This window comes from Streptomyces anthophorae (assembly GCF_049310305.1).
In the GTDB taxonomy this organism is placed as follows: domain Bacteria; phylum Actinomycetota; class Actinomycetes; order Streptomycetales; family Streptomycetaceae; genus Streptomyces.
Genome location: NZ_JBLWQQ010000001.1, coordinates 1,811,523 through 2,040,950, shown reverse-complemented (window position 1 = coordinate 2,040,950; position 229,428 = coordinate 1,811,523). Strand labels below are relative to the sequence as shown.

Annotated in this window: 185 protein-coding genes, 2 tRNA genes and 6 pseudogenes (2 of these 193 running past the window's edge); 102 read left to right on the top strand and 91 right to left on the bottom strand. The window is 71.0% G+C overall.

Features of this window, described 5'->3' with window-relative positions; translation table 11 throughout:
* The 6 genes from sucC to ACNYS0_RS09150 form a co-directional block, all read left to right on the top strand.
* Positions 1–644, top strand: partial view of an ADP-forming succinate--CoA ligase subunit beta gene (gene sucC, locus ACNYS0_RS09175; RefSeq protein WP_422472177.1) — the 3' portion only. Its footprint begins 499 nt before the window's first position; only the last 644 of its 1,143 coding nucleotides appear in the window; the start codon falls outside the window, past its left edge; it ends in the stop codon at positions 642–644.
* Between the two features lie 11 nt (positions 645–655).
* Positions 656–1,540 (top strand): succinate--CoA ligase subunit alpha, encoded by an 885-nt coding sequence (gene sucD / locus ACNYS0_RS09170; RefSeq protein ID WP_422472175.1) that lies wholly within the window; start codon positions 656–658, stop codon positions 1,538–1,540.
* Between the two features lie 158 nt (positions 1,541–1,698).
* Entirely contained in the window at positions 1,699–3,234 is a 1,536-nt protein-coding gene (locus ACNYS0_RS09165) for an aldehyde dehydrogenase family protein (RefSeq protein ID WP_422472173.1), read from the top strand.
* 221 nt (positions 3,235–3,455) lie between these two features.
* The gene (locus tag ACNYS0_RS09160) at positions 3,456–4,130 is read left to right on the top strand and encodes a GntR family transcriptional regulator (protein ID WP_422482536.1); all 675 of its coding nucleotides are present in this window, start codon (positions 3,456–3,458) and stop codon (positions 4,128–4,130) included.
* Between the two features lie 139 nt (positions 4,131–4,269).
* Positions 4,270–5,499 (top strand): formyl-CoA transferase, encoded by a 1,230-nt coding sequence (frc, locus tag ACNYS0_RS09155; protein WP_422472171.1) that lies wholly within the window; start codon positions 4,270–4,272, stop codon positions 5,497–5,499.
* 1 nt (position 5,500) lies between these two features.
* Complete coding sequence (locus ACNYS0_RS09150; RefSeq protein WP_422472169.1) at positions 5,501–5,998, top strand: beta-class carbonic anhydrase; 498 nt, start codon at positions 5,501–5,503, stop codon at positions 5,996–5,998.
* 46 nt (positions 5,999–6,044) lie between these two features.
* On the opposite strand, the gene ACNYS0_RS09145 is transcribed toward ACNYS0_RS09150, so the two are convergent.
* Entirely contained in the window at positions 6,045–6,737 is a 693-nt protein-coding gene (locus ACNYS0_RS09145) for a GntR family transcriptional regulator (protein WP_422472167.1), read from the bottom strand.
* A 229-nt stretch (positions 6,738–6,966) separates the two neighbouring features.
* Here ACNYS0_RS09145 and ACNYS0_RS09140 point away from each other — a divergent pair, with 229 nt between their 5' ends.
* The 7 genes from ACNYS0_RS09140 (at position 6,967) to ACNYS0_RS09110 (ending at position 15,072) form a co-directional block, all read left to right on the top strand.
* Positions 6,967–7,680 carry an acyl-CoA dehydrogenase family protein gene (locus tag ACNYS0_RS09140; protein ID WP_422472165.1) on the top strand — a complete coding sequence of 238 codons (714 nt, stop codon included), beginning with the start codon at positions 6,967–6,969 and terminating at the stop codon, positions 7,678–7,680.
* 135 nt (positions 7,681–7,815) lie between these two features.
* Positions 7,816–8,310: an NAD(P)H-dependent oxidoreductase subunit E gene (locus ACNYS0_RS09135; RefSeq protein ID WP_422472163.1), complete on the top strand. Its 495-nt coding sequence runs from the start codon at positions 7,816–7,818 to the stop codon at positions 8,308–8,310.
* An 18-nt stretch (positions 8,311–8,328) separates the two neighbouring features.
* Positions 8,329–9,945 carry a formate dehydrogenase beta subunit gene (locus ACNYS0_RS09130; RefSeq protein WP_422482534.1) on the top strand — a complete coding sequence of 539 codons (1,617 nt, stop codon included), beginning with the start codon at positions 8,329–8,331 and terminating at the stop codon, positions 9,943–9,945.
* The gene (fdhF, locus tag ACNYS0_RS09125) at positions 9,942–12,752 is read left to right on the top strand and encodes a formate dehydrogenase subunit alpha (RefSeq protein WP_422472161.1); all 2,811 of its coding nucleotides are present in this window, start codon (positions 9,942–9,944) and stop codon (positions 12,750–12,752) included. The genes ACNYS0_RS09130 and fdhF overlap by 4 nt, the downstream gene beginning before the upstream one ends.
* A 1-nt stretch (position 12,753) precedes the next feature.
* Positions 12,754–12,966, top strand: a complete 213-nt coding sequence (locus ACNYS0_RS09120) for a formate dehydrogenase subunit delta (protein ID WP_422472159.1) — start codon at positions 12,754–12,756, stop codon at positions 12,964–12,966.
* A 162-nt stretch (positions 12,967–13,128) separates the two neighbouring features.
* Positions 13,129–14,100 (top strand): 2-dehydropantoate 2-reductase, encoded by a 972-nt coding sequence (locus tag ACNYS0_RS09115; protein WP_422472157.1) that lies wholly within the window; start codon positions 13,129–13,131, stop codon positions 14,098–14,100.
* 39 nt (positions 14,101–14,139) lie between these two features.
* Positions 14,140–15,072 carry a LysR family transcriptional regulator gene (locus ACNYS0_RS09110; protein WP_422482532.1) on the top strand — a complete coding sequence of 311 codons (933 nt, stop codon included), beginning with the start codon at positions 14,140–14,142 and terminating at the stop codon, positions 15,070–15,072.
* A 164-nt stretch (positions 15,073–15,236) separates the two neighbouring features.
* On the opposite strand, the gene ACNYS0_RS09105 is transcribed toward ACNYS0_RS09110, so the two are convergent.
* A complete protein-coding gene (locus tag ACNYS0_RS09105) occupies positions 15,237–16,628 on the bottom strand; it encodes an AMP-binding protein (protein WP_422472155.1) in 1,392 nt (463 codons plus the stop codon).
* Positions 16,629–16,906: 278 nt separating this feature from the next.
* On the opposite strand from ACNYS0_RS09105, the gene oxc reads away from it, so the two are divergent.
* The 7 genes from oxc (at position 16,907) to ACNYS0_RS09070 (ending at position 25,681) form a co-directional block, all read left to right on the top strand.
* Positions 16,907–18,646, top strand: coding sequence for an oxalyl-CoA decarboxylase (gene oxc, locus ACNYS0_RS09100; protein ID WP_422472153.1), 1,740 nt, complete (start codon positions 16,907–16,909; stop codon positions 18,644–18,646).
* A gap of 107 nt (positions 18,647–18,753) precedes the next feature.
* Positions 18,754–18,838 (top strand) — tRNA-Leu (locus ACNYS0_RS09095).
* Positions 18,839–19,006: 168 nt separating this feature from the next.
* Complete coding sequence (locus tag ACNYS0_RS09090) at positions 19,007–20,092, top strand: quaternary amine ABC transporter ATP-binding protein (RefSeq protein ID WP_422482530.1); 1,086 nt, start codon at positions 19,007–19,009, stop codon at positions 20,090–20,092.
* The gene (locus tag ACNYS0_RS09085) at positions 20,085–22,697 is read left to right on the top strand and encodes an ABC transporter permease/substrate binding protein (RefSeq protein WP_422472151.1); all 2,613 of its coding nucleotides are present in this window, start codon (positions 20,085–20,087) and stop codon (positions 22,695–22,697) included. Before ACNYS0_RS09090 ends, ACNYS0_RS09085 begins: the two co-directional genes overlap by 8 nt.
* Before the next feature lie 99 nt (positions 22,698–22,796).
* Positions 22,797–22,881 (top strand) — tRNA-Leu (locus ACNYS0_RS09080).
* A gap of 348 nt (positions 22,882–23,229) precedes the next feature.
* Positions 23,230–23,973 carry an SDR family NAD(P)-dependent oxidoreductase gene (locus ACNYS0_RS09075; protein WP_422472149.1) on the top strand — a complete coding sequence of 248 codons (744 nt, stop codon included), beginning with the start codon at positions 23,230–23,232 and terminating at the stop codon, positions 23,971–23,973.
* A 247-nt stretch (positions 23,974–24,220) separates the two neighbouring features.
* On the top strand, positions 24,221–25,681 hold the full coding sequence (locus tag ACNYS0_RS09070; RefSeq protein ID WP_422472147.1) for a PucR family transcriptional regulator: 1,461 nt from the start codon (positions 24,221–24,223) through the stop codon (positions 25,679–25,681).
* Positions 25,682–25,703: 22 nt separating this feature from the next.
* Here the strand turns inward: ACNYS0_RS09070 and ACNYS0_RS09065 are convergent.
* Positions 25,704–27,108 (bottom strand): annotated as a pseudogene (locus ACNYS0_RS09065) (purine-cytosine permease family protein).
* A gap of 71 nt (positions 27,109–27,179) precedes the next feature.
* A complete protein-coding gene (locus tag ACNYS0_RS09060; RefSeq protein WP_422472145.1) occupies positions 27,180–28,364 on the bottom strand; it encodes a CaiB/BaiF CoA transferase family protein in 1,185 nt (394 codons plus the stop codon).
* Positions 28,365–28,583: 219 nt separating this feature from the next.
* On the opposite strand from ACNYS0_RS09060, the gene ACNYS0_RS09055 reads away from it, so the two are divergent.
* The 3 genes from ACNYS0_RS09055 to ACNYS0_RS09045 all read left to right on the top strand — a co-directional run bounded on the left by ACNYS0_RS09055 (position 28,584) and on the right by ACNYS0_RS09045 (position 31,210).
* The gene (locus ACNYS0_RS09055) at positions 28,584–29,747 is read left to right on the top strand and encodes an acyl-CoA dehydrogenase family protein (protein ID WP_422472143.1); all 1,164 of its coding nucleotides are present in this window, start codon (positions 28,584–28,586) and stop codon (positions 29,745–29,747) included.
* 213 nt (positions 29,748–29,960) lie between these two features.
* Positions 29,961–30,182, top strand: coding sequence for a DUF6508 domain-containing protein (locus tag ACNYS0_RS09050; RefSeq protein ID WP_422472142.1), 222 nt, complete (start codon positions 29,961–29,963; stop codon positions 30,180–30,182).
* A complete protein-coding gene (locus tag ACNYS0_RS09045; RefSeq protein WP_422472141.1) occupies positions 30,179–31,210 on the top strand; it encodes an ADP-ribosylglycohydrolase family protein in 1,032 nt (343 codons plus the stop codon). The genes ACNYS0_RS09050 and ACNYS0_RS09045 overlap by 4 nt, the downstream gene beginning before the upstream one ends.
* A gap of 26 nt (positions 31,211–31,236) precedes the next feature.
* Here the strand turns inward: ACNYS0_RS09045 and ACNYS0_RS09040 are convergent, their stop codons facing one another.
* From ACNYS0_RS09040 to ltnD, 7 genes and pseudogenes are all read right to left on the bottom strand, one after another.
* Positions 31,237–32,001, bottom strand: coding sequence for a FadR/GntR family transcriptional regulator (locus ACNYS0_RS09040; protein ID WP_422472140.1), 765 nt, complete (start codon positions 31,999–32,001; stop codon positions 31,237–31,239).
* A 4-nt stretch (positions 32,002–32,005) separates the two neighbouring features.
* Complete coding sequence (denD, locus tag ACNYS0_RS09035) at positions 32,006–33,040, bottom strand: D-erythronate dehydrogenase (protein WP_422472139.1); 1,035 nt, start codon at positions 33,038–33,040, stop codon at positions 32,006–32,008.
* Positions 33,037–33,834: a 2-oxo-tetronate isomerase gene (gene otnI, locus ACNYS0_RS09030; protein ID WP_422472138.1), complete on the bottom strand. Its 798-nt coding sequence runs from the start codon at positions 33,832–33,834 to the stop codon at positions 33,037–33,039. Before otnI ends, denD begins: the two co-directional genes overlap by 4 nt.
* 27 nt (positions 33,835–33,861) lie before the next feature.
* Entirely contained in the window at positions 33,862–35,169 is a 1,308-nt protein-coding gene (locus tag ACNYS0_RS09025; protein WP_422472137.1) for an MFS transporter, read from the bottom strand.
* Between the two features lie 57 nt (positions 35,170–35,226).
* Positions 35,227–35,907, bottom strand: a complete 681-nt coding sequence (locus ACNYS0_RS09020) for a class II aldolase/adducin family protein (protein ID WP_422472136.1) — start codon at positions 35,905–35,907, stop codon at positions 35,227–35,229.
* Positions 35,904–37,202, bottom strand: coding sequence for a 3-oxo-tetronate kinase (otnK, locus tag ACNYS0_RS09015; RefSeq protein WP_422472135.1), 1,299 nt, complete (start codon positions 37,200–37,202; stop codon positions 35,904–35,906). The genes ACNYS0_RS09020 and otnK overlap by 4 nt, the downstream gene beginning before the upstream one ends.
* Before the next feature lies 1 nt (position 37,203).
* Positions 37,204–38,154: pseudogene (gene ltnD / locus ACNYS0_RS09010) on the bottom strand (L-threonate dehydrogenase); the annotation flags it as partial.
* Positions 38,155–38,473: 319 nt separating this feature from the next.
* Here ltnD and ACNYS0_RS09005 point away from each other — a divergent pair.
* Positions 38,474–38,893 carry a PPC domain-containing DNA-binding protein gene (locus tag ACNYS0_RS09005; RefSeq protein WP_422472134.1) on the top strand — a complete coding sequence of 140 codons (420 nt, stop codon included), beginning with the start codon at positions 38,474–38,476 and terminating at the stop codon, positions 38,891–38,893.
* Positions 38,894–39,092: 199 nt separating this feature from the next.
* On the opposite strand, the gene ACNYS0_RS09000 is transcribed toward ACNYS0_RS09005, so the two are convergent.
* The 3 genes from ACNYS0_RS09000 to ACNYS0_RS08990 form a co-directional block, all read right to left on the bottom strand.
* Positions 39,093–39,584 (bottom strand): lamin tail domain-containing protein, encoded by a 492-nt coding sequence (locus ACNYS0_RS09000; protein WP_422472133.1) that lies wholly within the window; start codon positions 39,582–39,584, stop codon positions 39,093–39,095.
* A 102-nt stretch (positions 39,585–39,686) separates the two neighbouring features.
* Positions 39,687–41,291 (bottom strand): AbgT family transporter, encoded by a 1,605-nt coding sequence (locus ACNYS0_RS08995; protein ID WP_422472132.1) that lies wholly within the window; start codon positions 41,289–41,291, stop codon positions 39,687–39,689.
* Positions 41,288–42,529, bottom strand: a complete 1,242-nt coding sequence (locus ACNYS0_RS08990; protein WP_422472131.1) for a metal-dependent hydrolase family protein — start codon at positions 42,527–42,529, stop codon at positions 41,288–41,290. The genes ACNYS0_RS08995 and ACNYS0_RS08990 overlap by 4 nt, the downstream gene beginning before the upstream one ends.
* A 117-nt stretch (positions 42,530–42,646) precedes the next feature.
* Here ACNYS0_RS08990 and ACNYS0_RS08985 point away from each other — a divergent pair, with 117 nt between their 5' ends.
* Positions 42,647–43,675: an Lrp/AsnC family transcriptional regulator gene (locus tag ACNYS0_RS08985; protein WP_422472130.1), complete on the top strand. Its 1,029-nt coding sequence runs from the start codon at positions 42,647–42,649 to the stop codon at positions 43,673–43,675.
* A 40-nt stretch (positions 43,676–43,715) separates the two neighbouring features.
* Here ACNYS0_RS08985 and ACNYS0_RS08980 read toward each other — a convergent pair whose 3' ends face one another.
* The 6 genes from ACNYS0_RS08980 to ACNYS0_RS08955 all read right to left on the bottom strand — a co-directional run bounded on the left by ACNYS0_RS08980 (position 43,716) and on the right by ACNYS0_RS08955 (position 51,855).
* Positions 43,716–45,191 carry an MFS transporter gene (locus tag ACNYS0_RS08980; protein ID WP_422472129.1) on the bottom strand — a complete coding sequence of 492 codons (1,476 nt, stop codon included), beginning with the start codon at positions 45,189–45,191 and terminating at the stop codon, positions 43,716–43,718.
* Between the two features lie 120 nt (positions 45,192–45,311).
* Entirely contained in the window at positions 45,312–46,460 is a 1,149-nt protein-coding gene (dgoD, locus tag ACNYS0_RS08975) for a galactonate dehydratase (RefSeq protein WP_422472128.1), read from the bottom strand.
* A gap of 65 nt (positions 46,461–46,525) precedes the next feature.
* Positions 46,526–47,416 carry a carbohydrate ABC transporter permease gene (locus tag ACNYS0_RS08970; RefSeq protein ID WP_422472127.1) on the bottom strand — a complete coding sequence of 297 codons (891 nt, stop codon included), beginning with the start codon at positions 47,414–47,416 and terminating at the stop codon, positions 46,526–46,528.
* The gene (locus ACNYS0_RS08965) at positions 47,413–48,276 is read right to left on the bottom strand and encodes a carbohydrate ABC transporter permease (protein ID WP_422482528.1); all 864 of its coding nucleotides are present in this window, start codon (positions 48,274–48,276) and stop codon (positions 47,413–47,415) included. The genes ACNYS0_RS08970 and ACNYS0_RS08965 overlap by 4 nt, the downstream gene beginning before the upstream one ends.
* A 119-nt stretch (positions 48,277–48,395) precedes the next feature.
* Positions 48,396–49,727, bottom strand: a complete 1,332-nt coding sequence (locus tag ACNYS0_RS08960) for an ABC transporter substrate-binding protein (RefSeq protein ID WP_422472126.1) — start codon at positions 49,725–49,727, stop codon at positions 48,396–48,398.
* 100 nt (positions 49,728–49,827) lie between these two features.
* Positions 49,828–51,855 carry a beta-galactosidase gene (locus ACNYS0_RS08955; protein ID WP_422472125.1) on the bottom strand — a complete coding sequence of 676 codons (2,028 nt, stop codon included), beginning with the start codon at positions 51,853–51,855 and terminating at the stop codon, positions 49,828–49,830.
* 169 nt (positions 51,856–52,024) lie between these two features.
* Between ACNYS0_RS08955 and ACNYS0_RS08950 the strand changes: the two genes are divergently transcribed.
* Complete coding sequence (locus ACNYS0_RS08950; RefSeq protein WP_422472124.1) at positions 52,025–52,792, top strand: SDR family NAD(P)-dependent oxidoreductase; 768 nt, start codon at positions 52,025–52,027, stop codon at positions 52,790–52,792.
* A 71-nt stretch (positions 52,793–52,863) separates the two neighbouring features.
* Positions 52,864–53,592 carry a FadR/GntR family transcriptional regulator gene (locus ACNYS0_RS08945; protein WP_422472123.1) on the top strand — a complete coding sequence of 243 codons (729 nt, stop codon included), beginning with the start codon at positions 52,864–52,866 and terminating at the stop codon, positions 53,590–53,592.
* A 49-nt stretch (positions 53,593–53,641) separates the two neighbouring features.
* Here the strand turns inward: ACNYS0_RS08945 and kdgD are convergent, their stop codons facing one another.
* Together kdgD and ACNYS0_RS08935 are read right to left on the bottom strand one after the other, a co-directional pair.
* Positions 53,642–54,559, bottom strand: a complete 918-nt coding sequence (gene kdgD / locus ACNYS0_RS08940; RefSeq protein ID WP_422472122.1) for a 5-dehydro-4-deoxyglucarate dehydratase — start codon at positions 54,557–54,559, stop codon at positions 53,642–53,644.
* Positions 54,560–54,763: 204 nt separating this feature from the next.
* Positions 54,764–55,933: an L-talarate/galactarate dehydratase gene (locus tag ACNYS0_RS08935; protein ID WP_422472121.1), complete on the bottom strand. Its 1,170-nt coding sequence runs from the start codon at positions 55,931–55,933 to the stop codon at positions 54,764–54,766.
* Positions 55,934–56,051: 118 nt separating this feature from the next.
* On the opposite strand from ACNYS0_RS08935, the gene ACNYS0_RS08930 reads away from it, so the two are divergent.
* Both ACNYS0_RS08930 and ACNYS0_RS08925 read left to right on the top strand, forming a co-directional pair.
* Positions 56,052–56,927 carry a LysR substrate-binding domain-containing protein gene (locus ACNYS0_RS08930; protein WP_422472120.1) on the top strand — a complete coding sequence of 292 codons (876 nt, stop codon included), beginning with the start codon at positions 56,052–56,054 and terminating at the stop codon, positions 56,925–56,927.
* Between the two features lie 195 nt (positions 56,928–57,122).
* Positions 57,123–57,545 carry a PPOX class F420-dependent oxidoreductase gene (locus ACNYS0_RS08925; RefSeq protein WP_422472119.1) on the top strand — a complete coding sequence of 141 codons (423 nt, stop codon included), beginning with the start codon at positions 57,123–57,125 and terminating at the stop codon, positions 57,543–57,545.
* Between the two features lie 18 nt (positions 57,546–57,563).
* Here ACNYS0_RS08925 and ACNYS0_RS08920 read toward each other — a convergent pair whose 3' ends face one another.
* Positions 57,564–58,619 (bottom strand): lipoate-protein ligase LplAB, encoded by a 1,056-nt coding sequence (locus ACNYS0_RS08920; protein WP_422472118.1) that lies wholly within the window; start codon positions 58,617–58,619, stop codon positions 57,564–57,566.
* A 174-nt stretch (positions 58,620–58,793) separates the two neighbouring features.
* Between ACNYS0_RS08920 and ACNYS0_RS08915 the strand changes: the two genes are divergently transcribed.
* From ACNYS0_RS08915 to ACNYS0_RS08875, 9 genes are all read left to right on the top strand, one after another.
* A complete protein-coding gene (locus tag ACNYS0_RS08915) occupies positions 58,794–59,909 on the top strand; it encodes an LLM class flavin-dependent oxidoreductase (protein WP_422472117.1) in 1,116 nt (371 codons plus the stop codon).
* On the top strand, positions 59,906–60,724 hold the full coding sequence (locus ACNYS0_RS08910; RefSeq protein WP_422472116.1) for an SDR family NAD(P)-dependent oxidoreductase: 819 nt from the start codon (positions 59,906–59,908) through the stop codon (positions 60,722–60,724). Before ACNYS0_RS08915 ends, ACNYS0_RS08910 begins: the two co-directional genes overlap by 4 nt.
* Positions 60,725–60,859: 135 nt before the next feature.
* Positions 60,860–63,985, top strand: coding sequence for a glycoside hydrolase family 2 TIM barrel-domain containing protein (locus tag ACNYS0_RS08905; RefSeq protein WP_422472115.1), 3,126 nt, complete (start codon positions 60,860–60,862; stop codon positions 63,983–63,985).
* 215 nt (positions 63,986–64,200) lie between these two features.
* Complete coding sequence (locus ACNYS0_RS08900) at positions 64,201–65,199, top strand: LacI family DNA-binding transcriptional regulator (protein WP_422472114.1); 999 nt, start codon at positions 64,201–64,203, stop codon at positions 65,197–65,199.
* 127 nt (positions 65,200–65,326) lie between these two features.
* A complete protein-coding gene (locus tag ACNYS0_RS08895; protein WP_422472113.1) occupies positions 65,327–66,658 on the top strand; it encodes an extracellular solute-binding protein in 1,332 nt (443 codons plus the stop codon).
* 6 nt (positions 66,659–66,664) lie between these two features.
* Entirely contained in the window at positions 66,665–67,654 is a 990-nt protein-coding gene (locus tag ACNYS0_RS08890) for a carbohydrate ABC transporter permease (protein ID WP_422472112.1), read from the top strand.
* Positions 67,651–68,496, top strand: coding sequence for a carbohydrate ABC transporter permease (locus ACNYS0_RS08885; protein WP_422472111.1), 846 nt, complete (start codon positions 67,651–67,653; stop codon positions 68,494–68,496). Before ACNYS0_RS08890 ends, ACNYS0_RS08885 begins: the two co-directional genes overlap by 4 nt.
* Before the next feature lie 45 nt (positions 68,497–68,541).
* On the top strand, positions 68,542–70,779 hold the full coding sequence (locus tag ACNYS0_RS08880; protein ID WP_422472110.1) for a glycoside hydrolase family 3 N-terminal domain-containing protein: 2,238 nt from the start codon (positions 68,542–68,544) through the stop codon (positions 70,777–70,779).
* A gap of 44 nt (positions 70,780–70,823) precedes the next feature.
* A complete protein-coding gene (locus ACNYS0_RS08875) occupies positions 70,824–71,909 on the top strand; it encodes an endo-1,4-beta-xylanase (protein ID WP_422472109.1) in 1,086 nt (361 codons plus the stop codon).
* 4 nt (positions 71,910–71,913) lie between these two features.
* Here ACNYS0_RS08875 and ACNYS0_RS08870 read toward each other — a convergent pair whose 3' ends face one another.
* Positions 71,914–74,079, bottom strand: coding sequence for a DEAD/DEAH box helicase (locus ACNYS0_RS08870; protein WP_422472108.1), 2,166 nt, complete (start codon positions 74,077–74,079; stop codon positions 71,914–71,916).
* 114 nt (positions 74,080–74,193) lie between these two features.
* Positions 74,194–76,020 (bottom strand): AMP-dependent synthetase/ligase, encoded by a 1,827-nt coding sequence (locus ACNYS0_RS08865; RefSeq protein ID WP_422472107.1) that lies wholly within the window; start codon positions 76,018–76,020, stop codon positions 74,194–74,196.
* Between the two features lie 187 nt (positions 76,021–76,207).
* Here ACNYS0_RS08865 and ACNYS0_RS08860 point away from each other — a divergent pair, with 187 nt between their 5' ends.
* On the top strand, positions 76,208–76,720 hold the full coding sequence (locus tag ACNYS0_RS08860) for a hypothetical protein (RefSeq protein ID WP_422472106.1): 513 nt from the start codon (positions 76,208–76,210) through the stop codon (positions 76,718–76,720).
* A gap of 12 nt (positions 76,721–76,732) precedes the next feature.
* Here ACNYS0_RS08860 and ACNYS0_RS08855 read toward each other — a convergent pair whose 3' ends face one another.
* Both ACNYS0_RS08855 and ACNYS0_RS08850 read right to left on the bottom strand, forming a co-directional pair.
* Positions 76,733–78,199 (bottom strand): MFS transporter, encoded by a 1,467-nt coding sequence (locus tag ACNYS0_RS08855; protein ID WP_422472105.1) that lies wholly within the window; start codon positions 78,197–78,199, stop codon positions 76,733–76,735.
* 94 nt (positions 78,200–78,293) lie between these two features.
* Positions 78,294–79,466 (bottom strand): epoxide hydrolase family protein, encoded by a 1,173-nt coding sequence (locus ACNYS0_RS08850; protein ID WP_422472104.1) that lies wholly within the window; start codon positions 79,464–79,466, stop codon positions 78,294–78,296.
* 81 nt (positions 79,467–79,547) lie between these two features.
* Between ACNYS0_RS08850 and ACNYS0_RS08845 the strand changes: the two genes are divergently transcribed.
* Positions 79,548–80,126 (top strand): CGNR zinc finger domain-containing protein, encoded by a 579-nt coding sequence (locus ACNYS0_RS08845; protein WP_422472103.1) that lies wholly within the window; start codon positions 79,548–79,550, stop codon positions 80,124–80,126.
* Positions 80,127–80,616: 490 nt separating this feature from the next.
* Here ACNYS0_RS08845 and ACNYS0_RS08840 read toward each other — a convergent pair.
* Positions 80,617–81,509, bottom strand: a pseudogene (locus tag ACNYS0_RS08840) (IS982 family transposase).
* Positions 81,510–81,574: 65 nt separating this feature from the next.
* On the opposite strand from ACNYS0_RS08840, the gene ACNYS0_RS08835 reads away from it, so the two are divergent.
* Positions 81,575–82,045 (top strand): nuclear transport factor 2 family protein, encoded by a 471-nt coding sequence (locus ACNYS0_RS08835; RefSeq protein ID WP_422472102.1) that lies wholly within the window; start codon positions 81,575–81,577, stop codon positions 82,043–82,045.
* A gap of 184 nt (positions 82,046–82,229) precedes the next feature.
* Here ACNYS0_RS08835 and ACNYS0_RS08830 read toward each other — a convergent pair whose 3' ends face one another.
* The gene (locus ACNYS0_RS08830) at positions 82,230–83,471 is read right to left on the bottom strand and encodes a CynX/NimT family MFS transporter (protein WP_422472101.1); all 1,242 of its coding nucleotides are present in this window, start codon (positions 83,469–83,471) and stop codon (positions 82,230–82,232) included.
* Positions 83,472–83,642: 171 nt separating this feature from the next.
* Between ACNYS0_RS08830 and ACNYS0_RS08825 the strand changes: the two genes are divergently transcribed.
* Positions 83,643–84,323 carry a FadR/GntR family transcriptional regulator gene (locus tag ACNYS0_RS08825; RefSeq protein WP_422472100.1) on the top strand — a complete coding sequence of 227 codons (681 nt, stop codon included), beginning with the start codon at positions 83,643–83,645 and terminating at the stop codon, positions 84,321–84,323.
* A gap of 101 nt (positions 84,324–84,424) precedes the next feature.
* The gene (gene qcrB, locus ACNYS0_RS08820) at positions 84,425–86,083 is read left to right on the top strand and encodes a cytochrome bc1 complex cytochrome b subunit (protein WP_422472099.1); all 1,659 of its coding nucleotides are present in this window, start codon (positions 84,425–84,427) and stop codon (positions 86,081–86,083) included.
* 54 nt (positions 86,084–86,137) lie between these two features.
* Here the strand turns inward: qcrB and ACNYS0_RS08815 are convergent, their stop codons facing one another.
* The gene (locus ACNYS0_RS08815; RefSeq protein ID WP_422472098.1) at positions 86,138–88,789 is read right to left on the bottom strand and encodes a glycoside hydrolase family 31 protein; all 2,652 of its coding nucleotides are present in this window, start codon (positions 88,787–88,789) and stop codon (positions 86,138–86,140) included.
* Positions 88,790–88,926: 137 nt separating this feature from the next.
* Between ACNYS0_RS08815 and ACNYS0_RS08810 the strand changes: the two genes are divergently transcribed.
* A complete protein-coding gene (locus ACNYS0_RS08810) occupies positions 88,927–91,116 on the top strand; it encodes an MGH1-like glycoside hydrolase domain-containing protein (RefSeq protein WP_422472097.1) in 2,190 nt (729 codons plus the stop codon).
* A gap of 21 nt (positions 91,117–91,137) precedes the next feature.
* On the opposite strand, the gene ACNYS0_RS08805 is transcribed toward ACNYS0_RS08810, so the two are convergent.
* The 3 genes from ACNYS0_RS08805 to ACNYS0_RS08795 form a co-directional block, all read right to left on the bottom strand.
* Positions 91,138–92,274, bottom strand: a complete 1,137-nt coding sequence (locus ACNYS0_RS08805) for a serine hydrolase domain-containing protein (protein ID WP_422472096.1) — start codon at positions 92,272–92,274, stop codon at positions 91,138–91,140.
* Positions 92,275–92,350: 76 nt separating this feature from the next.
* The gene (locus ACNYS0_RS08800; RefSeq protein ID WP_422472095.1) at positions 92,351–93,739 is read right to left on the bottom strand and encodes a hypothetical protein; all 1,389 of its coding nucleotides are present in this window, start codon (positions 93,737–93,739) and stop codon (positions 92,351–92,353) included.
* Positions 93,732–96,617 carry a peroxidase family protein gene (locus tag ACNYS0_RS08795; RefSeq protein ID WP_422472094.1) on the bottom strand — a complete coding sequence of 962 codons (2,886 nt, stop codon included), beginning with the start codon at positions 96,615–96,617 and terminating at the stop codon, positions 93,732–93,734. Before ACNYS0_RS08795 ends, ACNYS0_RS08800 begins: the two co-directional genes overlap by 8 nt.
* 301 nt (positions 96,618–96,918) lie before the next feature.
* Between ACNYS0_RS08795 and ACNYS0_RS08790 the strand changes: the two genes are divergently transcribed.
* Positions 96,919–98,175 (top strand): lipase family protein, encoded by a 1,257-nt coding sequence (locus tag ACNYS0_RS08790; protein WP_422472093.1) that lies wholly within the window; start codon positions 96,919–96,921, stop codon positions 98,173–98,175.
* A gap of 9 nt (positions 98,176–98,184) precedes the next feature.
* On the opposite strand, the gene ACNYS0_RS08785 is transcribed toward ACNYS0_RS08790, so the two are convergent.
* From ACNYS0_RS08785 to ACNYS0_RS08765, 5 genes are all read right to left on the bottom strand, one after another.
* The gene (locus ACNYS0_RS08785; RefSeq protein ID WP_422472092.1) at positions 98,185–99,624 is read right to left on the bottom strand and encodes an amidase; all 1,440 of its coding nucleotides are present in this window, start codon (positions 99,622–99,624) and stop codon (positions 98,185–98,187) included.
* A 52-nt stretch (positions 99,625–99,676) separates the two neighbouring features.
* Positions 99,677–100,972, bottom strand: a complete 1,296-nt coding sequence (locus tag ACNYS0_RS08780; protein ID WP_422472091.1) for a purine-cytosine permease family protein — start codon at positions 100,970–100,972, stop codon at positions 99,677–99,679.
* 130 nt (positions 100,973–101,102) lie between these two features.
* Positions 101,103–102,008, bottom strand: coding sequence for a polysaccharide deacetylase family protein (locus ACNYS0_RS08775; RefSeq protein ID WP_422472090.1), 906 nt, complete (start codon positions 102,006–102,008; stop codon positions 101,103–101,105).
* 17 nt (positions 102,009–102,025) lie between these two features.
* Complete coding sequence (locus tag ACNYS0_RS08770; protein WP_422472089.1) at positions 102,026–103,222, bottom strand: maleate cis-trans isomerase family protein; 1,197 nt, start codon at positions 103,220–103,222, stop codon at positions 102,026–102,028.
* Positions 103,219–104,553, bottom strand: coding sequence for an MFS transporter (locus ACNYS0_RS08765; RefSeq protein WP_422472088.1), 1,335 nt, complete (start codon positions 104,551–104,553; stop codon positions 103,219–103,221). Before ACNYS0_RS08765 ends, ACNYS0_RS08770 begins: the two co-directional genes overlap by 4 nt.
* 206 nt (positions 104,554–104,759) lie before the next feature.
* Here ACNYS0_RS08765 and ACNYS0_RS08760 point away from each other — a divergent pair, with 206 nt between their 5' ends.
* Entirely contained in the window at positions 104,760–105,458 is a 699-nt protein-coding gene (locus ACNYS0_RS08760) for a GntR family transcriptional regulator (RefSeq protein WP_422472087.1), read from the top strand.
* Between the two features lie 79 nt (positions 105,459–105,537).
* Here ACNYS0_RS08760 and ACNYS0_RS08755 read toward each other — a convergent pair whose 3' ends face one another.
* The 6 genes from ACNYS0_RS08755 to ACNYS0_RS08730 all read right to left on the bottom strand — a co-directional run bounded on the left by ACNYS0_RS08755 (position 105,538) and on the right by ACNYS0_RS08730 (position 114,388).
* Entirely contained in the window at positions 105,538–108,351 is a 2,814-nt protein-coding gene (locus ACNYS0_RS08755) for an NHLP bacteriocin export ABC transporter permease/ATPase subunit (protein ID WP_422472086.1), read from the bottom strand.
* An 8-nt stretch (positions 108,352–108,359) separates the two neighbouring features.
* The gene (locus ACNYS0_RS08750; RefSeq protein ID WP_422472085.1) at positions 108,360–110,591 is read right to left on the bottom strand and encodes an NHLP family bacteriocin export ABC transporter peptidase/permease/ATPase subunit; all 2,232 of its coding nucleotides are present in this window, start codon (positions 110,589–110,591) and stop codon (positions 108,360–108,362) included.
* Complete coding sequence (locus ACNYS0_RS08745; protein ID WP_422472084.1) at positions 110,588–111,385, bottom strand: DUF2118 domain-containing protein; 798 nt, start codon at positions 111,383–111,385, stop codon at positions 110,588–110,590. Before ACNYS0_RS08745 ends, ACNYS0_RS08750 begins: the two co-directional genes overlap by 4 nt.
* A gap of 152 nt (positions 111,386–111,537) precedes the next feature.
* Positions 111,538–111,759: a type A2 lantipeptide gene (locus ACNYS0_RS08740; RefSeq protein WP_422472083.1), complete on the bottom strand. Its 222-nt coding sequence runs from the start codon at positions 111,757–111,759 to the stop codon at positions 111,538–111,540.
* 283 nt (positions 111,760–112,042) lie between these two features.
* On the bottom strand, positions 112,043–112,768 hold the full coding sequence (locus tag ACNYS0_RS08735) for a DUF1275 family protein (RefSeq protein ID WP_422472082.1): 726 nt from the start codon (positions 112,766–112,768) through the stop codon (positions 112,043–112,045).
* Between the two features lie 78 nt (positions 112,769–112,846).
* Positions 112,847–114,388 (bottom strand): carboxylesterase/lipase family protein, encoded by a 1,542-nt coding sequence (locus ACNYS0_RS08730; protein WP_422472081.1) that lies wholly within the window; start codon positions 114,386–114,388, stop codon positions 112,847–112,849.
* 185 nt (positions 114,389–114,573) lie between these two features.
* Here ACNYS0_RS08730 and ACNYS0_RS08725 point away from each other — a divergent pair, with 185 nt between their 5' ends.
* From ACNYS0_RS08725 to ACNYS0_RS08715, 3 genes are all read left to right on the top strand, one after another.
* Positions 114,574–115,590, top strand: a complete 1,017-nt coding sequence (locus ACNYS0_RS08725; protein WP_422472080.1) for a LacI family DNA-binding transcriptional regulator — start codon at positions 114,574–114,576, stop codon at positions 115,588–115,590.
* 44 nt (positions 115,591–115,634) lie between these two features.
* On the top strand, positions 115,635–116,486 hold the full coding sequence (locus ACNYS0_RS08720) for an alpha/beta fold hydrolase (protein WP_422482526.1): 852 nt from the start codon (positions 115,635–115,637) through the stop codon (positions 116,484–116,486).
* Between the two features lie 98 nt (positions 116,487–116,584).
* Positions 116,585–117,292: a DUF2470 domain-containing protein gene (locus tag ACNYS0_RS08715; protein ID WP_422472079.1), complete on the top strand. Its 708-nt coding sequence runs from the start codon at positions 116,585–116,587 to the stop codon at positions 117,290–117,292.
* Positions 117,293–117,449: 157 nt separating this feature from the next.
* Here the strand turns inward: ACNYS0_RS08715 and ACNYS0_RS08710 are convergent, their stop codons facing one another.
* A complete protein-coding gene (locus ACNYS0_RS08710; RefSeq protein WP_422472078.1) occupies positions 117,450–119,204 on the bottom strand; it encodes a glycosyltransferase family 2 protein in 1,755 nt (584 codons plus the stop codon).
* Positions 119,205–119,405: 201 nt separating this feature from the next.
* Here ACNYS0_RS08710 and ACNYS0_RS08705 point away from each other — a divergent pair, with 201 nt between their 5' ends.
* Positions 119,406–120,329 (top strand): FkbM family methyltransferase, encoded by a 924-nt coding sequence (locus tag ACNYS0_RS08705; RefSeq protein ID WP_422472077.1) that lies wholly within the window; start codon positions 119,406–119,408, stop codon positions 120,327–120,329.
* A gap of 12 nt (positions 120,330–120,341) precedes the next feature.
* Here the strand turns inward: ACNYS0_RS08705 and ACNYS0_RS08700 are convergent, their stop codons facing one another.
* From ACNYS0_RS08700 to ACNYS0_RS08670, 7 genes are all read right to left on the bottom strand, one after another.
* A complete protein-coding gene (locus ACNYS0_RS08700) occupies positions 120,342–121,616 on the bottom strand; it encodes an MFS transporter (RefSeq protein WP_422472076.1) in 1,275 nt (424 codons plus the stop codon).
* Positions 121,617–121,709: 93 nt separating this feature from the next.
* Positions 121,710–122,390 (bottom strand): GntR family transcriptional regulator, encoded by a 681-nt coding sequence (locus ACNYS0_RS08695; protein ID WP_422472075.1) that lies wholly within the window; start codon positions 122,388–122,390, stop codon positions 121,710–121,712.
* Between the two features lie 125 nt (positions 122,391–122,515).
* Positions 122,516–123,448: an NAD(P)-dependent oxidoreductase gene (locus ACNYS0_RS08690; protein ID WP_422472074.1), complete on the bottom strand. Its 933-nt coding sequence runs from the start codon at positions 123,446–123,448 to the stop codon at positions 122,516–122,518.
* 73 nt (positions 123,449–123,521) lie between these two features.
* Positions 123,522–124,925: a GntT/GntP/DsdX family permease gene (locus ACNYS0_RS08685; protein ID WP_422472073.1), complete on the bottom strand. Its 1,404-nt coding sequence runs from the start codon at positions 124,923–124,925 to the stop codon at positions 123,522–123,524.
* 107 nt (positions 124,926–125,032) lie between these two features.
* Positions 125,033–125,548: a ribose-5-phosphate isomerase gene (locus tag ACNYS0_RS08680; protein ID WP_422472072.1), complete on the bottom strand. Its 516-nt coding sequence runs from the start codon at positions 125,546–125,548 to the stop codon at positions 125,033–125,035.
* Positions 125,549–125,609: 61 nt separating this feature from the next.
* Entirely contained in the window at positions 125,610–127,319 is a 1,710-nt protein-coding gene (locus ACNYS0_RS08675; RefSeq protein WP_422472071.1) for a dihydroxyacetone kinase family protein, read from the bottom strand.
* A 57-nt stretch (positions 127,320–127,376) separates the two neighbouring features.
* Complete coding sequence (locus tag ACNYS0_RS08670) at positions 127,377–128,315, bottom strand: sugar phosphate isomerase/epimerase family protein (protein ID WP_422472070.1); 939 nt, start codon at positions 128,313–128,315, stop codon at positions 127,377–127,379.
* A gap of 261 nt (positions 128,316–128,576) precedes the next feature.
* Between ACNYS0_RS08670 and ACNYS0_RS08665 the strand changes: the two genes are divergently transcribed.
* Together ACNYS0_RS08665 and ACNYS0_RS08660 are read left to right on the top strand one after the other, a co-directional pair.
* A complete protein-coding gene (locus ACNYS0_RS08665; protein WP_422472069.1) occupies positions 128,577–130,892 on the top strand; it encodes a beta-glucosidase family protein in 2,316 nt (771 codons plus the stop codon).
* A 73-nt stretch (positions 130,893–130,965) separates the two neighbouring features.
* On the top strand, positions 130,966–132,261 hold the full coding sequence (locus tag ACNYS0_RS08660) for an MFS transporter (RefSeq protein WP_422472068.1): 1,296 nt from the start codon (positions 130,966–130,968) through the stop codon (positions 132,259–132,261).
* A gap of 30 nt (positions 132,262–132,291) precedes the next feature.
* Here the strand turns inward: ACNYS0_RS08660 and ACNYS0_RS08655 are convergent, their stop codons facing one another.
* Positions 132,292–133,188, bottom strand: coding sequence for a LysR family transcriptional regulator (locus tag ACNYS0_RS08655; protein WP_422472067.1), 897 nt, complete (start codon positions 133,186–133,188; stop codon positions 132,292–132,294).
* Positions 133,189–133,295: 107 nt separating this feature from the next.
* On the opposite strand from ACNYS0_RS08655, the gene ACNYS0_RS08650 reads away from it, so the two are divergent.
* The 3 genes from ACNYS0_RS08650 to ACNYS0_RS08640 all read left to right on the top strand — a co-directional run bounded on the left by ACNYS0_RS08650 (position 133,296) and on the right by ACNYS0_RS08640 (position 137,107).
* A complete protein-coding gene (locus ACNYS0_RS08650) occupies positions 133,296–134,363 on the top strand; it encodes an MBL fold metallo-hydrolase (RefSeq protein WP_422472066.1) in 1,068 nt (355 codons plus the stop codon).
* Positions 134,360–135,748, top strand: a complete 1,389-nt coding sequence (locus tag ACNYS0_RS08645; RefSeq protein ID WP_422472065.1) for an MFS transporter — start codon at positions 134,360–134,362, stop codon at positions 135,746–135,748. The genes ACNYS0_RS08650 and ACNYS0_RS08645 overlap by 4 nt, the downstream gene beginning before the upstream one ends.
* 129 nt (positions 135,749–135,877) lie before the next feature.
* A complete protein-coding gene (locus ACNYS0_RS08640; protein ID WP_422472064.1) occupies positions 135,878–137,107 on the top strand; it encodes an amidohydrolase family protein in 1,230 nt (409 codons plus the stop codon).
* 18 nt (positions 137,108–137,125) lie between these two features.
* Here ACNYS0_RS08640 and ACNYS0_RS08635 read toward each other — a convergent pair whose 3' ends face one another.
* A complete protein-coding gene (locus ACNYS0_RS08635) occupies positions 137,126–137,851 on the bottom strand; it encodes an ankyrin repeat domain-containing protein (RefSeq protein ID WP_422472063.1) in 726 nt (241 codons plus the stop codon).
* Positions 137,852–138,034: 183 nt separating this feature from the next.
* A complete protein-coding gene (locus ACNYS0_RS08630) occupies positions 138,035–138,874 on the bottom strand; it encodes a hypothetical protein (protein WP_422472062.1) in 840 nt (279 codons plus the stop codon).
* 308 nt (positions 138,875–139,182) lie between these two features.
* On the opposite strand from ACNYS0_RS08630, the gene tgmA reads away from it, so the two are divergent.
* Genes tgmA through ACNYS0_RS08610 form a run of 4 tightly spaced genes read left to right on the top strand, consistent with a single transcriptional unit; the run spans position 139,183 to position 142,976 of the window.
* The gene (gene tgmA / locus ACNYS0_RS08625; protein ID WP_422414573.1) at positions 139,183–139,374 is read left to right on the top strand and encodes a putative ATP-grasp-modified RiPP; all 192 of its coding nucleotides are present in this window, start codon (positions 139,183–139,185) and stop codon (positions 139,372–139,374) included.
* Positions 139,375–139,387: 13 nt separating this feature from the next.
* Complete coding sequence (gene tgmB, locus ACNYS0_RS08620) at positions 139,388–140,407, top strand: ATP-grasp ribosomal peptide maturase (RefSeq protein ID WP_422472061.1); 1,020 nt, start codon at positions 139,388–139,390, stop codon at positions 140,405–140,407.
* Between the two features lie 53 nt (positions 140,408–140,460).
* Positions 140,461–141,909, top strand: coding sequence for a carboxylesterase/lipase family protein (locus tag ACNYS0_RS08615; RefSeq protein WP_422472060.1), 1,449 nt, complete (start codon positions 140,461–140,463; stop codon positions 141,907–141,909).
* 41 nt (positions 141,910–141,950) lie between these two features.
* A complete protein-coding gene (locus ACNYS0_RS08610) occupies positions 141,951–142,976 on the top strand; it encodes an LURP-one-related family protein (protein ID WP_422472059.1) in 1,026 nt (341 codons plus the stop codon).
* Between the two features lie 18 nt (positions 142,977–142,994).
* Here ACNYS0_RS08610 and ACNYS0_RS08605 read toward each other — a convergent pair whose 3' ends face one another.
* Both ACNYS0_RS08605 and ACNYS0_RS08600 read right to left on the bottom strand, forming a co-directional pair.
* Complete coding sequence (locus ACNYS0_RS08605; protein ID WP_422472058.1) at positions 142,995–143,882, bottom strand: DMT family protein; 888 nt, start codon at positions 143,880–143,882, stop codon at positions 142,995–142,997.
* A complete protein-coding gene (locus tag ACNYS0_RS08600) occupies positions 143,879–144,853 on the bottom strand; it encodes a phosphatase PAP2 family protein (RefSeq protein WP_422472057.1) in 975 nt (324 codons plus the stop codon). The genes ACNYS0_RS08605 and ACNYS0_RS08600 overlap by 4 nt, the downstream gene beginning before the upstream one ends.
* A gap of 102 nt (positions 144,854–144,955) precedes the next feature.
* Between ACNYS0_RS08600 and ACNYS0_RS08595 the strand changes: the two genes are divergently transcribed.
* Positions 144,956–145,588, top strand: a complete 633-nt coding sequence (locus ACNYS0_RS08595; protein WP_422472056.1) for a TetR/AcrR family transcriptional regulator — start codon at positions 144,956–144,958, stop codon at positions 145,586–145,588.
* Between the two features lie 153 nt (positions 145,589–145,741).
* On the opposite strand, the gene ACNYS0_RS08590 is transcribed toward ACNYS0_RS08595, so the two are convergent.
* Positions 145,742–146,776, bottom strand: a complete 1,035-nt coding sequence (locus tag ACNYS0_RS08590) for a DUF2510 domain-containing protein (protein WP_422472055.1) — start codon at positions 146,774–146,776, stop codon at positions 145,742–145,744.
* A 238-nt stretch (positions 146,777–147,014) separates the two neighbouring features.
* Between ACNYS0_RS08590 and ACNYS0_RS08585 the strand changes: the two genes are divergently transcribed.
* Together ACNYS0_RS08585 and ACNYS0_RS08580 are read left to right on the top strand one after the other, a co-directional pair.
* Entirely contained in the window at positions 147,015–149,705 is a 2,691-nt protein-coding gene (locus tag ACNYS0_RS08585) for an ATP-binding protein (protein WP_422472054.1), read from the top strand.
* 37 nt (positions 149,706–149,742) lie between these two features.
* Positions 149,743–150,399: a hypothetical protein gene (locus ACNYS0_RS08580; protein ID WP_422472053.1), complete on the top strand. Its 657-nt coding sequence runs from the start codon at positions 149,743–149,745 to the stop codon at positions 150,397–150,399.
* A 7-nt stretch (positions 150,400–150,406) separates the two neighbouring features.
* On the opposite strand, the gene ACNYS0_RS08575 is transcribed toward ACNYS0_RS08580, so the two are convergent.
* The 8 genes from ACNYS0_RS08575 to ACNYS0_RS08540 form a co-directional block, all read right to left on the bottom strand.
* Entirely contained in the window at positions 150,407–151,210 is an 804-nt protein-coding gene (locus ACNYS0_RS08575) for an SDR family NAD(P)-dependent oxidoreductase (RefSeq protein WP_422472052.1), read from the bottom strand.
* Between the two features lie 98 nt (positions 151,211–151,308).
* Positions 151,309–152,427: a bifunctional 3-oxoadipate enol-lactonase/4-carboxymuconolactone decarboxylase PcaDC gene (pcaDC, locus tag ACNYS0_RS08570; protein WP_422472051.1), complete on the bottom strand. Its 1,119-nt coding sequence runs from the start codon at positions 152,425–152,427 to the stop codon at positions 151,309–151,311.
* 267 nt (positions 152,428–152,694) lie between these two features.
* A complete protein-coding gene (gene pcaB / locus ACNYS0_RS08565) occupies positions 152,695–154,011 on the bottom strand; it encodes a 3-carboxy-cis,cis-muconate cycloisomerase (protein ID WP_422472050.1) in 1,317 nt (438 codons plus the stop codon).
* Positions 154,008–154,610, bottom strand: a complete 603-nt coding sequence (gene pcaG / locus ACNYS0_RS08560; protein WP_422472049.1) for a protocatechuate 3,4-dioxygenase subunit alpha — start codon at positions 154,608–154,610, stop codon at positions 154,008–154,010. The genes pcaB and pcaG overlap by 4 nt, the downstream gene beginning before the upstream one ends.
* A 6-nt stretch (positions 154,611–154,616) precedes the next feature.
* Positions 154,617–155,390, bottom strand: coding sequence for a protocatechuate 3,4-dioxygenase subunit beta (gene pcaH, locus ACNYS0_RS08555; RefSeq protein WP_422432915.1), 774 nt, complete (start codon positions 155,388–155,390; stop codon positions 154,617–154,619).
* Between the two features lie 16 nt (positions 155,391–155,406).
* Positions 155,407–156,621: a thiolase family protein gene (locus ACNYS0_RS08550; protein ID WP_422472048.1), complete on the bottom strand. Its 1,215-nt coding sequence runs from the start codon at positions 156,619–156,621 to the stop codon at positions 155,407–155,409.
* Positions 156,618–157,262 carry a CoA transferase subunit B gene (locus ACNYS0_RS08545; protein ID WP_422472047.1) on the bottom strand — a complete coding sequence of 215 codons (645 nt, stop codon included), beginning with the start codon at positions 157,260–157,262 and terminating at the stop codon, positions 156,618–156,620. The genes ACNYS0_RS08550 and ACNYS0_RS08545 overlap by 4 nt, the downstream gene beginning before the upstream one ends.
* A 2-nt stretch (positions 157,263–157,264) precedes the next feature.
* Complete coding sequence (locus ACNYS0_RS08540) at positions 157,265–158,020, bottom strand: CoA transferase subunit A (RefSeq protein WP_422472046.1); 756 nt, start codon at positions 158,018–158,020, stop codon at positions 157,265–157,267.
* 202 nt (positions 158,021–158,222) lie between these two features.
* Between ACNYS0_RS08540 and ACNYS0_RS08535 the strand changes: the two genes are divergently transcribed.
* Positions 158,223–158,687 carry a MarR family winged helix-turn-helix transcriptional regulator gene (locus ACNYS0_RS08535; protein ID WP_422472045.1) on the top strand — a complete coding sequence of 155 codons (465 nt, stop codon included), beginning with the start codon at positions 158,223–158,225 and terminating at the stop codon, positions 158,685–158,687.
* Positions 158,688–158,852: 165 nt separating this feature from the next.
* Here ACNYS0_RS08535 and ACNYS0_RS08530 read toward each other — a convergent pair whose 3' ends face one another.
* Both ACNYS0_RS08530 and ACNYS0_RS08525 read right to left on the bottom strand, forming a co-directional pair.
* Positions 158,853–159,749 carry a DUF3048 domain-containing protein gene (locus ACNYS0_RS08530; RefSeq protein ID WP_422472044.1) on the bottom strand — a complete coding sequence of 299 codons (897 nt, stop codon included), beginning with the start codon at positions 159,747–159,749 and terminating at the stop codon, positions 158,853–158,855.
* Between the two features lie 50 nt (positions 159,750–159,799).
* Positions 159,800–160,864, bottom strand: coding sequence for an ATP-dependent DNA ligase (locus ACNYS0_RS08525; RefSeq protein WP_422472043.1), 1,065 nt, complete (start codon positions 160,862–160,864; stop codon positions 159,800–159,802).
* A gap of 73 nt (positions 160,865–160,937) precedes the next feature.
* On the opposite strand from ACNYS0_RS08525, the gene ligD (ACNYS0_RS08520) reads away from it, so the two are divergent.
* A complete protein-coding gene (gene ligD / locus ACNYS0_RS08520; protein ID WP_422472042.1) occupies positions 160,938–161,987 on the top strand; it encodes a non-homologous end-joining DNA ligase in 1,050 nt (349 codons plus the stop codon).
* Positions 161,988–162,000: 13 nt separating this feature from the next.
* Here ligD (ACNYS0_RS08520) and ACNYS0_RS08515 read toward each other — a convergent pair whose 3' ends face one another.
* Together ACNYS0_RS08515 and ACNYS0_RS08510 are read right to left on the bottom strand one after the other, a co-directional pair.
* On the bottom strand, positions 162,001–164,190 hold the full coding sequence (locus ACNYS0_RS08515; protein ID WP_422472041.1) for an OmpL47-type beta-barrel domain-containing protein: 2,190 nt from the start codon (positions 164,188–164,190) through the stop codon (positions 162,001–162,003).
* A gap of 25 nt (positions 164,191–164,215) precedes the next feature.
* Positions 164,216–166,642 (bottom strand): ThuA domain-containing protein, encoded by a 2,427-nt coding sequence (locus ACNYS0_RS08510; protein ID WP_422482524.1) that lies wholly within the window; start codon positions 166,640–166,642, stop codon positions 164,216–164,218.
* A gap of 344 nt (positions 166,643–166,986) precedes the next feature.
* Between ACNYS0_RS08510 and ACNYS0_RS08505 the strand changes: the two genes are divergently transcribed.
* Together ACNYS0_RS08505 and ligD (ACNYS0_RS08500) are read left to right on the top strand one after the other, a co-directional pair.
* Entirely contained in the window at positions 166,987–167,934 is a 948-nt protein-coding gene (locus tag ACNYS0_RS08505) for a multicopper oxidase domain-containing protein (RefSeq protein WP_422482523.1), read from the top strand.
* 180 nt (positions 167,935–168,114) lie between these two features.
* A pseudogene (ligD, locus tag ACNYS0_RS08500) lies at positions 168,115–168,255 on the top strand (non-homologous end-joining DNA ligase LigD); the annotation flags it as partial.
* 25 nt (positions 168,256–168,280) lie between these two features.
* On the opposite strand, the gene ACNYS0_RS08495 reads toward ligD (ACNYS0_RS08500), so the two are convergent.
* Together ACNYS0_RS08495 and ACNYS0_RS08490 are read right to left on the bottom strand one after the other, a co-directional pair.
* The gene (locus ACNYS0_RS08495) at positions 168,281–169,906 is read right to left on the bottom strand and encodes an amidohydrolase (protein WP_422472040.1); all 1,626 of its coding nucleotides are present in this window, start codon (positions 169,904–169,906) and stop codon (positions 168,281–168,283) included.
* 222 nt (positions 169,907–170,128) lie between these two features.
* Entirely contained in the window at positions 170,129–170,755 is a 627-nt protein-coding gene (locus ACNYS0_RS08490; protein WP_422482521.1) for a TetR/AcrR family transcriptional regulator, read from the bottom strand.
* 71 nt (positions 170,756–170,826) lie between these two features.
* Between ACNYS0_RS08490 and ACNYS0_RS08485 the strand changes: the two genes are divergently transcribed.
* Both ACNYS0_RS08485 and ACNYS0_RS08480 read left to right on the top strand, forming a co-directional pair.
* Positions 170,827–172,299 (top strand): purine-cytosine permease family protein, encoded by a 1,473-nt coding sequence (locus ACNYS0_RS08485; protein WP_422472039.1) that lies wholly within the window; start codon positions 170,827–170,829, stop codon positions 172,297–172,299.
* 76 nt (positions 172,300–172,375) lie between these two features.
* Positions 172,376–173,998 carry a GMC family oxidoreductase gene (locus ACNYS0_RS08480; protein ID WP_422472038.1) on the top strand — a complete coding sequence of 541 codons (1,623 nt, stop codon included), beginning with the start codon at positions 172,376–172,378 and terminating at the stop codon, positions 173,996–173,998.
* A gap of 17 nt (positions 173,999–174,015) precedes the next feature.
* Here ACNYS0_RS08480 and ACNYS0_RS08475 read toward each other — a convergent pair whose 3' ends face one another.
* A complete protein-coding gene (locus ACNYS0_RS08475; RefSeq protein ID WP_422482519.1) occupies positions 174,016–175,236 on the bottom strand; it encodes a glycoside hydrolase family 64 protein in 1,221 nt (406 codons plus the stop codon).
* A 246-nt stretch (positions 175,237–175,482) separates the two neighbouring features.
* Between ACNYS0_RS08475 and ACNYS0_RS08470 the strand changes: the two genes are divergently transcribed.
* Positions 175,483–176,274: a VOC family protein gene (locus ACNYS0_RS08470; RefSeq protein WP_422472037.1), complete on the top strand. Its 792-nt coding sequence runs from the start codon at positions 175,483–175,485 to the stop codon at positions 176,272–176,274.
* A 94-nt stretch (positions 176,275–176,368) separates the two neighbouring features.
* Positions 176,369–176,611 carry a WhiB family transcriptional regulator gene (locus ACNYS0_RS08465; protein ID WP_422472036.1) on the top strand — a complete coding sequence of 81 codons (243 nt, stop codon included), beginning with the start codon at positions 176,369–176,371 and terminating at the stop codon, positions 176,609–176,611.
* Between the two features lie 226 nt (positions 176,612–176,837).
* On the opposite strand, the gene ACNYS0_RS08460 is transcribed toward ACNYS0_RS08465, so the two are convergent.
* The 6 genes from ACNYS0_RS08460 to ACNYS0_RS08435 all read right to left on the bottom strand — a co-directional run bounded on the left by ACNYS0_RS08460 (position 176,838) and on the right by ACNYS0_RS08435 (position 184,013).
* Positions 176,838–177,815 carry an acyl-ACP desaturase gene (locus ACNYS0_RS08460; protein ID WP_422472035.1) on the bottom strand — a complete coding sequence of 326 codons (978 nt, stop codon included), beginning with the start codon at positions 177,813–177,815 and terminating at the stop codon, positions 176,838–176,840.
* A gap of 94 nt (positions 177,816–177,909) precedes the next feature.
* Positions 177,910–178,686 (bottom strand): dimethylargininase, encoded by a 777-nt coding sequence (ddaH, locus tag ACNYS0_RS08455; RefSeq protein WP_422472034.1) that lies wholly within the window; start codon positions 178,684–178,686, stop codon positions 177,910–177,912.
* 107 nt (positions 178,687–178,793) lie between these two features.
* Positions 178,794–181,094 carry an ATP-binding cassette domain-containing protein gene (locus ACNYS0_RS08450; protein WP_422472033.1) on the bottom strand — a complete coding sequence of 767 codons (2,301 nt, stop codon included), beginning with the start codon at positions 181,092–181,094 and terminating at the stop codon, positions 178,794–178,796.
* Positions 181,095–181,216: 122 nt separating this feature from the next.
* On the bottom strand, positions 181,217–182,827 hold the full coding sequence (locus ACNYS0_RS08445) for an ABC-F family ATP-binding cassette domain-containing protein (RefSeq protein ID WP_422472032.1): 1,611 nt from the start codon (positions 182,825–182,827) through the stop codon (positions 181,217–181,219).
* 287 nt (positions 182,828–183,114) lie between these two features.
* Positions 183,115–183,474: a spore wall synthesis regulator SsgD gene (ssgD, locus tag ACNYS0_RS08440; RefSeq protein ID WP_422482517.1), complete on the bottom strand. Its 360-nt coding sequence runs from the start codon at positions 183,472–183,474 to the stop codon at positions 183,115–183,117.
* Between the two features lie 242 nt (positions 183,475–183,716).
* Positions 183,717–184,013: a YciI family protein gene (locus ACNYS0_RS08435; protein ID WP_422472031.1), complete on the bottom strand. Its 297-nt coding sequence runs from the start codon at positions 184,011–184,013 to the stop codon at positions 183,717–183,719.
* 59 nt (positions 184,014–184,072) lie between these two features.
* On the opposite strand from ACNYS0_RS08435, the gene ACNYS0_RS08430 reads away from it, so the two are divergent.
* The 5 genes from ACNYS0_RS08430 (at position 184,073) to ACNYS0_RS08410 (ending at position 188,678) form a co-directional block, all read left to right on the top strand.
* Positions 184,073–185,116: an ABC transporter ATP-binding protein gene (locus ACNYS0_RS08430; RefSeq protein ID WP_422472030.1), complete on the top strand. Its 1,044-nt coding sequence runs from the start codon at positions 184,073–184,075 to the stop codon at positions 185,114–185,116.
* A gap of 28 nt (positions 185,117–185,144) precedes the next feature.
* Positions 185,145–186,359: an ABC transporter substrate-binding protein gene (locus tag ACNYS0_RS08425; RefSeq protein WP_422472029.1), complete on the top strand. Its 1,215-nt coding sequence runs from the start codon at positions 185,145–185,147 to the stop codon at positions 186,357–186,359.
* Position 186,360: 1 nt separating this feature from the next.
* Positions 186,361–187,227, top strand: a complete 867-nt coding sequence (locus tag ACNYS0_RS08420; protein WP_422472028.1) for an ABC transporter permease — start codon at positions 186,361–186,363, stop codon at positions 187,225–187,227.
* 10 nt (positions 187,228–187,237) lie between these two features.
* Complete coding sequence (locus ACNYS0_RS08415) at positions 187,238–188,053, top strand: ABC transporter permease (protein ID WP_422472027.1); 816 nt, start codon at positions 187,238–187,240, stop codon at positions 188,051–188,053.
* An 85-nt stretch (positions 188,054–188,138) separates the two neighbouring features.
* Positions 188,139–188,678 (top strand): MSMEG_1061 family FMN-dependent PPOX-type flavoprotein, encoded by a 540-nt coding sequence (locus tag ACNYS0_RS08410; RefSeq protein ID WP_422472026.1) that lies wholly within the window; start codon positions 188,139–188,141, stop codon positions 188,676–188,678.
* Positions 188,679–188,691: 13 nt separating this feature from the next.
* Here ACNYS0_RS08410 and ACNYS0_RS08405 read toward each other — a convergent pair whose 3' ends face one another.
* Entirely contained in the window at positions 188,692–189,123 is a 432-nt protein-coding gene (locus tag ACNYS0_RS08405) for a GNAT family N-acetyltransferase (protein WP_422472025.1), read from the bottom strand.
* Between the two features lie 116 nt (positions 189,124–189,239).
* On the opposite strand from ACNYS0_RS08405, the gene ACNYS0_RS08400 reads away from it, so the two are divergent.
* Complete coding sequence (locus tag ACNYS0_RS08400; RefSeq protein WP_422414536.1) at positions 189,240–189,596, top strand: ArsR/SmtB family transcription factor; 357 nt, start codon at positions 189,240–189,242, stop codon at positions 189,594–189,596.
* 10 nt (positions 189,597–189,606) lie between these two features.
* Positions 189,607–192,171, top strand: coding sequence for a magnesium-translocating P-type ATPase (gene mgtA / locus ACNYS0_RS08395; protein ID WP_422472024.1), 2,565 nt, complete (start codon positions 189,607–189,609; stop codon positions 192,169–192,171).
* A 13-nt stretch (positions 192,172–192,184) separates the two neighbouring features.
* Here the strand turns inward: mgtA and ACNYS0_RS08390 are convergent, their stop codons facing one another.
* Positions 192,185–193,657, bottom strand: coding sequence for an LCP family protein (locus ACNYS0_RS08390; RefSeq protein ID WP_422472023.1), 1,473 nt, complete (start codon positions 193,655–193,657; stop codon positions 192,185–192,187).
* A gap of 119 nt (positions 193,658–193,776) precedes the next feature.
* Between ACNYS0_RS08390 and tatA the strand changes: the two are divergent.
* From tatA to ACNYS0_RS08365, 5 genes and pseudogenes are all read left to right on the top strand, one after another.
* A pseudogene (gene tatA / locus ACNYS0_RS08385) lies at positions 193,777–193,938 on the top strand (Sec-independent protein translocase subunit TatA); the annotation flags it as partial.
* Positions 193,939–193,991: 53 nt separating this feature from the next.
* On the top strand, positions 193,992–194,567 hold the full coding sequence (locus tag ACNYS0_RS08380; RefSeq protein WP_422414533.1) for a TerD family protein: 576 nt from the start codon (positions 193,992–193,994) through the stop codon (positions 194,565–194,567).
* 93 nt (positions 194,568–194,660) lie between these two features.
* Positions 194,661–195,242 carry a TerD family protein gene (locus tag ACNYS0_RS08375; RefSeq protein WP_422472022.1) on the top strand — a complete coding sequence of 194 codons (582 nt, stop codon included), beginning with the start codon at positions 194,661–194,663 and terminating at the stop codon, positions 195,240–195,242.
* Entirely contained in the window at positions 195,239–196,294 is a 1,056-nt protein-coding gene (locus ACNYS0_RS08370) for an acyltransferase family protein (RefSeq protein WP_422472021.1), read from the top strand. Before ACNYS0_RS08375 ends, ACNYS0_RS08370 begins: the two co-directional genes overlap by 4 nt.
* Before the next feature lie 20 nt (positions 196,295–196,314).
* Positions 196,315–197,010: an endonuclease V gene (locus ACNYS0_RS08365; RefSeq protein WP_422472020.1), complete on the top strand. Its 696-nt coding sequence runs from the start codon at positions 196,315–196,317 to the stop codon at positions 197,008–197,010.
* A gap of 30 nt (positions 197,011–197,040) precedes the next feature.
* On the opposite strand, the gene ACNYS0_RS08360 is transcribed toward ACNYS0_RS08365, so the two are convergent.
* The gene (locus ACNYS0_RS08360) at positions 197,041–198,222 is read right to left on the bottom strand and encodes a saccharopine dehydrogenase family protein (protein WP_422472019.1); all 1,182 of its coding nucleotides are present in this window, start codon (positions 198,220–198,222) and stop codon (positions 197,041–197,043) included.
* A 115-nt stretch (positions 198,223–198,337) separates the two neighbouring features.
* On the bottom strand, positions 198,338–199,087 hold the full coding sequence (locus ACNYS0_RS08355; RefSeq protein ID WP_422472018.1) for a hypothetical protein: 750 nt from the start codon (positions 199,085–199,087) through the stop codon (positions 198,338–198,340).
* 245 nt (positions 199,088–199,332) lie between these two features.
* On the opposite strand from ACNYS0_RS08355, the gene ACNYS0_RS08350 reads away from it, so the two are divergent.
* From ACNYS0_RS08350 to ACNYS0_RS08335, 4 genes are all read left to right on the top strand, one after another.
* On the top strand, positions 199,333–200,490 hold the full coding sequence (locus ACNYS0_RS08350) for a CaiB/BaiF CoA transferase family protein (RefSeq protein ID WP_422472017.1): 1,158 nt from the start codon (positions 199,333–199,335) through the stop codon (positions 200,488–200,490).
* Between the two features lie 8 nt (positions 200,491–200,498).
* Positions 200,499–201,641 (top strand): acyl-CoA dehydrogenase family protein, encoded by a 1,143-nt coding sequence (locus ACNYS0_RS08345; protein WP_422472016.1) that lies wholly within the window; start codon positions 200,499–200,501, stop codon positions 201,639–201,641.
* Positions 201,642–201,702: 61 nt separating this feature from the next.
* A complete protein-coding gene (locus ACNYS0_RS08340; RefSeq protein WP_422472015.1) occupies positions 201,703–202,917 on the top strand; it encodes an acetyl-CoA C-acetyltransferase in 1,215 nt (404 codons plus the stop codon).
* A gap of 36 nt (positions 202,918–202,953) precedes the next feature.
* Complete coding sequence (locus ACNYS0_RS08335) at positions 202,954–205,125, top strand: 3-hydroxyacyl-CoA dehydrogenase NAD-binding domain-containing protein (RefSeq protein WP_422472014.1); 2,172 nt, start codon at positions 202,954–202,956, stop codon at positions 205,123–205,125.
* A 19-nt stretch (positions 205,126–205,144) separates the two neighbouring features.
* On the opposite strand, the gene ACNYS0_RS08330 is transcribed toward ACNYS0_RS08335, so the two are convergent.
* On the bottom strand, positions 205,145–205,846 hold the full coding sequence (locus tag ACNYS0_RS08330; protein WP_422414523.1) for a MerR family transcriptional regulator: 702 nt from the start codon (positions 205,844–205,846) through the stop codon (positions 205,145–205,147).
* 284 nt (positions 205,847–206,130) lie between these two features.
* Here ACNYS0_RS08330 and ACNYS0_RS08325 point away from each other — a divergent pair, with 284 nt between their 5' ends.
* The 3 genes from ACNYS0_RS08325 to ACNYS0_RS08315 all read left to right on the top strand — a co-directional run bounded on the left by ACNYS0_RS08325 (position 206,131) and on the right by ACNYS0_RS08315 (position 208,864).
* On the top strand, positions 206,131–207,603 hold the full coding sequence (locus ACNYS0_RS08325) for an amino acid permease (RefSeq protein ID WP_422472013.1): 1,473 nt from the start codon (positions 206,131–206,133) through the stop codon (positions 207,601–207,603).
* A 77-nt stretch (positions 207,604–207,680) separates the two neighbouring features.
* A complete protein-coding gene (locus ACNYS0_RS08320; protein WP_422414521.1) occupies positions 207,681–207,980 on the top strand; it encodes a hypothetical protein in 300 nt (99 codons plus the stop codon).
* Between the two features lie 47 nt (positions 207,981–208,027).
* Positions 208,028–208,864, top strand: a complete 837-nt coding sequence (locus tag ACNYS0_RS08315; protein ID WP_422472012.1) for an oxygenase MpaB family protein — start codon at positions 208,028–208,030, stop codon at positions 208,862–208,864.
* Between the two features lie 73 nt (positions 208,865–208,937).
* Here the strand turns inward: ACNYS0_RS08315 and ACNYS0_RS08310 are convergent, their stop codons facing one another.
* Positions 208,938–209,585, bottom strand: a complete 648-nt coding sequence (locus tag ACNYS0_RS08310) for a TetR/AcrR family transcriptional regulator (RefSeq protein ID WP_422482515.1) — start codon at positions 209,583–209,585, stop codon at positions 208,938–208,940.
* Between the two features lie 207 nt (positions 209,586–209,792).
* Between ACNYS0_RS08310 and ACNYS0_RS08305 the strand changes: the two genes are divergently transcribed.
* Entirely contained in the window at positions 209,793–211,253 is a 1,461-nt protein-coding gene (locus ACNYS0_RS08305; RefSeq protein ID WP_422472011.1) for an MFS transporter, read from the top strand.
* Positions 211,254–211,289: 36 nt separating this feature from the next.
* On the opposite strand, the gene ACNYS0_RS08300 is transcribed toward ACNYS0_RS08305, so the two are convergent.
* Complete coding sequence (locus ACNYS0_RS08300; protein ID WP_422472010.1) at positions 211,290–212,765, bottom strand: M1 family metallopeptidase; 1,476 nt, start codon at positions 212,763–212,765, stop codon at positions 211,290–211,292.
* A gap of 388 nt (positions 212,766–213,153) precedes the next feature.
* Here ACNYS0_RS08300 and ACNYS0_RS08295 point away from each other — a divergent pair, with 388 nt between their 5' ends.
* Together ACNYS0_RS08295 and ACNYS0_RS08290 are read left to right on the top strand one after the other, a co-directional pair.
* Entirely contained in the window at positions 213,154–213,639 is a 486-nt protein-coding gene (locus ACNYS0_RS08295; protein WP_422472009.1) for a DUF5994 family protein, read from the top strand.
* Positions 213,640–213,869: 230 nt separating this feature from the next.
* The gene (locus tag ACNYS0_RS08290; protein ID WP_422472008.1) at positions 213,870–214,289 is read left to right on the top strand and encodes an STAS domain-containing protein; all 420 of its coding nucleotides are present in this window, start codon (positions 213,870–213,872) and stop codon (positions 214,287–214,289) included.
* 365 nt (positions 214,290–214,654) lie between these two features.
* Here the strand turns inward: ACNYS0_RS08290 and ACNYS0_RS08285 are convergent, their stop codons facing one another.
* The gene (locus tag ACNYS0_RS08285; RefSeq protein ID WP_422472007.1) at positions 214,655–216,055 is read right to left on the bottom strand and encodes an NAD(P)-binding domain-containing protein; all 1,401 of its coding nucleotides are present in this window, start codon (positions 216,053–216,055) and stop codon (positions 214,655–214,657) included.
* Positions 216,056–216,253: 198 nt separating this feature from the next.
* On the opposite strand from ACNYS0_RS08285, the gene ACNYS0_RS08280 reads away from it, so the two are divergent.
* From ACNYS0_RS08280 to ACNYS0_RS08270, 3 genes and pseudogenes are all read left to right on the top strand, one after another.
* Entirely contained in the window at positions 216,254–216,625 is a 372-nt protein-coding gene (locus tag ACNYS0_RS08280) for an ArsR/SmtB family transcription factor (protein WP_422472006.1), read from the top strand.
* A 4-nt stretch (positions 216,626–216,629) separates the two neighbouring features.
* Positions 216,630–216,895: pseudogene (locus ACNYS0_RS08275) on the top strand (N-acetyltransferase family protein); the annotation flags it as partial.
* A 7-nt stretch (positions 216,896–216,902) separates the two neighbouring features.
* Positions 216,903–217,238 carry a TIGR02391 family protein gene (locus ACNYS0_RS08270; RefSeq protein ID WP_422472005.1) on the top strand — a complete coding sequence of 112 codons (336 nt, stop codon included), beginning with the start codon at positions 216,903–216,905 and terminating at the stop codon, positions 217,236–217,238.
* A gap of 11 nt (positions 217,239–217,249) precedes the next feature.
* Here ACNYS0_RS08270 and ACNYS0_RS08265 read toward each other — a convergent pair whose 3' ends face one another.
* Genes ACNYS0_RS08265 through ACNYS0_RS08255 form a run of 3 tightly spaced genes read right to left on the bottom strand, consistent with a single transcriptional unit; the run spans position 217,250 to position 219,725 of the window.
* On the bottom strand, positions 217,250–218,311 hold the full coding sequence (locus tag ACNYS0_RS08265; protein WP_422472004.1) for an ArsO family NAD(P)H-dependent flavin-containing monooxygenase: 1,062 nt from the start codon (positions 218,309–218,311) through the stop codon (positions 217,250–217,252).
* Between the two features lie 11 nt (positions 218,312–218,322).
* A complete protein-coding gene (gene arsB / locus ACNYS0_RS08260) occupies positions 218,323–219,420 on the bottom strand; it encodes an ACR3 family arsenite efflux transporter (RefSeq protein ID WP_422472003.1) in 1,098 nt (365 codons plus the stop codon).
* A complete protein-coding gene (locus ACNYS0_RS08255; RefSeq protein ID WP_422472002.1) occupies positions 219,417–219,725 on the bottom strand; it encodes an ArsR/SmtB family transcription factor in 309 nt (102 codons plus the stop codon). Before ACNYS0_RS08255 ends, arsB begins: the two co-directional genes overlap by 4 nt.
* 108 nt (positions 219,726–219,833) lie before the next feature.
* On the opposite strand from ACNYS0_RS08255, the gene ACNYS0_RS08250 reads away from it, so the two are divergent.
* From ACNYS0_RS08250 to ACNYS0_RS08235, 4 genes are all read left to right on the top strand, one after another.
* Complete coding sequence (locus tag ACNYS0_RS08250) at positions 219,834–220,247, top strand: arsenate reductase ArsC (RefSeq protein ID WP_422472001.1); 414 nt, start codon at positions 219,834–219,836, stop codon at positions 220,245–220,247.
* 197 nt (positions 220,248–220,444) lie between these two features.
* A complete protein-coding gene (locus tag ACNYS0_RS08245) occupies positions 220,445–222,430 on the top strand; it encodes a Xaa-Pro dipeptidyl-peptidase (protein ID WP_422472000.1) in 1,986 nt (661 codons plus the stop codon).
* A complete protein-coding gene (locus ACNYS0_RS08240; RefSeq protein WP_422471999.1) occupies positions 222,427–223,716 on the top strand; it encodes a M14 family metallopeptidase in 1,290 nt (429 codons plus the stop codon). Before ACNYS0_RS08245 ends, ACNYS0_RS08240 begins: the two co-directional genes overlap by 4 nt.
* Before the next feature lie 126 nt (positions 223,717–223,842).
* Entirely contained in the window at positions 223,843–225,471 is a 1,629-nt protein-coding gene (locus tag ACNYS0_RS08235; RefSeq protein WP_422414496.1) for a BCCT family transporter, read from the top strand.
* Between the two features lie 71 nt (positions 225,472–225,542).
* Here ACNYS0_RS08235 and ACNYS0_RS08230 read toward each other — a convergent pair whose 3' ends face one another.
* Positions 225,543–226,508 carry an NAD(P)/FAD-dependent oxidoreductase gene (locus tag ACNYS0_RS08230; protein WP_422471998.1) on the bottom strand — a complete coding sequence of 322 codons (966 nt, stop codon included), beginning with the start codon at positions 226,506–226,508 and terminating at the stop codon, positions 225,543–225,545.
* 76 nt (positions 226,509–226,584) lie between these two features.
* On the opposite strand from ACNYS0_RS08230, the gene ACNYS0_RS08225 reads away from it, so the two are divergent.
* The 3 genes from ACNYS0_RS08225 to abc-f all read left to right on the top strand — a co-directional run.
* On the top strand, positions 226,585–227,628 hold the full coding sequence (locus ACNYS0_RS08225; protein WP_422471997.1) for an oxidoreductase: 1,044 nt from the start codon (positions 226,585–226,587) through the stop codon (positions 227,626–227,628).
* Between the two features lie 66 nt (positions 227,629–227,694).
* Positions 227,695–228,360 carry a hypothetical protein gene (locus tag ACNYS0_RS08220; protein ID WP_422471996.1) on the top strand — a complete coding sequence of 222 codons (666 nt, stop codon included), beginning with the start codon at positions 227,695–227,697 and terminating at the stop codon, positions 228,358–228,360.
* Between the two features lie 132 nt (positions 228,361–228,492).
* Positions 228,493–229,428 carry the 5' portion of a ribosomal protection-like ABC-F family protein gene (gene abc-f / locus ACNYS0_RS08215; protein ID WP_422482513.1) on the top strand. It continues 702 nt past the right edge of the window, so 936 of the gene's 1,638 nt are visible here — the first part of the coding sequence; its start codon is at positions 228,493–228,495; its stop codon lies beyond the right edge, outside the window.

The following is a 229,428-nucleotide window of genomic DNA, read 5'->3' as shown; positions in this document are numbered from 1 at the left end:
ACGTCCTCGTGCGCCTGTGGGACGTCCTCAGTCGCGAGGACGCGCTGCTCGTCGAGGTGAACCCGCTCGTGCGCACCGCGCAGGGCCAAATCCTCGCGCTCGACGGAAAGGTGACCCTCGACGACAACGCCCGCTTCCGCAACGCCCGTTGGGGCGAGAGCCCGGAATCCGCGCACGACGAGCCCCTGGAGGCGCAGGCGGCGGCCAAGGGACTCAACTACGTGAAGCTCGACGGCGAGGTCGGCATCATCGGCAACGGCGCCGGGCTCGTCATGTCCACCCTCGACGTGGTCGCGGGCTGCGGCGCGAAACCCGCCAACTTCCTCGACATCGGCGGCGGCGCCTCCGCCCAGATCATGGCGGACGGGCTCGACGTCATCCTCTCCGACCCGGCCGTGAAGTCCGTCTTCGTCAACGTCTTCGGCGGCATCACCGCCTGCGACGCGGTCGCCGACGGCATCGTCCAGGCCCTGGAGCACGTCCAGCTGACCAAACCGCTCGTCGTCCGCCTCGACGGCAACAACGCGGCGCGCGGCCGGGCCATCCTCGAAGAACGCGCGCACCCGATGGTCGCCCAGGCCACCACCATGGACGGCGCCGCACGCCAGGCCGCCGAACTCGCCCTCACCGCCAATCCCCTTTAAGGAGACGGGACATGGCCATCTACCTGACCCAGGAGAGCAAGGTCCTCGTCCAGGGCATGACCGGCGCCGAGGGCATGAAGCACACCCGCCGCATGCTTCAGGCGGGCACGAACATCGTCGGCGGCGTCAACCCCCGCAAGGCCGGAAGCCGCGTCGAGATCGACGGCCGCGAGGTCCCGGTCTTCGGCAGCGTCGCCGAGGGCATGGCGGCCACCGGAGCCGACGTCACCGTCGTCTTCGTGCCGCCCGCCTTCGCCAAGGACGCCGTGATCGAGGCGGCCGACGCGGGCATCCCCCTTGCGGTCGTCATCACGGAGGGCATCCCCGTGCACGACGCCGTCGCCTTCCAGGCGTACGCGAAGCAGCAGGGGACCCGCGTCATCGGCCCCAACTGCCCGGGCCTCATCTCGCCCGGCGCCTCGAACGCGGGCATCATCCCGGCCGACATCACCAAGCCGGGCCGCATCGGCCTCGTCTCCAAGTCCGGCACCCTCACCTACCAACTCATGTACGAGCTGCGGGACATCGGCTTCTCCACCTGTGTGGGCATCGGCGGCGACCCCGTCATCGGCACCACGCACATCGACTGCCTCGAAGCGTTCGAGGCCGACCCCGAGACCGAACTCATCGTCCTCATCGGGGAGATCGGCGGCGACGCCGAGGAACGCGCCGCTGTTCATCTCCAAAAACACGTCACCAAGCCCGTCGTCGGCTACATCGCCGGATTCACCGCGCCCGAGGGCAAGACGATGGGCCACGCCGGCGCCATCGTCTCCGGCTCCTCGGGAACGGCGGAGGCCAAGAAGGCCGCACTCGAAGCGGTCGGCGTCCGCGTCGGCGCCACGCCGACGGAGACCGCGCGGCTCGTCCTGGACCGCCTCGCCGACGGGCAGTGACGCTTCTCATAGGCGCCAACTGGCCATCTCTGCAAGGAACTTGGCATACGGGAGGTGCCCGCCGGGCACCTCCCGTCCACAGCACCACCAGCCGTACAGCACCACCAGCCATCAAGTACCCCGCCCCGACTGTGCACCGTGAGCGGAGACCAAACACCATGGCAATCACCCTCAAGTCCGGTACCTCCTGGGCCGACGCCTGGCAGCGCTGCCTCGCCGTCGCCCCCGAGGCCTTCCGCGACGACCGCGTCCTGAACCTGTGGAACGGCGCCTGGCAGGCCGACGGCCGCGCCCTGCCCGCCACCAGCCCCGTCGACGCCGGCCCCATCGCGGGCCCGCCGCGCCTCGACGCCGACACCGCCCACCAGGCCGTGCGCGCCTGTCTCGACCAGCACCGCGCCTGGCGGCACATCCCGCTGCCCGAGCGGCGCGCCCGCGTCGCCGCCACCCTCGACGCCCTCACCGAGCACCGTGAACTGCTCGCCCTGCTCCTGGTCTGGGAGATCGGCAAGCCGTGGCGGCTCGCGCAGGCCGATGTGGACCGCGCCATCGACGGCGTGCGCTGGTACGTCGACGGCATCGACGACATCCTCGGCGAGCGCACGCCCCTGTCCGGACCCGTGTCGAACATCGCGAGCTGGAACTACCCGATGAGCGTGCTCGTGCACGCCATGCTGGTCCAGGCGCTGGCCGGCAACGCGGTCATCGCCAAGACACCGACCGACGGCGGTGTCTCGTGTCTCACCCTGGCCTGCGCGCTCGCCGCCCGCGAGGGCATCCCGGTCACGCTCGTCAGCGGCAGCGGCAGTCAGCTCTCCGAGGCGCTCGTGCGGGCGCCGGAGATCGGCTGCGTGTCCTTCGTCGGCGGCCGGGACACGGGCGCGGCGGTCGCCACCGACGTCGCCGACCTCGGCAAGCGGCACATCCTGGAGCAGGAGGGGCTCAACACCTGGGGCATCTGGAACTTCACGGACTGGGACAAGCTCACGGCCGTCCTCCCCAAGCTCTTCGACTACGGGAAGCAGCGCTGCACCGCCTACCCGCGGTTCGTCGTGCAGCGCGAGGCCTTCGACGAGTTCCTCGCCGCCTACCTGCCCGCCGTACGCACCCTGCGCGTCGGCCACCCGCTGGCCGTCGAGCACCCCGACGACCCGTACCCGGCGCTCGACTTCGGGCCGCTCATCAACGCGGCGAAGGCCAAGGAGCTGCACGACCAGGTCGCGGAGGCCATCGACCGCGGGGCCGTCCCGTTGCACCGCGCCGCGGCCGACCCGGCGCTGTTCCTGCCCGGCCAGGACACCGGCGCGTACGTGCATCCGGTGACCCTGCTCGGCCCGCCGCCGTCCTCGCCGCTGCACCACGCCGAGCCGTTCGGCCCGGTCGACACCATCGTGCTCGTCGACACCGAGGCGGAACTCCTCGCGGCGATGAACGCGTCCAACGGGGCCCTTGTCGCCACCCTGTCCACCGACGACGAGGCGACGTACGAGCGTCTCGCGCCGCAGATCCGCGCGTTCAAGGTCGGCCACGGCAAGCCGCGTTCGCGCGGCGACCGGGACGAGCTGTTCGGCGGGTTCGGGGCGTCGTGGCGCGGCGCCTTCGTGGGCGGAGAACTCCTGGTCCGCGCGGTGACCGAAGGGCCGTCGGGGGAGCGGTTGCCGGGCAACTTCCCCGAGTACCAGCTGATGCCCTGACACAGCTGCGGCGGGGTCCCGCGCGGCGCAGGGGGCGCTCCCCGCCGCACGTGAACCCCGCCGCCGTGCCGCGGGGCGAGTTCTCGCCCGCCCCGCGCACACGATGTGTCGACGGGATATTGTGTACAGGCTGGGATTGCCCTCGGCAAGAACTACGACAATCCCCATGCGCGAAGCGTGGGTTGAGACGCCGTGGACGCAGGACGGAAGGGGCCCCGATGTTGCCGACCGCAGGACTGCCGCAAGGTGCCGTGCCCAAGCTGGACCGGCCGGGACCGCTGCGTGAGCGGGTCTACGGCGCTCTCCTCGAACTCATCATCAACCGGACCCTGCCGCCGGGCGCCCACCTCGTGGAGACCGAACTCGCCGCGCAGCTCGGGGTGTCGAGGCAGCCCGTACGAGAGGCGTTGCAGCGGCTCAGCACCGAGGGGTGGGTCGATCTGCGGCCGGCGCAGGGCGCGTTCGTGCACGAGCCGACCGAGGACGAGGCGGACCAGCTCCTGAAGGTCCGCCAGCTTCTGGAGACCGAGGCGGTCCGGCTCGCCGCGGGGAAGGCCGACGCGGTCGCCGTGGCCGCGCTGGAGGAGCTGTGCGAGGCGGGGGAGCGGGCGGTCGCGGCGGACGACGTGGAGGCGGCGGTCGCGTTCAATGCCCAACTGCACGGCACCGTGATGGAGTTGGCGGCCAACGAGGTCCTCGCGGAGCTTGCCGCGCAGGTCGACCGCCGGGTCCGCTGGTACTACACGCCGGTGGCGCGGCAGCGCGGCCACCAGTCCTGGGCGGAGCACCGCGAGCTGATCGCGGCGCTCGCGGACCGTGACGAGGTCCGGGCGGCGGAGGTCATGCGCGCGCACACCGAGCACACGCGCACGTCGTACCACCAGCGCGCGCGGTAGCGGACCGCGCCGCCGAGAAGGGGTGAGGCAGGGGAGTACTGCCACTGAGGATTGCATACAGTCGACGGATACTGTATGAACATTGATATGTGCCGCTCTTCCAACTCCTGACGCGTAAGCGAGAGGTGGGGTGTCGATCATGACCAAGGCTCTTGAGGGCGTGCGTGTCCTCGATATGACGCACGTTCAGTCGGGCCCGTCCGCGACCCAGTTGCTGGCGTGGCTGGGTGCGGACGTCGTCAAACTGGAGGCGCCGACCGGTGACATCACACGCAAGCAACTGCGTGACATCCCGGACGTCGACTCCCTCTACTTCACGATGCTCAACTCCAACAAGCGGAGCATCACCCTCAACACCAAGAGCGAGCGCGGCAAGGAGATCCTCACGGAGCTGATCCGCCGCTCGGACGTCATGGTGGAGAACTTCGGCCCGGGTGCGGTGGACCGGATGGGTTTCACCTGGGACCGCATCCAGGAGATCAACCCGCGCATCATCTACGCCTCGATCAAGGGTTTCGGTGAGGGCCCGTACACCAACTTCAAGGCCTACGAGGTGGTCGCCCAGGCCATGGGCGGCTCGATGGCCACCACCGGGTTCGAGGACGGGCCGCCGACGGCCACGGGCGCGCAGATCGGCGACTCGGGGACCGGGATCCACACGGTCGCCGGCATCCTGGCCGCGCTGTTCCAGCGCGAGAACACCGGGCGCGGCCAGCGCGTGAACGTGGCGATGCAGCACGCGGTGCTGAACCTGTGCCGGGTGAAGCTGCGCGACCAACAGCGCCTCGCGCACGGCCCGTTGGCCGAGTACCCGAACGAGGACTTCGGCGACGAGGTCCCGCGCTCCGGCAACGCCTCCGGCGGCGGGCAGCCCGGCTGGGCCGTCAAGTGCGCGCCCGGCGGGCCCAACGACTACGTCTACGTCATCGTCCAGCCCGTCGGCTGGAAGCCGATCGCCGAGTTGATAGGCCGCCCGGAGATGGCGGACGACCCGGAGTGGTCGACGCCGGAGGCGCGCCTTCCGAAGCTGGGCAAGATGTTCCAGCTGATCGAGGAGTGGTCCTCGACGCTCCCCAAGTGGGAGGTCCTGGACCGGCTCAACGCCCACAACATCCCCTGCGGCCCGATCCTCTCCACCAAGGAGATCATCGAGGACGAGTCGCTGGTCGCCAACGACATGGTCGTCGAAGTGCCGCATCCCGGACGCGGCTCGTACACGACGGTCGGCAACCCGCTCAAGCTCTCCGACTCTCCGACCACCATCTCCGGCTCCCCGCTCCTCGGCGAGCACAACACCGCCATCTACGCCGACGAACTCGGCCTGGATCCGGCCGAGTTGGCGCAGCTCGCCGAGCAGGGTGTCATCTGAGATGGACGGCACCGTGGTCGATCGCCTCGTCGAGGCGAACGGACGGTACGCCGCCGCGTTCAGCGATCCCGGCATGGACGCCCGCCCGGTCCTGGAAGTGGCCGTCGTCGCCTGCATGGACGCCAGGATCGACCTGCACGCGGCGCTCGGCCTTGAACTCGGCGACTGCCACACCGTCCGCAACGCGGGCGGTGTGGTCACCGACGACACCATCCGCTCGCTGGCCATCAGCCAGCGGGCGCTGGGCACCCGCAGCGTGGTGCTGATCCACCACACCGGCTGCGGGCTCCAGTCCCTGACCGAGGAGTTCCGGCACGAGCTGGAACGCGAGGTCGGTCAGCGGCCGACCTGGGCGGTGGAGGGCTTCACCGACGTCGACCAGGATGTGCGCCAGTCCCTGCGGAAGGTCCGCACGTCGCCGTTCCTGCCGCACACCGACGACGTGCGCGGCTTCGTCTTCGACGTGCGGACGGGGCTGCTGCGGGAGATCACCGCGTAGCCCCGCCCGTCCTTTCGGCCCGGACCGCCGTGGCCGGCCCGGTGCGTCAGCCGCCCAGGCCGGCCGCGGCCTCGATCTGTGCGCAGTAGAAGTCGGTGGTGTTCTGTGTGTGCCGCCGCATCAGCGCCTCGGCGCGGTCGGGGTCGCCCGCCGCGATCGCCTTGATGATCAGGGCGTGCTCGTTCCAGGCGTCGTTGCCGCGGGGCTTGGCGATGGGGGTGTAGTACCAGCGCACCCGCTGGTCGACCTGGGGGATCAGCTCGCCGAGCACCGCGTTGCGGGACAGCGTGGTGATGTGCGCGTGCAGCGCGGCGTTCGCCTCGACGATGGCCCGTGCGTCCTGGGCGGCGAGCGCGTCGAGGCCCGCCTGCTGCAACTCCCACAGGCGTGCGACGTCCTCCGCCGTCGCGTGCTGGGCCGCGCCGCGCGCCGAGTAGGTCTCCAGCACGGCGCGCACGCCCAGCAGTTGGGCGCATTCCTCGACGGTGGGGGAGTGCACGAACGCGCCCTGGGCGGGGCGCAGGTCGACCCAGCCGGAGGTCTGGAGACGTTGCAGCGCCTCGCGCACCGGCTGCCGGCTGACCCCCAGGTGCGCGGCGAGGTCGGCCTCGACGAGGTGCTGGCCAGGGCGCAGCGTGCCATTGATGATCATTTCGACCAGGGTGTCGTGCACGGCCTGCCGCAGCGGGACGGGTCGGCTGATCGGGCCGCGGATGGCCACGGCTGGTAGCTCGGGCATGGCTGAGCCCTCCCTTGTTCGTCCTCTGACGCGACGTCAGAGGCGCGGGGATACTGACTTTAGTATGCAATAGACAGTTTGTAACTCGGCTCGCCTGTACGGGAGTTGAACCCCCGCCCGCAAATTTGCCGCGCACACCTCTGGTCCTCCGGGAGGGTGTCGGAATACTGTATGCAATTACTGCGCCGCATCGCGGCCGCTCACATATCACTGACGAGGGGGTCGCCCCGTGTCGTACCGCACCGCACTCACCCACGTCCTGACCGGCGCCGTCGCATCCGGTGGCGAACCGGCCCGCACGCAAGGAAGATTCCCCCGGTCCGGTGTCACCGAGCTCGGCCGCGCCGGCCTCCTCGGCCTCACCGTCGCCCCCGAACTCGGCGGCGGTGGGCGGGGGTTGGCCGAGGCCGTCGATGTCGTGGCACGCGTCGCGCGGGTCTGCCCGGCCGCCGCGGCCGTACTGCGCTCGCACTACGCGGCGGTCGCCGTGATCGAGGCGCACGGCGGCGCCTGGGTGCGCGCCGAGATCGCCGCCGGGCGCCAGTTGTGCTCGCTCGCCCTGGAGGGGGACGGGCCGGAAGCCCCGGCGTGCCGCACCGGCGACGTCGTGACCCTGCGCGGCCGCAAGCGCCATGTGGTCGCCGCGGGCGAGGCCGACAGCTACCTCTGGTCGAGCGGGGCGTCCGAGGCCGGGCCGGGAGGCCGGAGCCTGTGGCTGGTTCCGGCGCACGCCCCGGACCTGTACGTGCCGGCACGGGCGACCGGCCCGGGACCGAGCGGCAGCGCGACCTCGACGGTCTGCGCCGACCCCGTGCGCGTACCCGCCTCCGCCCTGCTCGGACAGGACGGGGACGGCGAGCGGCTGGTACGGGACATCGCGCTGCCGTGGCTGGCCGAACTGGGCTCCGCCACCGACCAGGAGCCCGTGCTCGTGGCCTCGTGAACACCGGCCCGGTGTACGGAAGTCGGCCGATCGACTCCGCTCGATTTCGTCCCGCTCCTTTACACCGGGCTTCTGTATACAGAAGTCTGTATGGGGTAGTGCCGGGGTTCTCCTGCACCCGCGCCGGAGGCCCGCATGACGGAAGGCGGAGCGATCATGACGACCAGCGGGACGGACGTGTCGGTCGAGAGCGTGGTCAGGAGGGCGGCGGCCGCGCACCGCGGCGAGCGCGGCGCACTGCTGCCCGTACTCCACGCCGTGCAGGCCGAGTTGGGGTGCGTACCGCAGGAGGCGATCCCCGTCCTCGCCGACGAGTTCAACCTCTCGCGGGCCGATGTGCACGGCGTGGTGACCTTCTACCACGACTTCCGCCGCGAGCCTGCGGGCCGCTCCACCGTCCGCATCTGCCGCGCCGAGGCGTGCCAGGCCCAGGGCGCCGAGGGCCTGCTGAAGCACCTACGGGAGTCGGGCCTGGAGCTCGGCGACACGAGCGCCGACGGCCGTGTCACCGTCGAGCAGGTCTTCTGCCTCGGCAACTGCGCACTCGGCCCCACGGTCGAGGCGAACGGGCGGCTGTACGGGCGCGTGACCCCGGCCCGGCTCGGCGCGATCCTCAACGGGGCGGTGTGAGAGGTGACTTCCGACAACATGACGACCGTCTACGTCCCCCGCGACGCGGCAGCCCGCTCCGTGGGCGCGGACGAGGTCGCGCAGGCGCTGCAACTGGCCGCGGTCGAGGGCGGGCCGGGCGCGGACGTCGTCCGCAACGGCTCGCGCGGGCTGCTCTGGCTCGAACCCCTCGTCGAGGTCGTGACCCCCGAGGGCCGAATCGGCTACGGGCCCGTCACCCCCGACGACGTACCCGCCCTTCTCGCCGCCGGAATGCTGGACGGCGCCGACCATCCGCTCCGCCTCGGCCCGGTCGACCAACTCCCGTGGCTGCAACGGCAGAACCGGGTCACCTTCGCCCGCGTCGGCGTCACCGACCCGCTCTCGCCCGAGGACTACGAGACCCACGGCGGCCTGCGCGGACTGCGCGCGGCCCTGGAGATGACGCCCGCCGACGTCGTCACCGAGGTCACCGACTCCGGCCTGCGCGGGCGCGGCGGCGCGGGATTCCCCGCGGGCGTCAAGTGGAAGACGGTCCTCGACTGCGAGAGCGGACCCGATGGCACCAAGTTCATCTGCTGCAACGCCGACGAGGGCGACAGCGGCACCTTCGCCGACCGCATGGTCATGGAGGGCGACCCGTTCCTCCTCATCGAGGGCATGACGATCGCCGCCCACGCCGTCGGCGCGAGCGAGGGCTACCTCTACATCCGCTCCGAATACCCCGACGCCATCGCCACGATGGGCGCCGCGATCGACATCGCGCGCGGGCGCGGCTGGCTCGGCACCGGCATCCTCGGCTCGTCGCTCGACTTCGACCTGCACATCCGCGTCGGCGCGGGCGCGTACATCTGCGGCGAGGAGACCTCCATGCTGGAGAGCCTGGAGGGCAAGCGCGGCATGGTCCGCGCGAAACCGCCGATCCCCGCGATCGAGGGCCTCTTCGGCCGGCCGACCGTGGTGAACAACGTCCTCACGCTCACCACCGTGCCCGTCGTCCTCGCCGACGGCGCCAAGGCCTACCAGGACCTCGGTGTCGGCCGCTCCCGCGGCACCCAGGTCTTCCAGCTCGGCGGCAACATCAAGCGCGGCGGCATCGTCGAGACCGCCTTCGGCATCACCCTGCGCGAGCTCATCGAGGACTACGGCGGCGGCACCCTCAGCGGCCGCCCCGCACGCGCCGTGCAGGTCGGCGGGCCGCTCGGCGCGTATCTTCCGGAGGCGCGGTTCGACCTGCCGATGGACTACGAGGCGCTGGCGGAGGCCGGGGCGATGCTCGGGCACGGCGGCGTCGTCGTCTTCGACGACACCGTCGACATGGCGGCGCAGGCCCGTTTCGCGATGGAGTTCTGCGCCGAGGAGTCCTGCGGCAAGTGCACGCCCTGCCGCGTCGGTTCGGTGCGCGGCGTCGAGGTCATCGACCGCATCGTGGCCGGTGAGCAGCGGGACGAGAATCTCGCGCTGCTCGAGGACCTGTGCGAGCTGATGACCGATGGTTCACTGTGTGCCATGGGCGGTCTGACCCCGATGCCCGTACGCAGCGCGCTCGCGCACTTCGCCGACGACTTCGTCGACCGCGGCGGCCGTCGGCTCCTGAACATCCACCCCGTACGGCCGGCCGGTACCCAGCAGACACGAGCGGAGGGCCAGGCATGACACTCATGAAGGAACCCGACTTCGGCACTCCACAGCGCCCCGGCGCGGCCACGGTCGCGGTGGAGATCGACGGCCAGCAGGTGACGGTCCCCGAGGGCACGTCCGTCATGCGGGCGGCGGCCGAGGCCGGTATCGACGTGCCGAAGCTGTGCGCGACCGACAGCCTGGAGGCGTTCGGCTCCTGCCGGCTGTGCGTCGTCGAGATCGACGGCCGCCGGGGCACCCCCGCCTCCTGCACGACACCGTGCACGGACGGCATGTCGGTGAAGACCCAGACACCGAAGGTCGAGAAGCTCCGCCAGGGTGTCATGGAGCTGTACATCTCCGACCACCCCCTCGACTGCCTCACCTGCCCCGCCAACGGCGACTGCGAACTCCAGGACATGGCAGGTGTGGTGGGGCTGCGGCAGGTCCGCTACGGCTACGAGGGCGCCAACCACCTCGACGCCGAGAAGGACACCTCCAACCCGTACTTCGACTTCGACCCGTCCAAGTGCATCGCCTGCTCACGGTGTGTGCGCGCCTGCGACGAGGTGCAGGGCACGTTCGCGCTGACCATCGAAGGCCGCGGCTTCGAGTCGAAGGTGTCGGCGGGCGCGGGGGAGTCGTTCCTGGACTCCGAGTGCGTGTCCTGCGGCTCCTGCGTCCAGGCCTGCCCGACGTCGACCCTCCAGGAAAAATCGGTGGTTGACCTCGGAATGCCCACCCGGTCCGTGATCACCACCTGCGCGTACTGCGGCGTCGGATGCAGCTTCAAGGCGGAACTGCGCGGCGACGAACTCGTCCGCATGGTCCCCCACAAGGACGGCGGCGCCAACGAGGGCCACTCCTGCGTCAAGGGCCGCTTCGCCTTCGGCTACGCCACCCACCCCGACCGCCAACTCAAGCCCATGGTCCGGGAGTCCATCACCGACCCGTGGCGCGAGGTCGAGTGGGACGAGGCCATCGGCACCGTCGCCCGCCGCTTCCGCGAGATCCAGGGGCGGTACGGTCCGGGCGCGATCGGCGCCATCTCCTCGTCCCGGTGCACCAACGAAGAGGTGTACGTCGTCCAGAAGATGGTCCGCGCCGCCTTCGGCAACAACAACGTCGACACCTGCGCCCGCGTCTGCCACTCGCCCACCGGCTACGGGCTCAAGCAGACCTTCGGCGAATCCGCCGGCACCCAGGACTTCCGCTCCGTCGCCGAGGCCGACGTCATCATGGTCATCGGCGCCAACCCCACCGACGCCCACCCGGTGTTCGGCTCCCGCATGAAGCAGCGGCTGCGCGAGGGCGCCAAGCTGATCGTCGTCGACCCGCGCCGCATCGACCTGGTGCGCTCCCCGCACATCGAGGCCCAGCACCACCTGAGCCTGCGGCCCAGCACCAACGTCGCCGTCGTCAACGCCATGGCGCACGTCGTCGTCACCGAGGACCTCGTCGACAAGGGCTTCGTCGAGCTGCGCTGCGAGGGCTTCGAGGAGTGGGCCGAGTTCGTGGCCCGCCCCGAGAACAGCCCCGAGGCCACCGAGGAGATCACCGGCGTCCCCGCTTCCGACCTGCGCGCGGCGGCCCGCCTGTACGCGACCGCGGGCAACGGCGCGATCTACTACGGCCTCGGTGTCACCGAGCACAGCCAGGGCTCGACGATGGTCATGGGAATGGCCAACCTCGCGATGGCCTGCGGCAACATCGGCCGCGACGGCGTCGGCGTCAACCCGCTGCGCGGGCAGAACAACGTGCAGGGCTCCTGCGACATGGGCTCCTTCCCGCACGAGCTGCCCGGCTACCGGCACATCTCCGACGACGCCGTGCGGGGCGTCTTCGAGAACCTGTGGGGCTCCGCGCTGCTGCCCGAGCCGGGCCTGCGCATCCCCAACATGTTCGACGCGGCCATCGAGGGGGACTTCCGGGGCCTGTTCGTGCACGGCGAGGACATCGCCCAGTCGGACCCGAACCTCCAGCACGTCACCGCGGCCCTCGAAGCCATGGAACTCGTCGTGGTCCAGGACCTGTTCCTCAACGAGACGGCGAAGTTCGCCCATGTCTTCCTGCCCGGCGCCTCCTTCCTGGAGAAGGACGGCACGTTCACCAACGCCGAGCGGCGCGTCAACCGGGTGCGGTCGGTGATGCCCCCGAAGTCCGGGAAGCACGAGTGGCAGATCGTGTGCGAGATCGCCACCGCCATGGGCTACGCCATGGAGTACGAGCACCCGTCGCAGATCATGGACGAGATCGCCTCGGTCACCCCGACGTTCTCCGGTGTCTCCTTCGACCTCATCGACAAGCTCGGCAGCATCCAGTGGCCGTGCAACGAGCAGGCCCCCGAGGGCACACCCACCATGCACGTCGACGAGTTCGTGCGCGGCAAGGGCAGGTTCGTGGTCACCTCGTACGTACCGACCAACGAACGCAGCACCCGGCGCTTCCCGCTGGTCCTGACCACGGGCCGCATCCTCAGCCAGTACAACGTCGGCGCGCAGACCCGCCGCACCGGAAATGTCGCCTGGCACGCCGAGGACATCCTGGAGGTCCACCCGCACGACGCGGAGGAGCGCGGCATCACCGACGGCGACCTCGTCACGCTCTCCAGCCGCGTCGGCGCGACGACACTGCACGCTCAGATCTCCGACCGGATGCCACCGGGCGTCGTCTACACCACCTTCCACCACCCGGTGACGGGCGCGAACGTGGTGACGACCGAGAACTCCGACTGGGCGACCAACTGCCCGGAGTACAAGGTGACAGCCGTGCAGGTGGGCCTCGCACCGAAGGCCGCGGCGGAACGGGAGCACGCCGAGGAACTCGTCACGGTGGTGGACTGACATGGCGCACACGGTCCCGGCCGAGCGCCGGATGGCGAACGACATCGCCGCGAACCAGGGCCATCTGCCGACCGCGCAGGCGGCCGAGGCGATCGCGGGACACTTCACCCGGTTCTGGGACCCGAGGATGCGCAAGCGGCTCTACGCGCTCGTGGACGACGGGGCGGACGGGCTCGACCCGCTCGTGGTCGCGGCCGTGAAACTCATGCGCTGACCCCGGCCTCCCCTCCCGGCCACCTTCCCAGCGGCCGCCGCGCGACAGGGCACGCGCGGCGGCCGCGCCCCCTTCTCCATGTGTCGTCGGTTCCGTGTGCTGTGCGGCGCGCGGGCGGCGACATGTGCGTACCTCCACACCCTCGAATCCAGGAGGCACCACATGAAGATCGCAGTTGTCGGCGCCGGAGCCATCGGCGCGTACGTGGGCGCGGCCCTGCACCGCGGCGGCGCGGACGTGCACCTCGTCGCCCGAAGGGACCATCTGCGTGCCATCCAGGCCGAAGGCGTCCGCGTGCTCAGCCCGCGCGGCGACTTCACCGCCCACCCGCACGCCACCGACGACCCGAACGAGATCGGCCCCGTGGACTATGTGTTCCTCGGCCTCAAGGCCCACTCGTACCCGTCGTGCGGCTCGCTCGTCGCCCCACTGCTCGGCGAGCACACCGCGCTGGTGGCCGGGCAGAACGGCATCCCCTGGTGGTACTTCCACCGCCTCACGGGCCCGTACGAGGGCCGCCGCATCGAGGCCGTCGACCCGGGCGGCGCGACCAGCAAGGTGCTGCCGCCCGAGCGTGCGATCGGCTGCGTGGTCTACCCGGCGACCGTCATCGAATCCCCGGGCGTGATACGCCACTTGGAGGGCACCCGCTTCTCGATCGGCGAGCCGGACGGCAGTGTCTCGCGTCGCTGCACGGACCTGAGCGAGGCCATGGTCGCGGGCGGCCTCAAGTGTCCCGTCGAGCGGAACCTGCGCGACGACATCTGGATCAAGCTCATGGGCAACGCGGCCTTCAACCCGATCAGCGCGCTGACCCGGGCCACCATGGCCGACATGTGCCGGCACCCGCTGACCCGCAGCATGGTCGCCCGCGTCATGGAGGAGATCCTCGACATCGCGGCCCGCGTCGGCTCGACGCCCGAGATCTCCATCGAGAAGCGGCTGCGCGGCGCCGAGGGCGTGGGAGCCCACAAGACGTCCATGCTCCAGGACCTGGAGGCGGGCAAGCAGCTGGAGCTGGACGCGATCGTGACGGCGGTCGTCGAGATGGCCGACATCACTGGCGCCGAGGCACCCACGCTGCGTGCGATCCACGCGGCGACCGACCTATTGGCACGCACTGTGCTGCCGTAGCACGCTACGGATGAAGATCACGTGGCAGAGGAGACGTACATGCTGTTCCGGCAGTTGGAGTACTTCGTGGCGGTGGCGCGCGAGCGGCACTTCGCACGCGCCGCCGAATCCTGCTACGTCTCCCAGCCCGCGCTCTCGGCGGCGATAGCCAAGCTGGAGCGCGAGCTCAACGTCACGCTGATCAACCGCGGCCACAACTACCAAGGCCTCACCCCGGAGGGCGAGCGCCTGGTGGTGTGGGCGAAACGCATCCTCGCGGAACAGGACGCGTTCAAGGCCGAGGTCGCCGCCGTGCAGTCGGGCATCACCGGCACACTCCGCCTCGGCACCGACCCCACGGCGTCCACCACGCTGGCCCTCCCGGTGGGCGCCTTCTGCTCGGCACACCCCCTGGCGAAGGTCCAGGTCCGCTCCCGCCTCTCAACAAAGGAACTCCACCGCCAGCTCCGCGACTTCGAACTCGACGTCGCCATCGCCCACTTCGACCCGGACGACCAGGAGGGCCTGCAAGTGGTCCCCCTCTACCAGGAGCGCTACATGCTGCTGGTCTCGGACGACCAGTTCAAATCCCGTACAGGCAGCGTCACGTGGTCGGACGCGGCACAACTCCCCCTCGCCCTCCTCACCCCCGACATGCGCATCCGCCAGATCATCGACAAGGTCTTCGCCAACAAGGGCCTGGAAGTCACCCCTCAGGTCGAGACCGACTCCATCGCCTCCCTGTACGCACATGTGGGCGACGGCGAATGGGCCAGCGTCGTGCCCCACACCTGGCTGCGCGCGATGCCGGTGGACGGCCGCACGCGAGCCCTCCCCCTGGTCGACCCGGAGGCCGGCGCGCAGGTCTCGGTGGCCATCCACGCGGGCACACCGGGTTCGGTGGCGGCACGGGCTTTCGTGAGCGCGGCGACGGCCCTGAACCTGGACACGGTCTTCGACCAGAGGGTTCCGACGCAGGCGACTCATTCTTGAGCGTCGGCTTCTGTCTCCATGCGGCGAGGGTGGGCCAATCAAGCCCCTGCGGCGATTGAGCAGCGGGGTCCGGGGCAGAGCCCCGATCTTTTGAAGCCCCGCCGGCGATTGAGGCGCGGGGCCCGGGGCAGAGCCCCGCGACGTCAACCCACCCGCCCGCCACCTCATCCGTACCGCTCCCACACGGCCACCCGATCCAACCCACCCTGCGCCGTCCGCGGCAACGCGGACACGAACACCACCCGATCCGGCACCGCCACCGCGGCCAACCGCTCCCGGCAATACCGCAAAATCTCCGAAGGCTCCCCGCACTCCTCCCCCCGCACCACCACCGCCGCCCCGATCCCCTCCCCACCCACCGCGAACACCGCCGCCTCCGCGACGGACGGACACCCGGCGAGTACGTCCTCCACGTACTCCGGCGAGATCGAAAGACCCCGCCGCACGATGAGGCTCTCGAGCCGCCCGGCAAGGGACAGGTACCCGTCCTCGTCGAGCGACCCCAGGTCACCCGTGCGCAACCACCCCTCGCCCGCCACGGCCGGCCCCGACACCCACACCTCACCCCGCACCCCGGCCGGACACACCTTCCCGTCCCGGCCGACGACCCGCACCCGTACCCCTGTCGCCCGCCCCACCGTGCCGTGCTTGAGCGGCCCGCGCTCCGGCAGCGGCTCGCTCGCGATCTGGTGCGTGGCCTCGGTCGTCCCGTACGCGGACAGCAGCGGCGCGCCGAACATCCGCTCAAGCGCCCGCTGGGTCGCGGCATTGAGCGGAGCGCCACAGCTGCGCACGAACCGCAGCGGAGGCGGCGCCCCCACATCCGCGGCCTCCGACGACCGGTCGAGCAGCGCCTCGTGGATCGTCGGAACCGCCGTGAACCAACTCGCCCCCGCCGCCCGCAGATCCGCCCAGAACGTCTCCGCCGAGAACCGCCCGCCCGCAGGCAGCAGCACCCGCCCCCCACTGGCCAGCGTGGACAGGAGCGAGGCGAAGAGCCCGTGCCCGTGGAAGAACGGCATGACGGCGACGGTCGCGTCCTCGGGCCCCAACGCGTACGTGGTGCAGACGGTGTGCACGGACGCCGCGACGTTCGCATGCGTGAGCGCCACCGTCCGGGCGCGCCCCGTGGCCCCCGCGGTGAACAGGACGAGCGCGTGCTCAGGACGCATGCGCCGCGCGACGCCTCCGCCCCCTTCGCCGAACCCGTCGACGCCGAGCACGGCCCGCGCACCCAACTCGCGTACACGCAGGCGCAGTTCGGCATCCGGCAGCGCGGGATCGAGGGGCGCGGCGACCACCCCCGCGCGCGCCGCACCCAGCAGCGCCCCCACGAACTCGGCCGTGTTCCCCAGTGCGAGCGCGAGCACGTCACCGCCCCGCAGCCCCGCCGCGGCGAACCGCCCCGCCATCCGCTCCGCGAGCGCGTCCAACTCCTCGTAGGACAGGGGAACCCGCTCGTCGCCGACGACGAGCGCGGGGGCGTGGGGCCGCGCACGCGCCTGCCGGTCGAGGAGACCGGCGAGCCCCGTGACGGCCAGGGCCGACGTGGCCATGCCTTCCACCTCCCCTCCTCAGCGAGCGTGCGGTCACCGGCCGCGCACGTCCAATACGCACTCACGAACAGCCGATAGCAACGGCTTATGAAGCCCGAAGTGCCGCCCCCAGCAGGAGATTTGGGGCGCGCTTGACTCTCGATAGACACCGTTTATCGGCTGGAAGCCGATGGGTCTTGGACGGGGCGCCGCACCCTGCAGAAGGTGAGAACAGGAGCCGCACCGGCCGTACGTGCATGAGCCGCACCGGCAGGACCGTCCAAGGAGGAACTCGGATCATGACCGCTGACTCGACCGCTGACCAAACCGCCGAGGCCGCGGCAGGAGCCGACGCGCCGGCCGAGCTCACCGACGGCTACCACCTCGTCGTCGACGCCCTGAAGAAGAACGACGTCGACACCATCTACGGCCTCGTGGGCATCCCGGTGACGGACCTCGCGCGTCTCGCGCAGGCCGAGGGAATCCGGTACATCGGCTTCCGTCACGAGTCCAACGCGGGCCACGCCGCCGCCATCGCCGGCTACCTCACCAAGAAGCCCGGCATCTGTCTGACGGTCTCGGCCCCGGGCTTCCTCAACGGCCTGGTCGCCCTCGCCAACGCCACCACCAACTGTTTCCCGATGGTGCAGATCTCCGGCTCCAGCGAGCGCCACCTCGTCGACCTCAAGCAGGGCGACTACGAGGAGATGGACCAGCTCGCCGCCGCCCAGCCCTTCGTGAAGGCGGCCTACCGCGTCAGCCGCGTCGAGGACATCGGCCGCGGCATCGCCCGCGCCCTGCGCACCGCGATCTCCGGCCGTCCCGGCGGCGTCTACCTCGACATCCCGGCGGCGGTGCTCGGCGCGGTGATGGACAAGGAGGAGGGCGACCGCACGCTCTCCCGTCTCGTCGACCCGGCGCCGCGCCAGCTGCCCGCCCCCGAGGCCGTGGACCGCGCGATCGACCTCCTGGAGAACGCGGAGCGCCCGCTGATCGTCCTCGGCAAGGGCGCCGCGTACGCACAGGCGGACGACAAGATCCGCGACCTCGTCGAGTCGACGGGCATCCCCTACGTACCCATGTCGATGGCGAAGGGCCTGCTCCGCGACGACCATCCGCAGTCGGCGGCGACGGCCCGCTCCCTCGCACTGAAGAAGGCCGACGTCGTCATGCTGGTCGGTGCCCGCCTGAACTGGCTGCTCAACCACGGCGAGCGCGGCTGGAACCCGGACGCCAAGTTCATCCAGGTCGACATCGAGGCCAAGGAGATGGACTCCAACCAGCCGATCGCCGCTCCGCTCGTCGGCGACATCGAGTCGGTCCTCGACCAGCTCGCGGACCGTACGAAGCCCGGCCAGATCGCCGCGCCGACCGCCTGGCGCGAGGAGCTCGCGGCCCGCTCGGAGCAGAACGTCGCCAAGATGGCCAAGCGCCTGGAGGCCGACCCGCACCCCATGCAGTTCATGGGCGCGCTCAAGGCGGTCCGCGACGTCGTCCACCAGCACCCGGAGACGTTCATCGTCAACGAGGGCGCCAACACCCTCGACATCGCTCGCAACGTCATCGACATGCACCACCCGCGCCGCCGCCTCGACTCCGGCACCTGGGGCGTCATGGGCATCGGGATGGGCTACGCGATCGCGGCCGCGGTCGAGAGCGGGGGAGCGCCCGTCGTCGCCATCGAGGGAGACAGTGCCTTCGGCTTCAGCGGCATGGAGCTGGAGACGATCTGCCGCTACGACCTGCCGGTGATCACCGTGATCATGAACAACGGCGGTGTCTACAAGGGCGACGAGACCATCGCGGGCAGCCCCGCCCCCACCACGCTCATGAGCGCCGCGCGCCACGACCAGATGATCGAGGCCTTCGGCGGCAAGGGCTACCGGGCCACCACACCTGCCGAGGTCACGGCCGCTCTCGCCGAGGCGATCGCCTCCGGCGGCCCGGCGCTCATCGACTGTGTCATCGACCCGTCGGCCGGCACCGAGAGCGGCCACATCGCCCACCTGAACCCGAAGGGCATCGGCATCAAGAAGTAACTCTCCGTGTCCGGGATCGCACCGATACGCAGGTGAAAGCCACTCCGAAACCTTGGTATTGTTGAGGTGTCGCCGCGGGGAACACCCCGCCATGCGGCGCGCACCTTGTCCGAGTGGCGGAATGGCAGACGCGCTAGCTTGAGGTGCTAGTGCCCTTTATCGGGCGTGGGGGTTCAAGTCCCCCCTCGGACACTTATGGAGTGCCGGTCGAGATTCTTCTCGACCGGCACTTTTTGTGTTTGCGCTGGTCGGACGGGGGCAGACGCGAGCTGGAGCCATGTGTATGGCTTTTCAACCTTTCACAGGTCAAAGAGAATAGAGGTCGGTGTGTCCTCCAGACTGGTGGCCGAGCACCTGTACATGGTGTTCGGCGGGCGACAACAGGAGGCTGTGGAGAAGCTCCGCGGCGGCGCGGACCGTGAGGAGCTGCGCGCCGAGGGGACCACGGCCGCCGTGATCGACGCGTCGTTCACCGTCGAGCCCGGCCAGATCTTCGTCGTCATGGGTCTGTCGGGATCCGGCAAGTCCACGCTCCTGCGGATGCTGAACGGACTTCTGGAGCCGACGTCGGGACATGTGAAGTTCGAGGGCGAGGACCTGACGGCGCTGGCTCCCAAGGAGCTGCGCCAGGTGCGCGCCCGCAAGATCAGCATGGTGTTCCAGCATTTCGCGCTGTTCCCGCACCGCTCGGTCATGGAGAACGCGGCGTACGGCCTGGAGGTGCAGGGCGTTCCGCGTGCCCAGCGCGAGGAGCGGGCGATCGAGGCGCTGCGCCTCGCGGGCCTCGAGGGGTGGGAGAAGTCCTTCCCCGACGAGCTGTCCGGCGGTATGCAGCAGCGTGTGGGCCTGGCCCGCGCGCTGGCCACCGACGCCGACCTGCTGCTGATGGACGAGTCCTTCAGCGCGCTCGACCCGCTGATCCGGCGCGACATGCAGGACCAGCTTCTTGAGCTTCAGAAGACGCTGAAGAAGACGATCGTCTTCATCACCCACGACCTCAACGAGGCGATGCGTCTGGGCGACAACATCGCGGTCATGCGCGACGGTCGTATCGTCCAGATCGGCTCGGCCGAGGACATTCTCGTCACGCCGGCCAACGATTACGTGGCCTCCTTCACCCAGGACGTCGACCGCTCCCGCGTGCTGAGCGCGAGCGCGATCATGGCGGAGCCGGGGGAGGGCTACGCGATGGCCGACGCCCCGGCGAAGGTCCACCAGGACACACCGATCGTGGAGCTGTTCACGCCGTGCTCGACGAGCGCGACACCCGTCGCGGTCGTGGACGACGAGGGGGAGCTCGTCGGTGTCGTCCCGCGCGAGCGGCTGCTCGCGGTGCTGGGCGAGCCGACGAAGACCGTGGAGGGCGACGCGGCGGCCTCCGACCTCGTCGAGGCCGGGTCGACGAAGAAGGCGCAGACGGCGAAGAAGGTGAATGCCGGTGCCTAGGATTCCCTTCGGTGACTGGGTCAATGACGTCGTCCAGTGGATGCTCGTGCACCTGGACTGGCTGTTCGGCTTCTTCGAGAGCATCTTCAACGGTGTCTACAACGGTCTGACCGAACTCCTCCAGGCCCCCGAGCCGCTGCTGCTCGCGGGCATCTTCGCCGTGATCGCGTTCTGGCTGCGCGGCACCCTGGGCGCCGTCCTCGCCTTCGTCGGGCTCTGGTTCATCCAGAACCTGGAGCTGTGGGACAAGGCGATGGAGACCCTGTCGCTCGTCCTCGTCTCCACACTCATCGCGCTGATCATCGGTGTGCCGCTGGGCATCTGGGCGGCCCGCTCCGACCGGATCAGCAATCTGTTCCGTCCGGTCCTGGACCTGATGCAGACGCTGCCGGCGATGGTCTACCTGATCCCGGCGATCCTGTTCTTCGGCTCGGGCGCCCCGGCCGGAATCGTGGCGACGCTGATCTTCGCGGTGCCGCCGGGCGTGCGCATGACCGAGCTGGGCATCCGCCAGGTCGACAAGGAGCTGGTGGAGGCCGCCGACGCGTTCGGAACGACGCCGCGCAGCACCCTGTTCCGCGTGCAGCTGCCCCTCGCACTGCCGACGATCATGGCGGGTGTCAACCAGGTCATCATGCTGGGCCTGTCGATGGCCGCCATCGCGGGCATGGTCGGCACCGGCGGCCTGGGTGGCGCCGTCAACGAGGCCATCGGCCAGTTGAACGTCGGTCTCGGCGCCGAGTCCGGCATCTCGATCGTCATCCTGGCGATCTACCTGGACCGGATGACGAGCTCGCTCGGCCAGCAGGTCTCCCCGCTGGGCCGCCGTGCGCTGAACAAGCTGCGGGTCACGCAGGGCCTGAAGATCTGGTCGTACCGCCCCCGTCCGGCCGTCGCCGTGGTCGGTGTCGTCGTCCTCGCGCTGGTGGCGGGCGGCATGGGCATGTTCGGCCAGAACAACGCCGCCACCTCGCCGGCCGCCGCGTCGACGAACGTGGGTCAGGGCAAGAAGATCTCCATCGGCTACATCCCCTGGGACGAGGGCGTCGCCTCCACGTTCCTGTGGAAGGAGATCCTCGAGCAGCGCGGCTTCGACGTCGAGGCCAAGCAGTTCGACGCCGGCCCGCTCTACACCTCCCTCGCGGGTGGCACGGTCGATTTCCAGACGGACTCCTGGCTGCCGGTCACGCACGCCGAGTACTGGAAGAAGTACGGCAAGGACCTTGAGGACCTGGGTTCCTGGTACGGCCCCACCTCGCTGGAGCTGGCCGTGCCGTCCTACATGAAGGACCTCAAGTCCATGGAGGACTTGAAGGGCCAGGCCGACAAGTTCGACGGCAAGATCACCGGCATTGAGGCAAGCGCCGGTGAGTCGGCGCTGCTGAAGAGCAAGGTCCTCAAGGAGTACGGCCTCGACAAGGAGTACAAGGTCGTCGACAGCTCGACCCCGGCGATGCTGGCCGAGCTGAAGCGCGCGTACGCCAAGAAGAAGCCGATCGTCGTTCCGCTGTGGTCGCCGCACTGGGCGTACAACGACTACAAGCTCACCAAGCTCAAGGACCCGAAGGGTGCCTGGGGCAAGGGCGACGGCATCCACTCGCTGGCCCGCAAGGGCTTCGGCAAGGACTTCCCCGAGGTCGACAAGTGGGTCAAGGACTTCAAGCTCAGTGAGAAGCAGCTCACCAGCCTCGAAGCCGAGATCAACAAGTCGGGCAAGGGCAAGCAGCAGGACGCCGTCAAGGCGTGGCTGAAGAAGAACCCGGGCATCGTCGACGAGCTGGCCCCGGTCAAGAAGCAGTCGACCCCCGCCGAGGCCGAGCGCCCGGTGAACGTCGCCTGGTTCCCCTGGGACGAGGACATCGCGGTCACCTTCCTCTGGAAGCACGTCCTGCAGAACCGCGGCTACAAGTTCAACCTGAAGCAGATGGACGTCGGCCCGGTCTACACGGGCCTGTCCACCGGTGACCTCGACGTCAACTTCGATGCCTGGCTGCCGTATACGCAGAAGAGCTACTGGGACAAGTACAAGAACAAGGTCGAGACTCTCGGCTCCTGGTACGGGCCCACCTCGCTCGAGATCGCCGTCCCCTCCTATGTGAAGGGCATCAAGTCGGTCGAGGACCTCAAGGGACGCGCCAAGGAGTTCAACGGCAAGATCGTCGGCATCGAGGGCGGCACCGGCACGATGGACATCCTCACGAAGGACGTCGTGCCCGGGTACGGCCTCGACAAGGAGTACAAGGTCGTCAACGGCTCGACGCCGGCGATGCTGGCCGAGCTGAAGCGCGCGTACGCCAAGAAGGAGCCGATCGCGGTGCTCCTGTGGACCCCGCACTGGGCGTACAGCAAGTACGACCTGACCAAGCTGAAGGACCCCAAGGGCCTCTTCGGCAAGGGCGACACCATTCGCACGGTCACCAGCAAGGCGTTCATCAAGCAGTACCCGCAACTCACGAAGTGGTTCAAGAACTTCAAGATGACCGAGGACGAGCTCGGCACCCTGGAGATCGAGATCAACAAGCACGGCCAGGGTCACCAGGAGGAGGCCGTCGCGGCGTGGCTGAAGAAGCACCCGGAGGTGGAGCGGCGGATGACGGCGCCGTAGGGATGCGCCTCGCATAGGTGCTGGTGAAAGCCACTCCGAACCCTTGATAAGGTTCTGTTCGTCGCCACGGGGCAAGCCCCCGGAAGCGGCGAACACCTTGTCCGGGTGGCGGAATGGCAGACGCGCTAGCTTGAGGTGCTAGTGCCCTTTATCGGGCGTGGGGGTTCAAGTCCCCCCTCGGACACGGACCATTTCCCCACGGTTTCTCTGAGACCGTGGGGATTTGTCGTTGCTGGAGCTCTGTGGCCCGTGCGGAGCGGGAGTGATCTCAGCCCGCTGAGGCGCATGCAGGCCACGTCACCCGGACGAACGGCAATGCCGGTACGGCCTCGGGCATGCCACCCGCACGGGCCACGGCAGCGGCCGCAGCCCGACTTCGAGCGTGCTTCAGTCCCTATATTGGCGATCACGGACTTCCGCCCACGGATACGCTCTGCCACCGAGGACCAGGCTCGCGAACGGCGACCGTGAACGCGGCGGTGAACGCGATCGTTGACCCGGCCCGGCCGGTTCTCAGGACAGAGGTGATCCGATGAAGGTGCTGGTGACCGGCGGGACGAGCGGACTCGGACTCGCCATGGCCTCCGCCCTGGCCGCGACGGGAGCCTCCGTCGCGCTGACCGGGCGCTCCGGCGAACGTGCGGAGTCCGTCGCCGCGGGACTGCCGGGGGCGATCGGCGTCGAAATGGACGTGCGCGACGAGTCGTCGGTGGCCAGGGCCGTCGACCGAGTGTGGTCGCGGCTCGGCGGCATCGACATGCTGGTGAACAATGCCGGCATCGGCATGCGCACGGTCAACCCGCGCTTCATGACACAGCCGCAGGGTTTCTGGGAGGTACCGTCCGACGCCTTCCGCGCAGTGATCGACACCAACCTGACCGGCTACTTCCTGGTCGCCCGCGAGATCACGCCACGGATGCTGGCCTCCGGTGGTGGCCGCATCGTCAACATCTCGATGAACCACTCGACCATGCGACGCGCCGGCTTCGTTCCCTACGGCCCGTCGCGTGCCGGCAGCGAGGCGCTGTCCCACATCATGGCGGCCGACCTGCGGGGCACGGGCGTCACCGTCAACCTGCTGCTGCCCGGAGGCGCGACGGTCACCGGGATGCTGCCCCAGGACGTCGTCTCCGAGGGCCACGGATTTCTGAGTCCCGCGGTGATGGGCCCGCCCATCGTCTGGCTGGCCTCCGACGACGCGGCCGACGTGCATGACGAGCGCATCGTCGCCGACGAGTTCGGACAATGGCTGCGGGACCGGGAGAGTCGGCAGTGAGGGGGTGAGCGTGCGTGGGCTGGATGGAGTTCGCCCTTCACAGCCCCGACACGGTGCTCATGGCCAGAGCCGACCTGACCTCCCCGCGCCGTGTGCTCGCCGTATCGGGGGAGCTTCGCTGTGCGTTCGGGGTGGGGCGCGGTGATGTGCCGCATTGCGGTGTGAGACGAGATGCCGAACAGGCCCATTGGGTGAAGCGCGTCGTCCCGCCTGCCGGCGGTGATCCGGGCTGATGCACAATCGCCCCGTGTCCGTTTCCGTCGCCGATCTCCTCGCCGAACCGTCCCTGCGGCTTCGGGCGCTGACCAGCCACTGTCACGACGTGGACCGGCGGATCGGCTGGGTGTCCACGACGGAGCTGCCGGACCCACTGCCGTTCCTGCGCGGGGACGAGCTGGTGATGACGACCGGCATGCTGGACCGGGACGACGCCGAGTGGGCCGGGCTGCTGGAACGGCTGGCGGAGTTGCCGGTGGCCGCGCTCTGTTTCGGCACCGGGCTCGTGCACCAGGAAGTGCCGCCCGTTGCCGTCGAGGTCGCCGAACGGGCCGGCCTCGCGCTCATCGGCTCGCCGGTCGAGGTGCCGTTCGTGCAGATCAGCCGCTGGGTCGCCGACCGGATCTTCGCGCAGCGGTACGACGCGGTGCGCTCGGCCGTCACCCTGCAGGACCAGCTGGTCCGCGAGCTGCTCTCCGGGCACGGGCTGCGCGGGCTGCTCCGGCGGCTGCACCGGGAACTGGGGGCGGGGCCCGTGGCCGTCGTCGAGCCGGGTGGTCACGTCCTCGCCCGCCACCCCGCGTCGAGCCGCTGGCCGGACACCTCCATGGCCGGTACGGGGGCATCCGTGCCGGTCGTCGTGGACGGTGTCCCGGTCGCGGAGCTGCGCACCCGGCAGGCCACGCGGCGCCAGGACATCCTGTCGTTCGCCACGAGCATCCTCGGGCTCGAAGTGGCCCGCCACCAGGCTGTGCTCACCGGGCGGCGGGAGTTGCTCGGTCAGCTTCTGGAGGACGTCCTGCACCGCACGGTCTCGGACGGTGACGCCCGCCGCCGGCTGGCCTCCCACGGGCTCGCCACGGAAGGCCCCCACGCGGTCGTGGTCGCCCGGGTCGCCGGCGACCCCGCGCGGCTGCGCAGTCTGCCGTGGACGCTGGGGCCGCTCCTGGAGCGGGCGGGGGACCGGCTGCCCACCGCCCTGATCGACGACACGGTGATGGTCGTCGTGCCGGGCGGCGTCGACGCCGAGGGCGCGGCCGGGACGGTCGCGGGCCATCTGAGCGTGCTGGACCCACAGGTCCGTGTCGGGGTGGCGGAGCCCCGACGCGGAGTGAGCGGGCTGCGGCTCGGCTACTTCGAGGCGCGCCAGGCGGCACAGGCCGGTCCCGGTGTGCACCGGGCGGCGCCGCTGAGCATCGCCGGCCTGCTGATGGGCAACCTGGACCTGCCGTTGCGGGAGTTGGGGCACGCCGTGCTCGCTCCGCTGCTGAGCCACGACGAGGAGCACCGGGCGGAACTCGTCACCACCCTGCGGTCGTACCTCGCTCACGACTGCTCGCCCGCCGCGACCGCCCGAGAGCTGACCCTCCACCGCAACAGCCTGCGCTACCGGCTGCGGCTGATCGAGCAACTCACCGGCCGCGACCTCGGCCGCCTCGCCGACCGCATGGAAATGTGGCTCGCGCTGACCGCGCTCGACGCCGACACGTAGGACCTGTCGTTGTGATCCGGCCCTAGGCAGCAGTCGCATCCGCGGGGTGCAGGATCGTGCGCTCCGGTATGTGGGCGGTGTCGCGACGGCACAACACCCAGTAGAGAGCGGCCGGGACGGTGAGTCCGACGATCCAGGAGATGTCCGTACCGCCGAGCGGTGCCACCAGCGGGCCGGTGTAGAAACCTGTGACGAGGAAAGGGAGTTGGGCCAGCAGGCCGACGACGTAGACGCCGATGGCCTTCCAACGCCAGGCCCCGTACCGGCCGTGCGGGTCGCTCAGGGCCGGCAGATCGTAGCGCTCCTTGGCGATGACGTAGTAGTCGACCAGGTTGATCGCCGACCAGGGGGTGAACGCCGTGAGGAGGAACAGCAGAAAGTCCTTGAAGGAGGTCAGGAAGCTGTCCTTGCCGACGAGGGCGACCGCTGTCCCGACGGCCATGATGCCGGCGATGTAGGCGGCGCGGAGCCGCGGGGGAGAGGTACCGCTGGCCTCGGAATCCGCTGACGCCGGTCACCAACGACATGAAACCGCCGTAGGTGTTGAGCACATTGATGGTCAACTTGCCCAGGGCGATGACGAAGTAGAGGAACGAGGCCGTCAGGCCCGCGCCGCCGAGGCCGATGACGTACCCCACCTGGTTGTCGACGAAGGCGCTGCCCGAGGCGGCCGCCGCGAGGACACCGAAGGTCATCGACCACTGGGAGCCGAGGGCCGAGCCGGCCAGCGTCCACCAGAACGTGGCCCGGGTGGAGGTGGCGCGGGGCAGGTAGCGCGAGTAGTCGGCGACATACGGGCCGAAGGCGAGCTGCCAGGACGCGGAGAGCGAGACCGCGAGGAGGAAGGTCGGCAGGTCGAAGGCGCGGTCGGCGAACAGCGCGGACAGGTCCGCCTGTTCCAGGAGACGGATGCCGAGGTAGACGAAGGCGAGCGCGCACACGACGCTGGCGATTCTGCCGAGGGTGTGGATGAGGCGGTAGCCGACGGCGGCCGTGACCGCGGTGGTCAGCGCGAAGACGACGATGCCGGTCGTGTCACCGAGATGCGTGAGCTCGCCGACCGCCTGACCGGCGAGGACGCTGCCACTGGCGAAGAACCCGACGTACATGACGATGACGAGAGCCAGCGGCACTACGGCGCCCCGGACTCCGAACTGGGCCCGGCTGGAGATCATTTGCGGGAGCCCGAGGCGCGGGCCCTGCGCCGAGTGCAGGGCCATCACCGCGCCGCCGAGGAGATTGCCGACCAACAGGCCGACGATCGACCAGAAGGCGCCGCCGCCGAAGACGACGGCAAGCCCTCCGGTGACGACTGCGGTGATCTGGAGATTGGCGCCCAGCCACAGGGTGAACTGGCTGAAGGCGGTCCCGTGCCGTTCGGCATCGGGGACCACGTCGATCGAGTGCTGCTCTACCACGCCTGCCATGTGCATGTCCCTCTTCGGTGGTGTGCCTCGGATCTGCGTGTGTGCTGAGTGCGTTCTGCCTGCGTTCGGAACTACGGGCGTGTGGCGTCCCGGTTCCTGTCGCCGTTCCCGCCCTCGCCTCCGGAGAGCCATTGCGCGACGACGTCGTCGGCGTGCGCGCCGAGTCCTGGGCTCGGGGCGGTCGGGGCAGGGGAGGCGTCCCCGAACTGCGCCGGCTGGCGCAGGTACGGGGTGGGGCCCAGCACGGGGTGGTCGAACTCGCCGATCAGACCTCGCTGTTGGATCTGTTCGCTGCGCAGCGCGTCGGTCAGCTCCCAGATCGGCGCGGCGGGTACCCCCGCCTCCTGCGCGAGCTTCAGGGCCTGGTCCGTGGTGAGGGTCGACGACCACTCCTCGGTGATCTCCCGTACCTGCTCGACGTGGCGCGAGCGGGCGGTGTCGTCGTGGAACCGCGGATCGGACGGCAGGTCGGGCCGCCCCACCAGGGCAGCGAACCGATCGAAGACCGAGTCGCTCGCCACCGCGATCGCCACGAGGCCGTCGGCGGTGCGATAGGTGTCGAACGGTGTGGAGACCGGATGCCGGTTGCCGACCCGGCCCGGCAGCTGCCCGGTCGCCGTGACCAGGCTCATCGCGGTCACCTGCAGCGCCACCAGCGAGTCGAGCATGGCGATGTCGATGTACCGGCCACGTCCGCCGCGCTCCCGGTCGTACAGGGCGGAGCTGATGGCCCACGAGGCGAACAGTCCGGCCATCAGGTCGCCGACCGACTCACCCACCCTGGTGGGCGGGCCGCCCGGGGTGCCCGTCCCGGCCATCAGGCCGGACATCGCCTGGACGATCAGGTCGTACGCGGGGTGCTCCCGCATCGGACCGCTCTGCCCGAAACCCGAGATGCTCGCGTAGACCAGACGCGGGTTGACCGCGGCGAGCGCGGGGTGATCGATGCCGAGGCGCTGGGCGACACCGGGGCGGAAGTTCTCGACGAAGACGTCGGCACGCTCGACGAGCCGCAGCAGCAGCGCGTGGTCGTCGGGGTTCTTCAGATCGAGCGCGATACTCCGCTTGCCGCGGTTGAGCTGGGCGAAGTAGACGCTCTCGCCGTCCCGGAAGGGGCCGAGGTGCCGGGCGTCGTCACCGGCCGGCGGCTCGACCTTCACCACGTCCGCGCCGAGATCTGCCAGCAGGGCGGTGCAGTACGGGCCCGCCAGCACCCGGCTCAGATCGAGCACTCGCAGCCCCTGAAGAACGGTCATCGCCTCGCGCCTTTCACTCGGTGGATCGCATCCGGCATGCGGAACGTATGGCTGCGGCCACCGCGAGGTCGATGTGCGGGCGCACGATCAGTGGGCCGAAGTTCGTGCGTGCGCACATTGGCACGGCCAGGCGTCGTGACCCGGAATGGAGCCGGGCCGCGGCACTCGTCCGTGCCGCCCTCCCCGCTACCGACCCGCTCACCTTTGAAAGGCCGCGCCATGACCGAGCACGCCACCACGCCGTACCTGCTGCCCCCGATGTACGACGAGTTCCGCGCCGCGGCGCGGGCCCTCGCGGAGAAGGAACTCGGGCCACGGGCCGCGGAGGTCGACGCCCGGGGCGGCTTCCCGCACGACAACTACAAGACGCTCGTGGCGGCCGGGCTGCACGCCCCCGGCGTCCCCGAGGAGTACGAGGGCGACGGCGTCGACGCCATCGCCGCCGCCATCGCGGTCGAGGAGGTCGCCCGTGTGTGTGCCTCGTCCTCCACCGTCCAGACCTCCAACAAGCTCGGGGTCGTACCGCTGCTGCTCGCAGGGACCGAGGAGCAGAAGCGGCGCTACCTCCCCGAAGTCGCCGCCGGCAGGGCGCTGATGGCGTACGCCATCAGCGAGCGGGAGGCGGGCAGCGACGTCGCCGCGATGCGCTGTCGGGCGGTGGCCGACGGCGACGAGTGGGTGCTCGACGGCGTCAAGACCTGGATCACCTCCGCCGGTGTGGCCGGCTACCTCATCGTCTTCGCGGTCACCGATCCCGGTGCCGGATCCCGGGGCATCTCCGCCTTCGTCGTGCACGCGGACGATCCCGGCATCACGTACGGAGAGCCCGAGCGGAAGATGGGGCTGAAGGGCTCGGTCACCCGCGAGGTGTACTTCGACGGCTGCCGGATCCCCGGCGACCGCCTGCTCGGCGAGCGGGGGAGGGGGATGCGTGTGGCGCTCGGGACCCTGGACCACACGCGGGTCTCGGTCGCGGCCCAGGCCCTCGGCATCGCGCAGGGAGCCCTCGACCTCGCGGTCGGCTATGTGCAGGAGCGCAAGCAGTTCGGCAAGGCCGTCGCCGAATTCCAGGGAGTCCAATTCCTGCTCGCCGACATGGCGATGAAGGTCGAATCGGCACGACAGATGGTCTACGCGGCGGCCGCCCGCAGCAGCGCGGGGTCGCCCGACCTGACGTACTTCGGCGCGGCCGCCAAGTGCCTGGCCTCGGACGTCGCGATGGTGGTGACCACCGACGCGGTGCAACTGCTCGGCGGCTACGGCTACACCCAGGACTTCCCCGCCGAGCGCATGATGCGCGACGCGAAGATCACCCAGATCTACGAGGGCACCAACCAGATCCAGCGGATCGTGATGGCCCGCCAACTGCTGCGAGCACGGTGAGCGGGCCGGGGCGCGGGTGGCTCAGGCCCCCGCGTCCAGTTCTGACCTGGCGTCCCGGGCGTTGAGAACCGGAACCGGCCTTGCGACGTGCACGTACGCCTGTGATTGCATGATCTCTGCGCCACGCACGGGGGAAAAGAGACACATGATGCACGTCAGCCAGGGGACCAGGCGACGCCCTGCCCGGCTTCGGCCGGCGAAGGGACGACGAGAATGAATCGGCCGGCCGACGCGCCGGCCGACGATGCCGTGCTGCTCGACCGGCTCGACCCCGACGCCGTCCGCCTGCTCACCGGTGTCGTACGAGGTGAACGCTTCGGGGACGGCTGCATCGCCGGTGGCCTGGAGAACGGCTCGCTCGCCTTCGCCGTGCGGGTACTCGAAGCACGTCCAGCACACCCAGCACGTCCCACCGGAAGGACCACACCTTCGTGAGCACCCCCAACAAACGCCCCGCCACCGGCGCCCTCATCGGTTCCGCCATCGGCGATGCCATGGGGCAGCCCACCGAGTTCCTCACGCCCGTCACCCGTATCGAGGCCGAGTTCGGGCCCTGGCGCGGGATGCGGCTGCCCGTGCGGCACGACGGTGTCGCGCTCGTCACGGATGACACCGAGATGACGCTCGCGGTGGCGCGTGCCCTGCGCCAGGTGCAGGGGGACGGTGGGCTCGCTCAGACCCAGCGGGTGACCGGCGCGCTCATCGAGCGGTTCGGTGCCTGGCTCGATCACCCGGGCATCGCCCCCGGCAACACCTGCATGACCGCGTGCCGCGCCCTGCGCGAGGGGACGCCGTGGGCGCAGGCCACGCTCCCGAACTCCAAGGGCTGCGGCGCCAACATGCGCGTCGCGCCGGTCGCGTTCGTCCCCGGTGTGGAACCGCATCACCGCGCCCTGATCGCCCAGTTGCAGAGCGCCCTCACGCACGGGCACCCCACCGCCCTCGCCGCCAGCGACCTGACCGCGTACGCGATCCGGCTGCTCGCCCACGGCACCGCGCCCGCGCTCCTGCCCGAGCTGCTGCTCGCCTACGCGCGCGCCTCGGTCCTCACGCCGCCGCCCGGCTGGGGACAGTGGCTCGGCGACCTCGCACCTCAGGGGGCGGCCTACGTCGACGGGGGCTGGCAGGAGTGCATCAGCGTCCTCGAACGCCTGGCCGCTGCCGCCGCGCCGGGCGGGGTCGACCCCGAGGCCGATCCGTGCCTGGCGACGGGCGCCGCATGGATCGCCGAAGAGGCCCTGGCCACCGGCCTGTTGTGCTTCCTGCTCTTCCCCGACGACCCGGTCGCGGCGGTGCGGCGTGCCGCGTGCACGTCCGGCGACTCCGACTCGATCGCCGCGCTCACCGGCGCCTTCGCGGGGGCCTACCACGGGATCGCGGGCTGGCCCCCGGAGTGGATCTCCCAGGTGGAGCACAGCAAAGAGCTGCTCGCGCTGGGCGGGGAGTGGGACGAGGAGGCCTGAGGCCGAGCAGGTTTCCCCGGACGGGTTCAGGCCCTCTCGTCCGGGTCGACCGGGACCTCCAGGCCCTCCGCGTCGTCCCAGAACTCCGGGTCCGCCTTCTGGAGGCGGGCCGCCGCGTGCTTCATGTGGCGGCGGGCCGCCGTGCGGGCCGCCTTGGGGTCGGCGGATTCGATGGCGGTCAGGATCGCCTGGTGCTCGTGGCGGACCGCCTCGAAGAAGTCGTCGCGGCGGGCCTCGTTGGCACGGGTGACGCGGATGCCGCCGCGGGAGACCTCGCCGAGGTAGCGGACCGTGGAGACCAGGACCGGGTTGCCCGTCGACTCGGCGATGGAGCGGTGGAAGGCGAGATCCTCGTCCGTGCCGTCACCGCCCGCCGCCACCGCCGTGTCGATCGCGGCGAGCGCCGCGCGCATCCGCACGATGTCGGCGGGCTGCGCGCGGCTCGCCGCGAGATGGGCGGCCTCGGACTCCATCGCGCGGCGGACCTCGACGATCTGGAGGACCTTCGCCAGCGTGCCCGACGACTCGGTGTCGCCCTCCAGATCAAGGGGACGGATGCGGCGGGGCAGCACGAAGACGCCCCTGCCCTGGCGGGGTTCCACCAGTCCCGCGTTGCGCAGCCGGGAGACGGCCTCGCGGATCACCGTGCGGCTCACGCCGAGCTGCTTGACGAGCTCGACCTCGGTCGGCAGCTTGTCGCCCTCGCTCAGCCGGCCCGACTCGATCTCCTCGGTGAGCATCGCCGCGACGCGATCGGCGAGCCGCACGGGCCCGTCCACCTTGTTGAACATGACGTCAGTCTATCGACGTGGCCGGGGACACCTCGGCGGTGACCGCGTCCGGGTGGTCGGCGACGTACTGCCGGACCACCGAGGCGAAGTCGGGGTCGGCGGTGAGGCCGAGCGCCGCCGCGCGGGTGTTGTCGAAGGCGGCAGGCCACGAGCCGACGATCGCCTCCACGGCCGGGTCCGGGGCCACCGTCACCAGGTCGGCCACGGCGTCGCCCGCCACCTCGCGCAGGGTGTCCAGCATCTCGGCGACCGTGACCGTCAGGGCCGGGAGGTTCACCGGGATGTTGCCGGTCAACTGGCCGTCCCGCGTGCCGCGTTCGGCCTCGGCCACCCGCAGGATGCCCTCCACCGTGCGGCGCGGGGAGGCCAGGGCCACCCGCGTCTGCGGGCTCACCGGGCAGGCCGCGGGGAGGCCCGCGAGCGGCTCGCGGACCACGCCGGACAGGAAGCCCGAGGCGGCGGCGTTCGGCTTGCCGGGGCGCACCGACACCGTCATCAGGCGCGTCACACGGCCGTCCACGTAACCGCGGCGCGTGTACTCGGCGACCAGCTGCTCGCAGACCCGCTTCTGCACGCCGTAGCTGGACTGCGGCGTGGGCAGCGTCGACTCGCTGACCACGGGCGGCAGCGGGAGCGCCGCGTCGGAGCCGTAGACCGCGACGCTGCTGGCGAGCACGAGACGTACGGACGGGCCGCCCGCCTCGGACTGGGCGCGGGCCGCTTGGAGGAGGGCGCGGGTCGTGTCCAGGTTCGCCGTCATGCCGAGGTCGAAGTCGGCCTCGCACTCCGACGACACCGCGGCCGCGAGGTGGATGACCACGTCGACCGGCTCGGCGAACAGCTCCGTGAGGTGGTCCGTGAGGTCGCCCCGCACCACGTCGACCAGCTCGTCCGCCATGAGCGGTGACTCGTCGGGAACGAACTTGTCGGCCAGTGTCAGGCGGTCGATGGGCGCGCCCTCGAACGTGCGCCGCTCCAGCAGGGCCTCGGCGACCTGGCGGCCCAGGAAGCCGAAGCCGCCCGTGATGACGATCCTCATGCGTACTGCTCTCCTTGCATGTTCTTCAGCCAGCCGAGACCCTCGCTCGTGCCGGCCCTGGGGTGGTACTCGCAGCCGATCCAGCCGTCGAAGCCCAACTCGTCGACGACTTCCATCAGGTGACGGAGGTTCAGCTCGCCCGCGTCGGGCTCGTGGCGGTCGGGGACGCCCGCGATCTGAAGGTGGCCCACGCGGCCCGTCGGCAGGTCGCGGCGGAGGGTGGCCGTGAGATCGCCCTCGACGATCTGGCAGTGGTACAGGTCGAGTTGGACCTTCAGGTTGGGTGCGCCCACCTCGCGTACGACGGCGTGGGCGTCCGCCTGGTGGTTCAGGAAGTAGCCCGGCATGTCGCGGGTGTTGATGGGCTCGATCAGGATGTCGACCCCGGCGGGAGCCGCCTGTTCGGCCGCGTACGCCAGGTTGCTCAGGTAGGTGTCCCGGCACGCGGCGCGCGACACACCTTCGGGCACGAGGCCCGCCATCATGTGCACACGCGGGCTGCCGAGCGCGGCCGCGTACTCCAGGGCCCGGTCGACGCCCTCGCGGACCTCGGACTCGCGGCCCGGGAGCGCAGCGATGCCGCGCTCGCCGCCGTCCCAGTCGCCGGGCGGGGCGTTGAACAGGACCTGGCGCAGGCCGTGTTCGTCGAGGCGGGCGCGGAGTTCCCCGGTCCCGTACGCGTACGGGAAGAGGTACTCGACGGCCTCGAAGCCGTCCGCCGAGGCCGCGGCGAAGCGGTCCAGGAAGTCGTGCTCGGGATACAGCGTGGAAAGGTTCGCCGCGAACCTCGGCATGGTGTCTCCTTTGTAGAGGGGGGTGCGTCAGCGGTTGACGACGTCCTTCTTCGTCGTCAGGACGGCCGCCGCACCGATGACGAGCGCGAGGGCCAGAACGTACATCGGGATGGCCGTCGAACCGGTCGCGTCCTTCAGCGCGCCGATCATGTACGGGCTGACGAACCCGGCGAGGTTGCCGACCGAGTTGATCGCGGCGAGGCCCGCCGCGGCCGCCGTGCCGCCGAGGAACGCGGTCGGCAGCGACCAGAACAGCGGGGCGCAGGTCAGCACGCCGGCCGCCGCGATCGACAGGGCGACGAGGGCCAGCACGGTCGAACCGGTGAAGCTCGCCGCCATCGAGAAGCCGACGGCGCCCATCAGGGACGGGATCACCAGGTGCCAGCGGCGCTCGCGACGCTTGTCGGCGGAGAAGCCGAAGAGGTTCATGGCGATCAGCGCGGCCAGGTACGGGACGGCGCTCAGGACGCCGATCGCGAGGCCGCCCTTGACGCCCGTGGTCTCCACGAACGTCGGCATCCAGAACGTCAGCGCGTACTGGCCCATCACGAAGCAGAAGTATATGAGGCACATCAGCCACACCTTGCCGTTGCGGAAGGCGTCGAGGGCGCGGCCGTGGACGGTGTGGTGGGTGGCGTCGGCGGCGAGGGCGTTCTCGATGACGGACTTCTCGTCGTCGGTCAGCCACTTGGCGTCGCGCACGCTGTTGTCCAGCCAGAACAGGCAGACGACACCGATGACGAGGGCGGGGATCGCCTCCACGACGAACAGCCACTGCCAGCCGCTCCAGCCCGCGGCGTTGTCGAAGACGTCCATGATCCAGCCGGAGAGCGGGTTGCCGAAGATGCCCGCGACGGGGATCGCCGACATGAACATCGCGATGACGCGGGCCCGGCGCTGGGACGGGAACCAGTACGTGCAGTAGAGGATCACGCCGGGGTAGAAGCCGGCCTCGGCCGCGCCGAGCAGGAAGCGGAGGACATAGAACGTCGCCTCGCTGTTGACGAAGGCGAACGCCGCGGACACCAGGCCCCAGCTGATCATGATGCGGGCGATCCAGGTGCGGGCGCCGACCTTCTGCATCAGCAGGTTCGAGGGGACCTCGAAGAAGAAGTAGCCGATGAAGAAGAGGCCGGCTCCGAGCCCGTAGGCCGCCTCGCTGAAGCCGAGGTCCGAGGACATCTGGAGCTTGGCGAAGCCCACGTTCACGCGGTCCAGGTAGGAGACCACGTAGCAGAGGATCAGGAAGGGGACGATGCGGCGGATCACCTTGCGGAACACGGCGTTCTCACGCGCGAGTTCGGGGGTGTCGGCCGTGGGGACGGTCGTGGACATGAGGGGCACTTCCTTGTGCGGCTCAGTGGTGCGGGAGCGGAGGGGACAGGGCGGGTGTCACCACGCCGCGTCGAACGTGGCTCTCAGTTCGGCGATGGCGTCTTCGGGGAGGGGGGTGGGTTTGCGGTCGGTCGTCAGCCAGAGGCGGGCCGTCTCCTCGAGCTCTTCGAGGACGGCGAGCGCGGAGGCGGCGTCCGGGCCCCAGACCACGGGGCCGAGGCGGTCGAGCAGGACCGCGCGGATCGGAGTCCCCTGTGCGGCACGGGAGTTGATCCGCTCGGTCACCAGGTCGGCGACGCGCGGGTCGCCGGGCCGGTGGTACGGGATGTGCGGGACGTGTCCCACCTTCATCACGTAGTACGGGGTGAGGGGCGGCAGGACGTCGTCCTGGTCCCACACACCGGCGAGCGTGAGCGCGACCAGGTGTGTGGAGTGGGTGTGGATCACGAAGCGGGCCGTGGGATCGGCCTCGTAGATCCGGCGGTGGAGTGTCAGTGTCTTGCTGGCACGGTCGCCCGCGACCTGCACACCATCGGCGTCGACGAGAGCGAGCCGCTCGGGTTCCAGGAAGCCGAGGGCCGCGTCGGTCGGGGTGATGAGGTGGCCGAGGCCGTCGTCGAGCCTGGCGCTGATGTTGCCGGCGCTGGCGTGGACGTAGCCGCGGTCGAAGAGGCTGGTGCCGACGCGGACGATCTCCGAACGCGCCGTGTCGACAGGGGACTTGGGGTCGAGTGTCACCGGGACTCCCTCTCGCTCTCGCTCTCGCTGAGCTTGCCGAAGGACGCCGTGAAGAAGTCCGGGCCGCCGAAGTTCCCCGACTTGAGGGTGATGTGAAGGGTGTCACCGTCGGCGAGCGACGCCGCACACCACGGCACACCCGGATCGATCTGCGGGCCGATCCGCAGCCCGGTCAGGCCGAGGGCCTGCACGACGGCGCCCGAGGTCTCGCCACCCGCGACGACGAGCCGCCGCACCCCGCGCTCGACGAGGCCCTGGGCGACGCGCGCGAGCGTCCGCTCCACCAGTTCCCCGGCCTCCGCGGCCCCGAGCCGCCCCTGCACGTCGCGTACGGCGTCGGGGGACCCGGTCGAGTAGACGAGCACCGGTCCTTCGGACGACAGATGGGCGTCGGCGAAGGCGAGCGCCTCGGCGGCCACGTCCTCGCCCGCCGCGATCCGCAGCGGATCCACGCTGAAGCCGGGGCGGCCGGTGGCGAGGAACTCCCGCACCTGTGTGTTGGTGGCCGCGGACACGGAACCGGCGACGACCGCCGAGTGGCCGGAGGCGGCGGGGAGCTCGGCGGCCTCGGGGGAGGGCTCGATGCCCCAGTTCGCGGGGAGCCCGATGGCGAGGCCCGAACCGGCGGTGACCAGCGGCAGTCCGGCGACCGCCGCGCCCAGACGCACCAGGTCGTCGTTCGACACCGCGTCGACGACCGCGGCGCCGACACCGTCCTCCCGCAGCTCCTCGATCCGCGCGGTGACGGCCTCGGGGCCGGCCGCGACGGCCCTGTGGTCGATGAGCCCGACGGGCCGCACGGTCTGCGCGTCCAGCACCGACACCAGATTGGAGTCGGTCATCGGAGTCAGCGGGTGGTGCCGCATGCTGCTCTCGCCGAGCAGCACATCACCCACGAAGAGGTGTCCCTTGAAGACCGTGCGGCCGTTGTCGGGGAACGCGGGTGTCGCGACGGTGAAGTCGGTGCCGAGCGCGTCCATCAGCGCCTCGGTGACCGGGCCGATGTTGCCGGCCGGTGTCGAGTCGAACGTCGAGCAGTACTTGAAGTAGATCTGCTCGGCGCCCGCCGAGCGCAGCCACTCCAGGGCGCGCAGCGAGGAGTCGACGGCCTCGGCCGCGGGGACGGTCCGCGACTTGAGGGCGATGACGACCGCGTCGGTGTCCTGCGGTGTCTCGGTGTCCGGTGCGGGTACGTCGATCAGCTGGACCACGCGCATGCCCGCGCGCACCAGGTTGTTGGCGAGGTCGGTGGCGCCGGTGAAGTCGTCGGCGATGCAGCCGAGGCGGATGGGCACGTCAGGCATCCTTCTCGTCGTTGAGGTGGTGCTGCCCGGGCAGCTCGATGCCCGGGAAGATCTTGATGACCGCGCTGTCGTCCTCGCCGCCGAGACCGGACGCGGAGGCCTGGAGGAACATCTGGTGGGCGGTCGCGGACAGCGGCAGCGGGAACTTCTCGGGGCGGGCGGAGTCCAGGACGAGGCCGAGGTCCTTGACGAAGATGTCGACGGCCGAGAGCGGTGTGTAGTCCCCGGCCAGCACATGGGCCATGCGGTTCTCGAACATCCACGAGTTGCCCGCGCTGTGCGTGATCACCTCGTACAGCGCCTCGGCCGGCACGCCCGCCTTGATGCCGAGGGCCATGGCCTCCGCGGCGGCGGCGATGTGCACGCCCGCGAGCAGCTGGTTCACGATCTTGACCTTGGAGCCGAGGCCCGCGGTGTCACCGAGGCGGTAGACCGTGGCGCTCATCGCGTCGAGCACGGGGTCGGCGAGCGCGTACGCCTCCGGGGCGCCGGAGGTCATCATCGTCAGCTCACCGGTGGCTGCGCGGGCGGCGCCGCCGGAGATCGGGGCGTCGAGGAAACGGACACCCAACTCGCCGAGCCTGCCCTCCAGTTGGGCGGAGAAGGTCGGGTCGACGGTGGAGCACATGACGTAGACGGAGCCGGGGCGCAGCCGGTGGGCCGCGCCGCCGTCCCCGAAGAGGACCGACTCGACCTGCGCCGAGTTGACCACGACACCGACCAGGACGTCGACGTCGGCCGCCAGGTCACCGGCCGTGTCGTACGCGGCGCCGCCCTCGTCGGCGAAGGCCGCGGCCACGTCGGCGCGCAGGTCGTGGACCGCCACGTGGAACCCGGCGGCGCGCAGGCTGCGCGCCATGCCGAGCCCCATGGCCCCGAGTCCGACGACGCCCACGCGGGTGGTGGATGCGGTCGGTGCCGGGTGATCCTGGTCGTGCATGGGTGTCTGTCCCTGTCTCTCGCGTGGGCCGAGGGGCCATGGGTCGAGGCCCGTGGGGCCGTCGAGCGCAGGTCATATGATGACCTGACGTCAACGCGGAGTACAGGGTGATGCCGGTCACAGATGGGTGACGGTGGGCGACTGCAAGCCGGCCGGGCCGGACCCGACCTCGGACGGAAGCTCACGCTCGAGATCGCTGGCGGGGACGCGACGCCGCAGGTCGCGGAGTTCCAGATGTGCGCCCAGGAGGCGGAAGGCCCCCTGCCCGCCGGTTTCCGCACCGGCGGGCCGGGGACCCGGCCACACATGAAGTGGCCAACAAGTGCAGCACTCCCCGGCGGCGGTCTACGTCCTCGTGCTCGACGAGGGCGAGGAGGCCCTCGCCGGGATCACGGACTTCGCCCGCGCCCGCTCCCTCGGGGCCTCCCAGGTCACGGCCGTGGGTGCGTTCTCGCGGGCCGTCGTGGGGTGGTTCGACCGGGACGCCAAGGACTACCGCCCCACCACGGTGGGCCGGCAGTGCGAGGTGCTGTCCCTGCTCGGGGACATCGCCGTCGGCGAGGACGGCCCGACCGCACACCTGCACACCGTGCTGGGCCTCGCGGACGGCACGACGCGCGGCGGTCATCTCCTGGAGGGCCGGGTGTGGCCGACCCTCGAGGTGATCGTTCGCGACAGCCCCGCGGAACTGGCGAAGGTGTACCGCCCGGAACTGGGGCTCGCACTGATCAGTCCGTCTTGAGGCGCGGGTCCGGAGGCGGCGCCGGGAGTGTGTCGCAGCGAGGTGATCACGAGGCGGCGCCCACGGCGGCCGTCGACGGACGCGAGGTCGCCGACGCCGCCGTGGGCGCGTTGTGCCCGGGCGAAGTTCAACTCGCCCGTTCCCCCCACCTGTTGGGCGGCCCGGAAGTCCTCGGCCGCACCGATCAGGTCGGTCCCGGTCAGCCGTGGAAGGCTATGTACCCGTTGTGGTCCCGGTCGTTCGTCGATGCCTTGTAGGAGTGGACGTCCGAGCGGGGGCCCGAGGGCTTGTACAGGTAGATGGTGTCCTTGTCGTTGTTCCACATGAAGTTGCAGTTGTCGCGGTAGACGACGTTGTTCGCGTCGGAGTCGCTGCCGTTGCCGCCGCGCAGCTTCACGTAGTCACCCGGCTGAAGGGAGTGGCTCGCGGTGAACTTGAAGCGGTTCCCCGCGGCGTCCTTCACGAGGTACCCCTTGAGGTTGACCGTCGCGGTGCGCGAGTAGTTCTTGATGGTCAGGTACTCGTTCTTGGTGTTGCCGCCCGAGCAGCGGTTGTCGTCCCGGCCGGGGGCGTCGTACTGAACGCCCCTGATCTTCAGGGCCGAGGAGTACTCGGTGGCCTGTGCGGGAGACACGGTCGCGGCGAGAGCGGCGACGGCGGCGGCTGCGGGCAGGGCGTAGCGGTAGCGCATGAGGTTCCCCCCTCATTCGTTTCATTGGTGCCCCGCGAGCATATGCCATGTGAACGGGCCGTAGCGGCCGTGTGCAGGAAATGTGTGCACGTCGGACTCGGGTCAGGGTGTGCTGATCGAGGCTCCCGGCCCCAGCGGTATGTCGAAGCCGTAGAAGATGCCGAGCACCGCAAGCCACGCCACCAGGAACGGCACCACGAACACCGACAACCGTGAGAGCAGGGAGCCGAGTTGGGCCTCCGGTTCGTAGCGCTTGAGCACCGTGAGGAGCAGGAAGACGTAGGGGTTGAGGGGAGTGATCATCTGGGTGGCCGAGTCGCCGATGCGGAACGCCGCCTGGGTGACCGCCGGTTCCATGTGCAGCAGCATGAAGGCCGGGACGAAGACGGGGGCCACCAGGGACCAGAGCGCCGAGCCCGACGTGATGAACAGGTTGAGGACGCACACCAGCAGGACGAAGGCCACCAGGCCCAAGTAGCCGGCCAGGCCCACCGATTCGAGCAGCGCCGCACCCTTCACCGCGAGCAGCGTGCCCAGGTTCGTCCAGTCGAAGACGCCGATGACCTGCGCGATGACCAGGATCAGGACGATGTACGCGGACATGCCCGTGATCGCGTCGGCCATCATGCGCGGCACGTCCTCGAAGCGGGTGACCGCCTTCACCGTACGGCCGTAGACCGCGCCGGCCAGGAGGAACGCCACGAAGAGGAGCGGCACGATGCCGTCCAGGACGGGGGAGGGGACCAGCGCCCCGCCCTCGCCGCGCAGCGGGGAGCCGGGCAGCAGCCAGCAGGTGATGACCACGGCGGCGTAGGCGAGGACCACCAGGCCCGCGCGGCGCATGCCCCGGCGCTGGAGGGCGGTGACCTCCGTGGTGACTTCGCCCGTGGTGACTTCGCCCGTGGTGGCTTCGCCGTCCGGCCGGACGCCGTCCGTCTGGGTGCCGTCCCCGGTCGGCTGCGGCAGCCGCGGTTCCAGGACCCGTGAGATGAGGAAGCCGCCGATGAGGGCGAGGACGACGCTCGCCGACGCCGTGTAGAAGTAGTTGATCAGGATGTGCGTCGGGGCGTCCGCGCCCTGCGGGAGGACCTGCGCGGCCTGGTGGGTGATGCCCGTGTAGAGGGCGTCGAGCGCGCCGATCGTGAAGCCCGCCGCGTACCCCGCGCACACGCAGGCGAAGCCGCCGATCAGGCCCGCGACCGGGTTGCGGCCCGCGTTCTTGAACACCAGCGCGGCCAGCGGCGGGATCACCAGGATCGCCACGTCGCTCATCAGGTGGGCCTGCGCCGCCACGAAGGCGACCAGGTAGGGCAGGAGGCACCGAGGGGCGCGGGAGATCGAGGCGCGCACCATCGTCTCCAGGAGACCGGTGCGTTCGGCCACGCCGACCGCGGCCATCATCAGGAGCACCGTGCCGAGCGACGGGAAGCCCGTGAAGTTGGGGATGAAGTTCTCCAGGAGCCAGACCACGCCGTCCCCGGTGAACACCCCCTGCACGGCGACCGTCTTGTCCTCGCCGGGTATCCGCACCGTCGCCCCGGCCGCCGCGAGCGCGGTGGACGCGGCGCCGACCAGCACGAACAGGCCGAGGAAGAGGAGGACCGGGTGGGGGAGCTTGTTGCCCACCCGCTCGATGCCGGACATGGCCTTGTCGATGAACCCCGCTCTGGTGGGCTCCTTCTCCGGGGCCGGCGCGTGTGTCGTCATGTCCCGAGTCCGTTCTTGCGGAGTGTGCCGCCCTGCGCGACGAGGACGACGTTCGCCGGGTCGGCGAGCAGCGTGATGTCGGCGAGCGGGTCGCCCTCGCACAGCACCAGGTCGGCCTGCTTGCCCGGCTCCAGCGTGCCGATCTCGGTGTCGAGGCCGAGGAGTTCGGCGGCGGAGCGGGTGCCGGTGGTGATGGCCCGCAGTGGTGTCATGCCGAGGGCCACGAGGTGGGTGAGCTCGCGCAGGTTGCGGCCGTGCGGGACCATCGCCGCGTCCGTGCCCATGGCGATCCGCACGCCCTCGGAGATCGCCGCGGAGATGTTCTCCTTGGTGATCCCGGACCAGCGGACCTTCTTCTCGTAGTGGTACGGCTCCATCGTGGCCTTGTCGATGCCGTCGAAGACCGTGGACAGCGTCGGGACGACGAACGTGCCGCGCTCGCCCGCGAGTTCACGGGCCTGCGCCGACATGCCGTAGCCGTGCTCGACGCTGGTGACACCGCCGCGGATCGCGTTGAGGATGCCCGCCGTGCCCTGCGCGTGCGCGGCGACCGGGCGGCCGCCGTGCCGGGCCAGCTCCTCGACGACCGTACGGATCTCGTCCTCGGTCAGGCCCTCGTCGTCGGGGTGGTCGTACGGGCTCGACATGCCGCCCGTGGCACACACCTTGATGACATCGGCGCCCGAGCGCAGCAGTTTGCGCACCGCGAGCCGCACCTCGTCCGGGGTGTCGGCGATCTCGCCCATCCCGGAGCTCGGATCGAAGCCGCACTCCGTGGCGAAGTCGGCGTGGCCGCCGGTGTGGGAGAGGATGCGGACCGCCGTGTGGATGCGCGGTCCCGTGGTCAGGCCCTGCTCGACGGCCGTGCGGTAACCGGCCGGCAGCCCGCCCAGGTCGCGCACGGTGGTGACACCCGCGTCGAGGGTGGCGCGCAGCCGCTCGGCGGTGCGGAAGGTCTCGACCGTGGTGTCCTGCTCGTAGCGGCGCACCATCTGGCGTGCGGACTCGACACCGAGGTGGACGTGGGTGTCGATGAATCCGGGCAGGAGGGTGCGGCCGCCCGCGTCGATGGTGCGTACGCCGGGTTGGGCGTCCGGCGCCGTCGCCGCAGGGCCCGCGTAGGCGATGAGGCCCTCGGCGTCGACGACGAGCGTGGCGTTGTCGACGGGATCGGCGCCGGTGCCGTCGATGAGGCGGGCGTCGGTGATGCGGAGCGAGGAAGGCTGTTGGGAACTCATGAGCGAACACTGTCGGATTCGGCGATGACGAACACGTAAAATCGCAGGAACCTGACCTGGTCCACCTATCTGTGCAGGATTTCGGCCACCGTGAGAACGCAGCATTCGGAACCCTCTGTGCCGGACCGTGCCCGGATCGACGAGCTCGATCTCGCGCTCGTGCACGCCCTTCAGATCAACACCCGCGCCCCGTGGACGCTCATCGGCGAGGCCCTCGGCATCGACCCCGTCACCGCCGCCCGGCGCTGGGAGCGGCTCGCGCGCAGCGGGGCCGCCTGGGTCGACGGGTATCTCGCGCTCGACCGCGACGAGGGGTCGGTGTACGCGCAGGTCGAGATCGACACCGGCGGGCATCTGCCGGAGGACGTGCTGACCTCGCTCGCGGCGGACTCCCGGATGCTCAGCCTCAAGCAGACGTCGGGCGGGCGCGATCTGCTGGCCATCGTGGGTGCCTCGTCGTTCGACGACCTCGCCCAGTACACCGGGGAGCGGATCTCCCGGCTGTCCGGGGTGCGCGGCACCCGGATCCATGTCATCACGGCGGTGCCCTTCGAGGGCGCGCAGTGGCGGCTGCGGAGCCTCACACCGGCCCAGCGCGCGGTACTGCGGCCCGAGTATGCGGACACCGAGAGCCCCGTCCCCGACGAGCCGATACGCCCCATCGACCGGCGCATCGCGCACGCGCTCGGCGGCGACGGGCGGATGCCGCTGTCGGGCCTGGCCCGCGCCACCGGGGCGAGCACCGCCACCGTCCGCCGCAGGCTGCGCGCCCTGACCGCCGGCGGACGCCTCTCGCTGCGCTGCACCCTGGCCCGGCCGCTCACGGAATTCCCGGTGTCGGCCGTCTACTTCGGGTCCGTGCCCGCCGAGAACCTGGACCCGGCCGTGCAGGCCCTGCGCACCCTTCCGGGCCTGCGCATGTGCAGCATCACCGCGGGCACCCACAACCTCATCCTCGACATCTGGCTGCGCACGCTCGCCGAGGTGCACACCACGGAGGCCCTCCTCAACCGCCGCCTCGCCGACCTCGGCCTGCGCATCACGGAGCGCGCGGTGGTGCTGCGCACGCTGAAGCACGCCGGCCGACTCCTCGACCGGCGTGGACACAGCGTGGGCGCGGTACCCCTCAGATCGACGGGCGACTGATCAGGCCCGCCGGAGACCGATCAGGCCCGCCGGAGACCGATCAGGCCGACCGGAGAGCGAGCTCCCGCTCCTCCGCGTCCGCGTCGAAGCCCACCGGCTCCCAGCGCTTCACGAGCAGTGCGACGAGGCCGAGGACGGGCGCGCCGAGAATGACCCAGTACACCCCGGTGCCGAGGCCGGTGCTGAGGATCGGGAAGAAGAACAGCGTGAGCGTCGAACCGAGGCGCAGCACCGCCTGGTTGAAGCCGATGGAGACACCGCGCATCGAGGTGGGGAAGCCCAGCGAGGCGTAGCTCATGATGTGTGCGCCGGGCCCGAATCCCTGGGCGAACATAAACGCCCCCAGCATCAGGATGCCCGCCGTCACGACGGCCGTGCCCGAGGGCTGTCCGATGAGCGCGAGCACCGTGATCGCCACCAGCTGGATCGCGAAGCCCAGCGACATCATCGGCCAGGCGCCCTTCGTCGAGGCCCAGCGGATGCCGAGCAGTCCACCGGTCAGCGCGAAGACGAGGTTCAGGGTGAAGGACGACGCGATGGTGGTCAGCGGCCCCTGCGTCATGAGCGTGGCGATGATGATCGGCAGGCCGAACGCGACCGCGTTGTAGCCGAAGGTCTCCGCGAGGCCGACCGCCACCGACTGGATGGTGCGGCTGCGGTACGGGCCCTTGAACAGGCGCGCGTAGGAGGCGAGCCCGGGGCGCTGCGGACGCTCCGTCTTCCCCTGTACGTCGTCCGGGACGTAGGCGTCCACCCCGTACGACTGCCGCAGGATGCCCGCCGCGCCCTCCAGGTCGCCCTGGTCGGCGGCCCAGGTCGGGGACTCGTTCATGTAGCGGCGGCGCAGCAGCAGGACCACGAGCGCGGGGACGGCGCCGAAGCCGACGGTGAAGCGCCACAGCCAGCCCAGGTGGGCGTCGGGCAGCAGGAAGTACAGCGCCATGATGACGAGGTAGCAGCCGCTGGTGGCCGCGTACCAGGCGGGCGACCAGGCGGCCGTGCGCGAGCCCTTGCTGCCCTTGCCGCGCAGCCGGGAGAACTCGGCGAGGAACGCGATGGCGACCGGGATGTCCATGCCGACGCCGATGCCCATCACGAAACGGGCGCCGATCAGCGTCCACGCGTCCTGCGCGACCGCGCACACCAACGCCGTCACGACGAAGAACAGCATGTTGGCCATGAAGACCCGGTAGCGGCCTATTCGGTCCACGAGCCAGCCGCCGACGAGCGCGCCGATCAGCGAGCCGACACTGATCGAGGCGGTGACGACGCCGGCCATCGTCGAGCTGAGGCCGAACTGCTTCGTGATGTCGGGGAGCCCGTACGCGAGCGAGCTGAGGTCGTACGCGTCGAGGAAGATGCCGCCGAGCGCGATGATCACGATCATCCGGGCGTGCTTGCCGCGCGCCGTACCGGAGTTGACCAGATCGGAGACGTCGGCCGCGGACCGGATCGGCACCGGTCCTGACGCCGCCTCCGCCGGCGTGGGTGAGGGCAGGGAGGAAGTGGAGCTCACGGGGGCCTTCCGGGGGTGCTGATGTGCTGCGGGTGGTGTGTGTCGCGGAATCGTATGCAGCCACCGGAAGGGCACCGTCCATTTGTCCGCATGCTGGTCACAGCGGTGGGCGGGCCCGGTTCACCACTCCGCGAACGACCCGTCCCCATGCCGCCACACCGGGTTGTGCCAGCTCGCCGCCGAGCCGTCCGCCGCGCGGACCGCCTTCTCGTCGATGCGGACGCCGAGGCCCGGCAGTGCGGGGCGGGCGAAGTGGCCCGCGTGGAAGCGGAAGACCTCGGGGTCCGCCACGTAGTCGAGGAGCTCGGAGCCGTGGTTGTAGTGGATGCCGATGGACTGTTCCTGGATGAGGAAGTTCGGTGTGCAGAAGGCGAGTTGGAGGCTTGCCGCCAGGGCGACGGGGCCCAGCGGGCAGTGCGGGGCGACCAGTGCGTCGAAGGTCTCGGCGAGGGAGGCGATGCGCCGGGACTCCGAGATGCCGCCCGCGTGCGAGAGGTCCGGCTGGACCACCGCCACCCCCGACTGGAGCGCCGGGAGCACCTCCGTACGGGAGTACAGCCGCTCGCCCGTCGCGATCGGCGTCGTCGTGGACTCCACCACCCGGCCGATGCGGTGCGTGTACTCGGGAAGCACCGGCTCCTCGACGAACATCGGGCCGTACGGTTCGAGGGCCGCCGCCGCGCGGACGGCGCCCGCCACCGTGAACCGGCCGTGGAGGTCGACGGCGAAGTCGCCCTCGGGGCCCAGGACCTCGCGGGCCACCGCGGCGCGGGCCGCCATGGCGTCCAGCTCGGCGACGGTCGGGAGGCGGTTCGCGCGGCCCGAACCGTTCATCTTGACCGCCGTGAAACCGGCCGCCGCCTGCTCGGCGATCTGGTCGCGCAGCTCGGCCGGTTCGTCGCCGCCCACCCAGCAGTAGGCGCGCACCCGCTCGCGTACGGCACCGCCCAGGAGCTGGTGCACGGGCGCGTCGTACGCCTGGCCCGCGATGTCCCACAGCGCCTGGTCGAGGCCCGCGACGGCGCTGGAGAGGACGGGACCGCCCCGGTAGAACGAGCCCTTGGTCATCAGCTGCCAGTGGTCCTCGACGCGCAGCGGGTCCGCGCCGAGCAGGAACTGGTCGGCGAGTTCGTGGACGGCCGTGCGGACGGTGTCGGCGCGGCCCTCCACCACGGGCTCGCCCCAGCCGACGAGGCCGTCGTCCGTCTCGATCCGGCACATCAGCCAGCGCGGCGGTACGGCGAAGGTCTCGACTCGGGTGATCTTCAAGCCTGGTGCTCCCTTGCTCTGTCGACTGCTGCTCCCTGCTCGCGTGCTCCCTGCTCGCGTCCGGGCTACTCCTTGACGCTGCCCTCGGTCAGACCCGTGCGCCAGAAGCGCTGGAGGACGAGCATCGCGACGGCGAGCGGGATGACGGAGACGAAGGCGCCGCCGATGGTGTACTGCGTCAGCTCCGGGACCCGGTCGGCGGCCTGCTGCCAGGTGACCAGGCCGAGCGTGATGGGGTATTTCCGGTCGTCGGAGAGCATCACCAACGGCAGGAAGTAGTTGTTCCAGATGTGCACGAACTGGAAGAGGAAGACCGTGACGAGCGCCGGGGTCATGATGCGCAGGACGAGGGTGGCGAAGATCCGCTCCTCGCCCGCGCCGTCCACCCGCGCCGCCTCCAGGAGCGAGTCCGGGATGGACGCCTCCGCGTAGATCCGGCACAGGTACACGCCGAAGGGGGAGACGATGCTGGGGATCAGGACCGCCCAGTACGTGTCCGTCAGGTGCAGCTTGCTGAAGAGGAGGTACAGGGGGAGGGCGAGAGCCGTCGAGGGGAGCAGGACGCCCGCCAGGACGAACTTGAACACCGCCTCGCGGCCCCGGAACCGGTACTTCGCGAGCGCGAAACCGGCCGCCGCCGAGAACAGCGTGGCCAGCACCGCGCCCACCCCCGCGTACAGCAGGGAGTTCAGCGCCCACTGGAGATAGACGTGGTGGTCGTAGGAGAAGACGTTGCCCAGGTTGTGCAGCAGCTGCGGGTTGTCGAACCAGAAGCCGAACGAGCCGTAGAGGCTGTCGTTGTTCTTCGTCGCCGCGACGATCAGCCAGTACACGGGGACGAGGAAGTAGATCGCGGCGATGGTGAGGACCGCGACCAGCACGATCCGGCCCGGTGTGAAGCGGCGCGGCCTGTCGGCGGTCACGCCCTCGGGCTGCTTGACGTCGACGGCGCTCATCGCTCGCTCCTCTGCTTGCGGGTGACGAGGCTCAGGAAGCCGAAGGACAGGACCATCGCGACGACGGCGAGGATCACGGACTTGGCGGCGGCCACATAGATGTTGGCGTTGGAGAAGGCGTCGAAGTACGCGCTGAGGTTCGGCGTGTAGTCGGGGGTGACGGCCGGGGCGATCTTCTTCAGGACGAGCGGCTCGGCGAACAGCTGCATCGTGCCGATGATGGAGAACACGCAGGTGAGGACGAGGGCCGGGCGGACGAGCGGGATCTTGATGCGCAGCGCGACCTGCCAGGGCCCGGCGCCGTCGATCTTCGCGGCCTCGTACAGCTCCTGGGGGACGGACTTGAGCTGGGCGACGATGATCAGCATGTTGTAGCCCGCGAACTCCCAGATCACGATGTTCGCGATGGACCACAGCACGTTGTCCGGGCCGAGGAAGTCCGGCTGGAAGCCCAGGTCGCCGAGCATCTCCGTGATCGGGCTGATGCCGGGGACGTACAGGAAGCCCCACAGGATCGTCGCGATCACGCCGGGGATGCCGTACGGGAGGAAGTACGTCGCCCGCATCGGGCCGGCCCAGCGGTCGGAGATCTGGTCGAGCAGCAGCGCGAGGACCAGCGAAAGCAGCAGCATCACCGGGACCTGCACGATGCCGAAGAGCAGCACCCTGCCGAAGCCCTCCAGGAACGCGTCCTGCTGGAGCGCGATCGCGTAGTTGTCGAGGCCGCCGAAGACGACCTTGGGGGAACCCAGCCCCAGCGGTCCCGAACGTTCGACCTTCAGCAGGCTCTGGTAGATCGCGTAGAACACCGGGATGATCATCGCGAACAGATAGACCGCGAGGAACGGTCCGAGGAACATCCACGCCTTGCGGTCGGGCCTGGCCCGCCGGGTGCGGCGGCGCCCGCCGGCCTTCGGGGCCGCGGCCGTGGGCGCCGGGCCGTTGGCGCCGGACCGCGCGGACCTCACGGAAGATGTCGTCATCGTGCGCTCCTCGCCTTGAGTCCCTTGGCCTTGAGGTCGTCGACGAACTTGGTCTGCGCGTCCTTCAGCGCGTCCACGAACGTGCCCTTGCCCGCGAGGGCGAGCGCCAGGTTGTCCTGGATGTGGGTGAAGGACTGCGTGGTGGTCGGCGCGTACCGCCAGGAGGTGTCGACGTTGCGGTCGGAGGTCTGGAAGACCTCGTTGTAGCGCTGGCCGCCGAAGAACGGGTCGGGCTTGCCGAGCGGGGTCCGCGGAAGGTCGATCTTCGCCGCAGGCCAGCCGTACCCGGCCTCGATCAGCAGCTTCATGCTGTCCGGGTCCGTGTTCAGCCAGTGCGCGAACCTCAGTGCCTCGACCGGGTGCTGGGAGCCCTGGAGGACCGCGGTGGAGGAGCCGCCCCAGTTCGAGGAGGCGTGCGCGCCCGCCTCCCACTGCGGCAGCTCGGCCACCGCCCACTTGCCCTTGGTGCGCGGGGCGTTGCCGCGGATCAGCGCGTCGTACCACTGCGCGCCCGGCCAGGTCGCCAGCTGCCCGGTCTGGAGCCCCTTGTAGAAGGCGCTCTGCGCGTCCTGCGTCTCCAGCAGGACCCGGTCCCGGATCAGGCCGTCCCAGTAGTCGGCGACCTCGAGGGACTCCGGTGACGTCAGGTCGACGATCCAGGTGTCGCCCTCGGTGCGCACCCAGTGGGCCCCGCGCTGCCAGGGGAAGGAGGCCCACCACTGGGCGTTGGACGGCGGGAAGGCCGTCATGTACGAGCCGTGCTTCTTGGCCTTCTTCGCGACGGTGCGGTACTCGTCCCAGGTCCGGGGGACCTCGACGCCCCACTTCTCCAGGAGGTCCTTGCGGTAGAACAGGCCCATGGGGCCGGAGGCCTGCGGGATCGCGTACGTCCGGCCCGCGAACACGCCCTGCTTCCACTGCCAGTCGACGTAGTGGTCCTTGAGCTTGTCCGCGCCGAATTCGCTCAGGTTGGTCAGGCCGCCCTCGAGCATGAACTCGGGCAGCGCGTAGTACTCGACCTGGGCGAGGTCGGGCGGGTTGCCGGCCTTCAGGGAGGCGTGCATCTTCTGGTAGCCGCCGGAGGTGTTGGCGGGCACCATCTGTGCGACGACCTGGATGTCGGGGTTGCGCTTGTTCCACAGCGCCACGGCCTTTTGCAGCGGCACCCAGGTCCAGATCCTGAGGGTGACCTTCTGGCCCGGCTTGCGGCCGTGGTCCTTCGACATGCGGGCGGCGCCGGCGGATTCACCGCAGGCCGCGAGGGCGGGGGTCGCGGCGGTGGCGGCGGCCCAGGTGAGGACGTTTCGCCGGGTGGGGGTTGGGGGCATCTGACCTCCTTGTCAGAGTGCGGTTGCGGCCGCACGGCGTTGCGGTCGCGGGGCTCTGCCCCGGACCCCGCTGCTCAATCGCCGCAGGGGCTTGAATTGCTCAACCGGCGCTGGGGCCCGATTGGGATGAGGCGCCGGGGCCTGATTGGGATGAGGTGTGGAGCACGGCGACGCCGTAGGCGGGCAGGGACACGCGGGAGACGGGGTCCGGCTCGGCGGTGAGTCGGTTTCGCATCGGCTCCGGCAGCTCGACGGTCACGGCGTCCGTGCCGTGGTTCAGCAGGAACAGGAAGCGGGCGTCCGTTCCCTCGCGGACGGTTGCCTGGACGTGCGCGGGCAGGTTCGGCAGGACGGGGGCCACTCCCGCTTCCCCGCGCACCCGGTCCAACAGGGCCCGCAGCAGGGCCGGTTCGAGGCGGGTGCCCACGTACGAGGCCGTGCCCTCGCCGTACGTGTGGCGGGTGACCGCCGGGCGGTCCGAGAGTTCGCCGTCCTCGAAGCGGGCGACGGCTTCGGCGCCCTCCAGGTCGATGGCCTCGGACCAGAGATCGGCCCGGCCGGTCAACTCGCCTCGTACGCGCAGGTGTTGACCCTCGTCGAGCGGCCAGAACTCCTCCGTGCGAATGCCCAGCAGGCGCCGCAGGTGGGCCGGGTAGCCGCCGAGTTCGACCCGGTCGCAGTCGTCGACGATGCCGGAGAAGAAGGACACGACGAGGTGCCCGCCGCCCTCGACGTGGGCCGCGAGCCGCTCGGCGTTCTCCTTGCTGAGCAGATACAGGTTCGGCACGACGACGAGCTTGTACGAGGACAGGTCGCGGTCCGGCGGGACGATGTCGCACGGCACGCCCGCGTCGAACAGGGCACGGTGGTGCGCGAGGTTGATGTCGGTCTGGTTCAGGGCCGTGGAGGGGTGCGAGTCGAGCTCCAGGGCCCACCAGCTGTTCCAGTCGGTGAGGAGCGCGGCGTCGGCGGTCGAGCGGGTGCCCGCGATCTCCGGGACGGACGCCAACTCCCGCCCGAGGTCCGACACTTCGCGGAAGACACGGGTGTCGGTCCCGGCGTGCGGCACCATCGCCGAGTGGTACTTCTCGGCGCCGCCGCGCGACTGGCGCCACTGGAAGTACAGGACCGCGTCGGCGCCCTGCGCGACGGCCTGCCAGCTCCACAGCCGCATCCGGCCGGGCTGCTTCGGGCTGTTGCGGGGACGCCAGTTGACCGCGCTGGGGGCCTGCTCCAGGAGCAGCCAGGGCTGTCCGCCGCGGGCCGAGCGCATCAGGTCGAAGTTGTACGCGGCGGTGAGGTGCGGGTCCGCCTCGTACGGGTCCTGGTAGTGGTCGAGCGCCATCACGTCCATGTGCTCCGACCAGGCGAACGCGTCGACCGGCTTGTGGTTCGGCATCAGGTTCGTGGTGATCGGCACGCCGGGTGTGACGCGGCGCAGGACCGCCTCCTCGGCGAGGTAGCACTGGCGCAGCGCGTCGTCGCTGAAGCGCCAGTAGTCCAGCTGCTGCGCGGGGTTGGCGAAGGTCGGGGCGAGGCGCGGCGGCAGGACCTCGGTGAAGTCGTCGTAGCGCTGCGACCAGAAGGCCGTGGACCAGGCCTCGTTGAGCGCGTCCACGGATCCGTACCGCGCGCGCAGCCAGCGGCGGAAGTCGGCGGCCGACACCTCGCAGTAGCACTGGCGGGTGTGGCAGCCGTACTCGTTGCCGATGTGCCAGGTGTCCAGGGCCGGGTGGCCGGCGTAGCGGGTCGCGAGGCGCTCGACGAGGTGGGTGGCGTGCTCCCGGTAGACGGGGCTGGAGGGGCAGTAGTGCTGGCGGCCGCCGGGCCACTTGCGCCGGCCGTCCTCGGTCTCCGGGAGGACCTCCGGATGCAGGTGCGAGAGCCACGGCGGCGGGGACGCGGTCATGGTGGCCAGACAGACCCGGATGCCCGCGTCGGCGAGGTCGTCCATGACGCGGTCGAACCAGCCGAAGTCGTACTCGCCCGGCCGGGGTTCGACCTTGGCCCAGGAGAAGATCCCGGCCGTGACCATGGTGACCCCGGCCTCCTTCATCAGCCGGGTGTCCTCGGACCTGACCTCCTCGGGCCACTGCTCGGGGTTGTAGTCGGCGCCGAAGTGGAGCATCGCACCTCACTCGATCCGTGGGATTCGCTGGTCGTGCCCGGTCTGTTCAATCCATTAATTAGGAATTAACGTGGCGGAATATAGGAGCGTGGACGGAGGGGGTCAACCCCCTGAACAGGCGAACAATTGACGACCATGTTCACGGGTCACCGGAACCAGGAGGCAGCCCATGCAAGCCCCGCGCGCCACCGACCGCTTCGCCGGACGCACCGCCGTCGTGACCGGAGCCGCCGCGGGCATCGGCGCCGCCACCGCGCGCCGGCTCGCCGCGGAGGGCGCGGCCGTCGTGCTCGCCGACATCGACGAGCGGCGCGGGGTTGAGGTGGCCGAGGAGATCGGCCGGGACGGCGGCCGCGCCGCGTTCGTGCCCGCCGACGTCGCCCGCGAGGACTCCTGGCAGGAGGTGCTGACCGCCGCGCACGCTTTCGGTCCTGTCGGGGTCCTGGTCAGCAACGCCGTGAAGATCGAGGTCGCCCCCGCGCACGAGACCTCGCCCGAGTCCTGGAACCGCCAGCTGTCCATCGGGCTCACCGCCGCGTTCCTCGGCGTACGGACCTGCCTGGACGACCTGCGCGCTCAGGACGGAGCGGTCGTCCTGGTCTCGTCCGTGCACGCCCGGCACGGCATTCCGGGCCATCCGGCGTACGCGGCGGCCAAGGGCGGACTGCTCTCGCTGAGCAGCCAACTCGCCGTGGAGTACGGGCCGTCGGTGCGGGTCAACACGGTGTTGCCCGGCCCGATCCTGACCGGGGTGTGGGACCGGGTGCCGCAGGACGAGCGGGAGGCGAGCGTCGCCGGGACCGCGGCCCGCCGCTTCGGCAGCCCCGACGAGGTGGCGTCCGCGATCGCCTTCCTCGCCTCGCCCGAGGCCTCCTACGTGACCGGGACGAGCCTCGTGGTCGACGGCGGATGGAGCGTGCTGAAGTCATCGGCGTGAACACGGGGTGAACTCCCGCCGCCCCGGAGATACTTGGCGGGCCGAGACTTCGAGAGAACAGCAGGTAGGACATGGCGGGGTACGCGCGCCGCGGAGTGCACGGGCAGACCGTGGAGACCATCGCGCACCGGGTGCTGAGCGGCCGGATAGGGGAGGGCGACACCCTCGACCTCGGCGCGCTCCAGGGCGAACTCGGCGTCAGCCTCACCGTGTTGCGCGAGTCCCTGAAGGTGCTCGCCGCGAAGGGCATGGTCGACGCCCGGCAGAAGCGCGGCACCTTCGTGCGGCCCCGCGCCGACTGGCACCTGCTCGACGCGGACGTGCTGCGCTGGCAGTTCGAGTCGGTGGACGGCGGGCTCGCGGCGGGCGCGGGCAATCCGCTGCTCGGCGACCTGGACGAGGTGCGCGGCATCGTCGAGCCGGCCGCGGTGCGGCTCGCCGCGCGCCGCCGCACGGACGACGACCTGGCCGCGCTCGACGCGGCGCTGGCGGCGATGGGCGAGGAGGCAGAGGACGGCGCGGCCCACGCGGTCGAGGCGGACCTCGCCTTCCACGGCGCGCTGCTGCGGGCCTCCCACAACGAACTGCTCGAACGCATGGACCTGGTGATCGCCGCGGGCCTCGCCCACCGCGACCGCCTCGTGCATGCGTCGGGGCGCCACCCCAAGGATCCGGTGCCCAGTCACCGGGCGGTCCTGGACGCGGTGCGTGCCCAGGACCCGGATGCGGCGGAGTCCTCCATGCGGACGCTGCTGGCGCAGGCCGCGCGGGACCTTGAGTGGCTGCGGGGGCGGCGTTGACGTCGCGGGGCTCTGCCCCGGACCCCGCTGCTCAATCGCCGCAGGGGCTCTATGCAGTCGTACCGATCAGCCCGCTCAGCTCGGAGAGTTCCGACTCCGTGAGGTCGACGAGCGGAGGCCGCACCGGACCCGCAGGGTTGCCCGTCGCCGTCATGCCCGCCTTGACGATGCTGACCGCGTATCCCGCCTTGCGGTTGCGCAGCTCCGTGTACGGGAGCACGAAGTCGCGCAGGTGCTTGAGGACGGTGGCGTGGTCCCGGCCGCGGACGGCGGCGTAGAAGTCGAGCGCGAACTCCGGCAGGAAGTTGAAGATCGCCGACGAGTAGGTGGTGACGCCGAGTTCGAGGTAGGGGAGGGCGTACATCTCCGCCGTCGGCAGGCCGCCGACGTACGTGAAGCGGTCGCCGAGCTTCGTGCGGATGCGGGTCATGGCGTCGATGTCGCCGACGCCGTCCTTGTAGCCGATCAGGTTCGGGCAGGACTCGGCGACGCGGGCCAGGGTGTCCGCGCTGTACTTGGCGTTGGCCCGGCCGTAGGCGATGACACCGAGGTCCGTGGCCTTGCAGACCGCCTCGACGTGCTCGGCGAGACCGTCCTGCGAGGCCTCCGTGAGGTAGGGCGGGAAGAGCAACAGACCGTCGGCGCCCGCCCGTTCGGCAGCCCGCGCGTACTCGATGGCGGTGCGCGTGCCGTAACCGGCCGGGGCGAGGATCGGGGTGCCCTCGGGCGCCGCCTGCACGGCCGCCGTCACCACTCGGTCCGTCTCGGCGGCGGTCAGCGAGAAGAACTCGCCGGTGCCGCCCGCGGCGAAGAGCCCACCGACCTCGTACGCCGACAGGCGCTCGATGTTGGCGCGGTAGGCGGCCTCGTCGAAGGCGAGGTCGTCGGCCGTGAAGTGGGTGACGGGGAAGGAGAGCAGGCCCGAGCCGATGCGCTGGCCGAGCTCCGACGGGGTGAACGAGGACATGGGTGGTCTGCTCCTGCGGGTCGCGAGGTCGGTGAAGAGCGGGTGTGAGTACGACATTACGAGGCGTCAGTCATGCGCGTCCAACACCGTTTTCGCATCCAGTGATACCCGGTGGGTATGGCGGGGCGGCCTGGACATGGCTCTGGCGCGGGCCCCGCGCTGTCCGTCAGCGGGGTCCGCGCCAGAGAGCGGGGAAGGGGCGGGTTACGGGCGCGCGCCCACCTCGTGCGTCGCGACCGTCCAGGCGCGGGCCTGCTCGCTCAGGGTGATGCCGAGGCCCGGCCGGGAGGAGACGTGCATGCGGCCGTCGCGGGTCTCCAGGCGCTCGTTGAACAGCGGTTCCAGCCAGTCGAAGTGCTCGACCCACGGCTCGATCGGGTAGGCGGCGGCGAGGTGGAGGTGGATCTCCATCGCGAAGTGCGGGGCCAGTTGCAGGTTGTGGTGCTCGGCGAGGCCGGCCAGCTTGAGGAACTGGGTGATGCCGCCGATGCGCGGGGCGTCGGGCTGGATGATGTCGCAGGCGTTCGCCTTGATCAGCTCGACGTGCTCGGCGACCGAGGCGAGCATCTCGCCGGTGGCGACGGGGGTGTCGAGCGAGGCGGCGAGCGCGGCGTGGCCCTGCGCGTCGTAGGCGTCGAGCGGCTCCTCGATCCAGACGAGGCCGAACTCCTCCATGGCCCGGCCCATGCGCTGGGCGGTCGGCCGGTCCCACTGCTGGTTGGCGTCGACCATCAACGGCACGTCGTCGCCGATGTGTTCGCGTACGGCGGTGAGGCGGGCGAGGTCGGCCTTGCGGTCCGGGTTGCCGACCTTGATCTTGATGCCGCCGATGCCGCTGGCCAGGGAGGCGGTGGCGTTCTCGAGGACCTGCTCGGTGGGCGTGTGCAGGAAGCCGCCGGAGGTGTTGTACGTCTGCACCGAGTCGCGGTGGGCGCCGAGCAGCTTCGCGAGCGGAAGGCCTGCCCGCTTGGCCTTGAGGTCCCACAGGGCGATGTCGATCGCGGCGATGGCCTGCGTGGCGACGCCGCTGCGGCCGACGGAGGCGCCGGCCCACACCAGCTTCGTCCACAGCCGGCCGATGTCGCTGGGGTCCTCGCCGATCAGGTTGTCGGCGATCTCCTTGGCGTGCGCGAACTGGGCGGGGCCGCCGGCGCGCTTGGAGTAGCCGAAGCCGATGCCGGAGTGGCCCCCAGCGGTCTCGATCTCCGCGAACAGGAAGACGACCTCGGTCATCGGCTTCTGCCGGCCGGTGAGCACCTTGGCGTCGCTGATCGGCGTCGCGAGGGGCAGCGTGACGGAGGAGAGCTTGATCCAGGCGATGGTGTCGAGGGTCGCCCCGCCCTGGCGGGAGGCGGCTGAACTGGCTGCGGACATGCTGGTCACCACTGCGAATCCCTGGGGGTGTGAGCCGTTGGTTCCTGTTGACGCTAAGGTCGGCGATTAATCCACGTCAAACATAGTTTTTGGATGATTCAATACCTGGAGGGCATCGTTGTTCACGCTTGCGCAGCTGGCGAGCTTCGTGGCCGTCGCGGAGGAACTGCACTTCACGCGGGCCGCCGAGCGGCTGCGGATGACACAGCCCCCGCTCAGCCGGCAGATCCAGCTCCTGGAGCACGAGCTGGACGTCCAGTTGCTGGATCGGACGAACCGCACCGTCCGTCTCACGCCCGCGGGGCGCGCCTTCCTCAACGAGGCGCGCACGATCCTGCGGCAGGCCGAGGCGGCCACGCTCGCCGCGCGGCAGGTGTCGACGGGTGAGGCGGGCGCGATCGCCGTCGGCTTCACCGCCGCGAGTGCGTACTCCGCGCTCGGTCCGCTGCTCGATGTCGCCCGGACCTCGATGCCCGGTACGGAGATCGTGCTGCGGGAGAAGGTGACGCGCGACCAGTTGGAGGCCCTCACCGAGGGATCTCTCGACCTCGGCATGATCCGGCCCTCCAGCACCGGGCCCGACCTGGAGACCCGGTCGACCACGCGCGAGGGGCTGCTCGCCGCGGTGCCGAGCGGGCATCCGCTCGCCGAGGGCGAAGGGCCGTTGCCGATGGGCGAGTTCGACGGGCAGGACGTGTTGATGTACTCGCCGATCGAGGCCCGCTACTTCCACGAACTGCTGGTCAGCATCTTCCGTGAGGCGCGGGTGCGGCCGCGGTTCACGCAGTACCTCAGCCAGGTGCACAGTCTGCTGGCCATGGTGCATGCGGGGTGGGGGATCGCGTTCGTTCCGGAGTCGGCCGCGCAGATGCGGTTTCCCGGGATCGCGTTCCGTCCGCTGGAGCTGTCCGATGCGGCGCCGGTGGAGTTGCATCTGGTGTGGCGGAAGGCGAATGACAATCCGGCCTTGCATGCGCTTCTGCGGTTGCTGTGACCGGACGTGTTACGGCCGACCGTCCTCCGCCCTCGGGCTCCGCCCCGGACCCCGCTGCTCAATCGCCGCAGGGGCTTGATGTGGCGGCACTGGCCGATGCCGTCTCGCCTTGGGCAATCTGCCGCCGGGAAAGTGTGGCCCAGGCTCGGGGTCACTAGGGTCGGGCGGGTACACCTCGACGTAGCAGGAGGAATCGTGTCCAAGCCGCCGCTGTCCGCTGAAGCCGTTGGCATGCTGGAGCGGGCCAATCCGGCCACCGTTGCCACCCTCCGGTCGGACGGGTCGCCCGTGTCCGCCGCCACCTGGTACCTCTGGGAGGACGGGCGCGTGCTGCTCAACATGGACGAGGGGCGGGTCCGCCTCGGGCATCTGCGGCGCGACCCGCGGCTCACGCTCACCGTCCTCGACAAGGACAGCTGGTACACCCACATCACCCTCATCGGCCGGGTCGTCGAGATCCGCGAGGACAAGGGCCTCGCCGACATCGACCGGATCTCGACCCACTACGCGGGCGGCCCCTACCCGGAGCGCGAGCGCGCCCGGTTCACGGCGGTCATGGAGATCGAGCGCTGGCACGGCTGGGGCGAGTTCCGCGACAGTGATCAGGCCACCGTGTAACGCCGGTCCGGCCGGAGGCTACGGCACCCGCGCCGTCCACTCGTCCGTGCCGAACTTGGTGCGGACGAGGTCCTGGGCGCGGGTCAGTTCCTCGTCGGTGACCTTGCCGTCCGTGAGGCCGTAGCGGTTCCGGAACGAGTCGATCATGCGGGTGATGACCTCCTCGCGGGGCAGGCCGGTCTGGCGGCGCAAGGGGTCGACCCGCTTCTTCGCGCTCTTCGTGCCCTTGTCGGACAGCTTCTCCTTGCCGATGCGCAGGACGTCGACCATCTTGTCGGCGTCGATGTCGTACGACATCGTCACGTGGTGCAGCACCGCGCCCTGCCCGGCGGCGACCCGCTTCTGCGCGGCGCCCGCGACCTTGCCGACGTCCGTGGCGATGTCGTTCAGCGGCTGGTACCAGGCCTTGATGCCCATGTCGGCGAGGGCGCCGAGCACCCAGTCGTCGAGGTAGGCGTAGGAGTCCTGGAAGGAGAGGCCGGAGACCAGGGACTCGGGCACCGCGAGCGAGTACGTGATCGTGGACTTGGGCTCGGCGAACATCGCGCCGCCGCCCGAGATCCGGCGAACGACGGTGACACCGTGCCGAGCCACGCCCTCCGGGTCGACCTCGTTGCGCAGTGACTGGAAGCTGCCGATGATCACCGCGGGCCGGTCCCACTCCCACACGCGCAGCGTCGGCGGGCGCTTGCCGAGCGCGACCTGCTCCACCATCACCTCGTCGAGCGCCATGTGCAGGACGGGGGACTGGGGCGCGTCGTGGACGAGCTGCCAGTCGTAGTCCCGCCAGTCCGTGGCCTGGGCCAGCGCGCGGCGCACCGCCGTGGCGACACCCTCCGTCGTCAGGCCGAGCATGGTCGTGCCGGGCGGCAGCGCCGCGTCGATCCGGGCGGCGAGGGCGGCGGTGTCGGCGTCGGCCGGGGCGCCTTCGAGCGCGGCGTTGATCGCGAGGAGCGCGTCGTCCGGTTCGAGGAAGAAGTCGCCCGCGACGCGGACGTCCCGCAGCACCCCGCCCACCTCGTTGACGTCGACGACGACGAGCTTGCCGCCGGGGATCTTGTACTCGCCGTGCACGGTGTGCCGCCTTCCACCAGGTTGTCCGTCCTCGCGGACAACGCTATCCGGAGTCCGGACATTCCGGGTTCCATGGGCGCCCCGCGGCCGCCGCCCTTCTCTATTGACACTTCGTCAGATCTCCCGCATCGTCGCCCCGCATCCCCACCGGACCGACTACCGGAGGAGCGCGCCATGGACCTCGACGTGCTGTACGAGATCGACGTACCGAAGCCCTGGCAGGGCTCCCATCCGCACGGCCAGCGCGCCGCCGAGCAGCGCGCCTACCGGGAGGCCGTCGAGCAGATCCGGCTCGCGGACCGGATGGGCTTTCGCACGGTGTGGGCGGTGGAGCACCACTTCAGGGAGGGCCGTTCGCACTGTCCGGCGCCCGAGGTGCTGCTCGGCCATCTGGCGGCGCTGACCGAGCGGATCCGCCTCGGCTTCGGGGTCACCCTCACCCCGTTCGGCTTCACGCCGCCGCCCCGGCTCGCCGAGAAGGTGGCCGCCGTGGATGTGCTGTCGGACGGGCGCGTCGAGTGGGGGACGGGCCGCTCCACGCCCATGGAGCAGACCGCGTTCGGTGTCGACCGGGAGCGGTCGCGGGACGACTGGCGCGAGGCCATCGAGATCGTCACCGGCATGTGGCGCGAGGAGTACTTCCAGTACGAGTCCGAGCGGTACAGCTTCCCGCGCCGCATGGTCACCCCGAAGCCCGTGCAGGATCCGCACCCGCCGTGCTGGATGGCGGCCACATCGGCCGGTTCCGCGGAGGTGGCGGGGGCGGCCGGGCTCGGTCTGCTGTCCTTCTCGATCATGCAGCCGCTGGAGGCGATGGGCCGGCAGGTCGCCGCGTACCGGGCGGCGGCCCGCGCCCCGAGCCCGATCACGGACGTCACCACGGACAAGGTCGCCGCCTACACCCTCGTGCACGCCGCCGACCGCCCCTCGCGGCGCGTCTGGGACTCGGTCGCCTGGTGGTACCGCAACCTCGCCCAGTTCACCCTCGACTGGGAGCTGCCGCACCTCTCCGCCAAGGAGCGCGACGAGGCCTTCCCGCTCCTCGGCCCGATCATCGAGGGGAACGTCCCGGTCACCGACTTCGACGCGGGCGACATGATCCTCATCGGCGACGCGGAGACCATCGTCCGCAAGGCCAAGCGGTACGCGGACCTCGGTATCGACCAGCTCATCTGCTACGTCCAGTGGGGATACCTGGAGCACCGGGAGATCCTGCGCACGATCGAGATCCTCGGCAAGGAAGTCATCCCCGAACTGGCGGCGTACAAGCCGAAGCCGGCCGCGCCGTGACGTCTCCCGCGGGTGAGCCGCTCGACGACGCCCCCGTCCCCGACTACGCCGCCCTGCACCGCGTCGACGGCCGTGCCTTCGTCCTGCTCGGCGCGGGCAACGGCATCGGCCGGCAGACCGCCCACGCGCTCACCTCGGCGGGCGCGCGCGTCCTGTGCGTGGACATCGACGATGGGCGCGCGGAGGCCGTCGCGGCGCGGACCGGCGGCGTGCCGTACGTCGCGGACGTGACGCGGCGGCAGGACGTCAAGGACCTTTTCGCTTACGCGCAAAGGGAGTTGGGCCCGGTCGGCGGTGTCGTCGACATCGTCGGCATGGCCCGCTACGAGTCCCTGGACGCGCTCGACGACGACGGGTGGCAGTGGCACTTCGACCTGGTCCTGCGGCACGCCTGGCTCGCCGTTCAGTACGGGGGAGCGGCGGTGGCCGCGGCGGGCGGCGGGCCGCTGGTGTTCGTTGCGTCGGTCTCCGGGCTCACCGCGGCCCCGCTGCACGGCGCGTACGGGGCCGCCAAGGCGGGTCTGATGTCGCTGGTGCGCACGGCCGCCGTCGAGTACGGGCCGCGCGGAGTGCGGGTCAACGCGGTGGCGCCCGGCGTCGTGTGGACGCCGCGCGTCGCGGGGCTGCTCGGCGAGGAGGGCCGCGCCGCCAACGCGGCGAACGCCCCGCTCGGCCGCGTCGCCGAACCCGCCGACATCGCCGCCGCCCTGCTCTTCCTGGCCTCGCCGCTCTCCTCGTACGTGACGGGCCAGACGCTCGTCGTGGACGGCGGCACCGGGGTCAAGTTCCCGTATCCGACGATCGGTGACACCTGAGGCGCGTGCCGCGTCGCCGCGGTGCCAACCAGGTTGTTCTGTAAGGCTCTTGACTAATCCCCACACGAAGCCACAAGAATCTGTTGGCTCGCGTTCGCTTGTGGCGAGTCATGTTGGCTTCGAGGGGATTTCCGCATGTCTGCTAGCCGTAGATCCGTCAGCCGTAGATCCGTGTTGGCCGCGAGCGCGGCCGCCCCCGTCGTGGGAGCGCTCGCCGCGCCCGCGGCCCGCGCCGCCGAGGGGCGCGCCGGGAGCGTCGGCCGCCGCACCGTCGACCTCACCGACGGCTGGCGCTTCGCGCTGGTCAGCCCGGACGGCATCACCGACCCCACCGGCGCGTACGCGGACGCCGAGCGGCCCGGCTTCGACGACACGAAGTGGCGGAAGGTCGCGATCCCGCACGACTGGTCCATCGAGCAGACGCCCACCGCCGAGCACAACACGACGAGCGGAACGGGCTTCCTGCCCGGCGGGCTCGGCTGGTACCGCAAGACGTTCACGGTGCCGAAGACGTACGAGGGCAAGCGGATCTCCGTCGAGTTCGACGGTGTCTACATGGACGCCAACGTGTACGTGAACGGTGAGCCGGTCACCCATCACCCCTATGGCTACACCGGGTTCGCCCACGACATCACCGATCTGCTCCACCTCGACGGCGCCACCCCCAACCTGCTGGCCGTCGAGGTCCGCAATCGGCTGCCCAGCAGTCGCTGGTACTCCGGCAGCGGTATCTACCGCCACGCCCGCCTCGTCGTCACCGAGCCCGTGCACGTCGAGCGCTGGGGCACCTTCGTCACCACACCCGACCTCGCGGAAACCCTGAAGAAGGGCTACGCCACCGTCGACGTGCGCACCACCGTCGTGGGCGTCTCGGACACCGTGACCGTCCTCTCCACGGTCCGCGACGCCAAGGGCCGCCGCGTGGCCCGCGCCGAGTCGACCCTCACGGGCGTCGGCAGGGACGGCGAGACCGATCACGTACAACTGCGGATCGAAAAGCCCGAGTTGTGGTCCATCGAGACCCCGGGAAACCGCTACACCCTCGTCACCGACCTGCGCGTCGACGGCCGCACCGTCGACACCTACCGCACCCGCTTCGGCCTGCGGCACGCCACTTTCGACCCCGACGAAGGCCTCTCGCTCAACGGCACGCACACGAAGATCAAGGGCGTCGACCTGCACCACGACCTCGGAGCGCTCGGCGCCGCCGTGCAACCCGACGCCGTCCGCCGCCAGTTGAGCATCATGAAGTCCATGGGTGTCAACGCGCTGCGCACCTCGCACAACCCGCCCGCGCCCGAGGTGATCGAGGCCTGCGAGGACCTCGGCCTCATCATGCTCGTCGAGGCCTTCGACTGCTGGCGCACCGGCAAGAACACCTACGACTACGGGCGCTTCTTCGACGAGCACTCCGACGCCGACATCGCCGAGATGGTGCGCGCCGCCCGCAACTCCCCGGCCGTCCTCATGTGGTCCATCGGCAACGAGATCCCCGATTCCACCCAAACCTCGGGCATCGCCATGGCGGAGCGCCTCATCGCCGACATCAAGGAACTCGACAGCACCCGCCCCATCGTCATCGGCTCCGACAAGTACCGCTCGCTGCCCGCCGCCGGATCGCCCGCCGACAAGATCGTCCAGGGGCTCGACGGCCTCGGCCTCAACTACAACACCGCGGCGTCCGTGGACGCGCTGCACGAGCGCTACCCGCACCTGTTCCTCTTCGAGTCCGAGTCCTCCTCCGAGACCTCGAGCCGCGGCACGTACCAGGAGCCCGAGCACCTCAACACCGGCGAGAACCACACCCCGGGCAAGCGCGCCACCTCCTCCTACGACAACAACCTCGCCTCCTGGACCATGAGCGGCGAGTACGGCCTGAAGAAGGACCGCGACCGGCGCTTCTTCGCCGGCGAGTTCCTGTGGTCGGGCATCGACTACATCGGCGAACCCACCCCGTACGACGTGTTCCCGGTGAAGGCGTCGTTCTTCGGCGCGGTCGACACGGCCGGCTTCCCGAAGGACATGTACCACCTCTTCCGCAGCCAGTGGACCGACGAACCGATGGTGCATCTGCTGCCCATGGACTGGACGACGCACGAGGACGGCGCCGAGGTCGAGGTGTGGGCATACGCGAACGTCGCCGAGGTCGAGCTGTACCTCAACGGACGTTCCCTTGGCGTGCGTTCCTTCGATCGGAAGAAGACCGTCGACGGCCGCCCGTACCTGGAGACCACGGAGGCCACCCACGACGACAAGACCGTCACCTCCGGCCCCTACCCCGGGAGCTACACCTCGCCGAACGGCAGCGCGGGCAAGCTGCACCTGACATGGAAGGTGCCCTTCGCGGCCGGCGAGCTGAAGGCCGTCGCGCGGCGCGGCGGCAAGGCGGTGGCCACCGACGTGCTGCGTACGGCGGGCGCCCCGCATGCCGTGCGTCTGACGGCGGACCGGAAGGCGGTCGCGGCGGACGGGCGGGCCCTCGCCTTCGTCACGGCGGAGGTCGTCGACGGGAAGGGAACCGTCGTCCCCGACGCCGCGCGGCTCCTCGAATTCGACGTCAAGGGCGGTCACCTGGCGGGCGTCGACAACGGGCAGCAGGAGTCCGCCGAGCGCTATCAGGCCAGTACCCGCACGACGTTCCACGGCCTCGCGCTCGCGATCGTGCGCGCGGGCACCGAGCCCGGCAGCCTCACCGTCACGGCGCGCGCGAAGGGCTTGCGGCAGGGCAAGGTGACACTGCGGGTCACGGGACCCGCGGGGGAGCCGGTCACCCCGGCCCGGTCCTTCGCCCCCGACCCCGGCCCGGGAGCCACCAAGTACCCGTTCGCCGACGCCAGTTACTCGGGCGCCGCCAAGACACTTCCCGCCGCGATGCTCGACGGCGACCCGGCCACCCAGTGGTCCAACGCCTTCGACAAGGCCGCCACCGCCCTGCTGCCCGCCTTCAAGGGCGCACGCCCGGCGGACTGGGTCTCGCTGACCTGGGCGGAGGAACGGCAGGTGGGCCGCGTCGAGGTCGCCTTCACGGTCGACGCCACCCACTCCCTGCCCGCCGCGATCGAGGTGGCCGTCGGCGACGGCGAGACGTACAAGGGCATCGACGATGTCGACATCGACTGGGCCGAAGGCTCCGGCGGGCCCACCGTCCTCACCTTCGACGCGGTACGCGGCCGGTCGCTGCGCCTGAGAATGCGCAGCCGCAAACCCGGGGAGGCCGAGGGCGGCATCGGTATCAGCGCGGTGGACGTGGCGCAGTCCTGACGCCGGGCGGTCACGGGCTCGCACATGATCAACGGGCCGCAAAGAACTGCGGCTTGACCGGCACACTTCGGTCGGCATGTTCTACGGTTTCCGGAAGACGTTCGGAGAATTATCGGATCCGGATCCGGACGGACATGTCGACGGAGGTGGGGAACGTGGCCGGGGAAGGCACTCAGCGCAAGGCAGCCACGCGGAGCCCTGAGGGGCCGGCCAAGGTGACGATCACCGAGATCGCGCGGGAGGCGGGGGTGTCCGTGCCGACGGTCTCGCGGGTCGTCAACGGGCGCTCCGACGTCTCGCCCGGCACCCGGGCCCGCGTCGAGGACCTGCTGCACCGCCACGGATACCAGCGGCGGGCGCCCGCGCCCGGGGACCGGGCGGCCCTGCTCGACCTGGTCTTCAACGACCTGGACAGTCCGTGGGCCGTGGAGATCATCCGCGGCGTGGAGGAGGTCGCGCACGAGTCGGGCGTGGGGACGGTCGTCTCCGCCATCCACGACCGGGCGGGCGCCGCGCGGGAGTGGATGACCAATCTGCGGGCCCGCGCCTCGGACGGCGTGATCCTGGTGACGTCGGTGCTCGACTCCGGTCTGCGGGACGAACTGCAACGCCTGGGCGTTCCGTTGGTGGTGATCGACCCGGCGGGCTCGCCCGTGACGGACGCGCCGACCATCGGCGCCACCAACTGGGCGGGCGGGATGGCGGCCACCGAGCATCTGCTCGCGCTCGGGCACCGGCGCATCGGCTTCATCGAGGGGCCCCCGCGCCTGCTGTGCTCACGGGCCAGGCTCGACGGGTACCGGGCCGCGCTGGACGTCGCGGGCGTCCCCATCGAGAGCGAACTGATGGTGTCCGGCGACTTCTACCACGCATCCGGTTTCGCCGGCTGCAACCGGCTGCTCGACCTCGACGAACCGCCCACCGCGATCTTCGCGTCCAGCGACCAGATGGCGCTCGGCGCGATCGAGGCGCTGCGGCGGCGCGGCCTGCGGGTGCCCGAGGATCTGAGCGTCGTCGGGTTCGACGACCTTCCGGAAGTGCGCTGGTCGGCGCCTCCGCTCACCACGGTGCGCCAACCGCTCTCGGACATGGGCAAGTTGGCGGCGCGTACCGCTCTCGACCTGGCCCGTTCCGTGGAACCCGCGGCTCCGCGCGTCGACCTGGCGACGGAGCTCGTGATCAGGGCCAGTACGGCGGCGCCGCGGAACGCGTAACTCCGCCGCAGCCGCCACAGGGGCGTCAACAGCCTTTTTTGTTAAGGCCGTTGACGCCCCTGTTGTATGCCCGTAACTTCCCTGGCCATCTACCGATAGTTTTCGGATTCCTTCCGGAAGGTGCGCCATGCCAGTGTTCGACCGAGCCGCTGTGTCCCCGTCCGCCGTCGCCGCGGCCCTGTCCCGCCGGCGGTTCCTGGGGACCGCCTCCGCCGTGGGCCTCGGGGCCGCCGGCCTCTCCGCCTGTTCGGACTCCGAATCCGGTGCCACCGACGGCAAGGGCCGCACGGTCGTCGAGTGGTGGAACATCCAGACCACGGAGCCGTCGAAGACCGTCTGGCCCGAGCGGGCCAAGGCCTTCGAGGCCGAGCACCCCGACGTGCACATCAAGCTCGTCACGCTGGAGAACGACGCGTACAAGTCGAAGCTGACCGCGCTGACCAGCTCGGGGAAGCTGCCGGACATCTACCACACGTGGGGCGGCGGGGTCCTCAAGCAGCAGATCGACGCCGGTCTCGTCGAGGACCTCACCGAGGCCATCAAGCCGATGTCCAACCAGTTCGTGGGCGTGGCCCCCGACCCCTACAAGGTCGACGGCAAGATGTACGCGATGCCCATCGAGATCGGCGGCGTCGGCTTCTGGTACAACAAGGCGCACTTCAAGAAGGCCGGCGTCACGAGCCCGCCCGCCACCTGGAGCGACTACCTCGACGCCGTCGAGAAGCTGAAGAGCGCCGGGATCACCCCCATCGCCCTCGCGGGCAAGGAGAAGTGGCCCGGCATGTACTACTGGGCCTACCTGGCGATGCGCATCGCCGGCGTCGACGGCATGCAGAAGGCCGCCGACGCCAAGGACTTCACCGGCGAGGACTTCGTCAAGGCCGGGGAGCGCCTCAAGGAACTCGTCGACCTGAAGCCGTTCCAGAAGGGCTTCCTCGGCGCCGCGTACTCCACACCCAACGGCGAGGCCGCCACCATGGGCAACGGCAAGGCCGCGATGGAGCTGATGGGCCAGTGGGCACCTCCCACACAGGCGGATGCGGGCAAGGGCATCGGCAAGGACCTCGGCTTCTTCACGTTCCCGACGGTCGCAGGCGGCAAGGGCGACGGATACGACATCTTCGGCGGAGGCGGCGGCTACGCCGTGCGCAAGGGCGCCCCCAAGGCGGCCGTCGACTTCCTGAAGTTCTTCATGTCGCCCGCGTCCGACAAGATCCTGGTGCAGAAGGCCGACCTGATGCCGGCCGTCAAGGACGCCATCGGCTCCCTCACCGACCCCAACCTCAAGCTCGTCTCCGCCGCCCTGGACAAGGCGACCGGATTCCAGCTCTACCTCGACCAGGCCTACCCGCCCGCCCTCGGTCAGGAGATCAACGACTCGGTCGCCGCCCTCATCGCCGGCCGCAAGTCGCCCGAGCAGGTCGTCCGTTCCATCACCCAGGTCGCCAAGAGCCAGTAAGCAGCCATGACTTCGACCCAGATCAACGACGCGCGGCCCGCTCCCGTCAAGGAGCAGGCCGCCCCGGCACCGCACCGGCGCCCGCTGGCGCGCCGGGTACGGGACTGGCTCACCGCCTTCTCGTTCACGGTGCCCGCCCTCGTCCTGTTCGCCCTGTTCGTGCTCACGCCGATCCTCTACGCCCTGTACGTCAGCTTCTTCAACTGGGGCGGATTCGGGGCGCCTTCGGACTTCGCCGGTGCCGACAACTACACCCGACTCCTCGACGACCCGGTCTTCCTCGGCGACCTGTGGCGCGGACTGCTCCTTGTGGTGTTCTCCGTCGGGCTCCAGCTCCCGTTCGCGCTCGCCATGGCCGTCCTGCTCAACCAGAAGCTGCGCGGCCGGGCCGTCTACCGGATGCTGTTCTTCGCCCCGTACGTCCTGTCCGAGGTCATCACCGGCGTCCTGTTCTCCATGATCTTCTCGCCGGACGACGGGCTCGCCGACAAGCTGCTCGGCTCCATCGGCCTCGACGGCCTCGGCGGCCTCTGGTTCGCCGACCAGGACTGGGCACTGCCCACCCTGTTCCTCGTCATGATGTGGAAGTACTTCGGCTTCCACATGATGCTGTACCTGGCCGGGCTGCAAGGCATCCCCGCCGAACTCCACGAGGCCGCCCGCATCGACGGCGCGAACGCCTGGCAGCGGTTCCGCAGCGTCACCCTGCCGCTGCTCGGACCCACCGTCCGGATCAGCGTCTTCCTCTCCGTCATCGGCGCCATCCAGCTCTTCGACCTGGTCTGGGTCACCACCCAGGGCGGCCCCGACCACACCTCCGAGACGATGGCCGTCACCCTCTTCCAGTTCGGCTTCAAGCGCTACCAGATCGGCTACGCCAGCGCGATCAGCATCGCGATGTTCCTCATCAGCCTCGTCTTCGCCATCGCCTACCAGAAGTACGTGCTGCGCCGGGACACCGAAGGAGCCCTCACCACCATGCGAGGCAACCGATGAGCGCCCTCAGTCACACCGCGCGCCGCCGCCTGCGCTCCACACCGCTGTACGTCGCCGTGTGGGTCGTCGGCGTCGCCATGGTCACCCCGCTCCTGTACGCGCTGGTGTCCGGGTTCAAGTCCACCGACCAGCTGTCGGGGAACTCGTTCGGGCTTCCCTCGCCGTGGGTCGTGTCCAACTACACGGACATCCTGGCCGACGGCTCGTTCTGGCGGATGCTCGGCTCCTCCACGCTGGTCGCCGTCGGCACCACGGTCCTGACCGTCGGCGCGTCGGCGCTCGCCGCCTTCGCGCTCGCCCGATTCGCCTTCAAGGGAAGGGAGTTGATGTTCACTCTCTTCACCGTCGGCCTGATGTTCCCGTTCGCCGTGGCGATCCTGCCGCTGTTCATCCTGCTGCGCACCTTCGGGCTGCTCGACAACCCGCTCGGCGTGATCCTGCCGCAGGCCGCGTTCGGGCTGCCCATGACCATCGTCATCCTGCGCGGCTTCTTCCGGGAGATCCCCGGTGAGCTGGAGGAGGCCGCGACCCTCGACGGCTGCTCCCCCTTGGGCTTCTTCTGGCGGATCCTGCTGCCCATGGCGCGCCCCGCGCTCGGCACCGTCTCGGTCCTCGCCATCGTCACGAGCTGGAACAACTTCCTGCTCCCGCTGCTCGTGTTCACCCAGCCCACCTGGTGGACGATCCCCGTCGGCGTCCAGCAGTTCCAGGGCCAGTACGCCACCGACATCGCCCGCGTCTTCGCCTACCTCGTCCTCGCGATGGTGCCGGCGCTCGGCTTCTACGCCGTCGCCGAACGGCAGCTCATCGGCGGCATCACGATGGGCGCCACCAAGGGCTGACCACCCTGCCAACGACCGCAACGTGTCACGCACTTGAGGAGATTCATGGCTCAGCCCTGGCAGGACACCAGCCTGCCCGCCCACGTCCGGGCGGCGGACCTGCTCGCCCGGATGACCGCCGAGGAGAAGACGGCCCAGCTGTGCAGCGTGTGGCTGGGCGCCTCCGTCGGCTCCGACGCCGACGCCGCCGTGGCGCCCGGACAGCACGAGTACGCCGCCGACAGCGCGGACCTCGACGCCCTCCTGCCGTACGGCCTCGGCCACCTCACCCGGCCCTTCGGCACGGTCCCCGTGGAGCCCGCGGAGGGCGCCGCCCGCCTCGCCGACCTGCAACGCCGCATCCGCGCCGGCAACCGGTTCGGGCTGCCCGCGCTCGCCCACGAGGAGTGCCTGACCGGCTTCGTGGCCTGGCAGGCCACCGTGTTCCCGACCCCGCTCGCCTGGGGCGCCACCTTCGACCCCGCGCTGGTCACCGAGATGGCGCGGGCCATCGGCGCCTCCATGGGCGCCGTCGGCATCCACCAGGGCCTCGCCCCGGTCCTCGACGTCGTACGCGACCCGCGCTGGGGCCGCACCGAGGAGTCGATCGGCGAGGACCCGTACCTCGTCGGCACCATCGGCACGGCCTACGTGCGCGGCCTCGAGGCCGCCGGGATCGTCGCCACGCTCAAGCACTTCGCCGGCTACTCGGCCTCGCGCGGCGCCCGCAACCACGCGCCCGCCCCGCTCGGACCCCGGGAGCTCGCGGACGTGCTCCTGCCGCCGTTCGAGATGGCGCTGCGCGAGGGCGGCGCCCGCTCCGTGATGGCCGCGTACAACGACATCGACGCCCTGCCCGCCCACGCCCACACCGCCCTGCTCACCGGGCTGTTGCGCGAGGAGTGGGGATTCGGCGGCACCGTCGTCTCCGACTACTTCGGCGTCGCGTTCCTGGAGTCCGCCCACCGGGTCGCCGCGTCCGATGCGGCGGCGGGCAGGCTCGCGCTCGCGGCGGGCGTGGACGTCGAACTCCCGGCCGCCCACTGCTTCGCGACGGACGAGGCCCTCCCGGAGGGACCGCTCGACCGGGCGGCGCTGCGCGTGCTCACGCAGAAGTGCGAACTGGGGCTGCTCGACCCGGAGCGGGAGCCGGTGGACCCGGGGGAACCCGTCGACCTGAACCCGCCGCAGATGCGGGAGCTGGCGGCCAAGGTCGCGCAGGAGTCCGTGGTGCTGCTCGCCAACGACGCGGGGCTCCTGCCGCTGCCCGAACCCCGTGGCCTGCGCGTCGCACTCGTCGGCCCCCTCGCCGACGAGCAGGCGGCGATGCTCGGCTGCTACACGTTCCCGCGCCACGTCGGCGTCAACCACCCCGAACTGCCCACGGGCGTCGACATCCCGACCTTCGCGGAGGCCCTGCGCGCGGAGCTGCCGGGCGCCGAGTTCGTGGACGACCCCGGGCGCGCCGATGTGTGCGTGGCCGTGGTGGGGGACCGGTCGGGGCTCTTCGGGCGCGGCTCATCGGGTGAGGGCTGCGATGCCGAGAGCCTGGAACTCCCGTACCAGCAGGGCAAGTTGTTGGATGAGGCGCTCGCCTCCGGGGCGCCGACCGTCATCGTCGTCCTCAGTGGACGGCCCTACGCGCTCGGCCGCTGGGCGGACCGGGCGGCCGCCGTCGTGCAGGCCTTCTTCCCCGGGCAGGAGGGCGGCGCGGCCGTCGCGGGGGTGCTGTCCGGCCGCGTCGAACCGTCCGGCCGCCTCCCCGTCGGAGTGCCCCGCACCCCCGGCGGCCAGCCCGCGCCCTACCTGGTCCCGCCGCTCGGCCGGCACGGCGGCCCCAGCAATATCGACCCCACCGCGCTCTACCCGTTCGGCCACGGCCTCTCGTACACCACGTTCGCCTGGGACGCCCCGCAGTGCGAGGCACCTGAATTCGGCACCGACGGCGAGGTGTCGCTCAAGCTGACCGTGCGCAACACCGGCGAGCGGCCAGGCACCGAAGTCGTCCAGCTCTACCTCCACGACCCGGTCGGCACCGTCGCCCTCCCCGAGGCCCGGCTCGTCGGCTACGCCCGCGTCCCCCTCGACCCCGGCGCGTCGGCCGAGGTCCACGCCACGCTCCCGGCCGACCTCGCCGCGTACACCGGCGCCGACGGCCGCCGCGTCGTCGAACCGGGCGCCCTCGAACTCCGCGTCGCCGCCTCCAGCGAACACGTCCACCACACGGTGCCGCTCACCCTGACGGGGCCGGTCCGCGAGGTGGGCCACGAGCGGCGGATGCGCTGCGAACTCCGCGTCAAGTAAGAGCCCGACACACCGTGCACACCGATCAGTTGAGGAGATGCGTCATGCGTACGACCCGCATCAGATCCGCCGCCCTCGCCGCCGCCACGGCCCTGCTGCTCGGCGGCGTCGGTGGCCTCACCGCCGCCCCCGCCACCGCCGCGTCCGCCTCCGCCGCCGCGCCGGCCGCCGGTAAGAAGCCGGCCACCCTCCACGACCTCGCCCGCGCCCAGGGCCGCTACTTCGGCTCCGCCGTCGACAACCCCGAGCTCGCCGACACCCCGTACGCCGAGCTCCTCGGCAGCGAGTTCGGCCAGACCACACCCGGCAACGGCATGAAGTGGTACGCCACCGAACCCCAGCGCGGCGTCTTCGACTTCACGGCGGGCGACGAGATCGTGCGGTACGCGCAGTCGAAGGGCCTGAAGGTCCGCGGACACACGCTGCTCTGGCACAGTCAGCTCCCCGATTGGCTGAACAACGGCACCTGGAGCGCCGACGAGCTCCGCTCGATCCTCAGAAACCACATCACCAAGGTGGTCGAGCACTACCGCGGCAAGGTGTTCGCCTGGGACGTCGCCAACGAGATCATGAACGAGGACGGCACGTACCGGGAGAACATCTTCTACAAGACGCTCGGCCCCGGCTACATCGCCGATGCCCTGCGCTGGGCCCGCGCCGCCGACCCCAAGGTCAAGCTGTACCTCAACGACTACAACGTCGAGGGCACGGGCGCGAAGTCCGACGCGTACTACGCGCTGATCAAGCGGCTCAAGGCCGACCGCGTGCCCGTCGACGGCTTCGGCATGCAGGCCCACCTCGCCCTCCAGTACGGCTTCCCGAACCAGATGCGGCAGAACATCCGGCGCTTCGCGAACCTCGGCGTCGACGTCGCGATCACCGAGCTGGATATCCGCATGATGCTCCCGGCCGACCAGACCAAGCTCGCCCAACAGGCCGACTGGTACGGGCAGGTGACCGACGCCTGCCTCGCCGTGAAGCGGTGCGTCGGCATCACGCTGTGGGGCTACTCGGACCGGCACTCGTGGATCCCCGACTTCTTCGAGGGCGAGGGCGCCGCTCTGCCCTGGGACGAGAACCTGAAGCACAAGCCGGCCTACGACGCGATCCGCCAGGCCCTGACCGACTGACGCGTCAGTCCTCGGCCGCCACGCCGAGGCGCGCCTGCTCCTCCTCGACGATCCGGCGCGCGATCTCCGCGTCGGACACGTCGACGGCGTCGGGCGTCGCCTCGGCCATCGAGCTGCGCCGCGCGTACGCGTCGAACAGGCGGGACTTGTCGGCGAGTATCCGCACCAGCCGCTCGTCGACCCCGCCGGTGGCCAGCAGACGGTGCACCCGCACCGATCTGACCTGGCCCATGCGGTGCGCCCGCGCCACGGCCTGGTGTTCGAGGGTCGGCTTGATCTGCGGCTCGCACAGGATCACCACCGATGCCGCCTGGATGTTGAGTCCGACGCCGCCGGCCTGGATCTGCGAGACGAGGACGGCGGGCCCGTCCGCGGCCGCGAACTCGTCGACCAGCAGCTGTCTGCGCGCGGGCGGCACGCTGCCGGTGAGCGGGCCGAACACCGGTCCGCCGACGGGCGGTTCGGCGGCGAGAGCGGTGCGGACCGCGCCGAGCACGTCGCGGAAGTTGGAGAACACGACGGCCTTCTGGCCCGACTCCGCCGCCTCTCTCACCAGTTCGCGCAGCCGCTCCAGCTTGGCGGACTCCGCCGGGCGCGCGTACGCCGCCCGGCGCATGGCCATGAAGTTGCCGGACGCGACGGCCTCCCGGTAGGCGGCCTCGTCCGCCGCGCTCAACTCCTCCCACTCGTCGGTGTGCTGGAGGCTGGGCAGCTCGGCCAGTACGTCGTCCTGGTTGCGCCGCAGGTAGACGGGGGCGACCGCCGCGCGGAAGGCGACGGACCCGGCGAGGCCGTCCTCCTCGTCGAGCCGATCCGCGAGCGAGGGGTCGAGCACGCGCACGAGGTTGCGGAACTCGCCGACCCGGTTCTCCATCGGGGTCCCGGTCATGAACAGGACCCGCTCGCAGTGCTCCGCCCATTCGGTGACGGCCTTCGAGCGCAGCGTCTGCGGGTTCTTCACCGCGTGCGCCTCGTCGACGACGAGCATCCCCAGCTCGCCGCCGCCGGGCGCGGGGAGGGTGCGCAGCGCGTCGTACGTGGTGACGGCGACGCCGCCGCGGCCCTTCCAGCCCGCGAAGGCCTCGGCCCGGTCCGCGCCGTGCACCGGCAGGACCCGCAGCGCGCTGCGGGCCTCGATCTCCCGCGTCCAGTTCACGAGAACGCTCGCCGGGCAGACGACCATGAAGTGGCTCTGCCCCTCGGCCGCCAGGTGGGTCAGCGCGGCGATGGCCTGGACGGTCTTGCCGAGCCCCATCTCGTCGCCGAGCAGCGCGCGGCGCCGCGCGAGTGCGAAGCGGGCGCCGAACGCCTGGTAGCCGCGCAGCGACACCCGAAGCCGCGACTCGTCGAGCGCTTGCGTCCGCACCTGTTCGGCGATGTCGGCGGGCAGGAAGCCCTCGGCGGCGTCCTTGTCGGGGGCGAGCCCGGAGATCTCGCCGAGAACGCTGTAGTACTCGGCGGAGCGCACCTCGAAGTCGACCCAGGCCGCCACGTCCGTCGCGGGACCGCGCAGCAGGTCGACCGAGGCCTGGGCGAGCAGCGCGGGGGTGCCCGCCCGCTCGGCCTCCGCGACGACGGCCCGTACCTGCTCGGCGGCGTCGAGTGCGCGGGCCTTCCTGGCGCGCCCGGCGAACAGCAGCCGCAGCCGCCCCGCCACGGGCCGCGCCTCGTCGAGCAGCGGCCCGAGCCGCCGGGCGATGCCGCTCGCGGTGTCCACGGCGTGCCGCGCGTCGGGCCCCGCCTCCACCAGCACGTGCAGCGCCCTGACCACCGCGGTCGTCCGGGGCTCCGGCTCGTCCACGTCCAGCGGCACCGCCGCCGTCTGCCGCACGCGCTCGGCGAGCCGGCCCGCGGCGGCCAGCAACTGCGTCGCGGTCTGCGGGCCCACGCCGTGGATCCGGTGGAGGCGGGCGGGCCCCGCGTCGAGGACCTGCCGCACCGTGGTCAGCCCGTCCCGCTCCACCAGGCCGACGCGGACCCGCCCGTCCGTGGCCTCCTGGAGCCGTGCCACGGGCATGGTGTCGAGGACCCGTGCCACCGATTCGTCGAGCAGTGGTGCGAGGGCGTCCCGCACGGTTTGGACGGCCCGTGCGTGGTCGTCGAGCAGGCCGCGCGCGGCCGCGTGGAGGCGTGTGCCGTCGGCGACCGCCTCCCGCTCACTGCGTCCCATCGGCCCTGCCCTCCTCCTGGCGCGTCCGGCTCCGGCCGGTTCGTGCATCTTCGCATCGGGGTGTGACAGAGGGCATGGCGTCACGCAACGGGGTCGCGCTCCCGGGCGGGCCGCTCACCGCGTCGCGTACAACTCCTCGATGTCCTGCGCGTACGCCTCCAGGACCGCCGCCCTGCGAACCTTCAGGGACGGGGTGAGCAGGCCCTGGGTGGCGCCGAACTCGTGCGGCAGGATGCGGAAGGCGCGGATCGACTCGGCACGCGAGACACGGGAGTTGGCTCGTGAGACCGCGCGCTGTATGTGGCCGTGCAGCTGCTCGTCGAGGACCGCCTCCTCGGGGGCGCTGGGGACACGGCCCTTGAGCGCCTGCCAGCTCGCCAGGGCCTCCGGGTCGAGGGTGATCAGGGCCGTCACGTAGGGGCGGTTGTCGCCGATCACGAGGCAGCCGGAGATCAGCGGATGGGCGCGCAGCTCCTCCTCGAGCGTCTGCGGGGACACGCTCTTGCCCGCGCTGGTGATGATGATGTCCTTCTTGCGGCCGGTGATCACCAGATAGCCGTCGGCGTCGAGGTGGCCGAGGTCGCCGGTGGCGAACCAACCGTCGCGCAGCGCCGCCTCGTTGGCCTTGCGGTTGTTGAGGTAGCCCGCGAAGACGACGTCGCCCGCCACCCAGATCTCGCCGTCGTCCGCGATGTACACGGCGTTGCCCGGCATCGGCTTGCCGACGGTGCCGTGCCGCACCGCGCCGAGCGGCTGCGCGGTGACCGCGGCCGTCGTCTCGGTGAGGCCGTAGCCGTTGTACACGGTGATGCCGCACCCCTGGTAGAACAGGCCCAGGTCGCGGGAGAGCGGTGAGCCGCCGGAGACCGCGTCGCGTACCTGGCCGCCGAGCACCGCCCGCACCTTCGCGTACACGAGGCGGTCGTACACCTTGTGCATGAGCCGCATGCGGGGCCCCGGCCCCGGGCCCTCGCCCGCCGCGTGCCGCTGCACCGAGGCCGCGTACCGGATCGCGGTGCGCACGGCCCGCTCGAACAGTGCGGTGTGGCCACTGTCCTGGGCGTTGACCCGTGCCTTGGCGAAGACGCGCTCGAAAATGTAGGGGACCGCGTAGAGGATCGTCGGCCGGAACGCCGCGAGGGCGGGGAGCAGCGCGCTGGGGGAGACGTCGGGCTGGTGGGCGACGTTGATCCGGCCGCGCACCGAACTGACCACCACCATCAGGCCGTAGCAGTGCGCCAGTGGCAAGAAGGCGAGCAGCGCGTGCTGTCGGCCGGGCGGCGTGAGCGCGTCGGCCCAGCCGACCAGGAGGCTGTCCGCCTCGGACGCCAGGTTCGCGTGAGTGATGACGCAGCCCTTGGGGCGGCCCGTCGTGCCGGACGTGTAGCAGATGACGGCGGTGTCGTGCGGCTGCACCGCGGCCCGCAGCCGGTGCACGTCCTCGTCGGACACCGAAGCGCCCGCCTCGACGAGCAGGCCGAGGCCGCCCGAGTCCAGCTCCCACAGGCGGGTCAGATCGGTGCGCGCGCCGTAGGCCGCGGCCACCGTCATCGCGTTGTGCTCGTTCTCGACGACGACGCCCACGGCGTCCGTGTCGTAGAGGATCCACCGCACCTGCTCGGCCGACGAGGTCGGGTAGACCGGCACGACCTCGGCGCCCAAGGTCCACAGCGCGTACGCGATCAGCGTCCACTCGTAGCGGGTGCGCGACATCACGATCACCCGGTCGCCCATGCCGACCCCGCCGGCGAGGAAGCCGCGGGCCACGGCCATCACCTCGTCACGGAACCGCGACGTGCTGACCTCCTGCACCGGGCGACCGTCCTGGAGCAGCGAGAACTGCGTGCGTTCCGGTTCCTCGAGCGCGGCGCCGAAGACCGAGTCGGCGAGACCACCCGACACCAACAGGGGTGCCAGGCGGGGCGATGCGTATTGCCGCATGTGTCTGCTCATCGCTCCCTCTGATAGGCAAACAGGGTTGACGATTCAACCTGAATGCGTCGGAACGGCAAGCTACATGCAAGGGGAACTTTTCGCCCCGGGGTTGCATAACGAATCGGCAGTCAGCGGCGGGGCTTCCGATACGCTGCTGGCTCCAATGGCATGTACATCTAGAGGAGCGATCTCCGTGAAGCGGCGCCCGACCCTGGCCGGACTGACGATGGTGCTGGTGGTCGCGCTCGCGGCCTGCGGCGGCGGAACGGAGAAGGCGGCCTCCGTGCACGGCGGCGGTGGATCCGCCGACAGCCAGTCGATCGAGCAGCACGACGACAAGGTGACCGGGGTGCGCGACGGGGTGCGCCACGTGACCCGGCGGACGACCCGCGCCACCCGGCCGCACCTGGTGAAGAAGTGCTCGACGGACAGCCGCAAGGTCCGGCACACCAAGCGCAGCAAGGGCCGCACCAAGACCTACTACACGACGAAGAAGGTCCGGGACTGCCACAAGGTGCGTCGCGGATCCGAGCGGTACACGCGGGTGTTGCGGGCCGAGCGGTGGTGCGTCCGCCTCGACGACGTCGGCGGCAGGCGCACCGCCGACGACCGCTGGTACCGCGTCAACTCCACGGTCTACGGAGAGGTGAAGGGGGAGGCGGACCGGGCGAAGGTCACCGTCCAGCCGCTGCGCGAGGGCTGTTGAGCCCGACCCGGCTCATGTGGCGGCGACCTCCGGGATGCGCTCCTTGACCAGGGCGTAGAGGACGACCGCCACGGCCATCACCCCGGCCGCGGTGAACACGCCCGCGGCCCAGCTGCCGGTCGCGTCGCGCAGCACACCGCTGACGACGGGGCTGGCCACCGCGCCGATCTCGGCGACCAGGTTGAACAGGCCGAACAGCGAACCGCGGTCCTTCTCCTCGGCCAGGTCGCCGAGCAGGCTGTGCACGATCGGCTGGAGCGCGTTGAAGAACAGGCCCGAGCAGAACAGGATCAGGCCGAGCAGCAGCAGCGAGGGGTCGCCGTTCGCGACGCTCACGCCGAACGCCACCGCGAGCACCGTGTGCACCGCCGCGCAGATCACCGCGAGCGGCTTGCGGCCCTTGCCCGCGCGCACCCGCCGGTCCGCGATCCAGCCGCCGACGGGGAAACCGATGATGCCCGCGCCCGCGTTGAACGCCGCGGTGAGGGCGGCGGCGCCCAGGCTGCTGTGCGCGGCCTCCGCGACGATCTGCACCGACCAGAACGAGAAGAACCACAGGTTCCACATCACGGCGATGAAGCCGATGTAGATCAACCAGACGTTCCGGTTGAGGAGTTGGCTGCCGCGGCCGGTGCGCACGATGCCGCGGATCACGATCGTCACCATCACGAGGAACAGCACCGCGGAGCCGATCGCGGTCAGCCAGTCCGGCCAGCTGAACTCGTCGGCGAGCAGGAACAGTCCGAGGATCGCGATGGCCGCGGGGATCGAGTAGCCGATGAGGCGCAGCGCGGGCGGGCCGATCCGCAGCGGCCTGTCGCCGCGCCCCCGGAAGAACGTCCACGTCGCCCCGGCCACCAGCAGCGACACGACGCCGAACACGTACAGCGGCATGCTCCACGCCCGGCCGCCCATACCCAGCGCGCCGCCCCAGTCGATGAGGTGCGGGGTGGCGACGATGCCGACGGTCAGGCCGATGGACAGACCGGACAGGACGACGCCGAGACCTATGGTGCGGCGGGCCGCGGGCGTGTGATTGATGACCAGGACACGGTCGTTGGAGTAGAAGACGCCCTCGCCCAGACCGGTGAGCACGCGGGCCACGACGAAGCCGATGAGCCCGCCGGTCAGGCCCGACACGAGGGTGAGCAGGCCGGCCCACAGCAGCGAGACGACGAGCATCTCGCGGTGGCCGTAGCGGTCGCCGAGCCGGCCGCCCGCGTACTGCGTGAGCATGTAACCGGTGAAGAACATCGAGCCGATGAGCCCGCCGAGCGTCGCCGGGTTCGAGGCGTCACCGATGAAGCCCGCCTTGTTCTCGATCATCCAGGCGACGACGGGCCCGGTGACCGTGCGGTCCGCGTAGCTGATCAGCCAGCCCGCGAGCAGGAAGCCCCACAAGTGGGTGTAGTGCCCCGAGAAGAGCGGGCGGCCCTTGGCCTCGGTGGCGGTGCGTGGTGGAGCGGCTGAATCCGACATGGGTTCCCCTGGGCGCTGAGCGGCAAGCGGCGAGAAAGCGCTTGCTAACCTCGCAGAGCCGTGCGCGCAGGTCAACGGGTAGGACCGGGCCGCTTCATCGATTCGCGTCCAGGACGGCCGCGAGACCCTCCCGCAGGTCCCCGACGAAGTACTCGGGAACCTCCAATGCCGCGAAATGTCCTCCGATTTCGGGTTCGCTCCATCGGACGATCCGCCGGTACCGCTGCTGCGCCCAGGGGCGCGGGCACTTCTCGACGTCGCGGGGGTACGCGGTGATGGCCGAGGGGACGTCGACCCGGAGGTCGGGGTCCAGGGAGTTGTGGCTCTCGTAGTAGATGCGGGCCGCCGAAGCGCCGGTCCGCGTCAGCCAGTACAGGGTGACGTCGTCGAGGATCCGGTCCATGGGGATCCGCTCGAACGGGCTGTCCTCGGTGTCCGTCCACTCGGCGAACTTGTCGAGGATCCAGGCGAGCAGCGCGACCGGCGAGTCGACGAGCGCGTAGCCGATGGTCTGCGGCCGCGTCGCCTGCTGCTTCGCGTACGCCGCGCGGTGCTTCCAGAAGTCGCGGGTCTCCTCGGCCCACGCGCGCTCGGTCGCGGTCAGTCCGTCCGTGGGCAGGCCGGGCGGGCCCTCCGCGAACGTGGTGTGGATGCCGAGCACGTGCTCAGGGAAACGGCCGCCGAGGACGGTGGTGATGTTGCCGCCCCAGTCGCCGCCGTGGGCCAGGAACCTGTCGTAGTCGAGCCTTCCCATCAGCTCCACCCAGGCGGCAGCGATCTTCTCGGTGCCCCACCCGGTGGTGGCGGGCCGGTCGCTGTGGCCGAAGCCCGGCAGCGAGGGGACCACGACGTGGAACGCCGGCGCGTCCGGGTCCTTCGGGTCCGCGAGCTCGTCCACGACGTCGGTGAACCGGGCGACGCTGTCCGGCCAGCCGTGGGTCATGAGCAGGGGAGTGGCGTCCGCGCGCGGGGACCGGCGGTGCAGGAAGTGGATGCCCAGACCGTCGATGGCCGTACGGAACTGGCCGATCCGGTCGAGGCGGTCCTCGAACGCCCGCCAGTCGTACTCCGTGCGCCAGTGGCGCACGACCTCGGCGAGGTCGGCGAGCGGGACGCCCTGTGCCCATCGGCCGGGGCCGGGTGCGGCGCCCTGGACCGTCTCGGCCTCCGGAAGGCGCGCCGCGGCCAGGCGTGCGCGCAGATCGTCGAGTTCGGCTTCGGTCGCGTGGGCGGTGAACGCCTGCACGTCGCTGCTCGGGCGGGGCATGAGACCTCCTGGCATCGCGGAACCGGCTAAGGCGGTTCTAGCAGCGTTCACGGTGGTGCCGCAACCGCCTAAGGTGGTTCCATGCGTGATCGGTTCCCTGAATTCCGCCTCGGCAAGGTGCTGGCGACCAGCTTCACGGCGACCCTGACAGAGCGTCAGAGTGAGCCCGTGGAGCGGATTCCCACGCCGCAGCGGCTCCTCGACTGGCTGGCGGTGTACGGCCTCGACGTGGACTCGTGCACCCTCGCCGAACTGGCTCTCGCCCGGGAGTTGAGAGAGTCGATCCATTCCGTCGCGACGGCGGCCGCGCTCCAGGAGGCGCTTCCGGCGTCCGCCGTGCGGGTCATCAACGACCGCAGCGTTCAGGGCCGGGCCGCGGCCGTCCTGACGCCCGGGGGTGAGCGGCGGTGGCGGCTCGGCCCTGAGTCCCGCGTGGAGGACGCCCTCAGCGTGATCGCCGCGGACGCGATCGGCATCGTCGCGGGAGAACGCGACGGAAAGCTGGCCCTGTGCGCGTCGCCGACCTGCCGGGCCGCATTCTTCGACGCCAGTCAGAGCCGTACGCGCCGATGGTGCGACATGAACACGTGCGGAAACCGCCAGAAGAAGGCACGCTTCCACGCGGGACGCCGGGGCGGCACGGGACCGGCGACGGGCTGAGCGACATCCGTCCCGGTGGGGCGAGTGGCACGCACTTCGGGGCGGGGCGGGCGCCAGGCCGCCGGGGCGGGTGAGTGTCAGGGTGCCTCGGGCGGGGCGAGCGTCCCCTCGCTCGGGGGTGTGAGTGTCACGTCGCCTCGGGCGGGGCGGGTGTCGCGTCGCCGCGGGGCGAGTGGGTTTCACGTCGCTCCGGGCGGGAGGGGTCTCACGTCGCCCCGGGCGGCGAGGTGTCACCTCGCCTCGGACGAGATGAGCGTCATCCCGCTTCGGGCGGGATGGGTGCCCCGTCGTTGGCCGGGTGGTTCACGCCTCTGGTCGGCGGGCCCGATCTGCGAAGTGTCACCTCGTCTGGGGGGTGGGTGTCAGGTCGCTTCGGGGCGGGTGAGCTCACGTTGCCCGGGGTGGCATGGGGGCATTTGGCTTCGGGTGGGACAGGTGTCCGGTCGTCGGCCGGGTGGTTCACGCCTCTCGGCGAATGAGTCCGATGTGTTCAGTGATCGAATGCGATGAGCGATCGGAGGGTCGGGGCGCCAGTCTTGTGGTTTCGCCAGATCGCGGCGGCCATCGCGAGGATGCGTTGGGCGACACGGACGGCGACGCCTTCGAAGGTCCGTCCACCGTGGTGTTCCGGGTCCAACTGGCCCTTGAGCGTGTCGTTCACGGACTCGATGAGCTGCCTCACGGACTTCAGCAGTCCTTCGCCCTTGCGCTTCTTCTCCCGCTTGAACGAGGGCCGCAGCAGAGTGACTCCCCGCATCGCGAGGTCGTTCTCGAATTCCTTGGAGGCGAAGCCCTTGTCGAGATCAGCAGCAGTCCCGGCCGGTCGGCGACCAGGCCGGCGTCGATGCCGAGCATGGCTTGCAGGACCTCTCGCTCGTCCGTCTTCGCGTTGGCGAGCGCCCACAGGATCGGCACGCCGGTGGGGGTGCAGACCAGGTAGAGGCGCAGGCCCCAGAAGTATCGGGAGTGGGAGGCGCAGTACCCGTATCCGGCCCAGCCGGCCATCTCCGAGCGCTTCACCGTCGGCCTCGACATACCGCACGGCAACGGAGTGGAGTCGACGATCCAGTGGTTGTCGAACCAGAAGTCCGTATCGACAGCGAGCATTCGTATCGCCTTCTTGACCAGCGGCAACGCGGCCTTGAGACGCTTGTTGTACCCGGACTGCTGCGGCAGGTACGGGGACATCGAGGCCAGGTGCTGGTTCGCGTACCGCAGCCACCGTGCCTCGGAGTGGAACCCCAGCAACGCCTGCGCGACCGCAAGGGTGACCAACTCCGCGTCACTCAACCGCGGAGGACAGCCCATCCATCGCCCTGTCTCCAGATCGTCGTCGATCTTTACGTACAGGGTGGTGAGCAGTGTGTTCAATTCATCGGGCACACACCAATCCTGAACATCTCGGTGAACTCGGGGTGAATCCACTCATATTGGCTAGCATCGGCGGCATGATGACACCCGAAGATCAAGCACTGGCGCTGCTGAGCCTGACCGACCGCACCGCAATCCGTGAACTCGTGGACAGGTACGCGAAGGTGTTCGATGACCGCTCCTTCAGCGCGATGCTGCCGACGCTGTTCGTGCCGGACGGCGAGATCGAATTGCCCCCGGGCGGCCATCACGGTCTCGAAGGCATGGACGACTTCCACGAGGACGTGATGAGGCCCTTCGGGCCCACGCAGCACCTCTTCACCAACACGCTCGTCGACATCAATGGCGACCGGGCCGCGTTCCAGGCGAACACCCACGTCACGCACACCGTCCTGCAAGCGGACGGCACAGCAGATGACAACAACCTGTTCCTTGCCGGTGGCGTGCTGGCAGGCGTCACAGTCCGTACCGCGGCTGGATGGCGGTTCCAGACGGTCACGCTTGACGTCATCTGGCGGCAGGGCGACTTCGGCCCACCTGCGCAGTAGAGCGACCGCCCCACCGCTGATTGCATCGGACTCATTCGTCTGGGTAGCAGGCCGGGCCTGCGACGTGTCACCTCGTCCCGGACGGGAGGGGCGTCGCCGCGTCGGCCGGGTGGTTCACGGCTCCGGTCGTCGGGGCCGGGCCGCGAAGTGTCGCCTCGCCCCAGGTGGGAGGGGCGTCGCCGTATTACGGCTCCAGTTGGCGGGAGCGGCCCGCGCCCACGGCCGCGAGGCCCATCGGTACGCACAGCACCGCGAGCATCACCAGCGGCACCGTCCAGCCGCCCGTCGCGTCGTGCAGCGCGCCGAGCAGGAACGGGCCCGCGGCGGCGAGCAGATAGCCGACGCTCTGCGCCATGCCGGACATCTCCGCGGCGCGCGCCGCGTCGGGGGAGCGCAGCACGATCACGGCGAGCGCCGTGCTGATCAGCAGGCCGCAGCCGAAGCCCTGCATGAGCATCCACGCGTACGCCCCGCCGAGCGGCGCCACCAGCAGACCGAGCACGGAGCCGAGGACGAGCAGCGTGCCGGTGAGGCCGAGGGCGACCTGGTGGGTGGACCGGCCGACGAGGGCCGTGAAGGCGAGCGAACCCGCGATGCCCGCGAGGCTCATCACGGACAGCATCCACCCCGCCTGCGTGCCGTCCATGCCCTGGCTGGTGAGCATCGCCGGGATCCACGCGGCACACGCGTAGTACTGGAGCGACTGGAGGCCCATCAGGAGCGTGATCTTCCACGCGAGCGGGGAACGGCGCAGTGGCGTACGGGAATCGGTGGCGCCGGGGGCCACCGCGGGCGGCGCGTCCGAGCGGCGCAGCTGGGGTATCCACAGGACGAGCGCGAGCGCGGAGAGCACCGCCCACACCCCGATCGCCCCGCGCCAGCCGAGCCCGAGCGCGTCCCCGAGCGGCACGGTCACCCCCGCCGCGAGGGCGGCGCCGCAGAACAGGGCCACCGAGTACAGGCCCATCATCAGCCCCGTGCGGCGCTCGAAATTGCGCTTGATGACGCTCGGCACGAGGACGTTCGAGAGGGAGATCGCCGCGCCGATCAGGACGGTGCCCGCGAACAGCGCCGGCAGGCCGGGGGCCAGGCGGAGCGCGATGCCCGCGGTCAGCAGCGCCATCATCGCGCCGAGCGCGCGCGTCATCCCGATGCGCCGCGAGAGCTTCGCCGCGAACGGGGCGAGGAGGCCGAAACAGAGGATCGGCAGCGTGGTGAGCAGCCCCGCGAGCGAGCCGCTGAGCCCGGTGGAGCGGCGGATGGTGTCGAGCTCGGGCGAGACGGACACGACGCCGGGCCGCAGGTTCATGGCGATGAGGAGGACACCGGCGGCGAGGAGCCCACCGGTCGCCCCGGCCGCGGTGGCCGGGTTCGCGGCGGCTGTGGAGGAGGAGGCGGAGGCGGATGTGGGGGCACTTTGCGGCATGCGAGCCAACGTAACATCCCATGTTTCGGGACAGTCGCCGCGCATTACTGGGGCAGAAGCGTGCAAATAGCCATCAATCCGGACTGGCAACCTTCGCAGACATGGGATATTTTTGCCTCCGCACTTCCCATCCCGTACCCGCACCCCGCACCGCGAGAAAGGCCACACACCGTGCCCGCACCCACCCTGGTCCAGCGCACCATCGGCCGGATCGAGCGGAGCATCGAAAGCGGCGAGTGGTCCGTCGGTGACCGCATCCCGCCCGAGGGCCGCCTCGTGGAGGACCTCGGCGTGGGCCGCAACACCGTGCGGGAGGCCGTCCGCGCCCTGTGTCACACCGGCCTCCTGGAGGCGCGGCGCGGCGACGGTACGTATGTGCGCGCCGCGAGCGACCTCAACGCCGCGCTCCAACGCCGCCTGCGCCGCGCCGAGTTGAAGCACATCCTCCAGGTCCGCCTCGCCATCGAGCGGGAGGCCGCGCCCGCCGCCGCGGCGCACCGCGGCGAGGCCGACCTCGCCCGCATCCTCTCCGCCCTGCTCGCCCGGCACCGCGCCGAGGAGAGCGGGGATCTGGTGGCGTACGTCGAGAAGGACGTGGAGTTCCACCGGGCCGTCGTCGCCGCGAGCGGCAATCCGCTGATGACCGAGCTGTACGAGAGCATCGTCGAGTCGGTGCGCGACAGCATCGCCTCGCTGCGCCCGAGCTGGACGCCCGAGCTGCCCGGCGCGAGCTCCCACGACGACCTCGCCGACGCCATCGCGCGCAGCGACCCGGAGGCGGCGGCCGAGGCGGCCTGGGCACACACGCGGACCGTGGAGGCGGCGATGGAGCGGATGACGGACGATCAATAACCTTCTCTGCGCGGCCGATTGACCGCGCTTCGCCCTCTGTCGGTGCCACCGCTGCGCGCTCTACCCTGACGGAAGCCTCAACGGCCTTGAGGGGGAGTCGCATGAGCGATGACAGCGCGCGTGCCCGGGACGACGGACGTCGCCCCGACCCCCCGAGCTCCGGTGAACGCCTCGCCGACTGGGCGGACGGCCGGCTCGGGATCTATCAACTCGCCAAGTCCCAGATGCGCAAGGTCTTTCCTGACCACTGGTCCTTCATGCTCGGTGAGATCTGCCTCTACAGCTTCATCATCCTCATCCTCACCGGCGTCTTCCTGACCTTCTTTTTTGATCCCAGCACCCAGGAAGTCGTCTACAACGGCGCCTACGTGCCCCTCAAGGGCATCCGGATGACCCAGGCGTACGAGTCGACCGTGAACATCAGCTTCGAGGTGCGCGGCGGGCTGCTCATCCGGCAGATCCACCACTGGGCGGCGCTCGTCTTCGTCGCCGGTATGACGGTGCACATGATGCGCGTCTTCTTCACCGGCGCGTTCCGCAAGCCGCGCGAACTCAACTGGCTGTTCGGCTGGACCCTGTTGTTCCTCGGCATCATCACCGGCCTGACCGGCTACTCGCTCCCGGACGACCTGCTGTCCGGCACCGGCCTGAAGTTCGCGCAGGGCGCCGTGCTCGCGGTGCCGATCGTGGGCACGTACCTGGCGATGTTCCTGTTCGGCGGCGAGTTCCCCGGCGACGACTTCATCGCGCGGCTCTATCCGATCCACATCCTGCTGCTGCCGGGCATCATGCTGGGCCTGGTGGCGCTCCATCTGATCCTGGTCTTCTACCACAAGCACACCCAGTTCGCGGGCCCGGGACGCAGCGAGAAGAAGGTCATCGGAGCGCCCTTCTTCCCCATCTACGTCGCGAAGGCAGGCGGCTTCTTCTTCCTCGTCTTCGGGGTGCTCGCGGCCCTCGGCGCGGTGGCGACCATCAATCCGGTGTGGGCTTTTGGGCCCTACAGAACGGATCTCGTCACGACGGGCGCGCAGCCCGACTGGTACCTCGGCTTCTCCGAGGGGCTGATCCGTGTGATGCCCGCCTGGGAGATCAACGCCTGGGGCCACACGCTGCAACTGGGCGTGTTCATCCCCTTCACGCTGTTCCCGCTGATCCTGTCCTTCATGGCGGTGTATCCGTTCCTCGAAGCGTGGATCACGGGCGACAAGCGCGAGCACCACACGGCGGACCGCCCGCGCAACAAGCCGGTCAGGACCGCCATCGGCGTGGCCTGGCTGTCGCTGTACGGGGTGCTGCTGATCGGCGGCGGCAACGACATCGTCGCGACGAAACTGCACCTGTCCATCAACGCCATCACGTGGTTCGTGCGCATCAGCTTCTTCCTGGCGCCCGTCCTCGCGTTCATCGTCACCAAGCGGATCTGTCAGGGCTTGCAGCACCGCGACCGCGACAAGGCGCTGCACGGCCGCGAGTCCGGCACGATCAAACGGCTGCCGCACGGCGAGTACATCGAGGTCCACGAGCCGCTCACGCGCGCCGAGCTGTACACCCTCAACCAGCACGAGCAGCCCAGGGCCTACGAGTTGGGGCCGCGGTTCGACGAGAACGGGGTGGAGCGGAAGTTCACCGTCCGCCAGCGGATGCGCGCGCGGCTCGCCAAGGCGATGTTCGGCCCCGGCACCTATGTCCCGAAGGCGACGCCCGAGGAGTACCGGGCGCTGCACGCGGGGTGGCACGAGTCGGAGCGGGTGGACTGAGCGGGTGGACTGAGCGGGAGGGGCCGGCCCGTCTGTGGACCGGCCCCCTGCCGCTCAGCCGCTCAGCCGCACGGTGAACGCCTTGTCCGTCGGCAGTTTCGCCGTGCGGACGGTCGTCACGTGCGTCTTCTCGTCGTACGACCATGAACTTCCGGCCAGCGGGCGCCCGTTCACCGTCACCCGGTCCGGTGCCTCGGCGCCGTGCACGGTGAAGGTGTACGCGCGCTCACTCGCCTTGCCCGCGTAATTCCCCTTGCTCGCACCGACATCGAGGGTCGAGCCCTGCTTGTCGGTGTCGACGGTCACGCGCTGTGTGGCCGACGCGCCGTCCTTGAACTTGCGGGTCACCCCGTCGTCCTCGTAGAGGGTGTACGCGCTGTGTCCTGGCTCCGACGCGTAGACGTCATAGCCCAGCTGGCCCTTGTCGCGGTTCTTCCACGACGTGGTGCCCTTGGGCCACATCGGCACGATCGCCCCGGACTTCACGAAGAGCGGGAGTGTGTCGATCGGGGCGTGGTAGCCGTCGACGGTGGTCGGGCCCTTGTACTCCTTGCCCGTCCAGTAGTCCGTCCACGTGCCCTTCGGCAGGTAGATGCCGTCGCGGGTCTCGGAGTCCTTGTAGACCGGGGCGACGAGGAAGTCGTCGCCCGCCAGGTACTCGTACTTGGCCTCCGCACCAAGGGTCTTGGCGTCCTTCGGGTACTCCAGCCACAGCGGCCGTACGCCGCCGACGCCGGTGTCCGAGGCCTGCTTGGCGAGCGTGTAGAGGTACGGCATCAGGCGCTCGCGCAGCTGGAGGTACTTGCGGTTGATGGAGCGGTACGGTTCGCCGTCCACCCACGGCTGCTGGTTGATCTTCTCGCCGGTGGTCATGTCGCGGGCCCAGCCGTCCATCGTCATGACGGCGGGCAGGAACGTCTTGGCCTGGAGGTCGCGCGCGTACATCTTCGCGTCGTGGGAGTAGATCGAGCCGATGTCACCGGTGTTGTACGCGATGCCGGACATCGTCGCGCCCGCGTACGTCGGGATCTGCCAGCGGATGAAGTCCCAGGACAGCTTCTGGTCGCCCGACCAGAGCACCGCGCAGCGCTGCGCGCCCGCCCAGGACACCGGCATCCAGACGAAGCCGCGGGCGTCGCTGTTGTCCTCGATTCCGGCCTTCGCCTTGTCGCAGGCGTCGAGGGCCATGCCGTAGCCGTTGCCGACCCAGGCGACGTCCAGCTTGGCGACGCGCTGTCCGGCCTTGACCTGGTCGGCGAGCTTGTCGATGCCGTCCTGCGTCCACAGGCCCAGCTCGGCATTGTGGTCCTGGAGGCCCTTGGCGGTCTCCGCGAGATTCTCGTAGCCGCAGCCGCAGCCGTAGCCGTCGTTGACGAGCATCCAGCCGAGCGGCATCTGGTTCTCGACGTACTTGTCGGCGACCTTCAGCGCGTCCAGGGTGTGGCGCTCGCCCTGGTTGGCGTTGTGCAGATAGCAGTCGGCGTCGCCCGGTTCGAGGCCGTAGACCGGCGGCATGAACGGCTTGCCGACCAGGGAGGTGTAGTCGCCGATGACCCGCTTCGCGTCGCCGAGGAAGTAGTACGCGTCCAGGCGGCGCTCCTGCTGGCCGGTGTGGACGGAGGGGCCGAAGTCGTAGACGCCGGGCGCGAAGGTGTTCCGGTAGACGCCGTACCCGGCCGAAGAGAGGTAGAACGGCTGGGAGTTGGGGTAACCGCCCTCGTTCCAGTCGGTGTTGTTGGCGACGCGGACCGTCTTGTCGCGGTGGGAGAAGCTGCCGTTCTGCTCCCCGCCGCCGAAGAACTGCTCGTCGGCGCCCCGCTCCAGGCTCTGCCGCATCCCGCCGGTGGACCAGCGCAGCGGCTTGTCCTCCTGCCAGACGCGCGTCTTGTCGTCCGCCTTGTAGAGGCCGAAGCGCAGCGGCTTCTTGTAGACGCGCAGGACGGCGTCGGCGGACCGGATGCCGTAGTAGGCGCCGGTGTCGAAGGACGTCGTGTGCGGGTCGACGGCGGGCTGCTTGCGCACGATCTGCGAGCCGGCGGGGTCGCTGAACTCGCCCGAGGGGTCGGCCTGGAGACGGAGCCCGCCGCCCTTGAGGAACTCGGCCCTCGCCTTCAGGTCACCGGCGGCGATGGCGTAGCCGCCGTCGTCGCCCTTGAAGGAGGTGAGGTTCCCGGCGTCCGTCGTCTCGGGCAGGTAGGCCTTGCCGACGAAGGAGTTGTCGTGCACGTCGTAGGGGACGACCACCACGTGGTACGTGCCGTCCGCGCGCGGGATGACGGTCGCCTCGGGGTCGGCGGTGCCCGCGCTCGACGCCACCTGCTTGCCGGCGTCGTCGTAGACGTACATGTCGAAGTCGTCCTTGGGCTGCTTCGCCCACTCGATGGAGACGGGCACCCCGCCCTCTGGGTTGTCGCTCCAGTACCCGTCCGGGACCGACACCTTGAGGTCGAAGCGGTCGCAGGTCTTCCCGTCCGGGTCGTCGGCGGGCGCCGGGCACTTCTTCGGGTCGTCGACGGTGCCGGACGGATAGGTGGGGCTCTGCCAGGTGACGCTCTTGTGGTCGGCGTCGAGCACGCCGCTGCCCGGGGTTGCCGCGCCCGCCTGGTGCGCGGGGGCGGCGAGGAGCGCCGCCGCGAGGGCCGCGGTGGTCCAGGCGGCCAGGGCGCGGGCTCTTCGGTGGGGTTGCCTTTGGTGCAGTCTTCGCATGAGGTACGTCTCCGCTCAGAACGACCAGCCGTTGTTTACTTGTGCTTGAAACTCCTTGCACACGTGCAGGATTGCGCACAGAGTCAGGGTTGAAGATCCCGCTCGCACAGGTTCATGTCAACAGGAGAAGCCGCCTCGTGACCGTTCATCAGTCCGCCCGCCGGCCCACCCGCGCCGTCCTCGCCGCCCTGCTGCTCGTCGGCGGTGCGAGTCTCGCCGCCCCGCCCGCCTCCGCCGCGCAGCGCCCCGGGCCCGACTACGCCGACGTCCTCGACCTGCACGGCACCCCGAAGGCCGCGCTGCCAGGCGACGCCGAGGACAACAACCCCATCAGCACCTTCTCGGACCGCGGCGCCTGGCACTCCTACGCCCTGCCGGAGGCCGGGGACCGCGCCGCGTACGGCGGGTTCAGCGGGCCGCTGTACATCGCGCAGGAGTACCCGTGGTGGCTGAGCAAGTCGTTCAGCCGGATCCGGCTCACCGAGGGCGGCCGCACCCTCGACCTCGCCGCCGGGGGCACGCCCCGCTTCACCTCGCGGCCGGGCCGCCTGCTCCAGTCGTACGACCTCGGGCGCGGCCTGACCCTCACCCTTGAACTGCGCTTCGCCACCGACCGGACGGCCCTGGTGCGCGCCGAGGTGCGCAACACCGGCTCCGCCGCCCGCACGCTCGGCGCCGACTGGACCGGCAGCCTGCTGCGCCCCGAGAAGGCGCCCATGCGCGACGCGCCCTCCCTGAAGTCCACCGAGCACGGCGTCGGCGTCGACTTCGCCAAGGTGCGCGAGAAGTGGGACTACCTCACCGACGGCGCCGAACGCTTCGAGGTGACGCACAAGGACGACGTGCGCACGACGGTCGACGGCGACTCCTACCGCACCGAGACCACCGCGCCGGTGAAGCTCGCGCCCGGCGCCGCGCACCACTTCGACTGGACCGAGTCCTACACGTTCACCGACGCCGAGCGCACCCGCGAGGCCCGGCGGACGCGCGCCGTCCTGGCCGCCCCGCAGGCGTACGCCACCGCAGGTGACGCCCGCTGGCGCGGCTACGTCGCCGGGGTCACACGCGGCGTGCCCGCCGAGCGGCGCCGCACCGCCGTGAAGTCCCTGGAGACCCTCGTCACCAACTGGCGTTCCGCCGCAGGCAAGTTGAAGCACGACGGGGTGACGCCCTCCATCTCGTACAAGTGGTTCACCGGCGGGCTGTGGGCCTGGGACAGCTGGAAGCAGGCCGTGGGCACCGCCCGCTTCGACCCCGCGCTCGCCGAGTCGCAGATCCGGTCCATGTTCGACTACCAGATCACCGCCGACGACAAGGAGCGGCCGCAGGACGCCGGGATGATTCCCGACGCCCTCTTCTACAACGACCCGGAGCGCGGCGGCGGCAACTGGAACGAGCGCAACTCAAAGCCCCCGATGGCCGGTTGGGCGGTGTGGGAGACGTACCGCAAGAGCGGCGACCGGGCCTTCCTGCGCGAGCTGTACCCGAAGCTCGCCGCCTACCAGGCCTGGTGGTACCGCAACCGGGACCACGACCACGACGGGCTCGCCGAGTACGGCGCCACCGTCGACCCCGCCAACGACTCCACCGAGGAGCGCCGCCTCGCCGCCGCCTGGGAGAGCGGCCTGGACAACGCGCCGCGCTTCGACGCGAAGCTCGGCACCTCCGTCGTCGCCAACCGCGCCGCCGACGGCACGCTGCTCGGCTACTCGCTCGACCAGGAGTCCGTCGACCTCAACGCCTATCTCGCGCAGGACCAGGGCTACTTGGCGCGGATCGCCGACGCGCTCGGCCGCCCCGGCGAGGCCGCGAAGTGGCGGAAGAGGTCCGAGGAGACGAGCGCGGCCGTGCGCTCCCGGTTCTACGACAGGGCCGACGGCTGGTTCCACGACATCAGTCTGAAGAGTGGCGCCCCGCTCACCGACCGCGGCCGCGGCATCGAGGGCGCCGTCCCGCTGTGGACGGGCGCCGCCACCAAGGAGCAGGCGGCGCGCGTACGCCAACGCCTCACGGACCCGGGCGAGTTCGCCACCCACGTGCCGTTCCCGACCGTGTCGAAGGCGTCCCCGTACTTCGACTCGACGGCTTACTGGCGCGGCCCCGTCTGGTTCGACCACGCCTACGTCGCGCTGGGCGGCCTGCGCCGCTACGGCTACACGAAGGACGCGGACGAGCTCACCGGCAAGCTCCTCGCGGGCGCCAAGGGGCTCACCGGTGACCGTCCGATCCAGGAGAACTACGACCCGCTGACCGGCGCCCCGCTCAACTCGCCGAACTTCAGCTGGTCGGCCTCGCTGCTGCTGCCGATCCTGTCCGGGGAGCGGTAGCGGCAGCGGTGGGCGGGGCGCTCAGGACGCCGCGTACGTCCAGAAGTCCCGCATGATCTGCGGCGGTGTCGGTCCCGTCATGCCGAGCTGGGTCATCAGGATCGACACCGTCCCGGTCGACGGGGTGAGGTGGGCGGACGTGCCCGTGCCGCCCACCCAGCCGTAGCGGCCCGGCACGTTGTAGGGGTGGGTGCGGGTGACGTCGACGGAGCCGCCGTAGCCCCAGCCCTCGCCCTCCGTGAACAGGCCGCTCGCCGCGCGCTGTTCGGCGCTCAGGTGGTCCGTGGTCATCAGCCGCACCGAGTCCGCGGAGAGCACGCGGCCGCCGCCGGCGAGCAGCATCCGGGCGAACGCCAGCCAGTCGTCGACCGTGGAGACGAGCCCGCCCGCGCCGGAGGGGAACGCGGGCAGGCTGTTCCAGTCTCCGTCCGGGGCGTCGACGAGCTCGGCGCCGCCGTCGGGAGTGGGCACGTAAGCGCTGGTGAAGCGGGAGCGCTTGGCAGCGGGGACCTCGAAGCCGGTGTCCGCCATGCCGAGCGGCTCGAAGATCCGCTCGGCGAGGAAGTCGGGCAGCGAGTCGCTCGTCATCCGCGAGATGAGCACGCCCTGGATGTCCGAGCACGCGTTGTAGAGCCAGGCCTCGCCGGGCTGGTACAGGAGCGGCACCCCGGCCAGCGAGGCCAGCCAGGTGTCCGGCTCGGGCACCCGCTGCGGGTGGTGCGGATCCATCAGCGCGAACAGCGGCTGCACGGCCGGGAGCGAGAAGTCGGAAGGGAAGCCCCAGCCGGCCCGGAAGGTCAGCAGGTCCTCCACGGTGATCGGCCGGGCCGCAGGGATCACGTCCTCGATCGGTCCCGCCGGATCGCGCACCACGTTCGGCGCGGCCAGCTCGGGCAGCCAGTGCGAGATCGGCGAGTCCAGCGCGATGCGGCCCTCCTCGACGAGGGTCATGAGGGCCGCCGCCACGATCGGCTTGGTGATCGACGCGAGCCGGAAGATCGAATCGCGGGCCATCGGCGCGGTGCCCTCGGTGTCCATGTGGCCCACGGCCGCCACCTCTACCTGGTCGCCGCGGGCCACGAGGGCCACGGCTCCCGGCACGGGGCCCTTCGACACGTGTGGGGCCAGGACCTCGGTCAGGCCGGTGCTCTCGGTCATCGGGCGATCCTCCAATGCGTACGGGTGCGGTGCCGTCGTGCGCGTGAGCGTACAGAGGAAGACCGCCCGGACCGGCTCAACTCATCGGCTCCCCGTCCCAGAGCGTGTCGTGCGCGCGGTGCGCGTCGGTCAGCCCGTTCGTGAAGAACCGCTCGTAGTACTCGCCCTCCACGTGGTGCGCCTGGAGCCAGACCCCCGGCACATGGATGGCGTCCGTGTGCGCGGGGAAGCGGCGGTGCGTGGCGAGGATGTACGTGCAGACGTCGCGCGCGCACTCGATGACGCGCTCGTCGTACTCGCTGGCCTCGGCGAGATAGCGCTGGCCGTAGTCCTCCCTGTAGATGCGGGCGAAGACGTCCTTGTCGCCGTAGGTGCCGCCGGTGCCGAACTTGGCGTCGACGATGGCGTCGACCGCGTCCGACATCGAGGCGTGCGCGGGTGGGCAGGCCGCGGCGATCAGCGGTTCGCCGCTCGCCGGGTCGGCCAGGCCCACCGGATGCGAGCGCAGGTTGGCGTACTTGGGCAGCGGGACGTGCCAGCGCCACAGATCCGCGAGGCGCCAGCGCGGCGTGACGAACGTGAAGCCGAGCATCCTCCCGTACGTCTTGGAGAACTTCGGGTCGCCGAGGGCGATGGGCGGGTTGAGCGACGCGTGGATCCAGGCGCCCAGGCCCATCGCCTCCGCCGTCAGCATCACCGTCTGAAGGAGCAGGTCCGCCTCGATCTGGGTGCGCATCGGGCCGAGCGCGCCCAGCGGCAGCTTCAGGTCCTTGTTGAGGAACCCGTTGTCGACCCACTTCTTCACGCCCGCCGCCCGGTACAGATTGCGGTCGTCCACGAAGGTGGGGCGCGCCCCGTCCGGCTGGGTGAGCAGGTACATCAGGGCGTTGATGTACTGGTGCGAGAGGTCGACGACCGGGAACAGGACGGTCGTCCCCGGCAGGTTCGACAGGAAGCGGTTGGAGTCCAGATAGGCCGGGAAGTCGCGCAGCCCCTCGGCGACGTCCAGGCGGTGGTCGAGGACCCGCACCTTCGCCTGCCGGGCCCGCTCGACCAGCGCCTCGGCGGTGAACGGCTCGTGCGGGGCCGGGGGCAGCTTGCGCAGGAAGTACGTACCGCTGTCGTTGATCAGGAAGAAGTACGTGCCCTGCGCGTTGTCCGGGCTGCCGGCCGTGCGGCCCGTCATCGTCAGGTTCGGCTTGGACATGATGGGCTTGCCGTCGCGCGGATCCTCGAAGGGGCGGTCCGGCATCGTCAGGCCCGTCGAGCCGGTCACCGCGATCAGCAGCGCCTCCTCCAGCTCGCTCAGCGGCCGCGGCGGATGCTTGGACGTGTAGCTCATGGAGCCGGCCGGCACCGAAGCGCCGCGGGAGACCCGGTGGGTGCGGCGGTGCCAGATCGTCTTCAGGAGCGGGCGCGCGAGCAGGTCGTCGAGACCCTGGTGACCCGAGTGGGTGTCAGCCATGCTCGCCACCGTTCTCCGCGGGCGCCACCGGACGCCACGGCGCGAACGCGCTGGCGTCGCGCGGCAGCAGGCTCGCGAGGTCCGGGCAGTGCCGCAGGATCACGGACTTCATGCCGCCCTTCTCCACCCAGTCCATGCCGAGCGGCGTGTAGATCTCCGGGCGGTAGTCGACGGTGAGGAAGCGGTCGCTCTGCAACCGCCGCGTCGCCATCAGGATGAAGATGCGGAACGCGGTGTCGGAGAAGCCGAAGCCGGTCGGCGGGTTCTCCGCGAACAGGCCGACGACGGTGTCGATCTCGTCGACGTTCCGGTACACCTCCTTGAGGCGCGCGAGGGTCTCCGGCTCCTGCGTCAGGTCCTCGAAGCGGCGGATGCGCTCCTTGTGCAGGCCCGCACGGAAGTCGTTGTAGCGGGGCACGCCGCGCCTGCGGGTGCGCACCAGGTCGACCACCGACAGGTCGATGATCTCGCCCTCGCGCTGGAAGTGCGTCAGCGACTTCGGGTAGTTGTGCAGCGTGATCGCGCCCGGGTGCGCGATGCCGAACGAGTAGAGGGTGTCGGCCAGGCCCGTCTTGCGGATCTGGCTCTCGGCGGCCGCGCCCTGGATGTCGTTGAAGCCGAGCGTTTCGAGGCGCTGCCCGAAGCGGTGCTCGCGCAGCTCGTAGTCGTCAGGGATCAGCGGGTGCATGCGGTAGACGGTGACGAAGTCCTCGGTCAGCGAGTACGGGGCGCCGTGGTGGTCCGGCATCGTCTTCGGGATGCCGGTCAGGGAGTGCGACTCGAGGAGCCACAGGCCCAGCTGGTTCAGCCAATTCCTGGGCGGGCCCTCCCAGTTGGTGCGCAGACCGATGTCGATGGCCTTCGTCGCGAGGATCGCCGGCGTCCACTCCACCGTATGGATCTTCGCGATCAGCGCCGAGACCACGAGCCGCGCCGTGTGGTAGATCCGCTCCTCGCTCATCGACGGGTACTCGGCGCGCAGCGCGTCGCACACCGCGTTGTGCTCGCGGGCGAACAGCGTGTGCATCGAGCTGAGACCCATCCACCAGTTGTCCTTGAACCCGGTGATCGGGATGCCCGTCCGGTCGATGGGGATGTGCCCGCCGTCCAGCAACAGCCGTGCCCCGCCCTCGGGTTCGCGCAGCTGCTTCGCGGTCTGCTCGTCGCCGCCGTACACCTCGGAGCCGTCCCACCAGTGCGAGGCGGTGTTCCCGAACAGGATCGGCGGCTCGTCGCCGGGCAGCTCCAGCCCCTCGTTCTCGGCGAACCGCATCACGTTCTCCTCGGGCCCGCCCGGGGTGTTGACCCACGTCCCGCCGCCCGGCGGCAGCGGCACCTCGACCGCCCTGTCGCCCTGCTTGTAGCGCCGGTGGTTGACCCAGTCGTGCACCTGGAACTGGATCCAGGCCGCCGCCAGGATGTTCAGCGAGGTCGCCGGGACGAAGCTCTCGCGCGCCAGGAGGCTGCGGCTGACCGTCACCGGGTTCGGGGTGTCGAAGAGGTCGGGGCGGAATACGGGCTTGAGGTTGCGGCCGAACGCGGCGCCCACCGCGCCCATCTTCGGCTCCGACAGATCGTTGTACGTGCCGTCGTAGGAGCGCTCCGTGCGCAGCCGCTCGTCGATAGGGACCGGCACCGGCTCCGCCTTCGGCGGCGCTTCCTGGATGTCCGTGTCGATGAGGTTCAGCCTGCGCAGCACCTTCCGCAGGAACACCAGGTTCAGCAGACTCAGGTCCAGCGGCAGTTTGTGCCACGGGACATAGCGGTTCAGGACGCGGAAGGCGAAGCCGACGGGCACGCCCAGGACCCGGTTCCTGAGCGGCTCGTGCGGCGTGAAGCGGGTGCCGTGCCGCTGCGCGCTGCTCGCCCGGTACGCGGCCTTGCGGGCCCGGTTGATATTGCCGAGCGGGCGGAACTCGTCCGTGGTGTACCACGGGTTGAAGGACAGCTCCTCGATCCGCCGGGCCGCCGAGCGGGCCTCTGCCGTCGTGATGTCCTGGCTCGGCACGGTGAGGCGGGCCACGGGGATCGGCGGTGTGATCGCCTCCTTCCACTCCACGGCGCTGTTCTCGACGGGCGTGCGCCGCTCGTCGACGTAGCGCTGCACGCACAGGTCGAAGGCGACGTCGCCGCGGGAGAGGCGGCGCGCGAGCTCACGGTGCAGGAAGTTGGGGTCGCGGCGGTCGGGGCGCGGCTCGGGGCCGCCGCCCACGGCGGGCCGCAGCAGGAACCGGACGGGCCCCGCGTCGGCCCACAGCATCGCGCCGCGGCTCCAGTACGTCTCGTGGGCCAGGCTGTTGACGGACTTGCGGGTCGCCGCCTGGACGTTGCGGCGCATCCGGTTCGCGGTGCCGAGGCCGACGGCGAGCGGCAGCTTCACGAAAAGCCCGAACGCCTTCTGGAGCGGATTGCGGGCCCCGGCCATCGCCTTGGCGAACGCCACGAACTCACGGGCGTTGGCCGCGTGCGACACCGGGAAGGAGGTGGCGAGCAGGTCGTGGCTCTCCTCGGACGTGGTCCGCACCCGCACCGCGATGCCGTGCAGATCGGGCGCCCCGTCGGGCCCCCGCATCCCGCTCGCGTTGGAGAGCCGCACGGTCGCCGGATACTCGGCGCCGGGCTGGGCGAAGCCGGCGCGCAGCGCGGCCGGAAGATCGTCGTTGAACCGCAGACGGGCGTTCTCCACGCCGAGCGCGGCCTTCGCGTGGAAGGCCCGCTCGAAGCCCTGGGCGCCGCTTGCCCGCCGGTTCGCGACCTGAACCTTCATGATCTCGCGCGCGAGCCGTTCGAACACGAGGCGCTCGGCCTCGGGGCTGCCGCCCTCGTACCGCTCGTACTGCGAAGGCTTGTAGGAAGCCTGACGTTCGTTCTCGGCCATCGGTTGCCGTCCCTGTCGGAGGTACGTGGGGAAGGTTCGTTCAGGGGGAGGGGCAGCGACGCTATCGGCGCCCTCGGACCTGCCGCAGCGACCGATCCCGCCATGTACGTGCGCACGAACTCCCGTACGCCCAGCGGGGTTTGCCCCTGTCAGCGCGCCGGGCACGCGGCGCGGGCCCGCATCGCGCGTCGCCCGCCCCACACCCGCCCCACCCGCAGATCCCGCGCGTGGCCGGTCGACGACGTCTTGACGGCGGCATGCGCCGATGGTGTGCTGCACAGCCCCCGCTCCGGGAGGTGCCATGCGCCAGACGATCGTGCACGGACCCGCCTTCGCCGACCTGCGCCCCCTCAAGGAGGCCACGTTCGTCGAGCCGGGCAGGACCACCTTCCCCGTCCATCCCGAACTGTCGCGCCTGCTCCGCGAGGACAAGGAACATCCGGATCCGGCCGGTGTGCTCCCGCACACCATGGCGACCCTGGCCGCGTACGCCTACGCCGGGTACGAACAGGGCGGCGACCCGGAGACCGTCGCGATGATGGCGACGCGGCTCGGCCTGGAACGCAACCGGTGCCGCGTCTTCGAGCAGCGCGTCGACGCGCTCTACATCGCCTCCGCGGCCTACCTGATCCAGGACGAGGAGCGCCGGATTGCGATCCTGTGCTACCGGGGCACCCAGCCCGAGGACATCATCAGCATCCTCACCGACGCCGACGTCCGCCCGGAGACCCTCGCCGTCGACCTGGACGGCACCGACTACGCGGTGCACGCGGGCTTCTACCGCAACATGCGCGCCACCCGCTACCTCGTCCTCCAGGCGCTGGAGCGCGCCGTGCGCGGGGAGTCCATCGACCCCGAGGAGACGGGCACCCGCGGCCCAGGACTCGAAGCGCTCTACATCACGGGGCACAGCCTGGGCGCGGCCATGGCGGCCCTGATGGCGGTCACCCTCGTCCACGAGCCCCGCTACGCCCACATCGCCCGCAGGCTGCGCGCCGTCTACACCTTCGGCCAGCCCATGCTCGGCGGCCCCGACCTGGCGCGGGCCTGCGCGGACACGGTCGACAGCAACGGCACCCACATCCTCCGCGACCGCCTCCTGCGCTACATCTACGACCGCGACGTGGTGCCCGCGCTGCCGCCGCGCCCCGTCGGCCCCTACGCGGCGTTCGGCCGGGAGTTCCACTTCCGCAGGCCACGGCGCGCCGTCGACGCGGTGTTCACGGCGGCGGCCGACGCGGCGGCGGAGGCGGCCGCCTTCCCCGGCGACCTCCTCACCGGCGAGAACCCGCTGCGCAGGCTGCGCCGGATGGGCGCGATCCCGGGCCGCGCCCGCGAGGAGGGCTGGATCGAACGGGTGGAACCCGCCCTTCCGTACCCCCAGATGGACAGCCTCGCGGGCCTGGCGGTCGTGGCCCCCCTCGCCTTCTTCGCGGCCCGCCTGGCCCTGACGCGGACGCTCCCCTTCAAGTACTCCTTCGACGACCACGGGCCCGCGCACTACGTCAACGCGCTTGCTCCGGAAGGGGTGTTGAGCGAGTACGGGGACGTGCGGTAGGCGCCGCCGTCACACGGCCGCCGGCCACGCGTCCCGCCACGGCGCCGCCTCCTCGTAGGCGGCGCACACGTCCAGGAGCGCGCCGTCCGCGAGGTGCCGGCCGATCAGCTGCACGCCGACCGGGAGTCCGCCCCGCGTGCGGCCCGCCGGGAGCGAAGCGGCGGGCAGGCCCGTGAGGTTGGCGATCGGGGTGAAGGACGTCCAGTGGTCCGTGGGCACCATCCGTCCGTCGATCAGCTCCGGGCCTTGCACCCCGACGGGGAACGCGGCGACGGAGGTGGTCGGCGTGAGGAGCAGGTCGTACGTCGACATCAGCCGGGCGACCCGGTTCGCGACCGCCTTGCGCACCAGGTTGGCGTCGGTGAACTGCTCGGCCGTCCAGGGTGTGCGTACGAGCGCCGCCAGGTGCGGGGACATGGCGGGCCCGAGCCGGTCGGCCATGGCCCGCATGCCCGTCAGGTCGGTCTCCGCGGCGATGATCGCGCCGAACGCCTCGCTGAAGTCCGGGAGTTGGAGGTCGATGCGGTCGACCTCGGCGCCCAGGTCCTTCTCGAGGACCTGCGCCGCCTCGTCCGCCACCCGGCGCACTTCGGGGTCGACGGCGACCCGGCCCAGGTCCGGGCTGTAGGCGACGCGCAGCGGGCCGGCCGGGCGGCGCCGGGTCCAGTCCACGTCCGCGCACGGGATCGAGTGCCGGTCGCGCGGGTCGGGCCCGGCGAGCACCGAGAGCATGAGGGCGGCGTCGGCGACGGTGCGGGTCAGCGGGCCGATGTGCTCGACCGACTCCCAGCCCGACACCCCTGGGTGGCGCTCGTCGCGGCACCCCGGATACACCGGCACCCGCCCCATCGACGCCTTGAACCCGAAGATCCCGCACAGCGCGGCCGGGATGCGGACCGAGCCGCCGCCGTCGCTGCCGAGCGCCACCGGGCCGAGCCCCGCCGCGACCGCCGCCGCCGAACCGGCGCTCGAACCGCCGGGCGTCCGGTCGAGGTCCCAGGGGTTGCGGGTCACCGGGAACAGCGGGTTGTGCCCGGTCGCGCTGTAGCCGAACTCGGTGGCGTTGGTCTTGCCGAGGACGACGGCGCCCGCCGCCACCGACCGCTCCACCACGATGTCGTCCTCGTCCGGTACGAAGTCCGCGTACGCGTGCGAGCCCGACGTCGTCCGGATGCCCTTGGTGGAGATCAGGTCCTTGACGCCGAGCGGGACACCGGCCAGCGGGCCGGTCTCGCGGCCCGCGGCGACGTCGTCCGCGATCCGCCGGGCCGCGGCGCGGGCCAGGTCGGGCGTGGGCGTGCAGAAGGCGCCCAACTGCCCGTCCACGGCGTCGATCCGGTCGAGCACCGCGTCGGTGACCTCGACGGGGGACAGCTCCCGCGAACGGATCAGCGCGGCGGTCTCGGTGGCGGACAGCCGGCAGAGCTCGGCGGCGTCGGTGGGGTTCACGTGCGTGGGCCCTTCTGTGGGAGTCCCGTCGGAGGCACTGGCGGCGCCCCGTTCAGACGACGGAGGTGGTCGTGGCGTCGACGGCCGGCCCGGCCGTCGCCCTGGGCGCGCGGCGCCGTTCGGCCACCGCGTACACCACCGCGGCGACCACGATGCCGAACAGCGGGTCGACGGAACCGGGCAGCAGGTAGTGCGCGAGGCCCGCGACCAGGGCCCCGGCCGCCCACGCCCCGAGCGCGCTCCAGCGGTAGTCGCGGGACTCGGCCGCACGGCCCTTGCGGCGCAGGTACTGGTCGGTGATGAGCACGGCGCCGATCGGCGGCACGAACACGCCCAGCAGGTTCAGCCAGTCCACGAAGTGGCCCCACACGCCGCTGAGCGCGAACAGCAGGCCCAGCAGGCCGAGACCGAGAGCGAGCGGGCGCATCTTCGCGGGGGTGAGCGCGGACCAGCCGACGGCGCCGTTGTAGAGGCAGTGCGAGGCGACGGAGCCGAGGTTGACGAAGACGAACAGCACCGCGAGCGCCGTGAGCAGCGGGCCGTGCCCGGTGAGCAGCGGCAGGAAGCCGCCCCCGTCGGCCTCCGGGTCGGCCGACCCGCCGATCGCCACGACGACGCCCCCGAGCGCGTAGGCGACGAAGTTGGCGAACGGGAAGGCGAAGGCAGTGGCGGCCACCGCGCTGCGCCCGCTCCTCGACCAGCGGGTGAAGTCGGCCGTCATGGTGCCGGAGTCGGCGAACCCGGCGATGACGATGGCGACGGCCCCGCCGAACCCGAGGGCGCCGCCCGTCCCCTGGTAGGTGAGGGCGTCGGAGGCGGAGGTGCGGCCCGCGCCGTAGCCGATGGCGACCGCCGCGAGGACGACGAACAGGGGCGTCGCGACGGCGCCGACGAGTGCGAGGGCGCGGATCCCGGCGACGGTGAGCAGGGTGTAGATCGCGCAGCCGAGGAGCGCGCCCCACATCGGGGTCCAGCCGAGCGTGTCCTGAAGGGTCGTGCCGGTGAGGCCCACCTGGAAGCTGAACCAGCCGATCACGACCGTGGCGAGCAGCCCGGCCGCGGCGAGCCTGCCGCGGCGCCCGAAGGTGTCGGCCGCCTGGAGCGCGAAGTTCTCGCCCGTGCGGCCCGCGTAGTGGCTCAGCGCGCCGACATAGCCGAACAGGACGAGGTTGCCGACGAGGATCGCGAGCAGTCCTTCGACGAGGCCGAGGTTGTAGACGATCACGCCGCCGAAGACGGCGTTGCCGAGGTTCATGGGAAACCCGAACCACACGGCGGCCACCGACGGGAGGCTCTTGCGGGCGGTGGGCGGAACTGGTGCGTGTTCGTACTCTTCTGCGCTGGCCATGTGCCCCTCCGTGGGGGTGCCGGGACCGGTTGGTATACCGCAAACGCGAGTGAAGGTAGAAGCTGCTTGTTACGCGGGAGGGCGCCCCGCGTTTCCCCTGGCGCGCCCTCCGTTGCCGCGGCGTAAAGGATCAGCGCATGTCGGCCGGGCGTTCCGTGCCCTCGAACGGGAAGCGGCGGCGGAAGGTGTCGGCCGCGTCCTCCAGGGTCACGAACGAGACGCCCTCGTGGCCGGAGACGTACTCGATGAAGCGCTCCAGCATCAGCAGGACGTTGGGGCGGCCCGAGACGTCCGGGTGCAGGGTGATGGGCAGGACGGCGTAGTCCAGCTCGCGGTGCACCCAGTCGAACTGGTCGCGCCAGTCCTGTTCGAGGGCGCGCGGCGAGACGTAGCCGTGGCTGTTGTGGGCGTGCTTGTTGAACATCATGGGCGGCAGGTCGTCGACGTACCAGTTGCCGCAGAACTCGACGAGGTCCACCTCGTGGCCGTGCACGAGCGGCTTCATCCAGTCCTTCGCCGCACCCGTGTAGTCGATCTTCGTCCAGGAGTCGCCGACGCGGGCGTAGAACGGGGTGAAGTCCCGGTAGTTCTGCGAGTGGTCGTAGGAGAAGCCGTATTTGTGCAGCAGGGCGGCCGTCGACTCCGACATCTCCCACCAGGGCGCGACGTAGCCCTTGGGACCGCGCCCCGTGAACTGCTCGATCAGCTCGACGGACTTGGCGAGGACGTCCTCCTCCTGCTGCGGCGACATCTCGATGGGGTTCTCGTGCGAGTACCCGTGCGCGCCGATCTCGTGACCGGCCTCCACGACCATCCGGGTCTGCTCGGGGAACGTCTCGATGGAGTGGCCGGGGATGAACCAGGAGGTGCGAATGCCGTAGCGCTCGAAGAGCTTGAGCAGGCGCGGGGTGCCGATCTCACCGGCGAAGACGCCGCGCTGGATGTCGTTGGGGGAGTCCTGGCCCCCGTAGGAGCCGAGCCAGCCGGCGACCGCGTCGACGTCGACGCCGAGGGCGATCTGGATGTCCTTGGGCATGGGTGTACTGCTCCTTGCTAGCGGGGGGTTCGGGCGGTGAGTTCGGCGGTGGCCGCGGCGAGCGCCTCGCGGTCGGCCTCCGTCCAGTCGCGCTCGCGCGTGCTGTGCACGGAGATCCAGCCGGTCAGCGTGGTGCCGGTCTGCACCGGCGAGAGCATCTGGGCGCGCACGCCGTACACGTCCTTGAGCGCGTCCGGCGGCTGCGGCGCCTCGCGGAAGTGCGGCTGCACCAGCGCGCGGCGCTCTGCCTCCAGCCACTCGACGGTGTTGAGGCGGCGCTGGTCGAGGGAGGCGTCGCGGCGGATGGAGCGGACGCCGGGGGCCAGCGCCTCGCCGGCCGTGAGGTCGACGTGCAGGTCGTGTCCCGGCAGGTCGACGCGGAACGTCGTCCGGTCGGCGCCGGTGTCCTTCAGGAGCCGCTCCAGGGTGCGCTGGATGTCGGCGCGCAGGCTGCCGTCGCGCAGCAGCTGCCCGTGCCCGGACCACGACGGGCGCGCCCCGGCCAGGTCGAGCGCCCGCCACAGCGTGGCGCTCACGGAGTCGAACACCGGAATTTTCAGGGCGTGTTCGAGCCGTTCGGCCTCGAAGGCGCCGTACACGTTCGTGCACACCACGGCGACGGCCTGCGCGCCGTCGGTGGCCGCCGCCTCGATCTGGCGGGCCACGTCGGCGGGCGGGATGCGGGCGAAGGCCTCGTTGTCGTGCTCGCCGAAGGGCTCCGCGAGCACGCACTCAAGCCCCTCCTTCGCGTACGTCGACACGATCGCGTCGGCGACGTCACGGGTGTAGGGCAGGGCGAGGCCGAGGCGGGTCACGCCGTAGGCGGCGCAGGCGTCGAGCAGCGCGAGCGTCGAGGTGGTGGCCGGAATGCCGGTCTCCGCGGTGAGCGCGGCGGCGAGTGCCCGGTCCCGTTCGATGCCGAGCCAGGAGCCCGACGTCCCGTTCCACACCAGGACGTCGACCTTGGCGTCGGCGAGCTGCCGGGCCGCGGCCAGCATCGGCTCGGGCGCGAACTGGGCGTCGCTGCCCGTGTCCAGGGCGATCCGGGTGACCGGCACCCGCGCGAAGTGCGCGGTGGCGAGCCCCGGTTCGGCGCCCTGGAGCAGGCCGTACGTCACGGGTTCGAGGCAGGTGTTGGAGGACGGCGTGAGCATGCCCACGCGCAGCGGACGGTGGTCGCTCGGCGGACGGTTCTCGCTCGATGAAGCCCTCATCGGACGGCAAGCCTCCTTGAGTAGTCGATGACCAGGGACGCGGCGGTGAACAGCAGTGCCGCGCCGACGAAGTACAGCAGTGCCCAGGTGTAGGAGCCGGTGCCGCCGACGATGAAGCCGACGGCGATGGGCGTGACGATCCCGGCGATGTTGCCGGACAGGTTCATGGCGGCGCCGACCACGCCCGCGTTGGCGCGACCGCCGAGCGTGGAGGGGAGCGCCCAGTACAGGCCCGCCCAGCGCAGGAAGAAGAGCACGACGGAGAGCAGCGCGACGGCCGTCATCGCGTCGGGCACCAGGACGACACCGAGCAGCCCCGCCGTCACGGCCGTGCCCGCGATCCCCATCAGGGTGCGCAGGACGGTGTTGGCGGCGGTGCCGCGCGAGCGCCAGTGGTCGGCGAGCCAGCCGCCGATCAGCTCGCCGACGAATCCGGCGCCGAAGATGACGAGCGTGGACCAGCCGATGGACTTGATGTCGAAGCCCTTCGTCTCGGACAGGTACAGCGGGCCCCAGGTGAGCAGTCCGTAGAAGACGCCGTTGAAGCCCATCCAGCCCAGGCACATGCCCCAGAACGAGCGGTACCTGACGTAGTCGCGCAGCTTCGCGGGCCGGTCCTCGCCGGGCGTCGCCGCGTCCTCGGCGGCGTGCTCGCGCTCGATGTACGCGGCCTCGGCCTCGTTCACGCCCGCGTGCTCGCGCGGGGTGTCGCGCAGGTAGCGCAGGGCCAGGAAGCCGACGGCCACGGTCACCGCGCCCGCGACGACGAACGCGATCCGCCAGCTGCCCGTCCAGGCGATCAGGCCGGAGATGGCGATGCCGCCGAGCGCCGAGCCGAGCGGGGCGCCGCCGTCCATGAGGACCGCGCCGCGTCCGCGTTCCTTCGCGGGCAGCCAGTGCGCGTTGAGCTTGCCGCCGGCCGGCATCACCGGGGCCTCGACCGCGCCGAGCGCGAGCCGGGCCGCGAGCAGCGAGCCGACACCGGTGGCGGCCGCCGTGGCGCCGGTCGCCAGGCCCCAGCCGACGCAGGCGCCGCCCGCCATCCGGCGCGGCCCGAACCGGTCGATCAGCCATCCGCCGGGGATCTGCATCAGCGCGTACGTCCAGAAGAACGCGCTCAGGACGAACCCGGTGACCTCCTTCGACAGATGCAGGTCCTGGGTGATGAGCGGCAGCGCCACGGACACCGAGCCGCGGTCGATGTAGTTCAGCGTGACGATGCCGAGGAGGAGCAGGAACACCTTCCAACGGGTGCGGCTGGGCGGTGACTTGGTGGTTCTTCCGTGCGGCTGGGCCGCTTCGGTGGCGCGGGTCAGATCGGCTGACGACATGTCAACCCCTTTGCTGAGCCGGGGACGAGCTGCGGAAGGCATGCATCGAAGGGCATGCTTCGCAAGGCCGTGGGGGCGGCCCTGCGGACATCGGGAGAAGCGTGTGACGTGTGTGTTCGCCGCTATGGCATACCAAAGGATGCGGATGGGGGCGCGCCGCGTCAAGGCGTTGGTATACCGTGAGTCGCAATTGACGGGGAGGAAACATGGCACAGGCGGGGGCCGGCGAGGCGGGCTGGCTGCGCGATCAGGTCTGCGAGGGCATCAGGGACCGGATCATCAGCGGCCAACTGAGACCGGGCGACCGGTTGTTGGAGCGGGAGGTCGCCGAGGAGTTCGGGGTGTCCAGGATCCCGGTGCGCGAGGCCATCAGGGTGCTGCTCAGCGAGGGCTTCCTGGAGGCGGCGTCGGCCCGCAAGATCGTCGTCAAGCAGCTCTCGTTCCAGGACGTGCTCGACCTCTTCGACCTGCGCGAGGCCCTGGAGGTGCTCGCCGTGCGGCGCGCCACCGAGCGGGCGCAGAAGCCGCAGCTCGCCACCCTGGGGCGGCTGCTGGCCAGCGCGGAGCGCGCCACCCGCACGGGGAAGCCGGCCCGCATCTCACGCGCCAACACCGACTTCCACCACCACATCGTGGAGATCGCGGGCAACACCCTGCTGGCCTCCACCCTGCAACCCCTGGAGGGCCGGATGCGCTGGCTCTTCCAGCAGGTCGACGACCCGCACGCGGTGTGGGAGGAACACCAGGGCCTGTACGAGGCCATCGCGGCCCACGACGCGGACCTGGCGGCCGACCGGGCCCTGCACCACGTACGCCACTACCGGGAAGTGGCGATGCGAGTGCTGTTCGGAGCGGACGACACCGAGTCGGTGCGGGCGAGCAGCTCAAGCCCCTGCGGCGATTGAGGCGCGGGGTCCGGTTCGGCGGGCAATTCAAGCCCCTGCGGCGATTGAGCAGCGGGGCCCGGGGCAGCGCCCCGCGACCTCACGCCATCTGCCGCCGCACCAACTCGTGCAACCGCCCACCCGTATCGGCCAACAACTCCGCAGGCGACCCCTGCTGAACGACCCGCCCCGCCGACATCACGACGACCCGGTCCGCATCCATCACCGTCGACAACCGGTGCGCGATCACCACCCGCGACGCCCGGAGGGCCTTCGTGCTGTCGATCACGATGCGCTGCGTCTCATTGTCGAGCGCACTCGTCGCCTCGTCGAAGAAGAGGATCCGCGGGCGCCGGATCAGCGCCTGCGCGATCATCAGCCGCTGACGCTGCCCACCGGAGACCGCCCCGCCGCCCGAGATCATCGTGTGCAGGCCCATCGGCATCCGCTTGATGTCCTCGGCGAGGCCCGCCATCTCGGCCGCCGCCATCGCCTCCTCCTGCGTGAACGCCTCGGCGCCGCAGATGCAGTCGAGGATCGACCCGCTCAGCGGCTGCGCGTTCTGGAGGACGACGCCGCACTGGCGCCGCACGGCCGCCTGGTCGAGCGCCGAGAGGTCCTGGCCGTCGTACAGGACGCTGCCGGAGGCCGGGGCGTCGAAGCCGATCAGCAGGCGCAGGAGCGTGGACTTTCCGCAGCCGCTCTCGCCGACCACCGCCACGAACTCACCGGGCTTGATCGACACGTTCACGTCGTCGAGGACCAGCGGGCCGTCGTCGGTGTAGCGGAAGGAGACTCCGCGCGCCTCCAGGGCGCCGGTCAGCTCGCCGGGCTGCGTCGCCGCCTCGCGGACCTCGGGCTTCTCGTCGAGCACCGGCTTGATCTGCTCGAACATCGGCAGCACCGCCGCCGCCGAGATCAGCGCGCCGGTCAGCTGCGTCACCGACGTCAGGAGCATCGTCACCGACGTGTTGAAGGTGAGGAAGGACGCCGCCGACATGCTGCCGCGGGCCGGCCCCGCGAGCAGCATGAACATCACGAGTGAGCACAGCGGCAGATAGACCGAGTTGAGGACCGTCGTCGCGTTCTTGATGCGGCCGGCCCTGCGTTGCAGCTCGCGGGTGCGCGCGAACTCCTTCGCCCACGCCGCGTACGCGAAGCTCTCCGCGCCCGCGACGCGCAGCTTCGGCAGCCCGCGCAGCGTCTGGAACGCCTGGTTGTTGAGCTTGTTGCCGAGCTTCACCAGGCGCCGCTGCCAGCGCAGTTCGAGCAGGCCGAGGGTGAGGAAGACGGCCGCGACCAGGACCAGCATGCCGAGCGCCGCCATCGCCAGCGGGACGCTGTAGAGGAGGAGCATGACGAGGTTCATCGCGCCGACCGTCGTCGACTGGACGACGATCGGGCCGACGCCGGAGAGCAGGCGCCTGATGGAGCTGATGCCCATCGCGGCGCTCGCCAGCTCGCCCGTCGAGCGGGAGGCGAAGAACCGGGTCGGCAGCCGCAGCAGCCGGTCCCAGACCGCCGGTTGCAGGACGCTCTCCACTCGGCCCTCGATGCGCAGCACCGTGAGGTTCTGCAACAGCATGAACGCCGCCGTCACGACGCTGGTGACCACCACCGCCAACGACACCTGCGTGATGAGGCTCGTCTGCGCGTTGGGCACGTACGTGCCGAGGACCTGGCCGGTCGCGACCGGGACGAGCGCGCCGAGGACCACGGTGACCAGGCCCGCGAGCAGCAGCCTGCGGATGTCCTTCGTCATCGACTGCATGCTGAAGCGCATCAGCCCGAGCGGGGTCAGAGCGCCGTCCGGGAGCGGGCGGTACAGCATGATCGCCCGCTCCTCGAAGTCCTCCGCGTTGTCCTCGTCGACGCGGACGCGGCGGTCGCCCGCCGGGTTCACGGTCTCGTAGCCGCCCCGCCGGTACAGCAGCGCGACCGGGGCGCCGGACGAGGCCCGGTAGCCGACCAGCGGGCCCGCGTCGCGGCGCCACCAGTCCCCGGCCAGGCGTACCGGGCGGGTGCGCAGGCGGGAGGCCGTGGCGAGCTGCTCGACCGGGTCGAGGCGGTCGCTGACCGCGCCCACGTGGTCGGGGTCGACGAGCCGGATGCCGGACGCGTCCGCGACGATCTTGCAGGCGGCGTACGTGGCGTCGGCGCCCGCGTCGGAGGAGTTCCGGCGGCCGCGCTTGGTGCCCATGGACGCGAGGAGTGTGCGGTCGGCCTGCTCGCGGACGGCCTCGCCCGCGCGGATACCGGCCGCGGCACGGTCCTCGTGCGCGCTCTCCAGGCGTTCGATCCAGCGGTCGAGCGTGGAGAGCAGGCGCCACTGCTGGTTGACCATCCGCTGCCACAGGCCGGTGTCGACCAGCAGATCGGCCGCCGCGTCCGCCGCGTAGGCGGAGCCGTACTGCACGCTGCCGGGCGCCAGTTGGGGCCACAGCACGTCGTCGTCGCCGACGAGGGAGTCCTCCTGGGTCTCGACGGTGCGCCCGTCGAGCGGCGCCTCGAACAGGATCTTCTGCCCGCGGCCCACGCCGAGCGCGAAGGCCTCCTCCAGCAGGCTCCAGCCGTACGAACCGTCGTACGCGGGCGGTGCGTAGGGGAGCTCGCGCAGCGGGATGCGGCGGACCTGGCAGCCGCCCAACGGCCGTCCGACGAGGGTGTGCTGGGTGCCCTCGACCGGGCCGAGCAGCAGCGTGCCCGGCTCCAGACGGCCGAGGAAGTGCCAGTGGCCCTGGCTCTGGGCGTCGACCGCGAACAGGTCGAGCGCTCCGCCCGCGACGAGCCACAGCACGTGCGGGCCCTCAAGGGGCAGGCTGCGCAGATCGGTGCAGTCGACGGGGGCGCCGAGGCCGCCGAAGGCCGCGACGACTTGGTCGGAGGAGGTGAACTCCGCTTGCAGGTCGGTCATGTCAGTGCTCAGTGCTCCTTGACCAGCTCGGCGTACGGCCCGCCGGCCCGCACCAGGTGCTCGTGGCGGCCGCGTTCGACGACCTGGCCGTGGTCGAGGACCACGATCTCGTCGCTGTCGCGGACCGTGCTGAGGCGGTGCGCGATGACGACACAGGCGCAGCCGCGCCGCCGGATGTTGTCCATGACCGTCTGCTCGGTCTCCGCGTCGAGCGCGCTGGTCACCTCGTCGAGGACGAGGATCGACGGACGCCGTACCAGTGCCCGCGCGATCTCCAGGCGCTGGCGCTGGCCGCCGGAGAAGTTCCGGCCGTCCTGCTCGACCCGGCCGCGCACACCGCCGGGGCGGCGGGCCACCACGTCGTACAGGCACGCGTCGCGCAGCGCCTCCTCCACGGCTTCGTCGGAGATCGACGGGTCCCACAGCGCCACGTTGTCGCGGACCGTGCCCTCGAAGAGGAACACGTCCTGGTCGACGAAGGAGACGGAGGCGGCGAGCGCGCCGCGCGGGATGTCGTCCAGGCGCCGGTCGTCGATCCGGATGACGCCCTCCCACGGCGCGTACAGGCCGGAGATCAGGCGGGAGACCGTGGACTTCCCGCTGCCGGAGCCGCCGACCAGGGCGACCTGCTGGCCGGGCCCCACGGTCAGCGAGAAGCCGGACAGGAGCGGCTTGTCGAGCGGGCTGTAGCCGAACGTGATGCCGTCCAGCTCGATGTGGCCGCGCAGCCTGCGGGTGCTCTGCACCTGCTCGGGACGCGCGTACAGCTGGTCGACGGGGAAGTTCTCCACGTCCTTCAGGCGCGCCACGTCGGCGGCGAAGTCCTGGATGCGGCCCGCGACACCGTTCAGCCGGGTGAGCGGTGCGGTGAAGCGGGTGACGAGTGCCTGAAAGGCGACGAGTAGACCCACCGACAAATGGCCCTCGACGGCCCGCATGCCGCCGATCCACAGGATGAGCGCGCTGTTGAGGGTCGCGAGGGTCGGCGCGACGATGCCGAGCCACGCGCTCGGCACGCCCAGCTTCTGCTGCTCCTCCAGGGTCGTCGCGTGCTGGCCCGCCCACCGCCGGAAGTAGCCGTTCTCGCCGCCGGTCGCCTTCATCGTCTCGATGAGCTGGAGCCCGGTGTACGAGGTGTTGGTCAGCCGCGCCGTGTCCGCGCGCAGCTTCTGCGTGCCCGTCGCCCGCAGCCGAACGACGATGCGCATCGCCACGACGTTGAGCAGCGCGATGCCCACGCCGATCGCCGTGAGCTGCGGGTCGTAGGTGTACAGCAGCACCGCGTACAGCAGCACCACGATTCCGTCGACGCCCGCCGCCGTCAGGTCGCGGGCCAGGGTCTCGGCGACCGCGTCGTTCGACTGGAGGCGCTGCACCAGGTCGGCCGGGCTGCGCTGCGAGAAGAACGTGACGGGCAGGCGCAGCAGATGCCCGAAGAAGCGGGCGCTGCTCAGCGTCGAGGAGATGATGCGGCCGCGCAGCAGGTTCGACTGTTGCAGCCAGGTCAGGACGGCGGTCAGCGCCACCATCGCGCCCATCGACGCGAACAGGGCGCCGAGCAGTGAGGTCTGGTCGCCGATGAGGAACAGGTCGATGTACGTCTTGCTGAGCGCGGGCACGGCCGCACCGACGCCGACGAGCAGCAGGCTCGCGAGCAGTGCGACGAGCATCGTGCCGGTGGTGCCGCGCAGACGTGCGGGCAGCGCCGTCATGATGCCCGGCTTGCGCCCGCCCGTACGGAAGCCGTCGCCCGGCTCCAGGACGAGGACGACACCCGTGAAGCTCGTGTCGAAGTCCTCCATCGGCACGAAGCGGCGGCCCTTGTCGGGGTCGTTGATGTGCACGCCGCGGCGCCCGAAGCGGCGGCCCATGCCGTCGTAGACGACGTAGTGGTTGAACTCCCAGAACAGGATCGCCGGGCCCTGCACCTCGGCGAGCGCGGCGGGCTCCATCTGCATGCCCTTGGCGGTCATGCCGTAACTGCGGGCCGCCTTGAGCAGGTTCGAGGCGCGCGAGCCGTCCCGCGAGACGCCGCACGCGATGCGCAGCTCCTCCAGTGGGACGTGCCGGCCGTGGTGCGCGAGGATCATCGCGAGCGCCGCGGCGCCGCACTCGACGGCCTCCATCTGGAGCACCGTGGGCGTGCGCACCTTGCGACGGCGCTTGGCCGGCGGGGGAGCGGGGCGCGCGCGGCGGCGGTCGGGGCGGTGGCCCGCGGGCGGCAGGGAGGTCTGGGTCACGGCTTCAGCCAATCCATCGGGCGCTGATCGGCGAGGTGCACGGAGCCGGAGGCGAGGGTCATGGAGGCGAGCGGATAGGGCGGCCCGCCGTCGGAGGACCAGGCGTATCCGGACTTGGTGTCCGCCTTGGTGAGCTCGACGAGGACCGGGACCCGGGCCCCGCCCTTCGTGAACTCGCCCGCCAGTGAGCTGTCCCCGATGAAGTCGGTGACCTGCCGCTTCGTCTCGGCGGCGCGGCCGACGGCCTTGACCTTCCCGCGCAGCACGCCGTACTGCTGCGCCTGCGGCACGTTCAGGTCGACGTCGGCGCCCGCGTCCACGTTGCCCGCGCTGGTGGCGGGCACGTACAGCATCGCGAGCAGCGGATCGTGCGCCGAGCCGGTCTTCTCCACCGTGGCCACGTCGGAGCCGGTCGTGACGACCGAGCCGATCCGCGCGACGAGCGCCGTGACCCGGCCCGCGTCGATGGCCCGCACGGCCCGGTTGCCCTGCGCGGTCTGCACCTTGAGGAGCGGCGCGCCCGCGCGCACCCGCTGGCCCTCCTTCACGTACAGGCCGGTGACCTGCCCGGTGACGGGGGTCTGGAGGACGTAACTGCCCTGGGCGTACGTGAGGATGCCGTTCGCCTTGAGCGTCGACGTCACCGAACCGGTGACGGCCCAGACGCAGGCGGCGACCATCACGACGACGGTGACGGCGAGTACGAGCAGACCCTGCGGCCGCGCGAGGCGTACCGGCAGATCGAGCTCCTCCGGCGACTGCAGTTTGGACAGGGCCTGTTGGCGGAACTGCACGGAGTCTTTCCCTTACCTAGCTTCCATGCCGGGCCGGTCTCGAGAATTCCCGGACCCGGACGCCCCGAAAGCCCCGGGACACGGGGTCCCGAGGCTTGGGGTGCGCCACCCGTCAGGAGGTGGCGCGGCGATCCCGAGGGATCGAATCCGACTCAGAGGCCGGCCGTCAGGCCACCGGCGAGGCCGGTCACGGCGCCGGCGTTGACGCCGGTGAGGCCCTCGACCGTGTTGGTCACGGAGGAGACGGTGCCCGAAACCGGGGCGATGCCGTCAACGGTGCCCTGAACCTGGCCGACGAGGCCGCCGACGAGGCCGCCGGAGACGTTGTCGAGGTCGGCGTCCGAGATCTCAACGGTCTCAATGTGGTTGCTCATAATGAGCCGCCCTTCTTGGGTATGTCCGGGTATTTCGAAATTCGCGGGGCGCGCTGGAAATCGGTGGCTGCGAATCCCTTGCGGCCGTCATGCGATGCGGAGGATCAAAGCATGTTGACGCGTCGCACAGCTAATCGGACCGCGTCCATTCATAGGGGATCAGCGAGGTCAATTACCTTCATGTGCCGGGGTGTTCACAGTCGGGCGCCATCTCCTTCACATTCTTCACGGAGAGGTTTGTGAACACCCTGTGTCCCAGGGCAGCAAAGGGGACACTCGCGCATCAATGGCGCGCGATGCTTGTATGAGGCAATCGTTTCTTGCGAAGTACCGTGACCGCCCTGCGCATTCGGTGTGCAGGTTTCTGGCACGCGACCGCGGCGGCGGTCAGGACGACCGGCGGAACGAATCCCCACGGCGCGGCGGCCTCCCGCAGGGCAACGGCGCAGGCCGCGCCGCCGACCACGGCCGACAACCGGGCGGTTACCCACAGTTGCACCCGGCCCCGCCCGGAGCCGTCGACCGCCCCGGTCACCAATGTCGTCAGCGTCCCCGTGAAATAGGTGGTGGGCGCGGCCCCGGCCCCCGCCGCGACCATCGCCGCGGACTGCGCGCCCATCGCCAGCGCGGCCACGGCGAGCAGCACGGTCCGCCAGACCCCGGCCGGGTCCCCGCCGAGCAGCCCGCCCGCCACCGCGACGAAGCCGAGCAGCGCGCACTGCGCGGCGAGGCAGGCCACGACGCGGCCCGGCCACTCCTGGGTGCGAGTCCCGCGCACGCCCCGGCACACGAAGGCGGTCGCCGCGGCGCCCGCCGCGTAGCCGCCGAGCGCGTACAGCGGGCCGGCCACCTGGTGTGCGGAGCCCTGCCCCGCCGAGATGCCGAGCAGGACGAGGTTGCCGGTCATGACGCCCGCGAAGGTCTCGCCGAGGGCCGTGAACGCGAGCGCGTCCACGGACCCCGAGGCGGCGGCGAGCAGCACGAGCGAGACATGAGGGCGTGTGTCCATGTCTGAGACCGTAGGCGCGCGAGGCCCTCTCGAAACGCTCGCGCGTCGGCGCGTCGAGCCTGCGCCTGGAGCCTGTCGTCAAACTCCCGTCCGCGCCGCGGCCGGGTCGGGCCCGAGGTCCAGCGGTGCGAAGTCCACGCCCTCCCACAGGAGCCGCGAGGCCTCCTCCGGGTACGGCGCGGTGCGCGACGGCGCGTCCAGGATCCGCGTCGTCCGCCGGTCGGCGGTGAACGGCGCCCACCCGGGACCGTCCCCCGCCGCGAACGAGGTCCAGGCCGCGCCCATCTCCGCGGACAGCGCCTTCGCCGCGGGCGGGACCTCGGCGCCGAGGAAGAGCCCGGCGAAGTCCGAGTCGAGCGTCCCGAAGACCAGCGGCACGTCCAGGGCGTGGCAGGCGCCCATCGAGCCGTTCGCGCCGGGCGCCTGCCAGGACAGCTCGTACGCGTACGCGGTCCCGCCGCCCGCCGCGTGCGCCTCGGCCAGGCGCAGCGAAGGGATCCGGAACAGCCAGTCGGACAGCACGAGTTCATGGAGACCGGTCGGGCTCGCGGACGGGTACGCGGCCCGGTAGCGGGCCTCGGCGTCGGGGCCCGGCCCGAACCGCAGCAGCGCCTCGGTCGCCTCCTCCTCCGTCGTCCTCCCGTACCGGCCCGCCATGAGGGTGAACAGCCGGTACTCGTCCCGGTTGTGCCCGGCGAGCAGCTCGACGTCCCGCGCGGCGCCGCCCGCGAGCGCCTCCCACGGGGTGGCGGGCAGCACCTCCCCGTCGACCACCGGGGAGAACGGTGTGGCGGTGTGGGCGACACGGCCCCAGCGGTCCGCGTACGAGGGCAGCGCGCGGATCAGGTCGTCGGTGGCGTCGCGCAGCGCCTTCGGCGCGCACGCGGCGAGTTCCGCGGCCCCCGCGCCCGGCGCCCCGAGCCGCTCCGCGATCCGGGCGCCGATGTCCCGGGCGAGATCGAACGAGAAGTACGTGCCCGGCACGCTCTGCGCCACCGCCCGCCGGAACAGGCCGGCCGCCGACGGCATCGCGAGCAGCGCCGCCACCGAGCCCGCGCCCGCGGACTCCCCGAACACGGTGACCCGGTCCGGATCGCCGCCGAACGCCGCGATGTTCTCCCGCACCCAGCGCAGCGCCGCGACCTGGTCGAGCAGCCCCCGGTTGGCGGGCGCGCCGTCGAAGACGCCGAAGCCCTCGGCGCCGACCCGGTAGTTGAGGGTCACGACGACCTGGCCGCGCGAGGCGAGCGCGGAACCGTCGTAGTGCGGCCCGTCCGTGGAGCCGCTGACGTACGCCCCTCCGTAGATGTAGACCAGCACCGGCAGGCCCGCGCCGCCGAGGTCGGGGGACCACACGTTGACGGTCAGCCAGTCCTCGCCCTCGGGGACCGGGCGGCCCGTGAGCCCGCCCACGAGGGACTGCGGGGGCGGCGGCCCGAAGGCGAACGCGTCGCGCACCCCGTCCCACGCCCGCGCGGGCTCCGGAGCCGCCAAGTGCAGCGGGCCGACGGGGGGTTGGGCGTAGGGGATGCCGCGGAAGACGCTCAGCGTCCCCTGCGCGAGGCCGCGGACCCGACCCGCCGCGGTGGGTATCGGGGCGGTCGGGGTGGCGTCGGTCATGCGTGTCCTCCCTGGTGGCCCGGCTGGTGCCGGGCCGGGCGTCGAAGCGCTTCGACGAACTTCTGGACAGGCACCTCGCGCAAATCATAGGGTCGACATGCCGAACGGCGGGCGCGCCTCCCGCCGACGCCGGCGCGCTGGGCGGGTCGTCCACCCCCCCTCGGACCCGGCATCAGGAGAACGACATGGTCACGCTCGCAGAGGTCGCCAGGCACGCCGGGGTCTCCGCCAGCACCGTGAGCTATGTCCTCAGCGGCAAGCGCTCCATCTCGGCGGCCACCCGCGAGCGCGTCGAGAGCAGCGTGCGCACGCTCGGCTACCACCCCAACGCCGGTGCCCGCGCCCTCGCCAGCAGCAAGTCCAACATCATCGCCCTGATGGTGCCGCTGCGCACCGACATGTACGTACCCGTGCTCATGGAGATCGCGACGGCCGTCGCCACCGCCGCCCGCGCCCACGGCTACGACATCCTGCTGCTCACCGGCGAGGAGGGCGCCCAGGCCGTGCGCCGCATCGAGGGCAGCTCGCTCGCGGACGCCGTGATCGTCATGGACGTCGAGCTGGACGACGAGCGGCTGCCGCTCCTGCGCACCGCGAGCCGCCCCGCCGTCCTTATCGGGCTGCCCGCCGACACCGCCGGACTGCACTGCGTGGACCTCGACTTCGCCGCCGCGGGCGCGCTGTGCGCCGAGCACCTCGCGGGCCTCGGACACCGCGAGATCGCCGTCATCGGCGAGGCCGCCGCCGTCTACGAGCGCCGCACCGGCTTCGCCGAGCGCACGCTCACGGGCCTGCGCGGGCGCAGCGCCGAACTCGGCCTGCGGCTCCTGCACCGCCCCTGCGAGGGCAGCTACGCCGCCGTCTCGGCGACGCTGTCGCGGATCTTCGACGAGCGCCCCGGGACCAGCGCGTTCATCGTGCAGAACGAGGCCGCCACCGACCCGCTGCTCGCCCTGCTGCGCCAGTCCGGCCGGGCCGTCCCCGAGGACGTGTCGGTCGTCGCGGTCTGCCCCGAGCAGGTCGCCCGGCACGCGTCGGTGCCGCTCACCTCGGTCGCCGTGCCCGCGCAGGAGATGGGGCGGCGCGCGGTGGAGCAGGTCGTCGCGCAGATCGAGGGCCGCGGCCCGGTCGGCGAAGTCGTGCTGCTCGCGCCCGAGTTGACCGTTCGGGAGAGCGCTGCGCAGGCGCCGCCCGCCGCATAGGATCGCCGTATCCGGTCCTGAAGCGTCAGAAAGCGAGCGTGCCCGTGCACCCGACGTACGTCCTCGTCCATGGAGCGTTCGCCAACTCCTTCTCCTTCGCGCCGCTCCAGGCGGAACTCGGGCTGCTGGGTCACCGCTCGGCCGCCGTCGACCTGCCGGGACACGGCTTCGCGGCGACCTGGCCCGCCGCGTACCAGGCCCCGCAGGACCCGGCGGGTCTCGCCTCGACACCCGGCGTCCTCAAGGGAGTCACCCTCGACGACAACGTCGCGCACCTGATCGGCTTCCTGGAACGGGCCAAGGAGAACGGGCCCGTCGTCCTCGTCTCGCACAGCCGCGGCGGCCTCACCGCCACGGCCGCCGCCAACCGGCGCCCCGACCTGATCGACCACATCGTCTACGTGGGGTCCTGGTGCCAGGTCGACCTCACCGCGGCCGGTTATCACGCCGAACCGGAGATGGCCTCGGTCGACGTCGCCGCGCTCGGCCTCGCGATGGCGGGCGACCCGGCCGAACTCGGGCTGCTGCGCGTGAACTTCCGCACCGCAGACGAGAAGGCGCTCGACGCGTTCAGGTCGGCCTTCTTCGCCGACGGCACCGATGACGAGTTCCGCACCTTCCTCAACACCTTCCAGCCCGACGAGAACCTCGATGTCGGCACCGAGGACGACCGCGCGCAGGCCGACACCTGGGGCCGCATCCCGAAGACGTACGTACGCCTCGCGCGCGACACGAGCCTGCCGCCAGCGCTCCAGGACCGGCTGATCCGCGAGGGCGACGCGCTGACCCCGGACAACCCGTTCCGCGTCCGCACCCTCGACAGCTCGCACCTGAAGTGGCTGGCCGACCCGGCGCCGGCCGCCCGGGTGCTGGCGGAGATCGCCGAGTCGCTGTGAGGCCGTGACCGGCGACCCGCCCCCCTGTGTCCGGGGGCGGGGGTGACACCCCATCCCACACGTGAGTAAGGTGAGCCTTACCTAAGTTTGGAGTGGAGATGGTCAACCCAGTGGCGCACCAGGAGCTCACCCCCGCCGAGCGGGCGCGGACGATCCTCGCCGCGGCCGACACCCTGACCCTGACCCTGACCACCACGACCGAGGCCCGGCTGCGGCTCGACTGCGTGGGGCTCTACGCCGTGGACGCCGCGTCCCGGCTCGTCCTGCTCGACCCCGTCGACCCGCGGCTGACCGAGGCGCTCGCCACGGCGCCGCACTCGGGCCTCGCCGCCTACGCCGAGTTCACGGACGTGGCCCCCGTCGTCGTACGCGACCGGGTGCGCGCCCGCCTCGCCTTCAGCGGCCGCCTCGGGAACGCCGGGCCCGACACCCTGGTGTTCCGCCCCGCGCGGGCCGCGTTCGCCGAGGACGACGCGGTGCGCGTGCTCGACATGGCGGAACTCGCCGCGGCGGCTCCCGACCCGCTGGCCGGGGTCGAGGCGGAACTGCTCTCGCACCTGGACACGGGACACGCGGACCTGCTCGTCCAACTCATCGAGCTCGTTGGTGACTTGGACCTGTCCGACGTCGCGGACATCCGGCCCGTACGCCTCGACCGCAGGGGCCTCGTCCTGCGTCTGGAACGCGCCGCCCAGGAGCACGAGGACGTCCGCATCGCCTTCCACACCCACGCGGTCGGCCCCCACGAGGTGGGCCACCGCATCCAGGAACTCCTCGACGTCGCGGCCGCCCGCGCACACCGCTGAACGGAGGCGTCAAGCGGCGCGGCAACCTGACCGCCACCCGCGTCAAGCGCGAGTCGGCGCCGCCCGGTGCCGAGGTCGCGTGGGTCGACCGGGGAGTCGGGTCTCGCCACCGGGCTGCGCCGAAACTGGGCGGCTCAGGGTGTGCCGAAGGGGCGCATCATGTTCTGCGGCTACTGGAAACACTGAGCGCCTGCGCCTGCCCGGCGCGCTGCAACTCCTCCAGGGCCACAGAGACCGGAGCGGGTCTTCGGTCGGACGCGCCGAGGTGCCGGTACCAGTCGCGCAGCGCCAGGTACGCGGCGGCGGGGAGCGTCCGGCGCAGCACGGGGACCGTCGCCCTCGCGACGCCGTGCAGGGGGTGGTGCCGGGGCGCGCTCCGTCGCGGCTCGGCCGCCACGGGCTTCTTCGGGCCCGGCACGGAGAGCTTCACCCCGGACAGCCGTGGTGAGCTGAGCCAGCCGCCCACGTTCAGGCGCAGACACACGTTCCAGGCGCCGGGGTCGAGCGGTCCTGAGATCTCGTCGACGCCGGTGGGGTCGATGGCGCACTCCGTCGTCCAGTGCATCTCCCACAGCTCGGGGTCCGCCTCGTGCGGCGTCGGACGCAACGTGGACGTCCCGGTGGTCACGACCAGCTGGGTGCCGCCGGCCTTGTGGTGCACGAGGCCCTGCGCCTTGGCCTTCTTGAGCGGCTGGGTGAAGTCCAGCGTGGGGTCGAGCCCGGCCAGCTCGTCCAGGGGAGCGGGCGGCTGCCAGGTCCAGCGCACCCGCTTCTTTCCGGACGGCGTCGCGTGCACCGTGCGGCGGAACAGGAGCGGGGTGCTCTCGCCCGTCTCCGGGTCGGTCCGCACCAGCGACGTGCGCGCCCGCACATGCAGCGCCCCGTCCCGCCAGTCCGCCTCCTCGACCTCGGGCAGGTGCCTGACCTCGCTCTCGAACCGGGTGTAGGCGTGGATGCCCTCGTGGTCGCCGGAACGGCACAGTCGGGAGAGCACGCGCAGGCGCTCCGGCAGATGGCGGTCGACGGCGGCGGGCAGCTCGCCGGCGAGATCGATGACCTCCTGCCGCCAGGCCGCGCGCCGCTCCTCGTCCTGCCCGAGGAAACCCTTCCCGGTCAGCCGCTTCAGCGCCTTGCTGCCGTACCAGTTGGCGGTGAACCTGTGCCGCAGCTCGTCGTCCGACACCCGGGTGTCGGGGGCGTGCAGCAGGGCGATGATGCGCCGCACCGAGCCGATGTAGGGGACGGGCTCGATGGGGGCGTAGCTGATGTTGTGCTTGCCGTTGCGGTGCCGCACCCAGTGGTAGGTCGTGTAGTCCGGCACCGTGCTGACCTGCTTGGCCAGCAGATAGGCCCGCAGCGTGAACAGATGGTCCTCGAGCCGGACCCGGCCCTCCTCGAAGCGCAGGTCGTGATCGAGGAGGAACTGGCGGCGGAACAGCTTGTGGACGGTCATGCTGCCCAGCAGCACGGGGTTCTCGCGCACGGACCCCCGCTCCAGTGGCTTGGCGAACGGGGCCCGCGGGGCGCCGCGGCCGTGTCCCGCCATACGGCCGATCACGATGTCCGCGTCGGTGTCCTTGGCGCGCGCGTAGAGCCGCTCAAGCGCCTGCGGCGCGAGCCAGTCGTCATCGTCGACGAAGTGCACGTACTCCCCGCGCGCACGGGCGACGCCGGTGTTGCGGGGGCGCCCGGGCCAGCCGGAGTTGGTCATCGGGACGACACTCATGTTGTCCTCGTCGGCCAATTCCCTTTCCAGGAATGCGACCGTGTCGTCCGTGGAGCCGTCGTCGATGTAGAGAACTTCGAAGTCCGTGCGGGGCATGGACTGTTTCCGAAGTGCGGTGAGTCCCACCATGACGTCTTCGCCGGTGTTGTGGGTCGGAATGATAACCGTGACTTTTACGGGGGTCATGTAGGTGTGTCAATCCGTGCGCTCGGACCAGTTCCGAGGGGAGGGTTCGTAACCTAGCAGCGTTTACTTCTTTCACAGGAAACGCACTTCCATGGTCACACCGCGATATGAATATCGCACGGAGTACGCCGGGTCACTGTTTTGGGTGATGTGGGCCGGGCCCTGCCGGGGTTCTCCGTCAACTCTGCGACGGTGTCGGCCATGGCTTCTCTGTACCGGACACTGCTGAACGGCCTCTCGCGGACCGGGGCTCAGATCATCGACCTGGCCCCCGGGGCGGCGGTTCTTGTGCACCGGAGGCACGGGAAGTGGACCAGCACCGACCTCGGGGGCGGCGTCCATCTCGTCGTGGACCAGCGGAAGTCGGGGATGTCGGACCGGGATTTCCAGAAGGCGGCGTCCGACCTTCTCTGCGCCCGCCACGTCGCCGAGATGCTCGACCAGTACGGAGTGAACTGCGTATTCGACGTGGGCGCGAACGTCGGACAGTACGGAAAGCGGCTGAGGCAGTCCGGATACAAAGGTCGCATTGTATCGTTCGAGCCCGTACCGCGCTTCCTGGAGAAGCTCGAGAAGCAGGCCGACGGCGACCCGGACTGGCACATTTTCCCGTGCGGGCTCGGCCGTTCGGACGAACTGCGGCCCATGCACGTCGAGTGGAACACGATGAACTCGCTGCTTTCCCCCAGCGACTACGGGAACGCCGCGTACAAGCGGTTCACGAAGGGCCGCACCGAAGAAATCCAGGTGTGCCGCCTCGACGGCCTCATGGACCAGGCCCTCGTCGGCATCCAGAACCCGCGCCCCTACCTCAAGATGGACACGCAGGGCTACGACCTGGAGGTCTTCGCCGGGGCGGGGGAGCGCGTCGACGACTTCGTGGGGATGCAGTCGGAGGTCGCGCTGCTGCGGCTCTACGAGGGCAGCCCGCGCATGGAGGAGGCCCTCGCCGAGTACGAGGGCCGCGGCTTCGAGATCACCGGCATGTATCCGGTGACCCGCGAGAAGAGCACCGGCCGGGTGCTCGAGTTCGACTGCGTGATGATGCGCGCCGGCGAGGCCCCCGCGCCGGCCGCGGGGGAGCGGGGACCCGCGGCGGCGGCCGGGCAGGGATCCGGCGGCTGAGCCGCGCTCGGCTCAGCGGTCGAGCTCGCGGTGCGCGCTCTCCGGGAGCCGCAGGTACACCACCGAGGACACGAGGCACAGCACGGCCACGTACCAGGGGAAGAGCCCGCTGTGTCCGAGGTCCTTGAACAGGGTGCCCATGTACGGCGCCGTGCCGCCGAACAGCGCCACCGTCAGCGAGTAGGGGAAGCCGATCCCGGCCGCCCGCACCCGGGCGGGGAACACCTCCGCGTTGACCGCCGCGGAGATCGACGTGAAGCCGGTGAGCAGCACCATGCCGGCGCACTGCGTGAACAGCAGTGAGGCGAAGGAACCCGTCAGCGAGTGCAGCAGCGGCACGCTCAGCAGCGCGAATCCGAGCCCGAAGAACAGCAGCAGCGGCTTGCGCCCGAACCGGTCCGAGAGCATCCCGCCCACCGGCTGCAACAGCGCGAAGAACGCGAGGGAGATCGTGCCCACGGTCAGCGCCTGCGACGTGTCGATGTCCGTGTTCAGCTCGGCGTACGTCGGCAGGTACGAGGTCCACGTGTAGTACGCGAGGGTGCCGCCGGCCGTGATGCCGCAGATGAGCAGCGACTGCCGCGGGTACTGGCGCAGCGCGTCGAAGAGCCCCGGCCGCTCGTGCCCCTCGCTCCGCGTCTCCTGCGCCCCCTGCCGGATCCAGAACCCGACGAGACTCAGCACCGCCCCGGCCAGGAACGGCACCCGCCACCCCCAGCCGTCCATCTGCCCCTCGGCGAGCGTGCCCACGAGCACCGCGGCGACGCCCGACGCGATCAACTGCCCGATGGACGTGGACACATACTGGAACGACGAGAAGAGCCCGCGCCGCCCCGGCCCCGCCGACTCCACGAGAAACGTCGTCGACGCCGCGAACTCCCCGCCCACGGACAGCCCTTGGAGCAACCGGGCGAGCACCAGCACGACGGGCGCGAGCACCCCCACGGACGCGTACGTCGGTGTGATCCCGACCAGCAGACTGCTGCCGCCCATCAACAAAATGGTCACCGTCAGCGCGGCCCGCCGCCCCTTGCGGTCGGCCACCGCCCCCATCAACAACCCGCCCACGGGTCGCATGAAGAACCCGACCGCGAACACGGCGAAGGTGGCGAGCAGCGGAACGAGCGAGTTGTCGGCACTCTTCGGAAAGACCTGGTCGGCGATGTACGTCGCCAGAAAGGTGTACGCGTACCAGTCGTACCACTCGACGGCATTGCCGACGGAGGCGGCGAGCAGCTGCCGGAGGGGGTGGGCGGGTGGGGCCGCGGTGGTGGTCGTCTGTGTCATGAGCCTGACGCTAACCACGGAAAGCCCCAGCTCATACGCGGTTTGACCGAGTCGAGACATTCACGTCGAACAGCTCTCGGCAGGGGCCCGGGATCAGTGGCCGAAGGAGCGGTGGGCCACGCCCTCCAGGTGTGTGCGCATCGCCGCCTCGCAGGCCGCCGCGTCGTTCGCCTCGAAGGCGCGCAGCACCGCGGCGTGTTCGGCGAGGGCCTCCGCCGTGTCCGTGATGCGGCCGCCGGTGAAGCGCCGGAAGCGCTGGATGTGGGCGCCCAAAGGATCGATGGCCGCGACGAGGAAGCGGTTCCCCGCGGCCTCGGCGATGGCGGCGTGAAAAGCGGAGTCGGCCTGCATATAGGCACGGAAGTCGTCCGTCTCCCGCTGGTCCGCCGCCGAGGTCATCTCCTCGTGGTGCTCGACGAGGACCCGGATGGTCCCGGCCGCGTCCCGCTCGCACGCCTGGCGCGCGTTGTACGGCTCGATGAGCAGGCGGGCCGCCATGAGTTCACGGAACCCCGCGTCGTCCAGGAGCGGGGCGACCGTGTAGCCGCGGTGCGGCACACGCTGTACGAGGCCCGTGTTCTCCAGCTTGGCCAACGCCTCGCGCAGCGGTGTCGGCGAGACACCCCAGTCCTTCGCGATGGTGTCGATGCGCAGCGGCGTGCCCGGGGCGAGCCCCTCGTCGAGGATGAGGGCCAGGAGGGCCTCGTACGCCTCGTCCATCAGCACGGTCCTGCCGAGCCCGGCCGGGCGCACCTGTCTGCCGACTGCTCCCATCGTCGCCTCTTTCCGCTGTGCCCCTGCCGCGGGGCCCTGTTGTCCCAGCTGAACGCGCCCGCGCGCCGGTCTTCAGCTTAGCCGGGGGAGTGGGGCGTCCCGGCTGCCCGCCTCCGCTGGACGGCTCAGTTCGTGGTGCGCGGGGCGAGGAGCGTCACCAGCGCCGAGTCGTCCTCGCCGCCGAGGCCCTGGCTCATGGCGAGTTGGTAGAGCTGGTCGGCCGCGGCGGCGACGGACGTGGCCACGCCGGCCTTCTTGGCGAGGGACACCACGATGTTCATGTCCTTGCGGATGATGTCGAGCCGGGAGCGCAGCTCGGGGCCGCCCGTGCCGTCCTCACCGACCTCGTACTGCTGCACCATGCGCGGGCCGCGGTCGGCGAGCATGAACGACGCGGCGGCGCCCTGGCCGAGTACGTCGACCGCACGGTCGAGGTCGATTCCGAGGGCGCGGGCCAGGGCCAGGGACTCCGCGGCGGCGGCCGTGTGGATTCCGCACAGCAGCTGGTTGACGGTCTTCATGATCTGTCCGTCGCCGACGCGGGCGCCGACGATGTGCAGGGTCGAGGCGAGCCGGTCCAGGACGGGGCGGGCGGCGCCGAGCGCGGCATCGTCGGCGCCGACCATGATCAGCAGGTCGCCCGTGCCGGCCCGCACCGCGCCCCCGCTGACCGGGGCGTCGACCAGCAGGACACCCTGCTCGGCGAGGCGTGCGGCCACGGTCTGTACGCCGTCGATGCCCACGGTGGAGGTGACGACGACGACCGCGCCCTCGCGCAGTTCACCCGCGGCTCCCTCCTCGACGAGACCGCCGCCGAACAGGCAGGACTCCAGCTGCTCCTGGTCGCGTACGGCGATGACGACGACGTCGGCGTCCTTGACCGCGGCGGCGGGCGTCGCGGCGGGGGTGGCACCGGCGTCGGCAGCGAGCGTGCGGCGCTCCTCGAAGACGTCGAAGGCGCGAACCGGGAAGGCCCCTGCGAGGCGGGTGGCCATCGGGAGGCCCATGGCGCCGAGTCCGAGGACTGCGGTGACGGGGGCGGTGGTGTCGGTGGACATGAAGTGCCTCTTTCGTGCGGGCCGCGGCCGGTGGGGCCGCGGAAACAGTGTCTCGCTCCGTCTGGTGATGGCCTCAGACGAGCACGGCGTACATGAGGAGTGACATGGCCAGGCCCATGACGGCGACGATCGTCGAGAGGACGGACCACGTCTTGATGTTCTGGGCGACGCTCATGCCGAAGTACTCCTTGGAGAGCCAGAAGCCGGCGTCGTTGACGTGGGAGAAGAAGAGTGAACCGGCGCCGACGGCGAGCGCGATGAGCGAGGCCTCCACCGGCGGGGCGCCCGCGGCCATGGGCGCCATGATGCCTGCCGCGGCCGTCGTGGCGACGGTGGCGGAGCCGGTGGCGAGCCGGATGAGGACGGCCAGCAGCCAGCCGAGTACGAGATGCGGCATGTGGGCCTCGGCCGCGGCCTTGCCGATGGCGTCGGCGACACCGGTGTCCACGATCAGCTGCTTGAAGCCGCCGCCCGCGCCGACGATGAGGAGGATGCCGGCCACCGCGGGCAGCCCCGCGGTCACGATGGTGCGGACCTCGGCCCGGCCGCGGCCGAGGCCCCAGCCGAAGACGGTCATGGCGAAGAGCACGGCGATGAACATGGCGACGAGCGGCGTGCCCAGGAAGTCGAGCACGTGGTTGTACCAGGCGCTGCCGGGGAAGGCGATGTCGGCGATCGACTTGGCGAGCATCAGGACGACGGGCAGCGCGATCGCGGCGAGCGAGGTGCCGAATCCCGGGGTGCGGGCGCCGGTCGTGCCGTTGGCGCCCTGGGAGGCCATGAGCGATTCCACAAGTTCGGCCGGGGCCTGGGTGTGCACGCGGCGGGCGATGAACTTCGCGTAGAGCGGGCCCGCGACGATCACCGTGGGGATCGCCGCGATGAGGCCGAGTCCGAGCGTGGTGCCGATGTCCGCCTTGAGCGCGCTGACGGCCACCAGGGGGCCGGGGTGCGGGGGCACGAACGCGTGCAGGGTGCCGAGCCCGGCGAGGGCCGGCACGGCGAGCAGCACCAGCGGGGTACGGGTCCGCTTGGACATCACCACGATGATGGGGATGAGCAGGACGAGGCCCACTTCGAAGAACATCGGCAGGCCGATGATCGCGGCGATCAGCGCCATGGACCAGGGGAGCACGCGGGGCCCGGAGCGCGAGCCCAGGCGCTCGACGATGCGGTCGACGCCGCCCGAGTCGGCGAGCAGTTTGCCGAGGATCGCGCCGAGTGCGATCAGCGCGCCCGTCGACCCCAGCGTCGTGCCCATGCCGTTGCTGAACGACTCGACGACCTTGGCCAGTTCGGTGCCCGAGCCGATGCCCAGGACGAGGGAACCGCCGATCAGGGCGATGAACGGATGGAAGTCGAACAGCGTGATCAGGGAGACGATCACGGCGATGGCGACGGCCACCATGGCGATGAGCCGGGTGTCGTGCCCTGTCCAGGGCGCTGCCGCCAGGGGCAGGGCTATCGGGGCCAGCATGCGGGGGTGTCCTTACGTCGTTGTAAGAGGCGTCACGTCGTCGGTGGAGGCGTCGGGTGGGCGAGGGGCGCGGGCCGTTCCGCGCGGCGAGCGGCTCAGCGGTCGGCTCAGCAGCCCGGCCGGGCCTCGCCGCTCTCCTCGGCGCCGGTGTCGTACGCGTCCAGGACCTGGACCTTCTCGGCGGAGGGGGAGGCGGCGTCGAAGCGGTAGCCGAGCCACTCGCCGACGAGGCGGCGTGCCAGTTCCAGACCGATCACGCGCTGGCCCATGGTGAGTACTTGGGCGTTGTTGGAGAGCACGGCGCGTTCGACGGAGAAGCTGTCGTGGGCGGTCACGGCACGGACGCCGCGCACCTTGTTGGCGCTGATGGCGACGCCGAGGCCGGTGCCGCAGAACAGCAGCGCGCGATCCGCGCCGCCCTCGGCGACGAGCCGCGCGGCGGCGACACCGATGTGCGGGTAGGCGGTGTGGTCGTCCTCGCCGACCCCGATGTCCTTGACGGAGGCGACGCGCGGGTCGGCTTCCAGGTCGGCCTTGAGGGCTTCCTTGTAGGCGTGGCCCGCGTCGTCGCTGCCGATGACGAGGCGCAGCGGGGCAGGGGTGGTCCGGTCGGGTTGACCCATGGTGGTTCCTGTTTCTGATCTTGGTAGGGGGCGCGTCGCCGTAACTGCACTGAGGGAACGGCTACTTCGCGAGGAGAGCGGCGAGAGTGCGTGCGCAGAGCGCCAGCGAGAGGGCGCCGGCGTCGGGGGTGCCGACGCTGCGTTCGGCGAGCGGCCGGGCGCGGCCCAGGCGCGGGGTGAGTTCGGCGGTCGCCTCGGCGGCGTGGCTCGCCGTGGCCGCGGCCCGGCCGAGGGCGGAGCCGGCGGTGTCACCGCGGCCGACGCCCGCGGTGAAGGTGTCGACGAGTGGACCGAGGGCGTCGACCAGGGTCTTGTCGCCCGGCTTGGCGCCGCCGAGGGAGGTGACGGCCTCGAAGGCGGCACGCGCGCCGGCGGCCAGGCGCAGGGCGTCGACCGGCCCGGTGTCGCCGAGTTCCTGGGCCAGGGCCCGCAGACCCACGCCCCACAGCACCCCGGACGTGCCCCCGGCCTCGTCGGCCCAGGCGTCGGCGGCCGCGCTGAGCAGTGAACGGGCGCCCGCATCACCGGAGTTGGCCTTCTCGGCGGCCCGCACGGCCGCGTCGACGCCCTTGGTCATGCCGCGCCCGTGATCGCCGTCGCCCGCGACCGCGTCGATCCGGCCGAGCTCGTCGGCGGCGTCGTGCAGGGCGTCCTGTAGGGCGCGCAGCGCGGTGAGGGTCGCCGCCGCTGCGCCGCGCGAGGGCTCGTCGCCCCGAACGAGCGGCGTCCCGGGCACCGCATCGGGCAGCACACGCGGTTCGGCCGGTGTCGCGGGCAGCGGGAGGCGCCGGAATCCGGGGGTGTCGGCCGGCGCGCACCACCAGCGTTCCAGGTCCTCGTCGAGCCACATCAGGGTCAGCGAGCACGCGGCCATGTCCAGGCTGGTGACGAGCTCGCCGACCTCGGGGCGGACCACGGTGAGACCGGCGTCGGCGAGTGCCTCGGCGACGTGCCCCCAGACCAGGAACAGCTCCTCGTACTTCGTGGCGCCGAGCCCGTTGAGGATCGCGGCGACGCGTGTACCGGCCGTCTTCGGGCGTTCGGCGAGCAGCCGGTCGACGAGGATGCGGGCGACGGTCGGGGCATCGGCCATGTCGGTGTCCTCGACGCCGGGTTCGCCGTGGATGCCGAGACCGATGGCCATCTTTCCTTCGGGCACACGGAACAGCGGGGTGTCGGCGCCGGGCAGCGTGCAGCCGGCGAAGGCGATGCCGAAGGAGTACGTGGCGGCGTTGGCGTGGCGGGCCGCGGCCTCGACGGCGTCCAGGTCGAGGCCCTCCTCGGCCGCGGCGCCCGCGACCTTGAAGACGGTGAAGTCCCCTGCGATACCGCGCCGTTCGTCGCCGCGCCCGGCGGGCGCGCTGGCCACGTCGTCGGTGACCAGGACCGTGCGGGTGTCGATGCCGGCGTCGCGCAGCCGGGCCTGCGCCATGCCGAAGTTCATGCGGTCGCCCGCGTAGTTCCCGAAGCAGTAGAGAACCCCGCCGCCGGCCTCGCAGGCACGCGCCACCGACTCCGCCTGCCGGGTGGAGGGGGACGTGAAGACATTGCCGACGACCGCCCCGGTGGCGAGCCCGCCGCCGACGAGCCCGCTGAACGCCGGGTAGTGCCCGGAGCCCCCGCCGACGACGACGGCGACCTGCCCCGGGCGCGGCGGCGCGCTGCGTATGACACCGCCGGGCACGAGGGTGACGTGCTCGGGGTAGGCCGCGGCGAATCCGCGCAGTTGGTCCTCGCTGAAGCGGGAGGGGTCGGTGTACAGCCTGGTCATGGCAGGTGGTTCCTTGTCGTGCGGGGGCGCGCGGCGGGGCGGGGCGGTGCGGTGGGCTCAGGCCGCGGAACGGCGGGGCAGGATGCGGCGCAGGTAGTCGCGGTTCGCGGCGGACACGCTGAGGCCGTCGCCGCCGTAGTGCTCCACGCAGAAAGCGCCGTTGAAGCCGTGGTCGAGGGCGATCTTGACGGCTCGTCGGTAGCTGACGAAGCCGGACTCCATGGGAGCCGGGGACGTGAGGACGGTGCCGGTGGCCGGGTCCTCGACGCGGTAATAGCTCTTCACGTGCCAGTAGTTGGCGTGCGGCAGCGTCTTGGTGACCATCGACTCCCAGGACTCGACGGGGCGCTGCATGCGGATGAGGTTTCCCAGGTCCGGATTGAGGCCGACGTTGTCCCGCTCGATGTCGGTGAGCAGGGCGACCGCCGAGTCCGCGGTACCCAGGTAGGTGTCCTCGTACATCTCCAGGGACAGCTCGACGCCCACCGAGGCCGCGTGGTCGGCGAGTTCACGCAGCCGGGTCACTGCCTTGTGCCACATCTCCTTGTCGCCGACGGGGTCCTTGGGCCCCGGCACGGTCCAGAACCAGAGCACGGCCTGCTGCTCCGGCGTCAGCGGCCGGTGCAGGCCGAAGGAGACGAGCGGGACACCGAGGGCGGCGGCCGCGTCGATGGTGCGGTGCGAGTAGGCGAGGTTGTCGTCGCCGTCGGCGGGGTCGATGACGCTGCGGCGGATCGCCGAGATGGCGGGGGCGGTCAGTCCGACCTTGGCGAGGGTGTCGCGCAGTTCCTCGAGCCGGGCGGGGGCGAGGTCCCCGGGACGCAGCCAGCCATCGGTGAGATCGACCTCGGTGAAGCCCGCTTCGGCCACCTCCTGGAGGCTCTGCGCCCACTGCTCCGCCGGCTGGTCCTGTGTGGAGACACCATCGGGTCCGGTGTTCGGGAATTGCAGCAGGGCGGCGGCGATCGGCCAGGTTTCCGCGGTGTGAGTCAGCATCGGCTCCCTTTCTTCATTTCCTATATGATCTATGGTTTCCGCGGCTGTCAAGGGTGGCCCACGTCACACGCGATGCCCCGTGCGGCCGGTTCGGAATGATCTGTTCCGTGGGACCGGGGAAAGTGGCCCGAACCTCTTGACCAGAGGGTTTCGTCATGCGCATGCTTCCGGCGTCTATTTGTCAACGCCGTGAACTTATCTGTCGGCCGACCCGCTCGGACCCGTGGCGCCGCAGATGTGCAGGCCGGACACAGGAGCCCCATGAACCCCTGGAACGACACTTCGCTGCCTGCCGACGAGCGCGTCGAGGCCCTGCTGGCCGAGATGACCCAGGACGAGAAACTCGCCCAGCTCGGCAGCTACTGGACCAAGTCCAACGTCGGCAGCGGAGACGCCCGGGTCGCACCGATCGAGGAAGCCCTCGCCGCCCGCTCGAACGAGTCCACGGCGCTCGCCCATGGCATCGGCCACCTCACCCGCCCTTACGGCACCCGCCCCCTGGAGCCCGAGGAAGGCCGCGCCGAACTCGTCCGTGTGCAGCGGAAGTTGCGCGACACGCGCCTCGGCGTCCCCGCCATCGCCCACGACGAGTGCCTCACCGGGTTCGCCGCCTTCGGTGCCACGGTCTACCCCACCCCGCTGGCCTGGGCCGCCACCTTCGACACGGCCCTGGTCGAGGAGATGGGCGCCGCCATCGGCCGGGACATGGCGTCGGTCGGGGTCCACCAGGGGCTCGCCCCGGTCCTGGACGTCGTACGCGACTACCGGTGGGGCCGCGTCGAGGAGACGCTCGGCGAGGACCCGTACCTGACCGGCCTCATCGGCACCGCCTACGTACAAGGCATGCAGTCCCAGGGCGTCGTGGCCACCCTCAAGCACTTCGCCGGGCACGCGGCCTCGCGCGGTGCCCGCAACCACGCGCCCGTCTCCATCGGTGCCAGGGAGATGGCCGACGTCATTCTGCCGCCCTTCGAAATGGCCGTGCGCGAGGGCGCGGTGGGCTCGGTGATGAACAGCTACACCGACCAGGACGGTGTCCCCGCCTGCGCGGACGAGGCACTCCTGACGACAGTGCTGCGCGAGCAGTGGGGCTTCACCGGCACGGTCGTCTCCGACTACGGGTCGATCGCATTTCTGCGCACCATGCACCGCGTCGCCGCCACCGAGGGGGACGCCGCCCGCCTGGCGCTGACCGCCGGTATGGACGTCGAGCTGCCCAACACCCGCTGTTACGGCGATCCCCTCGCCGAGCAGCTCGACGACGGCCGGGTCGACCCCGGACTCCTGGACCGGGCCGTCGCGCGCGTCCTGCGGCAGAAGCTCCGACTCGGGCTGCTGGACGCCGACTACAGCCCGGAGGCCGACGCCGGCATGGGCACCCCCGTCGACCTCGACTCCCCGGCCAACCGGGCGCTCGCCCGCACCCTCGCCGAACGCTCCGTCGTCCTGCTCGCCAACGAGGGCGCCGCCCTGCCGCTGGACGCCGCCGAAACCCCCACCATCGCCCTGATCGGCCCGGGCGCCGACGACGCGGGCACCTTCCTGGGGTGCTACTCCTTCCCCAACCACGTCCTGCCCAAGTACCCCGGCCACGCGGCCGGCATCGCCCTGCCCACCCTGCGTGAGGCGCTCACCGCCGAACTGCCGGACATCCGCTTCGTGTACGAGCAGGGCTGCGCGGTCAGCGGCAGTGACACCTCCGGGCTGCCTGCCGCCGTGCGGGCCGCCACGGAGGCGGATCTGGCCCTGGTGGTCGTCGGCGACCGCTCCGGAATGTTCGGCAACGGAACCTCGGGGGAGGGGTGCGACGCCGGCAACCTCCAACTTCCGGGCGTGCAGCGGAAGTTGGTCGAAGAGGTGCTCGCCACCGGCACGTCCGTCGTCCTGCTCGTCGTCTCCGGCCGCCCGTACGCACTGGGCGGGATCGCCGAGCGCTGCGTGGCCGTCGTGGGGGCCTTCATGCCGGGCGAAGAGGGCGGCCCCGCCCTGGCCCGCGTCCTGTCCGGTCAGGTGTGCCCGAGCGGCAAGCTGCCCGTGCAGGTTCCGCGCACCCCGGACTGCGGTCCGGGCACCTACCTGAGCGCGCCGCTCGGCCGGCACAGCGAGGGCATCAGCGTCCTCGACAACACGCCCCTGTACCCGTTCGGCCACGGCCTGTCCTACACCTCCTTCGCCTACGAGGACCTGCGGCTCGCCGGCGACGGGCAGGTCCCGACCGACGGGTGCATCGAGGTGTCCTGCCTCGTCCGCAATACGGGAACGCGCGCGGGCCGGGAGGCCGTCCAGCTCTACTACGACGACCCGGTCGCCCAAGTCGCCCGCCCCGCGCAGCAGTTGGCCGCCTTCGAGGTCGTTTCCCTGCGGCCCGGAGAGCAGACCCGCGTGGTCTTCAGGGTGCACGCCGACCAGACCTCGTACACCAAGAGCGCATCGGGCGACGGGCGGCGCCTCGTCGAGCCCGGCACCATCCACCTCATGCTCGGAGCCTCCAGCGGCGACATCCGGCTGCGCGCCGATGTCGAACTCACCGGGCCCCCACGCCTGGTGGGCGCAGGCCGTCACCTCCGCCACGCGTAACCGCTCCGGAAGCAGACCTCACTTCTGTACGTCCGCACGTGTTCTGCCCGACTACAAGGAAGTAGCACTCGCCGTGACACCAGACACCCGCCAGAGTGACACCCCTGCACCCCCACGCGGTACGACCGGCTCCCTCGCTCCGGAGTCCGCGGCCGGCCCCCGCCCCCGCCTGGTGGTGGGCATGGCGGCCGGTCAACTCGGCATCTTCCTGGCCCTGTTGACGCCCATCCTCGTCAGTCTGCAACTCAAGGTCCAAGCGGTCGTCCCCGAGGACGGCCAGGTCGCCGCGCTCGGCATCGTCACCACCACGGGATCGGTCGCCGCGATGCTGGCCAACCCGTTCTTCGGACGGCTCAGCGACCGCACGACCAGTCGCTACGGCCGTCGCAGGCCCTGGCTCGCCCTCGGCATGCTGGGGCTGCTCATCGGAGTGCTCGTCATCGCGACGGCGACCGGGGTCGCCGGTATCACCGTCGGCTTCGTCATCGCCTCCGCATCCGCCAACGCGGCGCTCGCCGCCTTCGTCGCGACCGTCGCCGACAACGTCCCCGAGTTCAGGCGCGGCAGGATCAGCGGGCTGCTCGGCATCATGCAGAACCTGGCACCCACCGCCGGCACCTGGATCGCGAAGTACTTCACCGACCAACTGCTGCTGCTCTTCCTGGTGCCCAGTGTCATCGGCATCCTCCTGGTGATCGCATACATGCTGGTCCTTCCGGACAAGCCGCTGGAGCACAAGCCCCCGCGGGAGGGCTTCAAGGCGGTCCTGCGCACCTACTGGGTCAATCCCAAGCAGCACCCGGACTTCGCCTGGACCTGGCTCTCCCGCTTCCTGCTGACCCTCGCCAACTGGATGTTCACCACCTTCCGCCTCATCTACCTCCAGCACGAGATGCGGCTCAGCGCCGCCGCCGCGACCGAGACACTCGCCGTCGGCGTCCTTGTCTACGGTCTGGTCGTCATGGGCTCCGCGCAGACGGCGGGCTGGCTCTCGGACCGGTTCGGGCGCCGCAAACCGTTCATCGCCGTCGCCGCCGTGGCGTTCGGCGTCGGCATGCTGATCCTCAGCCGGGCCGACACCATCGCCCTCTTCTACTGTGCGGAGATCGTCCTGGGGCTCGGCTTCGGCACCTACCTCGGTGTCGACCTCGCGCTCGTCATCGACGTACTTCCGGACCCGGACAACCCCTCCAAGGACCTCGGCATCTTCAACATCGCGATGTCGGCCCCGCAGATCTTCGCTCCCGCGCTCGGCGCGCTGCTCATCTCGCTCGGCGGCGGACACAATTACGCGATCCTGCTGATCACCGCCTCCTTGGTGTGTCTCGCCGGAGCGCTCGCCATCCTGCCCGTACGAAAGGTGCGTTGAGCGCGAACGCGGGTAGGCGCCCGCGGGCGCCTACCCCACCGGCAGGTGGTCCCGGCAGTAGTCGATGAGCGCGGTCGCGAGCCTCGACGGCCGGATTCCGCGCGGGTGGCCCACCAGCAGGGAGTTGGTGCCCACCGGCTCCATGATCGGCAGGAACTTCAGCGGCCGCCCCTCGGGGCTCTCGCGCACCTCCTGCATGAGCAGCGAGTACGCGAGCCCGCGCCCGACGAGCTCGCGGATGGTGTGGACGCTGGCGCTGCGGTAGGCGACGTTGGGTTCGGCGCCGAAGCGGCGCAGCAGGCTCTCGTTGAGGTACGAGGCCGGCTCCACGTCGAGCAGGGCGGCCGGATGGGGCGTCAACTCGCGAATGCTGACCTCCTCCCGTTCGGCCAGGGGGTGTTCGGGGGAGAGGGCCACGAGGAAGTGGCGCTCGGCCAGCAGGACCGTCTCCACTTCGGGGTGCCGCTGGACCTCGTACAGGAAACACAGGTCGATCTGGCCGCGCAGCAGCATCTCCTGGATCTCCGGCCCCGGGCCCTCGACGAACTCCAGCTTCACGTCCGGGTGTTCGCGGGCGAAGTAGTCGGCCACCTCGGGGATCACCAGCGTCGAGAGCGTGCTGAAACAGCCGACGGTGAACGTCCCGGAGAAGCCGCCGGCCACGTCGTCCACCGAGTCGACGAGGTGCCGTGCCTCGCCGAGCAGGGCGCGGGCCCGGTTGGCGACGACGCGGCCGGTCGGCGTCAGACAGACGCCCTTGGACTTGCGGCGGATCGCCAGGTCGACGCCCAGGGCGGATTCGAGGTCCTTGATGGCCAGGCTGATCCCGGCCTGCGTGACATGGCACTTCAGCGCGGCCTTGGTGATCGACTGCTCCTCCGCCACGGCGACGAAGTACTCGAGTTGGCGCAGCGTCATCTCCTTCATAAGGAGAGCTTAGGTGTAGCGGAAAACCTATTTGCTTTACGTGTCTGGTGGTGCGGGCCACGATCGGTGGACGCCATGACGCAGGTCACACCAAGAGCGTGAGGATCATGATGAGTGCCGTCCCGCAGACATCAGGACCGTATGTGGTCACCCTCGGCACCGCCGGGGGGCCGCGGTGGTGGAACGCCCCCGGCGGAGCGCAACGCAGTGGCATCAGCACCGCGGTCGTGGTGCGGGGCCGGGTGTATCTGGTGGACTGCGGGCAGGGCGCGGGGCGGCAGTTGAAGAACGCGGGGCTGCGTGTCGAGCAGGTGCGCGGTGTCTTTCTCACCCACCTGCACTCGGACCACACCGTCGACCTGGCGCCGCTCCTGCTGTTCAGCCAGTTCGAGCGGAAGGACTCCGCCCTGGCGCCCATCGCGGTGCGCGGCCCCGGCCGGAGGGGCAAGCTTCCTCCGGTGTCGTCGCGTGCGTCCGGGACGCCCCGGCCGGTCGCTCCCGAGAACCCCACCCCCGGGACCGAGGACCTCTTCGAGGCCCTGTCCGCCGCGTACGCCACCGACATCAACGACCGGGTCTTCGACTCGTGCACGCGACCTCCCTCGGACCACTTCGAGGTCCGAGACATCGAACTCCCCGACGGCACCGGCTTCGACCCAAACGACGCCGTGGCCCCCGACATGGAGCCGTTCCCGGTGTTCCGGGACGAGATCGTCGAGGTCACCGCGACGCTGGTCTCCCACCACCCCACGGCCCCGGCGTTCGCCTTCCGCTTCGACACGGCCGAGGGCTCGGTGACCGTCTCCGGCGACACCGCCCCCTGCCGGAACCTGGTGCGACTGGCGCAGGACACGGATCTGCTGCTGCACGAGGCCATCGACCTGAACCTCATCGCCAAGCAGTACACCGACGTGACGCTGATGAAGGCGACCATGGACCACCACAGAAGGGCTCACACCACCGCGCGGGAAGCCGGGGAGATCGCCACCGCCGCGGGCGCACGGGCTCTCGCACTGCACCACCTGGTCCCCGCCTTCGCTCCGCACGAGTCGTGGCTGGAGGCCCGACACACCTTCAGCGGAGACCTGTTCGTCCCCGACGACCTGCAAGTGATCTCCTTCGCCGCCCCTGCCGGAGCGGGAACCGTTTCCGAGCGTGCAAAGGCGCACCGATGACCGCATCGAATCCGCACCCTTCCCGAGCCACCGAACCGTGCACGGCACACGCCGAGGCGCGGGATCACCGCCGCCAGATGGCCAGGATCCTCACCTCCAGCGCCCTGGGCACGGCCATCGAGTACTACGACTTCATCCTCTACGCGACCGCGGCCAGCATCGTCTTCAACAAGGTGTTCTTCACCGGACTCGGCCCGGGAACGGCGCTGTTCCTGTCCTTCGGGACACTCGCCGCCGGCTACGTGGCCCGCCCGCTGGGCGGCGTCGTCTTCGGACATCTCGGCGACCGGCTCGGCCGCAAGGCCATGCTGGTGGTCACCGTGTCGCTGATGGGCACGGCGAGTGTCCTCATCGGGCTGCTGCCGACGACGGAAAGGATCGGTGCCGCCGCGCCCGTCCTGCTCGTGCTCCTGCGGGTGGTGCAGGGCATCGCGATCGGGGGCGAGTGGGGCGGCGCGATGCTCCTCGCCTTCGAGCACGCCAAGAAGAACAACCGCGGCTTCGCCGCCTCCTTCGCCTACATGGGGGCCCCGGCCGGCACGGTCATCGCCACCCTCGTCCTCAGCGCCGCGTCGGCCCTGTCCGACGAGCAGTTCCTGGCCTGGGGCTGGCGGGTGCCCTTCCTGTTCAGCGCGGTACTCGTCATGGTCGGCCTGTTCGTGCGCCTGAAGGTCTCCGAGTCCCCGGTGTTCCAGGAGCTGGCCCGGAAGCCGAAACCGGCCAGGGTCCCCGCCGCCGAGGTACTCACCAAGCACACCCGCTCGCTGGTCGTCTCCGTGTTCGCCGGCATCGCGGGCCAGGCCGCGCAGGGCCTGATGGGGGCCTGGGCCGTCTCCTACGCGGTGCAGCAGGCCACGATCGACCAGACCTCGGTTCTCAACGTCAAGGCGCTGGCCGGTCTCTGCACCATCGTCATGATCCTCGTCGCGGCACGGCTCAGCGATGTGCTCGGCCGCCGGAAGGTCATGCTCGCCGGTACATTCGCCGCGATGCTCCTCGCCCTGCCGATCACGAGCCTGCTCGAAACGGGCCGTACGTGGGCGCTGTTCCTCGCTCTCTTCCTGGGCCTGAGCGTCGTCCAGGGCTTCACCGCGGGCCCCTACGGTGCCTTCGCGGCGGAGCTGTTCCCCAGTCATGTCCGCTACAGCGGTACGTCCATCGGTTACCAGCTCGCCGCCACCCTCGGCGCCGGGTTCACCCCGCTGCTGGCCGCGGGCCTGGTGATCGCCGCCGACGGCGCCCTGTGGGCTGTCGGTGTCGCCTGGACGGGGATGTCGGCCCTGAGCGCGGCCGCCCTCCTCGCCGCGCGGCACAGCACGGACGAGGAATCTCCCGGCCTCGATGCGACGCCCGCGCGGGCAGCGGTGTCGGAACGGTCCTGGTAGTGGGCGACGGGCCTCGCTCCGGTGTCGCTGTGACGGGCTCCTCAGGGGAGGGGTGATTTGGTATACCATTTTGCGGTCGGTGCCTGCGTCGCGCCGGACGACGCAGGTGAACTACGCAAGGAGACCCACATGCGCGAGGCGGCAGCCCCTTCCGAACCCGCGAATCTCGTCGGAGCCACGCTCGCCGACGGGCGCCTCGTCGATGTCCGGATCGCCGACGGACGGGTCCGCGAGGTCGTCGACCACGTGCCCGGTGGCGCTCCCGCGCCCGACGCCGTCGACCTGCGTGGCGCGCTGCTGCTGCCCGCGTTCGTCGACGGCCACGCCCACTTCGACAAGACGCTGCTCGGCGCGCCCTGGCGGCCGCACCGCAGCACCCGCACGCTGCACGACCAGATCATGTCCGAGCGGGCCTCCCGCGCCACCGAGCCGGTCCCGGTCGCCGAGCGGGCGACCGCGCTCGCCCGCCGCGTGATCGCCACGGGCACGGGCCACGTGCGCTCGCACGTCGACGTCGACCCCGACGTCGGCCTCGGCAACCTGCACGCCGTGCTCGGGGTCCGCGAGGCGTTCCGCGACCGCCTCGGCATGCAGATCGTGGCCTTCCCGCAGAGCGGCGTCGTCACCGCGCCCGGCGTCGCCGAGCTCCTGGACGCCGCGCTCGCCGAGGGCGCCGACCTCATCGGCGGCCTGGACCCCGTGGGCTTCGACGGCGACGCCGCGGGCCAGCTCGACATCGTCTTCGGCCTCGCCGAGAAGCACGGCAAGGGCGTCGACATCCACCTGCACGACGGCGGCACGACCGGCACCGGGCAGCTGCGCGACATCGCCGCGCGCACGGCGGCGCTCGGCATCGGCGGGCGGGTCACGGTGAGCCACGCGTACAGCCTCGGCGCCGTCGACGACGCCGAACTCGACCGCACCGCCGACGCGTTGGCCTCGGCGGGTGTCGCCATCATGACCAACGGCCCGGCAGGACCGATGCCGCCCGTCATGCGGCTGCGCGGGCACGGAGTACGGGTCTTCGCGGGTTCCGACAACATCCGTGACACCTGGTGGCCCTACGGCACCGGCGACATGCTGGAGCGGGCGACGATCATCGGCCTGCGCGACGGGCTGATGACGGACGAGGAACTGCGCGTCGCGGCGTCGCTCGTCACCGACCAGGCCGCCGCCGCGCTCGGCCTCGACGGCTACGGCATCGCGCCGGGCTGCCGCGCCGACCTCGTGGCGGTGGCCGCAGGATCCGTCCCCGAGGCGGTCGCGGACCATCCGCGCCGCGTCCTCGTCCTGCACGACGGGAAGGTCGTCGGCCCCGAGCCGGTGGACACCTACCCGCGTTTCGCGCCCGTCGGCTGACCCCGGGGGCGCCCGGCGTTACGCCCCCGCCTCCCGCAGCAGCTCCGCGATCTCGTCGTAGCCGCGCCGCTCGGCGTGGTCGAGCGGGGTGACGCCGTCGCGGTCGGCCAGCTCCGGGTCGGCGCCGCCGTCGAGCAGCAGGCCGACGACGCGCTGGTGGTCGCGGGCGCCGTCGCCGAGGACGACCGCCTCCAACAGGGCGGTCCAGCCGAGGTCGTTGACGTGGTCCACGTCCATGTCGGTGCTGCGCAGCACCTCGCGGACGTACGCGGCGTGGCCGTGCTCGCCCGCGGGGATCAGCGACGTACCGCCGTAGCGGTTGACCAGGGAGTAGTCCGGGTCGGCCGGGACGAGGGCGCGGGCCATGGCCGCGCTGCCGGTGACGCCGGTCACCAGCCAGGCGCTGTCGTCCTGTTCGTCCTGGGCGTCCGGGTCGGCGTCCGCCGCGACGAGGGCCTTCGCCGCCGCCACATGGTCGTCGAGCGCGGCCAGCAGCAGCGGGGTGCGGCCCTCGCCGTCACGGACCTCGGTGTCGGCGCCCGCGCGCAGGGCGGCGCGGACGGCGTCGGTGTCGCCCTCGCCCGCGGCGCGCAGCAGGTCCGCGGAGGCCTTCGGGGCGGACGGGGCGCCGGACGAACGCTCGGCCGAGGCCTTCGGTGAGCGCTCGGTGTCCGCCGCGTCGTCCGGCGCCGCGGCGCAGGCCGTGACGAACGCCAGCGCGCCGGCCGCGATCAGTCCGCTCATCAGTCCGCTCAAGCGGGTGCTTGGGGCGTCGTGGGCTGCGCATCGCGGTCCTCCGTCGGGTGGGGCTGTGCCGATGCCCCGATCCTCCGCCCCGGCCGCGCGCCCCGGCGTCGACCCGTCGGGTACGTGCCGCGGGCCGGGGGAGGACCCCGATGTCGTCCGATCGGCCGATGCGCGCCCGCGTCACCCCCGCTCGTAGGAGATCACGGCCGTCGTCACCAGGCACGGGGCCGGCGGCACCATCTGGACGCGCAGGGTGCCCCGCGCCGCGTCGTAGTCGATGCCCTCGGACTCGAACGCGCCCTTGCAGACGCTGCGTTGGGGGATCGCGAAGGCGGTGGCCACGCGACCGGCGACCGGTGCGCCGTCCACGGGGCGGGCGAGGGTGATCTCGAGGACCTCCTTCGTCGCGGCGTCGGACGAGCACAGGAGATGCGTGGCGTCGGTGAAGTCGCAGCCCTGGATGTTCGTGACCGGCTTGTCGAGCGAGATCTGCCCGGCCTGCGGGAGGTTGGCGCCGGGCTGCGGCGCCGAGGCGTTGAGGACCGGCGTGGGGAAGACCTGGAGGCGCTCCCGTGTGCCCCACTCACCGGACACCAGCCACTGACCGTCGGGCGACACGGCCGCGAACGAGTTGTTGAGCAACTCGCCGGGATCGAGGGCGTGTTCGTAGGTGGTGCGCTTCCCGGCCGCGGTCGTGACCGCGAACATCTTCTTCGTCGCGCTGTCGCCGCCCTGGTACGCGTCGAAGGTGTAGCCGCGCGCCACGTCCGGGTCGCCCACGTGCGTCCAGCCCGCGACGCGCAGGGACAGCGGGATCGAGCCGAGACCGCGGTACAGGAGCGACCCGTCCGCGCGCGAGGCCAGGCCCTGGCTGCCCGTCAGGGAGTTGACGTGCGTGGTGCCGGTCTCGGTCCAGGTGGGTGCGGCGGACGCCGTCGTCGCGCCGAGGGTGAGGGCGCCCACGGCGGTGGCGAGGGTCAGCGCGAAGCGTCTCTTGTGGCGTTTCGTGTACCGGGTCATGGAGATCACACTGCCTCACCACCGGGGCGCGCAGCGGACGTTCGGGCAAGGTGGCGGATTGTCGCCGCGCGACGGCGGGCAGAGATGTAAAGGGTTGTAAAGGCACCGTATAGGTGCAGTGGCCACAAAGTCCCCTGCAATGCCCGTTCATTACCTGACTGACGTTGCGTCATCACGCTGCGTTGCGGAATGAACTCCTCAGTGATGTGACGCGTCTTACCCGAAACGAGACCGAGAAATTCGCTGGAGGTGTGACGTCGGAGAGTCACCATGCGCTTGACTTGGCGAATCCCCAATTAGGAGAGCTCATGCGACCGTTCGCACTGAACTATGCCCGACCTACGCGAGAGGCAGAGGTCAGAGCGCCGTACGTGTACGACGCGACCCTGCAGTTGAACGTGCTGGCCGACGGCACAGTGGCGGCGCGCGACTACGCAGTGTTGCGGGAGTTCGCGTCCACCACCTCCACTGCGGGTTCGAAAACCCATTTCGACGACTGAACGGCCCAGCGGAATGACCGTGCTGATCCTGACGAGTGAACAGGATGTGACGGCCGACATGGCCGTCGTCGAATTAAATGCCAATGGAATACCTGTCCTGCGGCTCGACCCCGCCGAACTGCCCGGCGGCGTCGGGGTGTCGGGCGAGTTCGCGCACGGCGCCTTCCACGGCCATCTCTCGGTCGGGGGCCGGGTCGTCAGCATGGGTGGCCTGCGCTCGATCTGGGTGCGTCGCCCCGGCGTGCCCGCCGCTCGGGCGCAGGCCGCCTCGTTCTGGCTCACCGAGGAGGCTTCGCAGTCCCTGTACGGGATGCTGCGGTGCACCGAGGCGCGCTGGATGAACCACCCCGACTCCGCGGCCCAGGCCCGCCACAAGCCGTGGCAGTTGTGGCTGGCGCGCGCCTGCGGCCTCCCGGTGCCCGCGACGCTGATCACCACATTCCCGCGCGCCGCCCGCGAGTTCGCCGAGCGCTATCCCGACCTGATCGTGAAGCCGGTCTCCGGGAAGCACCCCGACGACGCCGGGCTCGCCGTGCCCACCACACGCGTGCGCCCCGGCGAGGACTACCAGGACGTCGCGAACGGGCCGACCTTGTTGCAGCGCCGGGTGCGCAGGGCCGCGGACATCCGCCTGATCTGCGTGGGCGACCGGCTGTTCGCGGCGCGCGCGGCGAGTTCGGCGGAGGCCGGGGGCGCCGGGTACAGCGTGGAGGCGGCCGTGGACGACGTGCGCTTCGACGCAGCCGCGGGCCCCTGGCGCCCGATACCCGTGCCCCGGCGCGTCGCGGACGCGGTGCGGACCTATCTGACCCGGGCCCAACTGGCGTACGGGGCGTTCGACTTCGCCGAGGACGCGGACGGCATCTGGTGGTTCCTGGAGTGCAACCAGTCGGGCCAGTTCGGCTTCATCGAGATCGAGACGGGACAGCCCATCGGCCGGTCCGTCGCCCAGTGGCTCGCGGGCGAACCCCTCGGGCCGGTGCCCCCTACGGGCGACGACGGCGAGCGCACGCTCGGCGCGGGGTGTGGCTGACACGACTGCGCGAAGATCTTTACGCGGAGGCGGGCGAGGGGTACGAGGGAGGTATGACCGACGCCACCGCAGTCACCAGGCAGGGAACCCTCCGCGGCCGCACCGAGGACGGCATCGCCGCCTTCCTCGGAGTGCCGTACGCCGCCGCCCCGTTCGGCCCGCGCCGCTTCGCCGCGCCCGAGCCCGCCGAGCCGTGGACCGGGGAGCGCGACGCCACGCGGTACGGGCCGACCGCGCCCAAGGCCCCGTACGCCCCGCCGTTCGACGCGCTGATCCCCGAGACGTCCCAGGACGGCGAGGACTGCCTGAACCTGAACGTGTGGACCCCGCAGCCGGGATCCGACGCGCGCCTGCCCGTCATGGTGTGGCTGCACGGCGGCTCGTTCTCCAACGGCTCCGCGAACTCCTCCGGCTACCGCGGCGACACCTTCGCCCGCGACGGCGTCGTCTTCGTCGGCGTCAACTACCGGCTCGGCGTCGACGGGTTCCTGCATCTGCCGGGGGCGCCCGACAACCGCGGCCTGCTCGACATGATCGCCGCCCTGGAATGGGTGCGCGACAACATCGCGGCGTTCGGCGGCGACCCGGACCGGGTGACCGTGTTCGGCGAATCGGCGGGCGGGGTGGCCATCGGCCGGCTGCTCCTCGAACCGCGTGCCCGCGGCCTGTTCCGGCGCGCGATCCTGGAGAGCGGGGCCTGCCACCACTTCGTGCGGCCCGACACCGCGCGCCGCATCGGGGAGCGGATGGCACAGCGGCTCGGCGTGCCGCACACGGCGGAGGCGTTCGCGGCGGTGCCGCTGCCGGAGCTGATCGCGGCGCAGGGCGCGCTGTCGGACGAGTTCCGGTCGCGGCCCGACCCGGCGGTGTGGGGCGACGCGGCGCTGAACGGGATGGTCTTCGAGCCGATCGCCGACGAGCACGTCATGCCGGGGCCCGACCTGGGCGTGGACATCCTCGTCGGCAGCAACCGCGAGGAGAACCGGCTCTACATGGTGCCGACCGGCCGCTTCGACACGATCAGCGAGGAGCGGGTGCGGCGGGGCGCCGAGGCCTTCGGCGCCGACCTGGACGGGTACCGGGCGAGCCGCCCGGACGCGAGCCCCGGTGAGCTCCTCGACGCCGTCGTCACCGACTGGTTCTGGCGGATCCCGGCGGTGCGGCTCGCCGAGTCCGTGCCGGGTTCGCACCTGTACGAGTTCGCGTGGCGCTCGCCCCAGTTCGACGGTCGGCTGGGGGCGTGCCACGCCCTGGAGCTTGGTTTCGTCTTCGACCGCGCCGACGACCCGGACTACGCGGCGCTCGCGGGCAAGGACGCCCCGGCGGACCTGGCCCGCGCGATGCACGGCGCGTGGGTCGCGTTCGCCGCGTCCGGGGACCCCGGCTGGGCCGCGTACGACCCGGCGGGGGAGCGGGCGACGATGGTGTTCGACGCGGGCGCCTGCGGGGTCGAGTCGGATCCGCGGGCGGCCGAGCGGGAGCTGTGGGAGGGCGCGCGCTGAGGGCCGGAAGGGCTCACAGGGCGGCGCGGTAGTGTGCCCCGGTGACGACGCATTCGAACACCCCCGCAGGTTGGTACCCGGACCCCCAGGGCACGCCCCAGACGCTGCGGTGGTGGGACGGCGCCCAGTGGACCGAGCACACCCACGCCGCCCAGGCGCAGCCCCAGGCCCCGGCTCCGGCCGCGGGCCAGGTGCCGCCGCAGCAGCAGGCTCCGGCGCAGCAACCGCAGCAGCAGTTCGCGCCGGCTCAGCCGCAGCAGGCTCCCGTGCAGCAACAGCAACCGCAGCAGCAGCAGTTCGCGCCGGGGCAGCCCCAGCAGCAGCCGCCGCAGCAGTTCGCACAGCCTCAGCACCAGCCTCAGCACCAGCCCCCGTCGCTGTACGAGCAGCAGGCGCAGGCGCGGGCCGCCGACGTGCAGCGGCAGGTGCAGCAGCAGGCGGGCGTCGCGGGAGCCGGGCAGGGCGGCGGCACGCTGTTCACCGAGCCGGTCCTCGTGGTGAACCAGAAGGCCAAGCTGATCGAGCTGACGAACGAGTACAGCGTCATGGATCAGCACGGCAACCACGTGGGCTCCGTCGTCCAGGTCGGCCAGAGCGCCATGAAGAAGGCGCTGCGCTTCGTCGCCAGCGTCGACCAGTTCATGACGCACCGGCTGGAGATCCGGGACCCGTACGGGCAGCCGCTCATGGTGCTCACGCGGCCGGCCAAGTTCATCAAGTCGAAGGTGCTCGTGGAGCGCCCGGACGGCACGCCGGTCGGCGAGATCGTCCAGCAGAACGCCATCGGGAAGATCAACTTCGCGATGAACGTGAACGGCCAGCAGATCGGCGCGATCAAGGCGGAGAACTGGCGGGCCTGGAACTTCGCGATCGTCGACCACGCGGACAACGAGGTCGCGCGGATCACGAAGACGTGGGAGGGGCTGGCCAAGACGATGTTCACGACGGCCGACAACTATGTCTTGCAGGTGCATTACCAGTTGCCGGAGCCGTTGTTGAGCCTTGTCGTCGCGACGGCTCTTACCGTGGACACGGCTCTGAAGCAGGACTCCCGCGGGTTCGGGTGACCGGGCTTCGTCGCGGTCCTACGGGGTTGCGGTCACGGGGCTCTGCCCCGGACCCCGCGCCTCAATCGCCGGCGGGGCTTGATTGAGATCATTCGCCGTCGAATGTGTCAGCAGCACCACGCCCCCCGTCGCCAGCACCGCCCCCACCGCCGCGAGGCTCCAGCCCGCCACTCCGCCCTGGAGGTGCTCGCCGAGCAGGACCAGGCCGATGACCGATGCCGCGACCGGGTTCGACAGGGTCACCATCGCGAGCGGGGCGCCCAGGCCGCCCTGATAGGCCGTCTGGGACAGGAGCAGGCCGCCCGCCGCGAAGGCCGCGACCAGCAGGGCCACCGCGATCACCCGGACGTCGAGCAGGGGGCCCGTGCGGTCGGTGACCGCCACCGTCACGGTCTGGGTGAGCGCGGACGCGACGCCCGAGGCGACCCCGGACGCGGTGGCGTGCCGCAGGCCCGGCTTGGCGCCGCGGCGTGAGAGGACGCCGATGAGCGCCGCCGTCGCCGCGGCCACGCCGAGCGCTTCGGGCAGCGAGAGCGTGTCGTCGGGGGCGGGGCCCGAGGCCGTGACGAGCAGCGCGCCCAGGCCCGCGAGCGTGAGCGCCGTGCCCCGCCATTCGCCGGCCGTGACGTGCCGGCCGGCCACCTTCGCCCCCAGCGGCACCGCCGCGACCAGGGTGAGCGCGCCGAGCGGCTGGACTAGGGTGAGGGGACCGTACTTGAGAGCGGCGACGTGCAGCAGCGCGGCCGAGGCGTTCAGGCCGACCGACCACCACCAGGTCCCCGTCGCGAGCAGCCGCAGCACGCCCGCCCCCGACCTCGCGGCGAGCCGTTCCTGGGCCACGGCCGCGGCGGCGTAGGCGACGGCGGAGACCAGGGAGAGCACGACGGCGAGCAGGGTGGCGGTCATCGTGCCGCTCCGGTCGCGAGGCCCGCGGCGGCGGAGGACGGGGCCCGATGGGCGTTCGGCGCGGCGATCATCTCGACGGGTATGCGGGTCGGCGTCGCCGCCGCGAGCACGTCGGCGGCCGTGAGCGCGTCCGGCGGCGTACGGAACGCGGCCGGGGTCCACGGCGTCGACGTGGACGCCGAGGACTCGGCGATGTGCGGTGCGGTCCTGGGGGCGGCCACCGGGAACAGGTGGCGCCAGAAGCCCTTCGCTTCGACGGCGCGCGGCAGCCGGATCACCGCGAGCGCGGCGGCGAGGAGCAGCGTCGCCACGATCGTGTCGAGCCAGTAGTGGTTGGCGGTGCCCACGATGACGACCAGCGTGATCAGCGGGTGCAGCAGCCACAGCCACCGCCACCGCGAGCGGGTCGCCGCGACGAGGCCGATGGCGACCATCAGGGCCCAGCCGAAGTGCAGCGAGGGCATCGCGGCGAACTGGTTGGCCATGGTGTCCGTCGCGGGCTTCGCGGCGTAGACGGAGGGGCCGTAGACCTGCGCCGTGTCGACGAGGTGCGTGGCGGCCAGGAGCCGCGGCGGGGCCAGCGGGAACGTGAGGTGCAGCACGAGTGCCGCCGCGGTGAGCACCGCGAGCACCCGCCGCGTCCACAGGTAGTGGCGAGGTCGGCGCAGGTAGAGGAAGACGAGCAGCGCGATCGTGGCCGGGAAGTGCACGGACGCGTAGTAGACGTTCGCGGCGTGCACCAGGGTGTCGCTGCCGAGCAGCACGTCCTGCACCGTGCCCTCGCCGGGCAGGTGCACGGCACGCTCGAAGCTCCACACGTGGTCGGCGTTGTGGAAGGCCTCGGCGGTGTGGCCGTTGGCCAGCTGCCGCCCGAGCTTGTAGACGAGGAAAAGTCCCACGACCAGCAAGAGCTCGCGTATCAGGGGTGGCCGGACGGCGTGCTGCTCCGGTTCCCGCATGTTCCCGTTCATCGATACGCCAGTGTACCGATACGTTGGCGTACCGGTACACTGGCGTATCGATAGGCCGGTGTGATCTCATCGACACCGCAGCCGAACCGAGGAGTGAGGGCCATGACGACGCGAGAGAAGGCCACCGAGGCCGCACCCACCGCCTCGCGACGCTCGAAGATCAGCCCCGAGCGGGCGCAGGAGTTCTTCGACGTGGTCCTCGATCAGCTGCGGGAGCAGGGGTACGGGGCGCTCACCATGGAGGGCGTCGCCGCGCAGGCCTGTTGCAGCAAGTCCACGCTGTACCGGCAGTGGAAGACGAAGCCGCAGCTCGTGGCCGCGGCGCTGCGGGCCGGACGCTGTGCCAAGTTCTTCACGGCCGACACCGGTACGCTCGCGGGGGACCTCGTGACCGCCGCGCGCAACGCGGCGTCGCAGGCCAAGCCGGACACGGTGCTCGTGCAGGCCCTCGGGCACGCCGCCCTCCAGGACGACGAGCTGAAGGCCGCCCTGCGCGAGGCGCTGATCGAGCCGGAGCTCGCGTCGATCGACGCGATGGTGAAGCGGGCGGTGGCGCGCGGCGAGATCGCCGCGGACCATCCCGCCCTGCCCTATCTGGCCGCGCAGCTCTTCGGAGTCATGCGCAGCCGACCGATCCTGGAAGGGTGCGAGACCGACGCCGACTATCTGGTCGGCTTCGTCGAGCGCGTGCTGATTCCGGGACTCGGCCTGACCCCGGAGGGTCGGGCCACCTGAACGGGAGGCCGCCGGTCGCAGGGATGACCGACCGGTGGTCTGCCCGCGCCGCACCGTGGGGACGGGGGCGGCGCGCACCCCCGGCCGGGCGGGTTCCTCCTTGAGCGGAGGGGGACCCGCCCGGCCGCATGTGTGCGGGGGCCGAAGCCGGGCTCAGACGTTCTCGCCCGTGTCGCCGTCGCCGGCGACCGTGGCCTTCTTGATGCCCTTGAGGATCTTGTCGATCGCCCCGGCGTCCGGGCCCTTCGCCTTGTCCGCGGCGGTCTTCGGCACGTCGATGCCCGCGCGCAGCACGATGAGCTTGTCGGGGTTGGCGGGGGAGGGGAAGGCGGCCGACTCCACCCACGCGTCGACGCCCGACTTCGTCCCGACGCTCCAGCGGACCCGGTAGCCCTTCTGCCCGGCGACCGTGACCTCCTTCGCGAACAGCTGCTTGTGGCCCGTGATCCCCTCGTAGGTCTTGCCGCCGTAGGACGACTTCGCGTTCTTGGCGATGTCCTCCTTCGCGGCGGCCTTCGCCGTCTTCGCGTCGAGCTTGAGGCGCTTCGCCGATGAGGTGGACGCGCCGCCCTTCACGCAGACGTCGTCCTTGGAGTTGGGGCAGGGGTACGGGCCGACGGTGATGCCCGCGACGCCCGCTCCGTCGGTGCCCGTCCAGTTCTTGATGACCGGGATCGCGACGCCGTTGCTGACGTCGGTGGCGAACCCCTGGTCGAGCGGCGCCCGCGGGCTTGCGCCCGGCGCGTCGGGGTCGGGGCTCTCGCCCTCGCCGCCGGGGGCGCCGGGATCCTCGGGCTTCGCCTCCTTCGGGCTCCGCGACCGGGAGTCCGCCTTGTCGTTCTTGCCGTCGTCGCCACCGCCCGACGTCAGCGCGTAGACACCGGTGCCGATCCCCGCGAGGACCACGACCGCGATCCCGGCCGCGATGGCGATCCGGCCCCGGCCGCGCGCCGCCGGCGGGAACTGGCCGGGATGGCCCGGATGGCTCGGATACGGCGGGTCGGTCCAGGGCGCGGGCGGCTGCGGGGCGAACGGTGCCGGTTGCTGCGAAGGCGGCTGCGGCGGGGTCGTGGTGGCGGGCCGGGTCTGGTCGGTCCAGCGTGCGCCGTCCCACCAGCGTTCGGTGCGCGGGCCGTTGGGTATCTGCCCCGGGTCGGGGTACCAGCCTGCGGGAGTCTGCGACGTCATGGACGGAACAGTATGAGGCCCGGCTGAAAAGGGGATGAGAGGGTCCGGCCCCCGGTCGGGATCGTTACCAGGCCGGTCCGCACTGCCCATCTCCGGCCAAATGTCACCGGCTGCCGCGACGCCCCACGAAGTGGAGGCCTCCCGGTCTAGTCTCGTGACCAGGACGTCGATCGCCCCAAGTGGTCGGCTGCGACCGGACACCGGGGCGACACCCGGTTCGACAACAGGAGGCTGCGGGATGACCCAGGGACGGCACGCGGACGCCGCGCCCTCCGGCCCTCACCTGTGGGAGAGAGAGTCCCAACTCGACGTCGCGGCGCGTGCGCTCGACGATCTGAACGGCGACTCCGCAGCCTCCGGCAGCCTCATCGTCTACAAGGGCGAGGCAGGCATCGGCAAGACCGCGCTGCTTTCCCAGGTGCGCGAGATGGCCGAGGGCCGGGCCACCGTGTGGTCGGCCCGGGGCGGCGAGACCGTCACGTCCGTCCCCTTCAACGTCGTGCGCCAACTCCTCCAGCCCGCCCTCGTCGCGCTCTCCGAGGAGGAGGCCCGCGAGTACTTCGGCGACTGGTACGACATCGCGGGCCCCGCCCTCGGCATCGCCGAGCCCACCGGGCGGCAGGCCGACCCGCAGGGCGTGCGCGACGGACTCGTCGCCGCGGCGTCCCGACTGGCCCGCCTGCACTGGCCGTTGGTGCTGCTCATCGACGACGCGCACTGGGCCGACCTGGAGACCCTGGAGTGGCTCGCCGCGTTCGCCGAGCGCCTCGACGGGCTGCCGGTGTTCCTCGTCGTCGCGCAGCGCGAGGCCACCGACGGGCGCGCCGCCGCCTGCCTGGACGCCGTGGCCGCCGCCGCCCGCCCCGGCGTCTCCCAGCTGAGCGCGCTCACCCCGGACGCCACCGCGGGCCTGACCCGCGCCACGCTCGGCGCCCACGCCGACGACCCGTTCTGTCGCGAGGTGTGGGCCGTCACGGGCGGAAACCCGTACGAGACCGTCGAGTTGCTCGCCAAGGTCCAGGACAGCGAGCTGGAGCCCGACGAGAAGGCCGCCGTCGAACTGCGGGCGCTCAACCGGTCCGCCCGCGGTCGCGGCCTGGTCACCCGGCTCGAAGGCCTCGGCACCGACGCGACCCGGTTCGCCTGGGCCGCCGCCATCCTCGGCACCCGCATCGAACCGGGCCTCGCCGCCCTGCTCGCCGGCATGAACCCCGAGCAGGCGGGACGCTGCGCCGAGCACCTGCGCGCCGCCCGCATCCTGACCGACACCGGGTCCCCCGGATCCGGGTACGGCGCCGCCGACACCCTGGAGTTCGTCCACCCGCTGATCGCGTCCGCCGTGTACGACGCGATCCCCTCGGCCACCCGCACCGCCATGCACGGCCAGGCCGCGTGGGCGGTCACCGCCTCGGGGCACGGCCCCGCCGCCGCCTCCCGGCACCTCCTGGAGGTGCACCCGGACGACGACCCCGAGCTCGTCGAGCAACTGCGCGCCGCCTCCCGCGAGCACCTCGCCGTCGGTGCCCCTTCGGCGGCCCGGCGCTGCCTGGAGCGCGCCCTCCAGGAACCGCCGCTGCCCGAGATCCGGCCGCACGTCCTGTACGAGCTGGGCTGCGCCACGCTGCTGACCACGCCGTCCACCACCGTCGCGCACCTGCGCTCCGCCCTCGACTCCGACCCCGGGCTTCGTGGCGAGGACCGCGTCGACGCGGTGTGCCGCCTCGCCCAGGCCCTCGTGCACACCAACCGGTTGGACGACGCGCTCGCCGCGATCGATGCCGAGATCGCCCAGTCGGCCGAAGGGCCCCACCGGCTGCGCCTGCGGGCCACCCGCCACTTCTGGGAGTGCATCTATGCGGGCGAGCACGATCCGCAGGACCGTTCCCGCCGCCTCGCCGAACTCGCGGGCCGGGTCACCGGGCGCGACAACCCCGAGCGGGTCCTGCTGATCCTGCGCGCCTTCGACATGATGAACCGCGGTGAGAACGCGGAGGAGGTCGCGGAGTACTGCGACCGCTCCTTGGTCAACGGACGCCTTGCCCCCGGCCTCGGCTGGACCGACACCGAGTGGGGCTTCGAGATCCTGATCGCGCTCGGCCTCTCGTACCTCTTCACCGACCGGCTCGACCGCGCCGAGAGCCTGTTCGCGGAGGGCATGCGGGCCTACGAGACCGCCGGTTGGAGCGGCGGCCACCTCTCCCTCGCGCACGCCTTTGTCGGTTACATCCACCGCAGGCGCGGCCGGCTCAACGACGCGGAGGCGTTCCTGCGCGAGGGACTGCGCCTGGCGGACCGGGTGGGCCAGGGACTGCCCATGCACTGGACCGCGGCGGCCATGCTCATCGACACGCTGCTCGCCCGCGGCAAGCCCGAGGAAGCCCTCCGGACGGCCGACCGTTACGGCTTCGCCCCGCCCTACCCGTCGATGATCATTTTTCCCGATGCCCACTCGGTGCGCGGCCGTCTGCTGCTCGCCGTCGGCCGCACCGAAGAAGGCATCAACGACCTGGAGACCGGCGCCAAGGTCGCCACGGCCCGTGGCGGGCACAACACCATCGTCGCGCCGTGGGCGGGCGACCTGGCCCTCGCCCTCGCCGACACCGACCCGCGGCGCGCCGCCGACCTCGTCGCCCAGTCCCGCGTCCAGGCGGAGCGGTTCGGCACGGACACCGCGATAGGAGAGGCGCTGCGGAGCGCCGCCGCGCTGGCCACGGGGCGGGAACAGCTGACTCTGTACGCGAAGGCGGTCACGTACCTCGAAGCGTCCCCCTGCGCGTACGAACACGCTCGGGCGCGGGTCGAGTACGGGATCGCCGCGCGGTCGCTTTCCGAACTCAACCGCGGGCTCCAGCTGGCCCGTGCGTGCGGGGCGGACGGGCTGACGGCGCGGGCCAGGGAGGTACTGGAGACGGGACGCGGACTGCGCTAGTGCCCCGTCCGTCAGGGGATGGGGATACGGTCCTGGCATGTCTCGATCAGTCGAAACCCGACCAGCGTCGTCCCCCGTCACCGCGGACGACGTCGACCTTGCCGTGCGGCTCGCCGTGGACGCGCTTCGGGGCGCACCCCCGCAGGGGTGGGGCGGCAAGGCCGGTTCGCTGGAGTGGGACTGCTGGGAGACCGTCGAGCACCTCGCCAACGACCTGTTGTACTACTCCGTCCAACTGGGGCCGCAGAGCCCGCCGTTGGACACCCATGTGCCGTTCGCGCTGAACCAGAAGAGGCCGGGCGGACCCGCGTACTTCCTGTTCGCGGAGCGTGCCGCGGGCCCGGCGGGCCTGGTGCAGGTGCTTGAGGCGTGCGGCGCGCTGCTGGTCGCCATGGTGCGGACGGCGTCACCCGAGGTACGCGCCCACCACGCCTCCGGCGTGTCGGATCCCGAAGGCTTCGCGGCGATGGGCGTGGTGGAGACCCTGGTGCACACGCACGACGCGGCGGAAGGCCTCGGCCTCGCCTGGACCCCGCCCGCCGAACTCTGCTCGCGGGCGCTCACCCGGCTGTTCCCGGAGGCGCCCGGCGGCGCGGATCCCTGGCCCACTCTGCTGTGGGCCACCGGCCGCGCCGATCTGCCGGGGCGCCCTCGCCCGACCGCGTGGCGCTGGCAGAGCACACCGCGGTCGTAACGCCCGCCTACGGGCCGAGGATCCGGTCGAGTTCGGCGTCGAGACGGTCCTGGACCTCGCGGTCGTACGTCTCCGCGTGCGCCAGCGTCGGCTGCTCGCCGTCGAAGAAGCCGGCGGTGGCCTCGCCGCCCAACTCGCCGACGGCCAGGGCCAGTACACCTGCCGCGCCGTCCTCGACGGTGTTGAGCGGACCGACCCCGGCCTCCCGGACCATCGCCGTGTCCATGTACGTCGCCGGATGGATGACGTTGACGTGGATGCCCGTGCCGGACAGCTCGCGGGCGAGGGAGAAGGTGTGGGCGGCGAGGGCGAACTTGGCGCGGCAGTACGCCTCGGTGCCGTTGTAGTTGTCGGCGAACTCGAGGTCGTCGAAGTCGAGCGGGGCCTGGCCGAGCGAGCCGCAGTTCACCACGCGGGACGGCGCGTTGTCCCGGAGTGTGGGCAGCAGGGCGCGGGTGAGGGCGACCGGGGCGAGCAGGTCGACGGCGAACCGCAGCTCGTGCCCGTCCGCGCTCAGCTCACGGCCCGTGCCCGGCGCCCCGGTGCCGACACCGGCGTTGTTGACGAGGACGTCGAGCTCCGGGTGGGCGGCGGCGACACGGGCGCCGAGGCCGCGCACCTGCTCCAGGGAGGCGAGGTCCGCGACGAAGCCCTCGGCGCGCCCGCCGGTGGCCCGCAGCTCCTCGACGAGGGCGTCCGTACGTTTCTCGTCCCGGCCGTGGGCGAGCACGACGTGCCCGCCACGGACGAGCTCGAAGGCGAGGTACCGGCCGAGGCCGGAGGTGGCACCGGTGATCAGGATTGTGGCCATGCCTCCAGGCTAGGGGCCACGCCGTGTTTCGGTCGTGGCCCCACTGGTCGTACGCCTGTCGGTGTCAGGCCCCAGGGGCCTGATCCAAACGACAGACCCTAGGCGAGGCCCTCCTCGGCGAGCACTCGCTGGGCCACGCCGAACGCCGAGTTGGCGGCGGGCACGCCCACGTACACCGCGCACTGCTGCACCACGGCACCGATCTCGTCGGGGGTGAGGCCGTTGCGCAGGGCGGCGCGGACGTGCATGCCGAACTCGTCGAGGTGGCCGTGGGCGACGAGCGCGGTCAGCGTGATCATGCTGCGTTCGCGGCGGGCGAGCGTCGGGTCGGTCCAGATCTCGCCCCACGCATAGCGCGAGATGAAGTCCTGGAACCGGGCCGTGAACGGCGTCTGCTTGGCCTGCGCCCGGTCGACGTGCGCGTCCCCGAGCACCTCGCGGCGCACCTCCATGCCGCGCTTCACGGTGTGCCCGAGGTGGGTGCGCAGCAGCCCGACGACCGCCTCCGGCCGTTCGGCGGGGGCGAGGTGGGAGGCCCCGGCCAGCTCGACGAGTTCGCTGTCCGGTACGGCGTCGGCGATCTCGCGCAGGTGGGCGGGCGGGGTCGCGGGGTCCTCGCGTCCTGCGATCAGGAGGGTGGGCACGGTGATGTCGGGGAGCCGGTCCCGCAGGTCGAACGCGGCGAGGGCGTCGCAGCAGGCCGCGTAGCCCGCGGGGTCGGCGTCCCGGTTGTCCTGCACGAGGCGTTCCACGGTGAACCCGGGGGTGAACCAGCGGGACGGCGCGGTCTCGGCCACGCCCGCCGTGCCCTCCTTGCGGACGAGGGCGGCGCGCTCCTCCCAGTTCTTGGCGTCGCCGAAGTGGGCGGAGGAGCAGATGACGGCGAGGCTGGTGAGGCGCTCCGGGTGGTGCAGGGCCAGGTGCAGGCCGACGGCGCCGCCGAGCGATACGCCCGCGTAGGCGAACCGGTGGATGCCGAGGTTGTCGGCGAGCGCGAGCACCAGGTCGGCGAGGTCCGCGACGGTGGCGCCGGGGGCGATCAGGTCGGCCTTCGAGCCGCCGTGACCGGGGAGGTCCCACCGTACGACGCGGTGGGCGGCGGACAGCTCGGGCGCGACCCCGTCCCACAGGGCGGAACTCGTCCCGAGGGAGGGCCCGAGGATCACCGGGGGAGCGGTGGGCGAACCCTCGGTGTGGTGGTTCAGCTGTGCGGTCATGGGGTGGGCTCCCGGTGGGTCGTGGGTCGACTTGGGCTGGCGGGGTTCGGTCGTCGTCGGGTTCGGGTGGTGCGTGGCTGGGCGCGCAGTTCCCCGCGCCCCTGGGAAAGCGGGGTCGGCGTCGTCGTCGGGAGTGGTCGGCCCAGGGGCGCGGGGAACTGCGCGAGCGCAACCACGGGGTGGCGGGTCATCAGGTCGCTCCGACCCACCCATCCCCCTGCCCCTGCCATGCGCCCGCAGGGATTCCGGAAAGGGGTGGGGGACATGTCACCGGCGCGTCAGCGCCCGATCCACCAGCGGCCCCGCCGTCCCGGTGTACCGCGACGGGTCGGTCAGTTCGGCCACGTTCACGTCGGCGTCCTTGAGCAGCGGCTCGCCCGCCAGGACGTCGGCCAGGGGACGGCCTTCCTCCCGGGCCCGCCGCGCCGCGCCCGCGAGAAGCTCCTTCGCCGCACCACGCCCGAGCACCCCGGCCAGCTCCGCCGAGAGCCGCTCCGAGACGATCGCGCCACCGGTCGTCGACAGATGCGCGTGCATCACGTCCGCGCGCACCACAAGCCCGTCGACCAGTTCGGCCGTGTCCCGGGCCGCCCCGCCGACCGCCCGCAACAGCTCCCGCAGCGCGCCCCATTCGGCGTGCCACGCACCCGCGGGGCGCTCGTCCTCCGCGGGCAGCGAGGCGTAGAGCGTCGCGGCGAGCGCGGGGGCGCGCCGTGCCGCCGCGGCGACGAGTGTGGAACGGACGGGGTTGGCCTTGTGCGGCATCGCGGAGGAACCGCCCCCCGCCCCCTCGGCCAGCTCACCGACCTCCGTACGGGACAGGACCAGCACATCCGCCGCGATCTTGCCGAGCGCACCCGCCGTGAAGGCCAGCGCCCCCGCCAGATCCGCCACCGGCGTACGCAGCACGTGCCACGGCAACTCCGTTTCCGCCAGACCGATTTCACGCGCATACGCGGCCACGAGAGCGAGCGGGTCCTCGGCCCCGTACGCCTCGAAAGCCGCCAACGTACCTGCCGCGCCACCCAGTTGAGCGGGAAGCGCCGCGCGCACACCCCGCAGCCGGTCCCGCGCGTCCAGCACCAGCGAGCGCCACCCCGCCGCCTTGAGCCCGAACGTCGTCGGCACGGCGTGCTGCGTGAGCGTACGGCCCGGCATGACCGTGTCCCGGTGCTCCCGCGCGAGGCCCGCCAACCCGCCCTCCACGCTGGAGAGTTCGTCGAGGAGGACGTCCACCGTGCGCGCCGCCATCAGCATCAGCGCCGAGTCCAGGATGTCCTGGCTCGTCGCGCCCCGGTGCACGTACGGGCCGTACTCGCTCGGCACCGCCGCCGTGAGATCCGCGACCAGCGGGATCACCGGGTTGCCGCCGCCGCGTGCGCGACGCGCGAGGTCCGCCACGTCGAAGCGGTCGGCCACGGCCGCCGCCGTAACGGCATCACCGGCGCCGACGGGCGCCAGGCCGAGCGCGCACTGGGCCCGTGTGAGGCCCGCCTCCGCGTCCAACAGGGCCTGAAGGAAGGCCTCTTCGGACGTGGTGCGCTCGGTGGGCGCGCCCTCGCTGCCGGGGTCGAACAACGTCACGTGAACTCCAGGAAGACCGTCTCGCCCTCGCCCTGAAGGCGGATGTCGAAACGGTACGTGCCATCGGCCTGCCGCTGCGCGATCAGCGTGTCGCGCCGCTCGGCGTCGACCTGGTTCAGTACCGGGTCGGAGGCCAGGGCCTCGTCGCCGGCGAAGTAGATCCGCGTGTAGAGGTGGTGCAGCAGGCCGCGCGAGAAGATCACCACGGCGAGGTACGGCGCCGAGTCGCCCCGCGCGCCGGGGCGCAGCGTGCGTACGGCCCAGTGGCCGTTGGCGTCCGTCTCGATGCGGCCCCAGCCGGTGAACTCCACGCCGTTGCGGCCCAGATAGCCGCCGGTGAACGGCTGGCGGCGCATCGAGCCGTCGACGGTCGAGGCGTTGCCCTCGGGGTCCGCGCCCCAGACCTCGATGAACGCGTCGGGGACGGCGTCGCCGTTGCCGTCGTAGATGTAGCCGTGCACGGCGACCGTGTCCGGGTGGCCGACCGGTGCGATGTCACCGCCGCCCTCGAAGGGCAGCGCGTAGCCGTACCAGGGGCCGACCGTGTGCGAAGGCGTCGGCCGCACGGTCTCGGGATTGCTGATGTCGATCTTCGTCATGGCTGGTCAGCGCCCTTCTTCCATCCAGGTGGCGTTCGGGCCGTCGAGGACGATGTCCCACTGGTAGCCCATCGAGAACTCCGGAACCGACTTCTCGTGCACGTACGTGGCGACCAGGCGCTGCCGCGCCGCGTCGTCGGTCACCGACTGGAGGATCGGGTCGTACGGGAACAGCGGGTCGTTCGGGAAGTACATCTGCGTCACCAGGCGCTGGGTGAACGCGGAGCCGAAGACGGAGAAGTGGATGTGCGCGGGGCGCCAGGCGTTGGTGTGCTGCGCCCAGGGGTACGGGCCCGGCTGGATGGTCGTGAACTTGTACCAGCCGTCGTCGTCGGACAGCGTGCGGCCGACGCCCGTGAAGTTCGGGTCGAGCGGAGCGTCGTGCACCTCGATCTTGTGCGCGTAGCGTCCCGCCGAGTTGGCCTGCCACAGCTCGATCAGCTGACCGCGCAGCGGCCGCCCGTCGCGGTCGACGAGCCGGCCCTCGACGGTGATGCGCTCGCCGATGGGCTTGCCCGGGTGCTGGATCGTCAGATCGTTGTCGATCTTCGTGATGTCGCGCTCGCCGAACGCGGGAGCGGTCAGCTCGATCAGCTCCGGGTCCTTGGCGACGTCGATGTTGATCGGTGGCTGCTTGGGGTGCCGGAAAGTGGAGGAGCGGTACGGGGCGTAGTCGCGACGCGGGTGGTGCTCGACCGGCGCGCCCTCGGCGAGGCCCTTGTAGTAGGCCTCGCGCTTGGCGGCGATCTCCGCGTCGATGTCGTGCTGGGTGAGAGCCATGAGGGGCGGGTCCTTCCTAACGTTCCAGGACGAGGGCGAGGCCCTGGCCCACGCCGATGCAGAGCGTGGCGACGCCGACGCCGGAGCCCTTGCGGGCGAGCTGGTGGGCGACGGTGCCGGCGAGCCGGGCGCCGGACGCGCCGAGCGGGTGGCCGAGCGCGATGGCGCCGCCCTGCGGGTTGAGGACCGCCGGGTCGAACTCGGGCCACTCGGCGACGCAGCCGAGGACCTGCGCGGCGAACGCCTCGTTCAGCTCCAGGGTCGACAGATCGTCAAATCCCTTGCCCGCCTTGGCGAGCGCCCGGTTGGTGGCCTCGACGGGGGCGAGCCCGAAGTAGTGCGGGTCGATCGCGGAGACGCCGGTCGCGGAGATCCGGGCGAGCGGCTCGCGGCCGGTGGCCTTCAGGCCCTCCTCGTCGACGAGGAGCAGCGCGGCGGCGCCGTCGTTCAGCGGCGAGGCGTTGCCCGCCGTGACCGTGCCCCCGTCCGTGCGGAACGACGGCTTGAGCTTCGCCATCGCTTCGAGGGTGGTCGTCGCGCGCACGGACTCGTCCGCGGCGACGACGTTCGGGTCGCCCTTGCGCTGTGGGACGGTGACCGGCGCGAGCTCGGCGTCGAACAGGCCGTTCTTCTGCGCGGCGGCCGCCTTCTGGTGGCTGGCGAGCGCGAACTCGTCCTGCTGCTCGCGCGTGATGCCGTGCTTGTCGGCGATCAGCTCGGCCGACTCGCCCAGCGACACCGTCCACTGCGGCTCCATCTTCGGGTTGACCATGCGCCAGCCCAGCGTGGTGGAGTACATCGTGGTGTTGGTGGCCGGGAACGGCTTGTCGTTCTTCGGCAGCACGTAGGGCGCGCGGGTCATCGACTCGACGCCGCCGGCCACGGCGATGGACGCGTCGCCGACGGCGATGGCGCGGGCCGCCTGGATCACGGCCTCCAGGCCGGAGGCGCACAGCCGGTTCACGGTGACACCCGGCACGGAGGTGGGCAGCCCGGCGAGCAGCCCCGCCATACGGGCCACGTTGCGGTTCTCCTCGCCCGCGCCGTTGGCGTTGCCGAAGTACACGTCCTCGATCCGGGAGGGGTCCAACTGGGGTGTACGGGCGACCAGTTCGCGGATCGCGTGCGCGGCGAGGTCGTCCGGGCGGACGGCCGTGAGGGCGCCGTTGTAGCGGCCGATGGGGCTGCGTACGGCGTCGACGATGTAGACGTCCTTGACGTTGCGGCTCACTTGGCTGCCTCCGGGATGCGTACCTTCGCGGCGGTCTTCTCGACGACTTCCTCGGCGCTGACGCCGGGCGCGAGCTCGACGAGCTCAAGGCCGTCCTCGGTCACGTCGAGCACGGCGAGGTCGGTGATGATCCGGTCGACGCAGCCCTTCCCCGTCAACGGCAGCGAGCACTCCTCGACGATCTTCGGGGAGCCGTCCTTCGCGGTGTGCGTCATGGTGACCAGGACGGTACGGGCGCCGTGCACGAGGTCCATCGCGCCGCCGATACCGGTGATCATCTTGCCGGGCACGGCCCAGTTGGCGAGGTCGCCGTTCGCGGACACCTGCATGGCGCCGAGCACGGCGACGTCGATGTGGCCGCCGCGGATCATCCCGAAGGAGAGCGCGGAGTCGAAGAACGAGGCGCCGGGCAGGACGGTGACCGTCTCCTTGCCCGCGTTGATCAGGTCGGGGTCGACGGCGTCGTCGGTGGGGTACGGGCCGGTGCCCAGGATGCCGTTCTCCGACTCCAGGATCACCTCCACGTCGCCGCCGAGGTAGTTGGGGATCAGCGTCGGCAGGCCGATGCCGAGGTTCACGTACTGGCCGTCGCGCAGCTCGCGGGCGGCGCGGGCGGCCATTTCCTCACGGGTCCAGGACATGGTTACTCACTCACCGTCCGCTTCTCGATGCCCTTGTCGACGGCCTGCTCCGGCGTCAGGGCAATGACGCGCTGCACGAAGATGCCCGGCAGGTGCACGGCGTCCGGCTCGATCTCGCCCGGCTCCACCAGCTCCTCCACCTCGGCGATGGTGATCCGTCCGGCCTGCGCGGCGAGGGGGTTGAAGTTCCGCGTGGACTTGTTGAAGACCAGGTTGCCGTGCCGGTCGCCCTTGGCGGCGCGGACGAGGGCGAAGTCGGTGCGGATGCCGCGCTCCAGGACGTACTCGACGCCGTCGAACTCGCGGACCTCCTTGGGTGGCGAGGCCTTGGCGACCCCGCCGTTGCCGTCGTAGCGCCAGGGGAGTCCGCCGTCGGCGACCTGGGTGCCGACGCCGGCGGGGGTGTAGAAGGCGGGGATGCCCGCGCCGCCCGAGCGCAGCCGCTCGGCGAGCGTGCCCTGCGGGATCATCTCGACCTCGATCTCACCGGCCAGGTACTGCCGGGCGAACTCCTTGTTCGCGCCGATGTACGAGCCCGTGACGCGGGCGATGCGCCCCGCGGTCAGCAGGACGGCGAGGCCGGAGTCCATGGCGCCGCAGTTGTTCGACACCACCGACAGGTTCCCCGTGCCCTGCTCGTACAGCGCCTTGATCAACACGTTCGGTACGCCGCTCAAGCCGAACCCGCCGACCGCGAGCGACGCACCGTCGCCCACGTCGGCGACGGCCTGTGCGGCCGTGGCGACAACCTTGTCCATCCCTGCCAGCCCTCATCTCCGCGAAGTGCTCAGCGCACTGAGTAATTTCTGGGTGTCGCTCACGTTGCCATTGGGTGTGTGAACCGTCAATAGTTCCCAGGGAAATACGGTTATGGACTCGACAAGCGGACATGGGTTGCCGGATCCTTGCTCAGTGCACGGCCGTGTTCAGCGGCGCAACGACTGCAAACGGAGGACCGCCATGGCCGCGGTGGATCTGACCACCCATCCCGGGCACCTCGCCCGGCGGCTCCAGCAGGCGCACTATCTGCTGTGGAACACGATGGTCTCCGAGGAGATCACGTCGCCGCAGTTCGCGGTCCTCAACGCGCTGGTGGCCGAGCCGGGGCTCGATCAGCGGACCGTGGGGGAGCGGGTCGGGCTCGACCGGTCCACGATCGCCGAGGTGATCACCCGGCTCACGCGGCGCGAGCTGGTCGACAAGGTGCGGGACCCGCAGGACGGGCGCCGCTGGTTGCTCCGCCTCACGCCCGGGGGGCTGCGCACGCACAAGAAGCTGGCGGTGCGCACGGCGCGGATGAACCAGATCTTTTTGGCGCCGCTCGACGGCGACGAGCGGGCGGTGTTCTTCGACCTGATCCAGCGGGTGTGCGCCGAGGCGGAGAGCCTTCGGCGGCCGGGTGAGGTGGTTGCGGCGGAGGTGTGACCGTGGTTGCGCTCTCGGGGCTCCGCCCCGGACCCCGCTGCTCAATCGCCGCAGGGGCTTGAAATACCGACCCCCGGGCAGCGAAAGTCTCGCAAATCAAGCCCCGCCGGCGATTGAGGCGCGGGGTCCGGGGCGGAGCCCCGTGACCGTAACCACGGGTGGGGTCTAGCGTTCGGCCAGGACCACCCACACGGGGCCCGGGGCGAACGGGACGCTGAAGGTCGTGCCGTCCGTGGGGGTCGGGCGGCGCCATGTCGCGTCGTAGGAGCGGCCGTCCCGGAGGACGACCGCCCGCCCGCCCCCGACCGTCCGCGACAGCGGCGTCGTGCTGCCCGAGCGGTCGTGGAAACGGGACGGCTGGACGTCGACGTACTGGACGACGACCGTCGGGGCGGAGAGCCGTTTGCCGGAGGCGGTCGTCGCGGCGCGGCCGTCCATGGTCACGAGCCAGCGGTCGTCCGTGGCCGACCAGGTGAAGGTGAAGCGCGCGGCGGGGAAGCGCACCGTGTGCTCCGTCGCGGGGCGTCCGCCCTTGGGGGCGCGTTCGGCGAACTCGAAACCGGCCGCCTCACCCGCCGGCACTCCCGCCGCCGGGTCGCCCAGTTTCGCGGGTCGCAGATACAGGTTGTGCGGCGCGGGCTTGTCCGACCCGCGGAAGAACGCGGCGCCGCCCTTGCCCGGCGGCACCGCCCGCAGCGGTGCCGCGTCGATGACGGGCCGCAGCGCGCTCTGCGCCCCCGAGTACGCGAGAGTCGGACGGTCGAACTGGCGGAGCAGTTCGAGGTCGGTCTCGCGGGCGCTGCGCACGGGGCCGACCACCGCGGGCAGCCGCGAGCCGAACACCGCCATCAGCCGGCTCAGCCCGGCCTCGACCTGTTCCACGTACACGAGGTCGGCCTCGTCGAGCCCCGTCTGGGGCCGCGCCGCCCCCACGTTGTCGATCTTCACGGCGAGCAGCGGCGCGCGCGCCGACGCCGAACTTCCGCCCCCGGGCAGCCGACTCGCCGTGCACGCCGAGGCGAACACCCCGAGAGCCCCGACCACGACCGTGCGCCTGCGCATATCGTCCACGCACCTTGACTACCCACGGGCGCACGCCGTTCACCCCGCGCTCAGCGCAGCACATCCGCCAGGTCGAACTTCACCGGTTCCTCCAGCTGCGCGTACGTACAGCTGTCAGGCGTCCGGTCCGGGCGCCAGCGGCGGAAACGGGCCGTGTGGCGGAAGCGCGCGCCGTTCTCCATGTGCTCGTAGGCCACCTCGGCCACCAGGTCGGGGCGCAGCGGGATCCAGGAGAGGTCCTTCTTCCCGGTCCAGCGGCTGGTCGCGCCCGGCATCCGCCGGCTCTCGTGGGCCGCCTCGTCGGTCCAGGCCGCCCACGGGTGGCCCTCGGCGGGCAGCTCCATGCGCAGTGGTTCCAGCTCGGCCACCAGTTCCGTGCGGCGCTTCATCGTGAAGGCCGCGCAGACCCCGACGTGCTGGAGAGCGCCCTCGTCGTCGTACAGGCCGAGGAGCAGGGAGCCGACGACCGGGCCGCTCTTGTGGAAGCGGTAGCCGGCGACCACGCAGTCCGCCGTCCGCTCGTGCTTGATCTTGAGCATGACGCGTTCGTCCTGCCGGTAGCGCAGGGTGAGCGGCTTGGCGACGACGCCGTCCAGACCCGCGCCTTCGTACTGCTCGAACCAGACCTGGGCGAGGTCCTGGTCGGTGGTGGCCGGGGCCAGGTGCAGCGGGGCGGAGGCGTTCGCGAGGGCCTGTTCCAGGAGCGGCCGGCGGTCGGCCAGCGGCAGCTCGACCGTGGACTCGGAGCCGAGCGCCAGGACGTCGAAGGCCACGAAGGAGGCGGGCGTGCGCTCGGCGAGGGTCTTCACGCGGGAGGCCGCCGGGTGGATCCGCTCGGTGAGCGCGTCGAAGTCGAGCCGCCCGTCGCGCGCGATCACGATCTCCCCGTCGAGCACGCAGCGCTCCGGGAGCCGCTCGGCGAGCGCCGCGACCAGCTCGGGAAAGTACCTGGTCAACGACTTGGTGGTGCGGCTCGTGAGCTCGATCTCCGGACCGTCGCGGAACACGATCGCCCGGAAGCCGTCCCATTTCGCCTCGTAGTGCATCCCGGCGGGGATCTTGGCGGCGGACTTGGCGAGCATCGGCTTCACCGGCGGCATCACGGGGAGATCCATGATCCGATTCTGACCTCTACGGTGACGTATCGCCCGGTATGCGGTTTACGTCCTTTCGGCCTAGCGTGAGCGCATGGGCGGCAAGGGTGCGGCAGTGGAACTGGAAGCGGGCGGGCGGACGGTGCGTCTGTCCAGCCCCGACAAGGTGTTCTTCCCCGACGGCGGGAAGGCGACGTACACCAAGCTCGACCTCGCGAACTACTTCCTCGCGGTCGGCGGCGGCATCCTGCGCGCCCTGCGCGACCGGCCCACCACCCTGGAGCGCTACCCCGAGGGTGTGACCGGCGAGTCCTTCTACCAAAAGCGCGCGCCGAAGAACCTGCCCGAGTGGATCCCCACGGCGACGATCACCTTCCCCTCGGGCCGGACGGCCGACGAGATGTGCCCCACCGAGGTCGCCGCGGTGATCTGGGCCGCCCAGTACGGCACCCTCACCTTCCACCCCTGGCCGGTGCGGCGCGACGACCCGGACCACCCCGACGAGCTGCGCATCGACCTCGACCCGCAGCCGGGCACGGACTACGCCGACGCCGTGCGCGCGGCCAACGAACTCCGCTACGTACTGCACGACTTCGGCGGCCTGCGCGGCTGGCCCAAGACCTCCGGCGGACGCGGACTGCACGTCTTCGTGCCCATCGAGCCGCGCTGGACGTTCACCGAGGTGCGCCGCGCCGCCATCGCCTGCGGCCGCGAACTGGAGCGCCGCATGCCGGAGTTCGTCACGACCGCCTGGTGGAAGGAGGAACGGGGCGAGCGCATCTTCGTCGACTTCAACCAGACGGCCCGCGACCGCACCATCGCCTCCGCGTACTCCGTGCGCGCCCGGCCCGGCGCCCCCGTCTCCGCTCCGCTCGGCTGGGACGAGGTGGGCGACGCGCTGCCCCGCGACTTCGACATCGTCACCATGCCGAAGCGGTACGCCGAACTCGGTGACGTGCACGCCGACATGGACAAGGAGAGGTTCTCCCTGGACGCCCTCCTGGAGCTGGCCGACCGCGACGCGAAGGACCGGGGCCTGGGCGACCTGCCGTACCCGCCCGAGTACCCGAAGATGCCGGGAGAGCCCAAGCGGGTGCAGCCGAGCCGGGCCCGGCACGAGGACGGACCCGGCTCGGCTCACTGACGTACAGGCAGGCTCAGAGTTCCTTCACGCGGATGTCCCGGTACGAGATGACGTCCGAGGTGCTGTGCACCTGGAGCCCGACGTACCCCTCGGAGTATCGCCGGCCGTCCGTGCCCGGGTCGTCGCCCCGCGGGGGTTCGAAGACCTGGCCACCGGTGTTGTCGAACTCGTTGATCAGCACACCGTTGCGGTAGATCGAGAAGTGCTGGTCCACCACCTTGATCTCGTAGTCGTTCCACGTGCCCTTCTGAGTGACGCCCGCGCCCGCGAGGCCGACCCGGTCGAAGCCGTACACCGAACCGGTCTTGTACATGTCCCCATCGGGCTTGTCGAGCACCTGGATCTCGTGCCCGAACTTGATGGCGACCCACTCCGGGTTCGGCTCCTCCGGGTTGTCGTGCACCCACGGGAAGCGCACGAACACACCGCCGTTGGCGTTGCCCGTGCCCGGCGCGTCGTCACGCCACTGGAGCTTCAGCGAGTAGTTGGCGTACTTGCGCTGCGGGAACCACAGCATGCCCATGCCCTCGACATCCGTACGGCTGGTGATCGAGCCGTCGGTGTTCAGGTCGAACTTTCCGCCGCCGACCTGCTCCCACTTCGCGAACTGCTCCTGCGTGCCGTCCAGGATCTTCTTGTAGCCGTCGGTCTGGCCGGGCGTGCCGATCGGGGACTGCCGCGCCGCCTTGTTGATCCTGTTGTACTCGCGCTGGTCGACGACGCCTTCCTTGAGGAGCTTGTCGGTGACCGTCTTCACGTGCTTCACGAACAGCGCGTGCGACGTCCATTCCTTCTCGTCCTCGATCAACTCACCGATCCGGCAACGGTTGTTGGTGACCCGGTTCGGGACGCCCGTGTCCGTCGTCCCGACGAACACGGTGGAACGCTCATCCAGTTCCGGGCAGTTGGGCGCCGGGACGCCGCCGCCCGAGGCCACCGCGAACACGAACGTCTGCGCCGCGGCGGTGTTGCCCGCCTTGTCGCTCGCCCGGTACGCCACTGAGTGGGCGCCGACCCGGTCCACCACCACGGGGGCGGTGTACGCGAGATAGGGCCCTCCGTCGAGCGAGTACTCGACCTTGTCGACGCCCGACAGGTCGTCGGTCGCCGTCACCGTCAGCTTCGCGTTGTTGATGTAGGCGCCGTCGGAATTCTTGTCCCCGCCGACCGTCAGCGACACCGACGGAGGTGTCGTGTCCTGCACGGGCGGGGCCACGACCGTGAAGTCGACGGACTTCTCGGCGGCGGTGTTGCCCGCCTTGTCCGCGGCCCGGTAGCGCACCTTGTGGGTGCCCGGGTCGTGGACCATCACCGGAGCGGTGTACGGCTGCCAGGCGCCGTCGGCGCCGACCGCGTACTCGATGGTGTTGACCCCGGAGCCGGTGTCCGACGCGGAGATCGTCACCGTGGCCATGCCGACGTACGCGCCGGTGCCGTCCTTGTCACCGGTCACCGTCGCCGAGGTCTCCGGCGGCGTCTTGTCGTCCGTCGGCGGCGCGACCACCGTGAAGTCGAGGGACTTCTCGGCGGCGGCGTTGCCCGCCTTGTCGGTCGCCTTGTACTTCAGGGTGTGCGCGCCGACCTGGTCGACGACCACCGGCGCCGTGTACGGCGTGTACGCGCCGCCGTCGAGGGCGTACTCGATCCTGTCGACACCCGAACCCGCGTCGGTCGCGGTGACCGAGACGGACGCGGACCCGACGAACGCGCCGTCGGCGTTGGTCTGGCCCTCGGCCTTCGCCGAGGTCTCCGGAGCGGTCGTGTCGTCACCGCCGCCGTCCGTCACCACCAGGATCCCCGTCATGCTGGTGTGTCCGGGGATCGTGCAGTGATAGCGGTACTTGCCGGGGGAGAGGGTGACCTCGGCCGTGTGCTTGCCGCCCTGGTCGTCGTTCGGGTTGGCCAGGATGTTCAGCGGTACGTCGTTGTTGTACTCGGGATCCGACACGTCGAACGTCAACGTGTGCGGCATCCCCGTGGTGTTGCCGGTCGCCGTGCTGTTCTCGAAGACGATCGTCGCCTTGCCGGCGACCGCCGTCTGCGGCGCCGACGTGTACTTGGTGATGTCGTCGCCGGCCGTCCAGGTCAGCACCTGCTCGGCCGCGGCGGGCTCCGCCTGGCTGTACGCCGGCGTGGTACCGCTCAGGCCGAGGCACATCAGCAGGGCCGCGAGCAGCGCGGTCAGCATTCTCCGTCTACGCATGGGAATTCTCCGTCTACGCATGGGGTCAGCCCTTCCTGGCCAGCTGACCGGCCGCCGGGGTGGCCCCGCCGCCGGTGTAAGTGACCTTCCACAGCGCCGACTTGGAGTCGGAGGTGAAGAAGCCACGCCCGTAGTCGAGGACGTACAGCGCACCGTCGGGACCGAACTTCCAGTCCATGAGGTTCTTGATGCCGTCGTTGCCGATCGGAATGATCTTCTTCAGCGACTCCGAGTGGACCGGGATCGATCCGTCGCCGTGCGTCCTCGGGTCGGTGAGGACCGCGTTGCGCGGCTGGTCGGCGTCGTAGAAGTCACCGACGAACCACTTGCCGTCCCAGTAGCTCGGCCACTTGTCCGCGTTCGGGATCGACGCGTCGTAGCGGTAGACGGGACCGTCCATCGCGGCCTGGCCGCCGCCCTTCAGCCACGGCAGCAGGTACTTCGCCTCCTCCTTCTTGTACGAGGGAACGCCGTTGGTGTCGCGCGGGTAGTCCGGGGCGCCGCCCTGCGGCGAGTACCAGATGTTGTTCCCGGTGACCGGCGGCAGGTTGACGAGGCCGTCGTTGTTCGGCGACTCGTTCTTCGGGTGGTCGCAGTCGTACCAGCCCAGCGGCTTCGTCGGGTCCGGCAGATTGCGGTCGCGGTAGGGCTGCTTATTGCCCATGCAGTACGGCCAGCCGCGGTTGCTCGCCTTGGTGATGACGGCGAACTGGTCGTACTTGGCCGGCCCCCACGTCGTCGACGGCTCGCCGGCATCCGGGCCGACCCACCCCGCGTACAGGATGTCGGTCTTCTTGTCGACGGAGATGCGCGCCGGGTTCCTGACACCCATCACATAGATCTCGCCGCGCGTCTTGCCGCCGCCTTCGGCCGTCTCCTTGCCGGTGAAGAGGTTTCCCTCCGGCAGGGTGTACGTCCCGTCGGCCTCCGGGTGGATGCGCAGGATCTTGCCGTTCAGGTTGTTCGTGTTGCCCGCGGTGCGGCGCGCGTCGGCGAACGAGACGCCCTTGTAGTTCGGCTGCGGGTTGTTGCCCGAGTAGCCGTCGCTGAACTGCGAGGAGTTGTTGTCACCGGTCGCGATGTACAGGTTCCCCTTGGAGTCCCAGGCCATCCCGCCACCCGCGTGGCAGCAGCTGTGCACCTGAACAGGCCACTTGAGCAGCACCTTCTCGCTGCTCAGGTCCAGCTTGTTCGTGGTGAGGTCGAGTGTGAAGCGAGAGACCTGCCGCTCGGCCAGCTGCTTGTCGCGGTCGAGCCCCGAGTGCGGTGTGTAGTGCAGATACACGTACCCGTTCTGCTCGAACTTCGGGTCCAGCTCGATGCCGAGCAGCCCCTCCTCGACCTTGACCAGCTCGTCCCCGCCGCCCTTGTTGCCGAAGATGCTCAACTCCCCCGCGAGAGTGACCTTCTTGCTCTTCGGGTCGTAGACGTGGATCTGGCCCTTGCCCTTGCCGACGTCGGGGTTGTTCCAGTCGGTGATCACCGGCTGGGAGGAGTCGGCGCCGCCGCGTCCGATGTAGAGCACGCGTCCGTCGGGAGCGGTGACGAGTCCGTGCGGCTCGCCGATCTGGTCGTTCTGGCCCGGCTGATTGGCCTGGGTCAGCCGCTCCGCCTTGTAGTTGGCGTTGATCGCGGCCTTGCAGTCGGCCCGCACGATGCGCGTCGTCCACAGCAGCGCCCCGCGCAGGTGGTCGCGGAAGTCCACCTCGTCGTACGAGGAGGCCGTGCCGCCCATGCCGGTGTAGAAGGACCGGCCGCCGTCGTAGTCACGGCACCAACTCACCGGATGGTCGGCGCCGTTGGCACCCTCGCCCGGCTTGTACGTGGTCTCGTTGACCCGCGCGACCGTGTGCACGTCGCCGGACGGGTTCGCCGCCCAGTTCAGCCACTGGTCGGCCCGCTTCCACTGCACCGGCAGGCCCTTCGTCGCCGGGTTCTGCCGGTCGCCGACCTCAACGGTGGCGCGCTGTGCGGTCGTTGGCGACTTCGTTGCGGGCCGGGCCCCGATCAGACCGGTGAACCAGTCCGAGTACGGCTCGGCGCGGGCCGCGTCATGGATGCCGACGAAGCCGCCGCCCGCTTCCATGTACGCCTCCAGGCCGGCCTCCTGGTCGGGGTCGAGGACATCGCCCCCGCCGGTCAGGAAGGCGACCGAATTGAACCTGCCCAGCTTGGTGGCGTTCGTGAACACGGAGGCGTCGTCCGTCGCCGTGATCGTGAACTGTTGGTCCTCGGGCCCCGACCGGCCGATCTTCTCGATCGCCTCGATGCCCGCGTTGACCGTGGGCGACTCGTCGCCGCCGGCCGCGGACCCGTAGAACACCAGGACGCGGACGTTCGCGCCGCCGGGCGGCGACTTGATGGACATCGTTGTCGGAGACGGCTCGGGCGCCGGGCGCGCGCTGGCGACAGGACCTCCCAGCAGCCCGGCGGCCACGGTTCCCGCGGCGATCCCTACCGCCCAGACACGTGCGCGTCTGCTTCGGCTGGCTCTGAACTCTCGTACGGGCAACGGCTTTTGATGCGTCGATCGACGCATGGGTTCACCCACCCCTCGTCGGACACAGCAACGGCGCGGTGGAAGCTAGACCTCTTTTCGTGGTCCGCCAAGAGCTATGACCGGTATGACGCAAACTTTGTCCTGAGTGTGGATAAACGAAGATCATGAGATTACGGTGCCCCGCGCGACGTGAAAGTCCTTACGAGGGTGGGGAGTTGGCCGTGACCGAGCACGACAGACCTCGCGACGCGACGAAGCAGGCGACAGAACAGGACCGACGTGCCCTGAGCCGGCGCATGATGATCGGCGGCGCCGTGGCCGCGACGGCGGGGGTGACATCGTTGTCCATCGGGGCGTCGGCGGGACCGGCGGCCGGGGCGGACACCCCTCCGCGCACCGCGCCCGCGGGTGGCGAGGTCAGACGCCTCACGATGTACGCGGAGAAGCTTGCGGACGGACAGCTCGGCTACGGCTTCGAGAAGGGCAAGGCGTCGATCCCCGGCCCTCTGGTCGAACTCAACGAGGGCGACACGCTGCACATCGAGTTCCACAACCTCACGGACGTCGACGCGAGCCTGCACGTGCACGGCATGGACTACGAGATCTCCAGCGACGGCACGCGGATGAACCGCAGCCACGTCGAACCCGGCGGCACCCGCACCTACACCTGGCGCACGCACGCCCCGGGCCGCAGGAAGGACGGCACCTGGCGGGCCGGAACCGCGGGCTACTGGCACTACCACGACCATGTCGTCGGCACGGACCACGGCACTGGCGGGATCAGAAAGGGTCTGTACGGCCCGGTGATCGTGCGCCGCAAGGGCGACATCCTGCCTGACCCGGGCAAGACGTTCACGATCGTCTTCAACGACATGACGATCAACAACAAGGCCGCCCACGAAGCGCCCAACTTCGAGGCCACGGTGGGCGATCGCGTCGAGATCGTGATGATCACGCACGGCGAGTACTACCACACGTTCCACATGCACGGTCACCGCTGGGCGGACAACCGCACGGGCATGCTCACGGGTCCCGACGACCCGACCCAGGTCCTCGACAACAAGATCTGCGGCCCTGCCGACTCGTTCGGGTTCCAGATCATCGCGGGGGAGGGGGTCGGGGCCGGGGCGTGGATGTACCACTGCCACGTCCAGAGCCACTCGGACATGGGGATGGCGGGCCTGTTCCTGGTGAAGAAGGCGGACGGGACGATCCCGCCGTACGAGGCGCCGCATCACGCCTAGGGTCCTTTTGGCGGATCAGGCTGGCTGCGGGAGGCCGTGTCCGGTCGGTTCCGGTGAGTGGGGTCCGGTGCGTGCCAGGGCCTGCGACTCCAGCAGGATCCGCCAGAAGGACCCTAGGGGACGGTCGGCTGTTCCGGTACGGGTCTCGGCGGGCTCCAGATCGCGCCAACGGTTCCTTTCGCCTGCGGTCGCGAACTGGAGCGCCGCATGCCGGAGTTCGTCACGACCGCCCGGTGGAAGGCGGAACGGGGTGAGCGCATCTTCGTCGACTCCAACCAGACGGCCCGCCACCGCACCATCGCCGAGCCGCGCCCGGCACGAGGAGGGCGACGGCAGTTGAACCGCTCTACGGAGTCGTCGACCGGTGCGTCACGCGACCGCCGAGTACCGTCAACGACACGGGCACGTCGGGGAGTTCGGTCGCCGGTGTGGCGACCGGATCCACCGCGAACGCCGTGAGGTCCGCCCGGAACCCGACCGCGATCCGCCCCGCGGTGCGCTCCTCACCGGCGGCGTACGCGGCGTTCACGGTCATCGCCCGCAGCGCCTCCATGCCGGTGAGGGCCTGCTCGGGCCCGTGCGGCGGCAGCGCGAGATCCCGGCTCGGCCGACGGTGCCGCGCACCGGCCATCACGTCCAGCGGCGGGTACGGCGCGATCGGCCAGTCCGATCCGAGCACGACCGTCGCTCCCGCGTCCCACAGGTCCCGGCAGCGCCAGGCCCGGCCGGCCCGCTCCTCGCCGAGCCGCCGCGACCAGTTGTCGGTGTGGTCGGCCCGCGTGAAGTCGCAGCAGTGCGTGGGCTGCATCGACGCGATCACCCCAAGGTCGGCGAACCGCCGCACCGTGTCGTCCGGCACCGTCTCGATGTGCTCGACGCGGTGCCGTACGTCGCCGGGGGCACCGGCCCGCGCCTTCGCCACGGAGTCGAGCGCGTGCCGCACCGCCGCGTCCCCGATGGCGTGCGTCGCGGTGGGCACACCCGCGCCGTGCAGCGCGGCGATGGCCTCCGTGTACGCGGCCGGGTCCGGCCAGAACGCGTGCGTCGACTCGCCGTGGCAGTCGGGCCGTTCCAGCCACGCGGTGCCGTTGTCGATGGTGCCGTCCATGAACAGCTTCACGCCGTCGACGGACCACAACTCGCCGCCACGCGCCTGGAGTTGAACGAGCTCGTGCACGGTGTCGGCGTCCGCGCCCGGCTGGCACCAGGGCGCGACCCGCAGCCGCACGGCCAGCTCTCCGGCCGCGTCCAACTCCTCGTACAGCTCAAGGCTGTCGCCGCCTGCGTCCATGGCGTGTCCGCCGGTGAGTCCGCTCGCGGCCATCTCCCGCAGCGTCCGCGCGAGCCGCTCGCGGCGCTCGGCGCGGGTGGGCCGCGGCGCGGCCCGCTCGACGAGTTCGCAGGCGGCGTCCTCCAGAAGCAGCCCGGTGGGCCGCCCGTCGGCGTCGCAGACGATCTCGGCGGCCTGGTCGAAGGTGCGCGGCCCGTCGACCCCCGCGAGTTCGAGGGCGCGGGGGCTCGCCAACATCGAGTGCGCGTCGAAGAGTTGGAGCAGCGCGGGAATGCCGTCGAGCACGGGCTCCAGCGCCGCCGCCTCCACGGCCCGCTCCCCGAACACGTTCGGATCGAGCCCCCAGGCGTGCAGCCACGCGCCGTCGGCCAAGGTCTCCCTGGCGCGCCCGAGCTCTACACGCACGTCGTCAAGGCTCTCGCACCGCGACAGATCGACGCCGGCCGTGAGCTCGGCCCCGTGCGCGGGATGCATGTGCCCGTCGACGAGCCCGGGCGTCACGACGGCCCCCTTGAGATCGACGACGACGGTCCCGGCACCGGCGAGCGCCCGTACCTCCCGGTCGTCACCGAGCGCGGTGATGACACCACCGGTCGCGGCGAGCGCGGTATGGGTCCGCCCTCCGCCGTCGACCGGGTCCAGGAACCTGGCGTCGAGAAGGATCAGCTCGGGGTGGCGCATGGTGCGGTTCTCCTAAGGGTGGTTCAGTCATGTTCATCGGTCCCGGCTGCCGCCGGGACACGGTCCGGCAGCCCCACGCCCCGCGTGCGCTGCCCGGCCTACGCACGGCGCGGCCAAATCAATCCGCCGTGGCCGATGCACGGTGCGGTGAAATCAAGCCCCTCCGGCGATTGAGGAGCGGGGTCCGGGGCAGAGCCCCGCGGCCGTAACGCCGTCGCAGGTCTACGAATCCAGCGCCCCCTCACGAAGGCCCAACCCCCACTCGGCAACCCGAAACGCCATCCGCCCCACCCCGACCGGCAAAGACCCCACGTCAGTGCCCGCATTCGCCCCGAGCCCATCCAGCACCACAAGAATCTGCATCGCCACGACCTCCGGATCACCCGCCCGGAACTCCCCCCGCGCCACGCCCTCCGCGAGGAGCCCCGTGAGGCGCCCCCGCCAGTCCGCCTCCTGCGCCTCCACGCGCTCGCGCAGCGAGACCCGATACCGGCTCAGATGCCGCGCGTTGATCCACAACCGGCTGATGTCGTCCCACGCGGGCCCGGAGGTCCGCGCGAGGAACCCGGCGAGCCGCTCCGTGGCGGACGTATCCGCACCGCCCTCGGGGAGCAGCGCCTCCAGCTCTCCCGTGGCCGCGCTCCCGAACGCCTCCGCCACCAGCTCCTCCGCCGAGGGGAAGTAGTGGCTCACGAGCCCCGGGCGCACCTCCAGGTCCTCGCCGATGCGCCGCAGCGTGATGCACTCCAGACCTTCGGAAAGCGCAATCTCGGCGGCCTTCGCAACGATTTCCGCCCGTCTGGCGGCCGGAGATTTTCGGATTCGCTTGCGCTCAACGCTTGACGACATGCCCGTCACGTTATTGAGTGTGCGACCAATAAGCAAGCAGGTGGGACGAGACCAGCACCCCGGAGGGCCCCATGGCGTCCACGCTTCCCGACCCCTGTCCAGACACGGGCGGCACGGCAGCAGGCACCGCGCACACGCCGCCCGTCGACGGGCAGGCCGCTGCCTCCCGGATCGAGGCCCACGGCATCGACCACATCCCCGACTCCGAACGCCGCGGCAGGGCCCGCGAGTTGTTCTCGGTCTGGGCCGCGGGCGGCATCAACTATCTGGCCCTGGTGGTCGGCGGCGCCCTGGTCCTGATGGGCCTGAACCTGTGGCAGGCCCTCGCGGTGCTGTTCGTGGGCAACCTGTTCTGGGTCCTCACCGGGTGGCTCTCCGTCTCCGGGCCCGCGGCCGGCGCCCCCAGCGAGGTCATCACCCGCGCCATGTACGGCGTCATCGGCAACCGCGTGAACAACGCGATCGTCGGCTGGGTGATCTCCGTCTGCTACTTCGCGCTGAACCTCTCGGCCGCGGCCGTCGCCGCGTTCTCGCTGGTCGCGAGGGTCGGCATCCCGGTGAACACGGGAGTGAAGGCCGCCGTCATCGTGGTCATCGCGGCGCTCACGCTGACCATCAGCGTCTATGGCCACGCCCTGATCATGAAGCTGTACCTGCCGATCACCCTCGTCCTCGCCGCGGCCTTCGTCGTCGTGGCCGTCGTGGTCGTCCGGCACGCCGACTTCGGCTACGTGCCCGAGCACCACCTGACCGGGATCGACCTGTGGGCGACGGTCCTCGCCGGTGTCACCCTCATCGCCTCGGGCCCGCTCTCGTACACCACCAGCGCGGACTTCTCCCGCTACCTGCCCCGCACGACGCCGAAGCGGGCGATCGTCGGCTGGACCGCGCTCGGCGGCTTCCTGCCGGGCGTGGCGGTCTCGGCCCTGGGCGTGCTCGCCGCCACGACCGTCGACATGACCGACCCGCAGGCGGCCCTGGAGAAGATCCTGCCCGGCTGGTTCACGCCGGCCTTCCTGCTCGCCCTGGTCCTCGGCACGATCGCCATCAACGCCCTGACCGCGTACAGCGCGGGCCTCGCCCTTCAGGCCGTCGGACTGCGCATCCGCCGCTCCGTCAGCGTCCTGTTCGACGGTACGGCCGCCGTCGCGCTGACCCTGTACGGGCTGCTCGTCTCGAACTTCCTCGACACCGTCAGCAATGTCATGCAGCTGACCGTCGTGCTGCTCGGCCCGAGCATGGCGATCTACGCGACCGACATCGTGCTGCGCCGCAACCGCTACGACGGGCCCGCGCTCGCCGACGAGTCGCCCGGCAGCCCGTTCTGGTTCCGTGGAGGTGTCAACTGGGGTGGCGCACTGGCCCTGTTGGCCGGTGCCGCGACGTCCGCGCTCTGCGTGAACACCCTCTACTTCACCGGACCGATCGCCGCCGCCCTCGGCCACGTGGACCTCGCGCTGCCTGCCGGCATGGTCGTGTCCTGCCTCTGCTACGCGCTGACGATGCGCCGCTCGGCCACGCTGCGGAACGTGACCGCCTCGTGACGCGATCCTCGCTCATCCCGCACAACCCGCTCTGGACAGCGTCTACCGGGGAGTAGAGCATCGGTGCCACCTGCACATGGCACTGATCGTCGAGGGAGCCGCGTTGAGCAAGGACCGTACGTACGACTACGTCATCGTCGGGGCCGGCTCCGCCGGCTGTGTGCTCGCCGGGCGGCTCTCCGAGGACCCCTCCGTCAAGGTCGCCCTCGTCGAGTCCGGGCCGCGCGACCGCAAGACCGAGATCAGGATCCCGGCCGCGTTCCCGAAGCTGTTCAAGACGCTGTACGACTGGGACTACTCGACGACCCGTCAGGCCGCCCTGGCCGACCGTGAGTTGTACTGGCCGCGCGGGCACACGCTGGGCGGCTCCTCCGCCATCAACGCCATGATGTGGGTGCGCGGCCACCGCGCCGACTACGACGCCTGGGGCGAGGCCGCCGGATCCCCTTGGTCGTACGACGAGTTCGTGCGCTACTTCCAGCGCGCGGAGCGGTGGCAGGGGGCGGCGCGCACGGACGGCGAGAAGACGGTGTACGGCACGCTCGGCCCACTGCACATCTCGCCGCCGCGCCACCCGAACCCGACCACGGCCGCCTTTCTCGACGCCTGCCGCGCCCAAGGCCTGCGCGAGCTCGACGAGTTGAACCAGGCCGACCACTCCGGCTTCGCCCTCACGCCCCTCAACCAGTACAAGGGCCGTCGCTGGAGCGCAGCCGACGGCTACCTCAAGCCCGCCGCGCGCCGCCCCAACCTCGATATCTACACCGGCGCCCGCGTCACCCGCATCGACTTCGACGGCACCCGCGCCGCCGGAGTCGTCGCCTCCGGGATACCCGCGGGCACCCTGCGCGCCACCCGCGAGGTCATCCTCTCCGCGGGCGCCGTCAACTCGCCACAACTCCTTCAGCAGGCGGGCATCGGCGACCCGGAGACCCTCGCCGAGGCGGGCATCGACACCTTCGTCGCATCGCCCGACGTCGGCCGCCACCTCCAGGACCACCTGATGTACGCGCTGAACGTCCGCGCCGCGAAGCCGATCACGCTCACCGGCGCCGACTCGCCCGCCAACATCGCCCGGTTCCTGCTCGGCGGGCGCGGACCGCTCACGTCCAACGTCGGCGAGGCCATCGCCTTCCTGTCCACCAAGCCCGAACTCGCCGCTCCCGACATCGAGTTGATCTACGCGCCGGTGCCGTTCGTGAACCACGGCCTCGAAGCGCCGACCGAGCACGGGCTCACCCTCGGCGTGATCCTGCTCCAGCCCGAGAGCGAGGGCCGGATCACCCCGGGCGGGCCCGACGGGAAGCCGCGCATCGACCCGGGCTACCTGTCCCACGAGGAGGACGTGCGCACGCTCGTCGCCGGTGTCCGCCGCGCCGAGGAACTGCTCGCGCAGAGCGCGCTGGCCGCGCACCACACCGAGCCGATGGCCGGCTACCCCGGCGTTGTCGACGACGAGGTGCTCACCCGCTCCGTTCGCGCGACCGCCGAGACCCTCTACCACCCGGTCGGCACCTGCCGGATGGGCTCCGACGAGGGCTCGGTCACCGACCCGCGCCTTCGCGTGCGCGGCACCGAGGGGCTGCGCGTCGTCGACGCCTCCGTCATGCCGCGCATCACCCGCGGCCACACGCACGCCCCGACGGTCGCCCTCGCGGAACGGGCCGCCGACCTGATCCGCGAGGACGCCACCAAGTAGCGTGTCTCACAGGGGAGTTACGACCCCACGCTCACCGTGAACCGGCGCGGATTGCCGTCGTGCGCCGCGCCGGACACGTCCGGCTGCCCCTCGGCCTGTACGTCGTCGTAGGGGAAGGCGTAGCCGATGGGCGAGTTGGCGTGCACGATGCGCGACCAGTGGTTGGTCGTGGCGTCCTGGTAGTAGTCCGCGGACGTGAGGCCGTTGGGCTGTTCCGGGTGCGTGAGCATGACGCTGCGGTTGAACCCGGCGGCGAGGCGGGACAGGATGCCCTTCTTGTCGTCGGAGTCGTCCGGGTTGTTGGCGAACGGCCCGTGGTTGCAGGTGAAGATGTCCTTCGAGGTGGGCTTGGCGAAGGTGTGCCCGCCGTTGAAGGTGAGGGTGTCGCCGCTGACCCGGCCCGTGAAGACGCCGCGTCCGCCCTGAAGGTCGATCTTCAGGTCGGTCGAGGCGTACTTGGCCCACACCTTGTCGATGTAGTCGCTCCACACGTCGCGGAACGGCATCTCGTCCGGCTTGTCGAAGTACGGGGCCATGAGGTTCTGCGGGGAGATCACGCGCAGCACCTTGCCGCCGTCGCCCTTGATGACGAGCTTGTCCCAGGGCTGCCCGTCCTTGGCGGCCTGCGCGGCGAGATCCGAGGCGATCTTGTCGATGGCGCCCTCGGGGAACGGGGCGACGGTGTGCGTGGCGTCGCCCTCCAGCTTCAGCCCGATCGGCAGGGCCGTGACCAGGTCGACGTAGCTGATGTTGGAGTACAACTGCTCCGAGTTGAAGGTGAATTCGGCGAACGCCCACGTCTTGCCGTAGTTCGCGTCCTCCTTCGTGGCGAAGGCGGGCTCGACGAGCGAGGGGCCGGGGTTGAGGAAGAACTCGAGCTTGTCGTCGCGGACGAAGTAGACGCGGGCGCCGTACATCCGGGGCAGCGTCACGACCTTGGGGGCCGAGCCCGCGGCGCCGAGCGGGATGGCGCAGTCGACGGGCAGCGGGGTCTGCGGGGCGCTCGGCGACTCGGGGTGGTAGACGCTGCCGTCGGAACGCAGCAGTACCCAGTTCCCGGTGCCGTCCTCGTGGCCGGTGACGTAGGCGCTGACGTTGCCGTCCAACGACTTGTTCTCCAGGGCCAGTTCACAGGTGGCGGGTGCGGCGCCCGCGCTCCAGGAGGGAATGGTGAGTGCTGCGGCCGTCGTGGCGAGACCCGCTCCGGCGCTGGCGAGGAATATTCTGCGCGAGATCACGATGCGCACTCCCTGAATGTGGGGGGTGTGTGGGGGAGCCCCACTGTGGCGAGCGTGAACAGAGTCGTCAAGACTTCGGGCAGGGAGCGCTCCCATGAATTTTTTGTGTTCAATCTTTGAAGGCGGATCGTTCGGTTCCTCTGGTCTGAACCAGCCCAGGTCAGCGTGGTGCGAGGGCAGTTGTCAGTGCCCGGTGCAAGACTCGGCAGTCCGGAAAAGAAACCCTCGACGAGGAGGGCAAGACCCATGATCACTACGGAGTTCGTGGACGGCGCGCCGAACTGGCTGGACCTCAGCACCCCCGACATGGACGGTGCGATCTCCTTCTACGGCGGCCTCTTCGGCTGGACCTTCCAGTCGGCCGGCCCCGAAGCCGGCGGGTACGGAATGTTCCAGCTCGAAGGCAGGACGGTGAGCGGCGCCATGACCGTCACCGCCGAGCAGGGCGAGCCCGGCTGGACCGTGTACTTCCAGAGCGCGGACGCGGATGCCACGGCGAAGGCGGTCGAGCAGGCCGGCGGCAGCGCCCTGCTCCAGCCGATGGACGTGTTCGACCTGGGCCGCATGGCTGTCTTCAGCGACCCGGCCGGCGCCCCCTTCGGCATCTGGCAGCCGGGGAAGAACAAGGGCCTCGAATACATCAGGGACGACGGCGGGCTGAACTGGGTGGAGCTCTACGCCCCCGACGTGGCCGCCGCGAAGCGGTTCTACGGCTCGGTCTTCAACTGGGGCGCGTTCGACGTCGAGTTCCCCGGCGGCAGTTACACGACGATCAACCCCCCGGGCACGGACGAGAACGCGATGTTCGGCGGCCTCGCCAAGCTGGACAGCGACCCCTCCGAGGCCGCGGCGGGCCCGCACTGGACGCCGTACATCCACGTCCCGGACGTGGACGCGACGGCGGACCGCACGCAGGAACTGGGCGGCACGGTGCGCTCCGAGCCGGTCAGCATCCCCGGCGTCGGGCGGATCGCGAAGCTGTCCGACCCCTACGGCGCGGGGTTCGCGGTGCTGAGGGGCGACCCCGAGCAGCAGTGACCGATCGGGCGCGCGAAGCGACCGCGGTGCCCTATGGCCGCCCGTTGATGGAGCGTTGATCAAACGTTTTTCGGCGGGCGGCACACTGGCCGGCATGTACGCGAACACGACCCTCACGCCTGCCGGCCCCACCTGGCAGGACCAGGCCCTGTGCGCCCAGACCGGTGCCGAGTTCTTCTTCCCCGAGCCGGGCAGCTCCGTGCGCGAGGCCAAGACGATCTGCGGCCTGTGCCCGATCCGGCAGAGCTGCCTGGAGTACGCCCTGACCCACGACGAACGGTTCGGGGTGTGGGGCGGGCTCTCCGAGAAGGAGCGGCACCGGCTCAAGCGCACGTGACGGCTGCCGCCGGGCGTGGGGGGTGTTCGCTGGGGTCGCCCGGCGGGGGCGGGCGTCGGGGCGCGCCCGTCCGTTCCCACGCCACGGGGCTCCGCCCCGGACCCCGCGCCTCAATCGCCGGCGGGGCTTGAATTGGTCCAGCAGCGCCGCATGGTGCCGGTGGGGCTTGATTTGGTTCGGCAGCGCCGCATGGTGCCGACGGGGCTTGGATTGGGCTCGATGGGGGTCAGGCCGACGCCGCTCGGGCTGCCATTCGTGCCTTGCGGGCCGCCAGCTTCTCGTCGAACTTGGAGGCCTCGGCGTCCAGGCCGTTCATGTAGAGGCCCAGTTCCTCCTGGGCCTTGATGCCCTCGGGGCCCAGGCCGTCGATCTCCATGACCTTCAGGAAGCGCAGGACGGGCTGGATCACGTCGTCGTGGTGGATGCGCAGGTTGTAGACCTCGCCGATCGCCATCTGGGCCGCGGCGCGCTCGAAGCCGGGGATGCCGTGGCCGGGCATCCGGAAGTTCACGACGACGTCGCGCACGGCCTGCATGGTGAGGTCCGGGGCGATCTCGAACGCGGCCTTCAGGAGGTTGCGGTAGAAGACCATGTGCAGGTTCTCGTCCGTGGCGATGCGGGCGAGCATGCGGTCGCAGACCGGGTCGCCGGACTGGTGGCCCGTGTTGCGGTGCGAGATGCGGGTGGCCAGCTCCTGGAAGGAGACGTAGGCGACCGAGTGCAGCATCGAGTGCCGGTTGTCCGACTCGAAGCCCTCGCTCATGTGCGACATGCGGAAGTTCTCGAGCTGGTCGGGGTCGACGGCGCGCGAGGCGAGCAGGTAGTCGCGCATCACGATGCCGTGCCGGCCCTCTTCCGCCGTCCAGCGGTGCACCCACGTGCCCCAGGCGCCGTCGCGCCCGAACAGGGAGGCGATCTCGTGGTGGTAGCTGGGGAGGTTGTCCTCGGTGAGCAGGTTGACGATGAGGGCGACGCGGCCGACCTCGGTGACCTTGGACTGCTCCTTGGACCAGGCCTCGCCGTCCTCGAAGAACTCGGGGAAGTTGCGGGCGTCGGACCACGGCACGTAGTCGTGCGGCATCCAGTCCTTGGCGACCTTGAGGTGCCGGTTGAGCTCCTGCTCGACCACTTCTTCCAGCGCGTGGAGCAGGCGGGCGTCGGTCCACGTGGTCGACGAGCCGAGGCGGGGGGAGATGACGGTCACGGGGGCTCCTGGGGGACGGAGGTAATGCGAGCGGAGATACCTACGGTGTCGTAGGTTACGTTGCCGTAGGTTAAGTGCCCCATAAAGGCCGTGGCTAGGTGTGCAGCTCTCGCAGGCGAACTGAGAGGCAGGTCACACACCCTTCCAGCTTTTCGAACTCGGAAATGTCCACCAGAACCGGCTCGTACCCGAGGTCGGCGAGCAGCTCCGCGGACTTCGGCGCGCTCTGAGCCATGAGCAGCCGGTCCCCGCCGAGCAGCACCACATGCGCCCCGGCCTCTTCGGGCACCGGAAGGAAGCGCGGGAACAGTGAGGCGTGCTCGACCAGCGGGGGGTGCCCGATGACGGTGCCGTCGGGCAGCGCGGTCACCGCCGTCTTCAGGTGCAGCACCTTGGAGAGCGGGACGGCGACCACGCGCGCGCCCAGCGGCTCGAAGACGGCGCGCAACTGCTGCACACCCGCCGCGTTGGTGCGCCCACCGCGCCCTACGTAGATCGTGTCGCCGATCTTCAGTACGTCGCCGCCGTCGAGCGTTCCCGGCTCCCACACCCAGTTGACGGAGCAGCCGAGGCGCGCCACGGCCTCCTCGACGCCCGCCGTCTCCGGGCGCCGCGACTCGGCGCCGGACCGGGTGATCAGCGCGACGTTGCGGAAGACCACCACCGCGTCCTCCACGAACACGGCGTCCGGGCACAGGTCGACCGGCTCCACCAGGAACGTCTCCCAGCCGTGCGCCTCAAGAGCGTCCACGTACCCCTTCCACTGCTCCTGCGCCTTCGCGGCGTCGACCGGGGTCCGCTCGATGTGGGTGACGAGCCCGTCCGCGATGCGCGGTCCCGGGCGGCGGACGAGGGCCTTCTTGCTGGGCACGGCGGACTCCATGACGAAGAGCGAGGGCGGGGCGAGGCTCGAAGCGGACGGTCAAGGTGACGGTGACCACATCATGCACAGGGCGACACGTGTCGCGGAATCCCCTGTCACGCGGCCGTCACGTCCTCCTCACCGGGCCTGTCCGCGCCCGCGACGGCTCGCCGCAGGTGCTCCGCGGTGAACGAACCCTCCGCGTCGAGCAGTTGGGCCGGTGTGCCCTCGAAAAGCACCTCGCCGCCGTGCCGGCCGCCCTCGGGGCCCAGATCGATGATCCAGTCCGCCCGCCGGACCACATCGAGGTTGTGCTCGACGACGACCACGGTGTTGCCCTTGTCGACGAGCCGGTCGAGCAGCGCCACGAGCCCGTCCACGTCCGCCATGTGCAGCCCGGTGGTCGGCTCGTCCAGGACGTACGTCGCCGCGGAGCGGTGCAGCTGAGTGGCCAGCTTGATGCGCTGGCGTTCGCCGCCGGACAGGGTGCTCAGCGGCTGCCCGAGCGTGAGATAGGTGAGGCCGACGTCGCGCAGGGCGCGGAGCCGGCGGCGTACGCCCTTGTCGTCGAGTCCGGCGAAATACTCCAGTGCTTCGGCGGCCGTCATGTCGAGCACGTCCGCGACCGATCGGCCGCGCACGGTCAGGCCCAGCACCTTCTCCTTGAAGCGCCGCCCGCCGCAGGCCTCGCACACCGTGGTCACCGGGTCCATGAACGCCAGATCGCTGAAGATCACGCCGCGCCCCTCGCACCGCTCGCAGGCGCCGCCCGAGTTGAAGCTGAACAGCCCCGGCTCCGTGCCCGTCTCGCGCGCGAACACCTTCCGAACCGTGTCCATGATCCCGAGATACGTCGCGGGGGTGGAGCGCCCGGAGATCCCGATGGACGACTGGTCGACGACCACGGCCTCCGGATGCGCGGCGCGGAACGCGCCCGACACCAGGGAACTCTTCCCGGAGCCCGCGACCCCGGTGACGGCCGTGAGCACCCCGGTCGGCACCCGTACGGTGACGTCCTTGAGGTTGTGGACCCGGGCGCCCTCGACCGTCACATGGCCGGTCGCGGTGCGCGGGTGCTCCTTCACCCCGCCCGTGCGGCGCAGGCAGCGCCCCGTGAGCGTGTCCGCGCGCCGCAGCGCGCGCGGCGTGCCCTCGAACACCACGCGCCCGCCGTCGGCGCCGCCCGCCGGGCCCATGTCGACGACGTGGTCGGCGACGTCGATGACATCGGGGTCGTGCTCGACGACGAGCACGGTGTTCCCCTTGTCGCGCAGCCGCAGCAGCAGCTCGTTGAGGCGCCCCACGTCGCGCGGGTGCAGGCCCACGCTCGGCTCGTCGAAGATGTACGTCATCCCGGTCAGGCTGGAGCCCAGGTGCCGCACGGTCTTCAGGCGCTGCCCCTCGCCGCCGGACAGCGTCGAGGTCTCCCGGTCGAGGCTGAGGTAGCCGAGGCCGATCGCCTCGATGCGCTCCAGGGCGGTGACGGCGGCCTCGGCGATGGGGCCGGCCACGGCGCCGTGGATCCGGCGAAGCACCGGGATCAGCTCGCTCACCTCCATGCGCGCGCACTCGGCGATGCTCAGGCCCTCGACGCGGGTGGCGAGCGCGGCGGCGTTCAGGCGCGCCCCGTCGCACTCCGGGCAGGTGCCCTCGGTCAGGTACCGGCCGACCAGGTCGCGGGTGCGCCGGCTGAGCGTCGACAGGTCCCGGTTGAGGTAGAGCCGCTCGAAGCGGTCGGCGAGCCCCTCGAAGTCGATGTCGCGGCGGCCGCCCGTGTTGGCGACGTTGACCTTCGCACCCCGCCCGCGCATCAGGAACTCCCGCTCGGCGGCCGTGAATTCACGTACCGGTTTGGTGGTGTCGAGGTCGGTGGTCTGCGTGTACGTCTGGCCCTGCCAAGTGCCGACGGCGAACGGCGGGAACAGCACGGCGCCGCCTGCCAGGGACTTCGACGGGTCGAGGATGCGGTCGTAATCGGGGCGCACGGTGCGGCCGAGCCCGTCGCACTCCGGGCACATCCCGCTCGGGTCGTTGAACGAGTACGCGGTGGCGCCGCCCGCGCTCGGCGTGCCGTGCCGCGAGAACAGCACGCGGATCACCGAGTACACGTCGGTCATCGTGCCCACCGTGGACCGCGAGTGCCCGCCGATCGGCTTCTGGTCGACGACGATCGCGGGGGTGAGCTCCTCCAGCGCGTCCGCGTGCGGCTTCTCGTGCTTGGGCAGCCGGTTGCGGACGAACCAGGGGTACGTCTCGGCCAGCTGGCGCTGCGACTCCACGGCGATGGTGTCGAAGACGACGGAGGACTTGCCGGAGCCGCTCACCCCCGTGAAGACGGTGAGCCGCTCCTTCGGGATCCGCAGGGTGACGTCCCGCAGGTTGTTCTCGCGGGCGCCGACGATGTGCAAGTACGTCATAGCAGCGACGCTAGGCGGAATACCCGACAGGTTATGTCGGGTATTCCGGATCTTCTGCGCGCTCAGGTTTTCTGCGCGCTCTGGTTTTCTGCGCGCTCTGGTTTTCTACGTGTCCAGGTTTTCTACGCATCGAGGTCGAGCCACCGCGTGATGCCGATGGACTCCAGGAACGGCAGGTCGTGGCTGGCCACGATCAGCGCGCCCTCGTACGACTCCAGGGCCGACGTCAGCTGGGCCACGCTCGCGAGGTCCAGGTTGTTCGTCGGCTCGTCCAGCATCAGCAGCTGCGGGGCCGGCTCGGCCAGCATCAGCGCGGCGAGCGTGGCCCGGAACCGCTCGCCGCCGGACAGGGTTCCGGCGGGCTGGTCCGCCCGTGCCCCCTTGAACAGGAAGCGGGCGAGCCGCGCCCGCACCCGGTTGTTCGTGGCCTGCGGCGCGAACCGGGCCACGTTTTCCGCGACGCTCAGCCCGTCGTCCAGGACGTCGAGCCGCTGCGGCAGGAAACGCAGCGGCACGTGTGCCTCCACCTCGCCGTCCACCGGCGCGAGCTCGCCCGCGATGGTGCGCAGCAGCGTCGTCTTGCCCGAGCCGTTGCGGCCGAGCAGCGCGATCCGCTCGGGGCCGCGCACCTCGAACTCGCCCCGCACCCCCGCCCCGTACACCGTCGTGATGTTGTGCAGGGACAGCACGGAGCGGCCCGGAGGGACGGCCGTGTACGGCAGGTCGACGCGGATCTCGTCGTCGTCGCGCACCGCCTCCACGGCCTCGTCGAGCCGCTCCTTCGCCTCGGCGAGCTTCTCCTCGTGCAGGATGCGGTGCTTGCCCGCGGAGACCTGGGCGGAGCGTTTGCGCAGCTTCATCACCGCTCTCGGCTCGCGCTTGATGTCGTACATCTTCTGGCCGTACCGCTTGCGCCGGGCCAGCTTGACGTGGGCCTCGGTCAGTTCGTTCTTCTGCTTCTTCAGGTCGGACTCGGCGACGCGCACCATCCGCTCCGCCGCCTCCTGCTCGGCTTCGAGGACCTCCTCGTACGCGGAGAAGTTCCCGCCGTACCAGGTGACCTCGCCGTCGCGCAGATCGGCGATCTGGTCGACGCGGTCCAGGAGTTCACGGTCGTGGCTGACCACGATCATGACTCCGGACCAGCCCTCCACGGTGGCGTACAGACGCCGGCGGGCGCGCAGGTCGAGGTTGTTGGTGGGCTCGTCGAGCAGCAGCACGTCGGGGCGGCGCAGGAGGAGCGCGGCGAGCCGCAGCAGCACGGACTCGCCGCCGGAGACCTCGCCGATGGTGCGGTCGAGGTCGATGTGGCCGAGACCGAGCTCGCCGAGCATGGCCTGCGCCCGCTCCTCGACGTCCCAGTCGTCGCCGACCGCGGTGAAGTGTTCCTCGCGTACGTCGCCGGCCTCGATGGCGTGCAGCGCGGCGCGGGTCCCGGCGATGCCGAGCGCCTCGTCGACGCGGAGCGCGGTGTCGAGGGTGACGTTCTGCGGCAGGTGGCCGACCTCGCCGGAGACCCGGACGGTGCCGTCGGACGGGGGCAGCTCACCGGCGATGAGCTTCAACAGGGTTGATTTACCTGACCCGTTGAGGCCGATGAGTCCGGTGCGGCCGGGGCCGAAGGCGACCTGGAGGCCGTCGAAGACGCCGGTGCCGTCGGGCCAGGCGAAGTCGAGGGCGGTGCAGGCCACGGAGGCGGGGGCGGCGTGCGAAAAGTTCTGGGGATGTGACAAGAGGGGCCTCGCGGTTGCTCGGTGCGAACGGTGGGATGCAACGCGTTCGAGACACCGCGGGGGCACAGAGGGCCTGGGGCGGAGGACGGCTCGGGAAACCGAGGTCGTACACACGACGGCACGGACACGCGAAGGCGTGTCGGGCGGCGGTGTCTCAGGACCTCAGTCGAGCAACGTCCTTCTCCTATCGACGGCAACAGAACCGTCAACCAAGGTAGAAGCACCGGCCGGGGCCGTCAAAGGATTTAAAGGGGCGGGCCGGATTCGGCAGGCGGGCGGCGGTTTTCTCAGCAGGCGTCCCGCAGCAGCTCCTCCAGGTCGGCGTCCACGTCCACGTACCCCGCCTCCTCGCCGACCGGCACCAGGTCCGTCGTCTCCGACAGGAAGCGGCGCAGCTCGCCGGTGCGGATGTGCACGATCGCCGTGCCCTCCGTCGCGTGGAACTCCAGGACCGTGCGGTCGTACCCGTACGGCTTCACCCGCACGTCGCCGTCGCCCGCCGGGTCGGTCACCCCGACGGCGAGCAGGTCACGGGCGAAGGTCCAGCTCACGGCGACGCCTTCGAGGGTGGCCGGGGCCGGGAAGGACATGCGGACGGCGAACGGGTCGCGCACGTCGTAACGCAGGGTCGCCGGAATGTGCGCCATGCGCGGCGCGGCGGCGACTAGACGGGCCTCGACGGCTTGCTCGATGACGGACAACGCCTGCTCCCTTGTGACGGCTGGACGGTGGGACCACTGCACGGCCTCATATGAATAGACGGCGGAATGAAGGAATCCGTGCGCCTGAACCCGGTCGAAATTCGAGTGACCTCTGTCACCGATCTCAACCGTGATGCGGGTGTGACCGTCGGCACCTTCTGGGAGCGGGGAGGGCGCCGTGGCGGATGTCAGTCCAGCGACTGCCGGAAGCGCTCCAGTTCGGGCGCGGTCTTCGTCGCCCGGAACTCCGTGATCCGGTACGCGCAGACGCCGCCGACGACGAAGGGGTCGGTCGCCGACAGCTTCTCGATCACCGCACGGTCCTCGCCGATGGCCAGGATCACGCCGCCGTCGCGCGGGTTCTTGCGCCCGGACGCGAGGAAGACCCCCGCCGCGTACTGCTCGTCGAGCCAGGCGACATGTGCGGGAAGAAGGGTATCGATGCGCTCGAGCGGCGCCGTGTACGTCAATTCCAGTACAAACATGATCGGCAGGTTACCCGCGCCCTTGTGGGCGACGTTGAAGTGTGCATGATCTATTGGCTATGGCTACCGCCGAGGAGAGCGCAGCGATCGGGCTGCGGGGGCTGTGCAAGTCGTTCGGCGAGGTGCGTGCCGTCGACGGGATCGATCTCGACATCGCGGAGGGCGAGTTCTTCTCGCTGCTCGGTCCCTCCGGATCCGGGAAGACGACCGTGCTGCGGCTCGTCGCCGGTTTCGAGAAGCCCTCGGCCGGCGCGATCCGGCTCGCGGGCGCGGACGTGACCCGGCGCGCGCCCTTCGAGCGCGACGTCACCACCGTCTTCCAGGACTACGCCCTGTTCCCGCACATGAACGTCGAGCGGAACGTCGCGTACGGCCTGAAGGTGCGCGGTGTCCCGCGCCGGGAACAGGCCGAACGGGTCCGTGCCGCCCTCGCCTCCGTACGGCTGGAGGACTTCGGCGGGCGCAGGCCGGGGCAGCTCTCGGGCGGCCAGCGCCAACGCGTGGCCCTGGCAAGGGCGTTGGTGGTCCGCCCGCGTGTCCTGCTGCTCGACGAGCCGCTCGGCGCCCTCGACCTCAAGCTGCGCGAGCAGATGCAGGTCGAGCTGAAGGAGTTGCAGCGCCGGGTCGGCATCACCTTCGTCCTCGTCACCCATGACCAGGCCGAGGCCCTCGCCCTCAGCGACCGCGTCGCCGTCATGCAGGCCGGCCGCGTCGAACAGGTCGGTATGCCAAGGGAGTTGTACGAGAATCCGGCCTCCGCCTTCGTCGCGTCCTTCGTCGGCACCTCCAACACGCTCACCGGCTCCGCCGCCGAGCTGCTCGTGGGCAGATCGGGGACCTTCGGCGTCAGGCCCGAGAAGATCCGCCTCCTCGACGCCGACGCGCAGCGGGACGGCGAAGAGCACAGCGAGGTGTGCGGCACCGTGGCCGACGCCGTGTACCTGGGGGACAGCACCCGTGTCGTCGTCGACACCGATGCGGGTGTGCGCTTCGTCGTCGTACGCCAGAACAGCGCCGGGCCCGACGCCCCCGCCCCGCCCGGCGCCCGCGTCCTGCTGCGCTGGCATCGGCGCCACAACGTCGCACTGCACAAGCCAAGTTGACCCACCCCGACGAGCAGGGAGTGTTCACGTGCGCGCAACCCGGACCCTGATGGCCGCCACCGCGCTCGGCGGGCTGTTGCTCGCCACCGCCTGCGGCTCCTCCGACGACGGCGGCGGTGGCGCCAAGGGCGCGCCCGGCGGGCAGGGCTTCACCCCGCCGAAGCTGTCCGCCCCCAAGTCCCTCGGCAAGACCGAGGGCAAGGTCAACCTGATCGCCTGGGCCGGCTACGCCGAGGACGGCTCCAACGACCCCAAGGTCGACTGGGTGCACCCCTTCGAGAAACAGACCGGCTGCCAGGTCTCCACGAAGGTCGCGGGCACCTCCGACGAGATGGTCAACCTGATGAAGACGGGCCAGTACGACGCCGTCTCCGCGTCCGGCGACGCCTCCCTGCGCCTGATCGCCTCCGGCGACGCGGCCCCGGTCAACACCGAACTCGTCCCCAACTACCGTGACGTCTTCCCGGGGTTGAAGATGCAGCCCTGGAACTCGGTCAAGAAGGTCGCCTACGGCATTCCGCACGGCCGCGGCGCCAACCTCCTCATGTACCGCACCGACAAGGTGAAGCCCGCGCCCGACTCCTGGAAGGCCGTCTTCGACGACGCCGGGCAGTACAAGGGCCGCGTCACCGCGTACGACTCGCCGATCTACATCGCCGACGCCGCGCTGTACCTGATGAAGACCAAGCCCGACCTCGGCATCAAGGACCCGTACGCGCTCGACCAGAAGCAGTTCGACGCGGCGGTGAGCCTGCTGAAGAAGCAGAACGCCAGCGTCGGCGAGTACTGGAGCGACTACCTCAAAGAGGTCTCCGCGTTCAAGAGCGGCGACTCCGTCGTCGGCACCAGTTGGCAGGTCATCCTGAACACCGCGCAGGGCGAGAAGGCCCCCGTGAAGGCCGTCCTGCCGAAGGAGGGCTCCACCGGCTGGTCCGACACCTGGATGGTGTCCGCGAAGGCCGAGCACCCCAACTGCGCCTACAAATGGCTCGACTGGATCGTCTCGCCGAAGGTGAACGCCCAGGTCGCCGAGTACTTCGGCGAGGCCCCCGCCAACGCGAAGGCCTGCGAGGAGACCAGCGACCCCAAGCACTGCGCGACCTATCACGCCGACGACGCCGCGTACTGGAAGAAGGTCCACTTCTGGACCACGCCCATCCCGCAGTGCCTCGACGGCCGCACCGGCACCAAGTGCGTGCCGTACGCGAAGTGGGTGCAGGCCTGGACGGAGATCAAGGGGTGACGTGTCACTGACCACGAAGCGGGCCGCCGGGGCGCTGCACCGCAGCCCCCGGCTCCGCCTGTCCCTGCTGCTCGCCGCGCCCCTGACCTGGCTGGTCGTCGCCTACCTCGGCTCGCTGGCGGTCCTGTTCCTGTCCGCCCTGTGGACCACGGACCCGTTCACGTCGGACATCGTGCACACGTGGACGCCGGACAACTTCAAGGCGCTGTTCACGACGGAGGTGTACCGCCAAGTCGCCCTGCGCAGCGTGGGAGTCGCCCTCGGCGTGACGGCGCTGTGCATCGTCATCGCCTTCCCGATCGCCTTCTACACGGCGCGCGTCGCGAAGCCGCGCCGGCGTCCGCTCCTGGTCGTCGCGATCCTCACCCCGTTGTGGGCGAGCTATCTGGTCAAGGCGTACGCGTGGCGCGTCATGCTGGCCCAGGACGGCCTGCTGGACTGGCTGTTGAAGCCGCTGGGCCTGAACGCCCCCGGGTACGGTCTGGTCGCGACGGTCCTCGTCCTGACCTACCTCTGGCTGCCGTACATGATCCTGCCGATCCACGCCGGCCTGGAACGCGTCCCCGACAGCGTGCTCGACGCCTCCGCCGACCTCGGCGCCCGCTCCTGGCACACCTTCCGCACGGTGCTGTTCCCGCTCGTCCTGCCCTCCGTCGCGGCGGGCTCCGTCTTCACGTTCTCGCTCAGCCTCGGCGACTACATCGCGGTCCAAATCGTGGGCGGGAAGACGCAGTTGATCGGCAACCTCGTCTACGCGAACATCACGCTCGACCTGCCGCTGGCGGCCGCGCTCGGCACCGTGCCGGTCGTGGTCATCGTCCTGTACCTGCTGGCGGTGCGCCGCACGGGCGCGCTGAGCAGCCTCTGAAGGGGGCCAGATGCACCTGTCCCGCCCGGCCCGCGTCGCGCTCCGCGTCGGCGCCCTGCTCGGCTTCGCCGTCATCTACGTCCCGCTGCTCCTCGTCGTCGTCAACTCGCTCAACCCGGACCGGAGTTCGGGCTGGCCGCCGCCCGGCCTCACCTTCGACTGGTGGCGTGACGCCTGGCACAGCGCGGGTGCGCGGGACGCGCTGTGGACGTCCGTGAAAGCGGGGGTCGGCGCCACGGCGATCGCCCTCGTCCTCGGCACGCTCGTCGCGTTCGCGGTGTCCCGTTACCGCTTCTTCGGCCGCGAGGCGATCTCCTTCGCGGTGGTCCTGCCGATCGCGCTGCCCGGCATCGTCACCGGCGTCGCCCTCAACACGGCCTTCCGCACAATCCTGGAGCCGATCGGCATCGGCCTCGGCCTGTTCACGGTGGTCGTCGGCCACGCCACGTTCTGCGTCGTGGTCGTCTTCAACAACGTGGCGGCCCGGCTGCGCCGCCTCACCGGCTCCTACGAGGAGGCGGCGATGGACCTCGGCGCCGACACCTTCCGCACCTTCCGCGACATCACGTTCCCGCTGATGCGCTCGGCGCTCGCGGCGGGCGGCCTCCTCGCGTTCGCGCTCTCCTTCGACGAGATCGTGGTGACGACGTTCACGGCGGGCGCGGGCGTCCAGACCCTGCCCATCTGGATCTTCTCCAACATGTCCCGCCCCCAACAGGCCCCCGTCGTCAACGTGGTGGCCGTCGTGCTGGTCCTGCTGTCCGTGATTCCCGTGTACGTGGCCCAGCGCCTGTCGTCGGACACGGCGGCGGGCAGCCGGGTGTGACCAGGGCTTGTTAGGTGACCCTAACTTGACGTCGTATAGGGTTCGGGAATCGAGGGAAACGACCACCCCGGACCCAGGAGTCGGCTTGTCGCACGCCACGGAGACGTATGAGTACCAGGAGCTGCGCTCCGCGGAGCAGCTGCGCGAGATCCTCGGCGAGCCGTGGCCCATCGTGATCGAGAAGGTGCACGCGGAACTCACCGAGCAGGACCGGGGGCTGCTGGCCCGCTCGCCGTTCTGCCTGGTTTCCACGTCCGACGCGGACGGCAACTGCGACACGTCGCCGCGCGGCGACGGGCCCGGCTTCGCGCACGTCGTCGACGACCGCACGATCGCCCTGCCGGACCGGCCGGGCAACCGTCGCGGCGACAGCTTCCACAACATCCTTCAGAACCCGCACGCGGGCCTGCTCTTCCTGATACCCGGCTCCAAGGACGTCCTGCGCGTCAACGGCCGGGCCCGCATCCTCACGTCCGCCCCCTTCTTCGCGGACATGGCCGTCAAGGGCCGGCCGCCGACCCTGGCGCTCCTCCTGGACATCGACGAGATCTACCTCCACTGCCCGCAGTCCCTGAACCGGGCGGGGCTGTGGAGGCCGGAGACGTGGGAGGGCGGCCGGGTCTGACCCCGCGGCGCCGTCACCGGCCGGGCGCCACCCGGTACATGCCCACCGATCCGTGCTCCGTCGTCTCGGCGAAGCCGTACTTCTCGTAGAGGAACTTCGCCGGGCCGTCCGCGATCAGCGAGACGTAGGCCGTCGCGGGGGCGCGCCGGTCCAGTTCCTCGGTGAGTGCCGCCATGATCCGCCCGCCGAGGCCCCGGCCCTGGTGGTCCGGGTGCACGCAGATGTCGACGATCTGGAAGGCGGTGCCCCCGTCGCCGATGATCCGGCCCATCCCGATCGGCTCGCCCCGGTGCCGCAGGAGCACGCCGTGCCAGGTGTGGGGGAGGGCGATCGCCACCGCCTCCGGGGCCTTGTCGGAGAGTCCCGCGTCCGTGCGCAGTCGCCGGTAGACGTCGACGGGCGGGACGCCACTCTCGACGCTGTAAGGGTCACTGACGTCATTCATGCGTTACATGGTAGAGGCTCCGCGGACTCGGGCACCGTGAAATCGGGAAGGCCCTCGGACGCCTAGACTTGCCCCGTATCAATGCCGGGGACGCTGTGCGGGACGGGAGTGGGGCTGTGGTGGCTGGGCGGTTCGAGGATCCGTCGGCTGACGTGCTCGCCGAGGCGGCCGAGGCGTTCGCCCTGCTCGCATCGCCCGTGCGGCTGCACATGGTGTGGGCGCTTGCCCAGGGCGAGAGCGATGTGAGCGGGCTCGCCGAGCGGGTGGGCGGCGCGCTGCCCGCCGTCAGCCAGCACCTGACCAAGCTGAAGCTCGCCGGTCTCGTCCGGTCCCGGCGCGAGGGCCGGCGGCAGGTGTACTACGTCGACGACCCGGAGGTCGTGAGCGTGGTCCACCTCATGATCGGCCAGCTCGCCGAGCGCGCCGAGCAGGCGAAGGCGCCGGTGCGCCGCCTGCGTGGCGCGGGGGCCTGAAGGCCGGCCCGTGGCCGTTTCCGAACCGGCCGAGCGGACCGGATCGCTGCCGCAGCCGCGTACCGCCCCCGAAGCCCCGACCGCTCTCCAGACACTGCGCGCCCTGGACACGGGACCGCGCGGACTGACCACACGGGAGGCCGAGGAACGCCTGGCCCGGTACGGCGGCAACATCCTGCCCACCGCCCGGCAGCCCTCCTGGCCGCTGCGGATGTGGCGCAGCCTGCGCGACCCGTTCACCACCGTGCTGTTCTGCCTCGGACTCGTCTCCGCGCTCGTCGCCTCCTGGGGCACGGCCTGCGTGATCCTCGCCCTGGTGATCGTCAGCAGCGTGCTGCGCGCGCACGGCGAGTACCGCGCCGACCGGGCGGGCGCCGGACTGCGCGAACTGGTCGCGGGCACCGCGAGCGTCCAGCGCAGGGAAGACGCGGGCGACGAACCGCGGGTCCGCGAGGTCCCCGTCGACGACCTCGTGCCCGGCGACGTCGTGCGCCTCGCCCCCGGCGCCCTGGTCCCCGCCGACGTACGCCTGCTGAAGGCGCGCGGCCTCACCGTGCACCAGGCCGCCCTGACCGGCGAGTCCGCGCCCGTGCCGAAGGAACCCGCCGACCTGCCGGACGGGGACGGCGAGGGGCACCTGCTCTTCCAGGGCAGCAGCGTCGCCTCCGGCAGCGGCACCGCGGTCGTCCTCGCGACCGGCGCCGACACCCGCTTCGCCGCCGTGCACGGAGCGCGCCGCGAACGTCCCGCGAGCGCCTTCGACCGCAGCGTGCACGGCATCTCCTGGGTGCTGATCCGCTTCATGCTGCTGACCCCGCCGCTGGTCCTGATGGCGAACGCGGCGGTGCGCGGCCGGGGCCTGGAGACCCTGCCGTTCGCGGTGGCCGTCGCGGTCGGCCTCACCCCCGAGATGCTGCCGGTCATCGTCACCATCTGCCTGGCCCGCGGCGCCTCCCTGCTCGCCCGCTCGCACGGCGTCATCGTGCGCCGGCTGCCCGCCCTGCACGACCTCGGCGCCGTCGACGTGCTGTGCGTCGACAAGACCGGCACCCTCACCCGCGACCGGCCCGCCGTCGACGTCGACCGCACCGATCCACAGGCCCTGCACTGGGCCGGCGCCTCCGCCTGGTGGACCCTTCAGACCGCCGAACTCACCGACCCCGACCCGCTCGACGAGGCGCTGCTCGCGGCCACGGGCCCCGAGGACTGGGAGGCGTACGACGGGATCGACGCCCTGCCCTTCGACCCGGTACGCCGCCTGGCCACCGCCGTCGTCAAGGAACCCGGCACCCTCGGCGTGCACATGCTCGCCGTGAAGGGCGCCGTCGCCGAGGTCCTGGAGCGCTGCGCCGTCGAGGAGGACGAGCGGGACGCGCTGCGGACCCGGGCCGCCGAGCTCGCGGCCGACGGCGTCCGGCTGCTCGCCGTGGCCACGGCCGAGCGGCCCGCCCGCGCCCGCGGCTACACCCCGGCCGACGAACGCGGCCTGACCTTCCGCGGCTTCGTCGCCTTCCACGACGCCCCGGCCGACACCGCGCACGACGCCGTGGCCGCCCTCGGCGAGCGCGGCGTCACCGTCAAGGTCCTCACCGGCGACCACCCGGCGACCGCCACCCGCGTGTGCCGGGACGTCGGGATCGAGCCCGGCGACGTCGTCGTCGGCGCGGACATCGAGCCCCTCGACGACGAGCGGCTCGGGGAACTCGCCGACCGCACCACCGTCTTCGCCCGCTGCACCCCCGAGCACAAGGCCCGCGTCATCGCCGCCCTGCGCGGCCGCGGCCACACCGCCGGGTTCCTCGGCGACGGCGTCAACGACCTGCCCGCCCTGCGCGCCGCCGACGTCGGCGTCTGCCCCGCGGGCGGCGTCGACGTGGCCCGTGAGAGTGCGCACGTGGTGCTCGCCGACAAGGACCTCACCGCGCTCGAACATGCCGTCGTGGCGGGCCGGCACTCCAGCGCCAACATCGCCTCGTACCTGCGCATCACGCTCTCCTCCAACCTCGGCAACGTGATCGCGATGCTCGCTGCGGGCCTGCTGCTTCCGTTCCTGCCGATGCTGCCGCCGCAGGTCCTCCTCCAGAACCTGTGCTTCGACGCGGCCCAGCTCGCGCTCGCCTTCGACCGGCCGCGGACGGCCGCGCTGCGCCGCCCCACCGTGCTGCGGCCCCGGCCCTTCCTGCGCTTCATCACCGGGTTCGGGGCCCTGGGCGCGCTCGCCGACCTCGCGACCTTCGGCGCGCTCGCCCTGTGCCTGCCCGGTTCCCTGGACCTCGGCGACCAGCAGGGCTTCCACGCGGGCTGGTTCACGGAGAACCTGCTGACCCAGGCCCTCGTGATGCTGTTGCTGCGCACGGGCCGCAGGACCGCCGAGGGCCGCACGCCGGGCCCGGTGCGCTGGGCGGCGACGGGCCTCGCGGCCGTCGGCATCCTGCTGCCGCTGACCCCGCTCGGCCCGTGGCTCGGTGTCTCGGGCCTGCCGCCGCTCTACTATCCGCTGCTCGCGGCGATCCTCGTGGCGTACGCGCTGGCCCTCGTCCTGCTGCGGCGGGGCCGCTGGGCGGACCGTCCGTGACCGGCCGGGCCGCTCACCCGTAGGACAGGTGCGAGCAGATGTCCTGGTCCGCCGAGCGCGCGGTGTCGGCCACGCCGGAGGGCACCGCCGTCGGGGTCGGCGTCGGTGAGGCCGCGCTGCCGGGGCGGTAGTCCGCGCCGAGCACCACGCCGATGCCGGGGGCGGTGCCCGCGGTCAGTTCGGCGTCGGGGAAGAGCCGGGCGACGGCGGAGGCGTGGGCCTTCTCGCCGGGGCCGTAGGTGATGGTCGTGGTGGCGCGGGCCCGGTCGGCGGCGTTGCCCGTCGCCGGCACGGTGAAGCCGCGGCCGGTCAGCGCCGCGGCGGCATCGGCGGCGAGGCCGGGCGTGGCGGTGCCGTTGTAGACGGTGACGGAGACGCCCTCGCCGGACACCTCGTCGGCGCTCGCGCTCGGCGTGGGGGAGGCCTTGTCCTTGCCGTCCGCGGCGGCCTTCTTCCCGCTCGCGTCCTTCCCGTCGAGCGTGCGGTCCTCCTTGAGCGCCGCCCACAGCGCGTCGGCGTCCGGGTGCACGACGGCGACGCGATCGCCCTCGTACTTCCAGGGGATGGTGACGAACTTGGTGTTGTGCAGGTCGACGTTCTTCAGGGACATCGCGAACGCCAGCAGCTTGTCCGCGGAGCCGAGGCCGGGGTCGACGGTCATCGACTTCGTGGCGGCGTCGGCGAGCGGCAGCAGTTTCGTCGGGGTGAAGCCGTCGGACTTGATCTTCTTGATGAGGCTGGAGACGAAGGACTGCTGGCGCTGGATGCGGCCGATGTCGGAGCCGTCGCCGATGCCGTGCCGGATGCGGACGTAGTCGAGCGCCCGCTGCCCGGCGACGGTCTGCTCGCCCTTCTTGAACAGGCGCTTGCCCTGGGTGGGCCGGTTCGGGTCGAGGTCGTTCTGGTAGACGTCGTTCGGCAGGCAGACCTTGACGCCGCCGACCACGTCGGTCAGCTGGGAGAAGCCCTTGAAGTCGACGACGACGGTGTGGTCCACGCGCAGGCCCGTGAGCTGCTCGACCGTGTTCTGGGTGCAGGCCGGATTGCCCTGGGCGGTCTGGCCCGTCGTGTAGGCCGCGTTGAACATCACGTCGGTGCGCGTGCCGCTCCACGTGCCGTCGGGCAGCTTGCACGGCGGGATGGTGACCAGGGTGTCGCGGGGGATGGAGACGCCGACGGCGTGCCGGTGGTCGGCGTAGACGTGCAGCAGGAACGCGGTGTCCGAGCGGCCGATGTCGTTCTTGTCGCCGCCGCCGAGGTCGCTGTTTCCGCCGGTGCGCGCGTCGGTGCCGATGACCAGCACGTTCTCGCCCTTGGAGGCGTCGGCGTCGGGCCGGTTCCTGGAGAGTCCGTCCGAGCCGAACGTGTCGATGTTGCCGTTGAGCTTCAGGTACAGCCACCCGGCCCCCGCGGTGATCAGTACGAGCATCGCGAGGCCCGTCACGAGAGTGATCCGCAGTCGGCTGCGCTTACGCCGTCGCCCCATGCCCCTGCCCTTGCTGTCGTTCCACCCGATGGTTGTACAGTTGCGCAATGTAGCAAGCGCGGCTGTGGGGGTGGCACATCCACCCGGTCGCGGTCCGACCACGACAAGAGGTGAACGCCATGTTCCGTAACGCGCTGGAGCCCTGGCACCTGCTGGTCCTGGGCGTCGTGATCATCGTGCTCTTCGGGTCCAAGAAGCTGCCGGACACCGCACGCTCCCTGGGCAAGTCTTTGCGCATCCTCAAGAGCGAGACGAAGGCCATGAAGGAGAGCGACGAGACCGCGGCACCACTTTAAGCTTTGCGCAAGTGTTTGAAATGATGGAGGTAGCAGCAGTGGGAGTTTCCCTGGGCAAGGGCGGCAATGTCTCGCTCAGCAAGGAGGCGCCGGGCCTGACCGCGGTCACGGTCGGCCTGGGCTGGGACGTGCGCACGACGACGGGTACCGATTACGACCTCGACGCGAGCGCCCTGCTGTGCGACGCGGCCGGGAAGGTGCTCTCGGACCGGCACTTCGTCTTCTACAACAACCTCACCAGCCCGGACGGCTCGGTCGAGCACACCGGGGACAACCTCACCGGTGAGGGCGAGGGCGACGACGAGAGCATCAAGGTGAACCTCGCCGGGGTGCCCGCCGAGGTCGACAAGATCGTCTTCCCGGTGTCCATCCACGACGCCGAGCCGCGCGGCCAGAGCTTCGGCCAGGTGCGCAACGCGTTCATCCGCGTCGTGAACCAGGCGGGCGGCGCCGAGATCGCCCGCTACGACCTCTCCGAGGACGCCTCCACCGAGACGGCGATGGTCTTCGGCGAGCTCTACCGGCACGGCGCGGAGTGGAAGTTCCGCGCGGTGGGCCAGGGGTACGCCTCGGGCCTGGCCGGCATCGCGCAGGACTTCGGCGTCAACGTCTGAGGCACGCGCCCCGCGCGGCGCCGCCCGCCCCGGATCCCCGGGCGGGCGGCGCCGCGTACGACACCATCCGACCGCCCGACCAGAAAGCACCGCATGTCCGTGAACCTGGCCAAGGGCCAGCAGATCAGCCTCAGCAAGGACACCGGCGACGCCCTGACCCTCGTACGCATGGGACTCGGCTGGCGGGCCGCGCCCCGCAAGGGCTTCCTCGCCAAGCTGACCGGCACCCGTGAGATCGACCTCGACGCCTCCGCCGTGCTCTTCTCCGGGCAGCGCTACGTCGACGTCGTCTTCTTCCGTCACCTCGTCAGCGAGGACGCGTCGGTGCGGCACAGCGGCGACAACCTCGTGGGCGGCACCGGGCAGGCCGACGACGAGTCCATCACCGTCGACCTCCCGCGCGTCCCCGGCGAGGTGGACCAGATCGTCTTCACCGTCAACTCGTTCACCGGCCAGACCTTCGCCGAGGTGGGCAGCGCGTACTGCCGCCTCGTCGACGAGACCACGGGTGAGGAACTCGCCCGCTACACCCTCGACGGTGGCGGCAGCCACACCGCGCAGATCATGGCCAAGGTCCAGCGCGAGGGGGCCGGCTGGAAGCTCAGAGCGATCGGGGAGCCGGCCGCGGGCCGGACCTTCCAGGACCTGATGCCCGCGATCACCCGCCACCTGTGAGCCTGGCGACCGTCCCGGCCCCCGCGCGCACCGGCGCGGCCAAGGGAGGCCGGGACGCGTTCTACGACAACGCCAAATACCTGGCGATCGTGCTCGTCGCGATGGGGCACGCGTGGGAGCCGCTGCGCGACGACAGCCGTGCGGCGGCCGCGCTCTACACCACGGTCTACGCGTTCCACATGCCCGCGTTCATCGTCATCTCCGGCTACTTCTCGCGCTCCTTCGACGCGAGCCCCGGCCGGCTGAAGCGACTGATCACGGGCGTGGCCGTGCCGTACGTGGTGTTCGAGGTCGCCTACACCTTCTTCAAGCGGACGGCGGGCGACGACCCGGGCTATCCGATCAGCCTGCTCGACCCCTGGTACCTGACCTGGTTCCTGATCGCGCTGTTCGTGTGGCGGCTGACCACGCCGCTGTGGAAGGTGATCCGGTGGCCGCTGCCGTTGGCGCTCGCCATCGCGGCGCTCGCCTCGGTCTCGCCCAGCATCGGCGACGACCTGGACCTGCAACGGGTCCTTCAGTTCCTGCCGTTCTTCGTCCTCGGCCTGGTCCTGAAGCCAGAGCACTTCCAGCTGGTGCGCCGCAAGGAGGCGCGGATCCTGGCGGTGCCGGTGTTCGCGGCGGCCCTGCTGTTCGCGTACTGGGCGGTGCCGCGGATGAACGCGGCCTGGTTCTACCGGCGGGACAGCGCGCAGGAGTTGGGCGCGCCGGGCTGGACCGGGGTGGCCATGACGCTGGCCATGTTCGGCTGCTCGGCGATCCTCGTCGCGTGCTTCCTCGCGTGGGTGCCGGGGCGCAGGCTCTGGTTCACGGCGCTCGGCGCGGGCACGCTCTACGGCTATCTGCTGCACGGATTCCTCGCCAAGGGCTCCCGCTTCTGGGACTGGTACGAGGTGGACTGGGTGCACACGCCGTGGGGCGAGGTCGTGGTGACGCTCGTCGCGGCGGCCGTGATCACGGCGCTGTGCACGCCACCGGTGCAGCGGGCGTTCCGATTCGTCATGGAGCCGCGAATGGAGTGGGCCTTCAAGCGCGACACCGCTGGTCGGTAGGCGTGTTCTAGGCTCGGGCCATGGTGACGATCACGGGGGTGCCGGACGGCTGGCCGGCAGACGAGGACGCGGCGCGCGGCGTGCAGGACGCGCTGCGCGACCGCGTCGTGCTCGACGAGGCCGGGCCGCCGCCCGGCACCGGCACGGTCACCGGGATCGACGTCGCCTACGACGACGGGCGGGGCGTCGTCGCCGCGGCCGCCGTCGTCCTGGACGCGGCGACGCTCGCCGTCGTCGAGGAGGCGACGGCCGTCGGCGAGGTCGCTTTCCCTTACGTGCCCGGCCTGTTGGCGTTCCGTGAGATCCCGGCGGTCGTGGGCGCGTTGGAGGCGCTGACCGTCGACCCCGGGCTCGTCGTCTGCGACGGTTACGGACTCGCTCACCCGCGCCGCTTCGGCCTCGCGAGCCACCTGGGGGTGCTCACCGGGCTGCCGACCATGGGCGTCGCGAAGAACCCGTTCGTCTTCTTCCACGGCGAGTTGGGCACCCGGCGGGGGAGCGCGGCGGCGCTGCTCGACGGCCCGGAGGAGGTCGGCCGCGCGCTGCGCACCCAGGACGGCGTGAAACCGGTGTACGTGTCCGTGGGCCACCGGATCTCGCTCGACAACGCGTGCGCGCACGTGCTCTCGCTCACACCGAAGTACCGCGTCCCGGAGACGACCCGCCGGGCGGACCGCCTGTGCCGGGACGCGCTCGCCGCGCGGACGGGCTCCTAGGACCTGACCCGAACGACAGGCCCTGGACGTTCAGCGTTCGGCCGCGACCCGGAACGTGATCCCGGCCTTGGTCAGCCGCTCGATGAGGGCGTCGCCCATCGCCTCCGCCGTGGTCACCTGCCCCGCCGTGTCCGGGAGTTCGTCGCGCACCAGGCACATAGCGGACTCGGCGAGCATCTTCGCGGTCTCGGCGTAGCCGGGGTCACCGCCGGACACCTCCGTGTAGACGCGGCGTCCGCCGCCCTCGCCCACGAACCGCACCGAGAACCAGCTCTTGGCCCGGCGCGCCTCGTCGGGGCCCTCGCCCGGCTTGAGCCGCCCGCCCAACCAGCGGCGCACCGGCGGCACTTGGGCCGCGGCGAACAGCGTGCCCATGCCCAGCACGCCGCCCACCGCGAACGGCAGCGTCTTCACGGCCGCGTAGTGCCGGTAGCGGAAGTCGGGGCCGTAGCGCGCGAGGGCCCGCGCCGAGCGCTGCACGATCTGCGGGTCGATCGTCGGCAGCGGCAGGGCCCACGCGCCGACCTCCTTGGCGTAGCGCGGCGTGCCGGTCGGCGCGTACGCCGAGCGGTCGATGGGGCGCGGCTCGTTGCGGCGCCGCTCCTGCTGGGCCGCGAGCATCTGCCGGGCCCGCGAGAACTGGTTCAGGGCGGAGTTGAACGTGCCGCCGGAGAACGTCGCGTTCGAGCGCACGAAGCCGTCGACGCGCAGCGGCACGCCCTCCGGCAGCTGCTTGACGGTGTAGTACGCGCCCAGGTCGTGCGGGACGGAGTCGAAGCCGCAGGCGTGCACGATGCGGGCGCCGGTGTCCCGCGCGCGGGCGTCGTGGCGCACATACATGAGGTCCACGAACTCCGGCTCGCCGGTGAGGTCCACGTAGTCGGTGCCCGCGTTCGCGCACGCGGCGACGAGCCCCTCGCCGTACTCCAGGTACGGGCCCACGGTCGTCGCCACCACCCGTGTGTTGACGGCGAGTTCGCGCAGCGACGAGCGCTCGGCGATGTCCACGCGCACCACCGGGAGCACCGCGCACTCCGGGTTGATCTCGGTCAGCCGCTCGCGCAGCCGCTCCAGCTTCGTGGTGTCACGCCCTGCGATCGCCCAGCGCAGCCCCTGGGGCGCGTTGGCCGCGAGGTACTCGGCGGTGAGCACCCCCACGAATCCCGTCGCCCCGAACAGCACCAGGTCGTACGTCCTGCTCGACTCGTTCATGCCACCCCTCACCCGCGTCGCGTGCCGTTGCCGGTGGCCGAGGCTAGCGTGAAGGGTGGGACGGGAGCAGCGGGGGCCCTCCCCGCCGGGACGGGGCGGGGTGGAGCGGGTGCGGTCAGGCGCGCCCCGCCGACCGCGCGATTTCCTTGAGGTCGACGGTCTCGTCGGGCGAGGGCTTCTGCGTGCGCACGGCCTTGTCGTAGTCGCTGAAGGTCGCGCTGTTCGGGTTCTTGCCGCCGGTCGACGTGGTGCGCAGGATGTACGGCTTGCCCTCGGCGGCGACGTACAGCGTCAGCGTCTCGCCGCCGGAGGTCTTCTTCGTGAGCCGGACCGCCTTGGTGCCGTCGACGTCCGTCGTACCGCTCTTCTTCATCCCCCGGCGCTCGGACTTGTCCTCGTCCATCGACGCGACGAGGCCCTGTTTGTCGCACAGGCCCTGGGTCATCGCGTCGTCCGCCGGGGTCCTCACCCACTTGTCCTTGAGCTTCGGCACCACCTTCGCGGCGCCGGGCTGCTCCTTCAGCGTCGACTGCCAGTACTTCTCGTCGCCCCGCAAGTAGAGCGTGCCGTCGAGATGGCGCACGTCGGCCGTCGTGCCGGCCATCTTGACGGTGCCCTCGCAGTTCTTGCGCTGGTCCACGGTGAGGTCGACGGTGACGGTCCCGCCCGCCTTCTGCTGTGTGGTGCCCTTCACGTGCATCGATTCGGCCTGCCGTGTGGCCTTCACCGCGTCGGCCGCTATCCGGTCCGCGCTCTTGCCGGCGAGCGGGTCGTCCGATGCCTCCTTGTCGCCTCCGCAGCCCAGGAGGCCCAGAGCCGCGATCCCGGTGACCATCGTCAGTGCCGTCATTCGCCTGCTGTGCACCACTTCGTCTCCCTCCGTGGTTCCCGCGGTTTCCGTGCGAAGTCACCGAATACCCCTCTCGTCCGGGTGGTCACCGGAAGGGAGGCCGCCACTTGGGGCGCCCGGGGCGGAACGGCCGGTACCGGGCGCGGCGGACGGCCGAAATTGGCTAAGCGCTTGCTTGCCGGGGGCTTGTGCTGAGCGGGGCGGGTTCATAGCATCACTGGTGTTACATCAGTTGTGTCACAAGCTGGGGGCGTCGCGGAATGGCAGTGGCAGGCACGGAAAGCGGTGGTCGGCGCGGTGGGCCGCTCGTCGGGGTGCGCGTGGTGGAGCTGGCCGGGATCGGTCCCGGGCCGTTCGCCGCGATGCTCCTCGCCGACCTCGGGGCCGACGTCGTACGCGTCGACCGGCCCGGCGGCCAGGCGCTCGGGGTCCCGCCCGAGTACGACATCACGAACCGCAACAAGCGCTCCGTGATCGTCGACCTGAAGGCCGAGGGCGGGCCCGAGCGCGTGCTGGAACTCGCCGCGCGCGCCGACGTGCTCATCGAGGGCTACCGGCCGGGCGTCGCCGAGCGGCTCGGCGTCGGGCCCGAGGAGTGCCGCGCCCGCAATCCGAAGCTGGTCTACGGCCGGATGACCGGCTGGGGACAGGAGGGCCCGCTCGCCCAGCGCGCGGGCCACGACATCGGCTACATCGCACTGACCGGCGCCCTCGGCCTGACCGGCGATCCCGACCGCCCGCCGGTGGCCCCCGCGAACCTGCTCGGCGACTACGCGGGCGGCTCGCTCTACCTCGTCGTCGGCATCCTCGCCGCCCTGCACCACGCCCGGGACACGGGCTCCGGGCAGGTCGTCGACGCCGCGATCGTCGACGGCACCGCGCACCTCAGCACGATGATCCACGGGATGCTCGCGGCCGGCGGCTGGCAGGACCGGCGCGCCGCCAACCTCCTCGACGGCGGCGCCCCGTTCTACGGCACGTACGAGACCGCCGACGGCAAGCACATGGCCGTCGGCGCCCTCGAGCAGCAGTTCTACGCGGAGTTCGCCCAGCTGCTCGGGCTCGGCGAGGTGGCCGGCGCCCGCCACGACCTCTCCCGCTGGGACGAGCTGCGCGCGGCCGTCGCCGCCCGCTTCAAGGAGCGCACGCGCGACGAATGGGCCGCCGTCTTCGAGGGCTCGGACGCCTGCGTGGCGCCCGTGCTCTCCCTCGGCGAGGCCCCGCAGCACCCGCACCTCGCCGCCCGCGGCACCTTCGTCGACCACGGCGGCCTCACCCAGCCCGCGCCCGCGCCCCGCTTCTCCGACACCCCCACCAGCGTCCACTCGGGCCCCGCCCAGCCCGGCGCCGACACCTCCGACGTCGCCCGCGACTGGGACGTACCGGCCCTGAACGAGCCCACCACGAAAGGCAGTTGATCGCGAGCATGGAACGACGCCTGTTCAGCGCCGAGCACGAGGCGTTCCGCGAGACCGTGCGCACCTTCCTCGCCAAGGAGGTGACGCCGCACTACGAGCAGTGGGAGAAGGACGGCATCGTCTCCCGCGAGGCCTGGCTCGCCGCCGGACGCCAGGGCCTGCTCGGGCTCGCGGTGCCGGAGGAGTTCGGGGGCGGCGGCAACACCGACTTCCGCTACCCCGCCGTCCTCGCGGAGGAGTTCACGCGCGCGGGCGCCTCGGGCCTCGCCGTCGGCCTGCACAACGACATCATCGGCCCGTACCTCACCTCCCTCGCCACGGACGAGCAGAAGCGGCGCTGGCTGCCCGGCTTTTGCGACGGCTCGATCATCACGGCCATCGCCATGACCGAACCCGGCGCCGGCTCCGACCTCCAGGGCATCCGCACCACCGCCGAGGACAAGGGCGACCACTGGCTGCTGAACGGGTCGAAGACGTTCATCTCCAACGGGATCCTCGCCGACCTCGTCGTCGTGGTCGCCAAGACGACCCCCGAGGGCGGCGCGCACGGCCTGTCGCTGCTCGTCGTCGAGCGCGGCATGGAGGGCTTCGAGCGCGGCCGCAACCTCGACAAGATCGGCCAGAAGGCGCAGGACACCGCCGAGCTGTTCTTCAACGACGTCCGCGTCCCCAAGGAGAACCTGCTCGGCGAGCTCAACGGCGCGTTCATCCACCTGATGACGAACCTCGCGCAGGAGCGCATGGGCATCGCGGTCGCCGCGATCGCCGCCTCCGAGCACCTCCTGGAGATCACCACCGAGTACGTGAAGGAGCGCGAGGCCTTCGGACGCCCGCTCGCCGCGAAGCAGCACATCCGCTTCGAGATCGCCGAGATGGCCACCGAGTGCGCCGTCACCCGCACGTTCCTGGACCGCTGCATCGAGGACCACTCCGACGGCACCCTCGACGCCGTGCACGCCTCCATGGCGAAGTGGTGGGCGACCGAACTCCAGAAGCGGGTCGCCGACCGCTGCCTCCAACTGCACGGCGGATACGGGTACATGACCGAGTACCGCGTCGCGAAGGCCTTCACCGACGGGCGCATCCAGACCATCTACGGCGGCACGACCGAGATCATGAAGGAGATCATCGGCCGCTCGCTGCTGGCCTGACCCCGCACCACCCCTCCGCAGCACCGAACCCTCCGTTCCACCGCTTCGAAAGGCACCTCCCGTGACCACAGACGCGTACGTATACGACGCGATCCGCACCCCGCGCGGCCGCGGCAAGGCCAATGGCTCCCTGCACGGCACCAAGCCGATCGACCTGGTCGTCGGCCTGATCCACGAGATCAGGGCCCGCTTCCCCGACCTCGACCCGGCCGCCATCGACGACATCGTGCTCGGCGTCGTCGGCCCGGTCGGCGACCAGGGCTCCGACATCGCGCGCATCGCCGCCATCGCGGCCGGACTGCCCGACACGGTGGCCGGCGTGCAGGAGAACCGCTTCTGTGCCTCGGGCCTCGAGGCCGTCAACCTCGCGGCGATGAAGGTCCGTTCGGGCTGGGAGGACCTCGTCCTCGCCGGTGGCGTCGAGTCGATGTCGCGCGTGCCGATGGGCTCCGACGGCGGCGCCTGGGCGATGGACCCGATGACGTCCTACGAGACCGGGTTCGTGCCGCAGGGCATCGGCGCCGACCTCATCGCCACCATCGAGGGCTTCTCGCGGCGCGACGTCGACGAGTACGCCGCCCTGTCGCAGGAGCGCGCGGCCGCCGCCGTGAAGGACGGCCGCTTCACCCGCTCGATCGTCCCGGTCAAGGACCGCAGCGGCCTCACCGTCCTCGACCACGACGAGCACCTGCGCCCCGGCACGACGGCCGATTCGCTCGGCAAGCTGAAGCCCTCCTTCAAGGACATCGGCGACCTCGGCGGCTTCGACGCGGTGGCGCTTCAGAAGTACCACTGGGTCGAGAAGATCGACCACGTGCACCACGCGGGCAACTCCTCCGGCATCGTCGACGGCGCCTCGCTGGTGGCCATCGGCTCCCGCGAGGTGGGGGAGCGCTACGACCTCACCCCGCGCGCCCGGATCGTCTCCGCCGCGGTCTCCGGATCCGAGCCGACCATCATGCTCACCGGCCCCGCGCCCGCCGCCCGCAAGGCGCTCGCCAAGGCCGGTCTGACCATCGACGACATCGACCTCGTCGAGATCAACGAGGCGTTCGCGGCGGTCGTGCTGCGCTTCGTGAAGGACATGGGCCTGTCCCTGGACAAGGTCAACGTCAACGGCGGCGCCATCGCCCTCGGCCACCCGCTCGGCGCCACCGGCGCGATGATCCTCGGCACCCTCGTCGACGAGCTGGAGCGTCAGGACAAGCGGTACGGCCTGGCCACGCTGTGCGTGGGCGGCGGCATGGGCATCGCCACCATCGTCGAGCGCGTCTGACCTTCCGGCCTCAACCCCCCTTACGGAGCACCCGAGATGACCGAGAGCACCACCATCCGCTGGGAGCAGGACGACACCGGCATCGTCACGCTCGTCCTGGACGACCCCAACCAGTCCGCGAACACCATGAACCAGGCGTTCAAGGACTCCATCGCCGCGATCGCCGACCGCGCGGAAGCCGAGCGCGACTCGATCCGCGGCATCATCTACACCTCCGCCAAGAAGACCTTCTTCGCGGGCGGTGACCTCAAGGACATGATGAAGGCGGGCCCCGAGGACGCCCAGGCCGTCTTCGAGACCGGCATCGGCATCAAGAACTCGCTGCGCCGCATCGAGACCCTCGGCAAGCCCGTCGTCGCGGCCCTCAACGGCGCGGCCCTGGGCGGCGGTTACGAGATCGCGCTCGCCAGCCACCACCGCGTCGCCCTCGACGCCCCCGGCTCGAAGATCGGCCTGCCCGAGGTCACCCTCGGCCTGCTCCCCGCGGGCGGTGGCGTCACCCGCACCGTCCGCCTCATGGGCATCGCCGACGCGCTCCTCAAGGTGCTGCTCCAGGGCACCCAGTACAACCCCAAGCGCGCGCTGGAGAACGGTCTGATCCACGAGGTCGCCGCCACCCGCGAGGAGATGATCGAGAAGGCGAAGGCCTTCATCGACGCCAACCCCGAGTCTCAGCAGCCCTGGGACAAGCCCGGCTACCGCATCCCCGGCGGCACCCCGTCGAACCCGAAGTTCGCCGCGAACCTCCCGGCCTTCCCGGCCAACCTGAAGAAGCAGGTCAACGGCGCCCCCTACCCGGCCCCGCGCAACATCCTCGCGGCCGCCGTCGAGGGCTCCCAGGTCGACTTCGAGAACGCCCTCGCGATCGAGGCCCGCTACTTCACCGAGCTGGTCACCGGGCAGACCGCGAAGAACATGATCCAGGCGTTCTTCTTCGACCTCCAGGCCGTGAACTCGGGCGCCAACCGCCCCAAGGGCATCGAGCCCCGTAAGGTCGAAAAGGTCGCCGTCCTCGGCGCCGGCATGATGGGCGCCGGCATCGCCTACTCGTGCGCCCGCGCGGGCATCAAGGTCGTCCTCAAGGACGTCTCCGACGAGGCCGCCGCCAAGGGCAAGGCGTACTCCGAGAAGCTGTGCGCCAAGGCCGTCAAGCGCGGCCGCACCACCCAGGAGAAGGCGGACGCGCTGCTCGCCCGCATCACCCCGGCCTCCGACCCGGGGGCCGTGGCGGGCTGCGACGCCGTCATCGAGGCCGTCTTCGAGGACCCGGCGCTCAAGCACAAGGTGTTCCAGGAGATCCAGGACATCGTCGAGCCCGACGCGCTGCTCTGCTCCAACACCTCGACGCTGCCCATCACCGCCCTCGCCGAGGGCGTCGAGCGGCAGGACGACTTCATCGGGCTGCACTTCTTCTCGCCCGTCGACAAGATGCCGCTGGTGGAGATCATCAAGGGCGGTCGCACCGGCGACGAGGCCCTCGCCCGCGCCTTCGACCTCGTCCGGCAGATCAACAAGACGCCCATCGTCGTCAACGACTCGCGCGGCTTCTTCACCTCGCGCGTCATCGGGCACTTCATCAACGAGGGCGTCGCCATGGTCGGCGAGGGCGTCGAGCCCGCGTCGGTCGAGCAGGCGGCGGGCCAGGCCGGCTACCCGGCCAAGGTCCTCTCCCTGATGGACGAGCTGACCCTCACCCTGCCCCGCAAGATCCGCGAGGAGACGAAGGCCGCGATCATCGAGGCCGGCGGCACGTGGGAGACGCACCCGGCCGAGGCCGTCATCGACCGCATGGTCGACGAGTTCGGCCGGCCCGGCCGCAGCGGGGGAGCGGGCTTCTACGAGTACGGCGAGGACGGCAGGCGCGCCGGTCTGTGGCCGGGCCTGCGTGAGCACTTCACCAAGCCGGGCACGGAGATCCCCTTCGAGGACATGAAGGAGCGGATGCTCTTCTCCGAGGCCCTCGACACGGTGCGCCTCATCGAGGAGGGCGTACTGACATCCGTCGCCGACGCCAACATCGGCTCCATCTTCGGCATCGGTTTCCCGGGCTGGACCGGCGGCGTGCTCCAGTACATCAACGGCTACGAGGGCGGCCTGCCCGGATTCGTCGCCCGCTCGCGCGAGCTGGCCGGGCGCTACGGCGACCGGTTCCTGCCGCCCGCGCTGCTGGTGGAGAAGGCCGAGAAGGGCGAGACGTTCAAGGACTGACGTCCCGCGCGGGAGGCGTTCAGCGCTCGGCGCGGAACGCCTCCCGCAGCTCCTCCTTGAGCGAGCGCTGGAACGCCGTCAACAGCGCCTGGACGACCAGCGGTTGCATATGGGCCGACAGCGACTTCACGTCCTGCTCGGCCCTTTGCGACACCTCGGAACGGAAAAGCCGGGCCAGCTCCTGCGCCGCGCCCCGCGAGTGCTCCACCAGCACCTCGCGCGAGGCCAGGATCGCGTCGAGCGACAGCGGGACGTCCAGGAGCTGCACGCCGAGCCGCAGCTGTCCCGTGTCGCAGCGGAACGTGTCCTCGCCCTCCCGCGTCAGCACGTCCATGGTGGCCAGCCGCTCCAGGTGCTCCTCGGTCAGCTCCCGGCCCGCCCGCTCGTCCAGCTCGCTCCTGGTCAGCGTCTCGACCGAGTCGGGGGCCCAACTCGCCACCACCGCGCGGTGGATGGCCAGGTCCTGCGCGCTCAGGTCGGCCGGAAGCTGCTCCAGATAGCGCTCGATCGCGGCGAGCGTCATGCCCTGGTGCTGCAACTCCTCGATCAGTTCGAGCCGCGCGACGTGGTCGGGGCCGTAGTGCCCCACCCGCCGTGGCCCGATCGCCGGCGGCGGCAGCAGGCCCCGCGTGCTGTAGAAGCGGATGGTGCGCACGGTGACACCGGCGCGGGCCGCCAGTTCGTCGACGGTCAGCGTGGGGGCCTGAGTGTCCGTCGTCATCTTCGCCTCTCGCTGCGATCCGGGTGCAACAGTATTGCTGAGACACCGACGTTGTGAAACCCAAAGAGGGCGGTCGACGCCATATACGCCGCCCCCGGTTCCACGTCCAGAGGCGTCCCGTCATGTGAGAAGCGCCGCTATGTGATCTCCGCCACCGCATCCCGGGGGATCTTCGGGGAAGGTGCACCTCGGTCCGCACGCCGTCAGGGGCGATGCGGACCGAAGCACGTTCCGGACCCCGGCGACCCCCACGTCGCCGGGCACCACAGAGTGGACACCCCCTCGTGAGCAAGGACGCCCTCAACACGGCCACGGACGCATCCCGCACAGATGCCTCCCAGGCGCCCGCCGACGCGGGCGACGCCGGCTACAGCAAGGCCCTCAAGAGCCGCCACATCAACATGATCGCCATCGGCGGCGCGATCGGCACCGGACTCTTCCTCGGCGCCGGCGGGCGGCTGCACGACGCGGGCCCCGCCCTCGTCTTCGCCTATCTGATCTGCGGCATCTTCGCGTACTTCGTGGTGCGCGCCCTCGGTGAGATGGTCGTCTACCGGCCCTCATCCGGTTCCTTCGTGTCGTACGCACGCGAGTTCCTCGGCGAGAAGGGCGCCTACGTCGCCGGCTGGATGTACTTCCTGAACTGGTCGATGACGGGCATCGCCGACATCACCGCCGTCGCGCTCTACACGCAGTACTGGAGCGCCTTCACGAGCATTCCGCAGTGGGTGCTCGCGCTGATCGCGCTCGCGGTCGTGCTGTCCGTGAACCTCGTCTCGGTGAAGTACTTCGGCGAGATGGAGTTCTGGTTCTCGATCATCAAGGTGGCCACCCTCGTGGCCTTCCTGTTCGTGGGCATCTTCCTGGTCGCCACGCAGCACCCGGTCGACGGCCACACGCCGGGCCTGCACATGATCACGGACAACGGCGGCTGGATGCCCAGCGGCACCATGGCCGTGGTCCTCGTGATGCAGGGCGTCGTCTTCGCGTACGCCGCCCTCGAACTGGTCGGCGTCGCGGCGGGCGAGACCGCCGAGCCGCAGAAGGTCGTCCCGCGCGCGGTGAACTCGATCATGTGGCGCGTCGGCCTGTTCTACTGCGGCTCGGTGCTGCTGCTCGCGCTGCTGCTGCCGTCCACCTCGTACACCTCGGGCGAGAGCCCGTTCGTGACGCTGTTCTCGAAGCTGGGCGTCGGCGGCGTCGGCGACATCATGAACCTGGTCGTGCTGACCGCGGCCATGTCCTCGCTGAACTCCGGCCTCTACTCCACGGGCCGCATCCTGCGCTCCATGGCGATGTCGGGCTCCGCGCCGAAGTTCACCGCGAAGATGAACAAGAACCAGGTGCCCTTCGGCGGCATCCTGCTCACCGCGGGCGTCGGCGTGCTCGGCGTCGGCCTGAACTACCTGCTGCCCGCCGAGGCGTTCGAGATCGTCATCGAGGTCTCCTCGATCGGCATCATCGGCACCTGGGTCATGATCATGGTCGCGCACCTGGCCTTCGTCCGCCGGGCCAAGCAGGGTCTGGTCGAGCGACCGAAGTTCCGGCTGCCGTTCTCGCCGGTCACGGAGATCGTCACGATCGTCTTCCTGCTCGCCGTGCTCGCCCTCATGTGGAACGACGAGGAGACCGGGCGCAAGACGCTCATGCTGATCCCGGTCGTCGGCGTGCTGCTCTTCATCGGCTGGTTCCGGGTGCGGCGCAATGTCGACCGCATGGCGTCGGAGGAGCTGACGAAGGTGGCCGACGGCAGCTGAGCCGGCCCGCTGTCGCTTCCGGGGCCCCGACGCACACGGTGCGTTGGGGCCCCGTGCCGTGCGGGTAGGACACAGGCATGTCGCTGGTTCCCTGGGACGTACAAGTCAAGATCGGGCAGCTGGCCGCGCTCGCCGCGGCCCTGGTGACGACGCTGATCACCTCCGCCCGCCGACGTCGCCCGCGCACCGCGCCGAACCCGCCGGAGCCGCCCCCGCCCCCGAGCCCGACCCCGCTGTCGGCCCATGTCGTCCCCTGCCGCCCGGCCCCGGCCACCGACACCGACCTGTGCACCTGCGTCTCGGAGCTCGCCTCGGACCTGGCCAAGCGCTACGCGGACGACGGCCGCCGGCCACCCGCCCCGGACGCGCATACTTGACCACAGGCCCCGCAGGCTCCGTACGCACCACGAGGAGCGGCACCCCCATGAAGCGGCACGACCCGGACCCGCCACCACCCCCGCCCGGCGGCATTCTCTGGGAGACGGCGGGCGACATCCGCGCCCTGCTGGCCCTGCCCGCCGCGTTCGTGCTCCAGGTCGCGCACCCCGCCGTCGGCGCGGGCGTCGACGACCACTCGGTGTTCCGCACCGACCCCTGGGGCCGCGGCGCACGCTCGCTGACGTCCGTGATGCTCTGGGTCTACGGGGGTGAGGAAGCGGCCGAGGAGGGCCGCCGCCTGCGCCGCATGCACCGCGGCATCCAGGGCACCGACCCGCACGGCCGCCGCTACCACGCCCTCACCCCGGCCTACTACGCGTGGGTGCACGCCACCGGTTTCCCCGTCTCCCGTTACGCGCGCCGCTACTTCGCCACGCCGTTCACGCCCGAGGAGGAGGAGCGGTTCTACGCGGAGTGGCTGATGGTCGGCCGCATCCTCGGCATCCGGGACCGGGACATGCCGCAGACGGTCGAGGAGTTCTGGCCGTACTACCGCAAGATGCTGGCGCAGGAGGTCGAGCGCAACGCGGTGGTCACCGAGCTGACGGCCCGCTCCCGCCCGCTGCCGCCGCCACCGGGCCACCACCCGGTCCTTGGGCTCCTGTGGCCGCTGCTGCGCCCGGCCCTGACCCGCGCGATGAGCTTCCTGTCGACGGGCCTGCTGCCACCGGAGGCCCGGGAGGCGATCGGCCTGTCCTGGACCCCACGCCAGGAACGCCGCCTGCGCCGCTTCGCGGTGCTGGTGCGGTGGGTGGCGCCGAGGCTTCCGGAGCGCTTCCGCTACTTGCCGATGGCCCGACGGGCAAGATCAAGCCTGCTCTGAGGACGAGAGCCCGCGGGGTCCGGGGCAGAGCCCCGCGGCCGCAAGCCCGTCGCAGCGCATCAACGCGCCGCGATCAGCCCCCCGCCTGAAGCCGCAGCCCCGCCAACGTCAGGTCGAGCGCCGCGAGGAACTGCTCCCGGTCCTCGTGCACCGCGAACTCGTCGGCGATCTCCCGCACGAACGGGAACTCCTCCGCATCGAGCCGCCGCCACGTCTCGGCGTACTGCCCGAGATGCTCCTCCCGGTCCACCCCTCCGTCCAGCAGCCTCTCGGGAAGCTCCATCCCCAGATCGGCCGCCGTACCGACCACCACACCCGTGATCGCCGAAACGGCGTGGAACCGCTGCCGCGTCGTGAGATCGAGCCGCAGCGTCTGCCGGCCGAGCCTGTCGTACAGCTTCAGTGAGTTGCCCTGGACGTCGGTGTTGCGCATGAAGTACGCGGCCAGCCACGGCCGGTCCACGATCGCGTCGAACAGGGCGACGGCCATCGCGCGGAGATCGGCGATGGGGTCGTCGCTCTCCGGCCGCTCCTCCACGGCGGCCAGCACCCCGGCGATTGCGTGGTCGGTGGCGCGGTCGAGGAGCTCGTCCTTGTTCTGGACGTACCAGTAGATCGTGCCGACGCCCGTGCCGAGCCGGGCGGCGAGCGCGCGGAACGTCAGCGCGGACCCACCGGCCTCGTCGAGCAGGGCCACGGCCGCGTTGAGCACGGCCTCCATCGAGTGCGAAGCCCGTCGGCGCCCCCGGGGGGAGGCCGTGGCGGCGGGGCGGGTCGGCGGCGGTGTCATGCCCTCCATCCAAGCACAACTTGCTCCTCATCGAACATGGTTCTATGGTGGAACATGGTTCGAACATCGAACCATGTTCCATAACCGAATGCCGTTCGATGCTCGACGGCGTTCTCCGTCCAGAAAGGAGGCCAGGTCATGACTGCCACCACCGAAACCGGGCCCGTTCCCACCCGTACCTACGGATCGCTGCGGGCGGCGTGGATCCCGCTGGCCGCGCTCTGCCTGGCCTTCTTCGTCGAGATGGTCGACAACACGCTGCTCTCGATCGCGCTGCCCACCATCGGCCGCGACCTCGGCAGCGGCACGACCGCCCTGCAATGGGTCACCGGCGCCTACTCGCTGACGTTCGGCGGCCTGCTGCTCACGGCGGGCTCCATGGCCGACCGCCTCGGGCGCCGCCGCGTCCTGCTGGTCGGCCTCGCCGTCTTCGGCGTGTTGAGCCTGGCCGTCGTCGCCGTCGACTCCACCGGGCAGCTCATCGCCCTGCGGGCCGGGCTCGGCGTCGCCGCCGCGGCCATGGCTCCGATCACCAACTCGCTCGTCTTCCGGCTCTTCGACGACCAGGCGCTGCGGATGCGCGCGATGACCTTGATGATCGTCGTCGGCATGTCCGGCTTCATTCTCGGCCCGCTGCTCGGCGGCACCGCGCTCGCCCACGTGAGCTGGCAGTGGCTCCTGCTGATCAACGCGCCGATCGCGCTGATCGCGGCCATCGGCGTGCGGCTCGGCGTCGCGCCCGACCGGCGCGAGGACCTCACCGACGACAAGCTCGACCTGCCGGGCGCCGTCCTGAGCGTGCTCACCATCGGCCTGGCCTGCTACTCGCTGACCAGCGGCGTCGAGCACGGCTGGACCTCCGCGGCCACGCTCGGCTCGGTCCTGGGCGCCGTCGTCGCGGGCCTCGCGTTCGTGTGGCACGAGCGCCGCAGCAAGGCCCCCATGCTGGACCTCAAGATCTTCTCGAACGGCACCGTGCGCGGCGCCGCCCTCGCGCAGATCGGCACGTCCGTGGCGATGGCCGGCGTGATGTTCGGGCTGATCCTGCACTTCCAGTACGCCTACGGGTGGAGCCCCGTGCGGGCCGGACTGGCGAACCTGCCGCTCATCCTGACCATGATCGCGGCGACCCCGCTCTCGGAGTGGCTCGCCAAGCGGTTCGGCCACCGGGTCGCCTGCCTCGTCGGCGCGGCCTGCCTGGCCGTGGCGCTGGCCGGACTCTCCTGGGGCGTCGACCACGGCTACGCCGTCATCGCGGCCTGCATGGTCGTGATGACCATCGGTCTGCGCACGGTCATGACCATCTGCGCCATCGCCCTGGTCGAGGCGATGCCGGCCAACCGCACCTCGATCGGCACCGCGCTCAACGACACCGCCCAGGAGGTCGGCACCAGCGTCGGCACCGCCGTCGTCGGCACCCTGATCGCCGCACTGGTCACCACCCAGCTGCCCGCGGGCGTCTGGAGCAGCGACCTCGTGCAGTCCTTCTTCCACGGCGAGCGCATCACCTACGCGGTGCTCGCCGTGCTCGTCGGCCTGATCGCGGCGGGCGGCGCGCTCACCCTCACCGACTCGCACTCCACGGAGGAGCCGGCCTGAGGTGCCCGGTGCGGGTGAGCGCTGACCCGTGGCCGGTCAGTGCTCGCCGTGCACCTCGTTCGTGGCGGCGATCCGCTTCCACGACTTGGGCCGAGCCACATCCGATGCGGCGCGCGCGGCACCCGCGGCCGGCTTCGACGGCTGGTACAGCCACGTGTCGAACAGCTCGCCCAGCCGCTCCCCGGAGACCTTCTCCGCGTACGCCTGGAAGTCGGAGACGCTCGCGTTGCCGTACGCGTGCTCCTGCGGCCACCCCTTCAGGATCGCGAAGAAGTCCTTCTCGCCGACCTTGTTGCGCAGCGCCTGGACCGCCATCGCCCCGCGGTCGTAGACGGCCCCGTCGAACTGGTTCTCAGGTCCGGGGTCGCCCGGCTTCACTGTCCAGAACGCGTCGTCCGCGGGGTGCTGCGCGTACGCGTAGTCGGCGAGTTCCTGGGCCGTGCCCTCGCCCTCCTTCTCCGACCACAGCCACTGCGCGTACCGGGCGAAGCCCTCGTTGATCCAGATGTCCTTCCAGCCGCGCACGGAGACGCTGTCGCCGTACCACTGGTGCGCCAGCTCATGGACGACGACGGACACGTTGGACCCGTTGGCGAACTGCTTGGGCGAGTAGAACGGCCGCGTCTGCGTCTCCAGGGCGAAGCTCGACGGCACGTTCGGCACGTACCCGCCCAGCGCCTCGAACGGGTACTTCCCGTACACCGACTCCAGCCACTCGGCGACCTCGGTGGTCCGCTCGACGCTCGCCTTCGCCGCGCCCTCGTTCGCGCCGAGGTCCTTGCTGTACGCGTTGACGACCGGCAGCCCGTCCGCGGTCTTGTCCGTGGTGATGTCGAACTTGCCCACCGCGAGGGTGGCCAGATACGTGGCCTGCGGATGGGCCGAGCGCCAGTTGAACCTCGTCCACCCCAGCTTCGAACTCTGCGACTGCAACGTGCCGTTGGAGATCGCCTGCGTCCCGTCCGGCACCGCGACCGACACGTCGTACGTCGCCTTGTCGAGCGGGTGGTCGTTGGAGGGGAACCACCAGGCCGCGGCCTCCGGCTCGTTGGCCGCGATGCCGCCGTCCGGGGTGCGCTGCCAGGACGTGAAGCCCCACAGCTTCACGTCGGACGGCTTGCCCGCGTACGTGACCACGACCGTGAACGGCGTGCCCTTCGGCAGCCCGGCAGCCGGGGTCACCTCCAGCTCCTGCTCGCCGGACTTCGCGAATTTCGCCTTCTTGCCGTTCACCCGGACCTCGCTCGCGGTGAGCCCGAAGTCGAGGTCGAAGCGCGACAGGTCCTGGGTGGAGGAGGCGAGAATGGTCGCCGTGCCCTCCAACTGGTCCGTCTTGGGCTGGTACTTGAGGCGCAGGTCGTAATGGGAGACGTCGTAGCCGCCGTTGCCGTACGTCGGGTAGTAGGGATCGCCGATGCCCGACGCCCCCGGTTCGAAGTCCGCGGCCGATGCCGGGATCGCCAGCAGCAGAGAGGCCGCGAGTGCGCCGGGGGCGATGAGTCTGCGGTACACGGAAACTCCAAGTCGTATGGGACGCCGAGCCGTTGCCGACCGCGAACGGATCACATCCGTGGCCGACACAGCGACCCTATTCAGCACCCGCCGCCCCGGCCATGTCCATGGCCCCACCAGCCACACGATCGTCATCTGGCCGACATGTGTCTTTCCAGCCATTGCTGGTGGGTCCGAGTCCCACAGGGGGCGGACAAGGGCTGGACGGGCGGCCGATGGTGATGGCCCGACAGCGCCTCCGCCGCCCGGCGCGGCCTGCCGTCCGCGGGCCGGGCCGTACGCTGGAGCCGCGGGGTGCTCCTCGTGCGCCGACTCCGTTCGGCGTCGCATCCGGCGCACCACGACACCGGGTCGCGCCGACGCGGCGGCCCGGAGAGGGACGTGCGTCATGAACGCACCGATCGCCCGCCGCAATACGGATGCCTCCGAGCTGTCCGCCGGCTGCCCGCCCGTCCGGCTCGCGCTGCGCCCGCCGACCTTTCCGCCGGGACCGGTGTGCGGTGCCTGGTGGCCGCGAACCGATGAGCTGGCCACCGAACTGGCCGCCCTCACGGACGTCTTCGACGCGACACATGGCCGGGTCACTCGCATCGCCTCCCCACGGGGCAGCTGGGCGACGGAGCCGCGCACCCTGGCCGTGAGGGGACACTTGGTTTCGGCCGCGTGGTACACATCCGGTCTGGACCCGTGCACGATCCGGCTCTTCTCCTACGGGGCCGGACGCTGGGATCTGCTCGTCGTCCCGTCGGACACCCGGGACGACACGGCCGCCCGGCTCATGCACGCGGCGGCCGACCCCGCTCTGCGTCTCACCGGGACCGCACTGATGGCGGCCGAAGGCCCTTCGGGGCCACGTAGGGATGACGACCGGTGACCGGCCCGTCACCGAACTCGCCCGAAGGAGTACGGTGGTGGGACCGAGAGCACTTCGTAGCTCCGGCATCCGCGCGAGTCTTGTTTTCGGTGAGCAACGACATCGGGGGACGACCGTTCGTCGCTCCGAAGACGGGTCCTCGGGACGGTGGCCGCGGGCGGTCCCGGCGTACCGTCGCCGCGACCGCACCACGCACGAGCACGCCCGCTGAACGGGCCGGGGGTGGCGCCGTGGACACCGATCCGGACCAACAGGGCGCGGGGCTGCGGCTGATGCTGACACGGACCCCTGTGGTCCCCAGCCACTCGATGACGCTCACTCTGGCCGGTGAGCTGGACACCGGCAGCATTCCAGCGCTCTGCGAACTCATATCCCAGGTCCTCGGCGAGGGCAGCCGTCACCTGATCATCGAACTGTCCGGGGTGACCCGCTGCGACAACGCCAGCTTCTTCACGCTCCTCGGCGTCCGGGACGCCGCCCACCGCGCAACCGGCAGCCTCACCCTCGCCAACCCGAGCCCGTGCGTCCGACTCGCCCTCTCCTACAGCCTCCTGCGTGACCTGCTCCCCTGCCGGGATCTCTGTCCGCAGGCACGACCGGGCTCTCCCGCCGGGCCCGAAGCGTCACGGGACCACTGTGGGTGCCCCTGAATGAGGGGCACCCACACTCCTTGCCACGCCGGCCCGCTTCGTTCCCTGGGGTTTCCCGCATACCTCGGATGCCTCGTCCGCGCCCGAGCAGTTTCGTAGGACGGCCGCCCCAGACCTGGTCCTCTCCGTGCGGTTCGTTCCGCGCAACAGAGGCTCTGCGCACGTGATGCACCACCCTTGCCAGAGCGACGTCCGCCGGGAGTCGGCCGGTGTCCCGAGCGCCGGTTCGGGACGTACGGTCCGTCACACGTGGCGGTGGCCACTCGCGCAGGCCGCACGCGCCATGATCCGTTCCGCGGCCTCATCGGTCGCGTCCGGTGGAACGACGAGCAGGTCCCAGCGTCCGTGGCCGGGGGCGACAAGGATCACGAGCCGCAGCAACCGCCCGCCGAAGCCTGGTCCTCCACAGTCAACGATGCGGCTGCGGCGCCGAGCTGGACGAGCTGGGGCTCGGGAGTGGCGCAGCAGCCCCCGCTCTGCTCGGCTTCGGGGGCGTCGAAGAGGCCGGCGCCACCGCAGACGCCGGTTTCGGGGAGGGTGAGTTCGACGCGGTCCGCGGACTCGGTGTCGCCGGCGAGGGCGGCCACCACGGAGCGGACCTGCTCGTAGCCGGTCATGGCGAGGAAGGTCGGGGCGCGGCCGTAGGACTTCATGCCGACCAGGTGGACGCCCGGTTCGGGGTGGGCCAGTTCGCGGTGGCCGTGCGGGTAGACGGTCCCGCACGAATGCTGGTTGGGGTCGATCAGCGGGGCCAGTTCGACGGGGGCTTCGAGGCGTTCGTCGAGGTTGAGGCGGATCTCGGAAAGGAACGACAGGTCGGGGCGGAAGCCGGTGAGCACGACGACCTCGTCGACGGGGGCGAGGCGGCGGCCGTCTTCGGCGACCAGGACCAGGCGCCCGTCCGGGTCCCGCTCGACCGCTTCGGTGCGAAAGCCGGTGACGGCGTCGGCGTGGCCGTCGTCGACGGCGGCCTTCGCGGCCAGGCCGAGCGCGCCGCGGGCGGGGAGCTGGTCGGCCTCGCCGCCGCCGAAGGTGGAGCCGCTGATGCCGCGGCGCAGGATCCACAGGCCCTTGGTACCGGTGCCGTCGTCGGCCTTGGCGAGGTCGGCCAGGTAGGCGAGAGCAGTGAAGGCGGAGGCGCCGGAACCGATGACGGCGGTGCGCTTGCCTGCGTAACGGGCTCGCACGGCCGGGTCGTTGAAGTCCGGGACGCGGTAGGTGATGTGGTCGGCGGCGGCCTTCTCGCCGAGGGCGGGCAGGCCGCTGCCGCCGGCGGGGGACGGGGTCGTCCAGGTGCCGGAGGCGTCGATGACGGCGCGGGCGAACAGGCGCTCCTCTTGGCCGTCGGCGCAGGTGACGTGAACGACGAAGGGCTGGGCCTCGCGGTCGGCGTCGACGACGCGGTCGCGGCCGGAGCGGGAGACGCCGGTGACGGTGGCGCCGGTGCGGACCTTGTCGCCGAGGACGTCGGCGAGCGGCTGGAGGTAGTTCTCGGCCCAGTCGCCGCCGGACGGGTAGGTGCCGGCGTCCGGCTTGGCCCAGCCGGTGGGGGCGAGGAGCTTCTCGGCGGCCGGGTCGACGACCTCGCCCCAGGTGGAGAAGAGGCGCACGTGGGACCACTCGCGTACCGCCGCGGCGGCGGCCGGGCCGGCCTCCAGGACGAGCGGTTCGATGTCCCGGTCGACGAGGTGAGCTGCGGCGGCGAGGCCGATGGGGCCGGCGCCGATGACGACGACGGGCAGCTCGGTGGTGGCAGGCGTGGTCACGGTCGACTCCTCGTTGCTTCGACATCTATCGATGGGTTGCACGGCCAGGATTACACTTGGTTCGACGGGCGTCAACATAGACATTTGTCGAACCTTGCAGGTGGTTGCGGTGGCGTGCCGACTGTCCGATCGCACATGTCGCGAGAGGGTGGCCGGCCGATTTCGCCGGACTGTTTCGACGTGTGTCAACATAGACGTATGTCGAACGCGAAGGTGTTGCCGCTGATCGAGCCCGCCGACCAGGGTGTCGCGCCGTGCTGCCCGCCGCTGACCGAGCGGCCGTTCTCCGCTGAGGAGGCGGAGACCGCGGCCCGTATGTTCAAGGCGCTCGGCGACCCGGTGCGGCTTCGGCTTTTCTCCCTCGTCGCCTCGCACGAGGGCGGCGAGGCGTGCGTGTGCGACATCTCCGACGTCGGGGTCTCGCAGCCGACGATCTCCCACCACCTCAAGAAGCTCAAGGACGCCGGCCTGCTCACCTCCGAGCGGCGCGGCACCTGGGTCTACTACCGGGTCGAGCCTTCGGTGCTGGCGGCCATGGGCCAACTTCTTACCCTGCGCTCGGCCGCGTGACCGGCACGAACACGGCGACGGGCGCGGCGTCGCCTCAGCTCTGCTGAAGGCGCTGATCGATTCGACCGAGGCGGCCGGGATCTGGACGATCCAGTCCGGCATCTTCCCCGAGAACACAGCCGGCCTCGCCTTGCACGAGCGGCCGGCTTCCGCGTCCTGGGTACCCGCGAGCGCATCGGCAAGCAGCACGGCCGCTGGCGCGACGTGGTCCTCGCGGCGTCCTGCCCAACTGGCGTACCGACGTGCCTGCGGACCGCAACAAGACGGTGAATCGCTGGTGCCGGCACCGGCGGAGATCAACGCGGAGGCGCAGAACAAGGTCGGCCGCCGCGACGCGAGCGAAACCGCCCTGTTCCAGAGCGTGTTCTCCAAGGACGACCCCAAGCCGGGACAGCCACGGCTGCGGCTCTTGATTGACGACGGCGGCGACACCTTCAAGAGCGTCCACCGTGGTGCCGCCGCCTTCACGGAGGGCTGCTTCGCGGGTATCCGCAACCCCTACAGCCACGAGGACGGGCTGCCCGAACCGCCGGAGAACGAGGCGTTGGAGCAACTCGCGGCGTTCAGCGTCCTCGCCCGCTGGATCGACACAGCAACCGTCGAGAGGGTCTGACAGCCGCAGCCTCAGTGGACGAGGTCGGCAATCTCCCGTGCAGCTTCCCGTGCCGGTCGGCCCACCCCGATCAAGGTGGCGGAGGCGGGACCGGTCCAGTCGCCGTAGCCGAGCAGGTGCAGGCGCGGCTCGTCGACGGCCCGGGTGCCCTCGGTGGCGATGTGCCCGCGGGTACCCCGGAGTTGGAGTGGGGCGAGGTGGGAGAGGGCAGGGCGGAAGCCCGTGCACCAGATGATCGCGTCGGCCTCGGTGCGGGTGCCGTCGGCCCGGACAACGCCGTCGCGTTCCAGGCGGGCGAACATCGGTGACGTCTTGAGCAGGCCCGCATCCCGTGCTTCCCGTACCGGGGGCACGGCCACGATGTCGCCGAGTGAGGCGACGCCGCCGGTGTCGGTGCGGCCCGCGTCGAGGGCGCGGCGCCGGGCGGTGGCGGCGTCGAACAGGGCCCGGCCGTCGATGTCGTCGGCCAGGTAGCGGGGCGGGCGCCGGGTCGCCCAGTTCAGGTCGATGTCGTCGCGGACGGCTAGGTCGGCGGCGATCTGCGCGCCGGAGTTCCCGCCGCCCACCACCACGACGCGCTGTCCGGCGAAGTCGTCCGGGGAGCGGTAGTCGACGGTGTGGAGCCGGCGGCCCGCGAACTCGGCCCGGCCGGGGAGCGCGGGCAGGAAGGGCCGCCACCACGTGCCCGTCGCGGAGGCCACGGCGCGGGCCGTCCATGTGCCGCTGTCGGACTCGACGCGCAGGTGTGTGCCGTCGCGGTGGACGCCGCTCACGCGCACCGGACGCACGACGGGCAGTTCGTAGCGCTTCTCGTAGTCGCCCAGGTAGTCGACGACATGGGAGGCGTCGGGGTACCCCTGGCCCGCCTGGGGCGGCATGAGGCGGCCGGGCAGGGAGGAGAACGCGGCCGGGGAGAACAGGTGCAGCGAGTCCCAGGTGTGCTGCCAGGCGCCGCCCGGCGTGGACTGGGCGTCCAGGATGACGAAGTCCAGCTTCTGGCGGCGCAGGTGGTAACCGGTGGCGAGCCCTGCCTGGCCGCCGCCGATCACCACCACGTCGAGCACGTCGCTCACGGGCCCTGTCCCTACAGCGTGGTCAGTGAGGTGGGCGCGTACTTGCGGCGCCAGGCCAGCGCCACGTACACGAGCGCGATGAGGACCGGCACCTCGATCAGCGGGCCCACGACCCCCGCGAGCGCCTGCCCGGAGGTCACGCCGAAGGTGGCGATGCAGACGGCGATGGCCAGCTCGAAGTTGTTGCCGGCCGCCGTGAACGCGAGGGTCACCGTACGGTCGTAGGCCATGCCGAGGGCCTTGCCCAGCGCGAACGAGCCGAAGAACATGATCGCGAAGTACGCGAGCAGCGGCAGCGCGATGCGCACGACGTCCAGCGGCTGCGAGGTGATCGCGTCGCCCTGGAGCGCGAAGAGGATGACGATCGTGAACAGCAGGCCGTAGAGGGCCCACGGGCCGATCTTCGGAAGGAAGCCGGACTCGTACTTCTCGCGCCCCATCTTCTTCTCGCCGATGCGGCGGGTGAGGAAGCCGGCCAGCAGTGGGATGCCGAGGAAGACGATGACGTTCAGGGCGACGTGCCAGACGGGGACGTCCAGGCCCTGGCCGTCGCCGAGGCCCAGCCACTGTGGGAGCAGGTCGAGGTAGAACCAGCCGAGCAGGCTGAACGCGATGACCTGGAACACCGAGTTGAGGGCCACCAGGACGGCGGCGGCCTCGCGGTCGCCGCAGGCCAGGTCGTTCCAGATGATGACCATGGCGATGCAGCGGGCGAGCCCGACGATGATCAGGCCGGTGCGGTACTCGGGCAGGTCGGGCAGGAAGATCCAGGCCAGCGCGAACATCACGGCCGGCCCGACGATCCAGTTGATGACCAGCGACGAGACCATCAGCTTCTTGTCGCCGGTGACCGTGTCGAGCTTGTCGTAGCGCACCTTGGCGAGCACCGGGTACATCATCACGAGCAGGCCGATGGCGATCGGCAGCGAGATGCCGCCGATCTCGACCTTCGACAGTGCGTCGGCCATGCCCGGGATCAACCGGCCCAGGCCGAGCCCGACGCCCATGGCGAGCAGGATCCACACGGCGAGGTAGCGGTCGAGGGTGGACAGTTTCGCGACGATCGAGGCTTCCTCGGTCGTCGCGGCGGGGGTATCGGTGCGGGTCACGGACAGGCCCTCTTGTTGTCGGCGGCGGTACGGGCGGTCTCGGCCAGCTCGGCGAACTGGCCCGCCAGCTGGGCGATCACGTCCGGGCGCAGCTTGTAGTACGTGAAGCGGCCGCACGGCTCGGTGTCCACGACCCCCGCCTCGCGCAGCACTCTCAGGTGATTGGAGAGATTGGTCTGGCGCGCGCCGGTCTCCTCCACCAGGTGCGTCGTGCACAGCGTCTCGTGGGCGAGCAGGTTCACGATCTTCAGCCTGAGCGGATCGGCCAGCACCCGGATCAGGTCAGCGTCGACTGACGTCAGCATGCGCTGATACTCTCACATCAGTACAGGCTGATGCCATTGAGTGCTGATGTCACCCCGGACCGACTTCGCCGCCCGGCGGCGTTCATGAGAGATCAAGAGAGACCGCTGATGCCCGACAAGCCGTCCGTGCTCTTCGTCTGTGTCCACAACGCCGGTCGTTCCCAGATGGCCGCCGCCTGGCTGGCCCACCTGGCCGGAGACCGTGTCGAGGTCCGTTCGGCCGGGTCGAATCCCGGTAAGGAAGTGAACCCGGCCGCCGTCGAAGCCATGGCCGAGGTCGGCATCGACATCTCCGCCGAGACCCCGAAGGTTCTGACCGTCGACGCGGTCAAGGAGTCGGACGTCTGCATCACCATGGGCTGCGGCGACACGTGCCCGGTCTTCCCCGGCAAGCGTTACCTCGACTGGCAGTTGGAGGACCCTGCCGGTCAGGGCGTCGCAGCCGTTCGCCCGATCCGCGACGAGATCAAGGTGCTCGTCGAGGGGCTGATCACCGAAGTCGCTCCGCAGCCGAAGGGCTGACCGCGACCGGGTGCCGACCTGCACTGGCCGTGGCCCGCCTCCTACCGGTGCACCCGCGACGTTCCCGCATACGGAGCCGTCCGCCCCGGGCGACCGGACGAGCGCCGGGCCCACGGGTCATTTTCGGCCCCATGGGCCCGTCTTCCGCGCCTGCGGCCCTCTGTCGCAAGCCAGTTGACCCGTGTACCTTCCGCGCCATGCCGATACCTGCCAGACGCAGCCACCTCAGACCCCGCCGCTGGAGAACCCTCGCGGTCGCGGTCGTCACCGCACTGCTGGCCGCCCTCATCGGGGCAGGCGCCACCGCGTCGGCCGCCCCCGCGGCGCCGACCGAGTCCAAGCCCGTCTACTCCTACGCCGACGCCGTCCGCGAGTCCGTCTGGGTCGACACCCGGCTCGACGGGGACAAGGACGGCAAGAGCGACCGCGTCGCCGTCGACATCGTCCGGCCCCGCGAACCCGCCGCGCAGGGCCGCAAGATCCCCGTGATCATGGACGCCAGCCCGTACTACTCCTGCTGCGGGCGCGGCAACGAGAGCCAGAAGAAGACGTACGACGAGAACGGCAACGTCGTCCAGATGCCGCTCTTCTACGACAACTACTTCGTGCCCCGCGGCTACGCGTTCGTCGGCGTCGACCTGCTCGGCACCAACCGCTCCGACGGCTGTGTCGATGTCGGCGGGGCCTACGACATCGGCTCCGCGAAGGCCGTCGTCGACTGGCTGAACGGCCGCGCCAAGGGCTACACCACCAGGACAGGATCCAAGAAGGCCGCCGCGAACTGGACCAACGGCCGCACCGGCATGATCGGCAAGAGCTACGACGGCACGGTCGCCAACGGCGTCGCCGCGACCGGCGTCGAGGGCCTGGAGACCATCGTGCCGATCGGCGGGATCTCCTCCTGGTACGACTACTACTTCCAACAGGGCGCCCCGCTCTACGACTCGGGCCCCGAGTGGCTGTCCGACTACGTGGAGAGCCCGGCGGCCCGCGAGCGCTGCGCCGCCGTACAGAAACGGCTCGTCGACGAAGCGCCGAGGACCGGTGACTGGACCGGCCTGTGGCAGGAGCGCGACTACGTCAAGGACGCCGACAACGTGAAGGCCAGCGTCTTCGTCGTGCACGGCATGCAGGACCTGAACGTCCGCGCCAAACACTTCGGACAGTGGTGGGACGCCCTCGCCAAGAACGGTGTCGACCGCAAGATCTGGCTCGCGCAGACCGGCCACGTCGACCCGTTCGACTTCCGCCGCGGCGCCTGGGTCGACACCCTGCACCGCTGGTTCGACCACGAACTCCTCGGCTACGACAACGGCATCGACCGCGAGCCGATGGCCGACATCGAGCGCACCCCCGACCACTGGACCACCGACAAGGTCTGGCCCCCGCGCGCCACCGACACCGCCGCGCTGCGTCCCGGCAAGGGCGACAAGCCCGGCGTCGGCACGCTCGGCCTCAAGGGCGCGTCCGGCACCGAGAAGTTCACCGACAACCCGGCGCTGAGCGAGACCGACTGGGCCGCGAAGATCGACAGCCCGACCCCCGACAAGGCCGGCTTCATCAGCCGCCCGCTCTCCAAGGACCTGCGGCTTTCCGGCTCCTCGAAGGTCACGGTCACCGCGAGGTCGACGACGTCCAGCGCGCACCTGAGCGCCGTCCTCGTCGACCTCGGCCCCGCCACGATCCGCGACTACGCGGGCGCCGGCGAAGGCATCACGACCGGCACGGACCGCAGCTGCTGGGGGCCGAGCACCGGCGGCGACAGCTCCTGCTACCTGAACACGCCGACCGCGACCACCGACGTCAACTCGACGATCTTCAGCAGGGGTTGGGCCGACCTCGGCACCGCCGACAACCCCGAGCACGGCAGCCCGCTCACGCCCGGCAAGCCGTACACCCTCACCGTGAAGCTCGCCGCGAGCGACCACGTGATTCCGAAGGGGCACCGGCTCGCCCTGATCGTCGCAGGCACCGACAAGGACCTCATCGATCCTCCGGCCACCAAGCCGACCCTGACCGTCGACCTGGCCCGCAGCGCGGCCCGCGTCCCCGTCGTCGGCGGCGCCGCCGCCTTCGCGGCCGCCACCTCGGGCTCCACCACCGCCACCCCCCAATCGACCGCGGCCGAGGGCGTCAGCCCGTACCGTCTCGACCGCCCAGTACCGGGAGGCAGCACCCGATGAGAGCACGTCCCCGCACCCTCGCCCTGGCGACCGCCGCCGCGGCACTCGCCGCGCCGCTCGTGGTGGCGGCCCCGGCCGGCGCGAGCGCCGACAGCACGCCGCCCCGCACCGGATTCGAGGAGACCGACGGCGCCCGCTGGACCACACAGGCCGAGGAGAAGCAGCTCCTCGCCACCGCCGACAAGGCCTCCGACCAGGTCTCCGTCTCCCGCATCGGCGAGACGAAGCAGGGCCGCCCGCTGAACCTCGTCCGCATCGGGCAGCACCGCACCGCCAACACCGTGCTGCTGATCTGCTCCCAGCACGGCGACGAACCGTCGGGCCGCGAGGCCTGCCTGACGAAGATCCGCGACATGGCGTACGCCAAGGACAGGGCGACCCAGCGCTTCCTGTCCCGCACGACCCTGCTCGTCGTGCCGACCGCCAACCCCGACGGCAACGCCGCCGACACCCGCGGCAACTCCGACGGCATCGACATCAACCGCGACCACATCGCCCTCAAGACCGCCGAGGCGCGGGCGATGGCGGCCGTCATCCGGGACCGGCAGCCCGACGTCATCTATGACCTGCACGAGTACGGGGCCACCCCCAAGTACTACGACAAGGACCTGTTCGACCTCTGGCCGCGCAACCTCAACACCGATCCCGCCGTGCACGACCAGGCGGAATCGCTCTCCCTCGACCATGTGCGCCCCGCGGCGGGCGCGGCCGGGTACTCCACGGGCACGTACGGCATCTGGACCGACCCGGAGACCGGCGAGCCGATCAAGCAGACCGCGGGGGACGGGCAGGAGCGGATCCTGCGCAACGTCTCCGGGGTCAAGAACTCGATCGGGCTGCTCATCGAGAGCCGCGTCGACCCCGGCACCCCCGCGGAGGAGGCCGACCCGGCGCTCGTCAACCAGCGGCGCCGCGACTCCCAACTGGCGGCCCTCGGCGGCCTGTTCCGCTACACGTCCGAGAACCTGGGCGCGATCGAGGCCGCCACCACGGCCGCCCGCGCCAAGGGCTTCAGCGACAGCGGGCCGATCTACATCGGTGGTGCAGACAACGACCCCGCGGAGGCCGCGGAGGTCATCCAGGATCCGCCGTGCGGATACCGGCTGAGCGGCGAGCAATACGCCGAATTCAAGGACGAATTGGCGCTGCACGGCATCACCGTCAAGAAGTCGGGCAGCGGGGCGTTCGTCCCCTTGCGGCAGTCCGAACGCGCCCTGGTCGCACTGCTCCTCGACGCGCGCGCGACGTACCACTTGACGGAAGGGGAGCCCGACACACGCTGCTGATCGGGTTACAGGAGTGTCAGGTGTGGTAGGTCGTAGTGGGTGACAAGCCCTCAGAAACCAACCAGCGATACCCCTGTCCCCGAGGAGGGAGCGACCGGCGAACGGAGCCCCGCCACGGACCGGATCGTGTTCGGCGTCACCGCCGTACTCACTCTGGCCTTCGTGGTCTGGGGCGCCGTGGCCACGGACAACCTCGAGAGCGTGTCCAACACGCTGCTCGGCGGCCTGATGCACAACGGCGGCTGGGCGTTCGTCCTCGCCGCCACCGGCTTCGTGGTCTTCGCCCTCTGGCTCGCCATGAGCCGCTACGGGAAGATTCCCCTCGGCAAGGAGGGCGAGGAACCGGAGTTCCGCACGGTCTCCTGGATCGCGATGATGTTCAGCGCGGGCATGGGCATCGGCCTCATGTTCTACGGAGTGAGCGAGCCGCTCGCGCACTTCACGACGCCGCCGCCGGGAACCGACCCGGCCGACGACGCCGAGGCCATGGAGACCGCCATGGCCACCACCCTGTTCCACTGGACGCTGCACCCGTGGGCGATCTACGCGGTCGTCGGACTCGCCATCGCCTACAGCACGTTCCGGCGCCGCAGGCGGCAGACCATCTCGTCCGTCTTCGTGCCCCTCATCGGCGAGAAGCACGCGCACGGCGCATGGGGTCGGGTCATCGACATCCTCGCGATCTTCGCGACGCTGTTCGGCTCGGCCGCCTCCCTCGGACTCGGCGCCCTTCAGATCGGCGCCGGGTTCAAGGCGGCCGACTGGATGGACGACGTCAGCACCGGGCTGCTCGTCTCGATCATCGCGGTGCTGACCGTCGCGTTCGTCTTCTCCGCCATCTCCGGTGTGGAGAAGGGCGTCCAGTGGCTCTCGAACATCAACATGGTGCTCGCGCTGCTCCTGGTCGTCTTCGTGTTCATCGCGGGCCCGACGATCCTGAACCTGGATCTGCTGCCCACCTCGCTCGGCGCGTACCTCGACAACTTCCCGCAGCTCATCGGCCGCACCGAGGCGTCCAGCGGCAAGGGCGTCGCCGACTGGCTGAGCAGCTGGACGGTCTTCTACTGGGCCTGGTGGATCTCCTGGTCGCCGTTCGTCGGCATGTTCATCGCGCGCATCAGCAAGGGCCGGACGATCCGTCAGTTCGTCGGCGGCGTCATCCTCGTGCCCTCGACCGTCAGCCTGATCTGGTTCGCGGTCTTCGGCGGTTCGGCGATCAGCCTCAAGGAGGGCGGCGCCCTCAAGGGGGCGGACACCCCGGAGACCCAGCTCTTCGGTGTCCTCCAGGAGTACCCGATCGCCTCCGTGACGAGCCTGCTCGTGATGATCCTCGTCGGCATCTTCTTCGTGTCCGGCGCGGACGCGGCCTCGATCGTCATGGGCACGCTCTCGCAGAAGGGTGCGCTCGAACCCGGAAAGTTCGTCGTCGTCTTCTGGGGCGTCGTGACCGGTGCGGTCGGCGCGATCATGCTGATGATCGGCAACGGTTCCGGGGACGCGCTCACCGGCCTTCAGAACCTGACGATCCTCGTGGCGGCACCGTTCGTCATCGTCATGATCGGCATGTGCTGGGCGCTCCTGCGCGACCTGCGCGCGGACCCGCTCATGGTCCGCGGCGAGATGGGCATCGAGGTCGTCGAGCAGGCGGTCGTCGCAGGCCACGAGAAGTACGGCGGCGAGTTCGAGATCCGCATCGGCCCGGGCAGCAGCCTGGAGACCGAGGGCGACCCGATCGGCAAGCACCACGAGGACTGAGAAACCGTACGCAACGGGTGGGGGCGTGGTCCGACACGGACCACGCCCCCACCCGTTGCCGGGTCAGCCGCTCATCCGGCGGCGACCAGTTCCGCCGCCTCCTGCGCGCAGCCCCATGCCACGGTCACCCCGGCGCCGCCGTGCCCGTAGTTGTGGACCAGCACCCGACCGGCACCCTTGTCCTCACGCTCGACGCGTACGGCGGGGCGTGCCGGGCGCAGGCCCACGCGGTGGTCGAGGATCCGCGCGCCCGCGATCTCCGGGCGCACCTCGGCGCAGCGCTTCACGATCGCCTCGGCGGTGGCCGGGTCCGGGGCGAGGGACCACGCGTCCTCCTCCGCGGTGCCGCCGAGCAGCAGGCGCCCCGGCTGCGGCAGGAAGTACGTCGACTCGGAGGTGGGTGCGACGGACGTGAACCACGTGTCGACGCCCGGGTTCTCCACGATCACCAGCTGCCCGCGCACGGGGCGCACGGAATCGTCCGGCACCAGTTCACGGGCCGCGAGCCCCGTGCAGTTCACGACGGTCGGCGCGGCGTCGAGCGCCTCGTCGAGCGAGGCCACGGTGCGCGCCTCGACGGTGACGCCCGACTCGGCCAACCGCCCGCGCAGCCACGCCAGATGGACCGGCATGTCGATCAGCGGGAGGCGCGCCGCGAGGCCCTGCGGGGTGTCACGCAGCCCCGCCACCTCGCCGGCCCAGGCCCCGAGACCGTCCAGACGCGAGTCCCCGTGCACGCCGTCGACCAGCCGCACCCCGGTCTCCTCGGGACGCCCTGCCCACTCCTCGTACCGCCGCAGCGAGCTCAGCGACCACGCGCCCACCCTCTCTATCGGGTCGATCCGGTACGGCCACCACAGGCCGCCCGCGACCGCCGAGGTCGTCCGCTCGGCGACGTCCCGCGACCACACGCGCACCGCTCGTCCGCGCCGCGCGAGTTCCAGGGCGGTGGTCATCCCGATGACTCCGCCGCCCACCACGATCACTTCACTGCCGCCGCTGTCCCTGCTGCCACGCCTGTCACTGTCATTGATCATCCGTGGACGCTAACGGAACCCGACGGAATGCGTCAGACCGCGCTCAGGGGCGGGCGCGGGTGGGAATACTCGCCCCATGGCTGCAGACGACTGCGCGACCTTCGGCCTGGCACCCGCGATGCGCGCCGGGGCGGTCCTCGCGGACGGGGACTATCGGATCCACCGGGACTTCGTGGACTTCATCGTCGACGGCCGCCCGCTGCTCTTCCAGCTCTCCGACCTGGACGCGGTGTCCCCGCTCGCCGCGGACATCCCGCCCGCGATCTTCGCGCACCACGTGAAGCGGCTGCTCCTGGAGGCGGAGGCACCGCTGCCCGGCGGACGCTGCGTGATCTACGGGTGCCCGGAGTGCGAGGGGATCGAGTGCGGCGCGGTGACGGCGGTGATCGAACGGGACGGGGGTGCGGAGTCCTCTGGGGTCTACGTCTGGCGGGACTTCGCCTGGCAGACCGACGAGCAGGTCGACCTGGACCTGAACGGCTACCACGGCATCGGCCCGTTCCGCTTCCGCGCCGAGGAGTACCGGGCGGCGCTCGGACAGCTCCTGGACGGGGCGGGCCCGCCCGAGGCCCGTCGCAGGGTCCTGCTGATCGGGGCCCGCGTCGCCGTCCTCGCCCGCCTTGCGGCGGCGCTGCGCACCATCGGCGTCGGCGCGGACATCACCCAGGACGCGTCCGGCGTGCCGCCCGAGGAACTGCGCGCGTACGCGGTGGTGGCCTTCGGCCGGGCGGTGGAGGAATCCCAACGGGCGGCGGTGCGCGCCGAGTTCGAGCGGGCGGGGGCGGACGTCGCGTACGTGGACGGCCACGCGCCGATCATCCCGCTCCTGGTCGCCCAGATCGAGAGCGCCCTCGACCGGGGTGCGCCGGCCCAGCGCCGCCTGACCCGCCTGGTCGCGGCCGACGGCGAGGCGGGCGTGGAGGTCACGTCCACGTGCCGCGTCCGCATCACGTCCTACCGTTTGGACCGCCTCTACCGCACCCACACGCACGAGGCCTTCGACGCGGTCCTGACCCCGGGCCGCCACCGCATCCCCCTCGACAACCGGGCAACCCGCGGCCACTCCTTCCTGGTGGCCCGCACGACGGGGAGCGTGCTGGTGGCACGGATGGAACGGTGACGGTGCGGTCCCCGCGGGGCCGGGTGCTGTGGGCGGCCGGGGGCGGCTCCCCGTAAGGTCTGGATCATGCGCCAGACCGCCGACCATCCGCTGCTGACGATGTTCCGCAGCGCCGCCGAAGGGCGCTTCCCACCCGCGGACGGCCGGGTCACCGTCCTTCCCCCGCTGCCACGCGGCCTGGAGTGCTCGGTCGCCTTCACCGGGCACGCCGTCATCGCCACCGCCCGCTCCGCGCGTGAGATCGAGTCCCAAGGACCGGACGGCTACGGAGGCTCGCTGGCCCCCGACTTCCTGCGGTACCTCGCGGGCCGGGGAGGAGAGATCGGCACCGTCGACGCCGTGCTCGTGGCCTGCGGCACACCGACGCCTCCCCGCCTGCCGGAGCTCGCGGACGCCAACGACCACCCCCGAGTCCGTCACGCTCGGGACCTGCGCACCGATGTCCACGTCCACGGAGACGAACGCGGCCTGGTCACGCTGGCCGACGGACTGGCAGGACGCCGCGAACTGAGCATCGAACTCGCCGAGCCCGGCCACGCCAGCACGGGCCTCGGCCGCTCCCTCTTGCGTGACGCCCTCACCTTGGTCCCGGCCGGCGAACCGGTCTTCGCGGCCGTTTCCCCGGGGAACGCCCGCTCCTTGCGAACCTTCCTCGCCACGGGATTCGTCCCGCTGGGCAGCGAGTCGATCCTCCGCCCCGGATCCCGCTGCTCAAGCCCCTGCGGCGATTGAGCAGCGGGGTCCGGGGCGGAGCCCCGTGGCCGCAACGACGGTGCCGCTGGGAACGGCTCCGCACCCGTGGCGGTCGACCGCGGCCGCGTGGCCCCGGTGCCGCGCAACGGCACCCCGACTAGGATCACCCCCCTGATGACAACGCTCGTAGCCAAGAATCTCGCCGCGGGTCACGGCGACCGCACCCTCTTCGCCGATCTCGACCTCGTCGTCGCCCCCGGCGACGTAATCGGACTCGTCGGCGCCAACGGAGCCGGAAAGTCCACACTGCTGCGCCTCCTCGCGGGCCTCACCACCCCCGAGGAAGGAGAGGTCCGGCTCTCCCCGCCGACCACCACCGTCGGCCACCTCCCGCAGGAGCCGGACCGCCGCCCCGGAGAGACGATCCGCGAGTTCCTGGCCCGCCGCACCGGCGTGAGTGAGGCGCAGCGCACCATGGACGAGGCCACGCAGGGCCTCGTCGACGGCGCGCCCGGCGCCGACGACGCGTACGCCACCAGCCTGGAACGCTGGCTGAACCTGGGCGGCGCCGACCTGGACGAGCGCGCCGAGGAGGTCGCGGCACAACTCGGCCTGGACATCGGCCTCGACCAGGAGATGACGTCCCTGTCCGGCGGCCAGGCGGCCCGTGCGGGACTCGCCTCCCTCCTCCTGTCCCGCTACGACGTCTTCCTCCTCGACGAGCCGACCAACGACCTCGACCTGGACGGCCTGGACCGCCTGGAGACCTTCGTGCGCGGCCTGCGCGCCGGCACCGTCGTCGTCAGCCACGACCGCGAGTTCCTCACCCGCACCGTCACCAAGGTCCTCGAACTCGACCTCGCCCAGCAGGAGATCAACCTCTACGGAGGCGGTTACGCCGCCTACCTGGAGGAGCGCGAGGTCGCGCGCCGCCACGCGCGCGAGGAGTACGAGGAGTACGCCGACAAGCGCTCGGCCCTGGAGGGCCGCGCCCAGATGCAGCGCACCTGGATGGACAAGGGCGTCAAGAACGCGCGGCGCAAGGCCACGGACAACGACAAGATCGGCCGCAAGTTCCGCAGCGAGGCGAGCGAGAAGCAGGCCGCG

Excerpts from the sequence above, each read along its gene's own strand:
- sucD (WP_422472175.1), top strand. The coding sequence starts at position 656 with ATGGCCATCTACCTGACCCAGGAGAGCAAGGTCCTCGTCCAGGGCATG.
- ACNYS0_RS09165 (WP_422472173.1), top strand. The coding sequence starts at position 1,699 with ATGGCAATCACCCTCAAGTCCGGTACCTCCTGGGCCGACGCCTGGCAG.
- frc (WP_422472171.1), top strand. The coding sequence starts at position 4,270 with ATGACCAAGGCTCTTGAGGGCGTGCGTGTCCTCGATATGACGCACGTT.
- ACNYS0_RS09150 (WP_422472169.1), top strand. The coding sequence starts at position 5,501 with ATGGACGGCACCGTGGTCGATCGCCTCGTCGAGGCGAACGGACGGTAC.
- ACNYS0_RS09145 (WP_422472167.1), bottom strand. The coding sequence starts at position 6,737 with ATGCCCGAGCTACCAGCCGTGGCCATCCGCGGCCCGATCAGCCGACCC.
- ACNYS0_RS09135 (WP_422472163.1), top strand. The coding sequence starts at position 7,816 with ATGACGGAAGGCGGAGCGATCATGACGACCAGCGGGACGGACGTGTCG.
- ACNYS0_RS09130 (WP_422482534.1), top strand. The coding sequence starts at position 8,329 with ATGACGACCGTCTACGTCCCCCGCGACGCGGCAGCCCGCTCCGTGGGC.
- fdhF (WP_422472161.1), top strand. The coding sequence starts at position 9,942 with ATGACACTCATGAAGGAACCCGACTTCGGCACTCCACAGCGCCCCGGC.
- ACNYS0_RS09120 (WP_422472159.1), top strand. The coding sequence starts at position 12,754 with ATGGCGCACACGGTCCCGGCCGAGCGCCGGATGGCGAACGACATCGCC.
- ACNYS0_RS09115 (WP_422472157.1), top strand. The coding sequence starts at position 13,129 with ATGAAGATCGCAGTTGTCGGCGCCGGAGCCATCGGCGCGTACGTGGGC.
- ACNYS0_RS09110 (WP_422482532.1), top strand. The coding sequence starts at position 14,140 with ATGCTGTTCCGGCAGTTGGAGTACTTCGTGGCGGTGGCGCGCGAGCGG.
- ACNYS0_RS09105 (WP_422472155.1), bottom strand. The coding sequence starts at position 16,628 with ATGGCCACGTCGGCCCTGGCCGTCACGGGGCTCGCCGGTCTCCTCGAC.
- oxc (WP_422472153.1), top strand. The coding sequence starts at position 16,907 with ATGACCGCTGACTCGACCGCTGACCAAACCGCCGAGGCCGCGGCAGGA.
- ACNYS0_RS09090 (WP_422482530.1), top strand. The coding sequence starts at position 19,007 with ATGGTGTTCGGCGGGCGACAACAGGAGGCTGTGGAGAAGCTCCGCGGC.
- ACNYS0_RS09075 (WP_422472149.1), top strand. The coding sequence starts at position 23,230 with ATGAAGGTGCTGGTGACCGGCGGGACGAGCGGACTCGGACTCGCCATG.
- ACNYS0_RS09060 (WP_422472145.1), bottom strand. The coding sequence starts at position 28,364 with ATGACCGTTCTTCAGGGGCTGCGAGTGCTCGATCTGAGCCGGGTGCTG.
- ACNYS0_RS09055 (WP_422472143.1), top strand. The coding sequence starts at position 28,584 with ATGACCGAGCACGCCACCACGCCGTACCTGCTGCCCCCGATGTACGAC.
- ACNYS0_RS09050 (WP_422472142.1), top strand. The coding sequence starts at position 29,961 with ATGAATCGGCCGGCCGACGCGCCGGCCGACGATGCCGTGCTGCTCGAC.
- ACNYS0_RS09040 (WP_422472140.1), bottom strand. The coding sequence starts at position 32,001 with ATGTTCAACAAGGTGGACGGGCCCGTGCGGCTCGCCGATCGCGTCGCG.
- denD (WP_422472139.1), bottom strand. The coding sequence starts at position 33,040 with ATGAGGATCGTCATCACGGGCGGCTTCGGCTTCCTGGGCCGCCAGGTC.
- otnI (WP_422472138.1), bottom strand. The coding sequence starts at position 33,834 with ATGCCGAGGTTCGCGGCGAACCTTTCCACGCTGTATCCCGAGCACGAC.
- ACNYS0_RS09025 (WP_422472137.1), bottom strand. The coding sequence starts at position 35,169 with ATGTCCACGACCGTCCCCACGGCCGACACCCCCGAACTCGCGCGTGAG.
- ACNYS0_RS09000 (WP_422472133.1), bottom strand. The coding sequence starts at position 39,584 with ATGCGCTACCGCTACGCCCTGCCCGCAGCCGCCGCCGTCGCCGCTCTC.
- ACNYS0_RS08995 (WP_422472132.1), bottom strand. The coding sequence starts at position 41,291 with ATGACGACACACGCGCCGGCCCCGGAGAAGGAGCCCACCAGAGCGGGG.
- ACNYS0_RS08990 (WP_422472131.1), bottom strand. The coding sequence starts at position 42,529 with ATGAGTTCCCAACAGCCTTCCTCGCTCCGCATCACCGACGCCCGCCTC.
- ACNYS0_RS08970 (WP_422472127.1), bottom strand. The coding sequence starts at position 47,416 with ATGAGCGCCGTCGACGTCAAGCAGCCCGAGGGCGTGACCGCCGACAGG.
- ACNYS0_RS08965 (WP_422482528.1), bottom strand. The coding sequence starts at position 48,276 with ATGTTCCTCGGACCGTTCCTCGCGGTCTATCTGTTCGCGATGATCATC.
- ACNYS0_RS08960 (WP_422472126.1), bottom strand. The coding sequence starts at position 49,727 with ATGCCCCCAACCCCCACCCGGCGAAACGTCCTCACCTGGGCCGCCGCC.
- ACNYS0_RS08955 (WP_422472125.1), bottom strand. The coding sequence starts at position 51,855 with ATGCTCCACTTCGGCGCCGACTACAACCCCGAGCAGTGGCCCGAGGAG.
- ACNYS0_RS08950 (WP_422472124.1), top strand. The coding sequence starts at position 52,025 with ATGCAAGCCCCGCGCGCCACCGACCGCTTCGCCGGACGCACCGCCGTC.
- ACNYS0_RS08945 (WP_422472123.1), top strand. The coding sequence starts at position 52,864 with ATGGCGGGGTACGCGCGCCGCGGAGTGCACGGGCAGACCGTGGAGACC.
- kdgD (WP_422472122.1), bottom strand. The coding sequence starts at position 54,559 with ATGTCCTCGTTCACCCCGTCGGAGCTCGGCCAGCGCATCGGCTCGGGC.
- ACNYS0_RS08935 (WP_422472121.1), bottom strand. The coding sequence starts at position 55,933 with ATGTCCGCAGCCAGTTCAGCCGCCTCCCGCCAGGGCGGGGCGACCCTC.
- ACNYS0_RS08915 (WP_422472117.1), top strand. The coding sequence starts at position 58,794 with ATGGACCTCGACGTGCTGTACGAGATCGACGTACCGAAGCCCTGGCAG.
- ACNYS0_RS08905 (WP_422472115.1), top strand. The coding sequence starts at position 60,860 with ATGTCTGCTAGCCGTAGATCCGTCAGCCGTAGATCCGTGTTGGCCGCG.
- ACNYS0_RS08895 (WP_422472113.1), top strand. The coding sequence starts at position 65,327 with ATGCCAGTGTTCGACCGAGCCGCTGTGTCCCCGTCCGCCGTCGCCGCG.
- ACNYS0_RS08890 (WP_422472112.1), top strand. The coding sequence starts at position 66,665 with ATGACTTCGACCCAGATCAACGACGCGCGGCCCGCTCCCGTCAAGGAG.
- ACNYS0_RS08885 (WP_422472111.1), top strand. The coding sequence starts at position 67,651 with ATGAGCGCCCTCAGTCACACCGCGCGCCGCCGCCTGCGCTCCACACCG.
- ACNYS0_RS08880 (WP_422472110.1), top strand. The coding sequence starts at position 68,542 with ATGGCTCAGCCCTGGCAGGACACCAGCCTGCCCGCCCACGTCCGGGCG.
- ACNYS0_RS08875 (WP_422472109.1), top strand. The coding sequence starts at position 70,824 with ATGCGTACGACCCGCATCAGATCCGCCGCCCTCGCCGCCGCCACGGCC.
- ACNYS0_RS08870 (WP_422472108.1), bottom strand. The coding sequence starts at position 74,079 with ATGGGACGCAGTGAGCGGGAGGCGGTCGCCGACGGCACACGCCTCCAC.
- ACNYS0_RS08865 (WP_422472107.1), bottom strand. The coding sequence starts at position 76,020 with ATGCGGCAATACGCATCGCCCCGCCTGGCACCCCTGTTGGTGTCGGGT.
- ACNYS0_RS08855 (WP_422472105.1), bottom strand. The coding sequence starts at position 78,199 with ATGTCGGATTCAGCCGCTCCACCACGCACCGCCACCGAGGCCAAGGGC.
- ACNYS0_RS08850 (WP_422472104.1), bottom strand. The coding sequence starts at position 79,466 with ATGCCCCGCCCGAGCAGCGACGTGCAGGCGTTCACCGCCCACGCGACC.
- ACNYS0_RS08845 (WP_422472103.1), top strand. The coding sequence starts at position 79,548 with ATGCGTGATCGGTTCCCTGAATTCCGCCTCGGCAAGGTGCTGGCGACC.
- ACNYS0_RS08835 (WP_422472102.1), top strand. The coding sequence starts at position 81,575 with ATGATGACACCCGAAGATCAAGCACTGGCGCTGCTGAGCCTGACCGAC.
- ACNYS0_RS08830 (WP_422472101.1), bottom strand. The coding sequence starts at position 83,471 with ATGCCGCAAAGTGCCCCCACATCCGCCTCCGCCTCCTCCTCCACAGCC.
- qcrB (WP_422472099.1), top strand. The coding sequence starts at position 84,425 with ATGAGCGATGACAGCGCGCGTGCCCGGGACGACGGACGTCGCCCCGAC.
- ACNYS0_RS08815 (WP_422472098.1), bottom strand. The coding sequence starts at position 88,789 with ATGCGAAGACTGCACCAAAGGCAACCCCACCGAAGAGCCCGCGCCCTG.
- ACNYS0_RS08805 (WP_422472096.1), bottom strand. The coding sequence starts at position 92,274 with ATGACCGAGAGCACCGGCCTGACCGAGGTCCTGGCCCCACACGTGTCG.
- ACNYS0_RS08800 (WP_422472095.1), bottom strand. The coding sequence starts at position 93,739 with ATGGCTGACACCCACTCGGGTCACCAGGGTCTCGACGACCTGCTCGCG.
- ACNYS0_RS08795 (WP_422472094.1), bottom strand. The coding sequence starts at position 96,617 with ATGGCCGAGAACGAACGTCAGGCTTCCTACAAGCCTTCGCAGTACGAG.
- ACNYS0_RS08790 (WP_422472093.1), top strand. The coding sequence starts at position 96,919 with ATGCGCCAGACGATCGTGCACGGACCCGCCTTCGCCGACCTGCGCCCC.
- ACNYS0_RS08780 (WP_422472091.1), bottom strand. The coding sequence starts at position 100,972 with ATGGCCAGCGCAGAAGAGTACGAACACGCACCAGTTCCGCCCACCGCC.
- ACNYS0_RS08775 (WP_422472090.1), bottom strand. The coding sequence starts at position 102,008 with ATGCCCAAGGACATCCAGATCGCCCTCGGCGTCGACGTCGACGCGGTC.
- ACNYS0_RS08770 (WP_422472089.1), bottom strand. The coding sequence starts at position 103,222 with ATGAGGGCTTCATCGAGCGAGAACCGTCCGCCGAGCGACCACCGTCCG.
- ACNYS0_RS08765 (WP_422472088.1), bottom strand. The coding sequence starts at position 104,553 with ATGTCGTCAGCCGATCTGACCCGCGCCACCGAAGCGGCCCAGCCGCAC.
- ACNYS0_RS08760 (WP_422472087.1), top strand. The coding sequence starts at position 104,760 with ATGGCACAGGCGGGGGCCGGCGAGGCGGGCTGGCTGCGCGATCAGGTC.
- ACNYS0_RS08755 (WP_422472086.1), bottom strand. The coding sequence starts at position 108,351 with ATGACCGACCTGCAAGCGGAGTTCACCTCCTCCGACCAAGTCGTCGCG.
- ACNYS0_RS08740 (WP_422472083.1), bottom strand. The coding sequence starts at position 111,759 with ATGAGCAACCACATTGAGACCGTTGAGATCTCGGACGCCGACCTCGAC.
- ACNYS0_RS08735 (WP_422472082.1), bottom strand. The coding sequence starts at position 112,768 with ATGGACACACGCCCTCATGTCTCGCTCGTGCTGCTCGCCGCCGCCTCG.
- ACNYS0_RS08730 (WP_422472081.1), bottom strand. The coding sequence starts at position 114,388 with ATGACCGACGCCACCCCGACCGCCCCGATACCCACCGCGGCGGGTCGG.
- ACNYS0_RS08725 (WP_422472080.1), top strand. The coding sequence starts at position 114,574 with ATGGTCACGCTCGCAGAGGTCGCCAGGCACGCCGGGGTCTCCGCCAGC.
- ACNYS0_RS08715 (WP_422472079.1), top strand. The coding sequence starts at position 116,585 with ATGGTCAACCCAGTGGCGCACCAGGAGCTCACCCCCGCCGAGCGGGCG.
- ACNYS0_RS08710 (WP_422472078.1), bottom strand. The coding sequence starts at position 119,204 with ATGACCCCCGTAAAAGTCACGGTTATCATTCCGACCCACAACACCGGC.
- ACNYS0_RS08705 (WP_422472077.1), top strand. The coding sequence starts at position 119,406 with ATGGCTTCTCTGTACCGGACACTGCTGAACGGCCTCTCGCGGACCGGG.
- ACNYS0_RS08700 (WP_422472076.1), bottom strand. The coding sequence starts at position 121,616 with ATGACACAGACGACCACCACCGCGGCCCCACCCGCCCACCCCCTCCGG.
- ACNYS0_RS08695 (WP_422472075.1), bottom strand. The coding sequence starts at position 122,390 with ATGGGAGCAGTCGGCAGACAGGTGCGCCCGGCCGGGCTCGGCAGGACC.
- ACNYS0_RS08690 (WP_422472074.1), bottom strand. The coding sequence starts at position 123,448 with ATGTCCACCGACACCACCGCCCCCGTCACCGCAGTCCTCGGACTCGGC.
- ACNYS0_RS08685 (WP_422472073.1), bottom strand. The coding sequence starts at position 124,925 with ATGCTGGCCCCGATAGCCCTGCCCCTGGCGGCAGCGCCCTGGACAGGG.
- ACNYS0_RS08680 (WP_422472072.1), bottom strand. The coding sequence starts at position 125,548 with ATGGGTCAACCCGACCGGACCACCCCTGCCCCGCTGCGCCTCGTCATC.
- ACNYS0_RS08675 (WP_422472071.1), bottom strand. The coding sequence starts at position 127,319 with ATGACCAGGCTGTACACCGACCCCTCCCGCTTCAGCGAGGACCAACTG.
- ACNYS0_RS08670 (WP_422472070.1), bottom strand. The coding sequence starts at position 128,315 with ATGCTGACTCACACCGCGGAAACCTGGCCGATCGCCGCCGCCCTGCTG.
- ACNYS0_RS08665 (WP_422472069.1), top strand. The coding sequence starts at position 128,577 with ATGAACCCCTGGAACGACACTTCGCTGCCTGCCGACGAGCGCGTCGAG.
- ACNYS0_RS08655 (WP_422472067.1), bottom strand. The coding sequence starts at position 133,188 with ATGAAGGAGATGACGCTGCGCCAACTCGAGTACTTCGTCGCCGTGGCG.
- ACNYS0_RS08650 (WP_422472066.1), top strand. The coding sequence starts at position 133,296 with ATGATGAGTGCCGTCCCGCAGACATCAGGACCGTATGTGGTCACCCTC.
- ACNYS0_RS08645 (WP_422472065.1), top strand. The coding sequence starts at position 134,360 with ATGACCGCATCGAATCCGCACCCTTCCCGAGCCACCGAACCGTGCACG.
- ACNYS0_RS08640 (WP_422472064.1), top strand. The coding sequence starts at position 135,878 with ATGCGCGAGGCGGCAGCCCCTTCCGAACCCGCGAATCTCGTCGGAGCC.
- ACNYS0_RS08635 (WP_422472063.1), bottom strand. The coding sequence starts at position 137,851 with ATGAGCGGACTGATCGCGGCCGGCGCGCTGGCGTTCGTCACGGCCTGC.
- ACNYS0_RS08630 (WP_422472062.1), bottom strand. The coding sequence starts at position 138,874 with ATGACCCGGTACACGAAACGCCACAAGAGACGCTTCGCGCTGACCCTC.
- tgmA (WP_422414573.1), top strand. The coding sequence starts at position 139,183 with ATGCGACCGTTCGCACTGAACTATGCCCGACCTACGCGAGAGGCAGAG.
- tgmB (WP_422472061.1), top strand. The coding sequence starts at position 139,388 with ATGACCGTGCTGATCCTGACGAGTGAACAGGATGTGACGGCCGACATG.
- ACNYS0_RS08615 (WP_422472060.1), top strand. The coding sequence starts at position 140,461 with ATGACCGACGCCACCGCAGTCACCAGGCAGGGAACCCTCCGCGGCCGC.
- ACNYS0_RS08605 (WP_422472058.1), bottom strand. The coding sequence starts at position 143,882 with ATGACCGCCACCCTGCTCGCCGTCGTGCTCTCCCTGGTCTCCGCCGTC.
- ACNYS0_RS08600 (WP_422472057.1), bottom strand. The coding sequence starts at position 144,853 with ATGAACGGGAACATGCGGGAACCGGAGCAGCACGCCGTCCGGCCACCC.
- ACNYS0_RS08595 (WP_422472056.1), top strand. The coding sequence starts at position 144,956 with ATGACGACGCGAGAGAAGGCCACCGAGGCCGCACCCACCGCCTCGCGA.
- ACNYS0_RS08590 (WP_422472055.1), bottom strand. The coding sequence starts at position 146,776 with ATGACGTCGCAGACTCCCGCAGGCTGGTACCCCGACCCGGGGCAGATA.
- ACNYS0_RS08585 (WP_422472054.1), top strand. The coding sequence starts at position 147,015 with ATGACCCAGGGACGGCACGCGGACGCCGCGCCCTCCGGCCCTCACCTG.
- ACNYS0_RS08580 (WP_422472053.1), top strand. The coding sequence starts at position 149,743 with ATGTCTCGATCAGTCGAAACCCGACCAGCGTCGTCCCCCGTCACCGCG.
- ACNYS0_RS08575 (WP_422472052.1), bottom strand. The coding sequence starts at position 151,210 with ATGGCCACAATCCTGATCACCGGTGCCACCTCCGGCCTCGGCCGGTAC.
- pcaDC (WP_422472051.1), bottom strand. The coding sequence starts at position 152,427 with ATGACCGCACAGCTGAACCACCACACCGAGGGTTCGCCCACCGCTCCC.
- pcaG (WP_422472049.1), bottom strand. The coding sequence starts at position 154,610 with ATGACGAAGATCGACATCAGCAATCCCGAGACCGTGCGGCCGACGCCT.
- pcaH (WP_422432915.1), bottom strand. The coding sequence starts at position 155,390 with ATGGCTCTCACCCAGCACGACATCGACGCGGAGATCGCCGCCAAGCGC.
- ACNYS0_RS08545 (WP_422472047.1), bottom strand. The coding sequence starts at position 157,262 with ATGTCCTGGACCCGTGAGGAAATGGCCGCCCGCGCCGCCCGCGAGCTG.
- ACNYS0_RS08540 (WP_422472046.1), bottom strand. The coding sequence starts at position 158,020 with ATGGACAAGGTTGTCGCCACGGCCGCACAGGCCGTCGCCGACGTGGGC.
- ACNYS0_RS08535 (WP_422472045.1), top strand. The coding sequence starts at position 158,223 with ATGGCCGCGGTGGATCTGACCACCCATCCCGGGCACCTCGCCCGGCGG.
- ACNYS0_RS08530 (WP_422472044.1), bottom strand. The coding sequence starts at position 159,749 with ATGCGCAGGCGCACGGTCGTGGTCGGGGCTCTCGGGGTGTTCGCCTCG.
- ACNYS0_RS08525 (WP_422472043.1), bottom strand. The coding sequence starts at position 160,864 with ATGGATCTCCCCGTGATGCCGCCGGTGAAGCCGATGCTCGCCAAGTCC.
- ligD (WP_422472042.1), top strand. The coding sequence starts at position 160,938 with ATGGGCGGCAAGGGTGCGGCAGTGGAACTGGAAGCGGGCGGGCGGACG.
- ACNYS0_RS08515 (WP_422472041.1), bottom strand. The coding sequence starts at position 164,190 with ATGCGTAGACGGAGAATGCTGACCGCGCTGCTCGCGGCCCTGCTGATG.
- ACNYS0_RS08505 (WP_422482523.1), top strand. The coding sequence starts at position 166,987 with ATGATGATCGGCGGCGCCGTGGCCGCGACGGCGGGGGTGACATCGTTG.
- ACNYS0_RS08495 (WP_422472040.1), bottom strand. The coding sequence starts at position 169,906 with ATGCGCCACCCCGAGCTGATCCTTCTCGACGCCAGGTTCCTGGACCCG.
- ACNYS0_RS08490 (WP_422482521.1), bottom strand. The coding sequence starts at position 170,755 with ATGTCGTCAAGCGTTGAGCGCAAGCGAATCCGAAAATCTCCGGCCGCC.
- ACNYS0_RS08485 (WP_422472039.1), top strand. The coding sequence starts at position 170,827 with ATGGCGTCCACGCTTCCCGACCCCTGTCCAGACACGGGCGGCACGGCA.
- ACNYS0_RS08480 (WP_422472038.1), top strand. The coding sequence starts at position 172,376 with ATGGCACTGATCGTCGAGGGAGCCGCGTTGAGCAAGGACCGTACGTAC.
- ACNYS0_RS08470 (WP_422472037.1), top strand. The coding sequence starts at position 175,483 with ATGATCACTACGGAGTTCGTGGACGGCGCGCCGAACTGGCTGGACCTC.
- ACNYS0_RS08465 (WP_422472036.1), top strand. The coding sequence starts at position 176,369 with ATGTACGCGAACACGACCCTCACGCCTGCCGGCCCCACCTGGCAGGAC.
- ACNYS0_RS08450 (WP_422472033.1), bottom strand. The coding sequence starts at position 181,094 with ATGACGTACTTGCACATCGTCGGCGCCCGCGAGAACAACCTGCGGGAC.
- ssgD (WP_422482517.1), bottom strand. The coding sequence starts at position 183,474 with ATGGCGCACATTCCGGCGACCCTGCGTTACGACGTGCGCGACCCGTTC.
- ACNYS0_RS08435 (WP_422472031.1), bottom strand. The coding sequence starts at position 184,013 with ATGTTTGTACTGGAATTGACGTACACGGCGCCGCTCGAGCGCATCGAT.
- ACNYS0_RS08430 (WP_422472030.1), top strand. The coding sequence starts at position 184,073 with ATGGCTACCGCCGAGGAGAGCGCAGCGATCGGGCTGCGGGGGCTGTGC.
- ACNYS0_RS08415 (WP_422472027.1), top strand. The coding sequence starts at position 187,238 with ATGCACCTGTCCCGCCCGGCCCGCGTCGCGCTCCGCGTCGGCGCCCTG.
- ACNYS0_RS08405 (WP_422472025.1), bottom strand. The coding sequence starts at position 189,123 with ATGAATGACGTCAGTGACCCTTACAGCGTCGAGAGTGGCGTCCCGCCC.
- ACNYS0_RS08390 (WP_422472023.1), bottom strand. The coding sequence starts at position 193,657 with ATGGGGCGACGGCGTAAGCGCAGCCGACTGCGGATCACTCTCGTGACG.
- ACNYS0_RS08375 (WP_422472022.1), top strand. The coding sequence starts at position 194,661 with ATGTCCGTGAACCTGGCCAAGGGCCAGCAGATCAGCCTCAGCAAGGAC.
- ACNYS0_RS08365 (WP_422472020.1), top strand. The coding sequence starts at position 196,315 with ATGGTGACGATCACGGGGGTGCCGGACGGCTGGCCGGCAGACGAGGAC.
- ACNYS0_RS08360 (WP_422472019.1), bottom strand. The coding sequence starts at position 198,222 with ATGAACGAGTCGAGCAGGACGTACGACCTGGTGCTGTTCGGGGCGACG.
- ACNYS0_RS08350 (WP_422472017.1), top strand. The coding sequence starts at position 199,333 with ATGGCAGTGGCAGGCACGGAAAGCGGTGGTCGGCGCGGTGGGCCGCTC.
- ACNYS0_RS08345 (WP_422472016.1), top strand. The coding sequence starts at position 200,499 with ATGGAACGACGCCTGTTCAGCGCCGAGCACGAGGCGTTCCGCGAGACC.
- ACNYS0_RS08335 (WP_422472014.1), top strand. The coding sequence starts at position 202,954 with ATGACCGAGAGCACCACCATCCGCTGGGAGCAGGACGACACCGGCATC.
- ACNYS0_RS08330 (WP_422414523.1), bottom strand. The coding sequence starts at position 205,846 with ATGACGACGGACACTCAGGCCCCCACGCTGACCGTCGACGAACTGGCG.
- ACNYS0_RS08320 (WP_422414521.1), top strand. The coding sequence starts at position 207,681 with ATGTCGCTGGTTCCCTGGGACGTACAAGTCAAGATCGGGCAGCTGGCC.
- ACNYS0_RS08315 (WP_422472012.1), top strand. The coding sequence starts at position 208,028 with ATGAAGCGGCACGACCCGGACCCGCCACCACCCCCGCCCGGCGGCATT.
- ACNYS0_RS08310 (WP_422482515.1), bottom strand. The coding sequence starts at position 209,585 with ATGGAGGCCGTGCTCAACGCGGCCGTGGCCCTGCTCGACGAGGCCGGT.
- ACNYS0_RS08305 (WP_422472011.1), top strand. The coding sequence starts at position 209,793 with ATGACTGCCACCACCGAAACCGGGCCCGTTCCCACCCGTACCTACGGA.
- ACNYS0_RS08295 (WP_422472009.1), top strand. The coding sequence starts at position 213,154 with ATGAACGCACCGATCGCCCGCCGCAATACGGATGCCTCCGAGCTGTCC.
- ACNYS0_RS08280 (WP_422472006.1), top strand. The coding sequence starts at position 216,254 with ATGTCGAACGCGAAGGTGTTGCCGCTGATCGAGCCCGCCGACCAGGGT.
- ACNYS0_RS08255 (WP_422472002.1), bottom strand. The coding sequence starts at position 219,725 with ATGCTGACGTCAGTCGACGCTGACCTGATCCGGGTGCTGGCCGATCCG.
- ACNYS0_RS08250 (WP_422472001.1), top strand. The coding sequence starts at position 219,834 with ATGCCCGACAAGCCGTCCGTGCTCTTCGTCTGTGTCCACAACGCCGGT.
- ACNYS0_RS08245 (WP_422472000.1), top strand. The coding sequence starts at position 220,445 with ATGCCGATACCTGCCAGACGCAGCCACCTCAGACCCCGCCGCTGGAGA.
- ACNYS0_RS08240 (WP_422471999.1), top strand. The coding sequence starts at position 222,427 with ATGAGAGCACGTCCCCGCACCCTCGCCCTGGCGACCGCCGCCGCGGCA.
- ACNYS0_RS08230 (WP_422471998.1), bottom strand. The coding sequence starts at position 226,508 with ATGATCAATGACAGTGACAGGCGTGGCAGCAGGGACAGCGGCGGCAGT.
- ACNYS0_RS08225 (WP_422471997.1), top strand. The coding sequence starts at position 226,585 with ATGGCTGCAGACGACTGCGCGACCTTCGGCCTGGCACCCGCGATGCGC.
- ACNYS0_RS08220 (WP_422471996.1), top strand. The coding sequence starts at position 227,695 with ATGCGCCAGACCGCCGACCATCCGCTGCTGACGATGTTCCGCAGCGCC.